General features: G+C 44.9%; 239 protein-coding genes, 5 pseudogenes, 3 riboswitches and 1 other annotated feature (2 of these 248 running past the window's edge). Of the genes and pseudogenes, 137 read left to right on the top strand and 107 right to left on the bottom strand.

The annotated features are described in order from the left end of the window. Both KXD37_RS13445 and KXD37_RS13440 read left to right on the top strand, forming a co-directional pair. Nucleotides 1-997 carry the 3' portion of a pyridoxal phosphate-dependent aminotransferase gene (locus tag KXD37_RS13445; RefSeq protein ID WP_263463616.1) on the top strand. 185 nt of this gene lie to the left of the window's left edge, so 997 of the gene's 1182 nt are visible here — the last part of the coding sequence; the start codon falls outside the window, past its left edge; its stop codon occupies nucleotides 995-997. Nucleotides 998-1668: 671 nt separating this feature from the next. Then, nucleotides 1669-3054 (top strand): hemolysin family protein, encoded by a 1386-nt coding sequence (locus tag KXD37_RS13440; protein WP_101863766.1) that lies wholly within the window; start codon nucleotides 1669-1671, stop codon nucleotides 3052-3054. A gap of 13 nt (nucleotides 3055-3067) precedes the next feature. Here KXD37_RS13440 and crcB read toward each other — a convergent pair whose 3' ends face one another. The 3 genes from crcB to KXD37_RS13425 are packed head-to-tail and all read right to left on the bottom strand — an operon-like array spanning nucleotide 3068 to nucleotide 4534. Continuing rightward, on the bottom strand, nucleotides 3068-3424 hold the full coding sequence (gene crcB / locus KXD37_RS13435; protein WP_024120744.1) for a fluoride efflux transporter CrcB: 357 nt from the start codon (nucleotides 3422-3424) through the stop codon (nucleotides 3068-3070). Then, nucleotides 3424-3816: a fluoride efflux transporter FluC gene (locus KXD37_RS13430; RefSeq protein ID WP_106021544.1), complete on the bottom strand. Its 393-nt coding sequence runs from the start codon at nucleotides 3814-3816 to the stop codon at nucleotides 3424-3426. Before KXD37_RS13430 ends, crcB begins: the two co-directional genes overlap by 1 nt. Beyond that, nucleotides 3809-4534 (bottom strand): glycerophosphodiester phosphodiesterase, encoded by a 726-nt coding sequence (locus tag KXD37_RS13425; RefSeq protein WP_151174873.1) that lies wholly within the window; start codon nucleotides 4532-4534, stop codon nucleotides 3809-3811. The genes KXD37_RS13430 and KXD37_RS13425 overlap by 8 nt, the downstream gene beginning before the upstream one ends. A 234-nt stretch (nucleotides 4535-4768) precedes the next feature. Between KXD37_RS13425 and KXD37_RS13420 the strand changes: the two genes are divergently transcribed. From KXD37_RS13420 to KXD37_RS13410, 3 genes are all read left to right on the top strand, one after another. Continuing rightward, complete coding sequence (locus tag KXD37_RS13420; protein ID WP_024120747.1) at nucleotides 4769-4876, top strand: YhdX family protein; 108 nt, start codon at nucleotides 4769-4771, stop codon at nucleotides 4874-4876. Between the two features lie 150 nt (nucleotides 4877-5026). After that, a complete protein-coding gene (locus KXD37_RS13415; protein ID WP_263463615.1) occupies nucleotides 5027-6142 on the top strand; it encodes a mechanosensitive ion channel family protein in 1116 nt (371 codons plus the stop codon). Between the two features lie 81 nt (nucleotides 6143-6223). Then, nucleotides 6224-6967 carry an NAD-dependent protein deacylase gene (locus KXD37_RS13410; protein ID WP_106021543.1) on the top strand — a complete coding sequence of 248 codons (744 nt, stop codon included), beginning with the start codon at nucleotides 6224-6226 and terminating at the stop codon, nucleotides 6965-6967. Between the two features lie 24 nt (nucleotides 6968-6991). Here the strand turns inward: KXD37_RS13410 and KXD37_RS13405 are convergent, their stop codons facing one another. Beyond that, nucleotides 6992-7840: a polysaccharide deacetylase family protein gene (locus tag KXD37_RS13405; RefSeq protein ID WP_106021542.1), complete on the bottom strand. Its 849-nt coding sequence runs from the start codon at nucleotides 7838-7840 to the stop codon at nucleotides 6992-6994. A gap of 282 nt (nucleotides 7841-8122) precedes the next feature. Here KXD37_RS13405 and dat point away from each other — a divergent pair, with 282 nt between their 5' ends. After that, the gene (gene dat, locus KXD37_RS13400; protein WP_105955295.1) at nucleotides 8123-8974 is read left to right on the top strand and encodes a D-amino-acid transaminase; all 852 of its coding nucleotides are present in this window, start codon (nucleotides 8123-8125) and stop codon (nucleotides 8972-8974) included. A gap of 37 nt (nucleotides 8975-9011) precedes the next feature. Here the strand turns inward: dat and nhaC are convergent, their stop codons facing one another. Together nhaC and KXD37_RS13390 are read right to left on the bottom strand one after the other, a co-directional pair. Then, nucleotides 9012-10373 carry a Na+/H+ antiporter NhaC gene (nhaC, locus tag KXD37_RS13395; RefSeq protein WP_127695576.1) on the bottom strand — a complete coding sequence of 454 codons (1362 nt, stop codon included), beginning with the start codon at nucleotides 10371-10373 and terminating at the stop codon, nucleotides 9012-9014. 125 nt (nucleotides 10374-10498) lie between these two features. Continuing rightward, entirely contained in the window at nucleotides 10499-10999 is a 501-nt protein-coding gene (locus KXD37_RS13390; protein ID WP_059293132.1) for a universal stress protein, read from the bottom strand. Between the two features lie 447 nt (nucleotides 11000-11446). Here KXD37_RS13390 and KXD37_RS13385 point away from each other — a divergent pair, with 447 nt between their 5' ends. Then, complete coding sequence (locus tag KXD37_RS13385) at nucleotides 11447-13204, top strand: ABC transporter ATP-binding protein (protein ID WP_024120755.1); 1758 nt, start codon at nucleotides 11447-11449, stop codon at nucleotides 13202-13204. After that, on the top strand, nucleotides 13201-15222 hold the full coding sequence (locus tag KXD37_RS13380) for an ABC transporter ATP-binding protein (RefSeq protein WP_103672379.1): 2022 nt from the start codon (nucleotides 13201-13203) through the stop codon (nucleotides 15220-15222). Before KXD37_RS13385 ends, KXD37_RS13380 begins: the two co-directional genes overlap by 4 nt. 45 nt (nucleotides 15223-15267) lie before the next feature. Here KXD37_RS13380 and KXD37_RS13375 read toward each other — a convergent pair whose 3' ends face one another. The 6 genes from KXD37_RS13375 to KXD37_RS13350 all read right to left on the bottom strand — a co-directional run bounded on the left by KXD37_RS13375 (nucleotide 15268) and on the right by KXD37_RS13350 (nucleotide 19385). Continuing rightward, the gene (locus KXD37_RS13375) at nucleotides 15268-15888 is read right to left on the bottom strand and encodes an NAD(P)-dependent oxidoreductase (RefSeq protein ID WP_106020635.1); all 621 of its coding nucleotides are present in this window, start codon (nucleotides 15886-15888) and stop codon (nucleotides 15268-15270) included. Nucleotides 15889-15926: 38 nt separating this feature from the next. After that, nucleotides 15927-16052, bottom strand: a complete 126-nt coding sequence (locus KXD37_RS13370) for a hypothetical protein (protein WP_081638264.1) — start codon at nucleotides 16050-16052, stop codon at nucleotides 15927-15929. Between the two features lie 106 nt (nucleotides 16053-16158). Next, nucleotides 16159-16362 (bottom strand): beta type acid-soluble spore protein SspB, encoded by a 204-nt coding sequence (sspB, locus tag KXD37_RS13365; RefSeq protein WP_010333571.1) that lies wholly within the window; start codon nucleotides 16360-16362, stop codon nucleotides 16159-16161. 212 nt (nucleotides 16363-16574) lie between these two features. Then, on the bottom strand, nucleotides 16575-16784 hold the full coding sequence (locus tag KXD37_RS13360; protein ID WP_024120758.1) for a YheE family protein: 210 nt from the start codon (nucleotides 16782-16784) through the stop codon (nucleotides 16575-16577). A gap of 158 nt (nucleotides 16785-16942) precedes the next feature. Further along, entirely contained in the window at nucleotides 16943-18304 is a 1362-nt protein-coding gene (locus tag KXD37_RS13355; RefSeq protein ID WP_024120760.1) for a YheC/YheD family protein, read from the bottom strand. Next, nucleotides 18294-19385 carry a YheC/YheD family protein gene (locus KXD37_RS13350; protein ID WP_106022389.1) on the bottom strand — a complete coding sequence of 364 codons (1092 nt, stop codon included), beginning with the start codon at nucleotides 19383-19385 and terminating at the stop codon, nucleotides 18294-18296. Before KXD37_RS13350 ends, KXD37_RS13355 begins: the two co-directional genes overlap by 11 nt. Nucleotides 19386-19647: 262 nt before the next feature. Between KXD37_RS13350 and KXD37_RS13345 the strand changes: the two genes are divergently transcribed. After that, a complete protein-coding gene (locus KXD37_RS13345; RefSeq protein ID WP_263463614.1) occupies nucleotides 19648-20781 on the top strand; it encodes a DUF445 domain-containing protein in 1134 nt (377 codons plus the stop codon). Nucleotides 20782-20873: 92 nt separating this feature from the next. After that, the gene (locus KXD37_RS13340) at nucleotides 20874-21227 is read left to right on the top strand and encodes a YlbF family regulator (protein ID WP_010333576.1); all 354 of its coding nucleotides are present in this window, start codon (nucleotides 20874-20876) and stop codon (nucleotides 21225-21227) included. 44 nt (nucleotides 21228-21271) lie between these two features. Here KXD37_RS13340 and KXD37_RS13335 read toward each other — a convergent pair whose 3' ends face one another. Further along, nucleotides 21272-22345: a DNA alkylation repair protein gene (locus tag KXD37_RS13335; RefSeq protein WP_106020633.1), complete on the bottom strand. Its 1074-nt coding sequence runs from the start codon at nucleotides 22343-22345 to the stop codon at nucleotides 21272-21274. Between the two features lie 491 nt (nucleotides 22346-22836). Between KXD37_RS13335 and KXD37_RS13330 the strand changes: the two genes are divergently transcribed. Together KXD37_RS13330 and KXD37_RS13325 are read left to right on the top strand one after the other, a co-directional pair. Next, nucleotides 22837-23703 (top strand): Cof-type HAD-IIB family hydrolase, encoded by an 867-nt coding sequence (locus KXD37_RS13330; protein WP_059336402.1) that lies wholly within the window; start codon nucleotides 22837-22839, stop codon nucleotides 23701-23703. 112 nt (nucleotides 23704-23815) lie between these two features. Continuing rightward, entirely contained in the window at nucleotides 23816-25321 is a 1506-nt protein-coding gene (locus tag KXD37_RS13325; protein ID WP_106020631.1) for a coproporphyrinogen III oxidase, read from the top strand. A gap of 18 nt (nucleotides 25322-25339) precedes the next feature. Here the strand turns inward: KXD37_RS13325 and khtU are convergent, their stop codons facing one another. From khtU to KXD37_RS13310, 3 genes are all read right to left on the bottom strand, one after another. Further along, on the bottom strand, nucleotides 25340-26560 hold the full coding sequence (gene khtU / locus KXD37_RS13320) for a K(+)/H(+) antiporter subunit KhtU (protein WP_010333580.1): 1221 nt from the start codon (nucleotides 26558-26560) through the stop codon (nucleotides 25340-25342). A gap of 7 nt (nucleotides 26561-26567) precedes the next feature. Then, a complete protein-coding gene (gene khtT, locus KXD37_RS13315) occupies nucleotides 26568-27065 on the bottom strand; it encodes a K(+)/H(+) antiporter subunit KhtT (RefSeq protein WP_010333581.1) in 498 nt (165 codons plus the stop codon). 62 nt (nucleotides 27066-27127) lie between these two features. Beyond that, a complete protein-coding gene (locus tag KXD37_RS13310) occupies nucleotides 27128-27466 on the bottom strand; it encodes a hypothetical protein (RefSeq protein ID WP_081638265.1) in 339 nt (112 codons plus the stop codon). A 164-nt stretch (nucleotides 27467-27630) separates the two neighbouring features. Here KXD37_RS13310 and KXD37_RS13305 point away from each other — a divergent pair, with 164 nt between their 5' ends. Beyond that, nucleotides 27631-28398, top strand: a complete 768-nt coding sequence (locus tag KXD37_RS13305) for an enoyl-CoA hydratase (RefSeq protein ID WP_263463613.1) — start codon at nucleotides 27631-27633, stop codon at nucleotides 28396-28398. Nucleotides 28399-28418: 20 nt separating this feature from the next. On the opposite strand, the gene KXD37_RS13300 is transcribed toward KXD37_RS13305, so the two are convergent. Then, nucleotides 28419-28604, bottom strand: a complete 186-nt coding sequence (locus KXD37_RS13300) for a YhzD family protein (RefSeq protein ID WP_106020629.1) — start codon at nucleotides 28602-28604, stop codon at nucleotides 28419-28421. A 127-nt stretch (nucleotides 28605-28731) separates the two neighbouring features. Here KXD37_RS13300 and KXD37_RS13295 point away from each other — a divergent pair, with 127 nt between their 5' ends. The 6 genes from KXD37_RS13295 to KXD37_RS13270 all read left to right on the top strand — a co-directional run bounded on the left by KXD37_RS13295 (nucleotide 28732) and on the right by KXD37_RS13270 (nucleotide 36480). Then, nucleotides 28732-29628 (top strand): ABC transporter ATP-binding protein, encoded by an 897-nt coding sequence (locus KXD37_RS13295; protein WP_106020628.1) that lies wholly within the window; start codon nucleotides 28732-28734, stop codon nucleotides 29626-29628. Then, on the top strand, nucleotides 29621-30880 hold the full coding sequence (locus tag KXD37_RS13290; RefSeq protein WP_024120770.1) for an ABC transporter permease: 1260 nt from the start codon (nucleotides 29621-29623) through the stop codon (nucleotides 30878-30880). Before KXD37_RS13295 ends, KXD37_RS13290 begins: the two co-directional genes overlap by 8 nt. A gap of 116 nt (nucleotides 30881-30996) precedes the next feature. Beyond that, the gene (locus tag KXD37_RS13285) at nucleotides 30997-32223 is read left to right on the top strand and encodes an exonuclease SbcCD subunit D (RefSeq protein WP_255003839.1); all 1227 of its coding nucleotides are present in this window, start codon (nucleotides 30997-30999) and stop codon (nucleotides 32221-32223) included. A gap of 4 nt (nucleotides 32224-32227) precedes the next feature. Next, nucleotides 32228-35125 (top strand): ATP-binding protein, encoded by a 2898-nt coding sequence (locus KXD37_RS13280; protein WP_263463612.1) that lies wholly within the window; start codon nucleotides 32228-32230, stop codon nucleotides 35123-35125. A 73-nt stretch (nucleotides 35126-35198) separates the two neighbouring features. Beyond that, a complete protein-coding gene (gene yhaM, locus KXD37_RS13275) occupies nucleotides 35199-36143 on the top strand; it encodes a 3'-5' exoribonuclease YhaM (RefSeq protein ID WP_024120773.1) in 945 nt (314 codons plus the stop codon). Nucleotides 36144-36267: 124 nt separating this feature from the next. Continuing rightward, nucleotides 36268-36480 carry a sporulation YhaL family protein gene (locus KXD37_RS13270; RefSeq protein WP_010333590.1) on the top strand — a complete coding sequence of 71 codons (213 nt, stop codon included), beginning with the start codon at nucleotides 36268-36270 and terminating at the stop codon, nucleotides 36478-36480. A gap of 43 nt (nucleotides 36481-36523) precedes the next feature. Here the strand turns inward: KXD37_RS13270 and KXD37_RS13265 are convergent, their stop codons facing one another. Beyond that, nucleotides 36524-37390: a peptidylprolyl isomerase gene (locus tag KXD37_RS13265; protein ID WP_106020626.1), complete on the bottom strand. Its 867-nt coding sequence runs from the start codon at nucleotides 37388-37390 to the stop codon at nucleotides 36524-36526. Between the two features lie 158 nt (nucleotides 37391-37548). On the opposite strand from KXD37_RS13265, the gene yhzE1 reads away from it, so the two are divergent. Both yhzE1 and yhzE2 read left to right on the top strand, forming a co-directional pair. After that, a complete protein-coding gene (gene yhzE1 / locus KXD37_RS13260; RefSeq protein WP_003327753.1) occupies nucleotides 37549-37635 on the top strand; it encodes a sporulation protein YhzE1 in 87 nt (28 codons plus the stop codon). A gap of 125 nt (nucleotides 37636-37760) precedes the next feature. Then, the gene (yhzE2, locus tag KXD37_RS13255; RefSeq protein ID WP_003155248.1) at nucleotides 37761-37847 is read left to right on the top strand and encodes a sporulation protein YhzE2; all 87 of its coding nucleotides are present in this window, start codon (nucleotides 37761-37763) and stop codon (nucleotides 37845-37847) included. A 70-nt stretch (nucleotides 37848-37917) separates the two neighbouring features. Here the strand turns inward: yhzE2 and KXD37_RS13250 are convergent, their stop codons facing one another. Both KXD37_RS13250 and KXD37_RS13245 read right to left on the bottom strand, forming a co-directional pair. Beyond that, the gene (locus KXD37_RS13250; protein ID WP_081638266.1) at nucleotides 37918-38136 is read right to left on the bottom strand and encodes a hypothetical protein; all 219 of its coding nucleotides are present in this window, start codon (nucleotides 38134-38136) and stop codon (nucleotides 37918-37920) included. Between the two features lie 71 nt (nucleotides 38137-38207). Continuing rightward, on the bottom strand, nucleotides 38208-38726 hold the full coding sequence (locus tag KXD37_RS13245) for a DUF3267 domain-containing protein (RefSeq protein ID WP_024120775.1): 519 nt from the start codon (nucleotides 38724-38726) through the stop codon (nucleotides 38208-38210). 207 nt (nucleotides 38727-38933) lie between these two features. Between KXD37_RS13245 and KXD37_RS13240 the strand changes: the two genes are divergently transcribed. Further along, nucleotides 38934-39275 carry a YhaI family protein gene (locus KXD37_RS13240; protein ID WP_024120776.1) on the top strand — a complete coding sequence of 114 codons (342 nt, stop codon included), beginning with the start codon at nucleotides 38934-38936 and terminating at the stop codon, nucleotides 39273-39275. On the opposite strand, the gene KXD37_RS13235 is transcribed toward KXD37_RS13240, so the two are convergent. After that, nucleotides 39272-39883 (bottom strand): HTH-type transcriptional regulator Hpr, encoded by a 612-nt coding sequence (locus tag KXD37_RS13235; protein ID WP_024120777.1) that lies wholly within the window; start codon nucleotides 39881-39883, stop codon nucleotides 39272-39274. The two genes, KXD37_RS13240 and KXD37_RS13235, sit on opposite strands and share 4 nt — an antisense overlap. A 177-nt stretch (nucleotides 39884-40060) precedes the next feature. Beyond that, nucleotides 40061-40417 carry a YtxH domain-containing protein gene (locus KXD37_RS13230; protein WP_024120778.1) on the bottom strand — a complete coding sequence of 119 codons (357 nt, stop codon included), beginning with the start codon at nucleotides 40415-40417 and terminating at the stop codon, nucleotides 40061-40063. A 127-nt stretch (nucleotides 40418-40544) separates the two neighbouring features. Here KXD37_RS13230 and KXD37_RS13225 point away from each other — a divergent pair, with 127 nt between their 5' ends. Further along, nucleotides 40545-40736, top strand: coding sequence for a hypothetical protein (locus KXD37_RS13225; RefSeq protein WP_024120779.1), 192 nt, complete (start codon nucleotides 40545-40547; stop codon nucleotides 40734-40736). Nucleotides 40737-40809: 73 nt separating this feature from the next. Here KXD37_RS13225 and trpP read toward each other — a convergent pair whose 3' ends face one another. The 3 genes from trpP to KXD37_RS13210 form a co-directional block, all read right to left on the bottom strand. Continuing rightward, entirely contained in the window at nucleotides 40810-41328 is a 519-nt protein-coding gene (gene trpP, locus KXD37_RS13220; RefSeq protein WP_188323656.1) for a tryptophan transporter TrpP, read from the bottom strand. A 123-nt stretch (nucleotides 41329-41451) separates the two neighbouring features. After that, nucleotides 41452-42531: a phosphoserine transaminase gene (gene serC, locus KXD37_RS13215; protein WP_188323803.1), complete on the bottom strand. Its 1080-nt coding sequence runs from the start codon at nucleotides 42529-42531 to the stop codon at nucleotides 41452-41454. Nucleotides 42532-42678: 147 nt separating this feature from the next. Further along, on the bottom strand, nucleotides 42679-43116 hold the full coding sequence (locus KXD37_RS13210) for an HIT family protein (RefSeq protein ID WP_003327743.1): 438 nt from the start codon (nucleotides 43114-43116) through the stop codon (nucleotides 42679-42681). 489 nt (nucleotides 43117-43605) lie between these two features. Here KXD37_RS13210 and ecsA point away from each other — a divergent pair, with 489 nt between their 5' ends. Genes ecsA through KXD37_RS13195 form a run of 3 tightly spaced genes read left to right on the top strand, consistent with a single transcriptional unit; the run spans nucleotide 43606 to nucleotide 46298 of the window. Next, on the top strand, nucleotides 43606-44349 hold the full coding sequence (gene ecsA / locus KXD37_RS13205; protein WP_188323657.1) for an ABC transporter ATP-binding protein EcsA: 744 nt from the start codon (nucleotides 43606-43608) through the stop codon (nucleotides 44347-44349). Then, on the top strand, nucleotides 44342-45568 hold the full coding sequence (locus KXD37_RS13200) for an ABC transporter permease (RefSeq protein ID WP_103672387.1): 1227 nt from the start codon (nucleotides 44342-44344) through the stop codon (nucleotides 45566-45568). The genes ecsA and KXD37_RS13200 overlap by 8 nt, the downstream gene beginning before the upstream one ends. Nucleotides 45569-45590: 22 nt before the next feature. After that, complete coding sequence (locus KXD37_RS13195) at nucleotides 45591-46298, top strand: EcsC family protein (protein ID WP_024120784.1); 708 nt, start codon at nucleotides 45591-45593, stop codon at nucleotides 46296-46298. Between the two features lie 16 nt (nucleotides 46299-46314). On the opposite strand, the gene KXD37_RS13190 is transcribed toward KXD37_RS13195, so the two are convergent. The 4 genes and pseudogenes from KXD37_RS13190 to hmoB form a co-directional block, all read right to left on the bottom strand. Next, a complete protein-coding gene (locus KXD37_RS13190; RefSeq protein WP_188323658.1) occupies nucleotides 46315-47505 on the bottom strand; it encodes a M20 family metallopeptidase in 1191 nt (396 codons plus the stop codon). 72 nt (nucleotides 47506-47577) lie between these two features. After that, nucleotides 47578-48966, bottom strand: a complete 1389-nt coding sequence (locus KXD37_RS13185; protein ID WP_151174882.1) for a hypothetical protein — start codon at nucleotides 48964-48966, stop codon at nucleotides 47578-47580. 84 nt (nucleotides 48967-49050) lie between these two features. Next, nucleotides 49051-49321 (bottom strand): annotated as a pseudogene (locus KXD37_RS13180) (hypothetical protein). 50 nt (nucleotides 49322-49371) lie between these two features. Continuing rightward, nucleotides 49372-49872: a heme-degrading oxygenase HmoB gene (gene hmoB / locus KXD37_RS13175; protein WP_024120788.1), complete on the bottom strand. Its 501-nt coding sequence runs from the start codon at nucleotides 49870-49872 to the stop codon at nucleotides 49372-49374. Nucleotides 49873-49993: 121 nt separating this feature from the next. On the opposite strand from hmoB, the gene KXD37_RS13170 reads away from it, so the two are divergent. From KXD37_RS13170 to KXD37_RS13145, 6 genes are all read left to right on the top strand, one after another. Continuing rightward, nucleotides 49994-52138 carry a transglycosylase domain-containing protein gene (locus KXD37_RS13170; protein WP_101860874.1) on the top strand — a complete coding sequence of 715 codons (2145 nt, stop codon included), beginning with the start codon at nucleotides 49994-49996 and terminating at the stop codon, nucleotides 52136-52138. Between the two features lie 120 nt (nucleotides 52139-52258). Next, nucleotides 52259-53320 carry a uroporphyrinogen decarboxylase gene (gene hemE, locus KXD37_RS13165; RefSeq protein ID WP_106022384.1) on the top strand — a complete coding sequence of 354 codons (1062 nt, stop codon included), beginning with the start codon at nucleotides 52259-52261 and terminating at the stop codon, nucleotides 53318-53320. 74 nt (nucleotides 53321-53394) lie between these two features. Then, nucleotides 53395-54327: a ferrochelatase gene (gene hemH / locus KXD37_RS13160; protein ID WP_106020617.1), complete on the top strand. Its 933-nt coding sequence runs from the start codon at nucleotides 53395-53397 to the stop codon at nucleotides 54325-54327. 14 nt (nucleotides 54328-54341) lie between these two features. After that, a complete protein-coding gene (gene hemY, locus KXD37_RS13155; RefSeq protein ID WP_101863793.1) occupies nucleotides 54342-55754 on the top strand; it encodes a protoporphyrinogen oxidase in 1413 nt (470 codons plus the stop codon). 151 nt (nucleotides 55755-55905) lie between these two features. Continuing rightward, entirely contained in the window at nucleotides 55906-56481 is a 576-nt protein-coding gene (locus tag KXD37_RS13150; RefSeq protein ID WP_010333611.1) for a TetR/AcrR family transcriptional regulator, read from the top strand. Between the two features lie 70 nt (nucleotides 56482-56551). Then, nucleotides 56552-58879, top strand: a complete 2328-nt coding sequence (locus tag KXD37_RS13145; RefSeq protein WP_263463611.1) for a YhgE/Pip domain-containing protein — start codon at nucleotides 56552-56554, stop codon at nucleotides 58877-58879. Between the two features lie 42 nt (nucleotides 58880-58921). On the opposite strand, the gene fabHB is transcribed toward KXD37_RS13145, so the two are convergent. After that, on the bottom strand, nucleotides 58922-59899 hold the full coding sequence (gene fabHB / locus KXD37_RS13140) for a beta-ketoacyl-ACP synthase III FabHB (protein ID WP_106020614.1): 978 nt from the start codon (nucleotides 59897-59899) through the stop codon (nucleotides 58922-58924). Nucleotides 59900-60020: 121 nt separating this feature from the next. Between fabHB and KXD37_RS13135 the strand changes: the two genes are divergently transcribed. The 4 genes from KXD37_RS13135 to KXD37_RS13120 all read left to right on the top strand — a co-directional run bounded on the left by KXD37_RS13135 (nucleotide 60021) and on the right by KXD37_RS13120 (nucleotide 62667). Continuing rightward, the gene (locus tag KXD37_RS13135) at nucleotides 60021-60797 is read left to right on the top strand and encodes a YhfC family intramembrane metalloprotease (RefSeq protein ID WP_106020613.1); all 777 of its coding nucleotides are present in this window, start codon (nucleotides 60021-60023) and stop codon (nucleotides 60795-60797) included. Between the two features lie 91 nt (nucleotides 60798-60888). After that, complete coding sequence (locus KXD37_RS13130; protein WP_081638270.1) at nucleotides 60889-61071, top strand: hypothetical protein; 183 nt, start codon at nucleotides 60889-60891, stop codon at nucleotides 61069-61071. A gap of 133 nt (nucleotides 61072-61204) precedes the next feature. Next, nucleotides 61205-62245, top strand: a complete 1041-nt coding sequence (locus tag KXD37_RS13125; RefSeq protein WP_263463610.1) for a M42 family metallopeptidase — start codon at nucleotides 61205-61207, stop codon at nucleotides 62243-62245. A gap of 14 nt (nucleotides 62246-62259) precedes the next feature. Continuing rightward, nucleotides 62260-62667 (top strand): ASCH domain-containing protein, encoded by a 408-nt coding sequence (locus KXD37_RS13120; protein ID WP_101860869.1) that lies wholly within the window; start codon nucleotides 62260-62262, stop codon nucleotides 62665-62667. Nucleotides 62668-62708: 41 nt separating this feature from the next. Here the strand turns inward: KXD37_RS13120 and gltT are convergent, their stop codons facing one another. Beyond that, on the bottom strand, nucleotides 62709-63998 hold the full coding sequence (gene gltT, locus KXD37_RS13115; RefSeq protein ID WP_024120798.1) for a glutamate/proton symporter GltT: 1290 nt from the start codon (nucleotides 63996-63998) through the stop codon (nucleotides 62709-62711). 270 nt (nucleotides 63999-64268) lie between these two features. Beyond that, nucleotides 64269-64403, bottom strand: coding sequence for a protein YhfH (gene yhfH, locus KXD37_RS13110; protein WP_024120799.1), 135 nt, complete (start codon nucleotides 64401-64403; stop codon nucleotides 64269-64271). Nucleotides 64404-64560: 157 nt separating this feature from the next. On the opposite strand from yhfH, the gene KXD37_RS13105 reads away from it, so the two are divergent. From KXD37_RS13105 to KXD37_RS13090, 4 genes are all read left to right on the top strand, one after another. After that, a complete protein-coding gene (locus KXD37_RS13105; protein WP_095713699.1) occupies nucleotides 64561-65295 on the top strand; it encodes an MBL fold metallo-hydrolase in 735 nt (244 codons plus the stop codon). Nucleotides 65296-65307: 12 nt separating this feature from the next. After that, the gene (lplJ, locus tag KXD37_RS13100; protein WP_101863799.1) at nucleotides 65308-66303 is read left to right on the top strand and encodes a lipoate--protein ligase LplJ; all 996 of its coding nucleotides are present in this window, start codon (nucleotides 65308-65310) and stop codon (nucleotides 66301-66303) included. A 63-nt stretch (nucleotides 66304-66366) separates the two neighbouring features. Further along, on the top strand, nucleotides 66367-67011 hold the full coding sequence (locus KXD37_RS13095) for an SDR family oxidoreductase (protein ID WP_101860868.1): 645 nt from the start codon (nucleotides 66367-66369) through the stop codon (nucleotides 67009-67011). Between the two features lie 117 nt (nucleotides 67012-67128). Further along, nucleotides 67129-68670: a fatty acid--CoA ligase family protein gene (locus tag KXD37_RS13090; RefSeq protein WP_127695544.1), complete on the top strand. Its 1542-nt coding sequence runs from the start codon at nucleotides 67129-67131 to the stop codon at nucleotides 68668-68670. A gap of 41 nt (nucleotides 68671-68711) precedes the next feature. Here KXD37_RS13090 and KXD37_RS13085 read toward each other — a convergent pair whose 3' ends face one another. Then, a complete protein-coding gene (locus KXD37_RS13085; RefSeq protein WP_024120804.1) occupies nucleotides 68712-69107 on the bottom strand; it encodes a hypothetical protein in 396 nt (131 codons plus the stop codon). A gap of 142 nt (nucleotides 69108-69249) precedes the next feature. Here KXD37_RS13085 and KXD37_RS13080 point away from each other — a divergent pair, with 142 nt between their 5' ends. After that, nucleotides 69250-70542 (top strand): M48 family metallopeptidase, encoded by a 1293-nt coding sequence (locus KXD37_RS13080; RefSeq protein WP_188323662.1) that lies wholly within the window; start codon nucleotides 69250-69252, stop codon nucleotides 70540-70542. Between the two features lie 40 nt (nucleotides 70543-70582). Here the strand turns inward: KXD37_RS13080 and aprE are convergent, their stop codons facing one another. Beyond that, on the bottom strand, nucleotides 70583-71728 hold the full coding sequence (aprE, locus tag KXD37_RS13075) for a subtilisin AprE (RefSeq protein WP_095713695.1): 1146 nt from the start codon (nucleotides 71726-71728) through the stop codon (nucleotides 70583-70585). Between the two features lie 437 nt (nucleotides 71729-72165). On the opposite strand from aprE, the gene KXD37_RS13070 reads away from it, so the two are divergent. The 3 genes from KXD37_RS13070 (at nucleotide 72166) to KXD37_RS13060 (ending at nucleotide 74876) form a co-directional block, all read left to right on the top strand. Continuing rightward, nucleotides 72166-72615 (top strand): GNAT family N-acetyltransferase, encoded by a 450-nt coding sequence (locus KXD37_RS13070; protein ID WP_106020605.1) that lies wholly within the window; start codon nucleotides 72166-72168, stop codon nucleotides 72613-72615. A gap of 71 nt (nucleotides 72616-72686) precedes the next feature. Beyond that, entirely contained in the window at nucleotides 72687-73679 is a 993-nt protein-coding gene (locus KXD37_RS13065) for an NADPH:quinone oxidoreductase family protein (protein WP_151174887.1), read from the top strand. 225 nt (nucleotides 73680-73904) lie between these two features. Then, on the top strand, nucleotides 73905-74876 hold the full coding sequence (locus KXD37_RS13060) for an ABC transporter substrate-binding protein (RefSeq protein WP_106020604.1): 972 nt from the start codon (nucleotides 73905-73907) through the stop codon (nucleotides 74874-74876). Nucleotides 74877-74904: 28 nt separating this feature from the next. Here KXD37_RS13060 and KXD37_RS13055 read toward each other — a convergent pair whose 3' ends face one another. The 7 genes and pseudogenes from KXD37_RS13055 to KXD37_RS13030 form a co-directional block, all read right to left on the bottom strand. Beyond that, nucleotides 74905-75486 carry a histidine phosphatase family protein gene (locus KXD37_RS13055; protein ID WP_095713691.1) on the bottom strand — a complete coding sequence of 194 codons (582 nt, stop codon included), beginning with the start codon at nucleotides 75484-75486 and terminating at the stop codon, nucleotides 74905-74907. 70 nt (nucleotides 75487-75556) lie between these two features. After that, nucleotides 75557-76651: an acetyl-CoA C-acyltransferase gene (locus KXD37_RS13050; protein WP_188323663.1), complete on the bottom strand. Its 1095-nt coding sequence runs from the start codon at nucleotides 76649-76651 to the stop codon at nucleotides 75557-75559. Next, on the bottom strand, nucleotides 76648-78087 hold the full coding sequence (locus KXD37_RS13045) for an acyl-CoA synthetase (protein WP_188323664.1): 1440 nt from the start codon (nucleotides 78085-78087) through the stop codon (nucleotides 76648-76650). Before KXD37_RS13045 ends, KXD37_RS13050 begins: the two co-directional genes overlap by 4 nt. Nucleotides 78088-78093: 6 nt before the next feature. Continuing rightward, nucleotides 78094-78651 carry a biotin transporter BioY gene (locus tag KXD37_RS13040; protein WP_106022380.1) on the bottom strand — a complete coding sequence of 186 codons (558 nt, stop codon included), beginning with the start codon at nucleotides 78649-78651 and terminating at the stop codon, nucleotides 78094-78096. A gap of 134 nt (nucleotides 78652-78785) precedes the next feature. Then, nucleotides 78786-79580 (bottom strand): methyl-accepting chemotaxis protein, encoded by a 795-nt coding sequence (locus tag KXD37_RS24135; RefSeq protein WP_395939726.1) that lies wholly within the window; start codon nucleotides 79578-79580, stop codon nucleotides 78786-78788. A gap of 9 nt (nucleotides 79581-79589) precedes the next feature. Then, nucleotides 79590-79967: pseudogene (locus KXD37_RS24130) on the bottom strand (protoglobin domain-containing protein); the annotation flags it as partial. A 257-nt stretch (nucleotides 79968-80224) separates the two neighbouring features. Beyond that, nucleotides 80225-81754: an FAD-dependent oxidoreductase gene (locus KXD37_RS13030; RefSeq protein ID WP_106022378.1), complete on the bottom strand. Its 1530-nt coding sequence runs from the start codon at nucleotides 81752-81754 to the stop codon at nucleotides 80225-80227. A 111-nt stretch (nucleotides 81755-81865) separates the two neighbouring features. Here KXD37_RS13030 and KXD37_RS13025 point away from each other — a divergent pair, with 111 nt between their 5' ends. After that, complete coding sequence (locus tag KXD37_RS13025; protein ID WP_059293097.1) at nucleotides 81866-82723, top strand: SDR family oxidoreductase; 858 nt, start codon at nucleotides 81866-81868, stop codon at nucleotides 82721-82723. A 28-nt stretch (nucleotides 82724-82751) separates the two neighbouring features. Here KXD37_RS13025 and KXD37_RS13020 read toward each other — a convergent pair whose 3' ends face one another. Then, a complete protein-coding gene (locus KXD37_RS13020) occupies nucleotides 82752-82985 on the bottom strand; it encodes an IDEAL domain-containing protein (RefSeq protein ID WP_106020598.1) in 234 nt (77 codons plus the stop codon). A 292-nt stretch (nucleotides 82986-83277) separates the two neighbouring features. On the opposite strand from KXD37_RS13020, the gene comK reads away from it, so the two are divergent. Next, nucleotides 83278-83856 (top strand): competence transcription factor ComK, encoded by a 579-nt coding sequence (comK, locus tag KXD37_RS13015; RefSeq protein ID WP_024120818.1) that lies wholly within the window; start codon nucleotides 83278-83280, stop codon nucleotides 83854-83856. Nucleotides 83857-84015: 159 nt separating this feature from the next. Here comK and KXD37_RS13010 read toward each other — a convergent pair whose 3' ends face one another. After that, nucleotides 84016-84435: a hypothetical protein gene (locus tag KXD37_RS13010; protein ID WP_095713685.1), complete on the bottom strand. Its 420-nt coding sequence runs from the start codon at nucleotides 84433-84435 to the stop codon at nucleotides 84016-84018. 188 nt (nucleotides 84436-84623) lie between these two features. Continuing rightward, nucleotides 84624-85523, bottom strand: coding sequence for an SDR family oxidoreductase (locus KXD37_RS13005; protein WP_106020596.1), 900 nt, complete (start codon nucleotides 85521-85523; stop codon nucleotides 84624-84626). A 212-nt stretch (nucleotides 85524-85735) separates the two neighbouring features. Between KXD37_RS13005 and KXD37_RS13000 the strand changes: the two genes are divergently transcribed. Further along, the gene (locus tag KXD37_RS13000) at nucleotides 85736-86005 is read left to right on the top strand and encodes an excalibur calcium-binding domain-containing protein (RefSeq protein ID WP_010333640.1); all 270 of its coding nucleotides are present in this window, start codon (nucleotides 85736-85738) and stop codon (nucleotides 86003-86005) included. 40 nt (nucleotides 86006-86045) lie between these two features. Here the strand turns inward: KXD37_RS13000 and KXD37_RS12995 are convergent, their stop codons facing one another. From KXD37_RS12995 to KXD37_RS12985, 3 genes are all read right to left on the bottom strand, one after another. Continuing rightward, nucleotides 86046-87515, bottom strand: coding sequence for a sodium:solute symporter (locus KXD37_RS12995; protein ID WP_263463609.1), 1470 nt, complete (start codon nucleotides 87513-87515; stop codon nucleotides 86046-86048). Beyond that, on the bottom strand, nucleotides 87512-87712 hold the full coding sequence (locus KXD37_RS12990) for a DUF3311 domain-containing protein (RefSeq protein ID WP_010333642.1): 201 nt from the start codon (nucleotides 87710-87712) through the stop codon (nucleotides 87512-87514). The genes KXD37_RS12995 and KXD37_RS12990 overlap by 4 nt, the downstream gene beginning before the upstream one ends. A 225-nt stretch (nucleotides 87713-87937) precedes the next feature. Beyond that, nucleotides 87938-88300, bottom strand: coding sequence for a hypothetical protein (locus tag KXD37_RS12985; RefSeq protein WP_095713683.1), 363 nt, complete (start codon nucleotides 88298-88300; stop codon nucleotides 87938-87940). Nucleotides 88301-88455: 155 nt separating this feature from the next. Between KXD37_RS12985 and KXD37_RS12980 the strand changes: the two genes are divergently transcribed. The 4 genes from KXD37_RS12980 to KXD37_RS12965 all read left to right on the top strand — a co-directional run bounded on the left by KXD37_RS12980 (nucleotide 88456) and on the right by KXD37_RS12965 (nucleotide 91880). After that, nucleotides 88456-89076, top strand: a complete 621-nt coding sequence (locus tag KXD37_RS12980; protein ID WP_106020595.1) for a TVP38/TMEM64 family protein — start codon at nucleotides 88456-88458, stop codon at nucleotides 89074-89076. A gap of 1 nt (nucleotide 89077) precedes the next feature. Then, nucleotides 89078-89578 carry a signal peptidase I gene (lepB, locus tag KXD37_RS12975; RefSeq protein ID WP_024120824.1) on the top strand — a complete coding sequence of 167 codons (501 nt, stop codon included), beginning with the start codon at nucleotides 89078-89080 and terminating at the stop codon, nucleotides 89576-89578. Between the two features lie 198 nt (nucleotides 89579-89776). Next, nucleotides 89777-91276 carry a monooxygenase gene (locus tag KXD37_RS12970; RefSeq protein ID WP_188323665.1) on the top strand — a complete coding sequence of 500 codons (1500 nt, stop codon included), beginning with the start codon at nucleotides 89777-89779 and terminating at the stop codon, nucleotides 91274-91276. 76 nt (nucleotides 91277-91352) lie between these two features. Further along, nucleotides 91353-91880, top strand: coding sequence for a MarR family transcriptional regulator (locus KXD37_RS12965; protein ID WP_151174900.1), 528 nt, complete (start codon nucleotides 91353-91355; stop codon nucleotides 91878-91880). Between the two features lie 26 nt (nucleotides 91881-91906). On the opposite strand, the gene KXD37_RS12960 is transcribed toward KXD37_RS12965, so the two are convergent. The 5 genes from KXD37_RS12960 to KXD37_RS12940 form a co-directional block, all read right to left on the bottom strand. After that, nucleotides 91907-92104, bottom strand: coding sequence for a hypothetical protein (locus KXD37_RS12960; RefSeq protein ID WP_032731040.1), 198 nt, complete (start codon nucleotides 92102-92104; stop codon nucleotides 91907-91909). Between the two features lie 355 nt (nucleotides 92105-92459). Further along, nucleotides 92460-93665, bottom strand: coding sequence for a glucose/mannose transporter GlcP (glcP, locus tag KXD37_RS12955; RefSeq protein ID WP_106020592.1), 1206 nt, complete (start codon nucleotides 93663-93665; stop codon nucleotides 92460-92462). 71 nt (nucleotides 93666-93736) lie between these two features. After that, the gene (gene ntdC, locus KXD37_RS12950; protein WP_024120829.1) at nucleotides 93737-94789 is read right to left on the bottom strand and encodes a glucose-6-phosphate 3-dehydrogenase NdtC; all 1053 of its coding nucleotides are present in this window, start codon (nucleotides 94787-94789) and stop codon (nucleotides 93737-93739) included. A gap of 17 nt (nucleotides 94790-94806) precedes the next feature. Beyond that, nucleotides 94807-95652: a kanosamine-6-phosphate phosphatase gene (ntdB, locus tag KXD37_RS12945; protein WP_127695524.1), complete on the bottom strand. Its 846-nt coding sequence runs from the start codon at nucleotides 95650-95652 to the stop codon at nucleotides 94807-94809. Next, complete coding sequence (locus KXD37_RS12940; RefSeq protein ID WP_263463608.1) at nucleotides 95624-96949, bottom strand: DegT/DnrJ/EryC1/StrS family aminotransferase; 1326 nt, start codon at nucleotides 96947-96949, stop codon at nucleotides 95624-95626. The genes ntdB and KXD37_RS12940 overlap by 29 nt, the downstream gene beginning before the upstream one ends. A 105-nt stretch (nucleotides 96950-97054) precedes the next feature. Here KXD37_RS12940 and ntdR point away from each other — a divergent pair, with 105 nt between their 5' ends. Further along, complete coding sequence (gene ntdR, locus KXD37_RS12935) at nucleotides 97055-98044, top strand: NTD biosynthesis operon transcriptional regulator NtdR (protein WP_024120832.1); 990 nt, start codon at nucleotides 97055-97057, stop codon at nucleotides 98042-98044. Between the two features lie 173 nt (nucleotides 98045-98217). Here the strand turns inward: ntdR and KXD37_RS12930 are convergent, their stop codons facing one another. Both KXD37_RS12930 and KXD37_RS12925 read right to left on the bottom strand, forming a co-directional pair. Then, on the bottom strand, nucleotides 98218-99372 hold the full coding sequence (locus KXD37_RS12930) for an AbrB family transcriptional regulator (RefSeq protein ID WP_101863817.1): 1155 nt from the start codon (nucleotides 99370-99372) through the stop codon (nucleotides 98218-98220). Nucleotides 99373-99479: 107 nt separating this feature from the next. Further along, nucleotides 99480-100682: an MDR family MFS transporter gene (locus KXD37_RS12925; protein ID WP_263463607.1), complete on the bottom strand. Its 1203-nt coding sequence runs from the start codon at nucleotides 100680-100682 to the stop codon at nucleotides 99480-99482. Between the two features lie 115 nt (nucleotides 100683-100797). Here KXD37_RS12925 and KXD37_RS12920 point away from each other — a divergent pair, with 115 nt between their 5' ends. Next, a complete protein-coding gene (locus tag KXD37_RS12920; RefSeq protein WP_263463606.1) occupies nucleotides 100798-102528 on the top strand; it encodes an SgrR family transcriptional regulator in 1731 nt (576 codons plus the stop codon). Between the two features lie 34 nt (nucleotides 102529-102562). Here the strand turns inward: KXD37_RS12920 and KXD37_RS12915 are convergent, their stop codons facing one another. Beyond that, a complete protein-coding gene (locus KXD37_RS12915) occupies nucleotides 102563-102877 on the bottom strand; it encodes a four-helix bundle copper-binding protein (protein WP_044156484.1) in 315 nt (104 codons plus the stop codon). Nucleotides 102878-103005: 128 nt separating this feature from the next. Continuing rightward, nucleotides 103006-103443 carry a ferritin family protein gene (locus KXD37_RS12910; RefSeq protein ID WP_044156482.1) on the bottom strand — a complete coding sequence of 146 codons (438 nt, stop codon included), beginning with the start codon at nucleotides 103441-103443 and terminating at the stop codon, nucleotides 103006-103008. A 183-nt stretch (nucleotides 103444-103626) separates the two neighbouring features. On the opposite strand from KXD37_RS12910, the gene addB reads away from it, so the two are divergent. The 5 genes from addB (at nucleotide 103627) to KXD37_RS12885 (ending at nucleotide 115773) form a co-directional block, all read left to right on the top strand. Beyond that, the gene (gene addB / locus KXD37_RS12905; RefSeq protein WP_263463605.1) at nucleotides 103627-107127 is read left to right on the top strand and encodes a helicase-exonuclease AddAB subunit AddB; all 3501 of its coding nucleotides are present in this window, start codon (nucleotides 103627-103629) and stop codon (nucleotides 107125-107127) included. Then, entirely contained in the window at nucleotides 107114-110818 is a 3705-nt protein-coding gene (gene addA, locus KXD37_RS12900; RefSeq protein WP_188323670.1) for a helicase-exonuclease AddAB subunit AddA, read from the top strand. Before addB ends, addA begins: the two co-directional genes overlap by 14 nt. A gap of 71 nt (nucleotides 110819-110889) precedes the next feature. Next, complete coding sequence (sbcD, locus tag KXD37_RS12895) at nucleotides 110890-112068, top strand: exonuclease subunit SbcD (protein WP_106020584.1); 1179 nt, start codon at nucleotides 110890-110892, stop codon at nucleotides 112066-112068. Further along, on the top strand, nucleotides 112065-115457 hold the full coding sequence (gene sbcC, locus KXD37_RS12890; protein WP_263463604.1) for an exonuclease subunit SbcC: 3393 nt from the start codon (nucleotides 112065-112067) through the stop codon (nucleotides 115455-115457). Before sbcD ends, sbcC begins: the two co-directional genes overlap by 4 nt. Nucleotides 115458-115470: 13 nt before the next feature. After that, nucleotides 115471-115773, top strand: coding sequence for a hypothetical protein (locus tag KXD37_RS12885; RefSeq protein ID WP_103672325.1), 303 nt, complete (start codon nucleotides 115471-115473; stop codon nucleotides 115771-115773). A gap of 33 nt (nucleotides 115774-115806) precedes the next feature. Here the strand turns inward: KXD37_RS12885 and KXD37_RS12880 are convergent, their stop codons facing one another. The 6 genes from KXD37_RS12880 to KXD37_RS12855 are packed head-to-tail and all read right to left on the bottom strand — an operon-like array spanning nucleotide 115807 to nucleotide 117741. After that, entirely contained in the window at nucleotides 115807-116025 is a 219-nt protein-coding gene (locus KXD37_RS12880; RefSeq protein WP_010333667.1) for a spore germination protein, read from the bottom strand. Between the two features lie 31 nt (nucleotides 116026-116056). Further along, nucleotides 116057-116458 (bottom strand): spore germination protein GerPE, encoded by a 402-nt coding sequence (locus KXD37_RS12875; protein ID WP_095713668.1) that lies wholly within the window; start codon nucleotides 116456-116458, stop codon nucleotides 116057-116059. After that, complete coding sequence (gerPD, locus tag KXD37_RS12870; protein WP_024120844.1) at nucleotides 116451-116633, bottom strand: spore germination protein GerPD; 183 nt, start codon at nucleotides 116631-116633, stop codon at nucleotides 116451-116453. The genes KXD37_RS12875 and gerPD overlap by 8 nt, the downstream gene beginning before the upstream one ends. After that, the gene (locus KXD37_RS12865) at nucleotides 116630-117247 is read right to left on the bottom strand and encodes a spore germination protein GerPC (protein WP_101860848.1); all 618 of its coding nucleotides are present in this window, start codon (nucleotides 117245-117247) and stop codon (nucleotides 116630-116632) included. The genes gerPD and KXD37_RS12865 overlap by 4 nt, the downstream gene beginning before the upstream one ends. A gap of 24 nt (nucleotides 117248-117271) precedes the next feature. Next, nucleotides 117272-117505: a spore germination protein GerPB gene (locus KXD37_RS12860; RefSeq protein WP_024120846.1), complete on the bottom strand. Its 234-nt coding sequence runs from the start codon at nucleotides 117503-117505 to the stop codon at nucleotides 117272-117274. A 14-nt stretch (nucleotides 117506-117519) separates the two neighbouring features. Beyond that, on the bottom strand, nucleotides 117520-117741 hold the full coding sequence (locus KXD37_RS12855; RefSeq protein WP_010333672.1) for a spore germination protein: 222 nt from the start codon (nucleotides 117739-117741) through the stop codon (nucleotides 117520-117522). A 206-nt stretch (nucleotides 117742-117947) separates the two neighbouring features. On the opposite strand from KXD37_RS12855, the gene KXD37_RS12850 reads away from it, so the two are divergent. Next, nucleotides 117948-118181, top strand: a complete 234-nt coding sequence (locus tag KXD37_RS12850) for a hypothetical protein (RefSeq protein ID WP_255003953.1) — start codon at nucleotides 117948-117950, stop codon at nucleotides 118179-118181. A 51-nt stretch (nucleotides 118182-118232) separates the two neighbouring features. On the opposite strand, the gene KXD37_RS12845 is transcribed toward KXD37_RS12850, so the two are convergent. Next, nucleotides 118233-118397, bottom strand: a complete 165-nt coding sequence (locus KXD37_RS12845; protein ID WP_024120848.1) for an aspartyl-phosphate phosphatase Spo0E family protein — start codon at nucleotides 118395-118397, stop codon at nucleotides 118233-118235. A 152-nt stretch (nucleotides 118398-118549) separates the two neighbouring features. Next, the gene (locus KXD37_RS12840; protein ID WP_255003956.1) at nucleotides 118550-119506 is read right to left on the bottom strand and encodes a CotH kinase family protein; all 957 of its coding nucleotides are present in this window, start codon (nucleotides 119504-119506) and stop codon (nucleotides 118550-118552) included. Between the two features lie 156 nt (nucleotides 119507-119662). Between KXD37_RS12840 and KXD37_RS12835 the strand changes: the two genes are divergently transcribed. The 3 genes from KXD37_RS12835 to KXD37_RS12825 all read left to right on the top strand — a co-directional run bounded on the left by KXD37_RS12835 (nucleotide 119663) and on the right by KXD37_RS12825 (nucleotide 123892). Next, complete coding sequence (locus KXD37_RS12835; protein WP_151174910.1) at nucleotides 119663-120568, top strand: fumarylacetoacetate hydrolase family protein; 906 nt, start codon at nucleotides 119663-119665, stop codon at nucleotides 120566-120568. Nucleotides 120569-120682: 114 nt separating this feature from the next. After that, nucleotides 120683-121039: a YisL family protein gene (locus KXD37_RS12830; protein ID WP_044156468.1), complete on the top strand. Its 357-nt coding sequence runs from the start codon at nucleotides 120683-120685 to the stop codon at nucleotides 121037-121039. 168 nt (nucleotides 121040-121207) lie between these two features. Then, nucleotides 121208-123892 (top strand): S8 family peptidase, encoded by a 2685-nt coding sequence (locus tag KXD37_RS12825; RefSeq protein WP_255003960.1) that lies wholly within the window; start codon nucleotides 121208-121210, stop codon nucleotides 123890-123892. Between the two features lie 29 nt (nucleotides 123893-123921). Here KXD37_RS12825 and KXD37_RS12820 read toward each other — a convergent pair whose 3' ends face one another. Next, nucleotides 123922-124479, bottom strand: coding sequence for a DUF2777 domain-containing protein (locus KXD37_RS12820; protein WP_024120853.1), 558 nt, complete (start codon nucleotides 124477-124479; stop codon nucleotides 123922-123924). A gap of 174 nt (nucleotides 124480-124653) precedes the next feature. Between KXD37_RS12820 and asnB the strand changes: the two genes are divergently transcribed. Next, complete coding sequence (gene asnB, locus KXD37_RS12815) at nucleotides 124654-126498, top strand: asparagine synthase (glutamine-hydrolyzing) (RefSeq protein ID WP_106020576.1); 1845 nt, start codon at nucleotides 124654-124656, stop codon at nucleotides 126496-126498. Between the two features lie 144 nt (nucleotides 126499-126642). Here asnB and KXD37_RS12810 read toward each other — a convergent pair whose 3' ends face one another. Then, nucleotides 126643-127122 (bottom strand): DinB family protein, encoded by a 480-nt coding sequence (locus tag KXD37_RS12810; protein WP_106020575.1) that lies wholly within the window; start codon nucleotides 127120-127122, stop codon nucleotides 126643-126645. A gap of 284 nt (nucleotides 127123-127406) precedes the next feature. Here KXD37_RS12810 and KXD37_RS12805 point away from each other — a divergent pair. Next, a pseudogene (locus KXD37_RS12805) lies at nucleotides 127407-128236 on the top strand (phytoene/squalene synthase family protein). A gap of 28 nt (nucleotides 128237-128264) precedes the next feature. Here the strand turns inward: KXD37_RS12805 and KXD37_RS12800 are convergent. Further along, the gene (locus KXD37_RS12800; RefSeq protein ID WP_095713661.1) at nucleotides 128265-129632 is read right to left on the bottom strand and encodes an MATE family efflux transporter; all 1368 of its coding nucleotides are present in this window, start codon (nucleotides 129630-129632) and stop codon (nucleotides 128265-128267) included. Between the two features lie 123 nt (nucleotides 129633-129755). On the opposite strand from KXD37_RS12800, the gene KXD37_RS12795 reads away from it, so the two are divergent. The 3 genes from KXD37_RS12795 to KXD37_RS12785 all read left to right on the top strand — a co-directional run bounded on the left by KXD37_RS12795 (nucleotide 129756) and on the right by KXD37_RS12785 (nucleotide 132892). Continuing rightward, nucleotides 129756-130619: an AraC family transcriptional regulator gene (locus KXD37_RS12795; protein ID WP_024120858.1), complete on the top strand. Its 864-nt coding sequence runs from the start codon at nucleotides 129756-129758 to the stop codon at nucleotides 130617-130619. 17 nt (nucleotides 130620-130636) lie between these two features. Next, nucleotides 130637-131659: a LacI family DNA-binding transcriptional regulator gene (locus KXD37_RS12790; protein ID WP_024120859.1), complete on the top strand. Its 1023-nt coding sequence runs from the start codon at nucleotides 130637-130639 to the stop codon at nucleotides 131657-131659. Between the two features lie 204 nt (nucleotides 131660-131863). Continuing rightward, nucleotides 131864-132892, top strand: a complete 1029-nt coding sequence (locus KXD37_RS12785) for a Gfo/Idh/MocA family oxidoreductase (RefSeq protein ID WP_106020572.1) — start codon at nucleotides 131864-131866, stop codon at nucleotides 132890-132892. Between the two features lie 51 nt (nucleotides 132893-132943). On the opposite strand, the gene KXD37_RS12780 is transcribed toward KXD37_RS12785, so the two are convergent. Both KXD37_RS12780 and KXD37_RS12775 read right to left on the bottom strand, forming a co-directional pair. Continuing rightward, the gene (locus KXD37_RS12780) at nucleotides 132944-133453 is read right to left on the bottom strand and encodes a DinB family protein (protein WP_106020571.1); all 510 of its coding nucleotides are present in this window, start codon (nucleotides 133451-133453) and stop codon (nucleotides 132944-132946) included. Nucleotides 133454-133509: 56 nt separating this feature from the next. Beyond that, the gene (locus KXD37_RS12775) at nucleotides 133510-134118 is read right to left on the bottom strand and encodes a LysE/ArgO family amino acid transporter (protein ID WP_106020570.1); all 609 of its coding nucleotides are present in this window, start codon (nucleotides 134116-134118) and stop codon (nucleotides 133510-133512) included. A gap of 117 nt (nucleotides 134119-134235) precedes the next feature. On the opposite strand from KXD37_RS12775, the gene KXD37_RS12770 reads away from it, so the two are divergent. After that, nucleotides 134236-135693 carry a PLP-dependent aminotransferase family protein gene (locus tag KXD37_RS12770; protein WP_127695494.1) on the top strand — a complete coding sequence of 486 codons (1458 nt, stop codon included), beginning with the start codon at nucleotides 134236-134238 and terminating at the stop codon, nucleotides 135691-135693. A 1-nt stretch (nucleotide 135694) separates the two neighbouring features. On the opposite strand, the gene KXD37_RS12765 is transcribed toward KXD37_RS12770, so the two are convergent. Then, nucleotides 135695-136333, bottom strand: coding sequence for a pentapeptide repeat-containing protein (locus KXD37_RS12765; RefSeq protein WP_106022365.1), 639 nt, complete (start codon nucleotides 136331-136333; stop codon nucleotides 135695-135697). Nucleotides 136334-136540: 207 nt separating this feature from the next. On the opposite strand from KXD37_RS12765, the gene KXD37_RS12760 reads away from it, so the two are divergent. Beyond that, entirely contained in the window at nucleotides 136541-137344 is an 804-nt protein-coding gene (locus KXD37_RS12760; protein ID WP_263463603.1) for an alpha/beta fold hydrolase, read from the top strand. A gap of 25 nt (nucleotides 137345-137369) precedes the next feature. Here KXD37_RS12760 and cysC read toward each other — a convergent pair whose 3' ends face one another. The 3 genes from cysC to KXD37_RS12745 all read right to left on the bottom strand — a co-directional run bounded on the left by cysC (nucleotide 137370) and on the right by KXD37_RS12745 (nucleotide 139980). Continuing rightward, complete coding sequence (gene cysC / locus KXD37_RS12755; protein WP_127695490.1) at nucleotides 137370-137969, bottom strand: adenylyl-sulfate kinase; 600 nt, start codon at nucleotides 137967-137969, stop codon at nucleotides 137370-137372. Continuing rightward, nucleotides 137966-139135, bottom strand: a complete 1170-nt coding sequence (sat, locus tag KXD37_RS12750; RefSeq protein WP_263463602.1) for a sulfate adenylyltransferase — start codon at nucleotides 139133-139135, stop codon at nucleotides 137966-137968. Before sat ends, cysC begins: the two co-directional genes overlap by 4 nt. 134 nt (nucleotides 139136-139269) lie before the next feature. Continuing rightward, a complete protein-coding gene (locus KXD37_RS12745; RefSeq protein ID WP_106020565.1) occupies nucleotides 139270-139980 on the bottom strand; it encodes a phosphoadenylyl-sulfate reductase in 711 nt (236 codons plus the stop codon). A 200-nt stretch (nucleotides 139981-140180) separates the two neighbouring features. Between KXD37_RS12745 and KXD37_RS12740 the strand changes: the two genes are divergently transcribed. Together KXD37_RS12740 and KXD37_RS12735 are read left to right on the top strand one after the other, a co-directional pair. Next, complete coding sequence (locus KXD37_RS12740; RefSeq protein WP_106020564.1) at nucleotides 140181-140864, top strand: 2-phosphosulfolactate phosphatase; 684 nt, start codon at nucleotides 140181-140183, stop codon at nucleotides 140862-140864. After that, entirely contained in the window at nucleotides 140861-141619 is a 759-nt protein-coding gene (locus KXD37_RS12735; RefSeq protein ID WP_095713651.1) for a phosphosulfolactate synthase, read from the top strand. The genes KXD37_RS12740 and KXD37_RS12735 overlap by 4 nt, the downstream gene beginning before the upstream one ends. A 45-nt stretch (nucleotides 141620-141664) precedes the next feature. On the opposite strand, the gene KXD37_RS12730 is transcribed toward KXD37_RS12735, so the two are convergent. From KXD37_RS12730 to KXD37_RS12700, 7 genes are all read right to left on the bottom strand, one after another. After that, nucleotides 141665-142294: a YitT family protein gene (locus KXD37_RS12730; protein WP_010333695.1), complete on the bottom strand. Its 630-nt coding sequence runs from the start codon at nucleotides 142292-142294 to the stop codon at nucleotides 141665-141667. 95 nt (nucleotides 142295-142389) lie between these two features. Then, nucleotides 142390-143505, bottom strand: a complete 1116-nt coding sequence (locus KXD37_RS12725) for a mandelate racemase/muconate lactonizing enzyme family protein (RefSeq protein WP_188323680.1) — start codon at nucleotides 143503-143505, stop codon at nucleotides 142390-142392. Nucleotides 143506-143513: 8 nt separating this feature from the next. Next, the gene (locus KXD37_RS12720) at nucleotides 143514-144782 is read right to left on the bottom strand and encodes an MFS transporter (RefSeq protein ID WP_044156438.1); all 1269 of its coding nucleotides are present in this window, start codon (nucleotides 144780-144782) and stop codon (nucleotides 143514-143516) included. Between the two features lie 88 nt (nucleotides 144783-144870). Further along, on the bottom strand, nucleotides 144871-145722 hold the full coding sequence (locus tag KXD37_RS12715; protein WP_106022361.1) for a GNAT family N-acetyltransferase: 852 nt from the start codon (nucleotides 145720-145722) through the stop codon (nucleotides 144871-144873). Between the two features lie 4 nt (nucleotides 145723-145726). Next, nucleotides 145727-146176, bottom strand: coding sequence for a GNAT family N-acetyltransferase (locus tag KXD37_RS12710; RefSeq protein WP_263463601.1), 450 nt, complete (start codon nucleotides 146174-146176; stop codon nucleotides 145727-145729). Between the two features lie 98 nt (nucleotides 146177-146274). After that, nucleotides 146275-148113 (bottom strand): bifunctional homocysteine S-methyltransferase/methylenetetrahydrofolate reductase, encoded by a 1839-nt coding sequence (locus KXD37_RS12705; protein WP_095713646.1) that lies wholly within the window; start codon nucleotides 148111-148113, stop codon nucleotides 146275-146277. A 90-nt stretch (nucleotides 148114-148203) separates the two neighbouring features. Next, a riboswitch (SAM riboswitch) is annotated at nucleotides 148204-148321 on the bottom strand. Nucleotides 148322-148428: 107 nt separating this feature from the next. Next, nucleotides 148429-148920 carry a YajQ family cyclic di-GMP-binding protein gene (locus KXD37_RS12700; RefSeq protein ID WP_044156433.1) on the bottom strand — a complete coding sequence of 164 codons (492 nt, stop codon included), beginning with the start codon at nucleotides 148918-148920 and terminating at the stop codon, nucleotides 148429-148431. 98 nt (nucleotides 148921-149018) lie between these two features. Between KXD37_RS12700 and KXD37_RS12695 the strand changes: the two are divergent. Beyond that, nucleotides 149019-149917, top strand: a pseudogene (locus KXD37_RS12695) (S1 RNA-binding domain-containing protein). A 53-nt stretch (nucleotides 149918-149970) separates the two neighbouring features. Here the strand turns inward: KXD37_RS12695 and KXD37_RS12690 are convergent. From KXD37_RS12690 to KXD37_RS12680, 3 genes are read right to left on the bottom strand one after another with little or no spacing between them, the layout of a single operon-like run. Further along, nucleotides 149971-150555, bottom strand: a complete 585-nt coding sequence (locus tag KXD37_RS12690) for a sporulation delaying protein family toxin (protein WP_024120881.1) — start codon at nucleotides 150553-150555, stop codon at nucleotides 149971-149973. Beyond that, entirely contained in the window at nucleotides 150552-151487 is a 936-nt protein-coding gene (locus KXD37_RS12685) for a sporulation-delaying protein SdpB family protein (protein ID WP_024120882.1), read from the bottom strand. The genes KXD37_RS12690 and KXD37_RS12685 overlap by 4 nt, the downstream gene beginning before the upstream one ends. Next, complete coding sequence (locus KXD37_RS12680; protein WP_024120883.1) at nucleotides 151472-152008, bottom strand: SdpA family antimicrobial peptide system protein; 537 nt, start codon at nucleotides 152006-152008, stop codon at nucleotides 151472-151474. The genes KXD37_RS12685 and KXD37_RS12680 overlap by 16 nt, the downstream gene beginning before the upstream one ends. Before the next feature lie 181 nt (nucleotides 152009-152189). Between KXD37_RS12680 and KXD37_RS12675 the strand changes: the two genes are divergently transcribed. The 4 genes from KXD37_RS12675 to KXD37_RS12660 all read left to right on the top strand — a co-directional run bounded on the left by KXD37_RS12675 (nucleotide 152190) and on the right by KXD37_RS12660 (nucleotide 155193). Beyond that, nucleotides 152190-152537 carry a PadR family transcriptional regulator gene (locus KXD37_RS12675; RefSeq protein ID WP_010333707.1) on the top strand — a complete coding sequence of 116 codons (348 nt, stop codon included), beginning with the start codon at nucleotides 152190-152192 and terminating at the stop codon, nucleotides 152535-152537. Further along, nucleotides 152534-153121: an HAAS signaling domain-containing protein gene (locus KXD37_RS12670; protein WP_106020557.1), complete on the top strand. Its 588-nt coding sequence runs from the start codon at nucleotides 152534-152536 to the stop codon at nucleotides 153119-153121. Before KXD37_RS12675 ends, KXD37_RS12670 begins: the two co-directional genes overlap by 4 nt. Before the next feature lie 19 nt (nucleotides 153122-153140). After that, nucleotides 153141-153434, top strand: a complete 294-nt coding sequence (locus KXD37_RS12665; protein ID WP_024120885.1) for a DUF3784 domain-containing protein — start codon at nucleotides 153141-153143, stop codon at nucleotides 153432-153434. 136 nt (nucleotides 153435-153570) lie between these two features. Further along, nucleotides 153571-155193, top strand: a complete 1623-nt coding sequence (locus KXD37_RS12660) for a M4 family metallopeptidase (RefSeq protein WP_255003994.1) — start codon at nucleotides 153571-153573, stop codon at nucleotides 155191-155193. 42 nt (nucleotides 155194-155235) lie between these two features. Here the strand turns inward: KXD37_RS12660 and KXD37_RS12655 are convergent, their stop codons facing one another. Further along, complete coding sequence (locus tag KXD37_RS12655) at nucleotides 155236-156090, bottom strand: DegV family protein (protein WP_095713640.1); 855 nt, start codon at nucleotides 156088-156090, stop codon at nucleotides 155236-155238. Nucleotides 156091-156228: 138 nt separating this feature from the next. Here KXD37_RS12655 and KXD37_RS12650 point away from each other — a divergent pair, with 138 nt between their 5' ends. Together KXD37_RS12650 and KXD37_RS12645 are read left to right on the top strand one after the other, a co-directional pair. Further along, nucleotides 156229-157071 carry a YitT family protein gene (locus tag KXD37_RS12650; RefSeq protein WP_024120888.1) on the top strand — a complete coding sequence of 281 codons (843 nt, stop codon included), beginning with the start codon at nucleotides 156229-156231 and terminating at the stop codon, nucleotides 157069-157071. A gap of 18 nt (nucleotides 157072-157089) precedes the next feature. Continuing rightward, nucleotides 157090-157545 (top strand): BsuPI-related putative proteinase inhibitor, encoded by a 456-nt coding sequence (locus tag KXD37_RS12645; RefSeq protein WP_309241987.1) that lies wholly within the window; start codon nucleotides 157090-157092, stop codon nucleotides 157543-157545. A 31-nt stretch (nucleotides 157546-157576) separates the two neighbouring features. Here the strand turns inward: KXD37_RS12645 and KXD37_RS12640 are convergent, their stop codons facing one another. The 3 genes from KXD37_RS12640 to KXD37_RS12630 form a co-directional block, all read right to left on the bottom strand. Then, on the bottom strand, nucleotides 157577-157774 hold the full coding sequence (locus KXD37_RS12640) for a DUF3813 domain-containing protein (protein ID WP_003224518.1): 198 nt from the start codon (nucleotides 157772-157774) through the stop codon (nucleotides 157577-157579). Then, on the bottom strand, nucleotides 157775-157927 hold the full coding sequence (locus tag KXD37_RS12635; protein WP_024120890.1) for a hypothetical protein: 153 nt from the start codon (nucleotides 157925-157927) through the stop codon (nucleotides 157775-157777). 104 nt (nucleotides 157928-158031) lie between these two features. Then, nucleotides 158032-158844, bottom strand: coding sequence for a Cof-type HAD-IIB family hydrolase (locus KXD37_RS12630; RefSeq protein WP_024120891.1), 813 nt, complete (start codon nucleotides 158842-158844; stop codon nucleotides 158032-158034). Nucleotides 158845-158963: 119 nt separating this feature from the next. On the opposite strand from KXD37_RS12630, the gene KXD37_RS12625 reads away from it, so the two are divergent. The 13 genes and pseudogenes from KXD37_RS12625 to KXD37_RS12565 all read left to right on the top strand — a co-directional run bounded on the left by KXD37_RS12625 (nucleotide 158964) and on the right by KXD37_RS12565 (nucleotide 172237). After that, nucleotides 158964-159731: a prolyl oligopeptidase family serine peptidase gene (locus KXD37_RS12625; protein WP_024120892.1), complete on the top strand. Its 768-nt coding sequence runs from the start codon at nucleotides 158964-158966 to the stop codon at nucleotides 159729-159731. Nucleotides 159732-159794: 63 nt separating this feature from the next. Continuing rightward, entirely contained in the window at nucleotides 159795-160103 is a 309-nt protein-coding gene (locus KXD37_RS12620) for a metal-sulfur cluster assembly factor (RefSeq protein ID WP_003224525.1), read from the top strand. A gap of 63 nt (nucleotides 160104-160166) precedes the next feature. Then, complete coding sequence (locus KXD37_RS12615; RefSeq protein ID WP_003224527.1) at nucleotides 160167-160337, top strand: YqaE/Pmp3 family membrane protein; 171 nt, start codon at nucleotides 160167-160169, stop codon at nucleotides 160335-160337. A gap of 61 nt (nucleotides 160338-160398) precedes the next feature. Continuing rightward, the gene (locus KXD37_RS12610) at nucleotides 160399-161829 is read left to right on the top strand and encodes an FAD-dependent oxidoreductase (RefSeq protein ID WP_106020555.1); all 1431 of its coding nucleotides are present in this window, start codon (nucleotides 160399-160401) and stop codon (nucleotides 161827-161829) included. Then, on the top strand, nucleotides 161829-162368 hold the full coding sequence (locus KXD37_RS12605; RefSeq protein ID WP_255004016.1) for an MFS transporter: 540 nt from the start codon (nucleotides 161829-161831) through the stop codon (nucleotides 162366-162368). Before KXD37_RS12610 ends, KXD37_RS12605 begins: the two co-directional genes overlap by 1 nt. Nucleotides 162369-162572: 204 nt before the next feature. After that, the gene (gene argC / locus KXD37_RS12600) at nucleotides 162573-163610 is read left to right on the top strand and encodes an N-acetyl-gamma-glutamyl-phosphate reductase (protein WP_106020554.1); all 1038 of its coding nucleotides are present in this window, start codon (nucleotides 162573-162575) and stop codon (nucleotides 163608-163610) included. Nucleotides 163611-163629: 19 nt separating this feature from the next. Continuing rightward, nucleotides 163630-164850 (top strand): bifunctional ornithine acetyltransferase/N-acetylglutamate synthase, encoded by a 1221-nt coding sequence (gene argJ, locus KXD37_RS12595; RefSeq protein WP_106020553.1) that lies wholly within the window; start codon nucleotides 163630-163632, stop codon nucleotides 164848-164850. Between the two features lie 14 nt (nucleotides 164851-164864). Continuing rightward, a complete protein-coding gene (argB, locus tag KXD37_RS12590; protein ID WP_024120896.1) occupies nucleotides 164865-165641 on the top strand; it encodes an acetylglutamate kinase in 777 nt (258 codons plus the stop codon). Then, nucleotides 165638-166795: an acetylornithine transaminase gene (locus KXD37_RS12585; protein WP_263463600.1), complete on the top strand. Its 1158-nt coding sequence runs from the start codon at nucleotides 165638-165640 to the stop codon at nucleotides 166793-166795. The genes argB and KXD37_RS12585 overlap by 4 nt, the downstream gene beginning before the upstream one ends. A 70-nt stretch (nucleotides 166796-166865) precedes the next feature. Next, on the top strand, nucleotides 166866-167927 hold the full coding sequence (locus tag KXD37_RS12580) for a carbamoyl phosphate synthase small subunit (protein WP_044156409.1): 1062 nt from the start codon (nucleotides 166866-166868) through the stop codon (nucleotides 167925-167927). Further along, nucleotides 167920-171012, top strand: a complete 3093-nt coding sequence (locus tag KXD37_RS12575) for a carbamoyl phosphate synthase large subunit (protein ID WP_106020551.1) — start codon at nucleotides 167920-167922, stop codon at nucleotides 171010-171012. Before KXD37_RS12580 ends, KXD37_RS12575 begins: the two co-directional genes overlap by 8 nt. Before the next feature lie 2 nt (nucleotides 171013-171014). Next, nucleotides 171015-171972 (top strand): annotated as a pseudogene (argF, locus tag KXD37_RS12570) (ornithine carbamoyltransferase). An 85-nt stretch (nucleotides 171973-172057) separates the two neighbouring features. Then, nucleotides 172058-172237, top strand: coding sequence for a YjzC family protein (locus KXD37_RS12565; RefSeq protein WP_003239319.1), 180 nt, complete (start codon nucleotides 172058-172060; stop codon nucleotides 172235-172237). A gap of 45 nt (nucleotides 172238-172282) precedes the next feature. Here the strand turns inward: KXD37_RS12565 and KXD37_RS12560 are convergent, their stop codons facing one another. Further along, entirely contained in the window at nucleotides 172283-172468 is a 186-nt protein-coding gene (locus KXD37_RS12560; RefSeq protein WP_010333727.1) for a YjzD family protein, read from the bottom strand. Nucleotides 172469-172726: 258 nt separating this feature from the next. On the opposite strand from KXD37_RS12560, the gene KXD37_RS12555 reads away from it, so the two are divergent. The 4 genes from KXD37_RS12555 to comZ all read left to right on the top strand — a co-directional run bounded on the left by KXD37_RS12555 (nucleotide 172727) and on the right by comZ (nucleotide 175360). Continuing rightward, nucleotides 172727-173464, top strand: a complete 738-nt coding sequence (locus tag KXD37_RS12555; RefSeq protein ID WP_024120901.1) for a hypothetical protein — start codon at nucleotides 172727-172729, stop codon at nucleotides 173462-173464. An 82-nt stretch (nucleotides 173465-173546) separates the two neighbouring features. Further along, nucleotides 173547-174110: a hypothetical protein gene (locus KXD37_RS12550; RefSeq protein ID WP_106022355.1), complete on the top strand. Its 564-nt coding sequence runs from the start codon at nucleotides 173547-173549 to the stop codon at nucleotides 174108-174110. 90 nt (nucleotides 174111-174200) lie between these two features. Further along, the gene (locus tag KXD37_RS12545) at nucleotides 174201-175154 is read left to right on the top strand and encodes a BMP family ABC transporter substrate-binding protein (protein ID WP_024120903.1); all 954 of its coding nucleotides are present in this window, start codon (nucleotides 174201-174203) and stop codon (nucleotides 175152-175154) included. Nucleotides 175155-175168: 14 nt separating this feature from the next. Next, on the top strand, nucleotides 175169-175360 hold the full coding sequence (gene comZ, locus KXD37_RS12540) for a ComG operon transcriptional repressor ComZ (protein WP_003224559.1): 192 nt from the start codon (nucleotides 175169-175171) through the stop codon (nucleotides 175358-175360). Between the two features lie 29 nt (nucleotides 175361-175389). Here comZ and KXD37_RS12535 read toward each other — a convergent pair whose 3' ends face one another. Continuing rightward, nucleotides 175390-175620, bottom strand: coding sequence for a hypothetical protein (locus tag KXD37_RS12535; RefSeq protein WP_081638273.1), 231 nt, complete (start codon nucleotides 175618-175620; stop codon nucleotides 175390-175392). 165 nt (nucleotides 175621-175785) lie between these two features. Here KXD37_RS12535 and fabH point away from each other — a divergent pair, with 165 nt between their 5' ends. The 9 genes from fabH (at nucleotide 175786) to KXD37_RS12490 (ending at nucleotide 185639) form a co-directional block, all read left to right on the top strand. Then, the gene (fabH, locus tag KXD37_RS12530) at nucleotides 175786-176724 is read left to right on the top strand and encodes a beta-ketoacyl-ACP synthase III (RefSeq protein ID WP_010333732.1); all 939 of its coding nucleotides are present in this window, start codon (nucleotides 175786-175788) and stop codon (nucleotides 176722-176724) included. A 22-nt stretch (nucleotides 176725-176746) separates the two neighbouring features. Beyond that, the gene (fabF, locus tag KXD37_RS12525; protein ID WP_101860813.1) at nucleotides 176747-177985 is read left to right on the top strand and encodes a beta-ketoacyl-ACP synthase II; all 1239 of its coding nucleotides are present in this window, start codon (nucleotides 176747-176749) and stop codon (nucleotides 177983-177985) included. A gap of 79 nt (nucleotides 177986-178064) precedes the next feature. After that, complete coding sequence (locus KXD37_RS12520; RefSeq protein ID WP_263463599.1) at nucleotides 178065-178850, top strand: DUF2268 domain-containing protein; 786 nt, start codon at nucleotides 178065-178067, stop codon at nucleotides 178848-178850. 190 nt (nucleotides 178851-179040) lie between these two features. Then, a complete protein-coding gene (gene appD, locus KXD37_RS12515) occupies nucleotides 179041-180027 on the top strand; it encodes an oligopeptide ABC transporter ATP-binding protein AppD (RefSeq protein WP_010333735.1) in 987 nt (328 codons plus the stop codon). Next, nucleotides 180024-181013, top strand: coding sequence for an oligopeptide ABC transporter ATP-binding protein AppF (appF, locus tag KXD37_RS12510; protein WP_106022350.1), 990 nt, complete (start codon nucleotides 180024-180026; stop codon nucleotides 181011-181013). The genes appD and appF overlap by 4 nt, the downstream gene beginning before the upstream one ends. Nucleotides 181014-181101: 88 nt before the next feature. Next, the gene (locus tag KXD37_RS12505; protein WP_263463598.1) at nucleotides 181102-182730 is read left to right on the top strand and encodes a peptide-binding protein; all 1629 of its coding nucleotides are present in this window, start codon (nucleotides 181102-181104) and stop codon (nucleotides 182728-182730) included. Nucleotides 182731-182804: 74 nt separating this feature from the next. Beyond that, a complete protein-coding gene (locus tag KXD37_RS12500; RefSeq protein ID WP_024120910.1) occupies nucleotides 182805-183755 on the top strand; it encodes an ABC transporter permease in 951 nt (316 codons plus the stop codon). Nucleotides 183756-183771: 16 nt separating this feature from the next. After that, nucleotides 183772-184683: an oligopeptide ABC transporter permease AppC gene (appC, locus tag KXD37_RS12495; protein ID WP_024120911.1), complete on the top strand. Its 912-nt coding sequence runs from the start codon at nucleotides 183772-183774 to the stop codon at nucleotides 184681-184683. 203 nt (nucleotides 184684-184886) lie between these two features. Further along, the gene (locus KXD37_RS12490) at nucleotides 184887-185639 is read left to right on the top strand and encodes a YjbA family protein (RefSeq protein WP_024120912.1); all 753 of its coding nucleotides are present in this window, start codon (nucleotides 184887-184889) and stop codon (nucleotides 185637-185639) included. 40 nt (nucleotides 185640-185679) lie between these two features. On the opposite strand, the gene trpS is transcribed toward KXD37_RS12490, so the two are convergent. Continuing rightward, a complete protein-coding gene (gene trpS, locus KXD37_RS12485) occupies nucleotides 185680-186672 on the bottom strand; it encodes a tryptophan--tRNA ligase (protein ID WP_010333741.1) in 993 nt (330 codons plus the stop codon). 58 nt (nucleotides 186673-186730) lie between these two features. Beyond that, nucleotides 186731-186942 (bottom strand) — a binding site (T-box leader). A gap of 471 nt (nucleotides 186943-187413) precedes the next feature. Here trpS and oppA point away from each other — a divergent pair. The 8 genes from oppA (at nucleotide 187414) to spx (ending at nucleotide 195662) form a co-directional block, all read left to right on the top strand. Continuing rightward, a complete protein-coding gene (oppA, locus tag KXD37_RS12480; protein WP_024120913.1) occupies nucleotides 187414-189051 on the top strand; it encodes an oligopeptide ABC transporter substrate-binding protein OppA in 1638 nt (545 codons plus the stop codon). Between the two features lie 107 nt (nucleotides 189052-189158). Further along, nucleotides 189159-190094 carry an oligopeptide ABC transporter permease OppB gene (gene oppB / locus KXD37_RS12475; RefSeq protein WP_024120914.1) on the top strand — a complete coding sequence of 312 codons (936 nt, stop codon included), beginning with the start codon at nucleotides 189159-189161 and terminating at the stop codon, nucleotides 190092-190094. A gap of 3 nt (nucleotides 190095-190097) precedes the next feature. Then, nucleotides 190098-191015: an oligopeptide ABC transporter permease OppC gene (gene oppC, locus KXD37_RS12470; protein WP_024120915.1), complete on the top strand. Its 918-nt coding sequence runs from the start codon at nucleotides 190098-190100 to the stop codon at nucleotides 191013-191015. 4 nt (nucleotides 191016-191019) lie between these two features. Next, nucleotides 191020-192096, top strand: a complete 1077-nt coding sequence (gene oppD, locus KXD37_RS12465; RefSeq protein ID WP_081638274.1) for an oligopeptide ABC transporter ATP-binding protein OppD — start codon at nucleotides 191020-191022, stop codon at nucleotides 192094-192096. Between the two features lies 1 nt (nucleotide 192097). After that, on the top strand, nucleotides 192098-193015 hold the full coding sequence (gene oppF / locus KXD37_RS12460) for an oligopeptide ABC transporter ATP-binding protein OppF (RefSeq protein ID WP_106020545.1): 918 nt from the start codon (nucleotides 192098-192100) through the stop codon (nucleotides 193013-193015). A gap of 109 nt (nucleotides 193016-193124) precedes the next feature. Beyond that, complete coding sequence (locus KXD37_RS12455) at nucleotides 193125-194342, top strand: MFS transporter (RefSeq protein WP_106020544.1); 1218 nt, start codon at nucleotides 193125-193127, stop codon at nucleotides 194340-194342. A gap of 166 nt (nucleotides 194343-194508) precedes the next feature. Continuing rightward, nucleotides 194509-195087, top strand: coding sequence for a GNAT family N-acetyltransferase (locus KXD37_RS12450; protein ID WP_010333747.1), 579 nt, complete (start codon nucleotides 194509-194511; stop codon nucleotides 195085-195087). A gap of 179 nt (nucleotides 195088-195266) precedes the next feature. Continuing rightward, nucleotides 195267-195662 carry a transcriptional regulator Spx gene (gene spx, locus KXD37_RS12445; protein ID WP_024120919.1) on the top strand — a complete coding sequence of 132 codons (396 nt, stop codon included), beginning with the start codon at nucleotides 195267-195269 and terminating at the stop codon, nucleotides 195660-195662. Nucleotides 195663-195704: 42 nt separating this feature from the next. Here spx and KXD37_RS12440 read toward each other — a convergent pair whose 3' ends face one another. Continuing rightward, nucleotides 195705-196361: a TerC family protein gene (locus KXD37_RS12440; protein ID WP_044156385.1), complete on the bottom strand. Its 657-nt coding sequence runs from the start codon at nucleotides 196359-196361 to the stop codon at nucleotides 195705-195707. 186 nt (nucleotides 196362-196547) lie between these two features. Here KXD37_RS12440 and KXD37_RS12435 point away from each other — a divergent pair, with 186 nt between their 5' ends. From KXD37_RS12435 to pepF, 4 genes are all read left to right on the top strand, one after another. Then, a complete protein-coding gene (locus KXD37_RS12435; RefSeq protein ID WP_120698858.1) occupies nucleotides 196548-196673 on the top strand; it encodes a hypothetical protein in 126 nt (41 codons plus the stop codon). Continuing rightward, complete coding sequence (gene mecA / locus KXD37_RS12430; RefSeq protein ID WP_024120921.1) at nucleotides 196640-197296, top strand: adaptor protein MecA; 657 nt, start codon at nucleotides 196640-196642, stop codon at nucleotides 197294-197296. The genes KXD37_RS12435 and mecA overlap by 34 nt, the downstream gene beginning before the upstream one ends. A gap of 157 nt (nucleotides 197297-197453) precedes the next feature. Next, a complete protein-coding gene (locus KXD37_RS12425) occupies nucleotides 197454-198605 on the top strand; it encodes a competence protein CoiA family protein (RefSeq protein ID WP_106020543.1) in 1152 nt (383 codons plus the stop codon). Nucleotides 198606-198834: 229 nt separating this feature from the next. Beyond that, the gene (gene pepF / locus KXD37_RS12420) at nucleotides 198835-200664 is read left to right on the top strand and encodes an oligoendopeptidase F (RefSeq protein ID WP_174754411.1); all 1830 of its coding nucleotides are present in this window, start codon (nucleotides 198835-198837) and stop codon (nucleotides 200662-200664) included. Between the two features lie 35 nt (nucleotides 200665-200699). Here pepF and KXD37_RS12415 read toward each other — a convergent pair whose 3' ends face one another. The 5 genes from KXD37_RS12415 to KXD37_RS12395 all read right to left on the bottom strand — a co-directional run bounded on the left by KXD37_RS12415 (nucleotide 200700) and on the right by KXD37_RS12395 (nucleotide 204050). Then, nucleotides 200700-200867 carry a hypothetical protein gene (locus tag KXD37_RS12415; RefSeq protein ID WP_024120925.1) on the bottom strand — a complete coding sequence of 56 codons (168 nt, stop codon included), beginning with the start codon at nucleotides 200865-200867 and terminating at the stop codon, nucleotides 200700-200702. A gap of 313 nt (nucleotides 200868-201180) precedes the next feature. Further along, nucleotides 201181-202080 carry a protease adaptor protein SpxH gene (gene spxH / locus KXD37_RS12410; RefSeq protein ID WP_024120926.1) on the bottom strand — a complete coding sequence of 300 codons (900 nt, stop codon included), beginning with the start codon at nucleotides 202078-202080 and terminating at the stop codon, nucleotides 201181-201183. Then, nucleotides 202077-202475 (bottom strand): thiol management oxidoreductase, encoded by a 399-nt coding sequence (locus KXD37_RS12405; RefSeq protein ID WP_010333756.1) that lies wholly within the window; start codon nucleotides 202473-202475, stop codon nucleotides 202077-202079. Before KXD37_RS12405 ends, spxH begins: the two co-directional genes overlap by 4 nt. 256 nt (nucleotides 202476-202731) lie before the next feature. Next, nucleotides 202732-203463 (bottom strand): lytic transglycosylase domain-containing protein, encoded by a 732-nt coding sequence (locus tag KXD37_RS12400; RefSeq protein WP_254518157.1) that lies wholly within the window; start codon nucleotides 203461-203463, stop codon nucleotides 202732-202734. A 14-nt stretch (nucleotides 203464-203477) separates the two neighbouring features. After that, entirely contained in the window at nucleotides 203478-204050 is a 573-nt protein-coding gene (locus KXD37_RS12395; RefSeq protein WP_024120928.1) for a CYTH domain-containing protein, read from the bottom strand. A 123-nt stretch (nucleotides 204051-204173) separates the two neighbouring features. On the opposite strand from KXD37_RS12395, the gene KXD37_RS12390 reads away from it, so the two are divergent. The 4 genes from KXD37_RS12390 to KXD37_RS12375 are packed head-to-tail and all read left to right on the top strand — an operon-like array spanning nucleotide 204174 to nucleotide 206940. Next, nucleotides 204174-204542 carry a hypothetical protein gene (locus KXD37_RS12390; protein ID WP_127695462.1) on the top strand — a complete coding sequence of 123 codons (369 nt, stop codon included), beginning with the start codon at nucleotides 204174-204176 and terminating at the stop codon, nucleotides 204540-204542. Nucleotides 204543-204570: 28 nt separating this feature from the next. After that, a complete protein-coding gene (yjbM, locus tag KXD37_RS12385) occupies nucleotides 204571-205206 on the top strand; it encodes a GTP diphosphokinase (RefSeq protein ID WP_024120930.1) in 636 nt (211 codons plus the stop codon). A 19-nt stretch (nucleotides 205207-205225) separates the two neighbouring features. Next, nucleotides 205226-206026, top strand: coding sequence for an NAD kinase (locus tag KXD37_RS12380; protein ID WP_010333761.1), 801 nt, complete (start codon nucleotides 205226-205228; stop codon nucleotides 206024-206026). 14 nt (nucleotides 206027-206040) lie between these two features. Next, nucleotides 206041-206940, top strand: a complete 900-nt coding sequence (locus KXD37_RS12375; RefSeq protein ID WP_167492244.1) for an RluA family pseudouridine synthase — start codon at nucleotides 206041-206043, stop codon at nucleotides 206938-206940. A gap of 17 nt (nucleotides 206941-206957) precedes the next feature. On the opposite strand, the gene prpE is transcribed toward KXD37_RS12375, so the two are convergent. Then, nucleotides 206958-207695 (bottom strand): bis(5'-nucleosyl)-tetraphosphatase PrpE, encoded by a 738-nt coding sequence (gene prpE, locus KXD37_RS12370; RefSeq protein WP_263463597.1) that lies wholly within the window; start codon nucleotides 207693-207695, stop codon nucleotides 206958-206960. 182 nt (nucleotides 207696-207877) lie between these two features. On the opposite strand from prpE, the gene KXD37_RS12365 reads away from it, so the two are divergent. The 10 genes from KXD37_RS12365 to cotO all read left to right on the top strand — a co-directional run bounded on the left by KXD37_RS12365 (nucleotide 207878) and on the right by cotO (nucleotide 216916). Continuing rightward, nucleotides 207878-209722 carry a monovalent cation:proton antiporter family protein gene (locus tag KXD37_RS12365; RefSeq protein WP_263463596.1) on the top strand — a complete coding sequence of 615 codons (1845 nt, stop codon included), beginning with the start codon at nucleotides 207878-207880 and terminating at the stop codon, nucleotides 209720-209722. A 62-nt stretch (nucleotides 209723-209784) separates the two neighbouring features. Continuing rightward, nucleotides 209785-209893: riboswitch (TPP riboswitch) on the top strand. Between the two features lie 80 nt (nucleotides 209894-209973). Further along, nucleotides 209974-210681, top strand: a complete 708-nt coding sequence (gene tenA / locus KXD37_RS12360; RefSeq protein WP_044156371.1) for a thiaminase II — start codon at nucleotides 209974-209976, stop codon at nucleotides 210679-210681. Beyond that, the gene (gene tenI, locus KXD37_RS12355) at nucleotides 210659-211276 is read left to right on the top strand and encodes a thiazole tautomerase TenI (RefSeq protein ID WP_216394514.1); all 618 of its coding nucleotides are present in this window, start codon (nucleotides 210659-210661) and stop codon (nucleotides 211274-211276) included. The genes tenA and tenI overlap by 23 nt, the downstream gene beginning before the upstream one ends. Continuing rightward, nucleotides 211260-212369: a glycine oxidase ThiO gene (gene thiO, locus KXD37_RS12350; RefSeq protein ID WP_263463595.1), complete on the top strand. Its 1110-nt coding sequence runs from the start codon at nucleotides 211260-211262 to the stop codon at nucleotides 212367-212369. Before tenI ends, thiO begins: the two co-directional genes overlap by 17 nt. Then, nucleotides 212369-212569 carry a sulfur carrier protein ThiS gene (thiS, locus tag KXD37_RS12345; protein ID WP_081638285.1) on the top strand — a complete coding sequence of 67 codons (201 nt, stop codon included), beginning with the start codon at nucleotides 212369-212371 and terminating at the stop codon, nucleotides 212567-212569. The genes thiO and thiS overlap by 1 nt, the downstream gene beginning before the upstream one ends. Next, nucleotides 212566-213336, top strand: coding sequence for a thiazole synthase (gene thiG, locus KXD37_RS12340; RefSeq protein WP_081638278.1), 771 nt, complete (start codon nucleotides 212566-212568; stop codon nucleotides 213334-213336). Before thiS ends, thiG begins: the two co-directional genes overlap by 4 nt. Continuing rightward, complete coding sequence (gene thiF / locus KXD37_RS12335) at nucleotides 213333-214343, top strand: thiazole biosynthesis adenylyltransferase ThiF (protein ID WP_101863863.1); 1011 nt, start codon at nucleotides 213333-213335, stop codon at nucleotides 214341-214343. The genes thiG and thiF overlap by 4 nt, the downstream gene beginning before the upstream one ends. Before the next feature lie 18 nt (nucleotides 214344-214361). Further along, entirely contained in the window at nucleotides 214362-215177 is an 816-nt protein-coding gene (gene thiD, locus KXD37_RS12330) for a bifunctional hydroxymethylpyrimidine kinase/phosphomethylpyrimidine kinase (protein WP_024120940.1), read from the top strand. 136 nt (nucleotides 215178-215313) lie between these two features. Further along, nucleotides 215314-216090, top strand: a complete 777-nt coding sequence (fabI, locus tag KXD37_RS12325; RefSeq protein ID WP_024120941.1) for an enoyl-ACP reductase FabI — start codon at nucleotides 215314-215316, stop codon at nucleotides 216088-216090. A gap of 100 nt (nucleotides 216091-216190) precedes the next feature. Further along, nucleotides 216191-216916 (top strand): spore coat protein CotO, encoded by a 726-nt coding sequence (cotO, locus tag KXD37_RS12320; RefSeq protein ID WP_081638279.1) that lies wholly within the window; start codon nucleotides 216191-216193, stop codon nucleotides 216914-216916. 86 nt (nucleotides 216917-217002) lie between these two features. On the opposite strand, the gene cotZ is transcribed toward cotO, so the two are convergent. The 5 genes from cotZ to cotV all read right to left on the bottom strand — a co-directional run bounded on the left by cotZ (nucleotide 217003) and on the right by cotV (nucleotide 219576). Continuing rightward, complete coding sequence (cotZ, locus tag KXD37_RS12315; RefSeq protein WP_095713608.1) at nucleotides 217003-217452, bottom strand: spore coat protein CotZ; 450 nt, start codon at nucleotides 217450-217452, stop codon at nucleotides 217003-217005. A gap of 127 nt (nucleotides 217453-217579) precedes the next feature. Continuing rightward, nucleotides 217580-218068, bottom strand: a complete 489-nt coding sequence (gene cotY, locus KXD37_RS12310) for a spore coat protein CotY (protein ID WP_003239243.1) — start codon at nucleotides 218066-218068, stop codon at nucleotides 217580-217582. 150 nt (nucleotides 218069-218218) lie between these two features. Beyond that, a complete protein-coding gene (gene cotX, locus KXD37_RS12305; protein WP_127695460.1) occupies nucleotides 218219-218731 on the bottom strand; it encodes a spore coat protein CotX in 513 nt (170 codons plus the stop codon). 91 nt (nucleotides 218732-218822) lie between these two features. Next, nucleotides 218823-219149 carry a spore coat protein CotW gene (cotW, locus tag KXD37_RS12300; RefSeq protein ID WP_254518158.1) on the bottom strand — a complete coding sequence of 109 codons (327 nt, stop codon included), beginning with the start codon at nucleotides 219147-219149 and terminating at the stop codon, nucleotides 218823-218825. A 40-nt stretch (nucleotides 219150-219189) separates the two neighbouring features. Further along, on the bottom strand, nucleotides 219190-219576 hold the full coding sequence (gene cotV, locus KXD37_RS12295; protein WP_105953710.1) for a spore coat protein CotV: 387 nt from the start codon (nucleotides 219574-219576) through the stop codon (nucleotides 219190-219192). Nucleotides 219577-219731: 155 nt separating this feature from the next. Between cotV and KXD37_RS12290 the strand changes: the two genes are divergently transcribed. The 4 genes from KXD37_RS12290 to spoVIF all read left to right on the top strand — a co-directional run bounded on the left by KXD37_RS12290 (nucleotide 219732) and on the right by spoVIF (nucleotide 221224). Continuing rightward, nucleotides 219732-220088, top strand: coding sequence for a DUF1360 domain-containing protein (locus KXD37_RS12290; protein ID WP_010333781.1), 357 nt, complete (start codon nucleotides 219732-219734; stop codon nucleotides 220086-220088). Nucleotides 220089-220374: 286 nt separating this feature from the next. Continuing rightward, nucleotides 220375-220581, top strand: a complete 207-nt coding sequence (locus KXD37_RS12285; protein ID WP_059352740.1) for a hypothetical protein — start codon at nucleotides 220375-220377, stop codon at nucleotides 220579-220581. An 81-nt stretch (nucleotides 220582-220662) separates the two neighbouring features. After that, nucleotides 220663-220806, top strand: coding sequence for a YjcZ family sporulation protein (locus KXD37_RS12280; RefSeq protein WP_106020534.1), 144 nt, complete (start codon nucleotides 220663-220665; stop codon nucleotides 220804-220806). A 163-nt stretch (nucleotides 220807-220969) separates the two neighbouring features. Further along, entirely contained in the window at nucleotides 220970-221224 is a 255-nt protein-coding gene (gene spoVIF, locus KXD37_RS12275) for a sporulation-specific transcription regulator SopVIF (RefSeq protein WP_014113403.1), read from the top strand. 65 nt (nucleotides 221225-221289) lie between these two features. Here the strand turns inward: spoVIF and KXD37_RS12270 are convergent, their stop codons facing one another. Continuing rightward, nucleotides 221290-223569, bottom strand: a complete 2280-nt coding sequence (locus KXD37_RS12270; protein ID WP_188323692.1) for an ATP-dependent helicase — start codon at nucleotides 223567-223569, stop codon at nucleotides 221290-221292. Between the two features lie 115 nt (nucleotides 223570-223684). On the opposite strand from KXD37_RS12270, the gene KXD37_RS12265 reads away from it, so the two are divergent. Then, nucleotides 223685-223939, top strand: coding sequence for a hypothetical protein (locus tag KXD37_RS12265; protein ID WP_095713603.1), 255 nt, complete (start codon nucleotides 223685-223687; stop codon nucleotides 223937-223939). Nucleotides 223940-224010: 71 nt separating this feature from the next. Here the strand turns inward: KXD37_RS12265 and KXD37_RS12260 are convergent, their stop codons facing one another. Genes KXD37_RS12260 through KXD37_RS12250 form a run of 3 tightly spaced genes read right to left on the bottom strand, consistent with a single transcriptional unit; the run spans nucleotide 224011 to nucleotide 225704 of the window. Further along, on the bottom strand, nucleotides 224011-224433 hold the full coding sequence (locus tag KXD37_RS12260; protein ID WP_010333787.1) for a GNAT family N-acetyltransferase: 423 nt from the start codon (nucleotides 224431-224433) through the stop codon (nucleotides 224011-224013). A gap of 4 nt (nucleotides 224434-224437) precedes the next feature. Further along, nucleotides 224438-224953, bottom strand: coding sequence for a YjcG family protein (locus KXD37_RS12255; protein WP_010333788.1), 516 nt, complete (start codon nucleotides 224951-224953; stop codon nucleotides 224438-224440). Between the two features lie 28 nt (nucleotides 224954-224981). Further along, entirely contained in the window at nucleotides 224982-225704 is a 723-nt protein-coding gene (locus KXD37_RS12250) for an esterase family protein (protein WP_095713602.1), read from the bottom strand. A 166-nt stretch (nucleotides 225705-225870) separates the two neighbouring features. Continuing rightward, a riboswitch (SAM riboswitch) is annotated at nucleotides 225871-225991 on the top strand. 67 nt (nucleotides 225992-226058) lie between these two features. Here KXD37_RS12250 and metI point away from each other — a divergent pair. Further along, a complete protein-coding gene (gene metI / locus KXD37_RS12245) occupies nucleotides 226059-227180 on the top strand; it encodes a cystathionine gamma-synthase/O-acetylhomoserine thiolyase (RefSeq protein WP_254518295.1) in 1122 nt (373 codons plus the stop codon). Next, the gene (gene metC, locus KXD37_RS12240; RefSeq protein WP_254518160.1) at nucleotides 227173-228345 is read left to right on the top strand and encodes a cystathionine beta-lyase; all 1173 of its coding nucleotides are present in this window, start codon (nucleotides 227173-227175) and stop codon (nucleotides 228343-228345) included. The genes metI and metC overlap by 8 nt, the downstream gene beginning before the upstream one ends. Before the next feature lie 32 nt (nucleotides 228346-228377). On the opposite strand, the gene KXD37_RS12235 is transcribed toward metC, so the two are convergent. Then, nucleotides 228378-228468, bottom strand: the end of a protein-coding gene (locus tag KXD37_RS12235; protein WP_254518161.1) for a GNAT family N-acetyltransferase. Its footprint extends 455 nt past the window's final position; the window shows 91 of its 546 coding nt (coding positions 456-546); the start codon falls outside the window, past its right edge; its stop codon occupies nucleotides 228378-228380.

Here is a 228468-nt window from a genome sequence, read left to right as displayed (position 1 = left end):
AGCTGAAAAAGGAAACCACGGATACATACAAAATCAGGGCCTTCCTGAAGCTAGAGAAAAAGTCGCGCAATTTCTGGCAGGCCGCTTTGCTGCCGAGTTTTCAGCTGAGCGCGTTGTCATGACAGTAGGTGCGGGCGGCGCATTGAATGTGGCGTTAAAAAGTATATTAAATCCGGGAGAAGAGGTCATCATTCTCGCTCCTTATTTTGCAGAATATAAATTGTATATTGAGAACTATGGCGGGAAGGCTGTCAGCTGCCCGCTGACAGCCCGGTTCGAGATTGACATTGAAGCGGTCAGGCAGGCGATCACCCCGCAGACGAAAGGGCTCATCCTGAATACACCGCATAACCCGACGGGAACCGTACTCAGCCAGAAAAATATAGATGATCTAGGCGCTCTGTTAAAAGAGATCGAAGAGACAAACGGCCAAACCATCTATGTGCTGTTTGATGAACCGTACAGTCAGCTGATTTATGATGAAGAACTGGCAAATCCGTTTCAATCGTATCACCGTGTCATTTTGGCGAGCTCATTCAGTAAAGACCTCGGCATAGCAGGGGAGCGGCTCGGTTATATCGGCTTAGACAGCAGCATGCCGGATGCCGACCTTTTGATAAACGCTTTTGTGTACTGCAATCGAACGCTTGGATTTGTAAATGCGCCTGTCATGATGCAGCGGGCTGTGGCGAGAATGGAAGATTTAAGAATAGACGCAAGCGCTTATAAAGAGCGCAGGGATCTCATGGTTGATATTTTAAAGGAAGCCGGTTTTGAATTTGAAATGCCAAAAGGCGGTTTCTTCGTTTTTCCGAAGTCGCCAATTGAAGATGAAGTCGCATTTTGTGTGCATGCAGCGCAAAAGTATAAATTGTTAATTGTACCGAGCAGCGGTTTTGGGATGAAAGGGCACTTCCGTTTATCCTTCAGTGTGCCGCTGGAGCAGATCAAAAAATCACGCGACATCTTTATTGCCTTATATAAAGATTTTTCATAGGCCATCTCAGACAAAAAGATAACAGCTATTTGAGGCTGTTATCTTTTTTATTTGTCGTATGCCCCAAGCTTTGTCCTGTTTTTCAATTCCTGATTTTATCTCTCCCTTAGATAAACCGCCAAATTCAATCATAACAGCAGAGCCCGCCAAATGAAGGAAAAACCATTTATAACGCATACTGGATAAGCCAATTACTGGCCCTTGCCTGCGCTGCGTGACAGACGCATCTTTTAAGCATTCAAATGATCTAACGGTCACCAATTGTTCCGTCTTAAACGAGCTTCATCCTATGCACGCCTTTGAATCAGTATACGAGCTTCAGCTTGAAAAACAGATCAATGTCTGATATTTCAGCGAACAGCGTCTTGCCAATAGCCTTTAGCATCTTTACAGGTGCAGAGTCAGAGATTGAAAGGCTATACACAGATATCGAGAACCTGCTGGCCGGATGAATCAATAGTTTGTCCCGTGATAAAAGTCTAAAAATTAAAAATCATTTTTGGAATGAGTTGTGTTACAATAAAATATACAATTTATAATCAAACTTTGACTTGGAGGTGGTATGATGGGGCCCTCTGCTTAGGCAACAATACACCGCGTACCTCAATGTTAAGGAAAAATGATTATATCAGGAGGTGACTCCTTATCCTTTAATGAGGGGATAAGGTTAAATGGACGATATTGACAGTCTGATTTTAATTGGTGTGCTCATTGCTTTAACTGCATTTTTCGTCGCAAGTGAGTTTGCGATTGTTAGAGTAAGGAGATCCAAAATTGATCAGCTTATAACAGAAGGAAACAAACGGGCGATACTCGCAAAGCGTGTCATTACAGATTTGGATGAATATTTATCTGCATCCCAGCTGGGCATTACAGTGACATCGATTGGACTCGGCGTGCTGGGGGAGCCGGCATTTGAACGGCTGCTGCACCCATTGTTTGAACCGCTCGGCCTGCCGGAATCGGTTTCTCATGCAGTCTCTTTTGCGGTCGCGTACGGCTTGATTACATTTCTGCATGTTGTTGTAGGTGAACTGGCCCCGAAAACGGTCGCGATTCAAAAGGCTGAACAGCTAACCTTGCTGATAGCGGGTCCGCTGCGACTATTCTATTTGCTCCTGTTTCCGTTTATTTGGATCCTGAATGGATCGGCGCGGCTTTTATGCGGCATGTTTGGTTTAAAGCCGGCGTCAGAACATGAGGGTTCTCATTCTGAAGAAGAACTCAGAATGCTGTTGTCTGAGAGTTTAAAAAACGGAGAGATTAATCCGTCTGAATATAAATATGTGAATAAGATTTTTGAATTTGATAACCGCATTGCCAAAGAAATTATGATACCGCGGAAGGAAATGGCCGCTGTATCAACAGATATGACAATGGCCGAGATGCTGGAGGTTATGCTGAAAGAAAAATACACCCGCTGGCCTGTCACGGATGGGGACAAAGACAGTGTAATCGGCTTGGTCAATACGAAGCATTTGTTTTCTGATTTGCTGTTTATGACAGAAGAGGAAAGAATGAAAATGACGATCCATCCGTATGTGCGGCCAGTGATCGAAGTCATTGAAACAATTCCGGTTCATGATCTGCTGATTAAAATGCAGCGTGAACGCATTCATATGGCGATTTTGTCGGATGAATACGGCGGAACCTCAGGACTTGTCACGACAGAGGACATTCTTGAAGAAATTGTGGGCGAGATCAGAGATGAATTTGATGAAGACGAACAGCCGCTGATCCAAAAGCTTGGCGACCGCCATTATATTATGGATGGAAAGGTTCGCATGGATCAGGTGAACAGCCTTCTTGGCGCATCGATTCAAGAAGACGTGGACACTATCGGCGGGCTGATATTGAAAGAAAACATTGATATTGAGGCTGGTGAATCCATTCGCATCGGATCATATACAATAAAGGTGCTGAAGATGGATGGCCGTCTGATTAAGCAAATAGATATAAAAGAAGAAATCAGCAAGACAACCGGGGTTACGGCCCACCATACGCTGCCGATGCCCGAGCCGGTCATGCTGAACAGTGCAACCTTGAGCGAGAAATAAGCTCAAGGTTTTTTTATGTCAGCAGCGTCCAGCCGCACCAAAACGCCAAGAGGGACCCGCAAAGCGTTAAGCCGATGTATAGGATGCTTTCCTTTACACGCTTCGCCAGCAAGAGCTGAACACTTTCAACGCTGAAAGTGGAAAAAGTGGTAAAGGCGCCAAAAAAGCCGGTGCCGATGATGAGTGCTGCAGATGAATTTGTCACGTGAAGCCCTGTAAAAAGACCAAGACCGAGGGCACCCAGTATATTAACGGTCAAAATACCGACTGGAAAACGAAGGCTTTCGGTTTTAGATGTTATGACATTGCCGAGCCAAAAACGCAGCACAGCACCGAGTCCTCCCGCTGCGAAAATACCAGCTAGTGTCATCATTGCTTCCGCCCCCTTCCTATTTGAGATCGGGCTATTTGCCGTCCTGCCAAAACGCCAAAGAGGGCAAGTACGATTCCGGATATGAATGAGGACACCATATACAAAACAGCTAATGACGAATGGGATTGCAACAGCATGACCGTTTCTTTAGAAAATGTTGACATGGTTGTAAAGCCTCCGCAAAAACCGGTGCCTAAAAAAGCCGATAGCAAAGGCCGTTTCGCCCTAATCATAAAAAAACCGGTCAGAACGCCTAGTAGAAGGCTGCCTGCCGCGTTCTCCAGCCAAGTTGCAGCCGGAAATATGTCATTGTTTATGCCGATGTTCAATCCGTATCGGAGACAAGCGCCAAGGGCGCCTCCGATAAAAACTGCACTATATCTATTCATGTTTTCCATCCTTTAATACGTAGTCCGGGTAGTCTGTGACAATACCGTCCACGCCTATGGCCTGCAATTTGGCTGCTGTTTTCTGATGCCTTACTGTCCATGCAAACACTTTTAATCCGTTTTTATGGGCGGAAGCGATCATGAGACGATTGAGACGTGTGTATTTGATGTTGACATAATTTGCGAAAGATTTGCAGGCTTTCAGCTGATTTCTGGACAGCATGCCAAAATTCGGCCTTGTAATAACGGCTGTCGGAATCGATGGATAAAGTTCGCGGAACCTTTGGATGGAGCGGAACCCAAAGGATTGAACAATATTGTTAATAGAAAAAGAAAATTGTCCTAACAGCTGTCCCACTTCTTCTTCAATCCCGATTTGCGAAGGATGGCCTTTTAGTTCAATTAAAAGTCCGATTTTTTTATGGTAGCGCTTGAGCACGTCCTCCAGAGTCGGGATTTTTTCTCCTTGAAAAGCGGGGCCGTACCAGCTTCCTGCATCGAGTGCCTGCAGCTCCTTCAGCGTAAAATCCTTAACAAAGCCTGAACCGTTTGTTGTCCGGTCCACTCTGTCATCGTGTATAACGACAATCTGCCTATCTTTTGTTAGCTGGACATCCAGCTCAATCATATCTGCATTCATTTCTGCCGCGAGATCAAATGCAGCAATTGTATTTTCGGGAGCGTAGCCGGATGCTCCGCGGTGGGCAATGGTGTACAAGCTTGTCAGCTCCTCATATGGGCATTTCTGTTATTGTATCAAATCCATATATGCACCGCGATACCAACTTGTGAATTTTTTTCTGTCATATTTGAATAGTCCAAGCTGAAAACAACGTATAACTGAAACAAGAACACTCACCGTATCCGAGCATATTTCGGCAGAAAAATAGTGCTTTCGACATGTTCACAAAATATTCTGTTACTTTATAATAGCAAAAAAGGAGGCGAGATCATGGGAAAAGGGAGAATCAGAGTGGAGGAAAGAATTAAAGCCGAAACGGATGTTGAAATGCAAAAAGCAACTCTCCTTGATCAGACACAAACGAAAAAAAGTAAGTGACTGTCCCTATTGAATCTGGCTGAATGGTTAAAATGAGAAATTGCCTCGGCGCTCCGCCGGGGTTTTGTGTTTTATAAAGACATTTAGAGAAGCATTCTGCCGAATGTTTTAGTATAATTAACATTCGATTGGGATAGAGGGGAGACTGCCATGCTAGATCATCTGCAGCAATTTTTCACGCTAGATAAAATCATACAAACCGGCATCAGTTTGGCAATTTTGCTGTTGTTTCTTATACTAAGAAAACTGTTTACAAGATATTTCTTTAATTTGCTTTTTAATATGACAAACAAACCGAAAACCGAAATTTTTAAACAGGTGGTTGTGGCATTCGATAAGCCTGCCAGATGGTTTTTTGTTGCCTTAGGGCTGTTTTTAGCGATCCGCTATTCACCGTTTTTAGATGCACAGATGCCGCTGATCAGCAAAATATACCGCTCGCTGATTGTGACGCTGTTGAGCTGGGGGCTTTGTAATTTGACCGCTACATCATCTTTTATTTTTCATAAAGTGAATCAGCGCTTCGAACTGGATATGGATGATATTCTGGCGCCGTTTTTGTCTAAGCTGCTCCGTTTTGTCATTATAGCGCTCAGTGTGAGCGTGATCGCGCAGGAATTTAATTATGACGTCAATGGGTTTGTGGCGGGCCTTGGGCTTGGCGGATTGGCTTTTGCGCTAGCAGCGAAAGACACGATCAGCAACTTCTTTGGCGGAATCATTATTATCACTGAAAAGCCGTTTACGATCGGTGATTGGGTGGAGACGGCGACAGTGACCGGATCAGTGGAGGATATTACCTTCAGAAGCACAAGATTCAGAACAGCGCAGGGTGCGCTTGTAACGGTGCCGAATTCCACGCTGTCGATGGAAGCCATCACGAACTGGACGAGAATGACCAAGCGTCAGATTACATTTTCCATTCATGTATCCTACGCAACGCCGATTGAGAATTTGGAACGCTGCATTCGTTCACTCAGAAAGATGCTGCTTGAACATGAAGGCGTCGATAATGATACAATCATGGTCAATTTCGATACGTTTGCTGACAGCTATTACAATTTATTTTTCAACTTCTATACAAAAACAACGGTTTGGGCAGAGAACCTTCATGTCAGAGAGGATATCAACTACAAAATTATTGAAATCCTCGGAGCTGAAGGGGTTGAATTTGCTTATCCCGGACAAATGGTGTATGTCAACCAGAAGCACCAGCACGATCCGTTTCAAGTAAATCTCAATAAAGGGGAAAAGGAACGGGCTTAAAAAAGAAAGACTTCGTCTGTAAAGAGGCGGAGTCTTTTTCATGGTAAAATAAGAGAAAAATGACTGTAAGGCGGTGTTGAATTGGAAGCATTCAGAAACATGCTGAATGAAGCGCAGCGAATTGTCGTGCTGACCGGAGCGGGAATGAGCACAGAATCAGGCATACCCGATTTTCGCTCAGCCGGCGGCATCTGGACTGAGGATGCCTCAAGGATGGAGGCGATGAGCCTTGATTATTTTTTAAGCTATCCGCGTCTGTTTTGGCCTAAGTTCAAAGAATTGTTTCAAATGAAAATGAGCGGGAGCTATGAACCGAATGAAGGGCATTTGCTTTTGGCAGAACTGGAGAAACAAGGGAAGCAGGTGGATATATTCACACAAAACATTGACGGCCTTCATAGAAAAGCCGGAAGCAGACATGTATACGAGTTGCATGGCTCTATCCAAACAGCGAGCTGTCTCTCATGCGGCGCCCGATATGATCTCCCTCATTTGCTGAAGCATGATGTGCCGGAGTGTACAGCGGTCGGAAATGACGGTGAGGTGTGCGGAACGGTATTAAAAACCGATGTCGTTCTGTTTGGTGATGCCGTTTTGCATTTTGACACGCTTTATGAAAAGCTGGATAAAGCCGACCTATTATTGGTGATCGGCACGTCTCTTGAGGTTGCTCCCGCCAGATTTGTGCCTGAGGATGCAAGCCGGATTCCAGGCATAAAAAAAGCCATTATTAACCTGGAGCCGACGTACTGCGACAGTTTGTTTGATTTCGTCATCCATCAAAAAATCGGAGAGTTTGCCCGGCGCTTGGGCATAAAAAAGTGAGGCCGCAGATAAGCGCCTCACTTTTTATTCATGAACCGGAACCATTGTATCCTTTAACACACCGAAGGAATAGCCCTTTTCTTTCAGTTTATGGATTAGCACCGGCAGTGCGTTTACTGTAGCAGGAAGATCGTGCATGAGAATCACATACGGCCGATTTGAGTGGCTGTGTTCCATATTGTCAAGCTGCTGCAGTACTTCTGCTACGTATTTTGAGTTGCGGTATTTCCAGTCCATGCTGTCAATCGTCCAATCCCAGTACACAAAACCGTCTTTTTCTAGATTGAGAATTTGTGAATCTGTAAGAGACGGCTTGCTGCCGTAGGGCGTTCTGACGAGATCAGTGCGATAGCCTGTAATGCTTTCCAGCGTGTCACGCGCCTGCTGCATTTCTTTTAGCGGTGATGTCGGCGTTTGATAAAACAATTTGTTATTATGCGTGACCCCGTGTAAACCGAGTGCATGCCCTTCATTTCCGGCCCTTTTAACCGCGTGTTTGAATTCGTTCATTCGCGGTGACAGCATAAAAAATGTCGCCTTTACATCGGCGCTTTTCAGTACGTCCAGCAAGCGGTTTGTAGAGGCTGACGGGCCATCATCGAAGGTTAAATAAACCGTTTTGTCTCCCATATTCTGCTCGGTCTGCAAATGTTTTATCAGCAGGCCTGGGGAGTCGTCTTTCAGCTTCAGGCTTTCCTTCTCATCACGAAGCTGGCTGTTTGTTGTGACAGTGATCTCCTTTGCTTTCGAGGAGCTGTTGGAATAACCTAAAATCACCATAAGCAAAAGCAGCACACATAAAACTGCTAAACTTGCAAATTTAAAAGCAAGCGAAACTGCAGAAGGAGAAGCGTCTCCTCTCGTTTGTCGCATATCAATCTCTCCAGTGGCATAAAATCTCTACATACCGCTGTATTGGCAGCTCTGAAGGTGCCATTGTTTACAACCTATGTATTACGAGTCAAGTATACAGGAATAAAACTGGAAAGAACATAGAAAAAATGTCGAAATGTCAGATTTTAAGGAAAAAATAATCTCCTTCCCAGCTATTGAGTTCTTGATCTTTCTGTTTTTCAGCTGGTTTGATATGGTAGAATGAGTGACAATGACAGCTTGATTAGGCATCAGGATAAATACGAAAAAGGGAGGGCTTATATGAAGATTTTAGTCAATGGCCAACTGGTGGAGCGAAACGAGGCATCCGTTGATGTGGAAGATCGCGGTTATCAGTTTGGAGACGGAATCTATGAGGTTATCAGGGTGTATAAAGGGGTATTATTCGGCTTGCGCGAGCATGCGGAGCGTTTATTCAGAAGCGCGGCTGAGATCGGAATTTCACTGCCGTTCAGTTTAGAAGATTTAGAGTGGGACCTGCAAAAGCTTGTGCAGGAAAATGCGGTCAGCGACGGAGCGGTTTACATTCAAACCACAAGAGGGGTTGCTCCGCGAAAACACCAATATGAAGCGGGCCTTGAGCCGCAGACGACGGCCTATACATTTTCTGTTAAAAAGCCGGAACAGGAGCAGACATACGGCGTTTCAGCCATCACGGATGAGGATCTTCGCTGGCTGAGATGCGATATTAAAAGTCTGAATTTACTGTATAATGTGATGGCAAAGCAGAAAGCCTACGAAGCGGGAGCATTTGAAGGCATTTTAATAAGAGACGGAATTGTTACAGAAGGTACATCTTCTAATGTTTATGCCGTTTTAAACGGTACGGTGCGGACGCATCCGGCTAACCGAATGATTCTCAATGGGATTACACGAATGAAGATTTTGGATCTCATCGTAAAGAACGGCATAGAGCTTGATGAAAAGCCCGTTACTGAAGAAGAGCTGAGACAGGCGGAGGAAATCTTTATTTCTTCAACGACGGCAGAGATTATTCCGGTTGTGACGCTTGATGGAAAATCAGTCGGAAGCGGAGTGCCCGGACCGGTGACAAAACAGCTGCAGGCGGCTTTTCAAGAAAGCATTCAGCAGGCAGCCCGCGTATCATTTTAATGTTAAAAAAGAGCCCGCTTTGCAAGCGGCGCTCTTTTTATTTTTTTACAAATCCAACTAAAATCGAGATGATCGGCGATATATAGAGGAAGAACGTAAATGGGATATAGTCAATGACGGGAACACCAAGCGCGGTTGCCATAAAAGCCCCGCTGACGCCCCAAGGGATTAATGGATTAATCAATGTTCCGCCGTCCTCTAATGATCTTGATAAAAACTTCCGCTGAATGTTTTGTTTGTCATATAAGGATTTATATGACTGTCCCGGTATTAATATAGATAAATACTGTTCGCCTGTTGCAAGATTGACACCGATACTGGAGCAGACAGTTGCTGCAATGAGACTGCCCTTTGAACGGATTCCTTTCATCACACCCTCCAATAGTGCGGAGATCAGGCCGATTTTCTCCATTAAACCGCCGAGTGCAAAAGCGATCATAATAAGAGAAACTGAGCCCATCATGGATTGCAGTCCGCCTCTGTTGATGATTTTAGCGGCAGCCTCATTGTCAGTTTCGAACATGGTGCCATTTTGCAGGGCTGACATAAAAGCCTGAATGCTGCTGTCGGGAACAAAGATGGCTGTCAAAATTCCCGAGGAAATAATACCGGCAGTCAGAACGGGAATAACGGACACGCGCTTAATCGCCAGCAAAACAACTAAGAGCGGAGAAAGAAGCGCCCACGGTGTGACGTTTGCTGCATCTTTTATTCCGGCAATAACATGTGCAATATCATCTGTTGAAGCAGCGTCTGCTGAGACTGATAAACCAAGAAAGTAAAAAAGGACAACGGTGATCAGCAAGGCGGGAATGGTTGTGCCCATCATGTGGCGAATGTGTTCAAAGATAGATATTTCGCCTATACCCGCAGCAAAATTTGTTGTATCCGACATCGGTGACATTTTATCACCAAAGCAGGCTCCGCAAATGACTGCCCCCGCCGTCCATTCGAGCGGAACGCCTGCCGCGCTCGCCACGCCGATCAGTGCCACGCCAATTGTGCTTACAGTTGTCAGGCTTGAGCCGACAAGCGTGCTGATGATCATGCAGGAAAACAAAGCAGTCAACAGAAGATGGCTCGGTTCAATAAAGGACAAAGCATAAACTGTAACGGACGGTATGGCGCCGCTGTACATCCAAGCGCCGATTAAGATACCGATCAGTGCCAGAACAATGATCGGCTGTACACCGTTTTTAATCCCGTTTACAATTCCTTTTTCAAGGCTGTTCCAGGAAAAACCGTACCATAAACCGGCTGCTGAAAGCAGGACAACACATAGGAACAGCGGGATATGCGGTTCTGTATGAAGAAAAAATAAGCAGGAGATAATGACTCCTAACATTAATATAAATAAACCGACGGCTAACGGAAACGTCAGCTTTTTTTGAGAATCCAAAACAACACCCCATCATTTTCTTTAATGCTTTTGTGCTTTTGGGCACGAAAGCATTATATCAGAAAAAAACGAAAATCCGTGTTTTTTCACAATTATGAATATAAAAAAGCGAGCACGTGGCGTGCTCACTTTACGATCAGAACCGGTATATCTGATTTCGCCGAAAGCTTTTCACTTACACTTCCAAACAAAAGTTTCTTCAGTCTGTTTTGGTCTCTGCTTCCGGTTACAATCAGATCGGCTGAAACCCGGTTGGCATGCTCGATAATTGATTCAGCCGGGTCACCTTCCAATATATCGATATCTCCCTCTGTCTGCTGATCATTCAGCATCATTCTGGCTTCGGCGATGACTTCTTCCGTACGGTCTTCATAAATCATTGGCTCCGGTGGCGCAACATCTGATATCAGCGGGTCAGGAACACTTGTCATGCCTCCGCCAATATAGCTTGCCCCTGCTGCGGGCCTCGGCGGATCGATGATGGTCTGGTTGTCTTTCATATCATGTGAATGGGCGACTGTAATGGCTGCATTTACCGTTTTCGCAAGATCAATGGCTGTCTGAAGCGCTTTCTTACTGTTTTCACTTCCGTCAAACGCAACAATAATACGGTCAGCATGAAACATCATTCTCACCCTTTCAAAAAACGTCGTACAATACAATACCCGACATCATATCTATTTAATCTTTTCTCTGTTCAAGTAATGATTGACAAAAAAAGGTTTTGTTTATATTATGAAAAAAGAGTGAAAAATCAGAATGAATGGAGGGTTTGCTATGCCAAGGAATGATATGTCTTACAGAACAGTTTCATATTGGCGCGGCAAACCCTTATTCTGTTTTTTTGAATTGGGTTAATCCGCGCGCCGAAAAGCGCTCTGTACATCATAATCGATAACAAAAGGCATGGAGCTGACGCTTCATGCCTTTTTTATATACAAAATCTTAAGAAAGACAGGTGTATCGGATGTGAAGACAAATACAGAGGCAAGGATTGGTTATGACAACCTGAACGAAAAGAGCTGCAAGGAAAAAATAGAAGGCGGCTGACGAGATAAAGGAGATGGGGATGGATGTTTTCAGTATTGAAAAAGCTGGGATGGTTTTTTAAAGCCTACTGGCTGCGCTATACCATTGCGATTGTGCTTTTATTATGTGTAAATGTACTTGAGATGTTTCCGCCTAAATTGTTGGGGAACGCCATCGATGATATGAAATCGGGGGAGTTTACCTCAGGCGGGCTGCTGTTTTATGTCAGCGTATTTTTAGGTTTGACGGCGGTGGTGTATATCATGTCTTATTTTTGGATGCACCAGCTGTTCGGCGGAGCGAATGTGATGGAAAAAATTCTCCGCTCTAAGCTGATGGGCCATTTGCTGAAAATGGCGCCGCCGTTTTATGAAAAATACAGAACAGGAGATTTAATGGCGCGGGGGACAAATGATCTCCAGGCTGTCAGTTTAACGACGGGTTTTGGCATTTTGACATTAGTCGATTCCACAATGTTTATGATGACGATCTTTTTGACGATGGGGTTTTTGATCAGCTGGAAGCTGACGCTTGCAGCCATAATACCGCTTCCCATTATGGCTGTTGCGATCAGCATATACGGAAGTAAAATTCATGAAAGGTTTACAGAGGCACAACATTCTTTCGGAGCGCTGAATGACAGGGTGCTCGAATCGGTCTCGGGTGTGAGAGTGATTCGCGCTTATGTGCAGGAAACGAATGATGAACGCCGTTTTAATGAAATGACGGCCGATGTGTACCGGAAGAATATGAAGGTAGCCTTTATCGATTCTCTGTTTGAGCCGACTGTTAAGCTGCTTGTCGGCGCCAGCTATCTGATTGGGCTGGGGTATGGAGCGTTTCTTGTTTTCCGTAATGAGCTGACGCTTGGCGAGCTTGTTTCCTTTAATGTCTATTTGGGCATGATGATTTGGCCGATGTTTGCGATCGGTGAATTAATTAATGTGATGCAGCGCGGCAACGCGTCCTTAGATCGGGTAAATGAAACCCTTTCTTATGAACCGGACGTGACAGATCCGAAGCGGCCGTCTGATTTAAAAGAGCCTGGAGATATCGTTTTCAGCCATGTCAGCTTTACATACCCAAGCTCAACAAATGTGAATATTCAAGATATTTCTTTTGCCGTGCGAAAAGGGCAGACTGTCGGGATTGCCGGTAAAACAGGGAGCGGTAAAACGACGATCATTAAGCAGCTTTTGCGCCAGTATCCAGCCGGTGAAGGGAGCATCACATGTTCGGGTGTGCCGATTGAGCAGATTCCTCTTGACCGGCTCCGCGGATGGATTGGATATGTGCCGCAGGATCATTTACTGTTTTCCCGGTCTGTAAAAGAAAACATCTTGTACGGAAAGCTTGACGCAAGTGATGCTGAGGTAAAGAAGGCTGTTTCAGAAGCTCATTTTGAAAAAGACTTGCAAATGCTTCCGGCCGGTCTGGAGACAATGGTGGGTGAAAAAGGCGTCGCACTCTCTGGAGGGCAAAAACAAAGAATTTCAATCGCGAGGGCGCTGATGGCGAATCCGGAGATTTTAATCCTGGATGATTCTCTTTCCGCTGTAGATGCAAAAACGGAGGCGGCTATTATCAGCAATATCAGGAAAAACCGCCAAGAGAAAACGACATTTATTCTGACGCATCGTTTATCAGCTGTGGAGCATGCCGATCTCATCCTTGTGATGGACGGCGGCGTGATTTCTGAGAGAGGCACACATCAAGAGCTGATGGCCAATAACGGATGGTATCGGGAACAATACGAAAGGCAGCAGCTGTTCACTGCAGAAGAAGGGGGAGCAGGGGCATGAACACGGGAAAAACATTATGGAGATACGCACTCCTATATAAAAAATTGCTGATCACTGCCGTCCTGTTACTTGCGATTGCAGTCGGGGCAGAGCTGACCGGACCGTTTATCGGCAAAAAAATGATTGACGACCACATCCTCGGCATTGAAAAAACATGGTATGAGGTCTCGGAAAAAGATAAAAATGCAGTTGAATTTGACGGCACCTCCTATGTCAGGGAGGACCGGATGCAGGGAGCGGCTGCTAAAGAGAAAGAAGCGCATATTTATCAAGTGGGAATGGCGTTTTATTTCGTTGATCAGGCTGTCAGCTTTGACGGGAACAGAACGGTTTCTGACGGAAAGCTGACGATCACTAATGGGAATGAAAGCCGGACGTATCCTGCTGAAAAGCTGACAAAGCAGGAGATTTTTCAGTTCTATAAGCCGGAAATGAAGGGTATGACGTTTCTTATTTTTCTGTATGCCGGTTTGCTTGTCTTCTCGGTATTTTTCCAATATGGGCAGCATTATTTATTGCAGATGAGTGCCAACCGCATTATTCAAAAGATGAGACAGGATGTGTTTTCCCGCATTCAGAGACTGCCGATCCGCTATTTTGATAATCTTCCCGCGGGCAAAGTAGTCGCAAGAATTACAAATGATACCGAGGCAATCAGAGATTTATATGTGACAGTGCTGTCGACGTTTGTGACAAGCGGCATATATATGATCGGGATATTTACGGCGTTGTTCCTGCTGGATGTAAAGCTCGCGTTTTTATGCTTGGCGATTGTGCCGATCATCTGGCTGTGGTCGATTATCTACCGGAAATACGCTTCCTATTACAATCATCAAATCCGTTCGATCAATAGTGACATTAATGCAAAAATGAATGAGTCTATTCAAGGCATGCCGATCATCCAAGCTTTTCGCCATCAAAAAGAAACAATGAGAGAGTTTGAGGAATTAAATGAATCTCATTATTACTATCAGAACAGGATGCTGAATTTAAACTCCTTAATGTCACACAATCTTGTGAATGTGATCCGCAACCTTGCGTTTGTCTGTCTGATCTGGCATTTTGGCGGCGCAAGTCTAAACGCGGCAGGAATTGTTTCCATCGGTGTGCTGTACGCGTTTGTGGATTACTTAAACCGCTTATTCCAGCCGATTACAGGTATCGTCAATCAGTTTTCTAAGCTGGAACTGGCGCGGGTGTCCGCCGGGCGTGTTTTTGAACTGCTTGAAGAAAAGGAAACGGAAGAAACGGGTGAACCGGCGAAGGAGCGCGCGCTGGGGCGGGTTGAATTTAGAGACGTATCATTTGCTTATCAAGAAGGACAAAATGTTTTGAAACACATTTCCTTTACAGCACAAAAAGGCGAAACTGTAGCGCTTGTCGGCCATACCGGATCAGGCAAGAGCTCGATTTTGAATATTCTCTTCCGCTTTTATGATGCGCAAAAAGGGGATGTGCTCATCGATGGGAGAAGCATTTACAGCATGTCAAGGCAGGAACTTAGATCCCATATGGGGATTGTGCTGCAGGACCCGTACTTATTTTCAGGAACAATCGGTTCTAACGTCAGTCTGGAGGATGAAAGAATTTCAGAAGAAGACATCATAGAAGCACTGCGGCAAGTTGGGGCTGAGTCGCTTCTTGAAAAGCTTCCGAAAGGCATCAGCGAACCTGTCATTGAAAAAGGCAGCACGCTATCCTCGGGAGAGCGGCAGCTCATTTCCTTTGCAAGAGCTCTGGCGTACGATCCCGCCATTTTGATTTTGGATGAAGCAACGGCGCATATTGATACGGAGACAGAGGCTTTGATCCAGAAGGCACTGGATGTAGTGAAACAAGGGCGCACGACATTTGTCATTGCACATCGGCTTTCAACCATCAGAAACGCGGATCAAATTTTAGTGCTTGAAAAAGGAGAAATTGTTGAGAAAGGGAATCATGAGGAACTAATGGCGTTAAAAGGGCAATATTATCAAATGTATGAGCTGCAAAAAGGACAGAGGCACTCCATTGCATAGTTTTCAAAAACCCAAGACATTCAATGTTTTGGGTTTTTGTACGCATTAATAAGCCAGTCCTACCCGGCAGCCGATATAGTCTCCTGTAAGAAGCTCGTGATACAGAAAAGCCGCAGTGTCGCCGACAGTGATCTTTTTGCCTTCCGCCGGCAAGACGTTGCGCTCTGCACGGTATTCACCTGCTGCTTCTCCGTCGGGGAGATATGTGGGGCAGATCATGGTCCAGTCTAAGGACGAATCTCTAAGCATTTCATATACCTTTGCATGCTCCTTGGCAGCGCGGGTCAGCTTTCGTTTTGATTCATTTGTTTCAAATCGGTATTTTCCTGGTTCAAATCGTGAATTAAGAATGCCCGCGGTGCCGATCGTTATGAGCCGTTTGATATGCTTTTCCTGCATAATGGCAAGAATATGTGTCATGGCAGCTGACAACGTATCGTCGCCATCTGTACCGAGACAGCTGATGACGATCTCAGCATCCTTCATAACTTCTTTCACATCTTCTCGGCAGCGGGCATTCCCGATAACGATCCGTTCTTTCGGCAGGCCAAGTTTATCATTCGATGATCTGATCAGAGCGTAAATATCCAGTTGTTCATTGGTGCCTGCCAATCTTAAAAAGGCTTGTCCGACACGGCCGGTTGCGCCAAATAAGGCAATTTTCATGAAAAAACCTCCTCGCCCCTCATTATAAAAGGATGTACTCAGTTTGAACAGCGCGGGAAAGAATACCTGTACAAAAAGACAGAACGATGGGAAACATATTCATTAATCATGGATATACTTACGAACTGCACCAGCTCCCAATTCACAATAGCGATGAATGGCACCTTGATTCCCTCCCTTTTCTCCTAGGATATGTGGTGTAGGAAAAAAGGGTGACAAATATAAAGAAGGCGCGGAAACCGCGCCTTCTGTCAGCCATTTATTGAATTGTTATTGTACGCGTCCGCCCATGTTCTGCTGAGCGAAAGATACTAAACGTTTTGTGATTTCTCCTCCGACAGAACCGTTAGCGCGGGAAGTCGTATCCGCTCCAAGGTTAACGCCGAATTCAGAAGCGATTTCAAGTTTCATTTGGTCGATAGCCTGAGCTGCGCCAGGTACTAGTAATTGATTTGAAGAGTTTTGGTTTGCCATGTGTAAAATCTCCTTTTTTATTTGATATGGTTGGGTTAACTGGAGTTGCACCAGTCTGTGGACCCGTCTCGGGTGTCACTGCCGTCTCGGCGTAACCCAATGCTTTGCCGGCTTGTTACTACGTATTATGTTAGATTTGACTGAAACTCATGCGGGGATTTTAGTGGTAAATCTTGAGAAGGCATAAAAAAAGCTTAGCCGCTCAGGCTAAGCTAATCGTAAATATGAAAAAGCATCAATTCATGTATCTCGTTTTTGAGTGCAGGCTCATCAGCACGGGCGGGAAACAAATCTCCCCATTCAATCTCGCCGCTTTTATGATAGATGCCCTCGTAATGCATGCCTTTATAGTAAAACGAAATTGTCCATCCGGGCAGTTTTTGTTTTTGAAACAAAGGTTTCCAGCTGAAATGAGAAATCATCAGGGGCCACGCTCCTTGAAATTGATATCAATTGACATGGATACGGACGAATTACATTCATTGTATCATTGTTGCAAAACATCATTGAAGGGGCTTTATGATGAACTTGTCCTTGCGTTGAATAAACTTCAAGCCCGCTTTTACATAAAGCGGGCAAATTAGGATGGCCACAGCGATTCATGGGAGGTAATGGCCATCTTCGAAAGATATGAAGCATATTCAAAGCTTCTTCGTTTTGTCAAAGAATCGACAGATTGCAGACTCGGATGAGAAAAAATACTGCGGCCCGGACGTGAATTCGCTTCAAACATCCATACCTTACCATTTTGGTCAATGCCAAAATCAAAACCGATCTCGCCGATGAACCCTTCGATATGGTCATGGAGCACTTGGCTGGCAGTCAATGCCGCCGCAGAAAGCTTTTTAATGACATGTATTCGTTCCGCCGGATCATCGTATACTTCGGCCAGCGTTTTCACTTTTCCGCCATTCGATAGGTGTGTTGTAATGCTGTTTTCTCCTGAAATTTTTACTGCGATGGCGGTCACAGTCCATTTCCCTTTACTGTTTTTATTCGTATGAACGCGGAAATCGGCTGGTTTTCCCTGAAATTCAATCAAATTTACCCCTTGCTGAACGAGAAAGACAGCGGGATCATGCTGTTTTTGAAATTCATCCAGAAATGCGGAAGCATCGGGATAGTCGATTGAAGAAAAAGATTTGGCATCATTTGTATGTTTCACAGTCAAACCGGATTTTGTTTTGGCGAGCTGATAAATCCCGGTGCCGAGTGCTCCGTCCGCCGGTTTTATATAAACCTTGCCGAATGAATCACTCAGCTCTTCAATCCGCTCAACAGTAGGATGAAGGATTGATTTCGGTAAGTAAGGAGCCGTTCTCGGGTCTTTTTCCAGCAATTGATGAACATCCCATTTGTTGAAAAATGTTTTATTGAACCATGGGATTTGATATTCATTGATCAGCCGGTTTTTTGTATTCTGCAAGACAATTGAGTTCTCGATTTTTCTATTCGGCAAACGGTCATACACGACGTTCGGCAGCGGGACAATGTGTTTCTCCCAGCCATTTTCCCTGTATAGAAGCGCTTCAATCGTCCCTTCCTGCCAATTGATTTGGTGCGCGCCGAACACGAAGCAATAGCTTCCTGTTTGTTCATGCAAAGTGAGCAGTTTAGAAAAAAAGAGAGAACGGTCCTTAAAAGGGCGCTCAAGTGATGCGGTAAACCCCGCGGTGAAGATGCCGATTAACGGACCAATGTGCACCGAATGATCATGAATGAGAATATCAGCCCGGCTGCGATGCGGTATCAGCAGTTCGTGAAACAGATTTTCAGAGAGGAGCACTGTCTGTTCGAGATTTCGTCTGAAAGTAACATGGCATCTGACAACCTTCGTTCCGAATGAGGCAGACAACAGGCCGTCTTGCTTCATTGCGGAGGGCAGAAACAGAGTATTTTCACTGTTTTTGTCTATGCCGATCAAAAACCGTTTACGATTCACGCGGAAGGACTCCTTTCTGGTTTTGCAGCGAAAATAGAAATTTGCACCGCTTAAGAGGACAAGTATATAGATGTTCTTTTTTCTCAGGAGAAACATGAAGTATTGATTTTCTGCCTGGTTTAGAATTGATATCAAGGATCCAGATCCTCCCGTCCTTCGCAAGGCATATATCCAGACCGAGTTCAAATAATGGCCCGTATCGCTCATCAAGATAATACGGAACCGATTGGGTAATCGAGAATACGTCATCCAGTAAGACTACCTGCTGTTTTTTCGGGATATTTTCAAACCATGTATCAAATGTAAGCGTATCCGATCCGCCTGATAAATTGGCCAGCAGCCCGTTTTTGTATCCGCGTCTCACTGCCTTTCCGACGGTATGCCATTCACCGTCCTCATTTTTTTGCATAAACAGCCGGATATCACAAGGGTATTGCTCCTTATCTTGGATATTTAAATAAGGCTGCATCAAATATTGGTGCTGAAGCACTTTTTTGCACCAAGTTTTAAATGAAGCTTGGTTGGAAAAGGATTTTGTCTGTTTATCCTTTCCGATATGGTAGGTGGCGGTTATGTTTTTCTTGCCAAGCTCCAGAAGTATCACGCCTCTGCCGCCAGCACCGAACGCTGGCTTTAAAATACAGGCTTTTTCTTTCAATAAATACGAATGGATTTGTTCAAATCGGCTCACTTTCATGGTTTCTGGAATGTAAGGATTGATCACAGAATGCTCCTGCAAATCTTGAAACACAGTCCATTTATCAGGAAGACCCCGCCCGATAAATTCGGTTTTCGGATATTTTTTGAGCCATTCAACGATCGGCTTTGCTTTTTGTGATTGTGAATCCTTCCCATAAAAGCAGCGGTCATAAATATAATCGGGAATCGCAAGTTCTGTTTCGTTCCAATTGCTGCTCGCTGGATGATAAACCAGCGCTTTGACACGCAGGGTGTCGGGCAAAATGTCAAACGGTGTAAAGCGGATCAAACGTATGCCGAATTCGGGCGCTCTTGTAGCCAATTCTGCGGAATAATCCTGCTCGTGCTGGCGGGTTAAGGACATAAAACCGAGTGTTATCATGGTGAGACTCCCCCTTTTATTAAAAAGCTGCCGGCCGGTGTCAGCAGCTTTACGCTTCAAAAAACATCAGGAACACAGCTGTCGGTAGTCTACTTTACAGATTACGATTCAGCATCTTGCCCTATTCCTGTTAAACAAGCTGATTTTATGGCCATATGTTTTGTCTCCTTGTTTGCTAAGTGATCACACCAACCTCTATAATACAAATAGGTCATTCTATTTATGAAAAAGTAAAAGCACAGATGGAGGCAGATGAGCAGGAATGGGTATTGCAGGAACCTTTATATTTATGATCGTGATCGGCGCAGTTATCGGCGCGGTGACCAATCATTTAGCAATTCAAATGCTATTTAGGCCGTATAAGGCATATTATTTGTTTGGAAAACGAGTCCCTTTTACTCCGGGATTGATTCCAAGAAGACGTGATGAGCTTGCGAAACAAATGGGGCTGATGGTGGTAAACCATTTATTAACGCCTGAGGGTATTAAAAAGCGGCTTGTTTCAGATTCAGCCAAAAAGCAGGCGCTTCAAGTCGGAGAACAGCTGATTCAAAACCTGTCGCTATCTGAAATGACAGTAAAAGAAGCGCTTGAAAAAGCCGGAGTAAAGCATCCGGGTGAAGCGGCAGACGCTTGGATCAGCCGCTGGACGGATGATAAATTGAATGAACTTTTCCGCCGATATGAGCATCAAACGTTAAAGGAAGCACTGCCATTGGAAGTGCAGGAAAAGCTAGAAGAGAAGATACCGATGATTTCAGGCTATATTTTGGCGCGAAGCATTCATTATTTTGAAAGTGAAGAAGGAAAAATCCGTCTCGGCAATATGATTGATGATTTCTTAAAAGAACGCGGTATGCTTGGAAGCATGGTGCAAATGTTTCTCGGCAATTCAAGCCTTGCTGATCGCGTGCTGCCGGAGCTTCTGAAGTTTTTGCGGAATGAGGAAACGAAGAAGCTGCTTTCTGATCTTCTGAAAAACGAATGGGGCAAGCTGAAGGAGTATACATTTAATGAAGCGGACGAAAAATGGAACGCAAAAGTACTAATCTTTAGCCTGAAACAAAGAGTGCTGCAAGCATTTTCAACTGCTCCGTTTTTTGAAAATACGATTGGCTCGCTTACAGCCCGCTATGAAAATGATCTGAACCATCGTATCCTGCCGGCGCTTTTAGACAAATTGCTTGAGGGGATTTCAACCAATCTTGAAAGTGTATTAAAACGAATGCGCCTTGAGGAAATTGTAAGGGAGCAGGTGGATCAGTTCCCGGTACAGCGTCTTGAAGAAATGGTGCTGTCGATTTCGAAAAAAGAATTTAAAATGATAACCTATTTGGGCGGCCTTCTCGGCGGAATCATAGGTGCAATTCAAGCGTTGTTTGTCATCCTTTTTTAAGAAGAAACGTGTTTCGATTAATGAAAGGAGCTCCATAGTCTGTTATAGTGGAGTGGTATGTCAATCGGCAATAATGAAAGGAGCTATTTACAATGGCTGTTAATTTTTATGATGTAGCGTATGATCTGGAAAATGCATTGCGCGGGAGCGAAGAGTTTACCCGTTTAAAAAACCTGTACGATGAAGTAAACGCAGACGAGTCTGCGAAACGAATGTTCGAAAACTTCCGTGATGTGCAGCTGAGACTTCAGCAAAAACAAATGGCTGGAGAAGAAATTACAGAAGACGAAGTGCAGCAGGCTCAAAAAACCGTTGCGCTTGTGCAGCAGCACGAAAAAATCTCTCAGCTGATGGAAGCGGAGCAGCGTATGAGTATGCTGATCGGCGAATTAAACAAAATCATCATGAAGCCTTTAGAAGAGCTTTACGGCAGTGTCGAAGGCTAATCATTCAAAATCCCTTCTGGAAAAGAAGGGATTTTTTTATTCGTTTAGCAAACTAGAAAATCCAGCGATTTCTTTACCTCTCCATTGATGATTACTGATAATGTATGAATTCCTTTGTAATGTTTTCTTGTAGATAAATCCTTAAAGGTTTGTGTTTTGGTATATGATTTTGTTTCGTTTTTTCGTATATTCGTTTCTGTTATTTTAAATACCTTTCGATGATGCTGGCCTCTGGCTTTTACGTAATCAATGGCGTACTCAATTCTTACTTTCTGATCCCTGTCTGAATGAATGTGAAAAGTAAACTTGAGGGTTTCGCCAATAGAAATACGGCTGGACTCGCACGTTAATTCTTGCAGTTGAATCGAGTCAGCATCGTGATAGCCAAAAAGCGATAAAGCCTGTTTATCGCCTTTTTTTAACAAGGTCCGGTAAGCGTGTTTGATGATCCAGTCTGTATGAGGATGTGTTCCATACCATTGTTCTGCGACTTTTCTCAGCAAGTGAGGATGCGTTTTTGATATATCATTAAGGTTGTTGGCCACACTTTTTCTCACATACAAAGACTCGTCCTGCATCAGCTGCTCGAGGATCGGCAGCACGGGGGAGGGGTCCGATTTCAAAGCGGGTATCGATTTTCCCCATGGGAGGCGGGGCCTGCTTCCTTCACTCGCAAGTCTTCTTACGTGCTCATTTTCATGCTTAGACCATATCAGGAATTGTGCAATCATTTTTTCCTGATTTAAAAGCAAAAAAGGTCTCACAGCAAATTCTGAAGTGGAATATGCCGTAAAGTATTCTAACGCCTTCATTGAATCATCCCAATGCTCTAAGCCGTAATGCTCCACATAATCAGGAAATATGATTCCGCTGAGTCCCTTAAAATGAGGAGCTGCATCCCATAATACTGCAAGCGCTTCGCCATAATGTTTCGGCAGTGTTTCGTATAAAGCAACGGTAATGCGGCGCATGCGTTCTTTTAATGCGAGCCCAGGCCATTCTCCCGTCATTAAGAGTTCCTCGAATTTGTCTTTGTTGAACGCTGGATAGGTTTCTTTTACAGTATCTGTCAATCGAGAGATCAGTTCTTGATTATAAATTTCTTTTAATACAGTCATTGGACCACCACTTTTTTCATTTAATGTTTATATTGTATACGAATGTACGTTCCTATTCAAGTGGTGAAATCCAATAATTAACATTACACGCTACCTTAGTTACACAGATATTGGTTACTTTTTTTAGTTAAAAAAACCCTTGTCATCTGCAGAGAAAACTGGGATAATAACATTGAAAGCGCCTACACTTACCTATTTCAAATGGATACGGTCGCATATCATGCCGTTATATAGAGGGGATAAGCAACAGAGAGTAAGTGTTCGGAGCGCATCATTGGTCAAATAAGGGGTTCCTGATACATGATTTTTCGTAAGTAAATCGAAATAACGATATTAGGGAGAATGGCTGCTTCGATCGTATCCTATTATGATTGCGTATATAAAGTCTGCTGAGTCAGGCTTTTTTTGCTGTACAGAAAAGGTTGTTCTAAACACAGAGACAGGGTCATATCCTATACACAAGTACAGTCATCAAGGAGGGGGACATCTCTGTGTCTAAACAATTGCTTGCCTTAAACATAGATGGAGCGCTGCTTCGGTCGAACGGGAAAATTCATCAGGCAACGAAAGACGCGATTGAATATGTTAAGAAAAAAGGGATTTACGTCACACTTGTCACCAACCGCCATTTTCGCTCAGCTCAGAAAATAGCAAAATCGCTGAAGCTTGATGCAAAGCTGATCACCCACAGCGGCGCCTATATCGCTGAGAAAATAGACGCGCCCTTTTTTGAAAAAAGAATTTCTGACGATCATACTTTTAATATCGTTCAAGTGCTTGAGAGCTATCAATGCAACATCAGGCTTCTTCACGAGAAATATTCGATTGGAAACAAGAAAAAGGTCAATTCAAATTTGCTTGGGAAAGCGCTGATCCACCCGTCAGATCCCATCTTTTACCCGGTTCAGTTTGTTGAATCGTTAAGCGATCTTCTGATGGATGAACCGGTGAGTGCGCCCGTCATCGAAGTATATACAGAACACGATATTCAGCAAGACATTACAGAAACGATTACAAAAGCCTTCCCGGCGGTTGACGTGATTCGCGTAAACGATGAGAAGATGAACATTGTTCCAAAGGGAGTTTCGAAGGAAGCGGGCCTTGCACTTGTTGCTTCGGAACTGGGGCTGGGGATGGAGGATGTAGTCGCTATCGGCCATCAGCAAGACGATCTTCCGATGATTGAGCTTGCCGGACTTGGGGTTGCAATGGGGAACGCTGCACCGGAAATAAAGAGAAAAGCAGATTGGGTCACAAGGTCAAATGACGAGCAAGGCGTCGCATATATGATGAAGGAATATTTCCGTATGCAGCAGCGAAAAGGGTTCCTCGATAAGTTCCACATGAAACGCGTATAAAAAAAGCCGCTCGCGCCCAAACAGGTGCGGCGGCTTTTTTGCCGGATTGATTTTAGCTGTTTATTTCTGTACACTAAAGAAAGTTTTGAATCTGATAAATTAGGTGATGAAGTTGCAAATTAAAATAGAAGGCATACACGATGACCGCCTTCATCGGCCACTGCAAAATATCGCAAATTTGTTTTATGAGGAATGCGGTCTTGTCTACGGCGGAGAGGAGCCGGCGGATCTTGTCATCTCTTTAGCGTGCACGCAAACGGATGAGCATGTGACGGTTTCAGGAGAAGTGAAAGGAACCGGAATTAAGGAACACCATACTAAATCTTTTTCTCCTGATATGAATGAAAAAGAAGCTTTCAAACAAGTAAAAAACACAATTTCTTATGTTTACTTAAATCTACTTCAAGCGCATACGGGGATGACGCAAAAGTGGGGAATTCTCACGGGAATCCGCCCGACGAAGCTGCTTCATAAAAAGCTGCAAAGCGGGATGCCGAAGGAACAGGCGCATGCAGAATTGAAAAAAGACTATTTAATTCATGATGAGAAAATCGAATTGATGCAGCAAATTGTCGACAGGCAGCTGGCGGCAGTTCCTGATTTGTATCAAGTAAAGGACGAAGTCAGTATTTATATCGGCATTCCTTTCTGCCCGACCAAATGTGCGTATTGCACATTCCCTGCATACGCTATCCAAGGACAAGCAGGCAGAGTCGGCTCATTTTTATGGGGGCTGCATTACGAAATGCAGAAAATCGGCGAATGGCTCAAGGAGCATGACGTCAAGGTCACAACCATATATTTTGGCGGCGGGACGCCTACAAGCATTACAGCGGAAGAGATGGATCTACTGTATGAAGAAATGGTCCGCTCCTTCCCGGATGTGAAAAACATTCGGGAAATTACTGTGGAAGCCGGCCGCCCCGACACGATTACTGAAGAAAAACTTGCCGTGTTGAACAAATATGATATTGACCGGATCAGCATTAACCCGCAATCCTATGAAAACGAAACGCTCAAAGCAATCGGCCGTCATCATACGGTGGAAGAGACCATTGAAAAATACCATCTGTCACGCCAGCACGGCATGAATAATATCAATATGGATTTAATTATCGGTTTGCCTGGCGAAGGCGTGAAGGAGTTCAGACACAGCCTCTCAGAAACCGAGAAACTGATGCCGGAATCGCTGACTGTTCATACCCTTTCCTTTAAGCGGGCGTCAGAAATGACAAGAAACAAACATAAATACAAAGTTGCCGGGAGAGAAGAGGTTTCTCAAATGATGGATGATGCGGTAGCTTGGACGAAAGAACATGGATACGTGCCTTATTATTTATACCGCCAGAAAAATATTCTTGGAAATCTGGAAAACGTCGGGTACTCGATTCCGGGCCAGGAAAGCATCTACAACATTATGATTATGGAAGAAGTGCAGACGATTATCGGCATCGGCTGCGGTGCGGCAAGTAAATTTATTGATCCGGATACAGGGAAAATCACACACTTTGCCAATCCGAAAGACCCGAAATCATACAATGACCGATTTGAGCACTACACGGACGAAAAGATCAAATATTTAGAGCAGATTTTTGAGAGAACGACAAAGCAGCACTGATCACAGTGCTGCTTTTTTTTATCCCCGCTGTTTTTTCACAGGCTGAACGTCCGGCTTCCATTTAAACACCTTGTTCAGCTGGCGGTAAATCCATTTTGACTCTTTTGTTAATAATGGCCCCAAAATCGCCAGAATGAGGACATATAATGCGGCGAACGGCTTTAATGTGGCTGACAGGCCGCCGGCTATGCCGAGGTTGGCAACGATAATCGAAAACTCACCCCGTGATACGATCGTAAGACCGATATTGGATGAGGCTTTATGAGAAAGCCCTGCGCGGCGTCCAGCCACCATTCCGGCGATAAAGTTTCCGAATATGGTCAGGATCACAGCTCCCAATGCCAGCCAAACCGCTTCACCAAGTGAAAAAGGGTCTATGCTGAGGCCGAAGCTGAAAAAGAACATCGCGCCGAAAAAGTCGCGAAACGGAACGACAAGGTGCTCAATCCGATCGGAATGCTCTGTTTCCGAAAATACCAAACCGAGCAGCAGCGCGCCGATGGCTTCTGCCACATGAATTGTCTCTGAAAATCCGGCGATGAAAAAGAGCGCTGCAAAAATGACGATAATAAACACTTCGTTCGAGCGAATGTCCAACAGCTTATTCAAAAGCGGCGGGAGCTTTCTGGCCGCGATAAAAAACAGCAGCATATAGCCAAATGCGATCAGAATGGACAAAAGCGCACTCCCGACTGATGTCGCGTCTCCAAGCACAAGGCCGGAAACAACAGACAGATACACGGCAAGGAAGATATCCTCAAACATAATAATGCCGAGAATCAGCTCTGTTTCCGGGTTGGCCGTTCTTTTTAAATCGACCAGCACTTTTGCGACGATCGCGCTTGAAGAAATGGTGATGACGCCTGCCAGCACGAGGACTTCCAGAAAAGAAAACCCGGTGATAAAGCCATAAAGCAGTCCGAGGCTGAAGTTAATCAAAATATAAATTGATCCGCCAATTGCGATGGATTTTCCAGACTTGATCAGCTTTCCGACAGAGAATTCAAGTCCGAGATAGAAAAGGAGGAAAAGCACGCCCATCCGCCCGAAAAACTCAATGATTTCACTGCTTTCTATAAACGTGAGGTCAATGATCCCGACTTTAGGGGCATGAGGGCCAAGCAGCATCCCTAAAATAATGAGAAACGGGATAATTGAAAACTTAATTTTATTTGCGATGACACTGGCAATTGCCACAAGCACAAGCGCGGTTCCGACTTCAAAAACAAGATGATCCATCCGCTGATCACACGCCCTCTCTAGAAAGAAAATCATGAGTCAGTTTTTTCAGATGCTTTCTTTCACCTGAGAGGACAAGGGTATCATCTTCTTCAATCACCGAGTCAGCGCCTGGATTTAAAAACTTTTGCTGGTTGTGTTTAATGATGGCGATGACAGTGACATCATAGTTTTGACGGACATCAAGTTCGCCGAGGGTGCGCCCGATTGACTTCGCGCCTTTTTCCACCTTAAACCATTCAATAATGAGGTCGCTAAACGCCATCTCGATGGATTCCAGCGCCTGCGGCTTATAGACCATGCCGCCTAAAATGGCTGCAATTTGCCTTGCTTCAGAATCATCCAATGAAATATTGGAAAGAAGCTCATCCGGATCCCGATCATCAAATCGATAGATTTCTCTTCTTCCGTCATCATGAATGATAATCGTCATTTTTTCGCGGTTTCTTGTTTCAATTTCAAATTTTTTGCCGATTCCCGGCAGATCGTTTTCTTTTATATTCAATGAAAATCCCTCCGAATGTAGTGTTGGCATAAAAGATAGGGTACAAACAAAACGATATACATTCATATTCGGAGGTAATTAGACTGGTATTTGACAGGGACGGCACAAACCCTTTCCAGCCTGTTGATGTGAGGATCATCAAGCGGCTTGACAGATAACGTTCTGATAGACTGCGCCAATGGATTGTACTCTTTCATAAACTCCGCCAGATGCAGACTGCCCGGTGACGGCGTTTTGGCTGATTGTGATTCTTTCGGATATGAGGACATTGGCACATAGCTGTCAGTGCTTGCATCAAACTGTGAGGGCAGGGCCACGTCAGAAGGGGGAAAGCACACCATAAATAAGCTTAATAGAAAGCTGATCAGCAATTTATCCATGTTACCTTCCCCCTTTCTCATTCTATATCCCTTCCATTTCACTATATAAAACTTTATGTTCCCATTCAAATGATATGCATTTTTCAGTATCTATTGACCTTGAAAAATAAAAAAGGTTTCTTTAAGGACGGTGGGGAATGTATATGAGAAAGAAAAAAGAAAGCGTATACATGGAGGTGTTTCATATGGATTATATTCAATATGAACTGAAGGGGCCTGTGGCAGAAATTGTGCTGAATCGTCCTGATGCTCATCACGCCTTGAATGAGCAAATGCTTTTCGAGCTGAAGGAGGCGTGTGAAAAGGTTTCTGAAAGCGAGGCGCTCATCGTCCTCCTGAGAGGTACCGGAAAAGGTTTTTCGGCAGGCGGCGATATACGGATGATGACCTCTGAGCATGACCCTGATCAATTTAGGCAGCTGATGGATACGATCGAAGCCATTACTTTAACGTTATACGAAATGAAAAAAGTGACAATTGCCGCTGTCCATGGTGCTGCCGCTGGGCTGGGCTTGAGTTTAGTACTTTGTGCTGACATTGTGCTTGCGGAGAAAAATGCCGTCCTTGCAATGAACTTTATCGGCATCGGCCTTGTTCCTGATGGCGGGGGACATTATTTGCTGAAAAAAAGGCTTGGGGAAGCGAAAGCGAAAAAGCTGATTTGGAGCGGGAAAAAGCTATCCGCTGAAGAAGCGGCTGGCATGGGTCTCTTGGATGGAACATTTAACGGAGATCCTGCGGAAGGTGCAAGACCTTATGTTGAAACGCTTTTAGCCTCGCCCTTATTGGCAATGATTGAGACGAAAGCCATTTTTCAAAGCCTCCATATTGATGAATTGAAGAAGGTGCTGGCTCTTGAACGAAGTGCCCAGGAGAGAATGAGGAGGACGAAAGATCACCAGGAAGGAATCCGTGCATTTTTAGAGAAACGGGAGCCGAAGTTTCAAGCATAACAGATCAGCCGGGAAGCTGATCATCTCTGAAACAAAATCAGCTTTCCGGCTGCATTCACTAAACGATGGGTATGACGATGAAGCTCTTTTTCCTTTAATAGGGCTTCACCCTGCTGTTTTGCCGCATCTTCGTTTTCTGCGTCAAATCGCTCGTTTATCAGTGTTTCTCCCGAAGGATCAAAAGCCGTAAGAAAATACTCCGCCATTATATTTCGCCTCCAACTTCATCATTTATCGTTCTTTCTTCATTTATATTCTAAATAGCAAACCAAAATCCTTTATTATGTTTTAACCAAATATAGTATATAATGGGGCAGGGAAGGAGGAGATTCGGTGCTGACGATTGATCACGTAACGAAGACATTTGGAGATTATAAAGCGGTTGACGGTTTGAATCTGGAAATTCCGGAACAGCAAATGTTTGGCCTCTTAGGCGCAAACGGAGCGGGAAAAACGACGACCTTTCGCATGATTCTCGGCTTATTAAGCATTACGGAGGGTACGATCAGCTGGAAAGACCGTCCCGTCAACTACAGTATGAGCAACAAAATCGGATATTTGCCGGAAGAGCGCGGACTTTATCCGAAAATGAAGGTAAAGGACCAGCTTGTCTATCTGGCAAGATTAAAAGGCATGGAGAAACGCGAAGCCGTAAAAGAGCTCGGAACATGGCTTGAACGCTTCAATATAACAGAATACGAGAATAAAAAAGTAGAAGAGCTTTCAAAAGGAAACCAGCAGAAAATCCAGTTTATTTCGTCGGTTTTGCATAAGCCTGAGCTGCTGATTCTCGATGAACCATTCAGCGGGCTGGACCCTGTCAATGTCGAGCTGTTGAAGGAGGCTGTTATCTCTTTGAAAAACAGCGGTGTCTCGATTTTATTTTCCAGCCATCGGATGGAGCATGTCGAGGAGCTGTGTGAGCACCTTTGTATTTTGCAAAAAGGGAAGCCTGTTGTGCAAGGCAGACTGAAGGAAATTAAACGTTCATTCGGCAAAAAGAATGTGACCATTCATTCCGATGACGATCTGCATTTTTTACAGGGGCATGAAGGAATTACGCAATGGAAAGAAACGGCGGGCGGCGTAAAGCTGCAAATTGCCAATGAAGACATCTCTCAAGAGATCTTCGCCATGCTCCAAGGAAAAGGATTTATTCGAAAGTTTGAGCTTGAAGAGCCGTCACTCCATGATATTTTTATAGAAAAGGTGGGGGCCGTCTATGAATAAATTTTTGATCATGCTTTCTCATACATACAAAAATAAGATTATGGCAAAGTCTTTTATTATTTCTACTGTCATTACGGTTCTGCTTGTATTGGCTGTCACCAATTTAGAATCGATCATTTCTATGTTTCAAGGAGAAGATACAAAAGAGAAAATTGCTGTTATTGATGAAACAAACGAATTATATCCGATTTTCTCAAAGCAGCTGAAAGCAGTCGATACAGATAGCGATCTTGATGTGAAGCAGTCTAAGCAATCAGAGGAAAAGGTTATAAAGCAAGTCAAAGAGGAAACGCTTGATGGGATGCTCATTATCAAAAGAGATGAAAAAGGGACGATCTCAGGGACGTACAAAGCGTTAACGATTTCGGATGAAAGCACGTACCAAACACTGCAGCAGGCGTTAACACAAACAAAAACCGCTGTTGGAACAGAGGAGCTCGGCGTTTCGCAGGAAACCATCAGCAGCCTCTATGCGCCTGTCACTGTCGGGCAGGAGGCGCTGAAAGAGGGTGCAAAGTCTGAGGAAGAGCTGGGGCAGGCGATGGGGCTTGTTTACATTATGCTGTTTGTCATATATTTCTCCGTTATTATGTATGCCAGTATGATTGCGATGGAGGTTGCGACTGAAAAATCTTCGCGTGTCATGGAAATCCTCATCTCAAGCATGCCGCCGATCCAGCAAATGTTTGCAAAGCTGTTAGGCATCGGGCTTGTCGGAATAACACAGCTTGCTGTCATTATTTCTGCCGGATATCTATCGCTGAAGCTGAACAAAACGAGCGAAACGGCTTCATCTGTCGGCGGTTTTCTTAATCTGACCGACGTTCCCGTTTCTACCGTGATATATGCTGTTATTTTCTTTTTGCTCGGTTACTTTTTATATGCGACACTGGCCGCGTTTCTTGGCAGCGTCGTCAGCAGAATAGAGGACGTGCAGCAAACGATCACACCGATGACGCTTTTGGTGGTTGCCGGTTTTATGATTGCCATGTTCGGACTAAACGCTCCGGACGCAGGATTTATTACGGTCACATCGTTTATCCCGTTCTTTACGCCGATGATTATGTTCTTGCGCGTCGGCATGCTTGATATTCCGTTTTGGCAGGCGGCTGCCGGCATCGGGATAACATTGCTCACCATTATCATACTTGCCGTCATTGGCGCCAGAATCTATAAAGGCGGCGTCTTGATTTACGGCAACTCAAGCGCGTTTAAAGCAATCAAACAAGCGCTGCGTTTGTCAAAAAGCTGATTGGAAAACAGCCTGGGGATGCTCAGGCTGTTTTTGATTGTATTCGTTTTGACAGAACGTGCATTCGTAAGAAATCGGTGCTAAAATAAGGGTACTTCATCCTGGAAAGGAGCAGAATGTTGACTGATCTAACCTTTATTCATGCGGCAGATCTTCATCTCGACAGCCCGTTTTACGGGATATCGCATCTGCCGGAACCCATTTTTGCCCGGATCAAAGAAAGCACGTTTTCAAGCGTGAGACATATCATAGACGCTGCAATCACAGAGAACGTTGATTTCGTTTTGCTGGCGGGGGATTTGTTTGATGAGGCCAATCGAAGTTTAAAGGCGCAGCTCTTTTTGAAAAAACAGTTCGATAGACTTAGAGAGTACGGGATTTCAGTCTATGTGATTTTTGGGAACCATGATCATCTCGGCGGAGAATGGACGCCGATTGAATGGCCGGAGAATGTTCACATGTTTACATCCCCAGTCCCTGAAGAAAAATCGTTTTATAAGGATGGCAGGCGCGCAGCAAGCATTTACGGTTTCAGCTATCAGACCAGAGCCGTGACGGAAAACCAAGCCGCCCGCTACCGGAGATCAACTGACGCGCCCTTTCATATCGGGATGCTCCACGGCACGTTATCAGGATCTGAAGGACACGATCCATATTGTCCGTTTACTCAGGATGATCTTGTGAAAAGCGGGATGGATTATTGGGCGCTTGGCCATATTCACAAAAGCCAGGTTCTTTCTGCCGGGAATCCGGCCGTGATATATCCGGGAAATCCTCAAGCGCGCCATATGAAGGAGACAGGAGATAAAGGCTTTTATCTTGTCCGTGTGGAGCGCGGAGATATTTCCTATGAATTTAAGAAAGCGCATGACGTCCTGTGGGAGAAAGCAGAAGTTGATGTGTCAGCGATAGAGAATATGACCGCGCTCTTTCAAATTGTCGAGGACACGTTTTCAAAGCTGCGGAAAAAAGGGACTCCTGCTTGTGTGAAGCTCGTATTACAGGGGATCGCGCCAGAATGGTTATCGGATGCGCCGAGAGGTTCACTGGACGAGCTCCTTGAAGCCTTTCAGGAGCAAGAGGTGGACGAGGAGAATTTTATATGGCCGCTCTCATTGGAAGATGAGACGGAAAATGAAGCAGAGCTTAAGAGCCTTGATCCTTTTTTTGGCGGTTTATTGGAAGACATTGAACAGACTGATCTTGCAGGCGTGCTGGAAGGACTTGAACGGCATCCTGTATATAGGAGACACGCAGACCGGTTTAGTCAAGAGGAGATAAAGGAAATAAAAGAGCAGGCACAGGTTTTATTGAAAAGACAGCTTAAGGTGCTTGAGTCATGAGGCGGTGAAAGCTATGCGAATCATATCAATACATATCTACCAATACGGAAAATTTTCAAATCGAACCTTTCACTTTTCCGCCTCGCCTGTCCAATTAATCTACGGATTAAATGAGGCAGGAAAAACGACGATGATGTCATTTATCGAAAGCATGCTGTTTGGTTTTCCGAAATCGAAAAAATATGAACCGAAATCAGGCGGTGTGTATGGCGGTGTTCTTGAGGCTGAACACCCTGAATACGGCGTGATGAAGATTGAACGGGCGAAAGGAACCGCTGAGAAGGTAAGGGTGTACACAGAAACCGGAGAGGTAAAGCAGGAAGATTTTCTGAAGCAGCTGTTCCAGGGTACGGACAGGGCGCTGTACAAAGCCATTTATTCGTTTGACGTATTCGGATTGCAGGAAATTCACGCCTTTAATCGGGACAAGATTGGAGAATTCCTGCTGTTTTCCAGCCTGTTTGGCGCTGAAGCTGTATCAAAGCTTGATTCAAGACTGATGAAGGAAAGCGAAAGGCTCTTTAAACCAAACGGCCGAAACCCTCATTTGAATCAGGAGCTGGAAACGCTGAAACAGCTGGCAGCAAAGCTGAAGCAGGCTGAAGCGGAGGAGGCGGGCTATCATCAGCTACTTGAGGAGAAAAGAACGCTCGAATCCCGTCTTGCTGCTGCTGAAACAGAGCTGAATGAGACTGCGGAACATATTCGAAACATCGACAGAGCCATTGAACTGAAGCCGGTGCTAATCGAAAAAACTGCGTTGGAACAGGCGATTGAACAATATCCGGAGCATGCGGGGCAATTCCCTGCTGACGGGTTACATCGTTTAGAAAAGTATGAATCCCATCTTCATCCGAAATCCGCACAGCTGGAGGCGCTTCGGGTAAAGCTTGCAGAGTTGGACAAACAGCTGCAAAAGCTTAACCCGAATGAGGATATATTGGCGAATGAAGCGCTTATCCTAGAGCTATCATCAGCGTATCATATGTACCAATCCTACGGGGAACAGCTTGCCGCCATCCAGGCTCAGCTGCGTCAGTCCTCTTCACAGGCAGCGGCTGGGCTGGAGCAGCTGAATAAAACAGATGAAAATGAACTGCTGAATATGAACACGTCTTATGACTATGAATGGCAGCTCCAGCAGGCGGTGCGGCATTACGTACAGGCAAGAGACAGAAAAAGACAGCTTGATGAAGCGTTTGAAGCGGCGCGGCGCGAGCTGGAAGACGCTGAAAGGGCAATTCGTGACGTATCTACCGCCATACTTGAAAACAGCCAAAGAAAAGAAAAAGAAGCCGCTCTTAAAGCATATGATGAAGCACAGGGACAGCATCAAGAGCAGATGAAACTGAGGGAACAGCTGAAGTTCTTCGAAAGGCAGCAGGCGAAACAAAAGAAGATCGTGATTGCAGCAGGCATTCTCTTCATGGTTCTCTTTCTGCTGCTGGGGCAATGGATTCCAGCCATATGCGTCGGCGCTGCATTCATGCTGTATGCCTTTACAACTGGCAGAAAGCCGCTATCTTCTGAAGAAGCAAGGGAGAGGGAAGAGCCAGAAATGGATATTTCTCCGCGAGAAGCCGAAGCGATTAGAGAAGCGTTATGGGAGGATGACCGCAATAAACAGCACCTCACATCGTTGCGGGCAGAGCTCCAGCAGAAAGAGGCAGCCTACGAAAGGATCATCCAGCAATTCGAACAGTGGGAGGCCGATATGGCTCCCTCCTTCAGCCAAGCTGAGCAATTCATGAATGAACTCGGATTTAAGGAAGACCCTTCCTTCTTACTGGATGCTTACAATGTAATGAAGGATGTAAAAAAAGTAGTGAAGAAAAAACATGAGCTGACGATCGAAGCCGGGAGATTACAAAAGCATCGGCGGACATTTGAGGAACGCGTCAGAATGCTGCATTCTGGCAAAAACGATTCTCAAACCCTCGTGGCTGATGTCCTTCACGCACTGCGGAAAAATGCGGAACGCGAAAAAGAGATCGAGAAGCAAAAAAGAGAAATTAAAACAGATATCCAATTTCACGAAGAGCAGGTGCTGGAGCTGGAGCAAGAAATACGGTATTTCCAAGCGCAGATCGAACAATTATTCACTGAGGCGGGTGCAAAAAACAGAAATGAGTTTTTCGCCATAGCCGACATCAGCAAGAAATTGAAGGATACTGAAATAAGGCTGTATAACGTTAATGCACAGCTTCAAGGTGTCAGCTCAGCAGAACTTCATCTGGCGGACTCCGGCACTCTTTCTGAATTGGAACAAAAACGACTGCAGGAACATGAAAAAAAAGAACGGCTCGATGAGGAGCTGAAACAGCTGCGCGCTCAAATCGCATTGCTTTTGGTCAAACAGGAACAGTTAGAGGCTTCGGGATTGGTCTCAGATCTCAAATTGCAAACTGAAATGCAAAAAGAGCGTGTGAAAGAAGCTGCAAAAAAATGGGCATCGATTCAAATGGTCAGACATGTGATCAGAAACAAAATGGAGCGGCATAAAAAAGTCGGCCTGCCGCGTCTTTTGGAGACGGCTGGAGAATTCTTCCGCCCGCTGACTGACGGCAGCTATCAATCGATTTATTTTTCCGAAACAGATGATTCCATCATGGTTATGAACAGCGCTGGAACGGTATTTCAGACGGAAGAGCTGTCTCAGGGCACGTGTGAACAGCTGTATACAGCAATTCGTTTCGCTCTGGCCGTTACTCGTCAGGATGGGGCAATGCTGCCATTCCAGCTCGACGACAGCTTTGTCCATTTCGATCAGAAACGTCTGAACCGCGTGCTGGAAATGCTTGCTGTTTTATCAGGAGGAGAACGGCAGATTTTCTATTTTACATGCCATGAACATGTAAAAAATGCGTTTCAAAGTGATCAAATCATCCATTTAGTATCATAAATGAGGTTATATAGCTGAAAATCGGTATGTGATATACTGATATTATGTAAGATACGGAGGGAGCTTTAATAGTATGGCTAAAGGGATTATGCTACATGAGGTTGGCGAACAGGTTGACCAATATCTATTGATCAAATCCTTAACAAAAGGGATTGCAAGCAATGGAAAACCGTTTTTAACTCTGATGCTTCAAGACCAGTCAGGTGATATTGAAGCCAAGCTGTGGGATGCCAAGCAAAGTGATGAAGTAACCTATGCGCCGCAGACGATCGTTAAGGTTGTGGGGGATGTCCACCATTACCGCGGGCGCACCCAGCTGAAGCTGAGAAATATCAGACCGGTAAGCGAGAATGAAAACGTCAATATTGATGATTTTTTGGAAACTGCGCCGATTCCGAAAAATGAAATGCTGGATACCATCACTCAATATATATTTGAAATGAAAAATCCAAATATCCAGCGGATAACAAGATATTTGGTCAAAAAGCACGAAGCAGAATTTATGGATTATCCGGCGGCTACGAAAAATCATCACGAGTTTGTCTCAGGTTTAGCGTATCACGTCGTCTCTATGCTGAATCTGGCAAAAGCAATTGCTGATTTATATCCGTCTCTTGACCGTGATCTTCTTTATGCAGGAGTTATCCTTCACGATCTCGGAAAAGTGAAAGAGCTGTCCGGGCCCGTTTCCACTTCCTATACAGTAGAAGGCAATCTGCTCGGCCATATTTCCATTATGGTCACAGAGCTGTCAAAAGCGGCTGAGGAGCTTCAAATCGATTCTGAAGAGGTGTTGATTCTTCAGCACTTGATCCTGAGCCATCACGGCAAAGCAGAATGGGGCAGCCCAAAACCGCCGATGGTAAAAGAAGCGGAAATTTTGCACTATATTGATAATCTGGATGCGAAAATGAATATGATGGACAGAGCGCTGGAGCGCGTGAAGCCGGGTGAGTACACTGAACGTGTATTTGCACTTGAAAACCGTTCCTTTTATAAACCGACTTTTCATCAATAATCAAAAAGGACTGATGCTGACATGTTCAGCTCAGTCCTTTTTTACATGCTTTTCCCGCTCATAACCTGTCTCATTCCTGCATAAGGTTAAAAATAAAGAATCTATGCAAAAGGGGGAGAAGCCCGTGTTGTTTTTTCCATGGTGGGTATATCTTTGTATTGTGGGTATCATTTTCAGTGCATATAAGCTGGTGTCAGCAGCCAAAGAGGAAGATAAGTTAGACCAGTCTTTTATTGAAAAAGAAGGTCAGATTTATATTGAAAGGATGGAAAAAGAAAAAGAACGCCGCACGTCCCAGCAGCGTGAGGAAGAAAACCAAAATCATTCCATCGCATAAAAAAAGCTGCGCAGCTCCGGTGAGCCTGCACAGCTTTTTTTTATTATTTAGAACTGTTTGAAGGACTGCTAGTAGAAGCAGAAGTGTTAAATGTATCCTTCAAATCTTTATCCTTCACATCGATGTCAGCTTTTTTCATTACTTTTTGAACGGCTGCTTGCACAGCTGTATTGTCATTAAGTTTTTGCTCAAGAACTTCAGATTTCAGCTCTTTTTTCATATCTTCATATTTTCCGCGTTCTTCAGTCTTTTTGATGATATGGTAGCCATATTGTGTTTTCACAGGATCACTGACTTCGCCAGTTTTTAATTTGAATGCAGCTTTGCTGAATTCAGCGACCATACCGTCTTTCGCAAACCAGCCAAGGTCCCCGCCTTGTGAAGCAGAGTTGTCTGTAGAGTATTCTTTCGCAAGGTCTTCAAATTTCTCGCCTTTTTTCAGCTTTTTCTCCACTTCTTCAGCTGTCTTTTTATCAGCGACAAGGATGTGGCTTGCGCGGATTTTATTTTTTAAGCCTTCCCAGTATTCTTTTATATCGTCATCTGTAACCTTGATGTTATCTTTAGCTGCTTTTTGTGTAAGTAATTCAAATTTAACTTGTTCTTTAAGGTAATCTTTTCCATATTGATCTTCTAACGCAGTATATTGATCCCCGAGCTGTGTTTTGTATTCTTTCAGCTTGTTGTCAATTTCTTTATCTGATACTTTGTATTTCTTGTCCAAAACTTTTTCTTGCACCAGCTGAGTCAGGACGCTCGCTCCAGCTTGTTTTTTCATGTTTGTGTAAAGTTCGCCTTTTGTTACATCGCCTGCGTCTGTTTTTGCGATGACTTCTTTGTCGCCGCTGCTGCAAGCACTGAGAGCGAGGATGCTTGTAGCAGTGATAGCTGCTATTGCGATTTTCTTCATTGTTTCAAACACTCCTAATCATTCCAAATTGAATTGCCTATGCGTATCATAACATATTGTGGCTTTCTGTAAAAAGATTTTAAATAAAGGGCATTCGTCTAGTCAAACTTTTCCTGATGACATACAAATATATTGATCAAGAAAAGGAGGTATGTAACATGAGCGGAGGATATTCAAACGGTTTCGCTTTGCTTGTTGTACTGTTCATTTTGCTTATCATTGTAGGTGCAGCTTACATCTACTAAGCAGCAAAAGGGATCGCTTGTTGAATAAGCGATCCTTTGCTTTCACAAGCGCCTAATCGTTTCATCAATTAACTGCATAAGATGTAATTGGAAAATAAAGCTTTTTACAGGAGGTGCTTTTTAAGATGGGTGAAGTATTTGCAGGCGGTTTCGCTTTATTGGTCGTCTTATTTATCTTGTTGATTATCATCGGCGCTTCTTGGCTTTACTAATCAATGCAAAAAAGCATAGCTGCCGGTTCTAGCGAGACCGGCAGCTATGCTTTCTTTACTTCCTTCATATTTAAACAGTAAAGGATATCTCCACAAATGAAGAGATCAGTAAAATTAATATACATACATTGATAAATCGAAATACCTTATCCTGGCGCTCTTCAGGAATCTCTCTGACAAGGCATAATGTATTGGTGAGCCTGTTTATAAAGTAAACAATAAACAAGGCAGTCACGATAAAATAGAATAAAATGATGGGAGATTCCCCCTCTCTCTGAACTGCTCCCATATTACATTACCAAATATTTATCAAAAAAGATAGAATGTAAACTGAAAAATCGGCACAGCGCCAAGCGTCCGCTACTTTTCGACCAAAATATCCAAGCCGTCTGCTTCCTGATCGATAAAGCATGCTTTCGGTGCTTGCATCAGCTTCAGAGCCAGCAAAAAATCAGGCAGACAGTAGCCTGCATGAATGCCTGAAATCATGCAGAAGTAATGGGCGTGATTCGGAAACGCCAGCGCGGCGTAAAATAATACAGGTGTTATCAGCATAAAAGGGCTTAACAGTGAAATCAGCATCGTCGTTTTCGGTATTCGTTTCCACGTTCGCATACGCCATATATAAATCTTTTTTTCTATTTTTCTTTTTTTGCAGATGATCGGCAGGACATGGATGACTTTATGTACAAATAAAATAACGACGAGCAAAACGCCGAACAGCGGTACATATTCATCGCTCAAGCTTGTTTTAGGCCGCAACAGCTCAAATGCTAAGAAGTTAGATATAAAAACCATAATCATGAAACACACAGCAATCAATATTATGCGAACGGCACCATAATCTTTCATCAGATTTATGGTTTTCCAGCAATTCATCAAAGTCATCCTTCCGTACATCTTGAATAGAATCTCAAAATAATTTACTCCTCCCAAGAAAAAAAATCAATGCTTTTTTAAGAAAAAATATCTTTCAATAGGTATTTTTTTGAAAGGAGCAAACAATCTATGAAATATGGGGTTAGAACTTTCTTCTCAGTGAATTATCAGCTAAAATAAGATTAAAGATAGAAAGAAGTGGTGTGGATGGATTCGATGGATCATCGCATTGAGCGATTGGAATATTACATACAATTATTAGTGAAAACAGTGGATATGGACAGGTACCCTTTCTATGCGCTGCTGATTGATAAAGGGCTGAGCAGAGAAGAAGGGGAAGAGGTTGTGCGCATATGCGGTGAATTGTCGGAGGAGCTGGCAGCACAAAAAGCGCAAGGATTTGTAACCTTTGATAAGCTCCTTGCGCTTTTTGCCGGACAGCTGAACGAAAAATTAGATGTTCATGAAACGATTTTTGCCCTGTATGAGCAGGGGCTTTATAAAGAACTGATGGAAGTTTTTATAGACATTATCAGACACTTTGATTAACTGTTTACAGGTTCAAGTTCTTCGGCTGATTCATCCGCAGCAGTGTCCGTTGCTTTTTTCTTCAGTTTTCCGTTTACGCTTTCAAAGTCGTTGTCGATATTTGTGAGTGATGTTTCAAAGATTTCCATAAAATCATCGCCGTATATATGGCGGATCATACACATCATTTCTGCCACTTCAGGGAACTTTCCGAATAAATGATACAGAGGCTGTGACCCTTTAAAAACCGCGTTGCGCGTCGGATCAAATTCTTCAAGCAAGCTCCAGAATACCTCAGTTCCTTCCTCAGTCAGCTGAACATAAGTGTTTCGTTTATCGTTCAGCCGTTTTGAAAACCTTAAATACCCGCGTTCCTCAAGCTTTTTTGAAAAGTTAAATGCCGTTGAAACGTGCATGACTCCGAACTTTGCAATTTCAGAAATGGAAGCTCCATTCAGCTGATAAGCAATCCATAAAATATGGTGCTCATTAATATTCAGGTCATACGGTTTGAGCCATTGCTGCCAATCCTTCTCAATCGATTTCCAAAGAGCTTTGCTAAGCTGAGCCATTTTCTGGGTGAAGACCAGAGCCTCTTTCACATCATAAGGCGGTTCCACTTGATTCATTACGTCACCTGCTTCTCTTTATCTTTTTCTCTATTATGCCAATAAAATAAAGATTAATAAAGATGAAAATGTAAGAATTTTTTAATAAATTCTTGAGCCGTTGCTAGGAAAGGCTTTTGCGAATAAAAAAAGTGCAGGTCATGTTATGACCCGCACTTTTTTCCTTTGAATAGGATATTAGTTTTGTAAGGTTTTCTCCAGCTGTTTGATTTTTTCTTCAATATCGGCGATTTCTTTTTGAAGATCCTGCTGATGAGGTTTGATCTCTTCCTGCCATTTTTTAATTGAGGTTTGCAGTTCACCGCTCACGTCTTTAATGACATCTGCACTTTCTTTTGCCGCTTTCACTAGCTGGTCCTTTAAAGTTAAGCCGTCTGATTTTAAGCGCTTGATCGTTTCTTCAAAAGAATCGCAATTGGTTTTGATTTTTTCACGCAGCTGTTTGCCTGAAGAAGGTGCTGATAGAAGAACTGCAGCACCACCGATGATGCCGCCCACGAATAGTCCTGTTAATAGAGAACGTCCGTCCGCCATTAAAATCACCCCGTTTTTTTCTTGAAATATGATACGTGCAGCTTTTTCAATTTTGTTCGAAGAATGAACTTCTATACATAGCTTGCTTTATTTTAGCATATTTTTTAAGTGAAAAGGAGGGAGAAGGTTGTCTGTCTTTATGATTGTGTTATCCTGCATCACCCTTGCCTTTGCAACAGGCGCCATTTACTATATCAGACTTCTCAGCCAGGCTGCTTCTTATCCGCCGAAGAAAGTCATCCGGCAGAAAGCGCTTGTTTGTTCAACCGGAACCGCCTTTACACTATGTCTTATCTTTTTCACAAAACTCCTCGCTTAAAACATGCTGACATGCTGCGGGCTCTTTTTTTAAAAAAACCTCTCCCGGAAGCGGAAGAGGTTTTGTGTCACATTTATTTTGCAGCTTCCATAAAACTTGAGCGTCTTAAAATGGTTTGCACAATCGGATACATTATGATCATGGCAATTGTATTCAATACAGCTGCCGGAAGAACGACTGCGGCAAATAATGCGGCGAAACCGCCAGGCAAACCGACGATAAATAAAGCTGACGTTAAAAATACAGTTCCTGATAAGATGGTGCCGATGACTGTCAGCACTGCGGCTGCAGCTGTTTTATGGCTCTTTCTGACCAGAAGGAACAGGAAGAAAAACAGAAACGCTGATACAGGTTTGTCAATGATATTCGGAATCTGTCCGGCCGGAAATGCGGTTGTAAGAGCTGAAATGATTCCGGTCACAATCCCGATAACGAGTACATTTTGCACCCGCGGGAACAGAAGGATGCCCATAAACATCATGATCAGCATCATATCTGGTTTCATCCCGCCTAAAAAGGGCGGAATAATGGAATGGAGCGCTGCGCCGATTGCGGCAAACAGAGCCATAATGACTAACTCTTTTGTTTTCATAACTATGCTCTCCTCTGCTAAGCTTTTTGCCCTCCAATAATATGCTCATCATTTATTGCGAAGGCTTAAAGAATTTGTTATGCAAACAGTATACCAAACGAATGGTTTGCACAGCCAGACTTTTTACTCATTTTCCTGCTGGAATTTCTTCATGAACGCAGCTAATTTTTCACAGTCTTCCAGTGACACCGCATTATAAATGGAAGCACGGCAGCCTCCTACTGAACGGTGTCCGCCAAGGCCTACCATTTTTGTTTCTTTTGCCTCCTGAACGAACTTTTTCGTTAAACCGTCATCACGGAGCGTAAAGGTAACGTTCATGCATGAACGGCTGTCCTTTCTGGCATGGCCTTTATAGAAGCCATTGCTTTCGTCAATGCAGCTGTAAAGAACCTGTGCTTTTTGTTCGTTGCGCTGTTCAGCGGCTTCAACTCCGCCGTTTTTCTTCAGCCACTCAAGGACGAGGCTCAGCATATAAATGGCAAATGTAGGCGGAGTGTTGTAAAGAGAATCCGCTTTGACATGTGTTGAATATTTAAGGATTTTCGGAACGTTGGCATTTTCATTTTGCAGCCATGATTTTTTCATTACGACAACGGTAACACCTGAAGGACCAAGGTTTTTTTGGGCACCGCCGTAAATGACGTCAAATTTGGATACATCGATTTTTCGGCTTAAAATATCGCTGGACATGTCAGCGACAAGCGGAATTGGAGAATTCGGGAATTCCTGCCACTGTGTGCCGAAAATCGTATTGTTAGATGTAATATGTAAATATGCGCCGTCTTTTATATCTGTAAGGTCAACCTTGGGAATGTAGCTGTAATTGTCTGATTCGCTTGTTGCCGTCACAGATGTGTTTCCGAACAGTTTCGCTTCAGCTAGCGCTTTTTCAGACCAAGCGCCTGTCATCACAAAATGAGCGGTTTTTTTAGGTGTTAAAAAGTTCATCGGAAGCATTGAGAATTGAAGGCTTGCCCCGCCTTGAAGAAACAGAATGTCATAGTCTTCCGGGATGTCCATCAGTTCAATCAGCAAGCTTTTCGCTTTTTGATGCACCGCTTCATATTCTTTGCTGCGGTGGGAAAGCTCCATAACGGACATGCCGGATTCATTAAAATCAATAAACTCTTTCTGTGCTGTTTGCAGAACTTCTAATGGCAGCGCTGCAGGACCTGCGTTAAAATTCGTTGTACGTTCCATCATGATCTCTCCCTGTTTTCCACGTTAATGTAATAAATAATACAATTATCCTATCACAAAAATTCAGTTTTTTTGATAAAAAATTAGAATTATCAAAAGAAAATGACGAATATTTGCGAATTGTTCACAAATAAAAAAACCTCATCTTTATGATGAGGCCAGGCGTTTGGCAATGGATGAAGAAATGTCTTGGAGATCTTCCGGTTTGTAATCATCTGCATGTGTTTTCCACACTGCTCCAAATCCGTCTCCTTTTCCGTAGCGCGGGATAATATGCATATGGTAATGGAAAACAGATTGTCCTGCTTTTTCGCCGTTGTTGTTTAACGTATTTAAGCCGATCGGTTCAAATTCATCCCTGATTGCGCGGGCAATTTTCGGAACGGCGTGAAAATATTGTTTCGCTAATTCGTCTGTAAATTCGTAAACATTTTCAATATGGGTTTTCGGGATAACGAGGGTGTGGCCTTTCGTCACTTGGCTGATATCGAGAAATGCCAGCACATGTTCATCTTCATAAACCTTTGCTGACGGGATTTCGCCGGCGATAATTTTACAAAAGATACAGTTCTCTGCACTATGCATGAGGGTTCCTCCTTATGAAATTGTTTTTTTATGTATAAACTCATCGTACCACAGAAATGAAGAAAATAGAAAACAGGATGAACGGCGGAGCGTTCACCCTGAATGCAGAGGAATCAGCTTTATGAAGAAAATGTGATATGCCTTTGGTAAGCACCTCATTTGTCAATAAAATGAAGACTTGTTTAATGCCTAACGATTCCTGCGATAAACACCTCATTTGATAGTCAGCTTCAGAAATGAAGATTCATCAATTCAGTGAATGCAAAAAGGTTTGAGCATAGGACATGTTATTTTCTATCCAACTGTGCCTAAGACGTCTTTGACAAACACCTCATTTTTCAGTTGATATGCTTTTTCCTCTACAACGATTATATTGTCCAGAAACCTGTCTCTTTATTACAGCAAATTCATCATTTGTTAAAAGGGAATTGTTTCAAATCAGGCTTTGTTTTTGGTACTATGAAGAAAAACAATATAAGGGGAGAAACTATGTCTCTGCTATCGGTAAAAGACTTAACCGGCGGTTATACGAGAAATCCGGTTTTGAAAAACGTGTCATTCGCCCTTGAGCCGAACCAAATTGTCGGTTTAATCGGTTTAAATGGTGCAGGTAAAAGTACAACAATCAGACATATCATCGGGCTGATGGACCCGCATAAAGGATCTATTGAGTTAAACGGGAAAACCTTTGCTGAGGATCGGGAAGGCTATCGGTCCCAATTCACTTATATTCCTGAGACACCCGTCTTATATGAAGAACTGACGCTGATGGAACACCTTGAATTGACGGCGATGGCATACGGCCTTTCAAAAGAAACGATGGAAAAAAGATTGCCGCCGCTGTTAAAGGAATTTCGAATGGAAAAAAGGCTGAAATGGTTCCCGGCGCATTTTTCTAAAGGAATGAAGCAGAAGGTCATGATCATGTGTGCGTTTTTGGCAGAGCCTGCGCTCTACATCATTGATGAGCCGTTTCTGGGACTTGATCCGCTGGCAATCAATGCTCTTCTTGAGCGGATGAATGAAGCGAAGAAAAGTGGGGCGAGCGTACTGATGTCAACGCACATCCTGGCAACGGCGGAGCGCTATTGCGATTCGTTTATCATTTTACATAACGGCGAAGTGCGGGCGCGCGGCACGCTGTCCGAGCTCAGAGAGCAGTTTGGAATGAAGGACGCGGCGCTGGATGATTTGTATCTAGAGCTCACAAAGGAAGACGCTGGCCATGAATAACATGCTGGATATTTGGCAGTCTCGGCTGCAGGAGCATATTAAAGAAACAAGAATGTACATGAAATATATGCTCAACGATCACCTCGTTATCGTTTTGATCTTTTTTATCGCAGGTGCGGCGAGCTGGTACAGCAAATGGGTACGGGACATTCCCGCTCACTTTCCGTCCTTTTGGGTGATGGCCGTTCTGTTTTCACTCGTTTTGACAGGATCTTATGTGCGGACGCTTTTAAAGGAGGCTGACCTTGTCTTCTTATTGCCGCTTGAGGCTAAGATGGAGCCGTATTTGAGACAGGCGTTTGTTTACAGCTATGTGTCCCAGCTGTTTCCGCTGATTGCACTGAGCCTTGTAGCGATGCCGCTTTATTTCGCTGTCACGCCGGGAGCATCGCTCGTGTCGTACGCGGCGGTATTTGTACAGCTTCTGCTGCTGAAAGCGTGGAATCAGGCCTTGGAATGGCGTATGACGTTTCAAAATGATCGAAGCATGAAACAGATGGATCTTGTCATTCGTTTTGCCGCTAATACACTCGTTCTGTATTTTGTTTTTCAGTCTGTTTATGTGTATGCGCTTGTGATCTATATCATTATGGCGGCTCTTTATCTTTATGTGTCTTCCGCTGCAAAAGGAAAAACATTTAAATGGGAAAGCCATATTGAATACGAATTGAGACGCAAGCAGCGTTTTTACCGGATTGCCAACCTATTTACGGATGTGCCGCATTTAAAGAAACAAGCGAAACGGAGAGCGTATCTCGACTTTTTGCTGCGGTTTGTGCCGTTTGAACAGCGTAAAACGTTCGCCTATATGTTTGCCCGCGCGTTTTTGCGTTCAAGTGATTATCTGGGCATTCAAGTCAGATTAACCGTTATTTTCGCGCTGATTATTATGTATGCGTCTGCAAGCCCGATGATCGCAGGGATTTTGACTGTGTTTACCGTCTTTATCACAGGCATTCAGCTTCTGCCGCTGTTTGGCCACTTTGACCATCTGGCGCTTCAAGAGCTATATCCTGTCAAAAAGGAAGCGAAGCTGAAAAGCTATTTCTCTCTATTAAAAACTGCGCTTAGCGTGCAGGCTCTGCTCATGGCAGCGGCCTCTGCATATGCTGCGGGCGCTGCAGGTTTTCTGTACGCGCTGATCGGCTCTGCCGTCTTGATCTTTGTCGTTCTGCCGTCTTACATGACCGCCAGATTAAAAAAACACGGAAAGCTGTGAGCTGAAAAAAGGGGTAGGTCAAATGAGCGAGAATCTGCTGATGCAGGAAGCTCTTCAATGGAAAATGCATTTTTTGCGAAAGGATTCCATGTTTGAACGCTTCTCAAAGCGTGTGCAAACAAAGGTGAATGAACGAATACCTGAAAAAATTCATGCAGCGGTAACTGAAAGCGTGAAAAAAATGGTGGAAGCAACGATGGCAGGATCTAATATCACCACTTATAAGAAGGATACAAGCACGCTTTCACTCAGTGAAAAAAACGAGCTTGCGAAAAAAACGATTGCTTCTTATCAGAAAGTGGCGGCTGCTGAAGGAGTCGGCACCGGGGCGGGCGGCATCTTTTTAGGTATTGCCGATTTCCCGCTGCTGCTTTCCATTAAGATGAAATGTTTATTCACTTTGTCCTCGATATACGGTTTTGATGTGAAGAATGCAGAAGAAAGGATGTTTTTACTTCTTGTATTTCAGCTTGCTTTTTCAAGTGATGACTGCCGCAAATCACTTTTTTCGGTCATTGAAAACTGGGAGACGGAGAAAAAGGATATTGACTGGAGAGTGTTTCAGCAGGAGTATCGCGATTATATTGATGTCGTCAAGCTTTTTCAGCTTTTACCAGGGGTAGGGGCCGCAGTCGGCGGAATTGCCAATTATAAACTGCTTGCTCAGCTTGGAGATACAGCAAGACACGTTTTTCATCTGAGAATATTAAAGGAAACAGCCGGAGAGTAAAACTCCGGCTGTTTTTTTAAGATAAATGGTAAGTGATTGCAGCGCCCACAAGCACTTTTGCAGCAGTCAGCATCGCTTTTTCATTGATATCAAATTTTGGATGGTGGTGGGAAAAGATACGTTCAGGCTGTTCAGGAGCGGCGCCGGTAAAGAAAAAGGTTCCTTTGACATGCTGTAAGTAATAAGAAAAATCTTCGCCGCCCATTTGCGGTTCACCTTGAAGAACCTGATGAACGCCGTCTGTGGCTTTTGCGACGTTTACCAGATGGTCGGTCTCCGCAGGGTGATTGACTACCGCCGGGTAGCCGCGTTCATAGTTGTAGTCATAGGAAGCGCCGTGCATGCTGCACACACCTTTTACAACAGCTTCGATTTCTTTTTCCAGAATGTCGCGGACATTTTCATTAAACGAACGAGCTGTGCCAATGAGAGTTGCATGGTCTGCAATCACATTAAACGGGTTATCAGCCATGAAAGAGCCTGTCGATATGACAGCGGAGTGAATCGGATTGACTTTGCGGCTGACAATATGCTGCAGCGAGGAAACGATTTGCGAGCCGATCAGGACGGCGTCTTTTGTATCATGGGGGTGAGCACCATGGCCGCCCTTTCCGTGAATGCTGATTGTAAATCTGTCAGCTGCGGCCATTACGGCACCGGAGCGGCAGAGAATGGTACCGATCGGCTCAGTCGCCCAAAGATGGGTGCCGAATATGACGTCTGCGTTTTCAAGACAGCCGTCCTCAATCATCGGTTTTGCGCCCCCTGGCGCGTACTCCTCAGCGTGCTGGTGGATCATAATAAATGTTCCTTTCAGATCATGCCTGTTCTGATAAAGCACCTTTCCGACGGCAAGCAGAGCCGCTGTATGGGCGTCATGGCCGCATGCATGCATGACACCGGGCACTTTGGAGGCGTAAGGAACATCTTTTTCATCCTGGATGGGAAGGGCGTCAAAATCGGCCCGCAATGCGACAGCAGGACCGGGCTCGCTGCCTTCAATATAAGCCAAAACTCCATTGCCGCCGACTTTGGTGCGGATCGGGACTCCTAACGATTCGTAATAGGAAGCAATAAAAGCGGCCGTTTTTTCTTCCTGATTGGACAGTTCAGGGTACATATGGAAATGGCGCCTGATTTCCACCATTTCATCGAAACAGCTGTCGAGCTGTTTGTTTATCTCTTTTTGCAGCGTCTTTATGGACAAAGCCGCTTCCCCCTTTTCTAAGCTTTTCCATGATTGTATAGAAAAAGTCTGAATATTTCAACTGGTCGGGTTTCAAAGCATGATCATCGCTGCAATGGTTGTCACCGAAAGTCCGATCACAACGGGGAGGAAGTTCTTTCTGGCAAGCTCAAATGGATCGACCTTGCAAATGGCTGCAGCGGGAATGAGCGCCCATGGAATAAGTGTACCGCCGCCCACCCAGATGGCTGATATTTGCCCGAGTGCGGTCAGGACGGCTGGATCAGCATGGAGAGCGGATGAAAAGAGCTTGGCGATGGAGCCGGCGAGGGAAATGCCTGAAAAACCTGAACCGTCGAGTCCGGTTACGGCTCCAGCGGCAGTCAAGGCTGCGGCGGCAAGCTCCTTAGACATAGGCATGGCGTGGGATAAGGCGATGCCGAGATCATTGACAATGCCGTGTGAATGTTTAGGGAGTTCAGTACCCAAGATGCTCTCATAGCCGGAATCACCAAGATAAAAGAAAGCGGCAATTGGAATGACGGGACCGAAAACCTTAAAGCCGAATTGAAACCCCTCGATAAAATATCCAGTGATTTTTTCAAGCCCTTTCTGTTTATACACAAGGAAATGAACGATCAGCAGGATGCAAATGGCCGATCCGCCAATTAACGCGGTTGCATCATTTCCTTGAAGGTTGAATATGACCATGCACGCGATATCAGCGGCAAATACAAGAGGAATCAAAAGAGCCAGCATTGACCGAAGACGTTTCGGCAAATACATTGAAGTGTCATGTTCTTCTGACATCGGGGAAAAAGAAGCGGGCCGCAATTGTTTTTTGCGTTCACGCTGAATCATAAAGAAAGCCGCAGTTGTTGTGGTCACGCCCATAATCAAAACGAGCGGAATGCTTGCTGAGATGACATCACCGACAGGGATGCCTGCTGCATCAGCTGTCAGTTTTGGCGCTGCCTGAATGACAAAGTCTCCTGAAAGGGCAAAGCCGTGCCCGAATAAATTCATTGCCATGGCGGCAGCGATAGGCGGCAGGCCGGCACGGGCGGCTGCCGGAAGCAGAACGGCGCCGATTAAAGCGACACCCGGCGAAGGCCAGAAGAATAGAGAAATGGCAAACATCAGTCCGCCAATCAGCCAGTATGCAATTACAGGACCTTTAACAAGACGGACAAAGGGAGAAATCATCGCTTCATTTATCCCTGTTTTCGTTAACACATCACTCATAGACACGATAAAACAGATGATGAAAATCGTAGGAAGCAGCTCAGATGCCGCATAGATGAAGCTGTGGAATAAACTGCTGACCGAAGCTGAAAGCGAATGGCTGGCCCATAACGAAATGATGAAAATCCCAAATAACGAAATAAAGGTTGTATCTTTTCGCAGCAGCATAAAAAGAATGATCGCTCCAATAAAAAACACATAAAGAACATGAACAGACATAATCCCGATTTCCATCATTGATCACTCCTTCCGCTTCCTACAGATTATTCATAGGCGGGCGGAAGGTGCCGGGACAGATAGCATCTGACCGCAGATATTACTTCAGATAAGACAGATATGCTTTAGCTGCTCGATCAACTCGTGCTTCAATACTTTTTTAGCCTGCTGCTGATGCTGCGGGTACAGCAAGCCAGTTTTTTCGGTAGGCGATTATGCTTTCCAAAGGCTCTGAATATGAACCGTCCTCACGCGTCATTTCAAAATCGTCAAATCCGAATTGGAAGCCGCAGCACGAGCAGATTTCATAGGAGTGATTCCCTTGGTCATCATATGCCGGTTCTGTCAGCCCTTTAAACCCGCAGACTTGGCTCATCTAGCTTCCCTCCCTTTCGCCATAAAAAAAGCTGCCGGACATTCCGGCAGCTATTCGACAGCAACATATGTGGTGACATACGAAGGCCGGGAGAAAATGGACGTTGTGTCAACTCCGGCAGACGTGCCGCGTTTTTTGTGGGCTTCTTTGTATGAGCCTGACTGCTGCCAGTCTTGGAAGGATCTTTCTGTTTCCCACAAGGTGAGAATGACGTACGTGTCGCTGTCAAGCGGACGCAGGACACGAATGGCTTCAAAACCTGGCTCGTTTTCGACTTTTCCCGCTCTGTTTTTAAATCTGTTTTCAAACAGCGGCCGTCCTTCCTGTGTGACGGCTATATTGTTCAATACTGCGAAACCGGGATGCTTCATGTCCCCGACTTGGTCAATGACTTCATAGGAATGGGGGGCCTGAAAAACCGTTTCTCCGTTTGTTTCGTGAATTAAAATCGCATTTTCCTGTCCCTGCATCAAAAGCATATTTTCCGAGGAATGTTTTTGCACGATGTTTTTCAAAAAATCGGCTGTCCCATATGTAATATAAACCTTCATATCAGCCACCTCCTGCTTGCTAGTATATCAAAACAATGGTATAAGTTTCTATTGGCGACTGCTTCAAACATAAATCCAAACAATTTTTCCCATACTACCTTTAGAAAGGCGAGGTGAGTTCATGTTTAAGATAAAGAAAAAGAAACTTTTCATTCCCATCATTATTTTAGTGTTAACTGCTTTTCTCGCTTTAATAGGATATATTTCAATCATTTTTCTCGGTCATTATGTCATAGATGAAAAGAAGCTGATCCTTCACGCATCTTCAAAAATTGTTGACCAAAACGGGGATGAGGTCGCAAGTCTGTATACAGAAAATCGTGAACCGGTCTCTATCAATGAAATTCCGAAAGAGGTCAGAGAAGCGTTTATCTCAGTGGAAGATAAGAGATTTTATGAACACCACGGTATCGATGTGAAATCTGTCGGAAGAGCGGTGTACCGCGATATATTAGCAGGAGGAAAAGTAGAAGGCGCGAGCACGATCACCCAGCAGCTTGCCAAAAATATTTTTCTGACACATGACAAAACGTTTTTAAGAAAAACGAAAGAAGTGATCATAGCGATCAACCTTGAACGGGATTACAGCAAGGACAAGCTGCTGGAAATGTATCTGAACCAGCTATACTTCGGACACGGGGTTTATGGAATTCAAGCTGCATCCCATTATTATTTTAATAAGGAAGTTAAAGATTTAACCGTGTCAGAAGGCGCGGTCTTGGCTGCTATTCCGAAGGCGCCTTCTACGTATTCTCCTGTTTTGCATCCTGATAAAAGCAAGGAGCGGCGTGATACGATTCTCGGCATGATGAATGACCAAGGCTATATCAGTGCGAAAGAGGCTGTCAGCGCGCAGGGGAGGACGCTCGGGCTGAACGTGAAAAAACAGTCGGAAACACCTTGGTTTGACAGCTATATTGACCTTGTGATCCAAGAAGCGGAGGACAAGTATTCCATTTCCGGAGAGCAGCTGCTTCAAGGCGGGTACACGATTAAGGTGCCGCTTGATTCAAAACTGCAAAAAACGGCATATCAAGTCATGAAGGAAGGCAGCTATTATCCCGGAACAGATCAAGATGCTGAAGGAAGCGCAGTCTTTATCAACAATAAAACAGGCGGTGTGGAAGCAGCGATCGGCGGAAGAGATTACACGGCTAAAGGATATAATCGTGTGACAGCTGTGCGCCAGCCGGGGTCAACGTTTAAGCCGCTGGCCGTATACGGACCTGCGATGCAGGAAAAGAAATTTAAGCCGTACTCTCTGTTAAAGGATGAATTACAATCCTACGGAGATTACACACCGAAAAACTATGACGGCCGTTATGAAGGGGAAGTCACGATGTCTGATGCCATCACTTACAGCAAAAACGCGCCTGCAGTGTGGACGCTGAATGAGATCGGTGTGGAAACGGGGAAATCTTATTTGAAGGCAAACGGCATTGATATACCGGATGAAGGGCTTGCTCTGGCTCTCGGCGGTTTGGAAAAAGGCGTATCACCCCTCCAGCTTGCCGGCGCTTTTCATACGTTTGCCGCGAATGGAACATACACCGAGCCGTACTTTATTTCAAACATAACAGATGAAGACGGGGAAACAATAGCCGATCATAAAGAAGAAGGAAAACGAGTATTCAGCAAACAGACGTCTTGGAACATGACGAGAATGCTTCAGCAGGTGGTTAAGAAGGGAACAGCAACGTCCGGCACCTATCACGGCGATCTTGCCGGGAAAACCGGTTCTACTTCATATACAGGCGTTTCCGGCGCAACAAAGGATGCCTGGTTTGCAGGCTATACGCCGAACATAACGGGAGCTGTCTGGATGGGCTATGACAAAACAGATCAAAACCATTACTTAAAAGGCGGAAGCGCATATCCGACCAGAATGTTTAAGGATATTTTGACACAGGCTGGCGAAACGGGTTCTGCGTTTGCGAAGCCTAAAAAAGTAAAAGAACTTGAAAGCCCAATTGAGCTTGAGCCTGTCAAAACGCTGACGGCTGACTATACATTTAGGGCAGCGGGGCTGTTTACGATTGAATTAAAATGGGATGCGCAAGAGGATGATCGGGCAGTGTACAGAATTTATGTAAATAAGGACGGCAAGGAAACGCTTCTTGATTCTGTTGAAGGAAAGGGAAGCTATGAGATCCCATATGCCAATTTGTTTTCGGGCGCTTCCTATAAAGTGGTGCCTTATAATACACAGACAAAAAAAGAAGGAGAAGGAACCGATTACGTTCAGCCGAAACTGTTTTCCTCTTAATGGAATTCGGCGATTTTTTGAACTTTGAGCCGCATTTCTATACCATTTGCCCAAAACGAGGTATAGTGTAATGGTCAAGGAACACGAACGTATGGTTGCAGTATGAAAGGTGGAAATCAGATGAGGAAACGAGAAACGTTTAACGAGACGTTTTTAAAAGCTGCGCGGGGAGAAAAAGCGGATCACACGCCTGTTTGGTACATGAGACAAGCCGGGCGCTCACAGCCGGAATACCGTAAGCTGAAGGAAAAATACGGATTGTTCGAAATTACACATCAGCCCGAATTGTGTGCGTACGTCACAAGACTTCCGGTCGAGCAATACGGAGTCGATGCTGCAATCCTTTATAAAGATATTATGACGCCGCTTCCGTCGATCGGTGTGGATGTTGAAATTAAAAATGGAATCGGGCCGGTGATTGATCAGCCGATTCGTTCACTGCAGGACATTGAAAAGCTCGGCAAGCTTGAGCCGGAACAGGACGTGCCGTATGTGCTCGAAACGATCAAACTGCTTGTCAATGAACAGCTTGACGTCCCGCTAATCGGTTTCTCTGGTGCGCCTTTTACGCTTGCCAGCTATATGATCGAAGGCGGGCCTTCGAAAAACTACAATAAAACAAAAGCCTTTATGTACAGCATGCCGGATGCCTGGAACCTGCTGATGACAAAGCTTGCCGACATGATTATCGTGTACGCGAAAGCGCAAATTAAGGCGGGCGCAAAAGCCATTCAAATCTTTGATTCATGGGTTGGCGCGCTGAATCAAGCGGATTACAGAACGTACATCAAACCGGTGATGAACCGAATTTTTTCTGAGCTGGCATCGGAAAATGTGCCGCTTATCATGTTTGGTGTAGGTGCCAGCCATTTAGCAACGGATTGGCATGACCTGCCTCTCGATGTTGTGGGGCTCGATTGGAGACTCGGCATTGATGAAGCCAGATCAAAAGGCATCACCAAAACGGTGCAAGGCAACCTGGACCCGTCCATTTTGCTTGCTCCTTGGGAAGTGATCGAGAAGAGAACGAAAGAGATTCTTGATCAAGGCTTAAAATCGGACAGCTTCATTTTTAACCTCGGGCACGGTGTATTTCCTGATGTCAGTCCGGAAGTGCTGAAAAAGCTGACTGCATTTGTACATGAATATTCTCAATCAAAGAAAATAGGCCAATACTCCTGAGCATATTTTTTGGTATCAGGATAAAAGCCTGTCAAAATTGTTTTGTGATAGATCATCTAAAGAGGGTGTAAACAGTGGGTAAAAAGAAAATGGGGCTTCTCATTATGGCGTACGGCACGCCTTACAAAGAAGAAGATATAGAGCGTTATTATACACATATCAGAAGAGGCAGAAAGCCTGAGCCTGAAATGCTTCAGGATCTGAAAGACAGATATGAAGCAATCGGGGGCATTTCGCCGCTTGCCAAAATCACAGAAGAACAGGCTTATAAGCTTGAACAGCACTTAAACGAGATTCAGGATGAGATTACGTTTAAAGCGTATATCGGGCTGAAGCATATCGAGCCGTTTATTGAAGACGCTGTGGCAGAGATGCATAAGGACGGCATTACAGAGGCGGTCAGCCTTGTATTGGCACCGCACTTCTCCACATTCAGCGTGCAGTCTTACAACAAACGTGCGAAAGAAGAGGCTGAAAAACTCGGCGGCTTAACAATTACGTCTGTCGAAAGCTGGTACGATGAACCGAAGTTTGTGAAATATTGGGTTGACCAAGTGAAGGACACGTACGCGTCAATGCCGAAGGAAGAAAGAGAAAACGCGATGCTCATCGTTTCTGCGCACAGCCTTCCGGAAAAAATTAAAGAGTACGGAGATCCGTACCCGGATCAGCTTCATGAATCCGCAAAGCTGATCGCTGAAGGCGCAGGCGTATCTGAATACGCTGTCGGCTGGCAAAGTGAAGGCAACACGCCTGATCCGTGGCTCGGACCTGACGTGCAAGATCTGACACGTGATTTATTTGAACAAAAAGGCTATCAAGCATTTGTATATGCGCCTGTCGGATTTGTCGCGGACCATCTAGAAGTGCTTTATGACAACGATTATGAATGCAAAGTGGTGACTGACGATATCGGCGCCAGCTATTACCGGCCGGAAATGCCAAACGCTAAGCCGGCATTTATTGATGCTTTAGCAACAGTCGTTTTGAAAAAATTAGGACGTTAAAGAAGGCGATGAACATGAGTGACGGCAAAAAACATGTAGTCATCATCGGCGGCGGCATTACCGGTTTGGCCGCCGCCTTCTACATGGAAAAAGAAATCAGAGACAAAGATTTGCCGCTTGAGCTGACGCTTATTGAGGCAAGTCCGAGAGTAGGCGGAAAAATCCAGACAGTCAAGAAGGACGGCTATATCATCGAAAGAGGGCCTGATTCATTCCTGGAACGGAAAAAAAGCGCTCCGCAGCTTGTCAAAGACTTAGGTCTTGACCATCTGCTTGTGAACAATGCGACCGGACAATCTTACGTGCTTGTCAACCGCACTTTGCATCCGATGCCGAAGGGGGCTGTAATGGGAATACCGACAAAAATCGCGCCGTTCGTGTCAACGGGGCTGTTTTCTCTGTCAGGGAAGGCGCGAGCTGCAATGGATTTCATCCTGCCCGCAAGTAAATCAAAAGAGGATCAGTCACTGGGAGAATTTTTCCGCAGACGTGTCGGGGATGAAGTTGTCGAGAATTTAATCGAGCCGCTTTTATCAGGCATCTATGCAGGTGATATCGACAAACTCAGCCTGATGTCAACATTCCCGCAATTCTATCAGACGGAACAAAAGCACAGAAGCCTGATCCTTGGGATGAAAAAAACAAGACCTCAAGGTTCCGGCCAGCAGCTGACAGCCAAAAAACAAGGGCAGTTTCAGACGCTGACAACAGGCCTGCAGACGCTTGTCGAAGAGATTGAAAATCAACTAAAGCTGACAAAGGTATACAAAGGCACAAAGGTTACCAAGATTAGCCGAGAGGGCACGGGCTACTCGCTTGATCTTGATAACGGCGTATCACTTGATGCCGAATCAGTGATTGTAACAGCACCGCATAAAGCTGCCGCGGGAATGCTTTCAGATTTGCCGGCTGTTGCAAATCTGAAAAACATGCATTCCACATCTGTGGCGAATGTCGCCTTGGGCTTCCCGGAAGGCGCCGTCCAAATGGAGCATGAGGGCACGGGCTTTGTCATCTCAAGAAACAGTGATTTCGCGATCACAGCTTGTACGTGGACGAACAAAAAATGGCCGCACGCAGCGCCGGAAGGCAAAACACTGCTTCGGGCATATGTCGGAAAAGCCGGAGACGAATCCATCGTCGACCTCTCAGATAACGACATTATCAACATTGTGCTGGAAGACCTAAAGAAAGTAATGAAAATCAACGGTGAGCCGGAAATGACATGTGTCACGCGCTGGCATGAAAGCATGCCTCAGTACCATGTCGGCCATAAACGCCGTATCAATGAGCTCCGTGAAGCGCTGGCTTCCTCATATCCTGGTGTGTACATGACTGGCGCATCCTTCGAGGGTGTTGGAATCCCGGACTGTATCGATCAAGGAAAAGCAGCTGTGTCAGACGCGCTGAAATATTTATTCGACTAAAAAACCTCCGTACCCGGTACGGAGGTTTTTTGTGTCTAGATGATGGCAATATTGTGTAAAAAATGTTTGAATTGTTCAGCATGGTATGATACATTTGCATATGTACTTATTGACTAAAATGTTCAAATGGTCAGTTTTGAGGTGATATACAATGTCAATAGATCGAAAAAAGCTCATTTTGGAGGCTGCCACAAAGTCTTTCACACAGTTTGGCTATAAAGCGACGACAATGGATTTGGTGGCGAAGCTTGCGAACGTGGGAAAAGGAACCATCTATACGTTTTTCAAAAATAAAGAAGAGCTGTTTGATGATATTTTCTCTACGTTATTAAAAGAAATGAAGCAAAAAGCTGACGAAGCGATGGAGCCTGATCTCCCGTTCCATGAAAATGTTCACAGAGCGCTGTTTGCCATTCTTGAATTCAGGAAAACACATCAGCTGACGATTAAAATTTTTCAAGAAAATGCTGAGATTGGTACAATGGCAGTTCAGGACGTGATTCAGAAAATGGAGCGTTCCATTCTTTCTTATATTAAAAATAAGATAGAAGAGGGTGTCGAAAACGGAGATATCAAGCCGTGTGATCCTGAGCTGACGGCTTTTGTCATGTTGAAGCTTTATATCGCGCTCATTTTTGATTGGGAAAAACAGCATCCCCCGCTTGATAAAGAAACGATTGCGGAACTGCTTGAGTTGTATGTTGTCAAAGGATTGTCAGCCAACTAGATAATCCTTTCTCTTTACAAGAAAATGACCATTTTTCATGATGAGTCAGTTTTAGAATGGAGGCATCAGGATGAACACAATACGAAGTCAATGGAAAGACATCGTAACGAGTAAAAAATTATTGATTCCCATCATCGCCATTTTGTTTGTCCCGCTTATTTACAGCGGTGTTTTCTTAAAGGCCTATTGGGACCCGTACGGCACAGTTGACCAGCTGCCTGTCGTTGTCGTCAACCAGGATAAAGGAACGACATATGAGGGAGAAAAGCTACAAATCGGTGATGATCTGGTAAAAGAATTAAAGGATAATAAAAGCTTTGACTGGCATTTTTCCACTGATCTCGACCAATCGTTAAAGGACTTATTAAATCAAAAATACTATTTAGTAGTCGAGATTCCAGAAGACTTTTCTAAAAACGCCAGCACTGTAATGGACAAAAATCCGAAAAAACTGGATTTGAAATACCATACGAATGCCGGTTCAAACTATGTAGGAGCAACGATTGGCGAAAAAGCGATTGATAAACTGAAAGCTTCTGTTTCTAAAGAAGTGACCGAGCAATATACGAAAGTGATTTTTGATAACTTTAAAGATATTGCCAAAGGTCTCAGCGACGCGAGCAGCGGAGCGAAAAAAATTGATGACGGCACTAAGGACGCAAAAAACGGAAGCGCCAAGCTGAAAGAAAATCTGGAGAAGCTGACAGAAAGCACTGCGACAATCAGCGACAAAACGGCGCAGCTTGCAGAAGGAGCAGCTAAAGTAACAAGCGGCATTCAATCGCTTGACAGCTCGCTCGGCAAATTCCAGGACAGCAGCAATACCATTTATGAAAATTCAGGAAAAATTGCCGCGGGGTCAAGTGAGCTGACAGGCAAGCTGAATGAACTTCTTGCCGGCCAGCAGACATTGCAGCAGGACTTTCCAAAGATTACAAACGGGCTGGATCAGCTTAATACAAAGGCCGCAGAGGCTTCTCAGAAAGTAGAAAAAGCAGAGAAGGTCATAAACGCAGTCGATTTGACACAGCTTGAAACAGCTGTCAGCAACCTTGAAAAATCTGAAACTGCCATGAATGAATTTAAAAAGCAGCTGACAGAGTTTGAAAACAGCTTGAAAAACCGTGATCAGGCATTTAAAAATGTGATCAATTCAAGCGAGTTCTTAACAGCGGAGCAAAAAAGCCAGCTGATCAATTCTGTTGAGAAGAAGCTTCCGCAAGTAGATGCGCCTGATTTTGATCAAATCATTAGCCGGCTCCCTTCAGTGGATCAGCTTCCTGACATTTCAACGATTAAAGCTTCTCTGGAAGATGTAAAAGAGCAGGCGGCACAGCTGAAAGCAATGCCGGAAGCTACATCTAAGCTTTATAACGGTGCAAAAGCGACGCAAGATGCAATTGACAAATTAACTGAAGGAACCGAGAAGATATACAACGGTTCACAGCAGATCACAGATAGCCAAAATAAACTGACAGCCGGTATTGGAGAATACAATAAACAGTTTGCAAAAGCAAAAGCGGGCTCAGAACAATTGGTGACAGGCGGCAGCCAAGTGTCGGGCGGCTTACTGAAACTGTTAGACGGTTCTAAACAAGTTCAAAATGGATCATCAAAACTCGCTGAGGGATCTGAATCGCTTGATACAGGTTTAGGCAAGCTATTGGACGGCACAGGACAGCTGTCTAATAAGCTGAATGATGCGGCTGATCAAACAGGGGATATCAGCGCTGATGATAAAACATACGGTATGTTTGCGGATCCGGTCAAAACTAATGACGACGCGATTCATTCCGTCCCTAACTACGGAACAGGGCTGACGCCTTATATCCTATCAATGGGCTTGTATGTCGGCGGCATTATGCTGACGGTCGTATTCCCGCTGAAAGAAGCATCAGGCCGTCCGAGAAACGGATTTGAGTGGTTCTTCAGTAAATTTAATGTCATGATGCTCGTTGGAATCATTCAATCGCTGATTGTGGCGACGGTCTTGCTTCTGGGAATTGGTCTCGAGGTTGAGAGCACGTGGAGGTTTTACGTGTTTACGATCATTACGAGTCTCGCTTTCCTTGCGATGATTCAATTTTTGGCCACGACGATGGGCAATCCGGGCCGGTTTATTGCAGTCATTATTTTAGTGCTGCAGCTCGGGGCCAGCGGAGGAACCTTCCCATTAGAATTGCTTCCGAATTTCTATCAGGTGATCCATGGCGCGCTGCCGATGACCTACAGCATAAACGGGTTCAGAGCGGTGATTTCAAACGGAGATTTCGGCTACATGTGGCAGATGGCCGGTGTCTTAATCGGCATTGCTCTAGTCATGATCGCGCTGAGCATTACCTACTTTACGATCTTAAGCCGGAAGGAAGACACTTCAGAAGAACAGCCGGCTTCCTAATGAAAAAGACCTTGTTTCTCAGGAAACAAGGTCTTTTTTGATTTAACATCCCCATTTAATCAGAAGTCCGGTATACGTTAATCCTCCGCCGAATCCGAAAAGCATCAGGGTTTGGTCTTTTTTCAGCTTCCCGGCTTTCACTGCCAGATCAAGGGCCAAAACAATAGAGACTGAGGATGTATTTCCGTAGTATTCGACACTGGTGAGTGTTTGTTCAATCGGAAACGGTGTTTTTTCACAAATCGATTCGATCATGCGCAAGTTGGCGCTGTGGGGAACAAACCAATCAAGATCATCACGGCTGAGCCCTGCTTTGTGTAAAAGATGTTCAAATTCACGGGGAATGGTTCTTGCGGCCCACTTATACACTTCGCGTCCGTTTTGGACCATTTTCCCGGAATCCGCAAGCGGCATGCCGTTGAGTTCGCTCCGCAGTCCGGCCCTATACAAAATATCTGCACCTTTTCCATATGTTCCTTGGACGGAGGCGAGGAATCCCGGTGCCTCTTCAGTTCGTTCAACCAATAGTGCGCCCGCAGCATCGCCGAACAGAACGCATGTCGTTCGATCTGTATAATCAGTCACTTTTGACAATGTTTCTCCGGCGATGACGAGAATTTTTTGATGAAGCCCGGATGTAATCAATCCGTTTGCCAAATGGAGACCGTATGTCAGTCCTGCGCATGTCGCATTGATATCTAACGCGCCGGTGTTCTCCCAGCCGAAATATTCCTGCACCCGGCAAGCCGTACTCGGAAAGGCATAATCTGCTGTTGTTGTGGCGACGAGAATCATATCCACATCTTCAAGTGTTCCTTCGTAACGGCTCTTGAGATCTTTGACTGCTTCAATGCATAGGTCTGAAGTGAACTGCTGCTCATCGGCAATCCGCCGTTCTCTCATTCCTGTGCGCTGAACAATCCATTCATCAGACGTATCTACGATTTTTTCCAGATCCGCATTGGTTAAACGCCGGGTCGGCGCATAGGTGCCGATTGCTGTAATGTTTGCTTTTGACATAATAACACAACTCCTTTTATTATCAGATTATAACACTAGATATTAGTATCTGGTACTAAAAAGAGGATTTTTGATAAAAAAAGAGAAACTGTCAGTAGAAAACCAGAAAAGGAGGAAAAAAATGGTCAGTCAAGGAGCGATAGCCTCTATGATTATTTCCGGGGTTATTGCGTTTTTGTTGCCGATCGGATTGATGATATGGTTTAGGCGAAAGTATCATGCTCCGATTAAGGTGTTTTTTATTGGCGCTCTTACGTTTTTTGTCTTTGCTCAGCTGTTGGAGGGCGGCGTTCATGTTTATGTTCTGCAAATGAATGAAACGACGAAAGAAGTGATGAAGCATCCAGTCTGGTATGCCATTTACGGATGCTTGATGGCCGGGATTTTTGAGGAGTGCGGAAGGTATATCATGATGCGTTTCTTTATGAAGCGCCGTCTTTCTTGGGCGGACGGTCTGGCCTTCGGAGCGGGCCACGGCGGTCTGGAGGCGATACTAATAACCGGCTTGTCCAGCATTACGCTTATCGTGTACGCTTTTGCGATCAATAGCGGCACTTTTGAACAGCTTTTGATTAATCAAGATGTGAAGCAGGCACTTATGCCGATTCAGGCGCAGCTGCTGAATACACCTTCGTATGAATGGCTGCTCGGCGGAATTGAAAGAATCAGCGCCATCTCTGTTCAAATCGGTCTGTCACTATTTGTGCTGTATGCGGTTAAAAGCCGCCGGCCGCTGTTTTTGCTGTATTCGATTCTCTTACACGGGCTGTTTAATGTACCGGCGGTTTTATACCAAAAAGGAGTGATAGAACATGCGGCGGCTGTTGAACTCATCGTTGCTGTGATAGCCGCGGCATCAGTGGTTTGGATTGTAAAGGCAAAAAGGCTGTTTCAATAAAAAATCCAAGCAGCAGTAACAGCCCGCTTGGAAAAATGAAATATTCGTTTAGGCATGGGGTATCAGAATATTTCTGACTCAGTCCTTAGCAATGACAGCAAGAGTGGCAGCGTTTTTTGCAAGAGCAATGTCTTTTCTTTTTCTTCTTTTTCTCGCAAGGGTCATGGCATTCTTTCTCTTTCTTGCAATGGTCGTGGAAATCCTTATCGAACCACTCGTCAAAGAACCAAAAATCATCAAACCAAAAATTACAATGATGTTTCCGTTCATGTGAATGACGACAGCACATAGATATCCCTCCTCTTCCCATGCTCTCTACAGCATATGCTAGATTGATAGGAAAAGATTGGACGGGTCTATCAGGAAAAGAGTATATTTTAAATAGAAAATAAAAGGAGGAATGTCCTATGACGTCCGTTCGTAAAACGATGGAGCTGATTAAAGAACTCGTTTCTATTCCAAGTCCGACAGGGAATACATATGAGGTGATCAAATACGTTGAAAACCTTTTAAAAGAATGGAAGGTCGAAACGGTTCTGAACCATAAGGGCGGTTTGATCGCCACGCTTCCGGGCCGCGATACATCCCGTCACCGAATGCTGACGGCGCACGTTGACACCTTGGGCGCGATGATGAAAGAAATTAAAGCAGACGGCCGGCTGAAAATCGATTTGATCGGCGGTTTCCGCTATAACTCGATCGAAGGGGAGTATTGCCAAATTGAAACGGCTTCAGGGAAAACGTATACGGGCACCATTTTAATGCATCAAACGTCTGTGCACGTGTACAAAGACGCGGGAAAAGCGGAGCGCAATCAAGAGAATATGGAAATCCGCCTGGATGAGCCTGTACACTGCCGTAAGGATACGGAAGAGCTTGGCATTGGCGTCGGAGATTTTGTTTCGTTTGATCCCCGTGTTGAGATCACATCCAGCGGATTCATTAAATCACGCCATTTAGATGACAAAGCAAGTGTGGCCTTGTTGCTTCGCTTAATCCATCAAATTCAAACAGAAGAAATTGAACTGCCGTATACGACTCATTTTCTGATTTCTAATAATGAAGAAATCGGATATGGCGGAAACTCTAATATTCCTGCTGAAACTGTTGAATACTTGGCGGTGGATATGGGGGCTATCGGCGACGGTCAGGCGACAGACGAATATTCGGTTTCGATTTGTGTGAAGGATTCGAGCGGTCCGTATCATTATCAGCTGAGAAAGCATTTGGTCGATTTAGCTGAAAAGCACCATATTGACTATAAGCTTGATATTTACCCGTATTACGGGTCGGACGCCTCAGCAGCGATCAAATCCGGGCATGATATTGTGCACGGCCTGATCGGGCCGGGAATTGACGCTTCGCACGCTTTTGAGCGAACGCATAAGTCTTCTCTCCGCCATACAGCGAAGCTCCTGTATTATTATGTGCAATCACCGATGGTATAAGAGGGAGAAAACAAATGAAAATCTATGAACTGAAAAGCACTTTCGGCTGGGAAGGCGATGAAGGTCTTGGAGAACAGCTGATCCAGCAAATCCTTGCTGGAGAAAAAACGGCCACCTGCGCGCCGAAATCATTATATTCAAAAGATGAACTGAGTGATGTATATCAAACAGCGGGACAGCTTGTAACCGTTTATGATAAACATGATCATCCGAGATGCAATATAAAAGTGACAGATGTGTTTGAAACGACATTTGGAGCGCCTGATATGAGGTTAGTCAAAGGAGAGGGCAACGGAGACCGAATTGATGAATTTCAAGAGGATCATCGAAGAGCTTGGGCGGATCTGATCAAAAATGGCGAAATGGAACTGAATGAGGACACTGTTTTGATTACAGAGCTGTTTGAGCTTGTCCAAGATTAAAAAAAGCCTGCGGGGCGTTGAGAACCCCGCAGGCTTTTTGATTAACCGGAAATGGTTGCGTTTTGATCTGCTTTAGATTGGCTCATGACAGCTTCCGCTTTTGCAGGATTAAACATGCCTTCCCATTTAGACATTACAACAGCAGCAAGTGCGTTACCAGTCAGGTTTACAACTGTACGTGCCATGTCCATAATGCGGTCTACACCGGCAATAAAGGCAAGTCCTTCTGCCGGAACACCGATCGTGCCCAGTGTTGCAAGCAAGACGACAAAAGAAGTTCCCGGAACGGCAGCCATTCCTTTAGATGTCACCATCAAAACTAATACAAGCGTAATTTGGTGCCAAATTGTTAAATCAATGCCGTATACTTGTGCAAGAAACAGCGCTGCAATAGATTGATAGAGAACGGAGCCGTCTAAGTTAAACGTATATCCAATCGGGATAACGAAAGACACAATACCTTTCGGACAGCCGATTTTCTCCATTTTTTCCATGATGCGCGGAAGAACGGTTTCAGAGCTGGACGTACTGAACGCCAATAAAATTTCGTCCTTCATGTAAGCCAGGAATTTGAAGATGCTGATACCGGCAATTTTTCCGACAATCCCAAAAATGACAATTAAGAAGAAAGCCAGTGCGACATATACCAATCCGACAAGCTTTCCGAGAGATAGAAGAGAACCGAGTCCGAATTTAGAGACAGTAACTCCGATTAGAGCAAAAACCCCGAATGGCGCTACTTTCATCACAAGGTTTACCACATGGAACATCGAATGGGAAACGCCTTCAAAAAAGGCTAATACTGGCTTGCCTCTTTCACCGATCGCGGAAATTCCCAATGCAAATAGTACGGTAAAGAAGATGATGGCAAGAAGATCCCCTTCGACCAAGGATTGGAAGAAGTTTGTCGGCACAATGTGCAGGAATGTCTCTGCCACTGATTTATTGCTTTGTTCTTTTTCTGTTTCAACATATTGACTGATGTCTGTTTTTTGAGCTTCGTGTATATTAACTCCTGTACCCGGGTGGAAGATGTTTGCAAGGGCTAGTCCGAGAATGATGGCAAAGGTCGTAATGATCTCAAAGTACAGAATTGTTCTGAAGCCTAATTTACCAACTTGCTTTCCATTTCCAGCTCCGGCTACACCGATGATTAAACTGGAGACAACAATAGGAATCACTATCATTTTGATTAAGCGTAAAAAGAGATCCCCGATTGGCTGCAGATAAGTAGGCAGTGCTGGGTTGCCGTACCAAATAACGCCAGCAATAACACCTAGAATAAGTCCAACGAATATTTGCGTGGCTAATCCAAACCTAATTCTTTTCATAGATTACCTCCCAAAAAACAAAGTATCAACATATATCATGAATAGACATATATTTAATCTCACTATTAGATCAAATTATAATAGATAAGAAATAGGTTCGTCTATAGTAAATTATATTTTGAAAATATAGAATATTCAAAAATATCAAGTGAATCACCAGAATTATCTAAAAACAGGTGAGCTTTGACCCAACCTGATTATTATTTCAATATAAAGAGAAGTTAGAAGAATAAGAAAATCTCACACTGTATGCGTGAGATTTTCGCCTCTTTACATATCGCTTACTTTTATACAGTCGTTGCAAATATTACCATAACACTCATGCTGCTCATCAATCTTTTTTCCGCATTCCGCGCACTTTTTCGAAGGCAGGTTTCTAAAAAATTCAGTAATTTTCCCTAGCATAACCAATCCCTCTTTCCCCTTTGTAATGTTTTCATTGTAATATAACAGAAAGTAAAATTCAACATCTGTTTTGATACAATGTTTAAAACATGCTTTTTTTTAGAAAAATGGGTATATTGAAGGAGGATCAATTTTCTTTGAAAAGAAGGAGGACATTATGAAAGTTACAGTTATCGGATGCTACGGCGGTTTTCCGGCCGCAAATGAAGCGACGTCGGGTTACTTGTTTCAATCGGGGGATTTTTCATTGTTAGTGGACTGCGGAAGTGCCGTGTTATCTAAGCTGTTTGGATATGTCCCGGCGGAAAAGCTGGACGCGGTGGTTCTGTCTCATTATCACCATGACCATATTGCGGACATCGGGCCGCTGCAATTTGCGAAGCAAGTCGGATCATTCCTCGGCAAAGGAGAGCACTCGCTTCCGATTTACGGACATGATGCTGATATAGAACAGTTTCAAAAGCTTACATATAAAACGCATACGAAAGGGATTGCCTATCAGCCTGATCAGCAGCTGACTGTCGGTCCGTTTACGATCACCTTTTTAAAAACGGTTCACCCGGTGACTTGTTATGCGATGCGGATTACTGACGGCAGCCATACTGTTGTGTATACTGCTGATTCCAGCTATCAGGATTCATTTATTCCGTTTTCGGAAAACGCTGATTTATTGATCTCAGAATGTAATTTTTATGCTGATCAAGACGGGACAAGCGCAGGCCATATGAACAGCTTGGAAGCAGGGCGAATTGCAGAAGAAGCGGGAGCGGGCGAGCTGCTGCTGACCCATCTGCCTCATTTCGGCGTGCATGACAACCTTCGCAAAGAAGCCAAGACCGTTTTTAACGGGAAAGTGAACATTGCGAAATCTGGTTTTGTGTGGGAAGGATAAAGGAGGAGCACGATGTTATTTATTGACAATCAAAATATCAATGATCCGCGGATCAATCTTGCTATCGAGGAGTATTGCCTTAAATATTTAGACCCTGAACAGCCGTATTTGCTTTTTTACGTGAATCAGCCGTCTATCATCATCGGAAAAAACCAAAATACAATAGAAGAAATCAATACAAAGTATGTAGAGGAAAACGGAATTATCGTCGTCCGCCGTTTATCTGGCGGCGGGGCTGTGTATCATGATTTAGGGAATTTAAATTTCAGCTTTATCACGAAGGATGACGGTGAAAGCTTTCATAACTTCAAAAAATTCACTGAGCCGGTGATTCAAGCGCTACATCAGCTCGGAGTTGAAGCGGAATTAAGCGGCCGGAATGATATTGTGGTAGATGGCCGCAAAATATCAGGTAACGCCCAATTTGCCACAAGAGGCCGCATCTTCAGCCATGGCACCCTCATGTTTGATTCAGCCATTGATCATGTTGTGTCCGCTTTAAAAGTCAAAAAGGATAAAATTGAATCAAAGGGCATCAAATCAATCAGAAGCCGTGTGGCAAACATCAGTGAGTTTCTTGATGATAAAATGACGACCGAAGATTTCCGCAGTCATTTGCTCAAACATATTTTCAATACAAATCACATTCAAGATGTGCCGGAGTATAAGCTGACTGAAAAAGATTGGGAAGTCATTCGCAAAATCTCGGAAGAACGCTATCAAAATTGGGACTGGAACTACGGCCGCTCACCTAAATTTAACCTGAACCATTCAAAGCGTTATCCGGTCGGGTCCATTGATTTGCGTTTGGAAGTAAAAAAAGGGAAAATTGAAGACTGCAAAATTTTCGGCGATTTCTTCGGTGTGGGCGATGTGTCGGAAATCGAAAACCTGCTGATTGGAAAGCAATATGAGCGCAGTGTGATCGCTGATGCGCTGGCTGATGTGAATCTGAAGCATTATTTTGGGAACATTACGAAAGAAGATTTTCTTGATCTGATTTATTAATGTAAAACACATTGTTTGAAAGGAAATTTGTGTTTTGAAATAATGGAGGCAGGAGGGATTCACATGAAAGTGTTTTTAATCGGAGCGAACGGACAAATCGGACAAAGACTTGTTTCTTTATTCAAAGAGAATGCTGATCATTCCGTCAGAGCGATGGTCAGAAAAGAAGAACAGAAAGCATCTTTGGAAGCGGCCGGCGCGGAAGCTGTGCTAGCAAATCTAGAAGGAAGCCCGGAAGAAATCGCAGCTGCGGCAAAAGGCTGTGACGCGATTATTTTTACGGCGGGTTCCGGCGGGAGCACAGGCTATGATAAAACGCTGCTGGTGGATCTTGACGGAGCGGCAAAAGCAATAGAGGCTGCGGAAATCGCGGGAATCAAACGTTTTATTATGGTCAGCGCCCTGCAGGCCCACCGCCGTGAAAATTGGAATGAGGCACTTAAACCTTATTACGTGGCCAAGCATTATGCTGATAAAATTCTGGAATCCAGCGGCTTAGCCTATACGATTATACGTCCGGGAGGCCTTCGCAATGAACCGGGAACAGGAACGGTTTCCGCAGCCCCAGATCTAGAGCGGGGTGATATATCACGTGATGACGTTGCGGCAGCAGTCATTGCCTCTTTAGATGAAACCAACACGGAAAATCGGGCTTTTGATCTCACTGAAGGAGATACACCGATTGCCGAAGCTTTGAAGAATCTATAACACTACTGACACTCGGGGCTTTTTGCTCTTGAGTGTTTTTTTGTGTTTCTCTATAATGAAAAGGAAAGCTTATCTTCAATAATGAATGACTACTCATTCACTTTAAGGGGTGGGAGAATGAATCTGGTTTCAAAATTAGAAGAGACAGCATCTGAGAAGCCGGACAGCATCGCATGCAGGTTTAGGGATCAAGTGATTACTTACAAGGATCTGAATGACAATATTCAGCGTTTTGCGGACGGCCTTCAGGAAGCGGGTATGGAAAAAGGGGATCACCTTGCTTTGCTGCTTGGCAATTCGCCTGATTTTGTCATCGCATTTTTCGGCGCATTAAAGGCCGGTATTGTGGTGGTGCCGATCAATCCGACGTACACGCCGACAGAAATCGGCTATATGCTGACAAACGGCGATGTCAAAGCAATCGTAGGAGTAGATCAGCTTTTGCCGATTTATGAAAGCATGCACGAATCTTTGCCAAAGGTCGAACTCGTCATTTTATGCCGGACAGGAGAAACTGAGCTGGAAGCTTCAGATCCTGAGGTCAGAATGAAAATGACAACGTTTACAAAAATGTTGCGTCCGACACCCGGTGCTGCACGCCATCCAGAGGTTGTGCCTGATGATACTGCGGTAATTTTATATACGTCAGGAACAACGGGAAGACCGAAAGGCGCGATGCTGACCCACCAGAATTTGTTCAGCAATGCAAACGATGTCGCCGGGTATTTGGGAATGGATGAGAAAGACAATGTGGTTTGCGCTCTTCCGATGTTTCATGTTTTTTGCTTAACTGTCTGCATGAACGCTCCGCTGATGAGCGGCGCATGCGTGCTGATTGAACCGCAGTTCAGCCCCGCATCTGTTTTTAAGCTTGTAAAGCAGCGGCAGGCAACGATTTTTGCCGGCGTGCCTACGATGTATAACTATTTATTCCAGCATGAAGAAGGCAAGGCAGATGATTTTTCTTCTATTCGCCTATGCATCTCGGGTGGTGCGGCCATGCCGGTCGCGCTGCTTACGGCATTTGAAGAGAAATTCGGCGTCACCATTTTGGAGGGCTACGGGCTTTCGGAAGCATCGCCTGTCACATGCTTTAACCCGTTTGACAGAGGGAGAAAACCAGGCTCCATCGGGACAAGTATTTTGCATGTCGAAAACAAGGTCGTCGATCCGCTCGGCCGAGAGGTCCCTGATCACCAGGTGGGCGAATTGATCGTAAAAGGGCCCAATGTGATGAAGGGCTATTATAATATGCCGATGGAAACGGAGCACGCTTTAAAGGACGGATGGCTTTATACGGGAGACCTGGCAAGGCGGGATGAGGACGGTTATTTTTACATTGTTGACCGGAAAAAAGACATGATTATTGTAGGCGGCTACAATGTGTATCCGCGTGAAGTGGAAGAGGTCCTGTACAGCCACCCGGACGTAAAGGAGGCTGTTGTCATCGGCGTGCCTGATGCTGAAAGCGGCGAAGCGGTAAAGGGATATGTCGTACCGAAACGGTCTGGTGTCACAGAAGAAGAAATGATGGCGCATTGTGAAAAGCATCTGGCAAAATACAAACGGCCTGCCGAGATCATCTTTCTTGATGAGATTCCGAAAAATGCGACAGGCAAAATGCTCAGACGGGCGCTCAAAGATATGCTGCCTCATTAATGTGAAAAAAGCGAAGCCAGTGGGCTTCGCTTTTTTCATTGTTAATCCTTTGCTTCTTTTTTAATGATAGTTTGCAGCGCTTTGGTATCGTTTCGCGTTAATTTGTAATACGTGCCGTCTTTCAAAAAAATGGCCTGCTGGCTGTCGTCAATCCATAATCTGAATGAGTCAAATCTGTCTTTATGAAATTTAATCGTGCCTTCGTAATCAGGAGCTGATGTTTTTTCGGTTTTCAGCTGCTTTCCCTGATTCATAATGTCCAGCATATCTTTGACGTGCTGTCTTTTTTCGATTTCAATCTTTTCCCGCCCGTCTGAAGACAGGGTGATCAATTCCGCATCAACCGATTGATATACATCGCCTGACCGGCTGTAAAGGTAGAAAAATGCAATAAACACAAGACCGATAACAACGATGGCTGCTACTATTTTTTTCATCTGCATCACTCCAAACATTTGCTAGTTTCTCCAGCAAAGGGCGATTCCATGCGAAAAAGTCCGAACTCACAGCTTGGTTCTAAGAAATTGAATTTATGATTACAATAGAAGTAATGGGTCTAGATGTGAGGAGTGAGGCGTTATGCGCAAGTGGATTGCGGGTGCAGGGCTTGCATATGTGCTGTATGGGCTTTTTTTCTATTGGTATTTCTTTATGTCCGGCGATTCCGCTGTCCCGGAGGCCGTGAAAGGAACACAGGCTGACCCGGCTTCTTTCATGAAGCCGTCTCAATTGGCTGTCGCCGAACAGTATTCTGATGTGAAGAACTTTTTATTTTTTATCAGTATTCCTCTTGATTGGTTTCTGTTTTTTGTATTGCTGACCAGCGGTGTTTCAAAGAAAATCAAGCAATGGATGGAAGCGGCTGTGCGTTTTCGTTTTTTGCAGATCATCGGTTTTGTGTTTGTGCTTTCGCTGATCACGGCTCTGGTGACGCTGCCTTTGGATTGGATAGGCTATCAGGTATCGCTTGATTACAATATTTCGACGCAGACAGCCTCCAGCTGGGCTAAAGATCAAGTCATTGATTTTTGGATCAGTTTTCCGATCTTTACGCTTTGCGTGCTGGTGTTTTATTGGCTGATCAAAAAGCATGAAAAAAAATGGTGGTTTTACGCCTGGCTGTTAACAGTGCCGTTTTCGCTGTTTCTGTTTTTTATTCAGCCGGTGATTATTGATCCTTTATACAACGATTTTTATCCGCTGAAAAACAAAGAGCTGGAAAGCAAAATTTTAGCACTGGCTGAAGAAGCCGATATTCCGGCTGATCATGTGTATGAAGTGAATATGTCAGAGAAAACAAACGCGCTTAATGCCTATGTGACAGGAATTGGGGCTAATAAGCGGATTGTTCTATGGGATACGACGCTGAATAAACTCGACGATTCAGAAATTCTCTTTATTATGGGGCACGAAATGGGCCATTATGTCATGAAGCACGTGTATATCGGATTGGCTGGCTATTTAATCGTGTCGCTAGCGGGATTTTATATGGTTGATAAGCTTTACAAGCGGGGGGTACGGCTTGCACGCAATCTGTTTCATGTAGAGAGCCGGCGTGATCTTGCGGCATTGCCGCTGTTATTGCTTATCGTATCTGTTTTGAGCTTTGCTGTTACGCCTTTTTCTAATGCTGTTTCCCGCTATCAGGAGAATAAGGCTGACCAATATGGGATTGAGCTGACAGGGGACAGCGAAGCCGCAGTCAGAACGTTTCAGGATTTGGCTGTTACGGGGCTGAGCCAGGTTGATCCGCCTTTTCTCGTGAAACTTTTCAGAGGGAGCCATCCTTCGATCATGGAACGGATTCAACATGCGGAAACCGAAGAAAATACCTCAGAACACCCGGCCTCAGAACAGGGGGACGACCAATAAAAAAAGAAGCAGGTATGGAGTGACCTGCTTCTCTTTTATCTTATTGTGCAGCTGCTTGAACGTTGATTAACCCTTTTCCATAGTAGAAAGAGCTGCCAAGGTTTGTCGCAGTGCTTTCTAAACGATCACGGACTTGCGCATTTGACCAAGTCGGATGTTTAGAAAGGATTAAAGCCGCTGCTCCGGCAACGTGAGGTGTCGCCATTGAGGTTCCGTTGTAAGAGCCGTATGTGCCGCCAGGAAGTGTGCTTTGGATCGACACGCCTGGAGCCATAACGTCAAGCTCAGAACCTGCGCTTGAGAAAGAAGCTCTTTGGTTGCTGCTGTTTACTGCGCCTACTGCAATAGTAGAAGGATATTTTGCAGGGTAGCCGACTGTGCTTGTGCTTCCTGAACTTCCTTCGTTTCCGGCTGCGGCAACAACGACGATACCGCTTGCAACCGCTTTATCGACTACTGTTTTCAACGCTGTAGACCCAGTAGGTCCGCCAAGACTCATGTTGATGACATCCATGTTGTTAGAAATCGCCCATTCAATACCGTTAATAATCCAGCTGTATTGGCCGCTTCCTGTAGAATCAAGCACTTTTACTGCATATAATGATGCGCTAGGCGCTACGCCCAGAACACCAATTGTGTTATTAAGAGCGGCAACAGTACCGGCTACATGCGTGCCGTGAGAACTGCCGTCTTGGTATGGGTTTGTTTCAGAAGGCACGAAGCTTGCTCCGCCTCGAACGTTTAAGTCAGGATGAGAAGAGTCAATTCCGCTGTCGATGACAGCTACTTTTACATTAGAGCCTGTGTAGCCTTGAGAGTGAAGAGCCGGCGCTTTAATTTGAGAAATGCCGTAAGGAACAGATTGCGCATATTCATGTGCAACATGATCTTCTTCCACGTAAGCAACACTCGGATCTTTTTTCAGTTCTTTTACAGCTTTTTCATCCAATGTTGCTGTGGCTGCATTTACATACTTAAATTGCTTTTGAACTTTCCCGCCTTTTTCAGAAATAACATCTTTTTTCTTGGCGGTGCTCATAGCTCCCATTGTCTGTTTAAACCCGACAATGTACTTCTTTTCTTCACTGTTTTTTCCGGCAGCCTGTGCAGACATGTTGCTGAATGCCATCGTGAAGATTAGCGTGAACGCAAACAACAAGCTGATCCACAATTTTTTGCTTCTCACTCTTTACCCTCTCCTTTACAATTTCAGAGCAGCCTATTAATAGACTATTCTGTGAATTTATTGTAATAGATTGGATACTATTTTAGTAGACCCATTTTTTTGAGATTGTTTTATTTCTATTTAGGTATATCATCTCTCGTTATTTCTATAGAGACTCGAAATAACTGCATTCATACAGAAAAGAACGAAAATAGACATGAGTAAATAATCATTATGTTGAAATTTCATGTTTTTTCAGGTTAAATCCTCCCGCGACCAGAAAAAACCCTGTCGAATAAATCAGTTCCATTGACCTGCATGTTTTTCTATGAGATCAATGGATATTATCGTGATATTTTTTCCATGCATGCTGAAAAAAGTATTCTGATCAATATGGTTTACAGAAAATTCTAATATAAAATGTACTTCTTAACAGCATATAGAGAGAAGGAAACGAGATGAACATTCGTCAAGCTTTACCAGCAGATGCGGCAGCTATAGCACCGCTGTTTAATCAGTATCGGGAATTTTATAAGCAGGCGTCGGATCTGGAAGGAGCGGAGGCTTTTTTGAAAGCACGCCTGGAAAAGGAAGAGTCTGTTATTTTTATCGCAGAAGAAAATGGGGAATTCATTGGTTTTACACAGCTTTATCCAGCCTTTTCTTCCGTGGCTATGAAAAGAATCTACATATTAAATGATTTATTCGCCGCTTCTTCTGTACGAAAAAAGGGAGTTGGCCGGCGGCTGCTTTCCGCTGCAAAGGATTATGCCGCGGAAAACGGAGCGAAATGTTTAAAGCTGCAGACGGAACATCACAACCGGACGGCAAGAAGTTTATATGAGCAAAACGGCTATGAAGAGGAAACCGCATTTGTGCATTACAGCCTTAATGTGCCGGAGAAATGAAAATAGAGGCCTCATGATTTGGTTTTTTGGCCGATGTTCGGTTACGATAAAAATGAAAAGGAGTGTGCCGAATGTCAACGTTATTTCAAGCATTGCTGGCAGAAAAAAATGCAGATGATGTTTCAGTCAATATCAAAACCATATCAACAGAGGATTTGCCGAAAGACGGCGTGCTGATTAAAACAGCATATTCAGGCATCAACTACAAAGACGGCTTGGCCGGAAAAGCGGGCGGCAATATTGTCAGAGAATATCCGCTTATTTTAGGCATTGATGCTGCAGGTACGGTTGTCTCTTCAAATGATCCGCGTTTTGCCGAAGGGGATGAAGTCATTGCGACAAGCTATGAGCTTGGTGTCTCACGTCATGGCGGATTAAGCGAATATGTTTCAGTGCCTGGCGACTGGCTGGTGCCTTTGCCAAAGAACCTTTCGCTGCAGGAAGCGATGGCGTACGGAACGGCGGGGTTTACAGCGGCGTTATCTGTGCATCGTCTTGAACAGAACGGACTCTCTCCTGAAAAAGGGAGCGTGCTTGTCACCGGAGCAACCGGCGGTGTCGGCGGAATTGCAATAACGATGCTCAGCAAACGCGGCTACAACGTGGTCGCAAGCACAGGAAACCGGGAGGCGGCTGACTATTTGAAGCAGCTCGGTGCTAATGAAGTAATCAGCAGGGAAGATGTCTATGACGGTAAACGTAAGGCGCTGTCCAAGCAGCAATGGCAAGGAGCTGTCGATCCTGTAGGCGGTAAGCAGCTTGCCTCGCTTTTAAGCAAAATCCAATACGGCGGATCTGTCGCGGTGAGCGGTCTAACGGGCGGGGGAGAGGTTCCTGCAACGGTGTATCCGTTTATTCTTCGCGGAGTCAGCCTGCTGGGGATAGACTCAGTCTATTGTCCAATGGATATTAGAGCGGCGGTTTGGGAGCGCATGGCCTCCGATCTTAAGCCGGAACAGCTTCTGACAATCATAGACAAGGAAGTCTCATTAACAGAAGCACCTGATGCGCTAAAAGATATCTTGCAAAATCACATTCAAGGAAGAGTCCTTGTAAAACTGTAAAATTGAAGTTTCAGCTTGCAGAAAAAACGATGCTTTTTCTGCAAGCTTTTTTGTTTGATTCTAGAATATGCAAGTGCATCTCATAGCAACAGAGAAACGTTCCTTCGATGTGAAACTTTCTATACTGATTTTCAATAATAATAGTGATAATGATTATCATTCCGTGTTATACTATCTTTTGGACATCTTAATTGAGAAACTACATACAGGAGAGACTGGAATGTTATGAAAAAAACACTGATTATTCTTACAGTTTTACTTCTTTCTGTTTTGACTGTGGCTTGTTCTTCTTCAGCCGGCCATCAAAACAGTGAAGAAAATAAAGCAGCGGTAACACATGATTTAGGGAAAACGAACGTGCCTGAGCATCCGAAGCGGGTCGTTGTGCTTGAGCTTGGCTTTATCGACACTTTGCTTGATCTCGGCATTACGCCTGTTGGAGTGGCGGATGACAATAAAGCAAAGCAGCTGATCAACAAGGATGTACTGAAAAAAATTGACGGCTACACCTCTGTCGGCACACGGTCACAGCCAAGCATGGAAAAAATCGCTTCGCTAAAACCGGATTTGATTATTGCAGACACGACCCGTCATAAGAAGATATATGATCAGCTGAAAAACATCGCGCCGACGATCGCGCTTAATAATTTAAATGCTGATTATCAGGATACAATTGACGCTTCTCTTACCATTGCCAAAGCAGTCGGCAAAGAGAAGGAAATGGAGAAAAAGCTGACAGCGCATGAAGAAAAAGTAAATGAAACAAAGAGAAAGATCAGTGCGAACAGTCAATCTGTGCTTTTGATTGGAAATACAAATGATACGATTATGGCCAGAGATGAAAATTTCTTCACATCGAGACTTTTAACACAAGTCGGCTATCAATATGCGATCAGCACGTCCGATAACAAAAAAACCGGTAATGGCGGCGACTCTGTGAACATGAAAATGACACTTGAGCAGCTGCTGAAAACAGACCCGGATGTAATCATACTGATGACAGGAAAAACAGACGACATTGACGCGGACGGCAAACGCCCGATCGAAAAAAATGTTCTGTGGAAGAAGCTGAAGGCAGTGAAAAACGGGCATGTGTACCATGTTGACCGTCAGGTATGGTCTCTGCGCCGCAGTGTGGACGGAGCGAATGCGATTTTAGATGAGCTTCAAAATGATATGGCAGCAGAAAATAAATAAAAACAGACAGGCAAACGCCTGTCTTTTCTTATTGAATAAAACCGGATAAGTGGCTATTGATGTTATAATCTTTAATTTTCCATTTTTCTTCTGCAAATTCAATGTTACTGAGGCAGGCATTGACAAGGCGCGTATTTTGAAGCTCGGCATCACCGCCGGAAATCTCTGTCAGCAGTGCGTGAATCGCTGCGCCGTGCGCGACAATCAGTACCTTTTGATTTGGATATGCGTGGTTTACTTTCACCAATCCGCCCATCAGCCTGTCCGTGAGCTCTTTTAGCGTTTCCATGTTTGGGTAGTTCTTGTCCGGATAGCGCTTTGTCCGTTCTTCAAGCGGCATGCCCTCCGCGTCCCCGTAATCACGCTCCTTAAAGTCATCCATCTCGACGATAGGAAGATTGAGGTATTCATTAATAATGTCCGCGGTTCTTCTGGCTCTTTTCAGCGGGCTGGTGACAATGATATCCCAAGAGAAATCTTTTAAGTATTCTCCGGTTTCTTTTGCTTGGCGTTCGCCTGTCGCGTTCAGCGGGATATCTGTTTTCCCTTGGCATTTTTGCTGCAGGTTCCAATCGGTTTCTCCGTGTCTTACTAAGCAAACGGCTGTCATAAAATCCCCTTCCTGACTTTGATCTTATCGCTATTATACTAAATCAGAGGCATGCATCCTATGAAAAAGCCTATGCCAAAACCTCAAATAATAAAGCCAAGCCGATTCCGCCGCCGATTCCGATGGCGGCGACAGCATATTGACAGCCTGTCCGTCTCTGCGCTTCATAAAACAATCTGGTGACCAGTGCCGCCCCGGAAGCGCCGTAAGGATGGCCGAGAGCTAACGCGCCGCCCCGCACATTGATCTTCGTATAGGGAATGCAAAGTTCTTGTGAGCAGACACATATTTTAACGGCAAAGGCTTCGTTGATTTCGTATAAACCGATATCGTCACTTGTCAACGCGTTTGCAGCTAAAAGCTTTTTGATCGCTTCAATCGGCGCAGCGGACGGATAGTTGGGATGAATGCCGCTAACGGCGCTTCCGATAAAGCGCAGCACAGGTTTATAGCCGAGGGATGCAGCTTTTTTCTCTTCCATGACAAGGAGTGCAGCCGCTCCATCTGAAATGCCGCTGCTATTGGCGGCTGTAACCGTTCCGGAGCTGGTGTCAAACACCGGCTTTGCACGAGAAATGATCGATTCCATCGGCCGTCTTTTCAGAAAAGCTTCGTCTGTTTCCAACTCCCCGAGAGGAACAATCTCTTCACGGTACAATCCTTCGGTATGAGCACTCCAGCTGCGTTGATAGCTGAGAAGTGTGTATTCGTCCTGCATGTTTCTTGGGATGGCATAGCGTGCTGCTGTATATTCGGCCGCCATGCCCATATCGGGATCACCAACAGTGTCCGGCGAAAAGCGGGCTCTTTCTGAAAAAGGCGACCGGCTGCTGCTTTCTGCGCCGCCTGCGATATAAATGTTTCCGGCACCCGCTTTGATAAGATTGCATGCGGAACGCACTGCTTCAAGCCCGGAGCCGCATTGTCTGTCAATCGTCATGCCGGGAACAGATAAAGGAAGTTCAGCTTGAAGTGCTGACAGCCGGGCGAGGTTGCCGCCTCTGCCAGTGGCGTTTCCCAAAATCACCTCGTCAATTTGATCCTCTAACTTTCGGCCGAGACAGCTGATGAGAGGAGCGGCCAAATCCTCCGGCAGAAACTGTTTCAGCAGTCCGTTTTCTTTTCCGAAAATCGTTCGTTTTGCATCTGCAATAACCGCGTTCAATTCACCATACCCCGCAGCCATTTTTTTACGCTGGAACGGGCAATTTTGCCGCTGCTTGTTTCCGGCATACTGTCTGTAAATACCCATTTTTTCGGGATTTTGTAGGATGCCAGTTTCTGCTTGCACCAGGCTTTCAGCTTTTTGACGTCTGTATTCCCGCAAATGACGGCCGCGGCGATTTCTCCCCAATACTCGTCCGGAATGCCCGCCACAGCTGCTTTTTCAACCTCTGGGCAGGAGAGAAGCACACGCTCAACTTCTTCAGGGAATATATTTAATCCGCCATATACGATCATTCCGTTTTCCCGTCCTGCAATGTACAGAAATCCCTCTTCATCAACATATCCCATGTCATCTACTGTCATCCATTCCGATTGATCTGGTGTGCGGCTGTTTACATAGCCTGAGAACTTCATCGGGCTTTTGACGAATATTTTCCCGATTTCCCTAGGCTGACAGAGGTCCCCGGCGGCGCTGCGAATCTCAATGCGGACATTATGAAAAGGGCGGCCCGCTGAATGAGGTTTTCGTTTGCTGTCTTCCGGTGAGAGATACGCCACAAAACTAAGCTCAGATGTGCCGTAAAAATCGTACAGCTTCAAATGAGGCCATTTGGCTGCGAGCTTCTCCTTGGATGCTGCCGGCCAGTCCGCTCCCGATGAAATGATTGTAACGGAGCTGTCAGGAAAAGCGTGAATGTTGGCGAGGGCATCTGTCATTGTCGGTACGGTATAGAGTACGCTGATGGATTTCTGTGTTAGCCACTCCTTCGTTTGAGCGGGAATGAATTTTTTAAGCAAACAAACGGTACCCCCGAGATACAGAGTGCTGACAGCACCGTATAAAAAGTGAGAGGACAGTAATGTTCCCGGAATCAGAACTTTGTCATTTGAAGAGACCAAAAAATCAGTTTTTGTACAATGAAAGCTTTCAATCCAAGAGCGATGAGAGCGCGTAAATGCTTTCGGCTTGCCTGTTGAGCCTGATGTAAAGCCCATATAAAAGGGAAGCTCCGGATCAACGGCTGGGGCCGGGGCAGCGGATGCCTCTGCGATATGCGCCATACAGTCTTCCAGCCAAACTACGGGTGTCAGACAATCTGTCAGTTTGTTTTTAAAAAGAGATGAAGCCACCACAAAATCAGCACCGCTTAATGCCAGCCGCTCACCGCATTCAGCCGCACTCCAGCGTGTATCAATAGGAACCGCCGTACATCCGGCCGCGGCAGCTCCGGCAAACAGCTGTAAAAATGCAAGGCTGTTTGGGAGCAGGATGGCTACACGTTTTGGAACGTTTGGCTGCGCCCGCAGCCAATTGGCAGTTTGGGTGACGAGCCGGTTCCAATCCCGATATGTAATATGTTCAGATTCAGTCTGGATCGCAATCCGGCCTGGATTTTTATTGGCAAAAGATAGATATGTATGTGTAATGGTCACAGAATGTCAGCCTCCTTTTGTATACATCGTATCAGAAAGAGACAAGGCTTGGGTGATCTTAATGGCAAGCAGCGCAGATGCTGCCGCTTTTAATAAATCGCCGGGCACAAATGAAAGACTTATAAAACCGGCCTGTAACAGATCAATATGCATGATAAAAGCTTGTACAGGAATGCCAAGCAGGTAAATAAAGGCGATGCCGAATACAATATGAATGAAAAAGAGACGGAACACTGTCACCTTACGCAGTCTGTGAACAGCTAGGCTGATCAGCCACGAGGCGAACGGATAAGCAATCAGAAAACCCGCACTCGGTCCGAAAAAAACGCCAAACCCGCCGCGGCCGCCGGGCAATAGCGGCGCTCCAAAGGCGACGAGCAGCAAAAAGACAAGCTGGCTTAAAAAAGCGGCTTTGGGTCTGAGAATGCTGCCGGCCAGCATGACACCGAGCGTCTGCAGTGTAATGGGAACAGGTGTAAAGGATAAGAAAAGAGGGGGGATAAAACCAAGCACTGCCATCAGTGCAGTAAAGATTGCAATGTGCATCATGTCTAGTAATTTCATATGAAATCCTCCAGCTAACGAATAAAATATGGTTATACAATAAATGCAGACAGCTTTTATGTCAACTTAATTTTAATTAGGGTTTACAAATGGGCGCAAAAAAACCGGCCCTGCGGTCGGCCGGTTTTTGATGATTATTCTTCTGTAAGAATGACAAGCGAATCAACAGAAGCAGCCACATGAGAAACGGCGCGGCTGACCTCCTGGAGCCCTCCGAGAAAGGCCTGCAGATCGACGTCAATTTTTCCTGATTGTTCTTTGCTGACTTTCATGCTGTGAACAATTTCATCGAATAAACGGTTAATTTGTGTCATTTTTTCTTTGCTTTCGCTGACAAGCCCGTTCACGTCTTTGATATGCTTCGACACGATGTTGATTTGTGTATTGGTGTTGTTCACAAGCTCGGACACTGTAGAAACGGTTTTTTTAGTATCTTCAGACAGCTTTCGCACCTCATTTGCCACAACGGCAAAGCCTTTGCCGTGTTCGCCTGCACGGGCTGATTCAATAGATGCGTTTAGCGACAGAAGATTCGTTTGTTCGGCGATGCCTGTGACGATGCCGAAGATTTTTTCAATTTGCTGTGCGATTTCATCCAGCTTGACCATTTCTTTTTCGATTTGGACGAGGCTTGTATCGATCTGGTTCATCTGTTTTTGCTGGATTTCAAGCTCTTTTTTCCCGCCGATCGACTTTTCTTCAACGGTGCTGGATGTCACTGTGCCGGCTTTGGATGCTTCGGAAATGCCTTCAGATTTGTCAACAAGCTCTTGAACGGATCGGCTCGTTTCTGAAAACAAATTTGCGATCGACCCGGAGGTTTCTTGGATTCTCTGATGCAGAAGGTTTTTCCTTTCTTCTTGTTCATCGCGGGTTTGGTTGTACTCATCCTGAAACGCTTCAAGGACAAGCTGCTGTTCTAAGTTCAAGATTTTAGTTGTTGCTTTGATTGCTTTCAGCAGTTCCTGGTGATCTGTAATTGATTTTTCATAAATGTCAATCATTGATAGAAGCAATTCCTGAAACGCCCCCATGTACCATTTTGGCAGAAGGCCGATTCGTAAATGGATAGAAGCAATTTTATTTCGTTTTTCAATAAATTCATCATCAATGACACCGGCAAACATTTCTTGAATATGCCGTTTTAACGTTTGTTTTAAGCGGTCAACTGAGCTGTGGTCGTTAATGATATCCATTAATGAGCTTTCATGATCGAGATTTTTATAGAAAGCGTCAACAATGTAAACAATGTTTTCTTGGATTAAGGGCTGTAGCTCCTGCAGCACGTGCAGCTCTGGATCTCCCAGTCTGACCATTTTGAGCTGTTTTTTCACATCTGAGAACTTGTTTGTGAGCTGAATGCGGTTTTTTTGCTGGTCGTTTGAATCTGAAAAATAAGCCGTTTCTTTTTTTCTATCTTTTTTAAATAACAATACAGTGATCCCCCTTGGGAAAATATAATTTTATCTTTTGGCTTTTTAAGCCTTTTTCTTTTTTATCGGTCAAGGGAAGCACGAATGAAGACGGCAGATAGAAAATATTTATAAAAAAACCGTTCAGTTATATGAACGGTTTAATTAAGGTCAATTTGTTTTAGTGGTTTGATGGCCGGTCCTTCGACTACCTCGCCAGTTGGTTTAAAGCGTGATCCGTGGCACGGACAATCCCATGTGTGCTCTCCATCGTTCCATTCCACTTCACAGCCTAAATGGGTGCAGGTTGTATCAACAAGATGCAGGCAGCCCGTTTCATCTCTGAATGCCCCCGCGCGTCTGCCGTTAATGGTGACGGCTTTTCCTTCACCTGGCGCGATCTCTTCAAAATCGACGTTCGGTTTTTCAAGCTTCCCTTTAATGAAATGCTTAGCCACATCTGCATTGTAAGAAATCACCTTTTGCAAGCCGGGATTCAGATGGAAACGAGACGGTGTAAAAATGCTCTCATATGGATTGTCTTTTTTCTCCACAAGGTCTGACAAAAGCTGAGCTGCGACAGCTGCTGATGTCATGCCCCATTTTTTGAAGCCGGTCGCAACGAGAATATTGTCTTCGTTTTCAGACATAGGCCCGATGAATGGGATTTTATCGATTGTCACGAGATCCTGTGTGGACCAGTAATAGGGAATGCTTTCGATTCCAATTGTGCTTTCTGCCAATTGTCTCAGCGTTTCGTAATGGGTCGACATGTCTTTGCCTTGGCCTGTTTTATGGCTTACTCCGCTGAAGAGAATCAGCTTTTCTCCGTTCACAATGGTGTAGCGAAGCGCAACTGACGGCTGGTCTATACTTACATACATGCCCTCAGGATAGTCGATCTTCGGCTTGACGGCGAGGACATAGGATCTATCAGAATACATTCTTGCTGCATATAATCCGCCCCCGTCATAAAAAGGGAAATGGGAGCAGCATACGATAAATCGGCTTTTAATGGCGTGCCGGCTTTTTGTAACAACTTCAGGCATTTCTCCTTTTTTAATATCAAGCGCAACAGTCTCTTCATAAATCCGTCCGCCCTTTTGCACGATCTGATCAAGGAGCCCGGTTAAAAAGTGAAGCGGGTGAAATTGGGCCTGATTCTTCATCACGAGCGCCAGCTTAGAGCCGACGGGAAGCGGAAGATCTTTTATGAGATCCCTTTCAATCCCGAGTTTTGTGTATGCCTCATGCTCAGTGCGGATTTTTTGTACAGCATCTTCACTTGTTGTGTAAAGGTAAGCGTCTTGTTCGGCCCATTCGCAATCGATCTGAAGTTCATCAACAATTCCTTTTATATAATCAATTGCATTCTGGTTCGCTTCATAATAAAGCCTTGCGTGGTTCAGTCCGAAATTGCGGATAAATTCATCATAAATCATGTCGTGCTGCGCTGTAATTTTTGCCGTTGTGTGGGCCGTTGTGCCATTGAGAACCTGATTCGCTTCAATCAGAATGACACGGAAGCCTCTTTTGGACAGCTCATAGGCCGTCGTGATTCCTGTAATGCCTCCTCCAATAATGGTGACATCACATTCCGTATCTTCTTGCAGCGCCGGAAAAGAAGGCAAGTCCGCCGATGTTTTCCAATATGTTTCGGGAGCTTCTTTTGAAAAAGGTTGATTAGCCAAACCATTGTACCTCCAATATCATTTATTCTTAATTTTTCCATTTTCTATCTTTTCATACATAGGAAGCAGGCTTTGTTCATACCATAATAGGGTTGAAAAGGAGTGATTGCATTGGCGAATGAGAAAAAGAAAACATTGCCGCCGCAGCATCAGGACCAGCAGCCGGGATTCGAATATCTGATGGATCCCCGTCCGGTATTTGATAAGCCGAAGAAGGCAAAAAAACTAGCGGGCAAAACGGCCATTATTACAGGAGGAGACAGCGGGATCGGACGCGCTGTATCGGTGTTATTCGCAAAAGAAGGGGCGAATGTGGTCATTGTGTATTTTAATGAACATCAGGACGCCGAAGAAACAAAGGAGTATGTAGAGAAAGAAGGGGTGAAGTGCCTGCTGATTGCAGGAGATGTCGGAGATGAAGCCTTTTGTAATGAAGTTGTAAGACAGGCCAGCCAGGCTTTTCCAACCATAGATATTTTGGTTAATAATGCCGCTGAGCAGCATGTGCAGCCGAGCATTGAAAAAATCACTAGCCACCAGCTGATCAGAACCTTCCAGACGAACATTTTCTCTATGTTTTATTTAACGAAGGCTGTGCTGCCTCATTTGAAAAAAGGAAGCAGTATTATCAATACAGCATCGATCACCGCGTACAAAGGCAATAAAACACTGATCGATTATTCAGCGACGAAAGGAGCCATTGTCACTTTTACAAGATCCCTTTCCCAATCGCTTGTCCAGCAAGGCATTCGTGTCAATGCGGTTGCGCCGGGGCCAATCTGGACACCGCTCATTCCGGCCAGCTTTGCTGCAAAAGATGTGGAAGTGTTTGGTTCGGATGTGCCGATGGAACGGCCGGGCCAGCCGGTGGAAGTGGCGCCGAGCTATTTATATCTTGCCAGCGATGATTCCACTTACGTCACCGGCCAGACAATTCATGTCAACGGGGGAACGATTGTAAATGGGTAATTAAAAAAGCCAATCCTTAAGGATTGGCTTATTCGCTCTGTTTGAGCGCTGCATATTCTTTAGAGAGCGTAAGAAACGCATCTTTATCTTTTTTGTCCAAGGCTTTGTTGATTTGGTCAGTCAGCATGGTCAACCGACGCTTAAACAAGGATTCATCGAGCACCATTTGAATGTAAATATCCATCATTGTTACATCAAATTCTTTTGTTTTTTGCGTGTTGCGGGACTTCATGAGCTCAGTGTACGACTTTTTCTCTTTCATAAAGAATCCCCCCAATGCCTTTTTTATAGTATATGGATAACGGTCGAAAAAATCAATAAATTTTTATAATCTTTAGACAACTAATACTAGGCAATCTATCGACATATCCTGCGAAATGCTGTGATCTGAGATCATGCAGTAAAATAAAATCGGGTTATTACTAGTAAAATAGAACTAAAAAATATAAATAAAAGATGATTTTAGTTCATTTGTTAAAAAATCCTGTCGTTTTATAAACACAGATGATAGATTATTAGTATAAATTTTGCAGAAAAAGGATGGAGGCCATAACATGAGTCAGAAAACTGACGCACCATTAGAATCATATGAAGTAAACAGCGCAACAATTGCCGTTTTGCCAGAAGAAATCGACGGCAAAATCTGTTCGAAAATCATTGAAAAAGACTGTATGTTTTACGTCAGCATGAAGCCGCTGCAAATTGTCGACCGAAGCTGCCGATTTTTCGGATCAAGCTACGCGGGAAGAAAAGCGGGAACTTATGAAGTGACAAAAATTTCTCACAAACCGCCAATCATGGTGGACCCTTCGAACCAAATCTTTTTATTCCCTACACTTTCTTCGACTAGACCCCAATGCGGCTGGATTTCCCATGTGCATGTAAAAGAATTCAAACCGACTGAATTCGACGATACGGAAGTGACGTTTTCAAACGGAAAAACGATGGAACTGCCGGTCTCCTGCAATTCGTTCGAGAATCAGGTATACCGGACAGCCTGGCTCAGAACCAAATTTCAGGACAGAATCGAACACCGTGTCCCGAAACGGCAGGAATTTATGCTGTATCCGAAGGAAGAGCGGACGAAGATGATTTATGATTTTATTTTGCGTGAGCTTGGGGAGCGGTATTAGAAGGATAAAAGTGAATTTGAGAGTGCTTTGCAATGTTGATGCAACATAAACTTTTTAAGGGAAATTTAGCTAAGGCATTCCAGAAATAAAAAAGTGTTGGTGAAATAAAAGAGCTCAATACGTTAAAATGTATTGAGCTCTTTATTAAATGATCAATTGTTAAAGGGAAATTGAGTCACTTCCGCAGGTGTACCAAGTTCCATTTGCTGCTTGCGCCCATCCATAAATTCTTGTTCCAGTACCCAATTTTCTTTTTACTTCATCAAGGGATAAAGTGATAGACGTTGTATCTCCGGCTCTTTTAGTTGCTAAGATATTGCTTTTCGTGCTGTCAGGTTGGCCGCCATCAGTTGTCCAAGCTACCATATTATAGTATTTGGATGTGAACGGGTTTGATAGTCCATTGATTGATAAGGTAACCTGATTGTTGCTAGCCGTTACGGTTGTATAAGCAGCACTCATCGGTTTAATTGAGGATGCTTTTTGTGCTGGTGTGTGGTTTTCAGCTGCAAAAACATTTGTGCCTCCTGTCACTAGTAGTCCGACAGCTAATGCTCCTGAAAGGATTTTTTTATTCATTGTTATTCCTCCTTTTTTTAATACATAGTTAAATTACTTCAATTAATTGGAAAATCCTTTTTGTTAGCAAGAAGTTAACAAAATTTACAAATTTCAAACGTGATTAATATGTAACCTCAAATTGTAGAGTCTGGATATCGATATTAAAAAGGAGCACTCCAGTAAAATAAGGAGAGCCCCTTCTAACGCTAGGCCGTCGGAATTCCGCCGGTGATGCCGTATATTTGAGATGTCACATAGCTTGAATTCTCTGAAGCTAAGAATACATAAACATCTGCCAGTTCCACCGGCTGTCCCGCGCGGTTTAATGGTGACGGCGGCGTCCCTTTGCCGAATTTCGGAATGTTTTCAGTTGGCTGTCCGCCGGAAATTTGCAGCGGAGTCCAGATTGGTCCTGGCGCAACAGAGTTCACTCTGATGCCTTTGGGCGCCAGCTGTTTTCCGAGCGCAACGGTAAAGCCGATAATGGCGTTTTTCGTCGCCGCGTAATCTAACAGCATTGGGCTTGGGTTGTAGCCTTCAACTGAAGTTGTGGTAATAATAGACGCACCCTCCGGCAAATACGGAAGCGCCGCTTTAACAACCCAATATAGCGAGAAGACGTTCACTTCAAACGTTTTATAGATTTGTTCAGTAGGAAGGTCTTCGATGTTTTGCACTGCTTGCTGTTTACCGGCAACGAGCGCTAACACATCCAGCCCGCCGAGTTCGTTATGCGCTTGTTTGACTAAATCGTGACAAAACGATTCGTCACTCAGATCACCTGGAATCAGGACTGCCTTGCGTCCTTCTGCTTCAATCAGTTCTTTTACTTCTTCTGCATCAGGCTGTTCCGCGGGCAAGTAGTTAATTGCCACATCGGCGCCTTCCCGCGCATAAGCGATGGCGGCAGCGCGGCCAATACCGGAATCACCGCCGGTGACAAGAGCTTTTCGGCCATTTAGTTTGCCAGCTCCTTTATAGCTTTTTTCTCCGCAGTCCGGAATCGGCTTCATTTTTTGCTGCAAGCCGGGCGGTTCTTGGTATTGTTCAGGAAATTCATCGTGAAAAAATGCTGTTAAAGGATTGTTTCGTTTTGTATCAGACATCATCAACGCTCCTTTTTGTGTGGTGTACATTCGTATGTGTACCCTTGAGCAAAGTGAGAAAAACATGTTTTGGCAGTTTGCATCTCTGCAAGACAAAGAAAGTAAAAAAAACTGCCGCTCCTTCCATATTTATCTTGTGAAATATGACGAATTGAATTATGATAAAATCGCTATAAAACAACTAAATATTGGGTATGGGGGAGTATATTGTCATGAAAAAAGCCGCGGCGCTTTTGCTGTCACTCGGTCTCGTTTTCGGTTTTTCATACGGAGCTGACCATGTGGCGGAAGCCAAAACGAAGGTAAAGACGTATAAGAACTGCAAGGAATTAAACAAAGTGTACAAAGGCGGGGTAGCCCGTACGTCCAAGGTGAAAAATAAAGGCGGAAAAACGAAGTACAAGCCTTACGTGTCTAAGGCGCTTTATGATGCCAATAAAAAGAGCGACCGTGATAAAGATTTTATCGCCTGCGAACGCTAAACAAAAAAGCAATCTGTTGTCCAGATTGCTTTTTTCTTGTTTAAGCGGCTTGATCAGCAGCTGTGCTTTTCGTTTTTCTTGTCACGAGACTTACCGCTATCATGACCGTAACATTCAGCAGCAAAGCGACAATGCCGACGTTTAAGTCTTTCGCCGCTTGCGGCAGCGCCGGAAATAAAGTGCCGATTGTTGTTTCCGTAACCGTAATATAAGAAACCGCTCCGACTCCCGTTATAATGCCGGCAAAGGCTCCTTGTTTGGTCACGATCTTATGCTTGAATAGGCTGAACAGCAGGGCCGGAAATAGCTGTGTGACGAGGCTGTATCCCATAAGGAGAAGCGTAACGATTGTGTTCCCGCCTTTGAATGTAAAGTACACAGCAATCAGCGCAATCACAGGCACTAAACATTTAGCTAATAATGTCACCTGCTGTTCCGTCGTGCGGGGAGCAAACACTTGATAAACATTTTTTGCAAACAAAGTGGAGGCCGACATTAAAATCATGGAACCCGGCACAAGCGCTGTCAGCAGTCCGGCTGCACCGATGATTCCGACAAACCAAGGATCAAAGGTTTGAAGAGACAGTCTCAAAAGTGATAGATCCGCGTCTGCGCCTTTCAGACCGGGAACTTGCAGGATAGCCGCAAAGCCGACGAAAAGGACGAATAGAAGGACCAGCTGGTATAAAGGCATAATAATGGCGTTTTTTCGAAAGACTTTTGGGTTTTCTGCTGAATAGGAAGCGGAAAACGTATGGGGCCACATGTAAAAGCCCAGCGCCGTCAGCAGCACGGTTGAACTGAACCATGCAGCACTTTGCCCTGTTTCGGGCAGGGTAATAAAACCGGGATTTGCGTTTTCAATCTGCTGAAACATGTCTTGAAATCCGCCGTAGTAATGAATCGGCAGATATATGCCTAAGAATAAAACGACGGCCAAAATCATGATGTCTTTGACAACGGATATCCAGGCGGACCCGTGGATGCCGGATACCATAACGTAAACTGTGATTGAAATGACGCCGATCCAAATGGCAGCAGTAGGAGAAATTTTTCCGTAAGACGTTTCCGATACAATCAATCCAAGCCCTTTCAGCTGCAGCACAAGATAAGGAATAAGCGCGGCAATGCCGACAAGTGAGACGAGCACACCAAGCAGCGGACTGTTGTACTTTTTGATGAAAAAATCGGACTGCGACATCAGCTTATGCTGTTTCGCATAGGACCATACCGCCGGCAGGAGCCAATAAGAAAGAATATAGGCCAGACAGCCGTAGGCGATGATGTAAAAGGCAGGCCCGCCTTTTCCGTAAGCCCAGCCGCTTCCGCCGAGAAACGTAAACGTCGTATAAATCTCTCCTGCCATCAATAGGAAAACAAAGACAGTACCGAAGCCGCGGCCTCCAACCGTCCACTGCTCAAGGTCCATGTCTTTTCCTTTTTGGGCGCGTACGCCGAGAAACATGCTGAATAGCAGGACACCGAAAATGATGATGAGAGCTGCGTTCATTCTGCTTCCTCCCTTTTATTTTCTTTGTCGAGGACATACACGATCGCCATCAGGACAGAGGTCAGCAAAGCCCACATGACGACATAGGCGAGAATGAATGGCATGCCAAACAGATAGGGTGTCACTTTGTTTGCAAAAGGGATGCCAAGCAAAAGTCCGATGAAGGGCAAAGCGGCAAGAATGTGAATCAGTTTCATAAAATCCTCCTTTGATCAAAAGTTGGGCGGTGCGTGTCATGCGCGGGCTGCAAATCATGTCGCTAATCTGGCGGCACATGTCATTTTTTGGGGAGTGAAAGGCTGTGGTACGAATTATAAATAAATTTATTTTGTTTGTATAGTGTGAATTGTCTGAAATTTATTCTTGAGGAGCTAGAAGGGGGGACGGGCGCAAGGAGGGGAATACAGAATGATTCGAAAGACTCATGGCGAGTCCGGCGCAAATAAATAGTATGTTAACAAACTGCTTACTTGCTCCCGGATTCGCGGGTTAAAATAGCGGTGTTTTTCTTCGTAGCCATCGATGACAAATAAATAAAGCGTAAAGGCTTCATCACGCTCAGCCTCGTGGATGGCGATTTTTCTTTTCCTCAGCTCTTTTCTGACCTCAATCAGATCCTTTTGTGCTATTTTTAATGATTCGTTGATAAGTTGTATATAAGGGTGTTTCAATTTTAATGAGCTTTTCTCAATTCCGCCGAGATCGCGGTTTAAAATGGTAATGACCATAGGCAAAAAGAGAGCCCGCTCTATCAATTCATATCCTTCCGGCTGCAAATGCGGCATGGTAACTCCTTCTTTCTTAAGGGAACGTTTGTTCTTGTTATATTCTATATCGGCTGGTGAAATGTTTCAAGACAGAAAAAATCACCAAAACTTTTTAGTTTTTCGCCGAGAATGTGTAGAATAAGAATAGACAAACCCGGTGAGGAGTATAAACGTTGGAGCAATTTTTATACTATTTGACAGAGGATCGTTTAACTGAATTATTTCAAAGCTATAGGGCTTTCGGTCCGCTTATTGCTGTGCTGCTGCCTTTAATTGAAGCATTTCTTCCGTTTTTGCCGCTTATCGTTTTTGTGGTGGCGAATACAAATTCGTTTGGATTGTGGGAAGGCTTCATCCTGTCATGGGCCGGATCAACAGCGGGGTCCATTCTCGTGTTTTTCATTGTCCGTCATTATGGACAAAGAAGAGCTCTTGGATTCATCCGCAGGCATCCGTCTGTCAGAAAGCTTATGTTATGGGTGGAAAGACACGGTTTTGGCCCGATGTTTCTGCTGCTTTGTTTTCCATTTACACCGTCTGCCGCGGTGAATGTGGTCGCCGGTTTGTCAAGGATCGGGACGCGGCCGTTTGTTTTGGCGGCAGCCTCGGGAAAGCTCGTCATGATTTTTATGATCAGCTTCATCGGATATGATCTTCACGCGCTGATCACACAGCCGATTCGCACGGTTATTGCCGTTCTGGTGATTGCTGTCTTATGGTATGTCGGCAAAAGGGTGGAACGGCATCTGCATGTGAGAGCCAGCCAGCGTGAGCATGATGGAGGGAGACAGTAACATGAAAAAACGGTTTTGGTTTCTTGCCGGTGTCGTGTCCGTAGTTCTCGCCATTCAAGTCAAAAATGCCGTCTTTATTGATTACAAAGTAGAAGGCATCAGCATGAACCCGACTTTTCAGGAAGGGAACGAACTGTTGGTCAATAAATTTTCACATCGATTCAAAACCATCCATCGTTTTGATATTGTTTTGTTTAAAGGCCCTGATCAAAAAGTGCTGATAAAGCGAGTCATTGGATTGCCCGGTGAATCGATCAAATATAATGACGATCAGCTGTATGTGAACGGAAAACAGGTGGCTGAACCATTTTTGAAACCATTGAAATCTGTATCTGCCGGAAGCCATGTAACGGGAGATTTTTCACTGAAAGAAACGACAGGGAAAAAGACGTTATCGAAGGGGCAATATTTTGTAATCGGAGATAATCGCATATATAGCTTTGACAGCCGGCATTTCGGTCCGATCAGGGAAAAAGACATTGTCGGAGTCATTTCGGATTAGGAACTGTACACTGAGAAAAAGGCGCCATTTGAAAGGCGTCTTTTTTGTGCTGGTTGGAAAAATATGTTGCGAGATCATTTGTCACCCGATATAATTATTTTTGTTACGTGTGTAACAAAATGAAATATTCATTAACACTTATTTCTTTTTTTCTTAGGCTTTTTGTTTAGTTGCAGATAAAACAAAAGGAGTGATCTCATGATGGATTACAAAACAGTTATTATCGGAGGCGGACCGGTTGGATTGATGCTGGCTTCTGAGCTGGCATTAGCAGGGGTAAAAACATGCGTGCTTGAGCGGCTTGAACAGCCAGTGCCGTATTCGAAGGCGTTGACGCTGCACCCCCGCACGCTTGAGCTTTTTGAAATGAGAGGGCTGCTTGAGCGTTTTGCGTCTCGTGGGAAAAAGATATCTTCCGGCCATTTTTCAATGCTCGATACGCGTCTTGATTTTTCCAGTCTGGATACGAGCTGTCCTTATACGCTATTGCTTCCGCAGACCGAGACTGAACAGCTGCTTGAGGAACGTGCGCGAAGCCTGGGGGCAGAGGTGTTACGGGGGGCAGAGGTGCTAACGGTAACGCAAAACGAAGAGGCAGTGCAAACCATTTTCAAGGATCGGGAAGGCATTGTGCGGACGTTGAGCAGCCTGTTTGCCGTTGGCGCTGACGGAGCAGGGAGCGTCGTTCGGAAACAGGCGGGAATTGCGTTTCCTGGAACAGACAGCACCGTCACCGCAGCTCTTGGTGATGTGAAGCTTCTTTCTCCGCCGCCATCAGGAGTTTTGTCGCTTTGTACGACAGAGGGAGGAGTCATGATTGTTCCGCTTTCTCCTGACCGGTATCGCGTTGTGTTGATCAGCCCTTACCGCACGCAGACGCCGAAAGATGCTCCTGTCACAGAAGAGGAGCTGAAAACAGATCTCATCCGGATATGCGGAACTGATTTTGGCTTAAACGAGCCTACGTGGATGTCCCGATTCGGGAATGCCTCCCGTCAAGCGAAGGAGTATCGGAGCGGCAGACTCTTTCTTGCGGGCGATGCAGCACATATTCATTTTCCTGCTGGCGGCCAAGGGCTGAATGTCGGTCTTCAGGATGCCATGAACCTTGGATGGAAGCTTGCGGCGGCTGTCGGCGGCTCTGCACCTTCATGGCTTTTGGACAGCTATCACGCAGAGCGGCATCCGGTGGCGGAAGATCTTCTTCGGAACACAGAGGCGCAGACGCGGCTGATGGATTTCACGAAGGCCGGTCTCCATTTGCGAAGCATGGTGTCCGATATGCTTGCTTTTCCCGATGTGAATCGCTTTATAGCGGGCCAAATTTCTGCAATCGATGTCGGGTATGAAGCTGACCAAAACATGCCGCCGCATCGGTTGAACGGCAAAAGACTTCCGGATGTGGAACTGCGGCTTCCTGATGGCAGTATGGAACGCCTCTATAACTGCCTGCATAACGGGGCATACGTTTTGCTGTCACTGAAACAAGGAGCTGATAATGACCACATCCCATTTAAAGGCTTGCACACAGTGTGTGCTTCTCTTGCAGAACCGCGTGAAGAGTGGAGAGACGTGCATACTGTATTGGTTCGGCCTGATGGCCATGCCGCCTGGGCAGTCGATGCCGCCGGGCCAGATACGGCAGAAGTGATTCAATCAGGTATCAGACGCTGGCTCCCGATTGCCAGCCGTGTGTAACACAAATCGATTGTTTCATCTGTAACAAAACGTTATGATATAAGAAACAATTGAATGAAAAAGGTTGGAAAATCCGATGAATACAGACCATACGAAACGCAACATTTTTGAATTATATGCGGAACTGATTCATCAGCAGGAGAAATGGGAGGGGCTCATAAAAGTCTTTTTGGCTGATGAAATGAAGAAGCTGGATCAGGAGCACGGACAAAAATCTCAATTAACGATGACAGAAATTCATGTTCTTTCCTGTGTGGGGGAGCATGAGCCGATCAATGTCACTTCGATTGCCGACAAAATGAATACGACGAAAGCGACGGTGTCACGCATCAGCACAAAATTGCTTGGCGCCGGCTTTCTTCACAGAACACAGCTCAGCGATAATAAGAAGGAGGTCTACTTCCGTTTGACGCCGGCAGGGAAGAAGCTGCACAGCTTGCATCTATACTATCATCAAAAGGTTGAGCAGCGTTTTCTTTCCTTTTTTGACCGATATACAGAGGAAGAGATTCTGTTTGCGGAAAGGCTGTTCCGGGATCTGGCGACGAAATGGTATCCGTCCTCAGAAGAAATGGAAGAGGGGTTTCACAACGTTTTCAAATAAAAAACACGCACTGAGGTGCGTGTTTTTTACGTTTCTTCTTTCTTTTTCAAGATTGTAAGGTAAATCAGATTTCCTCCGGCTAAAATGATAAGCGGCAGTCCAGGGGAGCTGGATGTCACCAAATTATAAATCAGCCAGATTCCTAAACATATTCCATAATATAAGTGCATTGCTTTCTCGGGGTTGTCGCGCAGCAAACTCCCTTTAAAAATCTTTTTCATCATAACGCCCCTATTAATTTTATGATTTCTCCTTTAGTTTACATGCATCTTCGGTTAATCTCAAAATTCGATCTTTGGCTTTTGATGCTTCCTCAGAATATGCTGAGGAAATTTAGGAATTATTTTTGATGGGGAGCAACAGTCTAGTATACCTTGATTTATGGATGTATCATAAAACAATTCTGTAAATACCTTTGCTTGTTACCTGAACGTATCTCGGACAGGTACAGAATCATAATCACTTCTATCATCTACTATCTCCCTTGCTAAAACACTGTTTTCTCCTGATAAAAAAGAGGACATTAAGTCCTCTTCTTACTTACGATATGTCTATTAGTATCTTTAATTCACACGTTTTTTACTGTGTTTTTGAAGCTTTGCTTTCAAGTGAAATAGGGTCTTCTGTTTTAGTTCTCCTAATCTTTACAGAAATACCTACTAGAATTACCGCCATCGTTGTAAATATTCCCATGGTTAATAAGATCGTATCATGATTTAAACTCCATCCAATTAAGAAAGAGATTATCGCTCCGCCGAAACTTGCCGAAGCAATAAATAAACTTGTAACTTCGTCAACGTACTTTTGAATAATGATTGATGCTAGTGTTAAAGCAATGGGAAATATGCCCGCTATACTTAGACCAATCAAAAATGTGCCACCCAATTGAAGTATTGGGTTATTTATATAAGAGAAGGCGATCAACAAAACAATTAAACAACTGCAACTAAATAGGAGGTACTTAGAAAAATCAAGCCTTCTGCTTACGAAACCAATCAGTATTCTTCCTATGATGATCCCTACCCAGAAAAAGGAGACACTGATAAGACTGATTTGTTCATTGTCTTGGTTTATCATAATTGAAGGTAAAAAGTTGGCGAAATTTGTTTCGATACCAGCATATAGAAAAGCAAAAAATACAAAAAAGCCTAATTGCTTTGATTTTTTTCTGTCTCCTATAAAGTATTGAAATGCTCCTACATTTGGCAAGGCCACTTGCTGGTTAGCATTCTTAGCGTACTTTCGGTTCTTGGATAAGAAAATTAACCACCCTGCTAATAGGACGAACAAAAAGGTGAATATGCAGTAATACGGTAAAAACCAGTTATTGATATTGATGAAGGAATTAATTAATAATGGGAAAGTTAAAGCGCCTAATCCAAAGAGGACTTCCAGCTTACTCATTTTTTCTGCATTACTTTCGAAATTAGCAATAACAAAGGAACCAACTGTCGTTTCTAATGTACCTGCTCCATATCCTAAGAGAAAAGCCATTACAACAATATAATACCAATCCTTAGTGAGAAAAAAGATACTTAACGCTGCAAGCATTATGATCAAAGCTAAAGTAAGTGTCCTAAAGTGACTGTATTTCTTAATCATTAACGGTGCGATTAATACCCCGCTTAGGAATCCGGTAAACTGAAAGAAAATGATGACCGAAATATCATCTGTTGTCTTGTTAAAAGACTCTAAAAGAAATGGTGTCAAACTTCCTGTTGATATATGGATAATACCCACTGTGAAAAAGAAAGCATATCCAAATAAATATGTCCCTCTTAACATTCATTACACCCCTATATGAAAAAGCAGGAAAATAAATTCCTGCTTTTTCAGTAACTTATCTCTTCGAAATACTAGTTGACTGCTAAAACAGACATTGTTTGAGAGTTGCTATCTTTCTCAAAGAACATTTCTAATACTTCCTGAGATCTAAAACCATCGTTAAAAGAAGGGATCTCAACCCAATCTTTCTGAGTTGATGAAATCCAATTGATTAACTCGCTTCTAAAAGAATCAGCCCACCCATAAAATTCGTTTGGCGGATCGTTTAAGAGACTTTGCGGCACTGGGCAGTCTACCACGTTCAAGCCATCTATGAGCTTGTAAACGTGAGGATTGCCTGTGTGGTATTTAAACTCTTTTTTGTGTCCAACTACCTCAATGCTAAAACCGCAGTCTTCAGGTACAGAACATTTTGATGTGATGATATTTACAAATACCTTGTTCTTCAGTTGACCATAAATTTCTGCATAGTCATCTACAAGTACCTGTTTATCCTCTTTTGTTTTTACATTTGTGTTCATCTTTGCCCTTACTGATTCTGTGATGAAATCACTCTCGAACAAATACCATACCATGTCGATAAGGTGAATACCCAGATCCCCCAATGACCCGCTGGTCTTCTTACTATTAGCGTCATCTCTCCAAGTAAACTTCTTACGTCTAAGTGCACTATTTTTCTTGAAGTGTACTTTTATGGACAGTATGTTACCTAGTTCATTATTGATAATTAAGCTTTTTAAGATATTTACGTAAGACAAATATCTATAATTAAATCCCATACTAGCTCTTACGTCTAACCTTTCAGCAGTATCTTTCATAATGCTTGCTTCTTCAAGAGAAATAGCCATAGGCTTTTCACACAATACATGCTTATGTTTTGCTAATGCTTGCAAAGCATGTTCTTTATGGCAAAAGTTTGGAGATGCTACAATTAAACCTTCTGAGACATCAATTAGTTCATCTACATTTTCATATGTCTTCCCACCGAAAGTTTTAACAAAGCTTTCCGCATTTTGTTGATTTATGTCATACACCCCTACTAACTCTGCATTTTTAATTGTAGATAAAGCAGTTGCGTGCGCTCTTGCAATACCGCCTGCACCTATGATACCAATCTTCTTCATACTCTATTTCCTCCTCATTATCCAATTAATTTTTTCAAGGTATTGGTAATTCCTTTTGAGTACTCACTATCGGTTATCAATTGATGCAGATTTTTGGCTTCTTGTGTTGCATTTTTAAGTAGATATCCATTTCCTACTGCCTGTAACATCCGAACATCATTTCCGCTATCTCCAAATGCGATAGCTTTTTCAGTATTTAGGTTGTATTTCTCTAACATAAACTTTACAATTTCATTCTTTCCTGTTCCCATGGGTATAAAATCTACATCATAGCTGTCTTCTGGATCACCTGCTAAGGGATTGCAACGATTTATATTAACTGAAACTCCGTATTCCTCGCAGATCTTTTCAATTGCTAATAGGTTTTTCTTGTCGTTTATTTCATCTTGTTCCTGATAATAAAAATTATGCTTATACCGTGACGTTCCTAATTGAGTTTGCGGATTCAAAAGAATGTTATGATTTTCATGTAACTGTTTTACAAGTATCTCAATCTTTTCTTTACTAAACTCTTCATTTATACGACTGTTCCACTCATTATCTTGCTGTCCGAAATTATGCTCTGAAAAGTACGTAATTTCAGTTCCAAGATCACTAGCTATAAAATGCGGGAAATATCTAAATTTTCCTCGTCCCATTTTATCGAGAATAGATTCTATACTACTCCCGGTAACCCATCCGATGAGCAGTTCCCCATCTTTACTTTTTTGTTCTAGATAATCTTCGAGTTCATATATGTCACGTTGTTTTTGTTCATCGATTGTATGCGGAAAATACGTTTCATCAAAATCACAAAAAACAATATACTTAGGATGGTCAACCTTGGATAACGTTTTATACTCTGACTTCTTGCTTAATAACATGAAACAGACCCTCCACTACTCTGTCTTGTTCTTCTAAAGTAAATGACGGATATAATGGCAAATGCAGTACCTGACTATGAGCTTTTTCCGTATGAACCAATTGGAGTTTTGTATACTTGTCCTGTACTAAAGGAGTTTTTTGCATATGAGACAGGATTGGATAATATACATCTGTTTGAACACCAAAACCTTCATTTAATTTCGTCATGATATTTGTCCTATCTTCTGTTCTTACCTTAATAGGAAACAGATGCCACACATGATCTTCACTTAATTCCGGTAATTCAATAAGACCTTTATTCTGTAATTCTGCTAATTGAGTAATGTATCTATCCGCCAAAAACAGTCTTTTGAAGTTGTTTAATGAAAGATACTTCATTCTCTCTAAACCAATAGCTGCTTGTAAATTGTCCATTTTTGAGTTAAGTCCAAAATCGATGACTTTCTTATTTTTCACATTTACTTCAAAACCATGATAACTAAATTGAATGCATTTTTTAGCGAGTTCTTCATTATCAGTTGCTATTGCTCCAGCCTTACCACATACACCAAAATTCTTATATGGATTAAAACTTAATGTAGTGATGTCTGCATCCTTTCCTAAGTCTGTCAGTCCAATTCCTTGGCAAGCATCCTCAATTACTTTCAATTGATAACGATTTGCGATTTGACGGATATGCTTCATGTCTGAATGTTTTCCGTATAAATGCACAGGCAGAATAAATTTTGTATAAGGAGTTATTGCTTCCTCGATTTTGTTAGGATCGATGCAGAATGTTTGCGGGTTAATATCTACATAGACAGGAACGCCTCCCAAAGCTAACACAGCATTTTCAGTAGCTGAAAAGCTATTAGCTGGCATGATCACTTCATCCCCGCGGTTTAACCCTAAAGCCAATAATCCTATCATAATAGCATCCGTTCCACTGCTAGTTGCAATTACATACCTTTTATGTAAATATGTAGATAAAACATCTTCGAATTGCTCTAAATAGGAACCACTCGTAAATTTTCCAGTTGGCAAAACTTTAGTTAAAGTATTTAAGATATCATCCACTTCATCATTGGTTATTAATCTGTCTACAGGCATAAAAGGGACTTTACTGATTTCACGATTTTTTTGGTAGTTGAAAAGGTCGTTTTCAATATCTGTATTTTCTTTTAATACTTGTTTCCACCGCTCGTTTGCAATACTGTCTTCAATAACAAGTTCTTTTCCTTGCATGTCACCTTTTAAGTGTTTTAGCAATAACATGTTTTCTTTACTTTTACCTGAAACTCTAACCTGTTTTTGCATGAACAGTACCTCCAATGATTTTTATAATCTGGAAAATTTGATACAAATTTATCCTAATTTCTGAAACCGATAACATGTCAATAACTTTTTTGAGGAAGGGAAAATATGCCTACAATTGATGAAATAGCAAAATTGTGCAATGTGTCTAAAACCACAGTATCAAGAGTATTGAATAATCATCCTTATGTATCAAAAGAAAAAAGAGATATGATCTTAGAGGCTATTAACGATCTTGACTACACTCCCAATTATTTAGCTCGGAATTTTAGGAGAAATAAGACACAAACGATAGCTTTATCGGTTCCGAGTATCGACCATCCATTTTTTGCTCAATTAATAAAAGGGGTCTCTCATGAAGCGCTGTTTAAGAATTACAAGGTCATTGTATTTCAAACCTTTTATGACAAACAGACAGAGCTGGAATTATTAGAGTTATTGAAACATAAAGAAGTTGATGGCATTATTCTTGGAACTTTAGAAAATGAATGGGATAAGATATCCCCTTTCTTAAAGTATGGTCCTATCTTATTGTGTAATGAATATCATCACTCAGCGGACATCACGATCATTGGGTATGATGAATTTGAAGCCGCATACATGGGGGTAGCACATTTAATTGAAAGAGGACATAAAAAAATTGGATTTTGTTTTGATACTCCATATAGCGAAGCTCAATGTCAGAGGAGAGAGGGTTACTTGAAAGCTTTACAAGATTACAATTTACATCATAGAAACGAATGGATATTCGGCGAATTGTTTAATATCGAGGATGGCTTTCGTGTTTTTCATAAGATAAAGGATCTAAAGGACAGACCCTCAGCAATATTTACAGGAAATGATCAAGTCGCCGCAGGGATTATTAAACAGGCGATAAAAAATGGCTTTAAAGTTCCAGAAGACTTAGCTGTAATTGGTTTTGACAACCATTCGATTTGCCAAGTCGTTACTCCGACCATAACAACAATTGATATTCCCATAATAGAATTAGGTCAACAGGCTGTGTTGAAAATAATCGAGTATATTTCGGGGAACACTTCTTTAAACAGAAAAATTATTAAACTGCCAACAAATCTTATTATAAGAGAATCAACTTAACTAGAGATTTTCACTTCTTTATCATTTTATCACTTTGTATAGAAAAAAGAGGTTATCATATATAACCTCTTTTTCAATCAGGAAATTTCACTTTCCTGCCTCATTTTGAAGTCTCCATACTCTGCAGAATAGAGTCGCTCCTGCCCTTTTTTTCCTAAGTATTCCTTTTTTAACTAGGCATTGCTGCCGCTTATCGAACTCTCTTTGCCTTTTTTTTCCCCGTGAAGATGGTGAAGCAGACGATAAAACGGCGGCAAGAGGGCGATGACAAGGATGACGCGTATGACCTGAACCGCAACGACAAAGGTGGAATCGGCATGCAATGTAACAGACGTCGTCGCCATTTCTGCAATGCCGCCGGGTGCAAATGCCAAAACAGAGGTGATCAGCGAAATCCCTGTCAGTTTGGAAACGATCACCGCGCTTAAAAGCATAGCGGCAATTAAGCCGACTGATGAAATGAAACCGACGATCATGATACGTGTAACGCCGGCAAACATGCTTTTGTACATCTTAGAACCGATTGTAGCCCCCAGAAATATCTGCGAAAGATGGTTGGCCTGTGACGGCCACCATGCAAGCATGTCATGGCCTGTTATTGAAGCGCCGCCTATGTGCACGGCCGCTACACCGAGCATACTGCCGAGCAGCCACGGAGCGGGAAATTTTAAATATTTTGCCGCTTTACAAGCTCCCCAGGCAATGAAAATGAGAACGCCGGTCCACAGTACGGGAGCGAGCCCGATTTCTGTCGTAGCAGCGGATACCGTTTGTGTTGCGGCACTTGCAGGGCCATCTTGTTTAGCGTAAATCAGGATAACCAAAAACGGAATAGACAGGACCACGAGCAGCACCCGCATCATTTGAACGAGACTGACAATAGCGGTATTGGCACCGACCTCCTGAGCAATACTCGGCATGGCGGACAGTCCGCCGGGAGCCGTGCCGACAAAGCTGGTCATCATATCCGTTTTGCTGAAACGCCACAGCACATAGCCTGACAGCATGGCAAGAAGTATCGATAAAATCAGCATGATGCCGACCGAAAACCAATGATCTTTGAGGACAGACAGAACGGATAGGTTCAGCTTTTGGCCCAATTCAATGCCGAGGATCATCTGCCCGAGAGCGAGCCACCGGCGGTTAATTCCTTTTTGGTCTGGCGCCATCATCAGCCAAGCCGGCCGTATCATAGCAAGACAGCAGGCGACAATCAGCGTTCCGATCATCCATCCGATCGATATTCCGGTTAACGAAAGAATAAACCCCCCGGCTGCACTGATTGCGATAAACCATAGATCTGTGAGGAGATTTTTGTCTTTCTTCAATATAAAACCCTTCTTCCTATTAACTTACAGCTCCAATTGTTCATGTAGTGAATGTATGATTACTATAGTATATTTTTGTTGATAAAGAAATTATGAATTTTTTTCTGTCAGCCATTGATTTTTCTTATGACCTTATATTCAATCCTCTCCATGATATGAGACTGCAAGAAACCGGCGGCGAGAAGACAAGCGGAAAGACTGTAAAACATGATTTCCCCGCCAAACGAAGTCAGGATCAGTCCGCCGGCCAGCGGTCCGATTGACCGTGAAATATCCCAATGCAAGCCGTATATCGCATAAAAACGGCCGAGCATATGCGGCGGCGCCAGCCGGGAAATAAAGGTTTGGATATGAGTGAGTCCGATGCTTTCTCCAACCGTCATCACGGCAGCAGTCAGCATAAGCAACGTTAAAGATGTTGAGAATGCAAAGCCGGCGGCCGCAAGTGAGTAGCTGATATAGGTGATGAGAAGAATCGCTTTCATCGGAAACTTTTCTGTCCATTTTACTAAAGGGACTTGAAGAACAAAGCTTAATAAAGCTTTTGCCGCCGAGTAGATTGCCAGCATGGACAGGTAATCAGGAAACATACTTTTGCTGAACAGCCTGTATGTCGTTTCTGTTTGCGCGTATAACATGCTGATTGGGAGAGAAAGCAGCAAAAGGATCAAAACAGGCCGATATCTTGTGAAACGCGCGGATAATGCTGCGGGATGATCGGCTTTTAGCGGCTTTGTTTCTGGTAATTTAAAGGCGGCGATAAGAAAATAAATGAACAGCGCCGCGGCATCTAGTGCAAATATCCAAACGGGATCATGAGCGTACAGCAGCAGCCCAAGCAGCGGACCTGCCGCCAAGCCTGCTGAGTAGATGGCATTGATGACGGCAAAAACTTCCGAACGTCTGCTTTCCGGCGTGCTTTCGGCGATCTGTGCGCGTGATGCAGGAATGTACAGGGATCTGCCGATGCCGTTGAGGATATAAAGGAAAGCGAAAAAATACGCATCATGAGCAAAAACAAAACCCGCCATTGCCGCTGTTTGCAGAAGCAGGGCAGTCAGGATCGCTGTTCGCCGTCCGAGCTGATCTGTCACACGTCCCGCTATGAGTGTCAGGCAAATATCAGCGAAGGGCTGAAGACTGATGATAAGCATGGGAAGCATTACGCTTTCGTTTAATTGCTCATGCAGATACAGCACCATAAACGGCCCCATCATGGCCCCTGTCAGGCTTGTCAGCATTTCGCCGAAAAATCGGAGCCAAACGGGTGCTGTGTAGCGGGATTTAATTGATTGGAAGAGGATAAACATGTGATTTCCGCCTTTCGCTGTTTGATATAGTAGTAGTGTATAGAAGGGGCGGCGGGCCAAAAAGAGAAGAAAATAAGAGAAAAAGATTCCCCTTTTTTGTCAGGAGGTGCAGGGATTGAAGCTGATTGACCACTATGTGGCGCTCGCAAAAGCTGAGAGCGGCGAACCGGGACAGATGAAGGAAATGCCGCTCAGTGAGATTGCGGCTTGTTTATATTGTACAGAGAGAAATGCGAAGCTGATTTTACATAAGATGGAGAGCAAAAAATGGATCATTCGCGAAAGCGGATCGGGGCGCGGCCATAAATCAAAAATCGCTTTTCTCCGTCAGCCGGAAGATTTGCTGCTTCAAACTGCCAAGGAATATACAACAGCCGGTAAACTTGAAAAAGCAAAAGGACTGCTTGACCATTATCAGCCGGCATTTCCGGGGATTCAAAATATGTATGACATGTGGTTTTCTGAGGTATTCGGTTTTGTAACACAAACCGGACAGGATGGTGAACAGGATGTGCTGCGCTTGTTTATAGCCCCAGCAGCGGTAAGCAGTTTTGATCCGTGCAGGATTTTTCTGCGGTCAGAGGGCCATTTTGTCAAGCAGATTTATGATACACTGCTCCGATTTGATCGGGAAAAGAGAGAGCCGCAGCCGCATTTGATCCACGGATGGAATAAGGCAGGGAAAAAAAGGTGGCGATTTTTTCTTCGGAAAGGCGTTTCTTTTCATAATGGAAAGCCATTGACGTCAAGGGATGTTGTATTTACGTTTCAGCGTTTTATGGATCATGATGAAAATCCATATAAATGGCTGCTGAAAGGTGTTGAACGGATTTCAGAGAAAGGGCCTTTTTGTGTGGACATTGAGCTCGATCAGCCGAATGAGCTTTTGCCATATATTCTTTGTGATGAACGGCTGTCTATCCTGCCGGCAGAAATGAACGGCGGAGTGAATGGGACGGGACCTTTTTGCCTTGTTCAGCATGACGAACACATGTTCATTCTTCAAGCCAACGATTGGTACTTTAAGGGCCGGGCATTCTTAGATCGTATTGAGTTTGTGTTTTCTGAGCAAGCAGATGATATGTACGGTTTTACCCTTCGAGAAAAACAGAAACCTCCTGAGCGGCAAACTGTTTTTGAAGAACGGCATGTTCAATATTTGTCACTAAACCTCAGAAAGAAAGGGCCGCTTCAGCATCCAAGCTTGAGAAAAGCCCTTCGGCTGCTGATTTCATCTGAACAGCTCGTTCGTGAGGCGGGAGGACACAGAAGCATTCCGGTATCATCTTTTTTCCCCCCGGCGCCTTTTGACTGGGGATATGCTTCACCTGCGGAATTAATAAAAAAAAGCGGATATGCGGGGGAAACGCTGTCACTGTTTACCTTTTCTGAAACAGATCATCGCGAGGACGCAGCATGGATTCAAGAGGTTTGTGAACGGAACGGCATTAGGCTTGACCTGGAATTTTGTGCTGCTGCCGATTTGCGCCGCCCGGAAATCGTACAAATGGCTGACATCATTCATGACAGCGCAACGTTTTATGAAGAAAGCGAGTTTGGTTTTTTGCATTTGCTGCTTTCGGAGAACAGCTTTTTGCATCAGCATCTTTCAGATGAACAGAAACAGACATTTTCAGAAATGATAGAACGGTTTTTCTCATTGCGCGACCTGCCTTCCAGAATGAATATAGTAAAACAAATTGACCGTCAGCTTATAGGCGATGTCAGCGCGATTCCGCTGTATCAAAATGTGCTTGAGGTTGCATCGAGTGAAACTGTTGAGGGTCTGATGCTGGATGAAGAGGGGTGGATTGATTTTTACTCTGTATGGCTGTCAAAAGAGTGAAGAGGGCTCTCATTTGCCCCCTCTTATCTTCCTGTTACGCAGCCATTTTGCGGCAGTGATCGGCGCAGGCAAAGCAAGACGTCGCACACGCTTGGCAATGATCATGATCATGCTTTTCGCATTCAGTGCCGCAGGCTTCACAAATATCGGCGCAAAGTGCGCAAATTTCTTTCATAAAGGGGCTGTCCGTTTGCATGGCTTTCACTGCCAGCGCGCAAATATCCGCACATTCCCTGTCAAGCCGGATGCAGCCGCTCAGATCGTGGTGCGCACTTTCTTCCAAACATTTTGTAAAACAATGGTTGCAAGCTTCCATACATGTGATACAAGCTTCAATGGTTTGCTGCATGCTTGATTCCCCCTCATATGTTCGTGTATGATTTTATGTTTCCCGGCTGAGGTTAAGAAAAACAGTGGAGTGTGTTTTAGGGGGAGATGGGTGTAAATATAATCTGGTCGTGTCGATCAAAACGGGTGCTAGCGATCCATCAAATAGTATAAAAACCAGACAGCATGGTTTTGTTCATCTCGTGCGGCGCGCGTAAAGATACCCTTTGCCTTTACATTTGAGGTTTCCTCAGCTGCGCGTAAGTAAAAGTCAACGGTTTTCTGTTCATCTTTAAAAGCGGCATCAAGTCCTCTTGTAAAAGTGTCCGGGCATTTTTCTGTTTGTTTCGGCATGATAGGTTTGCCTGTAATGGCTCCGTATAATGAGGAGAAATCACGGAGATGGCGGATCTCATCGCGCCTGATTTCTTCAATTTGTTTTCTGACATCGGCAGGGTGGGCAAGTTCAGCAAGCCTGCGGTAGCATTGAACCGCACTGAATTCTCCGTTGATGGCTTTCTGGAGATTTTGAATCAAAACAGGGTCTTCCCGATATTGCGCTGGATAAGGAAAATAGCTGTAATACAAGGGGTTCAACTCCATTCTTAAGGAATTGGGCTTCTGTAAAAGTATATGTGAGGCCAGAAAACATGTGCGGAGAAATTCAGCTTCTCATAAGTGAAAAGGCCGTTTTTACCAATAGATCAGATTGGTCATTTTCGTCAATGTTCGATAAAATATAAACAGATAAAAAGAGAGGGGTCTTCTAATTTGGGAGCAGAGTTTTTAGTAGGCAGGTCCGGGAGTGGAAAAACGAAGCTGATCATCGACAGCATTCAAGATGAACTGCGCCGGGCTCCATTCGGGAAACCGATCATTTTTCTAGTCCCGGATCAAATGACGTTTTTAATGGAATACGAGCTTGCTAAAACGCCTGATACGGGCGGCATGATTCGTGCTCAAGTCTTCAGCTTTTCACGACTGGCCTGGCGCGTCCTCCAGCATACGGGAGGAATGAGCAGGCCGTTTCTTACGAGCACGGGCGTACAGATGCTCCTGCGGAAGCTCATTGAAGAGCACAAACAGGAGTTTAAAGTCTATCAAAAAGCAAGTGATAAAAGCGGTTTTACCGCACAGGTAGAACGGATGCTGACTGAGTTTAAGAGATACTGTCTGGAACCGGAAGATATTCGACGGATGGCGGATAGCGGAACAGCTTCCGAGTATCGGGGGGAACGTGTTTTATCTGAAAAGCTTCATGATTTATCGATCCTGTACCAGCAGATGGAAAAAAGCCTTGAGGATCAGTATCTTCATTCTGAGGATTATTTGACACTATTGGCAGAGCATATCCCGCAGGCGGAAGATTTGAAAGGGGCACATGTCTATGTAGACGGCTTTTATCAGTTTACACCGCAGGAATTCAGGGTGTTAGAGCAGCTTATGCTTCAGGCAGAGCATATCACGTTTTCACTCACAGCGGACAAGCCGTCACATGAGGGGGAGCCGCAGGAACTTGATTTGTTCAGAATGACGGGAAAAACGTATTATCGCCTCCACCAGACGGCAAAGGAACTGAATCTGGACATCACCTATAAAGAGCTTGATGAATCAAAGCGGCACAAGCGCGCACCGGAATTAGCCCATTTAGAAGCACAGTATGAAGCGCGTCCGGTTATTCCGTTTGCTGAGAAACAAGAGGCTTTTACCGTGATGCAGGCCGCAAACAGACGAGCAGAGCTGGAAGGTATTGCCCGGGAAATCCACAGCCTTGTCAGAGAGAAGGACTACCGTTACAAGGATATGGCGATTCTAGCGCGTCAGCCGGAAGACTATAAGGATATGGTCAAGGAAGTATTTGCAGATTACGAGATTCCTTATTTTATTGACGGGAAAACATCTATGCTGAACCACCCGTTAGTAGAATTTATCCGGTCAAGCCTTGACGTATTAAAGGGAAATTGGCGTTATGAAGCGGTGTTCCGCTGCGTGAAAACCGAACTGTTATTCCCGCTTAACCAGCCGATGGCCAAGGTAAGAGAGCAGGTTGATCAGCTGGAGAATTACTGTATCGCTTACGGGATCAAAGGCGATCGCTGGACAAAGGGTGATCGTTTCCATTACAGACGTTTTGTGTCGTTAGATGATGAATTTGCGCAGACCGATCAAGAAATCGAAATAGAAAACATGCTGAATGACACGCGCGATTGGATTGTTCCGCCGCTGTTCCAGCTGCAGAAACGAATGAAAAAAGCAAAAACGGTTCAAGAGAAGGCGGAGGCGCTTTACCGTTATTTAGAAGAGACAGATGTGCCGCTGAAGCTGGATCAGGAAAGACAGCGGGCTGAGGAAGACGGCAGAATCATTGAAGCACAGCAGCACCAGCAGGCGTGGGATGCAGTCATTCAGCTGCTTGAGGAGTTTGTGGAAATGATGGGCGAAGATGAAATTTCTCTCGATTTGTTTCAGCAAATGATGGAGACCGGTGCAGAGTCGCTGACATTCTCTCTCATCCCTCCGGCGCTTGATCAGGTGTTTGTCGGCAATATGGATTTGTCCAGAATATACGGCACCTCATGCACCTTTGTGATCGGGGCAAACGACGGCGTCCTGCCGGCTCGCCCTGACGAAAACGGGGTGCTGTCGGATGATGATCGTGAGTGGCTGAAGACGATAGGTATTGAGCTTTCCTCCGGCGGGCGGGAGCGTCTGCTTGATGAGCATTTCCTCATCTATATGGCGCTTTCAAGCCCGTCTGATCGCCTTTATGTGACGTATCCGATTGCTGATGCGGAAGGGAAAACGCTTTTGCCGTCGATTGTAATCAAGCGGCTGGAAGAACTGTTTCCGCAGCATCGTGAGCGTCTATTGACAAATGAACCGGAGCAGGTCAGCGATGAGGAACAGCTTATGTACCTTGTCAATAAAAGCGTGGCGCAATCATACACCGCTAGCCAGCTCAGATTATGGACGAGGGAATATGAGATCAGCGACGTCTGGTGGAGCGCGTATAATGCGCTGATGAATGAACCTGACAGGCTGGAATCGAAAAAGCTTTTCTCTAGCCTGTTTTTCCGAAATGAAGTCAAGCAGCTTGAACGCTCTGTATCGAGACAGCTCTATGGTGAACGCATTCAAGGGAGCGTGTCGAGGATGGAAACCTTTAACGCTTGCCCGTTCTCCCATTTTGCGTCCCACGGGTTGCATCTGAAGGAACGTCAATTTTTCAAGCTTGAAGCACCGGATATCGGGCAGCTGTTTCACTCCAGCTTAAAACTGATTTCAGACCGGCTTCGTGAGCAAAAAATAGATTGGCGCGACCTAACGAAGGAGCAGTGCGAGCTGTTTTCTTATGATGCGGTCGAGCGGCTGGCGCCGAAACTGCAAAAAGAAATTCTGCTCAGTTCAAACAGACATTATTACGTGAAGGAAAAACTGCAAAAAATTGTGACACGCGTATCCGGCATTTTAAGCGAGCATGCAAAAGCGAGCGGATTCGTGCCGATCGGCCTTGAATTGGGCTTTGGCGGAAAGGGCCCGCTCCCGCCGCTTACCTTTAAGCTGAAAAACGGCTGTACGATGGAGCTCGTCGGGCGGATTGACCGCGTGGATAAAGCGGAAAGCTCTAAAGGCCTGCTCCTCCGAATTGTCGACTATAAATCCAGCGATAAAGGCCTTGACTTGGCGGAAGTGTATTACGGACTTGCGCTGCAAATGCTGACGTATCTGGATTTATCGATTACACATTCGTTAGACTGGCTAGGAATGAAAGCCACGCCGGCCGGAGTGCTGTATTTCCATATTCATGACCCGATGATCCAATCGAATCTTCCGCTCGGACTTGATGAAATTGAACAGGAAATTTTTAAGAAATTTAAGATGAAGGGCCTCCTCCTTGGTGATCAGGAAGCGATTCGCCTCATGGATACAACCCTTCAAGAAGGAAGATCAAATATCATCAATGCGGGCCTGAAGAAAGACGGCTCACTCAGATCGGATTCAGCGGCAGTCGGTGAAAAAGAATTTGAACTGTTGACGAAGCATGTGCGCCGCACCTTCCAAGAAGCAGGCGAGCAAATCACTGACGGGCGCGTATCCATTGAGCCGTATAAAATGAAGAACAAGACGCCTTGCACATACTGTGCGTTCAAATCAGTATGCCAATTTGATGAATCATTAGAAGAAAACGAGTATCGTCTGTTAAAGGCCGAAAAGGACAAGACGGTACTTGATTGGATAAAGAAGGAGGCTGATGGCAATGAACATTCCTAAACCGGCAGACAGCACATGGACAGATGACCAGTGGAATGCCATCGTCTCAACCGGCCAGGATATCCTTGTGGCAGCGGCGGCAGGCTCCGGTAAAACCGCTGTTCTTGTCGAAAGAATGATCCGGAAAATCACGGCGGAAGAAAATCCGATTGATGTAGACCGGCTTCTCGTTGTCACCTTTACAAACGCCTCAGCGGCAGAGATGAAACACCGGATCGCGGATGCACTGGAAAAAGAGCTGGTGAAACGCCCAGGATCACTGCATATCCGACGCCAGCTGTCGCTGTTAAACCGGGCCAGCATTTCAACGCTTCATTCGTTTTGCCTGCAGGTGCTGAAAAAATATTACTACCTGATTGATCTTGATCCGGGCTTTCGGATTGCTGATCAGACAGAAGGCGAGCTTCTCGGGGACGAGGTGCTTGATGAGCTGTTTGAGGATGAATATGCAAAGGGTGATAAGGCGTTCTTTGAGCTTGTCGACCGCTACACGACTGACCGGCATGACTTAGATCTGCAATATCTCGTGAAACAGGTGTACGAGTATTCCCGTTCCCATCCTGATCCGGAGACATGGCTGAAAAGCTTTGTTCATTTGTATGATGTAACAGAAAAGAGCGCGATCGAGGAACTGCCGTTTTATCCGTATGTCAAAGAAGATATTGCGATGGTGCTGAACGGAGCAAAGGAAAAGCTGCAGCGTGCCCTTGAGCTGACAAAAGCGCCGGGCGGACCTGCGCCGCGCGCTGAAAATTTTCTCGATGATCTCGCGCAGATTGATGACCTGATTCAGCATCAGGATGACTTCAATGAACTTTATCAACGCGTGCCCGCTGTCTCCTTTAAGCGTGCAAAAGCGGTGAAAGGGGACGAGTTCGATCCCGTCTTGCTTGATGAAGCGACAGACTTAAGAAATGGCGCCAAAAAACTGCTTGAAAAACTTAAAACCGATTACTTCACCAGAAGCCCGGAGCAGCATGTAAAAAGTTTGGCTGACATGGAGCCTGTCATTGAAACACTCGTCCAGCTTGTTATCAGCTACGGGAAACGGTTTGAAGCCGCGAAGCAGGAGAAATCGCTTATCGATTTTTCTGATTTGGAGCATTATTGCCTGTCCATCTTGACCGCTGTGAACGAAAAAGGCGAACGTGAGCCGAGTGAGGCGGCAAGATTTTATCAAGAGCAGTTTCATGAGGTGCTTGTCGATGAATATCAGGATACCAACCTGGTGCAAGAATCCATTCTTCAGCTCGTCACAAGCGGGCCGGAAGAGACAGGCAACCTGTTTATGGTAGGAGATGTCAAACAGTCGATTTATCGATTCAGGCTTGCGGAGCCGCTTCTTTTTCTTTCAAAGTACAAACGGTTTACAGAGAGCGGAGAAGGTACTGGCCGGAAAATCGACTTGAACAAAAACTTTCGAAGCAGGGCTGATATTTTAGACAGCACAAACTTTTTGTTCAAACAGCTGATGGGCGGCAAAATCGGCGAGGTCGATTATGATGAACAGGCTGAGCTGAAACTCGGAGCGGCGTATCCGGAAAACAACGAAACGGAAACAGAGCTGCTGCTGATTGACAAGTCAGAGGAGGCGGACGCAGGCGAGGAAGCGGAAGAGCTGGAAACGGTGCAGTTCGAAGCTAAAGCGATCGCTAAAGAAATACGCAAGCTGATCTCATCGCCATTTAAAGTATATGACGGGAAAACGAAGACACATCGCAATATTCAATACCGCGATATCGTGATTTTGCTGCGATCGATGCCGTGGGCGCCGCAAATCATGGAGGAACTGCGAGCTCAGGGCATACCGGTTTACGCCAATTTAACATCAGGCTACTTTGATGCGGTAGAAGTGTCTGTGGTGCTTTCTGTCCTGAAGGTGATTGATAACCCGTATCAGGATATTCCGCTTGCTTCCGTTCTGCGTTCACCGATTGTCGGTGCTGACGAGAACGAGCTGTCTTTGATCCGGCTTGAAAACAAAAAGGCGCCGTACTATGAAGCAATGAAAGACTATTTGGCAGCCGGCGACCGAAACGATGAGCTCTATCAAAAGCTGCAAACGTTTTACGGACATTTGCAAAAGTGGCGCGCTTTTTCGAAAAACCATTCGGTGTCCGAGCTGATCTGGGAAGTGTACCGCGACACAAAATATATGGATTATGTCGGCGGGATGCCGGGCGGAAAACAGCGCCAGGCTAACTTGCGCGTCCTTTATGACCGGGCGCGCCAATATGAATCGACGGCATTTCGCGGCCTGTTTCGATTCTTGAGGTTTATCGAACGCATGCAGGAACGCGGCGATGATCTGGGAACGGCGAGAGCGTTGACCGAACAGGAGGATGTTGTCCGTTTGATGACGATTCACAGCAGCAAAGGGCTCGAATTTCCAGTCGTCTTCACAGCGGGACTCGGCCGGAATTTCAACATGATGGATCTCAACAAATCCTACCTGCTGGACAAGGAGCTTGGGTTTGGCACGAAATTTATCCATCCTGAATGGCGCATCAGCTATCCGACGCTTCCGCTCATCGCGATGAAGAAAAAAATGCGCAGGGAACTGCTGTCTGAGGAATTGCGTGTCCTCTATGTTGCTTTAACGAGGGCAAAGGAAAAGCTGTTTCTTGTAGGCTCATGCAAGGATCATCAGAAACAGCTGGCAAAATGGCAGGCATCCGCGTCCCAAGCTGACTGGCTTCTGCCAGAATTTGACCGCTATCAGGCGAAAACGTATTTGGATTTCATCGGACCAGCTCTTGTCAGACACAGAGACTTGGAGTCTTTAGCTGAGGGCGGTACGGCAGCGGTTTCTGATATATCAGGCCATCCGGCCCGCTTTGCTATTCAAATGATCCATTCATATGATCTGCTTGATGATGAGCTGGAAGAGAGACTGGAAGAAAAAAGTGAACGTCTTGAAGCGATCCGCCGTGGTGAACCGGTTCCCGGCCCGTTTGCATTTGAGGAAAAAGCTCGCGAGCGGCTGGCTTGGAAGTATTCGCATCACGAGGTGACACAAATTCGCACGAAGCAGTCCGTTTCTGAGATTAAGAGAAGAAGAGAGTACGAAGACGAATACAGCGGACGGGCGCCCGTTAAACCGGCTGATGGAAGCATTCTGTACAGACGCCCGGCTTTCATGATGAAAAAAGGCCTGACAGCAGCAGAAAAAGGAACAGCTATGCATACGGTCATGCAGCATATTCCGCTGACACATGTGCCGACGATAGAAGAAGCGGAGCGGACAGTGCAGCATCTTTATGAAAAAGAGCTGCTCACCGAAGAACAGCAATCCGCTATCAATATCGAGGAAATCGTTCAATTTTTCCATACGGAAATTGGCGAAAAACTGATCGGCGCTAAATGGAAGAACCGCGAAGTTCCATTCAGTTTGGCGCTTCCGGCAAAAGAGATTTATCCTGATGCGAAAGAGGCGGATGAGCCGCTATTGGTGCAGGGGATCATCGATTGTCTCTACGAAACAGAGGATGGCTTATATTTGCTGGACTATAAAACAGACCGAATTGAGGGTAAATTCCAGCACGGCTTTGAAGGAGCAGCCCCGATCCTGAAAAAGAGATATGAAACGCAAATTCAGCTGTACACAAGGGCCGTTGAACAAATTGCTCAAACGAAGGTAAAAGGGTGTGCGCTTTATTTCTTTGACGGAGGGCACATTCTGACTTTATAACGAGATCCATAAGCTCCGGGAATTCAGACGGAGCGGATCTCGTTTTCTATACAAAAGAGAGGTGAACGCATTTGCGGATTTTACATACGGCTGACTGGCATCTAGGAAAAACCCTTGAAGGAAGAAGCAGGCTGAGTGAACAGGCGGATGTATTGGACGAACTGAATACAATCGTAAAGGAAGAGCAGATCGATGCTATTGTGATGGCGGGAGACGCGTTTGATACCGTGAACCCGCCGGCTTTAGCCGAGCAGTTATTTTATGAAAGCCTGTCCGCTCTCAGTGACAGAGGAAAGCGCCCGATCGTTGTCATTGCCGGAAACCATGATAATCCTGACAGATTGTCCGCTGCTTCACCGCTGACACATGAGAACGGCATTTATTTAATCGGCTATCCGACAACTGAACCGCTTCATATAGAAGTGCCTTCAGCAGGTGAGCTTTTGGCTGTCGGAGCGCTGGCATACCCGTCTGAGGCACGGTTAAATGAGGTTCTTTCCGATACATTTGATGAGAAGCTTCTCCGTGATCACTATGATGTGAAAATCAGTCAGGCATTTGAACAGATTACAAGCCGCTTCCGAAAAGACGCCGTAAAGATTGCCGCCAGCCATATTTATGTTGCGGGCGGCAACCAAACGGACTCGGAGCGGCCGATTGAAGTCGGCGGCGCTTATACGGTGGCCGCTGAAAGCCTGCCGGCGGATGCCGCTTACGTGGCGCTTGGCCATTTGCATCGGCCGCAAACGATTAAACGGGCGCGAACGCTTGCGCGGTATTCTGGATCTCCGCTGGCCTACAGCTTTTCTGAGGCAGGCTACGCCAAATCGGTGACCATTGTAGACGCAAAGCCTGGCGAAGAGGCCTCATGGCATGAGGTTTTATTATCAAGCGGCAAGTCTCTCGTGAAATGGAAAGCGCAAAATGGTTTAAGCGAGGTATACAGCTGGCTCGATGAAGGCAGGGATCAGAATGCCTGGATTGATCTTGAAATCCGTGTGACGGACCAGCTGTCACTTGAAGACATTCACAGACTGCGAAAAGCACATCCGGGCTTTATCCATATCAGGCCGGTCTTTGAAGAACAAAATAGTGAGCGCGAACGGATCGAGGTTAAGCATGTGTCCATCGAAGACCGTTTTAAGAAATTTTATGAAAAACAGACAGGCGGCGCAGTGCCGGATGATGAAATGGTGAAGCTGTTTTTAGAGCTTGCATCAGGCGCAGAAGATGAGGAGGAAGCAAGATGAAGCCGATCGCCTTAACGATAAAAGGGCTCCACAGCTTTAGGGAGGAGCAGACGATAGATTTTGACAGCCTTTCCGGTGCGGGTGTCTTCGGTATTTTCGGGCCGACAGGAAGCGGTAAATCCTCGATCCTTGATGCGATGACCCTTGCTTTATACGGAAAGGTAGAGCGGGCGGCGAACAATACGCACGGGATCTTAAACCATGCGGAAGATTCGCTGACTGTTTCCTTTACCTTTGCGCTTCAGACCAATCATCAAACCTCTTACAAAGTCGAGCGTGTGTTTAAGAGAACGGATGAAATGAAGGTGAAAACAGCACTTTGCCGTTTCATCGAGATCAAGGATGAGCAAACTGTGCTTGCTGATAAGGCCAATGAAGTGAACAAAAGAGTCGAGGAGCTCTTGGGGCTGACCATCGACGACTTTACGAGAGCGGTTGTGCTGCCGCAAGGGAAGTTTGCTGAATTTCTTTCCTTAAAAGGGGCGGAACGCAGGCATATGCTTCAGCGTTTATTCAATTTGGAACAGTATGGAGACCGCCTTGTGAAAAAGCTGAGACGGCAGGCGCAGGAAGCCAATGCGAGAAAAAACGAAATGCTTGCAGAGCAATCGGGTCTCGGCGAGGCGAGTTCAGAAGCGGTTGAACAAGCTGAACAAGCGGTTGAACAAGCGGAAGCCAAACTGGAATCAGTGAGAAAAAATCGTGATCAAATAAAAGAACGGTTTGCGGAGCATCAAGAGATCTGGAATGTCCAAAAGGAAAAAATCGTTTATGAAGCAGAGAAAAAGCGGCTTGAAGAGGAAGAACCGCATGTCGGCAGCATGCAAAAACGCCTGGCGGAAGCGGAAACAGCAGCCGCTTTAAAGCCGTATGCGGACCGGTACTTGGAAGCGGTACAGCATGAGGAGAAGGCCGCGAGGGAAGAAGTGCTTGCCCAAAAGGATTTAACAGAACGCACCGCTTTCTTTCAGCAAAAGAATGGAGAATATGAAGCGTGGCGCCGCCATAAAAGCGAGAAAGAGCCAGAGCTTTTAGCTGAGCAGGAACAGCTCTTCCGCTTGCAGGAGATCGAAATCAAATTGAGAGAGGCCCAGCAGGAGGCAGAGCGCAAACAGGCTGAACTTCAGCAGAAGGCCGAAAATCTTCAATCTGTCATGAAGGAATTAGAAACCGTAACAGACCGTCTTACAAGGGGACAAAACAGACAGACGGAATTAAAACAGCAGCTCAAAACCTTGCAGGTAACCACTGATGAGCGGAAAAGCTGCCAGCAGGCCGCTGAAATGGTTTTGCGGATCAGACAGACTGAGGAGCAGCTGGCAAAAGAGAAAAAACGCATTGACGCATTGAACCTTGTATTACAGAAGATGAATGAGGAAAAGAACACACTCGTTCAAAAGGCTGAAGCGGAAGAAAATAAAATCATACAGGCATATGAGGCTGTTCAAGCTGTGTATCATATGGTCTGCGAGACGGAACGATCACTCATGCGAACTGCTGATCAGGCAAAACAGCGACAAAACACACTTCACACTCAGCGTGAGAAAGCAAGAATGGCGGCACTAACTAAAGAGTTATCGGAAAAACTGATTGCCGGAAAACCTTGCCCGGTCTGCGGTTCAACCGATCATGACCCGTCTGCCTCAGCACATGGGACATATGAGCCGGATCACAATGTTGAAGCAGAAATCAAACAGACAGAAGATTTGCTGTCAGAAACGGCGGCGCTCAGTCAGGAGATTCTTTCTGCCAAAATCACACTTGAAGAGCAGTCCGCCCGCTTTCTCGAGCAGTGTCCGTTTTTGAAATCGATTCAAGCGCCGACTCTTGAGGCAGCTGCTTCCTGCGAGAATCAGCCGGTGCAGGAAGCTTTTCATGCCGCAAAAATTGAATGGAAGCAAATCAAACAGGACATCCTGTCAGTCAAAACACGAATGACCCAAATGATTGGCGCATATCAGGAATCATTAAAAAAAGTCGAGCAGCTTAATGAAAGAATGAGTTTTGAAAAAAGAGAGGCTGACCGTATTGGCAGCATGATCGCAGAGCTTCAGTCCTCGATGGACAGCCAGCAGAAGATGTTTCATGAAGCATTTGAAGGCCAATCCCTGGATGAAGCGGAAAAATGGCAGCAAGCCATTGAAGAAAAGGATCGGGCCGCGGAAGAGTGCGAGAAACGAATTGAACGCAGTATCGCTTTTCTTTCTGAGCATGAGTCACAAAAGGAGCGGCTGCGGGAATCGAGCCATCAGCTTGAAAGGGAAAAACTGGAGCTTCACTATGCCGCAGAACGTACGAAGGGCGTCGTAGCTGATTATAAGCAGGAACTCGGAGACTATGTAAAAGAGGATTCCATCCAAACGAAGCTCCGCTCAGTTCAGCAGGATCTGAAATGTTTAAAGGAAAAAGAACAATCTCTATATGAAGAGCTGCAAAGCGCCCAAATGATGCTCAATCAGGCAAAAAGCCGCGCTTCAGCAAGCGAGCATACGCTTAAGGAAGCGGAAGAAAGGTTGAAAAAAGCGGAAGCGGATTGGCTTGAACATGCGAAAAGCACCAGCTTTGTCCGGGCTGACGAGGTGGAGCGCAGTCTCATCCCAGCCGATGAGCTTGAAAAGATCAAAGGCAGCATTGACCAGTTTCTGGATAAATGTAAGCAAAATGCCGCAAACTTAAAACGTGTGTCTGATAAGCTCGCCGGCAGATCCTTATCCGAAAGTGAATGGAACGAAACCGTCACGTCCTTAAAAGAAGCCGAGGAGGCATTTGGGACTGCTATGGAAGAAAAAGGAGCGGCGGCCAAAGCACTGGCTGTGATCCGCGACCATCACAAACGTTTCAATGAAATTGAAGCTGAGCTGAAAAAATGGCAGACCCATATCGACAGGCTGGACAAGCTTCAAGCAGTGTTTAAAGGCAATACGTTCGTTGAATTTTTAGCTGAGGAACAGCTTGAAAGTGTTGCACGGGATGCGTCAGCACGGCTCGGCGTGCTGACAAGACAGCGTTATGCCATTGAAGTGGATTCAGAAGGCGGATTTGTGATGCGGGATGATGCCAATGGAGGTGTTAAGCGCCCGGTATCAAGCTTGTCAGGAGGGGAGACCTTCCTTACCTCGCTTTCTCTTGCTCTCGCACTTTCTGCGCAGATTCAGCTTCGCGGTGAATACCCGCTTCAGTTCTTTTTCTTGGATGAAGGGTTTGGAACGCTTGACCAAGATCTGCTTGATACGGTTGTCACTGCCTTGGAAAAACTGCAGTCAGACAATCTGTCTGTCGGCGTGATCAGCCATGTGCAGGAACTGCGGGCGCGGCTTCCGAAAAAGCTGATCGTACATCCGGCTGAACCTAGCGGACGCGGCACAAGGGTAACACTTGAGATGATGTAAGGGGGACGCGGATGTGGCAAAACAGACTGTCGGGATATGTGAGCTATGCGGCCGGAGCGATGTCCAGCTGACAGAGCACCACCTCACACCGAAGGAAGAAGGCGGAACGTTCCTGCCGACTGCGATGCTTTGCATCCCTTGCCATAAACAGGTCCACGCCTTGTATACAAATCAGGAGCTGGCAGTTCGACTGTCCGGAATAGAAGCGCTCAGAAACGATCCGCAGCTTGCCCGGTTTGTTAAATGGATCAGAAAACAGCCGCCTGAAAAGCTGATTAAAATAAAGAAGTCCAATGAACGGAAAAAGAAAAAATAAAAAGCAGCCCTCTCTTTGCAGAGCGGCTGCTTTTTATCCGTTTCCAACCATATCCTGATCGCTGACATCGGGGTCTATATAATTTGTCGCGTTGACTGCATTGTTTAAAAGAAGGAAATCTCCCGTGTTTCCTGCTCCCGAACCGAGCGCAGATTTTGAAGAGCTTTTCGGAGAAAGGTAAAAGGAATCACCAAAGTTCACGACTCCGCCCGATATGGAATTGATAGCTATAGGCCCGACAATTGCTGGCATAGACGACACCCTTTATAGAAGTCTCTGTTTATTATATGCCCGTGCCGGACGATTGTGAGTTTGGAGGGAGAATCTGACGGATATGTTTAATCCGCGCGTCGCCGCGTACGACCGAAGCTGAGCCTGCATGAAAAACGGAAGAGGATGAGACCCCTTGAATTTTGATATTGCGGACATGAATGACAGGCACCTCATGGCAAAAAGCGGTTTGCACGCCCGTTTCCGGAAGAAGCTTCACAGCGTGCTGATCAAAAATAGGGTACTCCTTTCTGTTAAATGAGCCCTCATTTTCATAAAACGTTGAAAGCGAGCGCTGAACAGCGAGCACTTTTATTTTCATATCAATTTCGTTTGTATCGCCTGCTTGAAATACGCTTGATATACCGAGCGAGTTAAATTTAATCTGTCTGATGCGTGATATACGCTTAAGCATGATTCGACGGCAGCGGAGCAAACGGACCGATAATAAGAGATTCAGGCGGCGTATCGAAAATAGACGATAAATAGATGGATTCTGCGTCTCCAATTTGGAAAACAGAGGAACTGGATACACCGTTCATTCGGATATCCCCGACTTCCAGGCTGCGGTTGACGACGGTAAAGATCATGCTTGCTCATCTCCTTTCATCTCGGAGGGGATATGTTCGAGAAAATGTTCCACAGCACGGATCACGTCACGCTTCACATGCTCAGCGATATGTTCCGCATATTGTTTGGGCGGCGTGTTTTCTTCTTTTTTGATATGGGACATATAATAGTGAATCCGGCTGTCTATTTGTTTTCTGATGTCCTCAATTACATGATGCCGATTTGTGTCGTCAAGCCTGCTGTCATATTGGTTTTCTAGCTGCTCCAAAACAGCCGGGATTTCCTCGGTTAAGTACATGTCGACGTTCTGCCGGATTTGCTGCATGAGCTGGGCGCTCTCTTCCTGCTGCATCATTCCGATTTCCGGTGTAGTCTGGCTCACTTCAAAGTTTTGAACGCTGTTCGGGTCTGTCGGATTTAAACCGATATTCAGCGTGCCGTCGAGCCGTTCGATTTTCAGCTGATCAAATTTATATTCCACACGCTCAATGGTTGTGGCCGGCCGCTGTTTCATCGTATTCATTTCAGTTTGCATCTCTTTCAGCTGGCGTTCGAGCTGCTGAATATGCAGCGCCTGCTGCTGAACGAAGGAATTCAAATTTTGCAAGTAAGAGGAAATGGATTGATCATACATGTTCTTTCACCTCTCATCTTATTATTAACGGCCAGGGGGCTGGAGCGGCACCAATGATCCTGTATCGGGCCCTTCCGATTCAACCTGTTCCCCTGAAGCGGAAACCTCAGGTGCGGGTTCCACATAGCTGCCCGTATTATACAAGTTTGAAAGAGACTTAATAGATCCGGCGCTCCCGATTTGCAGTATGGAGGAGTTGCTGATTGATTCCAGCCGGAGATAGTTAATTTGGATGGTTTGATTGATATAAAAATTCATGAAGCACCGCTCCTTTACGCATTGCCTGCGATCGGCTGATCAACCACATCATTGTCGTACACATTCGTTGCGTTTTTATAATTCATCACCTTCAGACTGTCACCGGTATTAAAGCTGCCTGCCCCGGCAAACGTTCTGACCTCGGCTTGAGGAGAAATGGTAATGCAGTCTCCGATATGAACGACTCCGCTCGTACCGACCGCATTAATTTTAAACGCTCCGACAATTGCCGGCATACGAGCACATCCTTTGTTGGAAAATTGAAAAAAGGCAGGTGAAGTAAGGACAAGATTTGTTTGTGCTGGGCTATTCACGATAGCTTATGACAAACGCACATTTGTGTGAGAGAAAATTAAATGGGGACATGCCGGAGAGATTTAAAAAAAATCCGTTTATTTTTTCCAGATGAAGGTTTAAACATTTCAGAAGCTGGGTATTGTCTATGGCCAAGCGGAAATGCGGCGATGCTGCCGCTGTCCGCCTGCGTGATTGTATATTGTTTTGCGTTGGTGTATGTGCAAAAGAGGTACAGGAAATGTCTTTCGGAGTAATTCGTGCTGCTGGAGTGTTATCTGCCGTGATGTTTCATGCTGATCCAGAAAGGGTCTGCTGTATTGTTCAACATGTTGTTTTCGGGCGGCAAATTCTCGACCTGAAGCATGTCTCAGGATGTTGATGAGCAATAGCGGCGGGTGAGGCGGGAAGCCTTTAAATACATATCATATGATCACACACGGGCGTTTTGCCCCCAAGAGGTGATTTCTTCTTTAATTCGAATATTGAGCAGACTGTCCAGCTCTTGGCTGCATTGAATCGTTTCTTTCGAATTCATACCGTATTTTTGTGCTGTTTCAATTAGCATAACTCTCATTTCTTCAATTTTTGTATTCATGAAACAATCTCCAATTCTAGATTTTATTTTGATGCATACTGGATATAGATAGTATAACCTATTTTGGCTGAAAAGGTTGCCTTTCGTCAATTTGACTAAAAAAGCGACAATTTTTGCTGCGGTCTTTTTGACTTGCTCTGGTGGAGAAAGGACTATAGTCTCGCCAGGTGTACTTGTAAAAAGTCCTGCCGCTCTTCGATTTCGCGCAGGATATTTGCTTGCTCCTTCTCTAATTGTAAGGGGCTTTTTTTCATATGCGGATCATCGCTTGCTCTTTGACAAATGTCAAAATGCCAGTCCCTGATAAACGGAGACAGACGGTCAATCGTAAACTCCCGGCTCAGCACGTTTTTCATTAGCGCGTGATATTGTGCCCGGAAAGCTGGGATGGAGAGAAGTCTTGACGCAAGTGTACGGCCGTTTGTCAATAGAGGGTCTTCTTCTGTAAATCCGTATGCGGCAAGCGCTTTTGTTTCCATTGGAGCGATGTGAAAGCGGCCGGCCTCGTTCAAACAAAAGCTGTAATAAAAGGCTTGGCGGGTGCAGGCGCTGCCGATCAGCCACAGGAAAAACAGCTTTACATCAAGATACATTTTAATTCGTTCGGCAAATTCGTCATCCTCCGCTTTACAGATCAGCGTGAGAAATTCACGTAAGTATGCGGTGCGCTGTCTGTTTTCAATGGAAGCTTCGTGTTTGAAAACAGACAGCGGAACCCTCGGATCGGTATCCTTCACTTCATAAATGGCTCCTTTCGGAAGCCGGCGATTCTCATCGAGCCCATCAATTTTTAAATAAATGCCTTCCCTTTGGCCATTGATGATCAGAAAGATGTAAGAAGCATCCTGGGAAGCGACGCCGATTTGATGAAAAAAACAATAAGCAAGCCTGCGCCGCATCAGTGAAGGATCATCTTGTTCCGCATTCAGATAAAACTTTTTTTCACCGAGCGGAGACTGATCACAGTTTATTTCATAGGACGCCTTTTGCAGGCTGTCACGCTGTGTGAGAAGAATGGGAGAAACGATTCTGTCTGTCATCATCAGTCCTTTGGCAGTCCCCGTTCTGTTAAGCTGCTGCCGACGAAAAAATAAATGTATGCTTTCCATATTCTTTCCTCCTCCTCAGAAGCCATTTGTATGATATGTACAGCGAGCCAGTCCCGAAACGGGAATGAAAACACGCATTTGATAAAAAGGAATTTCAGCATTCGACAGAGAATAACTGAAGTAGAACTCTGATTTAAAAGATGATGGAGGAATAACATGAAATTTGCGACAGGGGAACTTTACAACCGAATGTTTGTCGGCCTGATCATTGAAGATGATAAAATTATGGACTTGCAAAGGGCTGAAAAAAAACTGTTTGAACTTGAGACGATTCCGAGTTCGCTGATTGAGTGTATCGCAGAAGGGGATAAATTTGTTGCGCATGCAAGGCAGCTGGCCGAGTGGGCGAAGAAACCAAATGATGAGCTTGGATCATTTATTTACTCATTATCTGACGTGAAGCTCCATGCGCCTATTCCTAAGCCGTCAAAAAATATCATGTGCATCGGCAAAAACTATAGGGATCACGCAATTGAAATGGGCAGCGAGGCTGACATTCCGGAGCATCCGATGGTATTTACAAAATCGCCTGTAACAGTCACTGGCCACGGTGATGCGGTAAACAGCCATGAGGAGGTCACCTCTCAGCTCGATTACGAAGGAGAGCTTGCTGTCGTCATCGGAAAAAGCGGCACCCGCATTTCAAAAGAAGAAGCTTATGACCATATTTTCGGATATACGATTGTGAATGATATCACGGCGCGGGATCTGCAAAAAAGACATAAGCAGTTTTTTATCGGAAAAAGTCTGGATACGACATGTCCGATGGGACCTGTGCTTGTACATAAATCGTTAATTCCCGATCCGGAGCGCCTTAAGGTTGAAACGAGGATCAACGGTGAGCTGCGCCAATCCGGCTCGGCAAGCGATATGATTTTCTCTGTCGCGGAATTAATCGAAACTCTTTCAATGGGGATGACGCTTGAAGCGGGGGACATCATTGCGACCGGCACGCCGTCTGGTGTAGGAAAAGGCTTTACACCGCCGAAATTTCTGCGGCGAGGCGATCAAATCGACATCACGATTGAACCCATCGGAACGCTGTCAAATCAAATCGGCTGATCATAAGGAGGGCGGCACAGGAACCGCCCGCTTTTTCTGTGAATCATCTTTGTAGCAAGGGACAAGTTCGTGGTACTATAAGTGGGGTAATGTTATCTGATAGGGGGAACATGTATGACACACATGCATATTACATCATGGGTGGTAGCGCTGATCCTGCTTTTCGTCAGCTACTCGCTGTATTCATCAGGAAGTGCGAAGGGCGCCAAAATCACTCATATGATTCTGCGGTTATTCTATATCATTATTATTTTGACAGGTGCTGAGCTGTTTGTCCGTTTCGCCAACTGGAACGGGGAATACGCTGGAAAAATGCTGCTTGGCATTATCACCATCGGCCTGATGGAAATGCTATTGATCCGCAAGAAAAAAGAAAAATCAACTGGCGGACTGTGGATCGGCTTTATCATTGTCCTTGTGCTGACAGTGCTGCTCGGTCTTCATCTGCCGATTGGATTCCGATTATTTTAATAGAAAAAGCTTGAACCCGGTTCTAAAGAGAATCGGGTTTTTTTATATGGTTCCTCCCTGATATTCCAAATCATTTAAAATAACCTTAAAATTCCCTGTAAGCGGTATCTCGGCCTATGAAATTATGATACTCTTCAAAAAGATTCATTATTTTACAGGAGGGATAACATGAAACGAAGAAAATTCAGCTCTTTTTTGGCGGCAGTGCTCATTTTCGCACTGATCTTCAGCCTTTTTTCTCCAGGCACCAAAGCAGCTGCTGCCGGAACCATTGATGTAGCTGGTGTGCTGGAAAAAGGAAAAGAACAAACGGGAACCATGAAGGAACCGGAGCAGGCGAAATGGTATCAAGTGAATCCGGGAAAGGCAGATATTCAGAAAGACTCTCATATGGCACTGACTGTTAAGAGTGATGCTGTTCTGAATGTATCTGTCTACCCAAGCAAGGAAAAAGCGCTTAAAGATGAGACGTTTGACATGTACCGTTCCTACACAGCAGAGGATGGAAAGAGTGAAATTGTTTTTCCTTATGCATGGAGCGGCCCTTACTATGTAAAGGTTGAGAACCTTGGGGAAGAGGAAACGGAAGACGGAGGAAGCGCAGAAGCAGCTGCCGAAGCCAAATATACGATTGGATATACAGGCACCAAAAAGCAGCCCTCAGATCTGGAAGAGGCAGAAGCCTGCCCGGTGGAAATGAGTGTCGATCAGAAAAAATCGGGAAAAGGCATTCTGGCAAAACTGAGAGCGATTCGTGATGAGCAGCTCAGCCAAACAGCAGAGGGCAAAGAACTGACAAGCCTTTACTACAAAGCGGCTCCATTTATTGCTGCAAAACTCGCACTCAATAAAACAGAGAGAAATGAAGTCTATCAAGATCTTGTGACGTTAAAACCGATGTTTGACGATGTGTCAGAAAATGGCGCAGCGTCTGCATATAAGGTAACCGAAAAGGATCAAAAAGCAATCAATCGGTTATATGAAACAGCTTTACAATCCGTTCCGTCTTTCCTGAAAAGGGATATAAAGAAACAGGCGGAGCGATTAAACATCACAAAGCTTGAGGGCAAGACGGCAGGAGCGGTTTTATCTGAAAACAGCCTGGCGGCAAAAAGCGAAGTTCAGACAACAAAGGTGATTTTTAAGGTAAAAGACAATAAAAGCCTCTCATCAGTACATAACGAAATGAAGGGCTTTTCTGCCAGCGCGCAATCGAAACAAGACATTTCCAATGTGAAAAAGGCAAAGAAACTGTTTGACAACCTCTACTCTTTTGAACTACCGAAGGATCAAAAGCAAAGCGGGACATACACGGCAAGCGCAAAACGTGTGAAAAGCGCTGCCGCGACATTATCCAAAATGTCTAACGTAGAATTTGCTGAACCGGTTCAGGAATACAAAAGCATGTCTAACGACGTTCAGTACTCTTACCAGTGGCCGCTTAGAAACAATGGTGAAAACGGCGGCATCAAAAATGCAGATGTCAAATATGAGCCTGCCAGCACATTGCTGTCCAAGCGCAAGCTGAACGATACATTGATTGCGGTTGTGGACACAGGTGTAGACAGTACGCTTGCTGATTTAAAAGGGAAAGTAAGAACCGATCTGGGACACAATTTTGTGGGACGGAATAACAATGCAATGGATGATCAAGGGCATGGAACGCATGTCGCCGGCATTATCGCCGCCCAAAGTGATAACGGCTATTCCATGACTGGCCTGAACGCCAAAGCGAAAATTATACCGGTTAAGGTGCTTGATTCAACAGGCTCCGGAGATACTGAACAAATTGCCCTCGGCATCAAATACGCAGCTGACAAAGGAGCAAAGGTCATTAACTTAAGCTTAGGCGGAGGCTACAGCCGCGTGCTTGAATTTGCTTTGAAATACGCGGCTGACAAAAACGTCCTGATTGCGGCAGCCAGCGGAAATGACGGAGCCAATTCCTTATCTTACCCAGCTTCCTCTAAATATGTCATGTCAGTCGGAGCGACGAACCGCATGGATATGACAGCAGACTTTTCTAACTACGGGAAAGGTCTCGACATCAGTGCGCCGGGTTCTGATATCCCGAGCTTGGTGCCGAACGGAAATGTGACGTACATGAGCGGAACGTCCATGGCGACGCCTTATGCGGCAGCTGCGGCAGGGCTGCTGTTTGCGCAAAATCCGAAACTTAAAAGAACAGAAGTAGAGGAACTCCTGAAAAAGACAGCGGACGATATTTCCTTTGAAAGCGCCGACGGTGAAGAAGAGGAAATGTATGACGATAATGGCGATCCAATCGAAATTCCCCGCATTCCAGGAGTTGACTGGCATTCCGGATACGGCCGGCTGAATGTGATGCAGGCTGTCAGCGCTGTTGATTTACAGGTGAAGGTCAATAAGCTGGAAAGCACGCAAACAGCCGTCAGAGGAAAAGCGAAAGAAGGCACGCTGATCGAGGTGATGAGCGGCAAGAAAAAACTCGGCAGTGCCAAAGCGGGAAAAGACGGTACATTTAAAGTCAGCATCCCGACTCAGAAACAAGATAAAGTCCTGCATGTGAAAGCCTCAAAAGGCGATGCAAAAACATCCATACAAGTGGTTGTCGTGAAAGGAAAACCATCCGGCACACCGAAAGTAAAGGCTGTCAAAACGAAAGACACAGCAGTAAGAGGCACGGCCAACAGCAAAGCGGTGATCAAAGTGAAAAACAAATCGAAAAAAGTGATCGCTTCTGGTAAAGCTGACGCAAAAGGTGCCTTTACGGTAAAAATCAAAAAACAAAAAGCCGGTACGGTGCTGTACGTCACGGCAGCTGATACGGATAAAAAAGAAAGCAAGGCTATAAAGGTTGTTGTAGAAAAATAAAGAAAAAGCGGTGCTGAAGCACCGCTTTTTTATTTGCGTCCCCGCTGGACCGCTGAATACATAATGGAACGTTTTCCATCGGAAGCCGTCCATTCGAACCGGTCGCCAGCCGCTCCTCTGCTGTAATGGTGCTGCAGCGCGCATTGGGCGGTATCATTTGAAAAGTGATAAAAGGAAACACCCTGTTCCTCTGAGATATTCGAAAAGACCTCTTTATTATAAGAAAACACGCAATCGAATACCGATAAACCAAAGCTGTGCAAATGCTGCAAAAAAGCGAGAAAGGTTTCATCATCCAGTGAATCCAGAAGCGTCATAAGCGGACGTTTTACCGATTTTTCATAGCGTATGCATTCTCCGCCGGAAAGGGAGATGTCTTCTCCGCAACATGTCAGAACCATTTTGTCCTGGAAATCGGCCTGCTCCCACTTCCCTTCGCGCTGAATCCAGATCGGTCTGTTTTGAAGACTTTCCGCCAGCAGCACTTCACCTTCCTGGTTTTCGATTAAGCATATGCCTTCTTCGACCAGAATGGTGCCGTATTCCCATTTCTGTTCATCTTTATATAGAAATTGTTTTCGTTTCATAAATGAAGTGCTCTCCTTTTTTCTTCGTTCCTCTCTTTTCTTTCCAATACAAGCCTGTCCCATACAACTCTTTTGTGGACAAATCAACTATCTGTCTATAGATGCATAAACTTACTAAGGTGCTGAAAGAAACGAATTTGATACCGAAAGAAACGGGATTGGAGCTGATATCACATGTGTGGAATTACGGGTTGGGTCGACTTTAAAAAGCAGCTCGTCCAAGAAAAACAAACGATGAACAGAATGACAGACACTCTTTCCAAACGGGGGCCTGATGATTCTAACGTTTGGGGAGAGCACCATGTTTTATTCGGACATAAAAGGCTTGCGGTTGTTGATATTGAAGGCGGACGCCAGCCGATGGCATGCACCTATAAAGGGGATACGTACACAATTATTTACAATGGTGAGCTGTATAACACGGAAGATCTGCGCAAAGAGCTGCGGGCGCGGGGCCATCAGTTCGAGCGGACATCTGATACCGAGGTGTTGCTGCACAGCTACATTGAATGGCAGGAGAATTGTGTGGATCGCTTGAACGGCATTTTCGCCTTTGCCGTGTGGGATGAAAAGCGTGATCTGCTGTTTGCGGCGAGAGACCGTCTTGGCGTGAAGCCGTTTTTTTATACGGAGCAAGGCTCTTCTTTTCTCTTCGGATCAGAACTCAAAGCCATCCTCGCACACCCCGAGGTGAAGGCGCGGGTGGACAGAACGGGTCTCTCGGAAATTTTCGGGCTCGGACCGTCCAGAACCCCGGGGACAGGCGTGTTTAAAGGCATTAATGAAGTCCGTCCAGCCCATGCGCTGACGTTTTCTAAAGACGGACTGAACATATGGCGTTATTGGAATGTCAAAAGCGAGAAACATACGGACAGCTTTGAAGACAGTGTGGCCAATGTGAGATCGTTGTTTCAGGATGCGGTGACGCGGCAGCTAGTGTCGGATGTTCCGGTTTGTACGTTCCTATCCGGCGGACTTGATTCGAGTGCGATTACCGCCATTGCCGCAGGCCATTTTGAAAAGGAAGGAAAAGCCCCGCTTCATACTTATTCGATTGATTACGAAGAAAACGACAAATTTTTTCAAGCGAGCGCCTTTCAGCCGAATGACGACGGGCCGTGGATTGAAAAAATGACAGAGGCTTTCGGCACGACGCACCATAAATGCGTCATCAGCCAAAAAGATCTCGTCGATCATTTGGAGGAAGCCGTTCTGGTCAAAGACCTGCCGGGAATGGCTGATGTCGACTCATCCCTATTGTGGTTTTGCCGTGAAATCAAAAAGGACTTTGTCGTCAGCCTGTCAGGAGAATGCGCGGATGAGATTTTCGGCGGATATCCGTGGTTCCATACAGCAGACGTTGAGTCCGGTTTTCCGTGGATGAGATCAACTGAAGAGCGGGTGAAGCTGCTCTCCGATACGTGGCAGAAAAAATTGAATTTGAAGGAATACGTACATGCGAAATACGAAGAAACCTTGGCCGAAACGCCGTTATTAGACGGTGAAACAGGTGAGGATAAAGCAAGAAGACAGCTGTTCTATTTAAATATGCTTTGGTTTATGACCAATCTTTTGGACCGGAAGGACCGCATGAGCATGGGGGCGAGCCTTGAGGTGCGGGTGCCGTTTGCAGATCATCGGCTCGTTGAATATGTCTGGAATATCCCATGGGAAATGAAAATGCATGACAACCGGGAAAAAGGCATTTTGCGAAAAGCGCTTGAAGGCATTTTGCCTGATGAAATCTTATATCGTAAAAAAAGTCCGTATCCGAAAACGCACCATCCTGAATATACAAAAGGCGTCAGCGAGTGGCTGAAAGCGATCAGGAGCCAAAAGGACTCCGTGCTCCATACCTTGCTGGACAGAAACCAATTGGATCAGCTTTTAGACACGGAAGGCTCCTCCTTTCAGGTCCCATGGTACGGACAGCTGATGAAAGGACCGCAGCTGATCGCCCATCTTGCCCAAATTCATACATGGTTTGAGGCGTATCGGATTGATATTGACGAGAGGTAGGTTCTATGCAAATGTTTTTAAAAGCCGGAGATGTATAGATTAAAATAAGAAAGGATAGATGGGCAGAGAAATATATGCTCTATCTATCCTTTTTTTTACAACAGCAATATCGAAGTGTTGTTGCGCCAAAGTCCCCACGTTCCTTCAATATGAATGAATAGGTTTTAATGTTCTGCCGATAAAACTAGCTGATACTGGGCTTAACTTTAATTCCCTAGCCCATACAGAAAGTTGACCAATATGGTGGATTTCGTGAGCGATTATATGGTGTAATATTTCATCTCGCGTATATAGAACATCTTTCTCCCAAGGAACGCTTACAAGTTCATCTTTTATTTGCTCTGAATGTGTTTCTAAAACATCAATAATTTCAGTTCGGAATGTATTTGAGAGGGATTTCACTTTATCGAGTGTTTGATAATCAGCGAACTGAACAACGATATCTTCTTTTCCTTGGATAGCACGAACCCAACTATATTCCACGTCAATAATATGAAAAAGGGTATATAAAATATTCTCTACCCCGCCAAGATGGTTTTTAAGTAACTCTTCAGTGCTTAGTTGATGACACCAAGTAAACCATTGATCTCTAACCTGCCAGTTATATTCAAAAAATTTTATCACTGAACTCACTCCATACTATAATGTATTAAATAACAATTAGCCCTTTTTTCCGTGATTCCTCTTTTATTGAAGCAGTGATTGAGAAGTGTTTAATCTCTATCTGTTGTATGGCATTAAAATAAAAAAGCATATCTCGTTGATGGTCCTGTTCAGACTAGGTATTCGAGGTTTATATGATTGAAGCAGCATGTTGCGCATTTTTCATTCTTGTTACTTTTACAAAGTAAGAATCGGCTTTTTCTTCATATACAATTAGGAGAAAACATAATAGACTTGAAGAAGCAGTGATACATAGGAGTGAAAAGAAATGAAAGAGATAAAAGAAGCTTATCAGCAATGCGGACAGATTGTCAGCGAATACGCGCCAGCCTGTTTCCGGGCATTCTCATTTCTCCCGCTGAAGCAAAGACAAGCTGCTTGGGCGGTTTTGGCGTTTTGCCATACGGCAGCCAGTGCAGATGAGAAGGCGATACCTGTATTTGAAGCTGAAGCTGAACATGTTTTTCAAAGGGCAAGTAACGGGAAACACGATTTGTGGAAAGCGTTCGACTATGCGTATCAGACATTTACATTAGACAGCGAGCCTTTTCGGGAGTTCCTTGCCGCAAAGAAAGATGAATCGAAGACGCATGAAACCCTTGATGAACTGCTCATGGACGCATATCAGACGGGCGGAAACGCGGGATTGATGCTGCTGCCGATGCTGACGCGCCGAAATCAAGATCAGCTCAAACAAGCAGCGGTCTCTCTCGGCTTGGCCATACAGCTGATTCGAATTTTAAACAATCTCGGAACGGACCAGCATCAAAAAAACCGCATTCCCCGCCAGGTGATGCAGCAATTCGGCTATACGGAAGACGATCTCCAAAAAGGCACCGTCAATAAAGCGTTCACGATGACGTGGGAGTACATCGCTTTTGAAGCGGAGGCCTACCTTGAAGAGTGCCTGGATGCCCTGCCGCTTTTCCCTCAGTATTCTCAAAAAGCGGTAAAAGCTGCAGCTCAGCTGTACCGAGCCATTCTGGAAAAAATCCGAGCAGAGCAGTACAACGTATTTGGACACAAGCATGCCTTAACAGACAGCGAAGCAAAATTGATTCTGTCCGAGCTGTAAAAAAACACCCGGCTTGTTCTGCCGGGTGTTACGCCATACCTTTTTGAATCCAGATCCGTGAGCGCCATCTTCTGTACATTAAGATTCCCCGGACCCATTCGTCCGCGATAAAAGAAATCCATACGCCGGCAAGCCCGAAACCGAGATGAATGCCGAATAGATAAGCAAGCGGAAGGCCGATGCCCCACATGGAAATCATCGCCATGTAGACCGGGAATTTCGCATCCCCCGCGGCGCGCAGAGAGTTAATAATAATCACATTAAACGAGCGGCCCGGTTCAAGGATGATGGTCATCGCAATCAAAAGGCTTGCGGTAGCAATAATATCAGGGCTTTGTGTGAAGATGCCGATAAGGTCTTTTGAAAAGATTGTCATCAAAACAGATGTGGCCGCAGCAATTCCAAGCGCCCAATACAAGCTTTTCATGCAGCGCTCATATGCGGCGTCAAACTGTTTGCCGCCGATATAGCGGCCGATTAAAATTTGCGTGCCTTGGCTGATCGCAGTCCCGAATAGCAGAATAAACATCGTAATATTTTGCGTATACACTTTGGTTGTTAAAGCCTGCGCCCCCATGATGGCAATAAAATAAGTGACAATCATTTGCGAAAGGTTATAAGAAAGCTGTTCGCCTGCTGAAGGAATGCCGATTTTCAGCAGCTTGCGCAAATGGTCTTTATGCATATGAAATACTTTTTTCAACGACATCTTCAGCTGAATGCGTTTGTTTACAATGACAATCATCGCGATTAATCCGATAACACGCGCGATAGATGTGGACATGGCAACTCCGGCAACGCCGAGAACAGGAAAGCCGAACAGACCGAAAATGACAACAAAGTTTCCGGCAATGTTTAAAATGTTCATGCCGATTGTGACAAACATTGTATCTTTTGTGTGGCCGTAGCTTTTTAAGATCGCGCTGAATGTCATGATTAAAGCCTGAATAAAGGACAGACCTCCGACAACTTGTAAAAAGACTTTAGCGTCAGGCATCAGCTCATTTGATAATCCCATCATATGAAGCAGAGGAACTGCCGCAAAAAAGATGAGAGCGCTGATCGCAAGGCTGATGAAGAAGTTGGCTGCGATTGACACATAAGCGACTTCCATAGCTTCTTTCTTTTTCCGGGATCCTAAAAATTGTGAGATGACAACAGTTGTTCCTGTTGCGATAAAACTGAACATCACGATAATTAAATTCAAAATCTGGTTGCTGACGCCGACTGCCGCCACACTGTTATCTGAGTATTGGCTGAGCATCAGTGTATCAGCATTACCCATAAACATATATAATGAGACCTCAATAAAGATCGGCCAAGTAAGCGAAAATAATGAGAACGATTTGTCAGCGGGTTTTTTCAAAGCAGTTGATTTGAAGACAGCTTGTTTCATAGTGTCTAACCCCTTTCGTAAATAAAATCAACGTTTTAAAGTGTACCTCCATTTCCTTATAATAAAAAGGGAGAGAAACGATACTTCTTGCAAAAATCCGACTTAAAAAGGAGGGTGATCAAATTGCCTCGCATCCTGTTTACAGTCCCCCCTTTTCCGGTATTTATCGCAGCCGGAGAAGGGGTTTTTAAAAAAGGAGAAACCCATGTCAAACGCATTTTTTCTGTATTTGATCTGATATACGTCAAGCAGGGGACGTTATATATCACTGAAAATGAAAAATCGTTCTCTGTTGAAGGGGGCGAATATATCTTGCTTTCTCCCGGTCTTGAACACTATGGGACAAAGGGCAGTGATGAAGCGACCTCCTATTATTGGCTTCACTTTGATGAACATCAATATGAATTTACCGCAAAAGGGGGCAGCAATTGGGCAGAGCTTCAGCAGGAAAAGGGGAGCTTCGAGGAGCCGGCCCGCTACGGGCTCGCATTGCCGAGAAAAGGCAAGGTGCAGCGCCCGCAATTTATGGCGCAGCAGTTTGAAAGGCTCATTGATTACTCCGCAGAAAACTCCGATTTGCCGCTCAGAAAACAAATCTTGTTTGAAGAGCTGATGCTGCACCTTCAAAAGGAGGCGTTTCAAATTCCGTCTGCAAAAGAGCGGGTGGCATGGGAGGCGGCCCGATACTTACAGGAGCATTATAAGGAGAAAACGACAATCAAGGATCTGTCGCTCGCCCTGCACTATAATCAGGATTATGTGACCCGCTGCATGCAGCAAGTGCTTGGTGTCACGCCGGGGCAATACACAAATCGGGTGAGAATGACTGAAGCAAAGCGTCTTTTATCCTCGACAAATGATAAAATGGGCGTCATCGCGGAAACGATTGGAATGGAGGACCCGACATATTTTTCAAAGCTCTTTAAGCAAATTGAAGGCATTTCACCAATTGAATACCGGAAAATTGTCAGCCGGAAAGTTCAATAAGCAGACGAGGGATGAAGATGAAAACGACAATTTACGATGTGGCGAGGAAGGCGGGTGTCTCGATCACGACCGTATCGCGCGTCATTAACCATACGGGCCGGATCAGTGACAAAACAAGGCAAAGGGTCATGAATGTGATGAAGGAAATGGAGTACACGCCCAATGTCCACGCCGCTGCTTTATCGGGAAAGCGGACCAATATTATCGGCCTTGTGACGCCTGATATTTCAAACCCGTTTTACGGCGAGCTCGCGAAAAGCATAGAGGAAAGAGCGGATGAGCTTGGTTTTCAGATGATCATTTGCAGTACCGATTACGATCCGAAAAAAGAAACGAAATATTTTTCTGTCCTAAAGCAAAAAAACGTAGACGGCATCATTTTTGCGACAGGAATTGAGAATCATGACAGCATGTCAGCTTTAGAGGAAATCATTAGCGAACATATCCCGCTCGCCATGATTTCTCAGGATAAGCCCCTTCTTCCGATGGATATTGTTGTGATGGATGATGTTCTCGGCGGGTATGAGGCTGCCAAGCATCTTTTGTCACTGGGCCACACGAGGATTGCCTGCATTGTGGGTGACGGGTCAACGACAGGTGAAACAGACAGAATCAAAGGATTCCGGCAGGCGATGGGGGAAGCGAATGTGCCGGTCGATGAGTCGCTGATTGTTCCGACACGCTTCTCTTTGGAGAGCGGAAAGGAAGAGGCGGGAAAATTGCTGGACAGGGATAGGCCAACGGCTATTTTTGCTTTTAACGATGTATTGGCCTGTGCCGCCATTCAGGCGGCGAGAATAAGAGGCATCAAGGTTCCGGATGACCTGTCCATCATCGGGTTTGATAACACCATCCTTGCTGAAATGGTCGATCCGCCCCTGACAACGGTAGCCCAGCCGATTAAAGAAATGGGGCAGCGCGTCATTGAACTGCTGGCGGAAGAAATCGAAGGAAAACGAAAGGCAAAACAAAAAATAGTGTTATCACCCGAGCTAGTGATCAGACATTCTACAGCACCGTTCAAGAAAAGAATCCGATAATGCAGCGGGTTCTTTTCTTTTTGACAGCGAAGGCGAAAAAGATATTGCATGTGAAGAAAGGACATTGTAAAATGAAATCACCTTTTGAGAAAGCGCTTGCGCAAAAATATATCGGCCAAATAGTGGATGAACCGCTATTTTTTTAATCATTCTGGTAAAGCGCTTTCATTAGGCGAAAAAAAAGGAGAATAAGGAGATGAGGACATGGGGAATCGAGTAAGATGCGCGGTATTAGGGTTAGGGAGACTGGGATACTATCACGCAAGAAACCTTATGACCAGCGTTCCGGGAGCTGAGCTTGTCAGTGTCGGTGATCCGATGACAGAAAGAGCCGAGCAGGTCGCTAAAGAATTCGGGCTTGAAAAATGGTCGGATGATCCGCATGAGATTTTAGCAGATCCCGAGATTGATGCAGTGGTCATCGTAACGCCGACAAGCACACATGGGGAAATGATCATCAAAGCGGCGGAAAACGGCAAGCAGATTTTCGTTGAAAAACCGCTGACATTAAACCTTGAGGAATCAAAATCAGTTTCTGAAACAGTAAAAGAGACAGGTGTCATCTGCCAAGTCGGTTTTATGAGGCGTTTTGATCCTGCATATGCGGATGCGAAACGGCGGATAGACGCGGGAGAGATTGGCAAACCCATCTATTATAAAGGCTTTACACGCGATCAAGGGGCGCCTCCCGCTGAGTTTATCAAACATAGCGGAGGGATCTTTATCGACTGTTCCATCCATGATTACGATATTGCCCGATATTTGCTCGGAGCGGAGATCACTTCTGTTTCCGGACACGGCCGGATTTTAAACAACCCGTTTATGGAACAATACGGCGATGTTGATCAGGCGCTGACGTATTTAGAATTTGATTCCGGCGCAGCTGGAGACGTCGAGGCAAGCAGAACCTCTCCATACGGCCATGACATCCGTGCAGAAATTATCGGGACAGAAGGCAGTATTTTCATAGGGACATTGAGAAACCAAAATGTGACCATCCTGACCGCTAAAGGGAGCAGCTATGAGATCATCCCAGACTTTCAAACTCGTTTTCATGAAGCCTACTGCTTAGAACTGCAGCATTTTGCAGAGTGCGTCCGGAATGGAAAAACACCGATTGTGACAGATGTCGATGCGACGATCAATTTAGAAGTCGGCATCGCCGCGACCGATTCGTATCGAAGCGGCAGGCCTGTACAGCTTGATCTGGAGCGTGCTTATACAGGTATGTAAAAGTTAATAGGTTCCATTTGAGGCTTTTCCGCCAAAAAAAGCAAGGACAGTTTAGCCCTTGCTTTCTCTTTTCTCATATAAATAGTACATATAATCAGTAGGTACGCCTGAATGGCCCAGCTGTCTTAGCATGGCTGTCACGTTCCCTCTGTGATAAGTGCCGTGATTGACGACATGCAGGATGGTGTCTGCATAGGTTGATTCCAGTGTACCGAGTTTCGGATGCTGCATGGAGAAGGTCTGTTCTAAGTCCGTTTGGCGGCTGAAGAAATGATGATACTGTAATTCCAACTCGGAAGCGTGCAGTTTAATCGCTTCCATATTGCCATGCGCGGACTCGAATTTGCCTGTGCCGTCTATAATCTCTTGGTAGTCCACTCCCGAAAGAACGTTCAGCCATATGTAGTCAGCCCTGCACATATGAAGCAGTACGTCACTGACTGAAGGGAATACGCTCTTTACTTCTTGATAAGCAGTTTCCTCCGGCAGGTGTTCGATATGGTTCAAGATTCGCTTGTTCGCCCAGGAATGGTAGTCATAAAACTGTTTAGCATCAGTCACAAACATCGCCCCCTTTTCTAAATAGAATTCGATGTTTAGGCTGTGGTTTCCTCCAGTTAACGAAAGATCGAGAACAAGAAATAGACGGCGGCAGCCCACATTACCACCGCAGAACATTTGTTTACGATCAACATAAGCCTGCCGCTCGTATCTATCGTCTGAAACAGCCGGCCCGCTATTGCAAGACTGATAAACCAAATCCAAGACACAGCGATGCAGGCGGCCATAAAGAGCCATTTCTCCAGTCCAGAATATTGTAAAGAGCTTGTACCGATGACGCCGACAGTGTCTAAAATGGCGTGCGGGTTTAACAGAGACACGGCTGCGGCAAATGCGGCTTGTTTCTTTGCTGTGAATATATTGTTTTCTTTGTCATCCGTTTTCGGACGGCTGTTCCATGTCACCCAGCCCATGTAAATGAGAAACAAAAATCCCACGGCCATCATTCCCGTCTCAAAAACAGGCACCTGCTGCACAATGACAGATACACCCGCAACCGCTAACACAATGAGCAGGGTATCGCAGACAGAAGCACTGATGACGGCTGGAAGCGCCAGCCAAATATGCCTTTGCCACGCTCCCTGCTGAAAAATAAACACATTCTGCGCCCCCAGCGGCAAAATTAAGCTGAAGGCCAGCACGATTCCGTGAATCATTGCATTCATGCTGAAAAACTCCTTTCACATCTGTTTTTCTCATAATAATAGAGAAGATTTTACATGTCTCCGGCCATTTGGTTGGTTTTGAAACCAGCCAAATGTATAATGTGAAAAAAAGGGGGCTTGACGTTGTCACATTGGCAGCCAAGCCGTGAATCGGACATTCCGCTTCATCGGCAAATCGAACAATATATAAAAGAAAAAATTCTCCATGGCGAGTGGGCTGTAGGGACGAAAATTCCGTCGCAAAGAACGCTGGCGGATATGTTTCAGGTCAACCGAAGCACAGTGACATCGGCGATTGATGAACTCACGTCTCAAGGTCTGTTAGAGGGGAGAAGAGGCGGCGGCACAAAGGTAGTAAACAGCACATGGAGCGTGCTTGCGTCAGCTCCGCCGCTTGATTGGAGCACCTATGTCCGCTCAGGGATTCATCATCCCAATTCTTCTATCATTCAGGATATCAATAAAAACGAGGCGCGAGCGGATATCATTCGGCTGGGGACGGGAGAGCTTTCACCAGAGCTGCTGCCGGCTGAAACGATGCGCAGGATGTTTCAGCAAATCAATCCGCATGTTCTGTCTTTAGGATACGAACAGCCGAAAGGAAATATAGACCTGCGGGAGGCGGTGGCTGAGCATTTAAAAACAAAGCATATCAATGTGTCACCTTCAGCCATTTTAATTGTATCCGGCGCACTGCAGGCGCTCCAGCTCATTTCGATCGGGCTTTTAAAGCGGGACTCAGTCATTTTGACAGAAAAACCTTCCTATCTTCACTCTTTGCATGTTTTTCAATCCGCAGGGATGCGGCTTCGCGGTGTGCCGATGGATGAAGAAGGAATGCAGGCGGGGCTGATTTCAGCTTACCGGAAGCAATACGGGGGCCAGCTGCTTTACACAATTCCGTCGTTTCATAATCCGACTGGCATTGTCATGTCAGAGAAGAGAAGGGAAGAGGTTGTCAGTCTGTCAAAAAAAGAGCAGCTGCCGGTCATTGAAGATGCTGCGTACGGTGATTTGTGGTTTGAAGAACAGCCGCCGCTGCCGTTAAAGTCGATGGATCAGGAAGGCAATGTCCTGTATCTCGGCACGTTTTCGAAAACAGTAAGCCCCGGTCTTCGAATCGGCTGGCTGGCCGGCCCGGAACCAGTTATTGAAAGGCTGGCTGACATTAAAATGCAGACGGATTACGGATCGAGCGGCCTCTCTCAATGGGCCGCGGCGCAATGGCTGTCACAAGGATATTATGAAGAACACCTCGCTTGGGTAAGAAAGGAGCTGAAGAAAAGGAGAGACGCGGCACTTCAGCTTCTTCAGCAGTATGCAGGAGATATTGCAGAGTGGGAAATCCCAGCCGGCGGCTTTTATATATGGGTCACATTCCATAAACAACTGCCTGTCAGGCAGCTGTTTCTTGAATTATTGAAACAGCAGGTGCTGGTGAACCCCGGTTCCGTTTATGACGGCGATGACCGGCGCAGCATCCGGCTGTCGTATTCCTATGCGTCTCTTCAGGATCTGAAAATCGGCATCAAGGCGGCTGCAGATACAGCCCGCCGCCTGATGACGCAGGCTTAAGCTAGACGATGACAGCTCCCAGCGCTCTCGCAAAGGCCATTGCGTGCTCAGGAGCAATTTTGCAGCCCTTTAATTTGTCTAGTGAGACATGGATCTGTTCAAACCGGCAGGAGCTGATGTCCACGTTTTGAAGTGACGTACCGGTAAAGTTGGCGCCCTCCAGTTCGCACGCATCAAAGTGTGTCTGCTGGAGCGCCATGCTGCTGCATTCACTTTGCAGAAGGACACAATGATGAAACAGAACGTGTTTCATATTTGAATAATAAAATGAACTGAATTGCCCGTGACATTCCTCGAACGACACATTCCGCAGCGTTGAGTCCGCCAGGTTCATCCCGACCATTTTCGATTGCTTAAATAAAGTTCTGTGCAGAACAGCCCCGCTAAAATCGGCGTTCGATACATCACATTTTTCGAAAATCACATCTGTCAGCTCAATAAAACGAAAGGAAACATCGATAAACACGACATTCCGAAATACAGTTTTTTCAATACAAAGCCTGTCTATGTCTTCCCCGGAAATTGAACAATCTTCAAATAAATGCATGCTGATCACATCATCTGATGCAGCCGTTTCATGAAAATCGGCAGCTTGCAGGTTTTCTGGTACGTACGGTTTTTGAATCGCTGTTTTATTCATCATTTGACATCCTTTACATTCCTGCATGACCTACAGCCATCAGGATCAATTTCATAGATCGTTTCCGCGGATTGATACATATAGTAAAACGTGAAGGGCCTATTCTGGGTGCTGAAGCCCGCTTGTTTTGTAAGCATAAATGCAAAGCTTCCTGCACGTCAAGGCGTTTACAAGACCGGAAAGAAAAGGGAACAGGAGGAATGTGGAGTGGGGCATTACGTAAAAACCGAGGAGCATGTGACACTGTTTGTGGAGGATATTGGGCAGGGAAGACCGATTATTTTTTTGCATGGCTGGCCGCTGAATCATAAGATGTTTGAATATCAAATGAATGAGCTGCCGAAAAGAGGATTCCGTTTTATTGGCATCGATTTTCGGGGCTACGGTGATTCCGACCGCCCGTGGGAAGGCTACGATTACAATACGATGGCAGATGACGTGAAAGCCGTTATTTATACGCTTCAGCTTGAGAATGCGATTCTCGCCGGCTTTTCGATGGGAGGTGCGATTGCGATCCGTTACATGGCAAGGCATGAGAGCGCCGATATCGATAAACTGGTTTTATTGTCAGCGGCCGCGCCTGCATTTACAAAGCGCCCGGGCTATCCGTACGGCATGAGGAAACAGGACATTGATGACATGGTTGAACAATTCAAAAGCGATCGGCCGAAGACGCTTGCTGACCTGGGAAGACAGTTTTTCGAGAAACAAGTTTCTCCGGAGTTCCAGCAATGGTTCCAGAATCTTTTGCTGGACGCTTCCTCTTACGGAACGATTCACTCAGGCATTGCGTTAAGAGACGAGGATCTCAGAAAGGATCTGGCGGAAATCAAGGTGCCGACACTCATCCTGCACGGCAGAAAGGACAAAATCGCTCCGTTTGATTTTGCAAAAGTATTAAAACGCGGCATAAAGCAATCGGAATTGGTTCCGTTTGAAAACAATGGGCACGGGCTCTTTTATGAGGAAAAAGAAAAAATAAACAGCCTGATTGCGCAGTTTGCTAAATAAAAAAACCCGATCAATGTCGGGTTTTTTAAATGATGCCTTTGTGCTGCAATTTTTTGATGATCAAATCAGCTCCATCCGCAATGGACGTTTGGTCAGATTCAATGATCAAATCGGGAGAAAGAGGCGCTTCATAGGGAGAATCAATCCCCGTGAAATGTTTAATGTCTCCGTTGCGCGCTTTTTTATAAAGGCCTTTCGGATCCCGCTGTTCACAAATCTGGAGCGGGCACTTCACATAAATTTCGAGAAATTCTCCATCGGGAAACAGCGCTCTGACCATATCCCGATCCTCTCTGAACGGAGAAATAAAGGCTGTTAAGGTCATTTGGCCGCTATCGACAAACAGCTTCGCGACTTCCCCGATCCGGCGGATGTTTTCGATTCTGTCCTCAGTCCGAAAGCCGAGATCTCGATTCAATCCGTGGCGGATATTATCGCCGTCAAGAACATAACTCCGAATTCCCATGTGATAGAGCTTTTCATCTACGGCATTGGCGAGCACTGATTTTCCTGAGCCGGACAGACCGGTAAACCAAAGGGCGCAGCTTTTATGTCCGTTTAAGCTCTGTCTGTCAGATTTTTGGATCACCGCTGGATGCCAAACGATATTCGGGTTGTGTGTCATTCTGATCCCCCGCTGTTTCTCTGAATGGCAACAGGCTGCTGATGGAGCCCTTTTATCAGCACGCTTGCAACTTCGGGCCGGCTGAATTCTTTCGGCGGCTTTTTGCCTTGGCGGAGAAGCTCTCTCACTTTGGTGCCTGATAAATGGATGTGATCTCTCGCGCTGTGCGGACACGTTTTGGAGGTGCCCATATTTCCGCATTTCCGGCAGTAAAAGCTATGCTCAAAAAACAGCGGCTTGATGCCCAGCTCTTCTTCAGTGAATGATTTGAAAATGGTCTGTGCGTCGTACGTTCCGTAATAGCTGCCGACACCTGCATGATCGCGTCCGACGATAAAATGGGTGCAGCCGTAATTTTTGCGGACGAGCGCATGGAAAATCGCTTCACGCGGCCCGGCATACCGCATGGCGGCAGGGAACACCGATAACATCACCCGATCCTTTGGATAATACTGGTCAAGCAGTACTTGGTAGCTTTCCATTCTGATATCACTCGGAATATCATCTGATTTCGTTTCTCCTACTAGCGGATGAAGCAGCAGACCGTCGACGGTTTCCAACGCTGTTTTTTGAATATATTCATGGGCTCTGTGAACGGGATTCCGCGTCTGAAAGCCGACAATCGTTTTCCAGCCGAGCTTTTCAAAGGCCGTTCTCGTTTGTGCCGGCGGTGCATAAAACTGTTCGAAGGACTTATCGGGAAGGCGGCTGACAAGGATAGGCCCTCCAATACAAAAGTCCGGACGCTCCAGCAGTTTTTTTACTCCGGGGTGGGCGGGATCGTTTGTTTTATAAACAGACAGCGCCTCCTGTGTTTTATCTGGCTGATAGATATCGGTCACTGTCATCATGCCGTACGTCACGCCGTGTTTCACAAGCTTCACGTGATTTCCGACAGACAGCTGTTTGGCTGTTTCTTCGCTGACAGGCAGCGTAATAGGCAGGCTCCACGGCAAACCGTTCGCCAGCCTCATCTCTTTCACAACGGAATGATAATCTTTTTCTCCCAAAAAACCGGTTAACGGGCTGTAGCCGCCGATCGCGATAAGCTCGAGGTCGCTCAGTGCCAGCTGATCAAGCTCAGCTTCGCAAGTGCAGCCATCAAAAGTGCATGCGGGATCGAAGCGGTTGATTAACACCTCTCCATGGGGCTCGATTGCATTCACGTGCTTAACCTCCATCTTTGCGTTTTACATTGTTTTTTAATAGTCTGCCATTTCTTCGCTGGACGGGCTTTCTCATCAATAGAAAATGTAGATTGAAACCTGCCGGCGCTTCCATTCTCACGACATACGGTCTTTCATTCCTGGTGCAGACCGCATTCAGTTTTCTCGCGTCCGGCCCATCTTCCCGCTCTCTCATCATTTGGGTTTGAAGAAGGCAATGTGCACATTTCACAGCCTATGCTCGGGTAATTTTGATCGTGCAGTTTGTTGTAAGGCAAATTGTGGAGCCGGATGTACGTCCAAACATCATCCCATGTCCAGTGAATGAGCGGACAGATTTTAATAAGTTTAAATTTCTGATCCTGATTGATGAATTGAATATGCTTTCTCGTCGGCGATTGCTCCCGGCGCAGACCTGAAATCCAAGCTGTCATGCCAGATAAGTGTTTTTGCAGAGGTGCGATTTTCCGTAATTGACAGCAGAGATTCGGGTTGTGTTTCCATAATTCATCGCCGTATTGCGCCGCTTGTTCTTTTAAGTTCAGCTCGGGTTCAAGCAGCTGGATCGTAAATGCCGGGTATTTTTGTTTGACGGCTTCGATCAGCTCATATGTTTCCTGAAAATGGAGCCCTGTATCTAAAAAGATGATGTGCGCATGTTTGTTGATCTTTGAAATTAAATCGAGAAGCACCATCCCTTCAGCGCCAAAGCTGCATGCATACACGATCTTATCCCCGTATGTCCTGTAAGCCCATTTCAATACATCGAGCTCATCGATCAATTGGTCCGTCATCTCTTTTGCCAGCGTTTCGTTCCATGTGTCAAAGGTGATGTTTTCGTTCAATATTTTCCCCCCGTTTTGCATCTGTCTGTTTTTTATCTATTGATCGAGTTATAGGCAGACTATTCACTTTTGAGATAAAGGTTCAGGGTTTTTAGGTGTGCGGCCGCCTAAAATGAGGAGACGGAGGCGCGGCGGAACCAATAAGAGACCAGCTGAATATGCTTTTTAGCAAAATGGTTTTATGCCCAAGGAGAGGTATTATGCCGATTACCATTTATCAGGGGCATCATCATTCACTTGCCCCGGCAGATATCAATATCGTTATTGACGTCATTCGAGCCTTTACCGTGGCCCATTTTGCTTTTATCGGCGGGGCGAAAGAAATTCTCTTGGTCCGGACAACTGAAGAAGCTTTCAAGTTGAAAGAAACCTATCCGGATTATGTATTAACAGGAGAGGAAAAGGGGGTCGGAATCAAAGGATTTGATTTGGATAATTCTCCAAAACGTATGGCAGAGCAGGATATGGCGGATAAGCGGCTGATCCAGAAAACGACAAACGGCGTCACAGCGGCGTTAGGAGCGCTGAAGGCCAAGCATCTTTTTGTGACCGGATTTTCTAATGCCAGAACAACAGCGGAATATGTGAAAAAGCTCGCTGCAAAAGATTGTGTGCTGAACATTGTGGCTTCCCATCCGTCAGGTGATGATGATATGGCGTGTGCGGAATATATCAAAAGCATCATAGAAGGGACGAATGGTGCGGCGGCCGAAGTGATTGAAAGAATCAAAAACTCATCCGTTGCGGAGAAGTTTTTTGACAGGAGCCAGCCGTTATTTGAACCGGAAGACATTGCGTACTGTACAAAAGAAATAATGGGCGATTTCGTGATGAAAGTAAAACAAGAAAGAGAAGTTCCAACGATTGAGAGGGTCATGATATGAATGATTTTTCACTAGAATTGCCAATGAGAACAAGTAAACCGAGGGAAAACGGACAGACCATTTTAATCGACAACGGCTACCCCTTACAGTTTTTCAAAGATGTGATAGGCGCGGCATCCGACTATATAGATTTTGTGAAGTTCGGCTGGGGCACTTCATTACTTACGAAAGACCTTGAAGAAAAAATCAGCTCCCTGAAAGAGCATGACGTGAAGTTTTTCTTCGGCGGCACGCTGTTTGAGAAATATGTAAGCCAGAATAAAGTCAACGAATTTCATCGGTACTGCACCTACTTCGGGTGCGAATATATTGAGATTTCAAACGGCACTCTCCCGATGACGAATAAAGAAAAAGCGGCTTATATTGCTGATTTTTCTGATGAATTTCTTGTTCTCAGCGAGGTGGGCAGCAAGGATGAGGAAGTATCAAGCTGCCAGTGCTCTGAGGAATGGCTTGAGTATATTCTCGAAGATATGGAGGCAGGCGCAGAGAAAGTGATTACGGAAGCAAGGGAAAGCGGGACAGGGGGGATCTGTTCCAGCAGCGGAGATGTCCGGTTTCAAATCGTTGATGATATCATTTTGTCGGATATTGATATCAGCCGAATGATATTTGAAGCACCGAACAAAACGCTCCAGCAAGGTTTTATTCAAAGGATCGGGCCGAATGTCAATCTGGCGAATATCTCATTTCATGATGCGATTGCTCTGGAGACTTTGCGCTTGGGGTTAAGATCCGATACCTTTTATTTGTAAAACAGCGGCTGCAGGGCTCTCTGTATCGGGAGAGCCTCTTGCCTATTATTTTTTATGACGGTACATAGGCGTAAGTATGGGAAGAGAGGTCAGGCGGATGTTATAGATGAAGTCGATGACTCTTGTTGATATCACTTGGCAAATCAGAGCTTGAATCACAATGCCCCAGGCAATAATTGATGCGGTAATCATAAAAATGATGCAATTCATAATGAGCAAGATGGTTCCCGGGTTTCCGCCCCGGTAAATTGAGATCATAAGAGCAAGGGCTCCAAACCCTCCGTTAGAAATTTTATATTTGTATAAAAGTCCGATGCCGAGTCCTAATAAAACAGCGCCGCTTGCCAAATCAAGCCACAGGTTTGAGGTGATGTCCGGAAAAATGACATCGAAGATCAATACCGATACAGAGGTGACGGTAATCGAGGCGAGAGTGCCGGTGAATGTTCTCATCTCCAGCCATTTTAAAGCAGTGAAAAGCATTGACACATTCACAGCCCATACCGAGAAGCCGTGGGGAATGTGAAACAAATGGTGCAATAAGACCGCAATACCTGCCGCCCCGCCTGTCGGAATATCATGCGGAAATAAAAATAAGGACATGCCGAGTCCCTGTAATACACCGCCTGTGACAATCATAAACGTGAGTTTTGCTTTCATCAGCAGTTCAGCCATTAAGTCATTTGCTCCTTTATGAAAAGACTTGTCCGCTGTTACCATTTTATGAGGCTGTCCATGATTTATGTCTATAAATAAAGGGATGGGACAGCTTAAAACGCTGAACCATCCCACATATACCGATTGATGATCTCCATATTGATTTCTCTGCCGATCCCTGTTCCTTTCGGGAGGTGCACGATTCCTTTTGAAGGCTGAAGGCTGATCAGTTCTGTAAAAGGATTCTCCATTACGTCCCACTCAATCGGTTCAATTTGGTCGTTCTCCATTTTTGACCACGGAGGCAGACAGGCCTGCGTAAATAAAGCATAAAGCCGGGAAAGAGCGCCGTCATAGGCATGGGCAGACGCTCTCACACCGAAATAACGCGCGAGCTGGAGGCAGTCGCGAAACTCATCGATTCCATTGACATGCATGACATCAGGCTGAATAATATCCAGGCAGCGCTGTGAGAGGAGAGGCGCAAATTGTGCCGCGCCTTTCATATTTTCTCCGCCGGCGACAGGAATGGATAAACGGCTCCGCAGAAAAGTGTAATCCTGCGGCTGGTCAAAAGGCAGAGGCTCTTCCAGCCAGCTGATATTGGTCCATTTCGAAAAAAGACGCTCCCACTTTAAAGCTGCTGCTGTATCGTAGCTTTGGTTTGCGTCCAGAATAATAGAAATAGAGCTGCCGGCCGTGTTTTGCAGGGCAGTGATATGCCGCACATCTTCCTCAAAGGTTGTCCCGCCGATTTTGACTTTGATTTGATTGAAGCCCTGTTTCAATTGAACTTCAACATTCGTAAGCGAGCTGCTGATCCATTGCGGATGGTCTGAATATGATTGGAAAGAGGCATATACAGGGAGTTCTTCTCTGTACCGCCCGCCCCACATGTCGCATACGGAACAACCTGCTGCTTTTGCCGCAATCTCCGTCAGTGCCATACTTACAGCCGATGCCGCCCGCTGATGCCATTTTTTGATTGTGCGCACTAAAGGCAGGCGGCTGCCTGCCTGTTTACCTAAGAGATAGGGAATGATTCGTTTTGTGAAACCGACATGCAGGGCCGGGAGCCAATCCGCGCACTCTCCCCAGCCGTCAATGCCGCTTTCTGTGATAATTCTGATCAGATAGCATGTCCGGTATTGTTTAAATCCGTTTGCATCTCCGTAAGGTTTCTCTAATCGGTGCAAGAGCGGAAAGGTCTCGATCCGTTCGATTTTCAAACCGGACGCTACCTTTCCTCAGCCGGCTGAAGCCGATTGCCATTCATTGCAGGCTCTTCTTTTTCATTCGTCTCGTCTTTATTTTGTTTGACATGAATCAGCGTGAGCACAAGAATGCCGACAACCAGCGTCAAGCCCGCAATGCTTAAGAACATGCCGGGTCTTGACCACTGCATCAAGCGCCCGAAAATAGGAGGCCCGATCGCCACCCCCAGAAAACGCACTGATCCGTACAGCGATGTCACAAAACCCCGTCGTTCTTTGCCGACAGCGCCTGTGATAAAGCTGTTAATACAAGGAAGGACAAGGCCTGAACCGATACTGCTCAGCACGAGAACGCTGATAAACAGGACGAGATTTTCAATGAATGACAGTGCCGCGTAAGACACAGTCATAAACGCTAAACCGATGACGATCAGCTTTTTCATTAACGATTGCTTTTGTCCGATTTTGCTGCCCGTCGTATAAGATGTCACACACATGACCAAAAGGGGAATCGCCAAAATCAGCCCTTTTTTGACGCCGTCTGTATCGTATGTTTTTTCCAGTACGTCTGATAGGTAAAACAAAATGCCGAATAAGGTAAACAAACAGGTAGCCCCGGCTAAATAAGCGGTAAACAGCCATCTGCCTTCATGCTTAAATACACTTAACAGCCCTTTTGCATATTTTCCGATAGGAGGCGGTTCTTTTTCTTTTTCCTTTTCTTTAATAAAAATCCAAGTCAGCACGATTGAAATGATACAAAACACAGGAAAGGCAAAAAATGCGCCATACCAAACGATCAGGGCGATAAGTGAGCCAATAATCGGCGATAGAACTTTCCCCATTCCGTTTGACGCTTCAACAAGGCCGAGCACTCTGCTTTCCTGCGCGCCTTTAAATAGGTCCGCTGACAGCGCCATCGCAATCGGTCCCGTTCCGGCTGCTCCGATACCCTGAAGAGCCCGGCCAGCCATGACCCACGGATAAGCATTGTCAAAAAAACCTGCCGCAAACCCGGCCAGCAATCCGCCTGCTCCATACAAAAATAAGCAGGGAATAATGATGATTTTCCGTGAAAACCGGTCTGCGAGATAGCCGACAATCGGAATCGCAAACGCCGCAATCAGGGAAAACACCGTGATCACGAGACTGACTTGAAATTGGGATAAATGAAGTTCAGATTTCATTTTTGGCAGTATAGGAATAAGCATAGAGTTTCCAAGGGTTAATATTAAAGGGATTGAACCGATAGCTACAATCGTCATTCCGTTATTTTGTTTTGATGTTTCCATCTCAAAGCACACTCCTTTTCTTCTGCTTAGAGTGTCCCTGAAGGCATTAAAAAAACCGAACAGAATCTTCCTGTTCGGGTAAAAAAGGTTAACCGAGCGCCTGTGAGATGACAGCGAATAATTGTCTGTTTCGTGCAGGCAGCATCTTTTTTTGGTACATCATAAGCGGGGGCTCATCGTCTAAGTGAAATCCCATTGCTTCCAGGCTGTCATGCAGAAATGCGTTGGCACCAGGCACGTCGATTCGCATCGGTCCTTGTTTTCCTGCGGCCAGCCTGTTGACCAATACAGCAGCGAGACCCGGTGACGGTGCGATAAGCGGGCCTAATTTCAGATTGGCCGGTGTCTGGACAGATAAGCCATAGCCAATGAATTCGCCTTCAATATTTCTGGCAATTACACATTCCGCTGATTGAGAGATCAAATGATGCAGGAGTGCTGCTCTGTCTCCGCCAAAGGCGGCTTGATCAGCCGCGATTAATTCCGGAAAATCCTTTTCTGTAAAAGATGTCAGTTCAATGTCATGCTGCTTTGTAAGCGGCTTGAAGCTTTGACAGCTGTATTTGCGGATTGAATCCGCTGTTTGAAATCCGGCTTTTTCATAAAGCGGCAAACCTTCCTTCGTGGCGCAAAGCATGATGGCGGTGTTTTCATCGACTTGGCTGATACACGCGTTCACCATACGCCGCCCCAGACCTCGCCGTTTGTACTCGTTGTCGACGATAACAAGTCCGATAGAAGCAAGTCGGCCATACAAAAACAAACCGATGCAGGAGATGATGTCTCCTTGGCTGTTTTGATACCCGAAGAAGCGTCCATGTTTTACAAGCAACTGCAGCTCTCGTTCGCCGTAATCCGGCCACCCGGCTTGCCGGCACAGACGCAATAGGCCGGGCACATGTTTTTCAGTAAGCTGAATCAGCTCAATTGCTGAATGCATGTCATCACCTGCTTGTTCCTATTTTTTTGTACATCACAATATGGGTGCCAATGCCGGAAATCTCAAACGGCTCGCCAAGTTCTTTCCAGCCAAGCTTTTCGTAATAGCCTTTCACATGGTATCTTGCGTTGCACCAGACCGCCTGCACGCCCATATCGGCCAGCTTCTGCTCCGCGTATGTGATCAGTGTGCTTCCGGCTTTTTGATCACGGTATTCTTCGAGCGTTGCCATGCCTCTAAGCCGATATGCGGGTGAATCAGTCAATAGCGGCTGATTTTCGGGAGAAAAGGAAGCGATGCTGATCAGCGTTCCTTCAAAAAAAGCGCCGAGATGGAAAGAGCCTTCTGCTTGATCCTGTTCATATTTGCATTGTTCAATTGATTGATGGGGACGCAAAATGCGGTTCCTGATTTCATATGTATCCTCTGCGGGTATGGTTTTCACTTCAAGCATGATGTTCCTCCTCCTATGTGATTTATTTTCTATATCGTAACACGAATCGGGTTTGAAAAAGACTGCCCAATTGGTTCGGACAGTCTTAGAAAGCGATGTTAATGCAAATAAATATTCTGACGCTGTTCATCTTTTTGCTTAATGTAAGAAGTAAGTTCCGACGTCAAGTCAGATCTGAGAAAAGGCGTGATTAAATAGATGCCGTTAAACAGCTCGCAGGCAGTATCCAGCAGGGAGCGTGCAATCGCAAGGCCTTCCGCCTTTTGTTTCTCTTTATCTTCGCCGGCGCGCGCCATTTTTTCGCGGATGGAATCGGACAGCTTGATGCCCGGAATTTCGTTATGGATAAACTCAGCGTTCCGGCTGCTTGTCAGCGGCATAACGCCGATATAAATCGGAGTCTTCAAATGCTTTGTTTCATTATGAATATCGACAAGCTGCTGCTCCGAATAGACGGGCTGTGAGATAAAATAATCAGCGCCGCAGTCTATTTTTTTCTCCAGCCGTTTTACGGCTTTATCGAGATGGCGGACGTTTGGATTAAAAGCAGCGGCCACTGAGAAATTGGTTTTCTTTCCGAGCGGTTTTCCGGACAGAGACAGCCCTTCATTGAACTGTTTAATCAGCCTGATTAAATCAAAGGATGTTAAATCATAGACAGACGTTGCACCCGGGAAATCACCGATTTTAGAAGGATCGCCGGTAATCGCCAGCACATCATGCAGCCCTAATGTGTCGAGTCCCATTAAATGTGACTGGAGGCCGATAATGTTTCGGTCCCGGCATGTAATATGGACAAGAGACCGCATATCGAGCTGCTGCTTGACAAGGGCGCCGCAGGCAACATTGCTGATCCGCGGGGTTGCCAGTGAGTTATCGGCGAGCGTCAGGGCATCGATTCCCGCTTCTTTTAATTCAGCAGCGGCGGACAGAAATTTGTCAAAGCTCAATTTCTTCGGCGGGTCCAGCTCAACAATAATTGAGCGCTTTTCCGCAGCGATTTCATTTAATCCCGGCTCTGTCCGTTCGTGCTGAACAGTCACCAATTCCTTTGCCCGAACCTTTACATGCTTTTCCGTAACAGGGGCGAGTCCGCCCACAGCTTCTGCCATAGCCCGGATATGGTTTGGCGTGGTGCCGCAGCAGCCGCCGATAATCCGCGCGCCTTGCTTGCGGAACTCAGCCGCGCTGTTTTGAAAATACTTGTCGTCAGTTTCATATACAAGCCGGCCTTCTTCGAGTGAGGGGAGGCTGCTGTTCGGGTAGACAGATAAAAACACGTCATCAAAAATCGGCACTTCACTGAGCGCTTCAATCATGTGGTAAGGGCCGAGCCGGCAGTTAATGCCGACGATATCGGCACCGAGATCCGCAACCGAGCGCAGCGCATCAGAAAGCGGCGTTCCATCCTGAAGTACGCCTTGCTCATGCATGGATACATTCAGCATAATCGGAAGATCGGTTTCTTTTCGGGCGATTTTCAGCACTGCACGGGCTTCTTCCAAATCATAATACGTTTCTAACAGCAAACCGTCCGGCTCTTCATGCAGCAGTAAATACAGCTGTTCGCGAAAGCTTCGTTTGATTTCGTCAAGGCTGTACGCATTTTTGTTAAACGTGCGGATGCCGCCCATCGTCCCGAGCACATACGCATCGCCGGCGGAAGCCCGCGCGATTTTTACAGCCTCCTGATTCATTTTTTTGATGTCATCTTCAAGGCCGTGTCTCGATAATTTAATATAGTTCGCTCCGTACGTGTTGGTCTGAATGATGTTTGCTCCCGCTTCGACATAGGCTTTATGTATACGCTGAATTTCCTCAGGTTTTGAAAGATTAAGCTCCTCAAAGCACCTGTCTATTCCGAAGGAGTAAAGCAGCGTGCCCATTGCGCCGTCACCGATTAACACCTGTTTCTTCAAATCTTCTAAAAGTCCCATTGTCTGCCTCCTTTATTCACATTCAGCAAGGAAAAAAGAGAAATAAAAAAAGTCCTCTTAAGAAGAAGACTTTGTCAGTGATATTGTCTCTTCTTATCTTCCAAGCTGTTCGAGCTTGCTGGATTTAGCACCTTGGTCATGGCAATGCGCCATTACACCGGTTGCTGAAGCTTCGTCGGGCCAGTCCCTCTGCTTCTCTTGATAAGAACGGATATGAAATTTTACATGTTCAGGAGATGCCAAAAGATGCCTGGCATTTTCCCTTTCTCCAAATTTACCGAAAATAAAGACAATAATCAATAGGAATCAGAAAATTTATCTGAAATTTATAAATTGAACGTCAATTGGCAGATCGGCACCTCGAACTGCTGCGATAACCTGCTGAAGATCATCCTTGTTTTTTCCGGTGACACGCACTTGATCATCCTGCACTTGAGATTTTACTTTCAGTCCGGAGTTTTTGATGATGGTATTGATTTTTTTGGCGTTGTCTTTGTCAATCCCTTGAACAAGCTTTGCGCGCTGGCGTACGGTGCCGCCGGACGCGTTCTCAATTTTGGCGTAATCAATGTTTTTTGTCGGCACGCTGCGCTTAATCAATTTGCTGACAAGCACATCCTTGAGCTGGCTTAATTTGAATTCGTCATCGGAAACAAGAACAAGCTCTTCTTTATCTAATGAAATGTCGCTTTTGCTCCCTTTGAAGTCATAGCGTGTGCTGATTTCCTTCAGTGCGATTTGAATCGCGTTTTGCACTTCAGGGAGTTCCACCTTGGATACAATATCAAATGAACTTTCTTTTGCCATATGAAAACCTCCATAACATTTAACTTATGTGTTGATTATAGTAGAATAAAGAGAAACTTCCAACAGAACAAAGAATCAATTTGTGATGATTGGAAAAAATGTTAACAAGATCCGCAGTGAAATAAGCGGGAAGAGGAAGGACGATAGCATGAGACCAGGGCAGCAATTAACCTTGAGTATAGATCACGAAACGGACTTCGGTTACTTTTTAACCGATGGAGAAGATACGATTCTCTTACATAACAGTGAAGTGACAGAGGATATAGAAGACAGAGATGAGGTAGAGGTCTTTATATACGTTGACCAGCAGGAACGGCTTGCAGCAACGATGAAAATTCCGGTCATCAGCGCTGATGAGTACGGATGGGTAGAAGTGGTGGACACGGTAGATGATATGGGCGTATTCGTCGATGTCGGCCTTTCGAAAGACGCGCTTGTCGCAACAGAGCATCTGCCGCCGTATGAAGATGTCTGGCCGCAAAAAGGGGATAAGCTCTACTGTATGCTGAAGGTGACAAATCGGGGGCGCATGTTTGCCAAACCCGCACCGGAGGATATCATCAGCGAGCTGTTTACGGACGCTTCAGACGATCTGATGAATAAAGAGCTGACCGGAACGGTGTACAGGCTGATCGCTTCAGGATCGTTCATCATTACGGATGACGGAATTCGCGGTTTTATTCATTCATCAGAAAGAAAAGAAGAGCCTAGACTCGGCTCAAGAGTGACAGGACGTGTGATTCAAGTGAAGGAAGACGGCTCAGTGAATATGTCGCTTCTTCCGAGAAAGCAGGATGCGCTGTCTGTTGATGCCGAGTATATTCTAACGTATTTAAGAACGAGAAACGGCGCCATGCCGTACAGCGACAAAAGCCAGCCCGATGATATCAAAGAACGTTTTAACATGAGCAAGGCTGCCTTTAAACGGGCGCTTGGCCACTTAATGAAAAACGGAAAAGTGTATCAGGAAGACGGCTGGACATACGAGAAAAAATAATGCATGAAAAAGACTCGCCTGCAGCAGAACTGCGGAGCGAGCCTTTTTTAATTCTAATTTAATTCATCAACCAGCGTTCTGATTGCCATTTCGCGATCCACATTGTCTGAAATCGCGATCGGCGTAATATCAATGGCAAGAATGACAAGAATCAGCGCACCGGCTGCGGCAACATAAGAAACATAATAGAAATAGTTAGCGGTATCGACCGTGTTGACGAGCTCGGCTTGAACTCTGGACGTATCATCCTTGGAAGCGGCGATGTCCTTTGCAGCTTCTACTTTTTCTTCAACGATTTGACCTGCTTTTTTCAGCAGTTCATCCACCTTCATTGCATCTTTGCTGTAAACAGCTTTCTTCAGATTGTCAAAAAAGTCAGCATCCTCTTTTTTGATATCAGCAACAACCTGATTGGCAAAAGCCTTTGCCTGTTTTGTGTTGAGCTTGTCAGTCATGGCTTTATTAAATACCTCTGGAAGCTTTTTGCCCACTTCACCCTGAGCAAACACAAACCCTTTAAAAATCTCTTCACCTGAATACTCAAGCTGCTTCGCCTGTGCTACACTTTCCTGCTGCTTCACCAAAAACACTGTCGTCACCAATACAACCGACAAAAATACAAGAAACGCCTTCTTCAAACTGAAACCTCTCCCTTCTTTTCTTTTTTATTCCACTTCAGTCTGCGTATATATGTAAATTGAAACGTGGAATCAATTGGAGTGAGATACAATATCAAAATGCCGGCCATGATGAGTGAAAAGCTGATTAAACCCAGCATAACCGCGAATATCTCGTGCATAAAAACAGCGATGATTAAAATCAATCTCCAATGCTTCTTCGGCGCGAACAGTGCCGCAAAGATGACAATCTGAACGAGAAGCGTCCCCCATGTCGGAATCACCACAAACGGACTTGATACAAACGGCTTCGTTAAAGCCTGAAAAAAGCCGTTGAAGCCGATGGTTTTTTCCTGGGCGAAATAATAGACGGCCGTTCCGTCCACCCATTCCTGCTGAGACAGCTTAGCGACAGTAGAGTGGAAGTAAAGTACCGCTACTTGAAGTCTGATGACAAAATAAGAAATAAAAGCTGTGATTTTACCAATTGTTCTTTGGCCCTCTGGGTCATCAGGCCTTCCGCTCCAATGCCATTTTCTCGGGTCAGTCAGCGTGATAGGAATCAGCAAAAATGTGATAACCGCGGCTGCCTGCTCGCCTCCGTCGATGACAATTAACGACGACTGCAGGCTGTAACTGACATACCAATGGAGAATCCCGGTGATTCTGGGGCGCCACCCGATCACAACAAGCACCAGAATGGCAATACAGACCCACCTGAACAGATTTAACATCATATAGTTATTTTCGCCGAGGCAAAAGAGACTGAGATTCATTTTACAAGCAGGGTAACTGCTGATTCCGCTGGCTGGCTTCATAATGAGGCTCGGATGATTGACAAGCAGCGTCAGCAGGCTGGATAAAGCAATAATGCTTCGTGCGAGTCCGTATACATTTGTCCACGGGTTTTTTTTGTCCCATCCGGTGATGGTCTGTTTTATGTTTTCGAGCATGAGATCACAACCTTGACTATGCTTTTTACCTGATAAGATGAAGCGGTGTATTTAGAATAGCTCCATGGAACGATGTCCTCTTTCGTCAAATAATAGCTGCCGCAAAGCAGCGGGCGGGGCGCCGGTGTTTGCAGCTGAACGGTTTTGGCTTTGCTTTTGCAGGCACTCAGGTCCGTTTCTTTACATTCTGTCCACTGTTCCTTGCCGACTTGGCTGTAGATCACGCCCATTTCTACGCCCTGCGATCGCCCATAACGATACAGGCCGAATAGATTATCAGCCCTCATATTAGGCCACCTGACCTTGGCGCTGGCATCTCCATCTTCATATAAGCCGATGGCGGTATCACGGGGGTTTTTGCTGAAAAAGCCCCAGCCTTGAGGAATGACGCTGGACATGAGAAATTTGGAGTCCTTTGTCAGCGGAATCGGGGTTGTCCCTAAGCTGCCAATGATTGAAAACAGAAATAAAGACCCCCAGAGGACTGAAAAAATGATAAAAAATGATATCGATTTCTGCATTCGACTGCTCCTTTTCAAACTGAAGAAATTCACTTTTCTTACTTTTCATAATATAAAAACATTTTTGTAATAAAAAGGTTAAAAAGTATGAGAAATTCCATTTTTGTTAATGGGAAAAATAGGACATTTTTCATAGCTATATGTCATTGATATATAGTGATTTTTTCGATATATTTAAACCATGAAAACGAATCAAATTAACGACCGCTGGATTGTTCAATTTCGCAAAGGGATTTTCGAGCTGGCTATTTTATCCCTGCTGCGCTCAAAACCGATGTATGGTTATGAGCTGACATCGTCCTTAAAAACAACCCCGGCACTGGCTATTTCAGAGGGTGCGATTTATCCCATTTTGAAACGGATGACGGAGAAGGACTGGGTCGAATTTTTTTGGCAAGATTCTTTGGACGGCCCGAAAAGGAAGTACTACAAAATGACGCAAAAAGGAGAAGAGATGTTAAAAGAACGGCTGGAGAAGTACCTGGAAACCCATCAAGCTTTATTGTCTTTATCGGGGGATTTGCTATGAATGCACAGCACATCATTGACCGCTATACGGAGGAACTAAACGCTGAGCTGGCGAATATGCCTGAAGTAGAGAGAGAAAACACGCTAGCCGAACTGAAGGGCCATTTAACCGCTTTTGTACAAGACAGATTGAATGCCGGCCATGGTGTAGAGGATCTGCGGGAAGCTGTTGAAAATGAGTTTTCTCATCCGAAAGAGCTTGCCGAAGCGATGATGGGCGAAGGGGAGGAACAGAAACGGAGGGGTTCTGTGTTAGGAAAAAGCGGACTTTCAGTTTTTCTCATTGCTGTAATCATACTCCTGCCGCTGCTGCCGCCCTCATACAGATATGTGCCATTGGCTCTTTATTTGGCGGTGCTCGCAGGCTATGTGTGGAAGCGGAAGAAGTTAATGATGTTTGCGGGTGTAAGAAAAAACAAAATGCGCTCTCAACATGAGATTGTCACGATTTCTAGGGTCGGTGCGGGCTATCTGCTGTTTTTGGCTGTTCTGCTTCTTGTGCAGCCGCTTATCAATGCATTCGTCGTCCTTCTGCTGATTGTGGTTAGCTGTGCCGCTTTTTTTCTTTATTTAAATGTCAAGTAATGTTGTAGGAGGCTGTAATATGGAGATCAGCATCAATTATCTATTAATTGTCATTTCGCTTTTATTCTTTGTGGTAGCCTATTTTGTCGGGATCAAAAAACAGACGTGGATGCTGGCGGGGTTTAATGAGGCACGTATCCGGGATAAGGATCGGCTGGCCAGAATAGCAGGCTACTTTTTCTTGAATTCCGGTTTGTTCATTCTGCTGAACAGCTTTATCTCATTTCAAGGCCAGGAGCAGCTGATTCCGCCGCTTATTTTGGCATATGGCGCAGGGGTTATTATTTACGTGAATAAAAAACTGGTAGAATAGGAGCTGAAGGACGGAGCGAAAGCTCTGTCCTTCTTTCTTTTTCCTGAAAATAGGAACGAAGCACCACATACAAGTTTCGGTTTTTTTGTTAGGATGAACGAAAAAATAGATTCCAAAACAGGAAGGATGTGGTGTTTTGCGTACACTGTTCAAAACATCTCTGTTTATGGCCGGCTTATGCACGGCGGCTCAATGTGTTTTTGCATCAAATGCCTCAGCAGATCAAAGCATCAAATACGACCATACGTATCAAACCCCTTCATACATCATCGAAAAATCACAGCCATCATGGCAGCCAGCTCAGAACCTAACGCAGAAAGAAGCGCTATTTTCATATCTGGACAAGCAACAAACCCATTTTAAGCTCAAAGGAAACGCGAACAGACATTTTCGCATTTCAAAAACAATAAAGGATTCAAAGACAAAACAAACATTTTTTAAATTAGAGGAAGTGTATAAAGGGATTCCTGTTTACGGCTTTGGACAGGCGGTCGCGATGAAGGAAAACAAACAAGTGAAAAGTTTCTTCGGGAAGGTGCACCCGCAAATAAATGACATATCTGTCACACCGTCTGTATCTAAGAAAAAAGCCATACATACAGCGCGCCGTGCGCTTGAGGCCTCCATTGGAAAAATCGAGTATGTTGACGGAGAACCGAAAGCCGAATTATATATTTATCCGCACGAAGGCGCATATGATCTTGCCTACCTTGTAAGACTTTCGACGTCTGAACCTGAGCCTGGTTATTGGCATTATTTCATTCATGCCAAAAGCGGAAAGGTCATCGATTCTTTTAATGCCATTCATGAAGCAGCCGGTACAGGGATCGGCGTATCAGGCGAAGAAAAAAGCTTTGAAGTAACTGAACAGAATGGGCGTTATTATTTGGCTGACGAAACAAGGGGAAAAGGGATAAATACTTTTGACGCAAAGAACCTGAACGAAACCTTGTTTACCCTTTTGTCTCAATTGATCGGGTATACAGGCAGTGAAGTGGTCAGCGGCACGTCCGTATTTCATGACCCGGCGGCTGTAGATGCCCATGCAAACGCACAAACCGTTTACGACTATTACAGCCGCACGTTCGGCCGCCATTCTTTTGATCAAAACGGAGCGAGAATCACGTCTACCGTACATGTGGGAACACAGTGGAACAATGCGGCGTGGAACGGTGTGCAGATGGTGTACGGGGATGGTGACGGCGCTAAGTTTAAGCCGCTGTCCGGATCGCTCGACATTGTGGCGCATGAAATGACACACGCGGTCACCCAGTATTCCGCCGGCCTTTTATATCAGGGAGAACCCGGCGCGTTAAACGAATCCATTTCTGATATTATGGCGGCGATGACAGACCGGGATGACTGGGAAATCGGCGAGGATGTATATACGCCGGATGTACGCGGGGATGCTTTACGTTCATTAGAGGACCCTTCCAAGCAGGGGAATCCGGATCATTATTCAAACCGTTATACGGGCACAGAGGATTACGGCGGGGTGCATATTAATTCGTCGATCCACAATAAAGCGGCATATCTTCTCGCAGAAGGCGGCGTGCACCATGATGTGCGGGTTGAGGGGATCGGGCGTGAAGCTTGTGAGCAAATTTATTACCGGGCTTTGACATATTATGTAACGCCTTCTTCAGACTTCAGCATGATGAAGCAAGCGGCAATCGAAGCTGCCAATGATTTATACGGTGAAGACTCGAAGCAATCAGCTTCTGTCGAAAAGGCATATGACGCAGTCGGAATTCAATAAAAATGAAAAAACAGCCAGGGCTTTTTTAGCCTGGCTGTTTTATTATGATCTACCCAGAAAAAATATGGCCAGTGTGCCCGGCCCGGAATGGGATCCGACAGCAGAGCCGATGGAGTGCATGATGATGTCTTTCGGCTTGAACGCGTCTTCGATCAAGTGTTTCATTTCATTGGCTGTTCCTTCGTTAGCGGCATAGCTGATCCCGACGGTTTGATCGCTCCAATTGTCTCCTCGCTCTTTCATTAATTCAATAATCCGTTTGAACAGCTTTTTCTGTCCGCGGATTTTTTCAAGAGGCACAAGCTTGCCGTCCTCCATATGAAGAAGCGGTTTAATATTAAGCAGACCGCCGACAAAAGCGGACGTTTTTGAAATTCGGCCGCCCCGGGCGAGGTACGTTAAATCATCGACTGTAAAAATGTGCTCAAGCTGTGCGCAAAAGCTCTTTACAGACGTTTCAATTTCTTGTATTGTATTTCCGTTGATACAGAGTTCGCGTGCATGCCGGACGGCCAGACCGCAGCCTAATGAAGCGCATTTGGAATCAATCACCCGCAAATCAAAATCGGGGAATTCTTCCTTCACTTCATTGGCGATCATGACGGCTGTCTGATAGGTGCCGGAGAGTCCTGAGGAAAAAGCGATGTAAAGTGCGGGCTCTCCTGTTTTGGCATATTGCAAAAATACATTTTTAATTGTTTGCGGTGAGGCTTGGGACGTCTTTGGCGCTTCCCCATTTTGCATCGCTTCAAATATTTGTTCCGAATGAATCGTGACTGCATCTTCATATTCTTTGTCGCCGAGAGAAACCCTAAGCGGGATAAAGCCAATGCCGTTTTCCTCAAAATAAGAACGAGGCAGATCAGCGGCGCTGTCAGCGATGAGATGAACTGTCATTTTGCTTCCCTTCTTTCCGTTTATCGCTCGTCATCATGTGATTTAAGCCAACTATATCATATTAATTTGTCAAAATCGTGTTCAAATATTTGTTTTAAGGGAAAACATAATAAAGAAGAATGAGCGGAGGAACATGCCATGGTACTAGATCAAACAAAAAAATTACTCATCGTCATCATCGGGGCCTTACTTAATGCGGCCGGGCTGAACTTATTTCTGATTCCGGCAGATGTATATGCCAGCGGATTCACGGGTGTCGCCCAGCTTTTATCAAGCGTCGTTGACCAATATGCCCCTTTCTACATATCGACGGGAACGCTCTTGTTCCTCTTAAATATTCCGGTCGGTATTTTAGGATGGCTGAAGGTCGGCAGATCGTTTACGGTGTACAGCATTTTGAGTGTCGCACTGACCACATTGTTTATGGGAATCCTGCCGGAAATGAGACTGTCTCATGACATCCTGCTGAACGCGGTATTCGGCGGCGTGATTTCCGCGGTCGGAATCGGTTTAACATTAAAGTACGGCGCTTCGACAGGCGGCCTTGATATCGTCGCTATGGTGCTGGCCAAGTGGAAGGATAAACCCGTCGGCACGTATTTCTTTATTCTGAACGGGATTATCATTCTGACGGCAGGATTATTGCAAGGTTGGGAGAAAGCTTTATATACCCTTGTTACTTTGTATGTGACAACGAGGGTGATCGACGCGATTCATACCCGGCACATGAAGCTGACAGCAATGATTGTGACGAAAAAAGCGGACGAAATCAAAGAAGCCATTTATGGAAAAATGGTGCGGGGCATAACGACTGTCCCAGCCAAAGGAGCTTTTACAAACGAGCAGAAAGAAATGATGATTATCGTCATCACGAGGTATGAATTGTACGATTTAGAAAAAATCGTAAAAGAAGTGGACCCGAAAGCATTTACAAACATTGTCCAAACGACCGGGATTTTTGGTTTCTTTAGAAAAGACTGACGAAAGCAGGTGGAAGTCGTGAAACGGCTGCTTGTGATGCTCTTGCCTGTGGTGCTTTTAATGGGCTGCGGGAAAAATGAGCGGATAGAACCCGATAAGGAGGTATCAGGCGGAATGGAGAATCAAGAGGTTGTTTTATCTGTTGACGCAATTCAGGAGCCTGAACAAATCAAGTTTAACATGTCACTGAAGAACCAAAGCGAACGCAGTGTGGAGTTTCAATTCAGCACGGGACAAAAATTTGAACTTGTCGTGTACGATTCAGAACACAAAGAAAGATACCGTTATTCGAAAGACAAAATGTTTACACAGGCTTTTCAAAACCTGACGCTTGAACCGGGAGAAACCTATGATTTCACTGATGAATGGAAGGAAGTACCGGAGCCGGGAACATACGAGGTGAAGGTGACGTTTAAGGGCAGAGCGGAGAATCTTAAGCAGGTCCAGGCTGTTCAGCAGTTTGAGGTCAAATAATAGGCTATGGCGAATCGCCATAGCCCTTTTTTTATTGCAATTTATCCAGTTGATCTTGAAATTGATGAAGCTGTTGACGTTCCGCATCTGTCGAATTGGCATACGCAGAAGACACAGCATTTTTGGCCCTCAGAATCGCTTGCTCCTGATCGCCTTCCTCAAAGCCGTTTGTCACCATGACAGCCTGTTGAACAAATGATTTCGCCTGCTGAAACAGTTCGTTTCTCATTTAATATTCATACTGCCTTTCAGCCGAGTCTCGTGCCGCGGCATGCTGGTGAGCTTCTTCTAAAGTAGACCGATATGGAAATCTTGCGGCGTGTTGCCCGATGGAGTCTTTACCCTGCTGAATAAACCTTTTGGATTTGCTTCGTTTACCCATTGTGAGACTGCCCCCTTCCATACTTTGACGAGATGAGTCGTCTCCCATAGTATGCTGGGGCGGGTAAAGGTTTATAAGTGGGAAAAATTAAAACACTCCGCTCTTTATATTGAGAAATATTCTTTCAAAAATTGGGCGACCCCATCTTCTTCATTGGAACCCGTCGTTTTGTCAGCGATCTGCTTGACTGCGTCAATTCCATTTCCCATGGCGACGCCGCATCCTGCAAATTCGAGCATTTCTAGGTCGTTATCTTCATCGCCAAAAGCGATGATCCGTTCTCGCGGCACGCCGTAGTAATCGCTGATTTTCTGCAAGCCAATCGCTTTGTTCATGCCGCTTTTAATAATCTCAATCACATGCCACGGGGCTGCCCATCTTCTGTGATCGATCACCTCGGCGTGCACATCTGTTAAATAAGCGCGTATGGAAGAAACATCTTCCTCTTTCGCATGGATGAGCACTGAGGTGACATCCTCACCGAGATTTTCGCGCAAATCGCCGACGGTGACATTTGTTGTGTTCATGTTAAAGGCATCAATCAGATGCTCATCATGATAATGGAAGTACACATCATCGATGACTTCAGCAAGTATATTATGTACGTTGTAGGTCTCACTGATATCCACAAGCTGTTTGACAACTTGAAGCGGCAGTGAGGTATGATACCGTCCCCAGCTGTCATCTTGCGGATGGTGGACAAACGCTCCATTGAAATTGACGATCGGCGTTGTCAGATTCATCTGCTCATAGTACATGGAACTTGAACGGTACGGCCGGCCGGTGGAGATGCAGACGTAATGTCCATCATTTTTTAGGCGCTGTATCGTTTGAAGGGTGTTTTCTGATATTGTTTTATCGTCCTTTAATAATGTTCCATCTAAATCTAATGCGATTACATAGGGTTTTGTCTCCATGAAAAGCTCCTTTAACCTAAGATTTTACGCGAGTTGCCTTAATGACAGTGTAGCTTTTTACCATCTTTATTGTCTACATGTTACACTTATGATTATGGTTATCCTAAGGAGGGGACATTGTGATTCAAATTGAAAATCAGACCGTTTCCGGCATTCCGTTTTTACATATTGTAAAAGAAGAGAACCGGCACCGTGCTGTTCCTCTTGTTTTCTTTATACATGGCTTTGCAAGCGCAAAGGAACACAACCTTCATATTGCTTATCTGCTTGCGGAGAAGGGCTTTAGAGCCGTTCTGCCGGAGGCTCTGCACCATGGTGAACGGGGAGAGCAAATGGCTGTTGAAAAGCTGGCCGGCCATTTCTGGGACATCGTGCTAAACGAGATTGAAGAGCTTGAAGTACTCAAGAACCATTTTGAGAAGGAAGGCCTGATAGAAGGCGGCCGTATCGGGCTTGCGGGTACATCAATGGGCGGCATTACAACGCTTGGCGCCTTAACGGTTTATGACTGGGTACAAGCCGGCGTCAGCCTGATGGGAAGCCCGAATTATGTCGAGCTGTTTCAGCAGCAGATCGACCACATCAAATCTCAGGGCATCGATATCGATGTGCCGGAGGAAAGGGTGCGGGAGCTCATGGAGCGCCTTAAAGTGCTGGATCTCAGCCTTCAGCCGGAGAAACTTCGCCAGCGCCCGCTTTTATTTTGGCATGGTGTTAAAGATCAAGTCGTGCCTTACGCGCCGACCCGGAAATTTTATGACACGATTAAATCTTATTACAGCGAGCAGCCGGAACATCTCCAGTTCATTGCGGATGAAAGAGCCGATCACAAAGTGCCGCGGGCCGCTGTGTTAAAAACCGTTGAATGGTTTGAAACGCATTTATAAAGCACAAAGGTGTAAACACAGGCCGGATTTACGTTATACTGTAGAAAAAAGGAGTGAGGGAACGTGGAAGAAGCATTAAAAGAAAACATTATGGGCGCCCTGGAACAGGTTGTCGACCCTGAGCTTGGCGTTGATATCGTAAACCTCGGGTTAGTATACGATGTTGATATGGATGAAGACGGCTTAACGCACGTCACAATGACACTGACGTCAATGGGATGCCCTTTAGCACCGATAATTGTGGATGAAGTGAAAAAAGCGCTTGCGGACATTCCGGAAGTGAAAGAGACGGAAGTTCACATTGTGTGGAATCCGCCGTGGACTCGGGACAAAATGTCAAGATATGCAAAAATCGCGCTTGGCATACAATAAAACAAAAGAGGACAGCCTTACTGTGAGGCTGTCCTTTTTACAGCTGAAAAGGAGTGAAGCAAAATGATGTACCTGCTTGCCGTTCTATGTCCGCCGCTTGCTGTTTTGTTTACGGGAAAGCCGTTTCAGGCCCTGCTCAATCTCATATTGACATGCATCTTTTGGCTGCCGGGCGCCATTCACGCTTGTTTTATCGTGGCTGACCGCCGCGCTGAAAAACGGGCAAGACGATAATCTGGAAAAAAGAGGACGCAAACATGGTATAATGGCCATAAAAAACAGCAGGGAGAGCGCCATGAAAAAGAAATTGCTTGCATTCGCGCTGTGCACCGGTGCGTATGCGGCCCTGTTTGCGTACTCTGTTCACTCAGAGCAAAAAAGCGGCTCCAGCGAGATGACCGATGTCAGCCGCTTGATGCCGGTGAAAATTAAGCAGACGGTGAAAGGGCAGGAAGAAAATAACCTCATTGACACAGTCAAAGAGGCCAATCGAAAAAACATAAAAATCTCAATAGCCGGAACCCAGCATTCGATGGGCGGCCATACATATTACGAGGACGGCATCGTTCTGGACATGACAGGCTACAACAAAATCCTCGCTTTCGATAAAGAGAAAAAAACCATCAGGGTCCAAAGCGGGGCGACGTGGAATGACATACAGAAATACGTAAATCCATACGGGCTTGCGGTAAAAGTCATGCAGTCACAAAATATTTTTACAATCGGAGGATCTCTCAGCGCCAATGCCCACGGGCGTGATATCCGCTATGGATCGCTGATTGATACAGTCAAATCATTCCGTCTTTTAAAAGCCGACGGCACAATTGTCACTGTCACTCCAAAAGATGACTTATTTTCAGCAGTCATCGGCGGGTACGGTCTTTTTGGCGTGATTCTCGATGCTGAGCTTGAATTAACGGATGACGAGCTGTACGTCATGCAGACGGAAAAAATGAACTACAGTACATACGCTGACTATTTTACAAAGCATGTCAAAGGCAATCCCGGTGTCCGTATGCACCTCGCTCGCATCTCAACAGCAGAAAAGGGATTTCTGAAAGACATGTATGTCACAAATTACGTATTATCAGACGAGCAGGATCAGCTGACATCTTACAGCGATCTCAAAGAGGATGAGCATACACAGGTGACGAAATTCGCGCTCGGCCTGTCAAGAAGGTACGGGTGGGGCAGAAACTGGCTGTGGAATACCCAGCAATCCTATTTTCTAAGCCAAAATGGAACAAAGATCTCACGCAATAACGTCATGCGGTCAGAATCAAAATTTCTCGAATACGAAAATAATGAAAATACAGACGTGCTGCAGGAATACTTTGTGCCGGTGAAGGAGTACGCTTCCTATATTGATGACCTGAGACAAACGCTGTCACACGAAGACCTGAATCTGCTTAATATCACGATCCGGTATGTGCAAAAAAACGAAAAAGCTGACCTGTCTTATGCGAAGGATGATATGTTTTCGCTCGTGCTTTTAATCAACGAGGGCTTTTCAAAAGAAGACCAGGCTGACGCTGCCAAGATCATCAGGCGCATGACAGACGTTGCGCTCAAACACGGAGGAAGCTATTATCTGCCGTATATGACATATCAGACAAAAGCGCAAATGAGACAGGCGTATCCGAAAAGCGAAGCGTTTTTTCAGAAAAAAAAGACGTATGATCCGGATGAGCGGTTTATGAATTACTTTTATCAGAGGTATAAATAATGGGGAAAAACAAATTAAAATGGCTGACACTTTCACAAAGTAGCGTGTTTTTCGCAAGCAGTTTAATCTTTCCGTTTTATATTCTGTTTGTGAAGAATATCGGCTCAAGCTACACGCAGTTCGGGTTTTCCTACGGATTATTCGGACTGAGCGGAGCGCTCATTTACCCGCTCCTCGGCCGGCTTTCTGAAAGGATCGACAGCCGCTATTATCTGCTTGCGAACTCATGGGGCATGGCGGTTCTGCTTTTGTATGTCCCGCATGTTAACAGCGTTCTTCAAGTGTACATCGTGCAAGTGCTGTTAGGTCTCTTTGGGGCGATGCAAAAACACGGAGAAAAAGTATTAATCGCCGACTTTACAGACACCGGGGAACGCGGAAAAAAGATTGGGAATTATCATTTTTGGACCGCTGTTTTTTCAGCATCTGCCATTATGCTCGGCGGTTTTCTCGCCGACTTTTTTACGGTGCAAATGATTTTTTATACAAGCTCTATTCTATATTTTCTGAGCGGATTGATGATGATGAAAACAGGCTGACACGGTCAGCCTGTTTTTTTATACAGCTGCAAATGGCGCCGTACCAACAACTTGAAGCGGTATCTGCCTGCTTTTTAAGAGCCGGTTTTTTTATTGAACAGAAAATTTATAAATGAATAAAAATATTAAATATACGATTGAATTAATTTTTATTCATGTTATAATGTTAAATAATTTCACAAAGACCAAGAAGGTGAATTCGTTTTGAAAATAGGAATTGTAGGCGCTACGGGTTATGGAGGCGCCGAACTTGTCAGGATTCTTACACATCATCCTCATACAGAAGAATGTATACTTTATTCATCCAGCGGGGAAGGAAATGTCTATAGTAATGCTTACCCTCATCTTACCGGCTTGGCTGAGCAGAGGCTGAAGCCCATTGATATGAATACAATCAAACAGGAAATCGATGTCATGTTTCTTGCTGCGCCCCCGGGAGTATCAAGTGAACTGACTCCGCAGCTTGCAGAGGCGGGAATTTCGGTTATTGATCTGTCAGGTGATCTGAGGATCCAAGAGCCTGCTGTATATGAAAAGTGGTATAAACGGACAGCGGCACCAAAAGAAACAATTCAAGAGGCAGTTTACGGTCTTTCGGAGCTGAATCAAAGGAACATTCAGCAGGCGAAGCTCATCGCCAATCCGGGGTGTTTCCCGACGGCTGTACTGCTAGGCCTCGCGCCTCTGGCTCAAAAAAAGCTGCTTGATGAATCGTTCGTTATCGTTGATGCGAAAACAGGTGTTTCCGGTGCGGGGAGGAAAGCATCCATGGGAACCCATTTTTCTGAGCTTAACGACAATTTTAAAATTTATAAAGTAAATGAACATCAGCACACCCCTGAGATTGAACAGACTTTAAAAGAATGGCAGCCAGAGTTGAAGGCTATTACATTTTCTGCTCACTTGGTTCCGATGACAAGGGGAATCATGGCGACAATGTATACGCAATTAACATCTGACCTATCTGCAGAAGATCTGCACGATTTATATTCGGAATTTTACCAAGATTCATATTTTGTGAGAGTGAGGCCAAAGGGTCATTACCCGCAAACGAAGGAAGTGTTCGGCAGCAATTTCTGCGATGTATCCGTTACCCTCGACGAAAGAACGAACAGGGTCACGATCGTATCGGTAATTGATAATCTGATGAAGGGTGCCGCTGGGCAGGCAGTACAAAATTTCAATATCATGAATGGCTGGAACGAAGAGACAGGTCTTACCATGACACCAATTTATCCATAGAACAGGAGAGAATCGAACCATGATTCAGTTGAGTGAAGATCAAATAGTGAAAGTAAAAGGCGATGTATCCTCGCCAAAAGGATTTCAGGCAAAGGGCGTGCATTGCGGGCTGCGCTACTCGAAAAAAGACCTTGGCGTCATCATCAGCGAGACACCGGCAGTGAGCGCGGCAGTTTATACGCAAAGCCACTTTCAGGCGGCTCCGATTAAAGTCACACAGGACAGCTTAAAGCATGGATCAGCTCTGAAAGCAGTCATTGTCAACAGCGCCATTGCCAATGCTTGTACAGGGGAACAGGGCTTAGAGGATGCATACAAAATGCGGGAGAGCCTCGCTTTACAGCTGGGCATTGAGCCGGAGCTTGTCGCCGTTTCTTCAACTGGTGTCATCGGCGAACATTTAAATATGGAAAACATTCAGACCGGCATCGAGCTTTTGAAAGAAACGCCTGCGGGATCTGGAGATTTCGAGGAAGCGATTTTAACGACAGATACCGTCATCAAGCAAACGTGCTATGAACTGACAATCGGCGGTCAAAAAGTCACCATCGGCGGAGCGGCTAAAGGCTCCGGAATGATTCACCCAAACATGGCAACGATGCTGGGGTTTGTGACAACAGACGCGGCAATCGAAGAAAAAACGCTGCAAAAAGCGCTCCGCGACATCACTGACGTCTCTTTTAATCAAATTACAGTTGACGGAGAAACCTCCACCAATGACATGGTATTGGTCATGGCAAATGGCTGCGCGGAAAATGAGTGCCTTACGGAAGATCATAAAGACTGGCCGCTCTTTAAAAAAGCGCTTCTTATGGCTTGCGAAGATTTGGCTAAGGAGATTGCCAGAGACGGAGAAGGCGCGACAAAACTAATCGAAGCCCAAGTAAAAGGGGCGAAAAACAATCTTGATGCAAACGTAATTGCCAAGAAAATTGTCGGGTCGAACCTCGTAAAAACCGCTGTATACGGAACAGACGCGAACTGGGGGCGCATTATCGGGGCTATCGGGCACAGCGCGGCTCAGGTGAAGGCTGAAGAAGTAGAGGTTTATCTCGGGGGCCAATGCCTGTTTAAAAACAACGAGCCTCAGCCATTCTCTGAATCTCTCGCGAAAGAATATCTTGAAGGAGACGAGATTGCCATTGTCATCAAGATGCATGAAGGAGACGGGAACGGAAGAGCATGGGGCTGTGATCTGACCTATGATTATATCAAAATTAATGCGAGCTATCGCACGTAATAAAGGGGAGCACAATGAAGAAAACAATCGTTTTTAAATGCGGGGGAAGTGTCATCCGTGAGCTGTCGGAAGAATTTTTTCAAAACCTGAAAGAATTGATGGAGTCAGGATGGAAATTGGCAATCGTGCACGGCGGCGGACCGGAAATCACACATATGCTGAAACGGTTAAACATCAAAACAGAATTTGCAGGCGGACAGCGGAAAACAACCAAACCGGTATTGGAAGTCGCTGAAATGGTACTGTCCGGCTCAGTGAATAAATTTTTCGTTGCCGAGCTTGCAAAACACGGGCTCCGGGCTGCGGGAGTGTCCGGCAAGGATGGAGGCCTTCTCGAAGCAGACTATCTTGATCCGGACACATACGGGGAAGTCGGAGAAATTAAAAAGGTTAATGCCTCTATGGTAAACGCGCTGATGGATGAAGGCATTATCCCGGTAATCGCGCCCCTGTCCTTGACGAGCGATTACAAAACACTGAATGTTAATGCTGATCTTGCTGCTTCGGCAGTCGCCGGGGCGCTGAAAGCCGATAAGCTGATGTTCGTCACAGACGTGGAAGGAATTATGAAGGAAAAACAGCGTCTCGACATCCTGACCCCTGAGGAAATTCAGACTCTCATTAAACAGGAAGTGATCACAGGCGGGATGATACCAAAGGTCAATTCAGCCTTGTCAGCATTATCGGACCAGGTATCAGAAGTGATGATCGTAAATGGAAAAGGATCGTTTTTCTCAAATCAAACATTTCAAGGAACAAAAATCGTCAAAGCAAAGGAGGCTGTTTCATGAGCAGCTTGTTTCAAACCTACGGACGGTGGAACATTGAGATAAAGAAAGCGAAGGGAACTTGCGTTGAGGATCAAAACGGCAAAACATACCTCGATTTCATTCAAGGGATTGCGGTTTCCAACCTAGGTCACTGCCATCAAGCGGTCACAGAAGCGGTCAAAAAACAGCTCGACAGCGTATGGCACGTATCCAATCTGTTTGAAAACAGTCTTCAGGAGCAAGCGGCACAGCAGTTAGCAGCAAACAGTGCCGGAGATCTCGTTTTTTTCTGCAACAGCGGAGCGGAAGCGAATGAAGGCGCGATTAAGCTGGCGCGAAAAGCAACTGGAAAAACGAAAATCATCACATTTCTTCAATCATTCCACGGCCGCACTTATGCAGGGATGGCAGCTACCGGACAGGATAAAATCAAAACAGGCTTCGGCCCGATGCTGGAAGGCTTTCACTACCTCCCGTACAATGATCCTGACGCTTTTGATGCTCTTGGGGAGGAAGACGGCATAGCCGCGGTAATGCTTGAGACCGTACAGGGAGAAGGCGGAGTCAATCCGGCCAGTGCAGAATTTTTAACAGCCGTACAGTCGTTTTGCAAGGAAAAGCAGGCGCTTCTGATCGTAGATGAAATTCAGACCGGTATTGGACGGACAGGAAAAGGCTTCGCATACGAACACTTCGGCCTCTCACCTGATATCATCACAGCTGCAAAAGGATTAGGGAACGGTTTTCCAGTCGGTGCGGTAATCGGCAAGAAAGAGCTGGGAGCAGCGTTTACTCCTGGATCTCACGGAACGACTTTCGGAGGGAATATGCTGGCGATGGCCGCCGTCAATGCAACATTGCAGGTTGTATTCCAGCCTGAATTTCTGCAAGAGGCTGCTGATAAGGGTGCGTTTTTGAAAGAACAGCTGGAGGCTGAACTGAAGAGTCCTTTTGTGAGGCAAATCCGCGGCAAAGGATTAATGCTTGGAATTGAGTGTGATGGGCCGGTTGCAGACATCATTGCTGAATTGCAGACATTAGGCTTGCTCGTACTGCCGGCCGGACCGAACGTGATTCGTCTGCTGCCGCCGCTCACCGTGACAAAGGATGAAATAACAGAAGCCGTCAGTAAGCTGAAACAAGCGATTGCTCAGCATACCGCTGTTAATTTGTAATTTTTTTTCGATATGAAAGCATAAAAATTCATTTTTATAATTAATTATTCATCAAGAGGTGGGCTTTTAGATGGAAGGTTATTTAGTATTAGAAGATGGAACAGTGTTCAGCGGAGAACTGGACGGACATGAAAACTGCACGGGCGAAGCTGTGTTTTTCACAGGAATGACGGGCTATCAGGAAGTGCTGACAGACCCGTCATACAAAGGACAGATTATCGTATTTACGTACCCGCTGATCGGCAACTACGGCATTAATGAAAACGACTTTGAAAGCAAAAAACCGCAAGTGAAAGCAGCGGTTGTTTACGAGGCGTGCGATCATTTTTCTCATCATGAAGCGGTATACAGTCTTAAGGAATATCTGAAAAAATGGAACATCCCGCTCTTGTCCCATGTCGATACGAGGGCTGTCGTCAAAAAAATCCGCGCGAACGGAACGATGGGGGCGTCTGTCACTGCCTCTAAAGAAGCGGCTGAGATTGCCCTGCAGCCTGAGAACGTCGCAGAACAGGCGTCCGCACAGGACATCAGCACAATCGGCGAAGGGAATAAACATATCGCTCTCATTGACTTTGGCTATAAAAAATCAATTGCATCATCACTCGTGAAACGAGGCTGCAAGGTCACAGTTATACCGTATCAGCAAATGGAATCGGTTTACGGCATAAAGCCCGACGGTGTCGTGTTATCCAACGGACCCGGAGATCCGAAAGCCATTACACCGTATATGGAACAAATCAAAAACATTGTCAGCCGCTTTCCGACACTCGGCATATGTCTCGGCCACCAGCTGATTGCGCTCGCTTTCGGCGGAAATACGTTTAAGCTGCCGTTCGGACACAGGGGCGCAAACCATCCGGTCATCGACCGTGAAACGAAGCGGGTGTTCATGACCAGCCAAAATCACAGCTATGTGGTTGATGAAAAATCGATTAATCAAGAAGAGCTGACGATCAGATTCCACCATGTCAATGACACGTCAGTTGAAGGGCTTTCCCATAAAAAGCTGCCTGTCATGAGTGTGCAATTCCACCCGGAAGCCCATCCCGGGCCGGCGGAAAGCGAATGGATTTTTGATGATTATTTAAAGAATGTGATACCAGCAAGGAGAGAAATCGCCCATGCCTAAAGACACCAGTATTTCAAGCATATTAGTAATCGGCTCAGGCCCGATCATCATCGGCCAGGCGGCAGAATTTGATTATTCAGGCACTCAAGGTTGCATCGCGCTCAAGGAAGAAGGCTATCGGGTTATTCTCGTCAACAACAACCCAGCAACAATTATGACCGATGAAGCTTTCGCGGATGACATTTATTTTGAACCGCTGACGGTAGAAAGCCTGACAGACATTATTAAGAAAGAAAAGCCCGACGGACTTCTGGCCAATTTAGGCGGGCAGACTGCACTGAATCTTGCGGTTGAACTTGAAGAAGCGGGTATTTTAAAGGCGCACGGCGTCAAACTTCTGGGTACATCCGTTGATACAATACAAAAAGGAGAGGACCGGGAAAAATTTCGTTCTTTAATGAACGAGCTGAATCAGCCAGTTCCAGAAAGCGAAATTGTCGATAACGAAACAGATGCCCTTCGTTTTGCGGAATCCATCGGCTTTCCTGTCATTATCCGGCCTGCTTACACGTTAGGCGGAAAAGGCGGGGGCATCGCGCCCACGAAAGAAGCATTTGCCGCCATGATCAGGCAAGCGCTCCTGGCTAGCCCGATCAATCAATGCCTGGTAGAAAAGAGCATTGCCGGCTTTAAAGAAATTGAATATGAAGTGATGCGCGACAGCAACAACACATGCATTACCGTCTGTAATATGGAAAACATCGATCCGGTCGGTGTGCATACAGGCGATTCGATCGTAGTGGCGCCTTCACAAACATTAACTGATGAAGACTATCAAATGCTCCGGACGGCAAGTCTGACGATCATTTCGGCACTTGATGTCGTAGGCGGCTGCAACATTCAGTTTGCGCTTGATCCGTTCAGCAAGCAATACTACGTCATTGAAGTGAATCCGCGTGTGAGCCGTTCATCTGCTCTCGCGTCAAAAGCAACAGGTTATCCCATTGCGAAAATGGCTGCGAAATTGGCGGTCGGATACACGCTTGACGAATTAAAAAACCCGCTTACAGGCTCCACTTATGCGAGCTTCGAACCGGCATTGGACTATGTCATCGTCAAGTTTCCGCGCTGGCCGTTTGATAAATTCAAAAACGCGGACCGCAAGCTCGGCACAAAAATGAAAGCCACCGGAGAAGTGATGGCGATTGAACGTAATGTAGAAGCGGCGCTCCAAAAGGCGGCAGCCTCCCTTGAGCTGAAAAACGTCGGCACGCATCTGCCGGAGCTCGGCGGCTTATCAATTGAAGCGCTCTGGGAGCTGGCAATCACACCTGACGATCGAAGATTTTTCGTTGTGATGGAGCTGTTAAGCCGAAGCATATCAATAGAAGAAATCCATGCAAAAACAAAAATCGACCCGTTTTTCCTTCACACCTTTAACAATATCATCAAGCTGGAAAATCAGATCATGGAAGCGGGGAGCGACCTTTCTTTTGATTTATTGAAAAAGGCAAAGGAAAAAGGGTTTTCAGACGCAACGATTGCCTCGCTTATCGGCAAGACAGAGGCAGAGGTGCGCGCTCTTCGCAAAGAGAAGGGGATTACGCCTTCCTTCAAAATTGTTGATACTTGCGCAGCTGAGTTTGATGCGAAAACCAACTATTTTTACTCCACGTATTTCGGAGAAACCGATGGAGACATCAGCCGCAAAGAGAAAAAGCGCGCGCTGATTATCGGCTCAGGACCGATTCGCATCGGGCAGGGCGTTGAATTCGATTACAGTGCTGTTCATGGGGTGTTAACGCTGCAAAAGCTTGGATTCGAAACGATTATGATTAATAACAACCCGGAAACCGTGAGCACAGATTATGAAATTGCGGACCGCCTGTATTTTGAACCGCTGACAACGGAGCACATATTAAACGTGGCGGAGCAGGAAAACATTGACTTTGCGATCGTGCAGTTCGGCGGCCAAACCGCGATCAATGCTGCTGAAGCGCTCGAAAAAGCCGGAATCACGCTTCTCGGCACATCGTTTGAAACGCTTGACGTGTTAGAGGATCGCGATCAATTTTATCAGCTTCTTGATGAACTCGGATTGCAGCACGCTAAAGGAGAAATTGCTTATACAAAAGAAGAGGCTGCAGAGAAAGCAGACGGCATCGGCTATCCGGTATTAATCCGTCCTTCTTATGTCATTGGCGGAATGGGCATGATCATCGTTGAATCGGAAGCTGCGCTTTCTCAGCTGCTGGACGGAGAAGACAGCATGCCGTACCCCATTTTAATTGATCAGTACGTGTCAGGAAAAGAAGTCGAAATTGATCTGATTTCCGATGGTGAAGAAGTCTTTATCCCGACATATACCGAACATATTGAGCGGGCGGGCGTCCACTCAGGAGACAGCTTCGCCATTCTCCCGGGGCCTTCCGTCACAAACAAGCTGCAGCAGGGAATAAAAGATGCTGCTCAAAAAATTGCCCAAAAGCTTTCATTTAAAGGTATTATGAACATCCAATTTGTGATCGATAACGAAACCATTCTCGTCCTTGAAGTGAACCCGAGAGCGAGCCGTACAGTTCCGGTCGTCAGCAAAGTCATGGGCGTCCCGATGATTCCGCTCGCCACAAGGCTGCTGGCGGGGGCATCTCTAAAAGATGTAAACCCGGCAGTTCAAAATCACCACGGCGTTGCTGTAAAGTTCCCGGTCTTTTCCTCACATGCGATTCAAGATATAGATGTCAAGCTTGGACCGGAGATGAAATCGACAGGAGAAGGCATGTGTGTTGCATACGACGCCGACAGCGCCTTGAAAAAAATCTACACGCGTGTTTGGAATCAAAAAGGAAGCATTTATTTGCAAAACGGACCGGAAGATTTGAAGACATTAGCGGAAAACGCCGGCTTTACGGTTCATGAAGGCACATTCGCCTCATGGATGGAACAGGATGAAAAAGCGCTCCATATCCATTTGAATGGCTCTGAAGAAGCACGCAAAGAGCGTTTGGAAGCCATGACACACGGCATTACCGTCTTTACTGAAGAGGAAACCGTACGGGCGTTTTTGCAAAGCGGATCAGGCAGTCCGCACCCTGTTTCCCTCAGAGATCTTTATAAAAAGGAAGTGGCATCATGCACACAGTGAATATGGGAGAAATGCAAACCAATCTATTCGGAAAAGACCTATTAACGCTAAAAGATCTCAGTGAACAGGATATCAGCGCGTTGCTTGCTGAAGCCAGTGAACTGAAACAAAACAAGATTCAGCCTATTTTTCAAGGCAAAACCCTTGCGATGATTTTTGAAAAATCATCCACACGGACACGTGTTTCATTTGAGGCCGGCATGGCGCAGCTTGGCGGAAATGCCCTCTTTTTAAGCCAGAAAGATCTGCAGCTGGGCCGCGGTGAAACTGTGGCTGACACGGCAAAAGTGCTCTCGGGCTATGTAGATGCAATCATGATCCGGACCTTCGAGCATGAAAAGGTGGAGGAGCTTGCTGAACACGCTGATATTCCGGTCATCAACGGGCTTACTGATAAATATCATCCTTGCCAGGCGCTGGCGGACCTATTGACGATCAAGGAAATCAAAGGCGATCTCAAAGGTGTGAAAGTCGCATATATCGGTGACGGAAATAATGTGGCGCACTCCCTGATGATCGGCTGCGCAAAAATGGGCTGTGATATCTCGATTGCTTCGCCTAAGGGATACGAAGTGTTAGACGAAGCGGCGGAAGCAGCCAAAGCATTTGCCCTTCAATCCGGTGCTTCCATTACACTTACAGCTGATCCGATTGAAGCCGTAAAAAATGCGGACGTCATTTATTCAGATGTATTCACAAGCATGGGACAGGAAGCGGAAGAACAAGAGCGTCTCGCAGTCTTCGCGCCTTACCAGGTGAATGCATCGCTTGTCAGCCATGCTAAACCTGACTATACATTTTTGCACTGTCTTCCTGCACACCGTGAAGAAGAAGTGACGGCAGAGATTATTGACGGTCCGAATTCCGCTGTATTCCAGCAGGCCGAAAACCGTCTCCATGTGCAAAAAGCGCTGTTAAAGGCGATCCTTTACAAAGGGGAATAACCGAAAAAACTGCTGAGCCGGGTCTCAGCAGTTTTTTTATGGAAACATATTCACACCCGCTTAGGCGCATACTACACGAAAAAGGAAAAGGAGGAAAAACAGTGGGACAGCAGCATCAATTCCGGCCCGGGCAGAAAGCGCCCAACAACGGCATCTACGTAGAAATCGGCGAGACGGGGAGTATGGTCAAAAACCCGCAAAAGGTCCATCTGTCAGCAGGAGATATGTTTCCTGAAACATCTAATCACAACCGCCTGTGGACGTATAAAAGAAAACCGTGATCACGAAAAAACCCAAAACAATACATGTTTTGGGTTTTTGGCTTATTAATGCTGGCTGGCATTGTTGTTCATAGGCATGATTGCTGCTAGCGCCATGATCAGCACATATAAAACGACAGCAATTACGGATGATGTTGTGAAGTTATACGCTACACTGTTCATGCTGGCAATCAAATAGCATGCCATATGCGATAAAAGGAACGTCCAAATAAAAGCAATAATAAATCGCACGTTTCCACCTCGTCCTTCTCATTCTATTCTAGAAGTTATCATACCATACATAAAGCGAAGGGGGAATCTAATTTTAGAAGAAAGTGAGGTGACAAAAGAGTCTGATTCGTCACATTTTTAATGGTAAAATATAAAAAATAAATATCGTCAATTGGTATAATAGCCAAAAGATAGAAAGGCTAGGACTTTACCTTATTCGTTTCTTTTCTTTTTACATAAGATAGCGTGAGATGACGTGTGAAAGGAGGCGGGCAAGCGATGGGAATAACGGAAAGGTATTTTCAATTGGGAACGGAGCATAACGTGATTCATCTGCCCTATCGTCCGAACGGCTTTGGCATCTTTGTCCTCGGGGACAGAACCCACTTTGTCGGTAATGATTCAAGTTTTTGGCTTCAGCATTATGGCAGAAATCAGCTTTTAAATATGCTGAGGGACGAAGGCTATACCATTTTTAACAGCAATCTGTTCGGAAGGCACTGGGGCGCGGAAAAAGCGGTCACCTATGCCAAACAGCTGATACATTTCGTGTTGAAGCAGGAAATACTCAATCCGAAGATTCATATTTTAGCAGAAGGGATGGGCGCTCTCGTGGCCGATGAACTGCTTCGTTTTTCCCCGGATCATATCCGATCAGCCGCGATGTTGAATCCTTGTCTCGATCTTCAGGCACATTATGAATCAGAAAAAGAAAATAAATTTTTCTATAAACAATTTTTGAAAGAGGTATCGGAAAGCTACGAAATCTCCGAAAAAGAAGCGGCTTCACTCCGTTATAAAACAATCGAAAGCTATCCGAGCAGCGTACCGGTTCATATATGGCAGCGGATGACCGGAGCGCCGTATCCGTACAGCCTGCATGCGGAAGTATTTAAGGAAAAGCAGCAGCAAAACCAAGGCTGTCCGGTTGACATAACATTTCATTTATTTGAGCACCCAAGCAGGATCTATGCATCAATCTGCAAATTCTTTCACAGGCATGAAAAAGAGTTATAAAGAATACAATAACAATAGCCTTCTCTTTTGCGGAGGCTGTTTTGCTTTGGATAAATGAAAAACCGGAAGGGCGGCAGATGAAATGGAATCAACGCTGATTGTAGGGGCGGATGAATTTTTCGGCCTTTCTTTATGCGAGCGAATGATGGATGAAGGCATATACGTCGATGTCGTTTTGGCTGAAACAGATGATGAAAACAGACAAATGTACTTAGAAGAAAGACTCATGTGGCTTGGAAGAAACGAACACTTTCGGCAGCTTGAGCACATTGAGGGTCAAAAGTATGATACAATTTGTATCCAATATGACTGCGGCTTTTTGCCTTTGGACCAATATAAATCCGCTTATGTATTGGTATACGAACAAGACCGAAAAGAGTGGGAGAAACGTGAAAAGACAGGTTCAGAAAAAGCGGTGATCCTTCCTAAAATGTATGGGCCGTGGAAAGAAGAACAGGAGGAAGAGGGCTTTTATACAGAAGATGTAGCTGACGAGCTGTTGAGATTCCTGTTTGAGCCCGGCCGTGATACCGGCAAAGATTGCATTTTTGATTTGCAAGTCACGAAAAAAACTTCAAAAGATGAAGCGAAAACAAAAATTCTCGAGTGGAAAAGACAATTTTCATCAATTTTCGACAAATATTAAGAAAAACCTTCCATGTTTCGAGTTTTCTAGATACAATAAACGTATCATTTTAATACATGTGATAGCTTGTCAAAAGGAGTTGAACATGACTTGATCACAAGGCTTGTCATGATCTTTTCTGTCCTCCTTTTATTAAGCGGATGTGGACAAACTCCGTTTAAAGGAAAAATTGAGAAGGTCGGCATGCTCTTTCCTGATACGATTAATGACCTCGTATGGGGCACAAAAGGGTATAAAGGATTACTGAATATACAATCTAAATACAATGTGGACGTCTACTATAAAGAAGGCGTAAAAACAGATGAAGATATTATAAATGCGATTGAAGATTTTCATAAGCGCGGCGTCAATCTCCTCTTTGGCCATGGAAGTGAGTATGAAGAAGTATTTAACTTGGTCAGTGAAGACTATCCGGATATGCAGTTTGTGATTTCAAATGCAAAAGCAAAAGCGGACAATGTCACAAGCGTCCATCTCAGCGGGGAAGCAATCGGCTTTTTCGGCGGAATGACCGCTGCCCATATGTCAAAAACCAATCAGGTCGGCGTCATCGCTTCTTTTTCATGGCAGCCAGAAGTGGACGGCTTTATAAAAGGGGCTAAGTATGAAAATCCTAATATAGAAGTGAATACAAAATATACGGATCACTGGGATGATGATTCGACTGCGGTGAACCTTTATCAAAAAATGAAGAACGAAGGCGCGGATGTTGTGTATCCTGCCGGAGACGGGTATAATGTTCCTGTCATTCAGCAAATCAAAAAAGACGGCCTATATGCGATCGGCTATGTCACAGATCAATCCGATCTTGGCGAAAACACCGTGTTAACCAGCACGGTGCAAAATGTGGACAAGGCCTATGAAATTATAGCTGAGCAATTCGACAAAGGGACTTTAAAAGGCGGCGATCACTATTACGATCTGAAAAGCCGAGTTGTCGAAATGGGAACCTTCAGTCCGCTTGTGGACAAAGCTTTTCAGAAAAAAATCGCCAAACTGGTCAAAACATATAACAAAACAGGTGAACTGCCAAAAAACGAGTAACGGGGTGACTTTACATGCAGCACGAAAAATCACTTGAGTTTCTGCAAATAGCAATGAAATATCTGCCTGAAGCGAAAGAGCAGCTTGAAAAATCAGGAATAGAGCTGTCGATGGAGGCCATTCAGCCGTTTATGAATTTATTTACAACGGTAATGGCGGAAGCCTATGAGCTGGGTAAATCCGACGCGAAATCTGAAACCGAATAAGAAGAAGCCACTTTCTCGAAAGTGGCTTTTCACATGATTTTCTTTTTAATAGCGGATACCATAGGCGCGAGTTCCTTCAGAGCGGGCTTGATTTGATCGAGAGAGTTCATAATCGAACCGATTTGGTTCATAATATACATGTAATCAATCGTCTCTTCTTCGTTTGTCGGGGAAACCTCCTCCTCCTGCACTTCTTCTTTTTCTGTTTTTTGTTTGGCGTTATCGCCGAACATCATTTTTGAAAACACATCCACCTGCATACGCCTCCTTTTCGATATACCATACTCTATGAGTAAGATGAACCGATAGTTTAGACGAATATATTGCCATGTGAAAAAAAATAAGATAGAATTAGTACCTGATACTAATAATTGATCATAACCTGATTGATCTTCTAAATTAACTATATAAAGGAGTCTTCCCTTATGAAAGCTGGAATACTTGGAGTTGGACGTTATATCCCTGAGAAGGTTTTAACAAATCATGATTTAGAAAAAATGGTTGAAACTTCTGACGAGTGGATTCGTACAAGAACAGGAATAGAAGAAAGAAGAATTGCCGCTGATGACGTATATTCATCACATATGGCTGTTGCAGCAGCGAAAAAAGCGCTGGAACAAGCTGAAGTGTCCGCTGAGGATCTCGATATGATTCTCGTTGCGACTGTCACACCTGATCAGTCATTTCCTACAGTTTCTTGTATGATTCAAGAACAGCTCGGCGCAAAGAAAGCATGTGCCATGGATATCAGCGCGGCTTGTGCAGGCTTTATGTACGGGGTTGTAACGGGTAAACAATTTATTGAATCCGGAACTTATAAGCATGTCCTTGTTGTCGGTGTAGAAAAGCTCTCAAGCATTACAGACTGGGAAGACCGCAACACAGCCGTTCTGTTTGGTGACGGAGCGGGCGCTGCGGTAGTCGGGCCAGTCAGTGATGACAGAGGAATTCTTTCATTTGAACTAGGAGCAGACGGCACAGGCGGTCAGCACTTGTATCTGAATGAAAAAGGACATACAATCATGAATGGACGTGAAGTTTTCAAATTTGCGGTCCGCCAAATGGGTGAATCATGCGTAAATGTCATTGAAAAAGCCGGACTCTCAAAAGAGGACGTCGACTTTTTGATTCCGCATCAGGCGAACATCCGCATCATGGAAGCTGCACGTGAGCGTTTAGAGCTTCCTGTCGAAAAGATGTCTAAAACTGTTCATAAATATGGAAACACTTCTGCCGCATCCATTCCTATTTCTCTAGTAGAAGAATTGGAAGCCGGTAAAATCAAAGATGGCGATGTGATCGTCATGGTAGGATTCGGCGGAGGATTAACTTGGGGCGCCATTGCAATCCGCTGGGGCCGATAAAAAAAGGTGAGGTGCACACAAGATGAGTAAAAAAAGAGTAGTTGTTACAGGACTCGGAGCATTGTCTCCGCTTGGCAACGACGTCGATACAAGTTGGAATAACGCAATCAACGGTGTGTCCGGGATCGGTCCGATCACTCGTGTTGATTCTGAAGAATATCCGGCTAAAGTAGCCGCTGAATTAAAAGACTTTAATGTTGAAGATTACATGGACAAAAAAGAAGCAAGAAAAATGGACCGTTTCACTCAATATGCGGTTGTTGCTGCGAAAATGGCAGTTGAAGACGCAGGTCTTGAAATTACTGATGAAATCGCGCCGAGAGTCGGTGTTTGGGTTGGTTCCGGAATCGGAGGGCTTGAAACGCTTGAGTCTCAGTTTGAAATCTTCTTAACAAAAGGCCCAAGACGGGTAAGCCCGTTTTTTGTGCCGATGATGATTCCTGATATGGCGACAGGCCAAATTTCTATCGCTTTAGGAGCAAAGGGAGTTAACTCTTGTACGGTAACTGCATGTGCAACAGGAACAAACTCTATCGGTGACGCATTTAAAGTGATTCAGCGCGGCGATGCAGACGCTATGATCACAGGCGGAACAGAAGCGCCGCTGACTAGAATGTCATTCGCGGGCTTCAGTGCCAACAAAGCGCTTTCTACAAATCCGGATCCGAAAACTGCGAGCCGTCCGTTTGATAAAAACCGTGATGGATTCGTTATGGGTGAAGGTGCGGGTATTATCGTTCTTGAAGAACTTGAGCATGCACTTGCACGCGGCGCCAAAATTTACGGAGAAATCGTCGGTTACGGTTCGACGGGAGACGCTTATCATATCACAGCGCCTGCCCAAGACGGCGAAGGCGGAGCGAGAGCGATGAAAGAAGCCATTAAAGATGCGGGTATTGCGCCTGAAGAGATTGACTATATCAATGCTCACGGCACAAGCACATATTACAATGACAAATATGAAACAATGGCGATTAAGACAGTTTTTGGCGAGCATGCCTATAAACTTGCGGTAAGCTCTACAAAATCTATGACGGGCCACCTTCTAGGCGCGGCGGGCGGTATTGAAGCCATTTTCTCTATCCTTGCCATTAAAGAAGGCATGATCCCGCCAACAATCAATATTGAAACGCCTGACGAAGAATGCGATTTAGATTATGTGCCTGATGAAGCACGCAGACAGGATCTCAGCTATGTTCTCAGCAACTCACTGGGATTCGGCGGACATAATGCAACGCTAATCTTCAAAAAATATCAGTAATCATGACGCCAAACCGGCTGCCCTAAAAGGGTAGCCGGTTTTTTTCGTGCGCATAGGATAAAAAAGAGGAGGCGATAGCATGAGCGTGGAACAAACATACAAATGGTTTGAAAAAGCCGCTTCAATAGATGATCTGGCGCATTACATTGTCCCGTACTTTTCAAGAAGGAAGAAAGAAGACTGGAAAGGCATCTTGGGACATTTGCAGCATCACGGAATGTTTAAAAACATAAAAGAGGGAATAAGCACGTCTTCCATTCTGAAAGAAAAAGGGCTTTTCCGGCATATACAAAAAGAGGAGCAGTACCTCAAAAAGAAGTGGCAAGGACCTGACGTGCCAATCGTAGCACTGCCGGTTGATGAACGAAACAGAAGAATCCGTTTAGAATTCGGATCAAAATCAGGGCTCGCCTTTCCAGATAAAATGTTTCTCTTTCTCTCGTCAGATATCGAATTATCCTCGGTGTCAGCCCTTATGACACATGAATATCATCATGTTTGCCGGTTAGATCATATGACTAAAGAGGAAAAAGACGTCACATTACTTGATACAATCATCATGGAGGGGCTGGCAGAATATGCTGTTTATGAGAGGTTAGGCCAAAGCCAAACGGCTGAATGGACCAACTGGTATACCCCTCTGCAGCTTGAGGTTTTTTACGAAAAAAAGATTGCGCCCCATCTGAACATTAAACGGGAACATCGATTGTTCGATCAGCTTTTATACGGCAAAGGATACCAGCCGAAAATGCTTGGATATGCAGTCGGATTCAATATTGTAAAAAAATATTTATCAGAGAACAAAGCCAATACAGCAGACGGGCTGTCCATCTCTCCTGAAACCTTTTTGAAAGCAACGCTTTAATAGAATAAAATAATGGAATTTCGTTAATAATATTACATTTATCCTAAAAAATTCTTGATTTTGCAAAATGATTGTAATAATATACAACTATAAAATTTTTCGATAATTCAATATTATTTATTATTTCTGAATAAAGGGATTACTTTCTCTTGAAAACGTTTGGCGACAAGAGGGGGAAAGGGGAGCTAGCATGAGCACACTTTTAGAAGTGAATAATTTAAAGACTTATTTTTTTAGAAAAAAGGAGCCGATCCCTGCGGTGGACGGAGTCGATTTCTACATCAAAAAAGGCGAAACCGTCGCGCTTGTAGGCGAATCCGGCTCCGGCAAAAGTATTACTTCATTGTCTATTATGGGTCTTGTCCAGAGTTCAGGCGGAAAAATCATGGACGGTACGATTAAACTCGAAGACAAGGACCTCACCTCATTCACTGAAAATGACTATTGCAAAATCCGCGGAAACGAAGTATCCATGATCTTTCAAGAACCAATGACCTCCCTCAATCCGGTGTTAACGATCGGAGAACAAATTACCGAAGTGCTGATTTACCATAAAAACATGAAGAAAAAAGAAGCATATCAAAGAGCCGTCGAACTCTTGAAGATGGTTGGGTTTTCAAGAGCGGAGCAAATTATGAAGGAATATCCGCACCGTCTATCTGGCGGAATGAGACAGAGGGTAATGATCGCCATCGCGCTCAGCTGTAATCCAAAACTGCTGATTGCCGATGAACCGACAACGGCGTTAGACGTGACGATACAAGCCCAAGTGCTGGAGCTAATGAAGGATCTCTGCCAGAAGTTTGATACGTCAATTTTGCTGATTACACATGACTTAGGTGTCGTATCGGAAGCAGCCGACAGAGTGATTGTCATGTACTGCGGACAAGTCGTAGAAAATGCCTCAGTCGATGAGTTATTTTTAGAGCCCCTTCATCCTTATACAGAAGGACTGCTTATGTCGATTCCCGTCATAGATGGAGAGATTGATAAATTAAATGCGATTAAAGGCAGCGTGCCGACACCAGATAATCTGCCGCCGGGGTGCCGTTTTGCTCCAAGGTGCCCAAAAGCCATGGATAAATGCTGGACCCATCAGCCTTCGCTTTTGACACATAAAAGCGGAAGGTCAGTGAGATGCTTTTTATATGAGGAAGAAGGTGCCGAACAATCATGACAGCAGCTAATCAGGAAACAATTTTAGAACTTCGGGACGTGAAAAAATATTTCCCGATCCGCTCAGGCTTTTTTCAAAGAAAAGTTGGTGATGTAAAAGCGGTGGACGGTGTTTCGTTTTCCTTAAAAAAAGGAGAAACACTCGGAATTGTTGGAGAATCGGGTTGCGGAAAATCGACTGCCGGCCGGACGATGATCAGGCTGTATAAACCGACTGAAGGCCAAATTTTCTTTAAGGGACAGGATATTTCCAATCTGTCAGAGGAGAATTTACGAAAAAACGTCCGTAAAAATATCCAGATGGTCTTTCAAGATCCATTCGCTTCGCTGAATCCAAGAAAAACGCTGCGTTCTATTATTAAGGAGCCTTTTAACACGCACCATATGTACACGATGCGAGAACGAAATGAGAAAGTCGAAGAGCTGCTTGCGAGAGTAGGTCTTCATCCGTCGTTTGCCTCCCGCTATCCTCATGAATTTTCCGGCGGACAGCGTCAGCGGATCGGCATTGCGAGAGCCCTCACGCTGAATCCGGAGCTTATCATTGCAGACGAACCGGTTTCTGCACTTGATGTATCGATTCAGGCCCAAGTCATCAACTTAATGGAAGAATTGCAGGAAGAATTTAATCTGACGTATCTATTTATTTCTCACGATTTAAGTGTCGTCCGCCATATCAGCGACAGAGTCGGGGTAATGTACCTTGGCAAAATGATGGAACTGACCGATAAGCACGAGTTATATGACAATCCGCTCCACCCATACACCCAAGCGCTTTTATCATCTGTCCCGGTTACAAGAAAAAAAGGATCTGTCAAACGCGAACGCATCGTCCTGAAAGGAGAACTGCCCAGCCCGGCCAATCCGCCAAAAGGCTGTGTTTTCCATACGAGATGTCCCGTTGCAAAACCGAAATGCAAGGAACAAATACCGGAATTCAAAGAAGCTGCTCCCAGCCATTTTGTGGCTTGTCACCTTTATAGCTAACTGTCACCCGCACAGCTTTGAGAGGGGGTATGCATACTACATAAACAGCAGCTAAGAAGAACGAACATTTCAAGAGGGGGAATATCTAATGAAAAGACGTAAAACCGCACTGATGATGCTAAGTGTATTAATGGTGATGGCCATCTTTTTATCGGCCTGCTCGGGATCGAAATCAAGCAGCAGCGAGAAAAAATCAACCGGCAAACCGCAGCAGGGCGGGGACTTGGTTGTTGGTTCAATCGGTGCCCCGACACTTTTCAACTCATTATATTCAACAGATGAATCGAGTACGGATATAGAACAAATGATTTACAGCTTTTTAACAAAAACAGATGAAAAATTAAATGTCAAAATGTCATTGGCTGAGAGTGTCAAAGAGCTGGATGGCGGTTTGAAATATGATGTAAAAATCAAAAAAGGCGTTAAGTTCCATGACGGAGAAGAACTTACTGCCGACGATGTAGTATTTACGTTTAACATCCCGCTGAACAAGGATTACAAAGGTGAGCGCGGATCTAACTTTGAAATGCTGAAATCAGTAGAGAAAAAGGGAGATTACGAGGTTTTATTTACCCTGAAATACAAAGACCCTAACTTCTATAACAATACATTAGACAGCTACGGCATTCTTCCGGAGCATATTTTAAAAGATGTACCGGTTGCGCAGCTTGAAGATAATGAATTTAACAGGAAAAATCCGATCGGCTCAGGGCCTTTCAAATTTAAAGAATGGAAAGATGGACAATACGTGAAGCTCGTTGCCAATGATGATTACTATGACGGGCGCCCGTATTTAGACAGTGTCACGTATAAAATCATTCCTGATGCCAATGCTGCGGTTGCCCAGCTTCAAGCGGGGGATATTGATTTCTTTAACGTTCCGTCAACTGATTATAAGACAGCTGAATCGTTTAATAATGTCAAGGTTGTAACAGACTTGGCGCTTAGCTACTCATATATCGGCTGGAATGAGAAAAACGAGCTCTTTAAAGACAAAAAAGTGCGCCAGGCGCTTACCACAGCGTTAGATCGTGAAACGATGGTGGAAACTGTATTGGATGGCGACGGAGAGGTCGCTTATATCCCGGAAAGTCCGGCTTCCTGGAACTATCCGAAAGGCGTAGAAGTGCCTAAATTTAAATACAATGTGAAGAAAGCGAAGAAGATGCTGAAAGAAGCCGGCTGGGAAGATACTGACGGTGACGGCATCTTAGATAAAGACGGCAAAAAATTCGAGTTTACGCTGAAAACGAACCAAGGAAATAAGGTGCGTGAAGATATTGCAGTTGTTGTTCAAGAGCAGCTGAAGAAAGTCGGTATTAAAGTAACGCCGCAAATCGTGGAATGGAGTGCGCTTGTTGAGCAAACCAGCGCCCCTAATTGGGACTATGACGCAATGGTATTAGGCTGGAGCCTGTCCACATTCCCGGATCATTACGATATTTTCCATTCAAGCCAGTCTGAAAAAGGCTTAAATAACATGTGGTATAAAAATCCAGAGGTCGATAAACTTCTGAAAGCTGCAAAATCGATCAGTGACCGTGAGCAATACTCTAAAGCGTATGAGAAGATTTACCAAAAGCTTGCTGGAGATCAGCCGTATACCTTCCTTTATTATCCAAACAACCATATGGCGATGCCAGCTAACTTAGAGGGGTATGTGTATCATCCAAAACGTGAACTATATCAGATTGAAAAATGGTGGCTTGCCCAATAATTTTCCCTTGAAGGGGAGGGAGCGAATTTCCTTCCCCATCTATATTGAAAAAGAACCACAAAGGGGACAAGAATATGGTTACATATATCATTCGAAGAACATTAGCTTCGATTCCTATCTTATTAGGAATTACAATTTTGTCTTTTGTCATTATGAAAGCGGCTCCCGGAGATCCGATGACGCTTATGATGGACCCTACCATCAGCCAGGCAGACAGAGCACAGTTTATTGAAAAATACGGCCTGAATGACCCGGAATACGTTCAATATTTAAAGTGGCTCGGCAATATGGTTCAAGGGGATTTCGGAACGTCCATTATCAGAAAAGGAACGCCTGTTTCAGAGCTGATTATAGCAAGGCTGCCTAACACACTCCTCCTTATGCTGGTGTCGACGATTTTGGCGCTAATCATTTCAATCCCATTTGGTGTGATTTCTGCAAAAAAACCTTATTCAAAACTGGATTATGGCATTACATTTACTTCATTTATCGGTTTAGCCATTCCGAACTTTTGGTTCGGTCTGATTTTAATTATGGTATTTGCTGTGAACCTCGGCTGGTTCCCAACTGGGGGAGTCGCTACTCTTAACACGGATTTTAGCTTATTAGACCGGATTCATCATTTGTTATTACCCGCATTTGTGTTAGCTACGGCAGATATGGCTGGCTTAACGAGATATACAAGGTCAAATATGCTTGATGTGTTAAACCAAGACTATATCCGAACAGCCAGATCAAAAGGCTTTAAAGAAAATCGCGTGCTATTTAAGCATGGCTTGCGGAATGCGCTATTGCCTGTTATTACGATCTTCGGTTTAATGATTCCCTCTTTTATCGGCGGAGCGGTTGTCGTAGAGCAGATTTTCACTTGGCCGGGGCTGGGAAAACTGTTTGTCGATTCGGCATTCCAGCGTGATTATCCGGTTATTATGGCAATGACCGTGATTTCGGCAGTGCTTGTCGTGGTCGGAAACCTCATTGCAGACATCCTTTACGCGATTGTTGATCCGCGGATCGAATATTAAGAGGAGGGAAACAGAGATGTCAGAGCTGCAAACAACTCCCTCGCCGGAGATCAGACTAAAAGAAAACATTTCGAAAAAACCAGAGACGATGACCAAGATCTTCTGGGAAAAATTTTCGAAAAACAAGCTGGCCATTCTAGGTGCCGTCATTCTGTTTATCATTGTTATGTCGGCTGTTTTCGCTCCTTTGATTGCACCTTACCCCCAAGAACAGCAAAGCTTGCTTGATAAGTATAAAGCGCCGGGCCTTGAACATTTGATGGGAACGGATAAATTCGGCCGCGATATTTTCAGCCGGATTTTGTATGGAGCGCGCGTCTCTTTATTGGTCGGTTTTGCTTCTGTAGTCGGTTCTATTTTAATCGGAACTGTATTAGGGGCGTTAGCAGGTTATTTCAGAGGAATTGTCGACGCTGTCATTATGCGTTTAGTCGACATTGTATTATCCATTCCGGATATTTTCTTGCTGATCACGCTGGTTACCATTTTTAAGCCTGGCGTGGACAAACTAATTTTAATTTTCTGTCTCACCGGCTGGACAACAACGGCACGATTGGTAAGAGGAGAGTTTCTATCGCTTCGTTCAAGGGAATACGTTCTGGCTGCTAAAACAATCGGAACGAAGACTCACAAAATTATCTTTTCACATATTCTCCCCAATGCATTAGGACCGATTATTGTGTCAGCAACATTAAAGGTAGGTTCAGTTATTCTCGCTGAGTCCGCGCTGAGCTACTTAGGCTTCGGGATTCAGCCGCCAATCGCAAGCTGGGGAAATATGCTTCAAGACGCACAAAATTTCACAGTGATGATTCAAGCATGGTGGTACCCATTATTTCCCGGGCTATTTATTTTAATTACCGTGCTGTGCTTCAACTTTGTCGGAGACGGTTTGCGGGATGCTCTTGATCCTAAAAATATTAAATAAAAATGAAAATCATGTTCGTTAGAAAATGTAACGAATCCCTAGAGTAAGCAGATTTCCTTTGTCAGAAAATATACGAGGAAGTCTGCTTTTTGTGTTTCTAACAGAAACCCAGTTATTCCAGATTTCCTCAATCTCTATGGAATAATTTCTCTGCACCTTGCCTATACTGTGGACAACAGTTTTTATAAAGTGAGGGGTTAGAGATGTTATTTCTTCATGATGTGTGGGTCAATTGGTTTGAAGGGGAAGAAAATGGCTACAATGTATGCCACTTTCATGAATGGCGCAAGGAAGATACGGTTGAGCTTTTGGATCAGGTGCCTCTCTTAAGGGTGCCGTCAGTATTGTTTCATTACATAGAAAACGATTTGTCAGAGCTTCCAAAAGATTTGCTTGAAGAGGTTCATCAAAAATCGTACATTCGCAAAAATCATGAACGCACAAAGCTGGAGTATTGTTTTGTTGTGACGGACGGAATCGGCATTTTGGCTGTTGATACAATCGGCTACACGATCCCTGTCAGAAAAAGCCGCCTTATTCCGCGCCAGGAGCAGCTCGTGTATGAAATGGTGAAAGATGTAGAGCCGGAAACGTATGAATTTGAGCCGAAGAAGCTGGAGTCTTCAAAAGAATATCATATCTTATCATTGGCACCAGAGCACGTCAGAGGATTAACGAGAAAAGAGCGGCAAATTAAGCAGCTTATGTTTATGGCGCTGGATCAATTAAAAGGGCTGAAAAACCGTGCGGAGATTGGTTACTGGTACACAGAGTGGAACCCGCATATGTATGAACAAATCAAACGGATGAGCTTTGAAGAGATTTGGGACATGCTGTATAACGAAACCATTGAAGGCTGGTCGGACAAGCATTTGGCTTTTTGCGAAAACCTGATCAAAGGACAGCCTTTTTTTGAGAAGCTTTGGGAAATAGAAAATGAATCAAAGGTAAATTAAAAAAAACCGCTCTTTGCAAATCGCAAGAGCGGTCTTTTTGTTATCGTCTTTTTCGGCCGAGACCCATGGCATTTTCCATTTTTTTGAGCATTTTGTTTGCTGTTCGGTTCGCCCGCTCAGCGCCTTCATCAAGAATCCGGTCTAATTCTTCGGACTCAATCAGTTCATGATAACGGTCTTGAATTGGCTTCAATGCACCGACTACCACTTCTGCCAAATCACCTTTGAACTCGCCATAGCCTTTTCCTTCGTATTTCGCTTCAAGTTCTTCAATCGTCGTATTGCCGAGAATTGAATAAATCGTAAGAAGGTTGGAAACGCCCGGTTTGTTTTCTTTATCAAATTTTACAATACCTTCAGAATCTGTCACAGCGCTTTTGATTTTCTTTTCAAGCTGCTTTGGTTCGTCCAGCAATGTAATAAAAGATTTCTGGTTCGGATCAGATTTACTCATTTTCTTCAGCGGGTCAGTCAGAGACATGATCCGGGCGCCTACTTTTGGAATCTTCACTTCCGGAATTGTAAAGATGTCGTTATATTTTTTGTTAAAGCGCTCTGCAAGGTTTCGTGTCAGCTCAAGATGCTGCTTTTGATCCTCGCCGACAGGCACAAGATCTGTTCCGTACAGTAGAATGTCAGCAGCCATCAGCGGCGGGTACGTTAACAGGCCCGAGACAACTGCTTCTTTGCCATTTGACTTGTCCTTAAATTGAGTCATTCGTTCAAGCTCGCCGATATAAGCGACGCACTGCATCATCCAACCGGCCTGTGCATGTGCGGGAACCTCTGATTGAATAAACAGTGTTGCCTTTTCAGGGTCGAGACCGACAGCTAGATAAAGCGCAGCCAGACTGCGGATGTTTTTTCTCAGCTGAAGCCGATCCTGAGGCACTGTGATCGCATGCTGGTCTACGATGCAAAAATAGCTGTTATAATCATGCTGCAGTTCGACAAACTGCTTCATTGCACCGATGTAGTTGCCGAGTGTAACGGAACCGCTTGGCTGGATGCCTGAAAAAATCGTCTGTTTCATTGGAAAATCAACCTCATTTCTTAGAACATAATAAAAAAGGCTCATTCTTCCCCTGTAAAAAAGGGACGAATGAACCGTGGTACCACCCTGATTATTCCATTAAAATGGAATCACTCTGACGTTTGTAACGGAGACTGCTCCGGCTGAGCCTACTTTTTGGTTCGGTCAGCTGCTCCAAAGTCCATTCCACATTGCCCGATATCTGCTCCCAGCACCGCAGACTCTCTTCAAACGGGTGAAATGTGTACTACTCTTTTTCATAGCAAGCTTTTCTTTTGATTGCTTCATTATAAATCAATTATAACCAATTGTCATCCTGAAAAAACGTTCTTTTTGCATGAAAATTGTAATGATATAAATAAAAGAACAGTTATAAATCGCCCAAATGATAACCGCTCTCAGCAGTTAAACAGCCAGATATTATATGTATAAAGCAATATGGATTGGAAACTTCTAAAATAGTTTTTAATCAATTTATGCTTTAAACGGCAGAAGGATATCGCGTTATTGGCAGAAAAACTAACGAAGTTTAAAAATTTTAAATTGATAAAATAATATTGCAATAAAGAATTTGTTTCATTATAATGAACTTGTTCACTCTATTGTTACAGCTTTTTTACAAAAATAATCAGAAAAGACGGAACAGAATAAAAGTTATGTAAACTTAGGTTCATTTGTCTGATATTTCTGAGGATTTAGCCGTAAGGAGCTGAAAAAATGATTATTAGGGGGTTTGTGGATATGAAAAAACGTTGGTCGATTGTCACGTTAATGCTCATTTTCACTCTCGTGCTGAGCGCATGCGGCTTTGGCGGCAGCGGTTCAAACGGTGATGGGAAAAAAGACAGCAAAGGGAAGACGACTCTTAACATTAATATTAAAACTGAGCCGTTCTCCTTACATCCCGGATTGGCAAATGACTCGGTATCAGGCGGGGTTATCCGTCAGACTTTTGAAGGATTGACACGTATTAATGCAGATGGTGAACCTGAAGAAGGCGCAGCTTCTAAAATTGAAACAAGCAAAGATGGAAAAACCTATACGTTTACGATTCGTGATGATGCAAAATGGTCAAACGGTGACCCTGTCACAGCGCAAGATTTTGAATATGCATGGAAATGGGCGCTTGATCCTAATAACGAATCACAATACGCTTACCAGCTCTACTACATAAAAGGTGCTGAGGCGGCAAATACCGGTAAAGGCAGCCTTGATGATGTGGCAGTGAAAGCTGAAAACGATAAGACATTAAAGGTTGAACTAAACAACCCGACTCCATACTTCACTGAATTAACAGCATTTTATACTTATATGCCGATTAACAAAAAAATTGCAGAGAAAAACAAAAAGTGGAACACAAATGCCGGAGACGATTATGTGTCAAACGGGCCATTTAAGATGACGGCATGGAAACACAGCGGATCTATCGATCTTGAAAAGAATGATCAATACTGGGATAAAGACAAAGTCAAACTGAAGAAAATCAATATGGTTATGATCAACAACAACAATACTGAACTGAAAAAATTCCAAGCTGGCGAACTTGATTGGGCTGGTTTGCCGCTCGGACAGCTTCCGACTGAATCGCTCCCTAGCTTGAAAAAAGACGGTTCTTTACATGTTGAGCCGATGGCAGGTGTGTATTGGTACAAATTCAATACTGAAGCGAAGCCGTTAGACAACGTCAATATCCGTAAAGCATTATCTTATGCGATTGACCGCCAATCGATTGTTAAAAACATTACACAGGGTGAACAAATCCCGGCAATGGCTGCGGTGCCGCCGACAATGAAGGGATTTGAAGATAACAAAGAAGGCTACTACAAAGACAACGATGTCAAAACGGCAAAAGAATACCTTGAAAAAGGCCTGAAAGAAATGGGCTTAAGCAAGGCATCTGACCTGCCGAAAATCAAATTATCTTATAACACTGATGATGCACATGCAAAAATCGCTCAAGCAGTGCAAGAAATGTGGAAGAAAAATTTAGGCGTGGATGTAGAGCTTGATAACTCAGAATGGAATGTATATATTGATAAGCTTCACAGCCAAGATTATCAAATCGGCCGTATGGGCTGGCTTGGCGACTTCAATGATCCTATTAACTTCCTTGAGCTGTTCCGTGACAAAGACGGAGGAAATAACGATACCGGCTGGGAAAATCCAGAATTCAAAAAACTTCTGAACCAGTCACAAACTGAAACTGATCCAACTAAACGTGCTGAGCTGCTGAAAAAAGCAGAAGGTATTTTCATTGATGAAATGCCAGTAGCGCCAGTTTATTTTTATACGATTCCTTGGGTGCAAGACGAAAATCTGAAAGGAACCATCATTACTGGAACCGGAGAAATTTATTTCAGAAACTCGTACTTTCAATAAGTCTTATTTGTGAAAACAAAAACCTCAAGGTATATGGGGACCTATTTCCCATATACCTTTCTTACTGATGGATTGTAAAAATGTAAAAACCATGGAGGTGTTCCCCCTTGCTAAAATATATCGGAAGACGTTTAGTCTATATGATTATCACATTATTTGTGATTGTAACCGTGACATTCTTCTTAATGCAAGCAGCACCGGGCGGGCCATTTTCAGGTGAGAAAAAGCTTCCGCCTGAAATTGAAGCAAACTTAAATGCGCATTATGGCCTGGACAAGCCGCTGTTTGTACAATATGCGAGCTATTTGAAATCAGTTGCAATGTGGGATTTCGGACCGTCATTTAAATATAAAGGTCAGAGTGTTAACGACCTGATCAGTTCAGGTTTCCCCGTTTCATTCACTCTTGGAGCAGAAGCTATTCTCCTCGCTTTAGCGTTTGGTGTACTGTTTGGGGTGATTGCAGCCCTTTATCATAATAAATGGCAGGATTATACCGTCGCGATTTTAACGATCTTTGGTATTTCAGTTCCGAGCTTTATCATGGCGGCTGTGCTGCAATATGTGTTCTCCATGAAGCTTGAGCTGTTTCCGGTCGCGGGGTGGGAGTCCTGGTCATACACCTTTTTGCCTTCCATCGCACTTGCTTCCATGCCGATGGCGTTTATTGCCAGACTTTCCCGTTCAAGCATGATTGAAGTGTTAAACAGTGATTATATTCGTACAGCGAAAGCGAAAGGGCTGTCGCGTCCTGCAGTTACAGTGCGGCACGCCATCCGAAACGCGCTGTTGCCAGTCGTTACATATATGGGCCCTATGGCCGCTCAAGTTTTAACTGGAAGCTTTATCATTGAAACCATTTTTGGTATCCCGGGGCTTGGTTCACACTTCGTAAACAGTATTACAAACCGTGATTATACGGTCATTATGGGTGTAACGGTGTTCTTCAGTGTCATCCTGCTTTTATGTGTATTAATCGTAGACGTGTTATACGGCATTATTGATCCAAGAATCAAGCTTTCCAAAGCAAAGAAAGGAGCCTAGGCCATGCAGAACATTCCAAAAAACATGTTTGAACCAGCCGCAGCGAATGCCGGCGATGCTGAGAAAATAAGTAAAAAGAGCCTTTCCCTCTGGAAAGATGCGATGCTACGCTTCCGCAGCAATAAGCTTGCGATGGTCGGGCTTGTTATTATTGTTCTCATTATTCTCATGGCGATTTTTGCGCCTGTTTTCTCAAAATATGATTATTCGACTACTAATCTCTTAAATGCGGATAAGCCGCCTTCAAAAGATCACTGGTTCGGGACTGATGATCTAGGAAGGGACATTTTCGTCCGTACATGGGTAGGTGCGCGAATTTCAATCTTTATCGGTGTCGCGGCCGCTGTTCTTGACTTGCTGATCGGTGTGATTTGGGGCAGTATTTCAGGGTTCCGCGGAGGCAGAACAGATGAGATTATGATGCGTATCGCAGATATCCTTTGGGCTGTTCCTTCATTATTAATGGTTATCCTGCTGATGGTCGTTCTTCCGAAAGGGCTGTTAACGATTATTATTGCCATGACGATTACGGGCTGGATTAACATGGCCAGAATCGTTCGCGGACAAGTGCTGCAGCTGAAGAACCAGGAATACGTGCTTGCGTCGCAGACACTCGGGGCGAAAACATCCCGTCTGCTGTTTAAACATATCGTGCCGAACGCAATGGGTTCTATTTTAGTCACGATGACACTAACTGTTCCAACCGCGATTTTTACAGAAGCCTTTTTAAGCTATTTAGGACTTGGTGTTCCGGCTCCTCTTGCAAGCTGGGGAACGATGGCTTCTGACGGATTGCCTGCATTGACCTATTATCCGTGGCGTTTGTTTTTCCCTGCCGGTTTTATCTGCATTACCATGTTTGGTTTTAACGTTGTCGGCGACGGATTAAGAGACGCATTGGATCCTAAGTTACGTAAATAAGGGAGTGATACGGGTGACACGCCTATTAGAAGTAAAAGATTTAGCTATTTCATTTAAAACATACGGCGGAGAGGTTCAGGCGATCCGCGGAGTGAATTTCCATCTGAATAAAGGAGAAACATTGGCAATCGTCGGGGAGTCAGGCTCTGGAAAAAGTGTGACATCTCAAGCGATCATGAAGCTGATACCGATGCCCCCGGGTTATTTTAAACGCGGTGAGATTTTATTTGACGGCAAGGATTTAGTGCCGCTGTCCGAAAAAGAAATGCAAAATGTACGGGGGAAAGAGATCGGAATGATATTCCAAGATCCGATGACCTCTTTAAATCCGACAATGAAAGTCGGCAAACAAATTACGGAAGTGCTTTTTAAACACGAAAACATTTCAAAGGAAGCTGCGAAAAAACGTGCTGTTGAGCTGCTTGATTTAGTAGGTATCCCAATGCCGGAAAAACGGGTCAACCAATTTCCGCACGAGTTTTCAGGCGGGATGAGACAGCGTGTTGTCATTGCGATGGCACTTGCGGCGAATCCGAAGCTGTTAATTGCCGATGAACCGACAACTGCTCTCGACGTGACCATCCAAGCGCAGATTCTTGAATTGATGAAAGAATTGCAAAAGAAAATTGACACGTCCATCATCTTTATCACTCACGATCTCGGTGTTGTGGCTAACGTAGCCGACAGAGTTGCCGTGATGTATGCGGGACAGATTGTAGAAACCGGTACGGTAGACGAGATTTTTTATGATCCGAGACATCCGTATACTTGGGGGCTGCTGGCATCCATGCCGACACTTGACAGCTCAGGAGACGAACAGCTGACGGCAATCCCGGGCACGCCGCCTGATTTGACAAATCCTCCAAAAGGAGATGCCTTTGCGCTCCGGAGCTCATATGCGATGAAAATTGATTTTGAACAGGAGCCGCCAATGTTTAAGGTTTCCGATACTCATTATGTGAAATCGTGGCTGCTTCATCCTGATGCGCCAAAGGTAGAGCCGCCTGAAACGGTAAAAGCGAAAATGCGGACGCTGGCGAATACGTATCAAAAACCTGTCTTAGTGAGAGAAGGTGAATAAATTGACGGAGAAACTATTAGAAATCAAACATTTAAAACAGCACTTTGTTACGCCGAGAGGAACGGTTAAAGCCGTAGATGACCTGTCGTTTGATATCTATAGGGGCGAAACATTAGGTTTGGTTGGTGAATCTGGCTGCGGTAAATCGACAACAGGCCGAAGTATCATTCGGCTGTACGAAGCAACTGATGGGGAAGTGCTGTTTAACGGTGAAAATGTTCACGGTAAAAAATCCCGCAAAAAGCTGCTCGAATTCAACCGCAAAATGCAAATGATTTTCCAGGACCCATATGCATCGCTGAATCCGAGAATGACAGTCGCAGATATTATTGCTGAAGGCCTCGACATTCATAAGCTGACGAAAACGAAGAAAGAGCGTATGCAGCGGGTTCATGAGCTCCTGCAAACAGTCGGTTTAAACAAGGAGCATGCCAACCGTTATCCGCATGAATTTTCCGGCGGACAGCGGCAAAGAATCGGGATCGCGAGAGCTCTTGCCGTTGATCCTGAATTTATTATCGCGGATGAACCGATTTCTGCATTGGATGTGTCTATTCAGGCACAAGTCGTGAACTTAATGAAAGAACTCCAAAAGGAAAAAGGACTCACCTACTTGTTTATCGCCCATGATTTATCAATGGTCAAATACATCAGCGACCGTATCGGAGTGATGTATTTCGGAAAGCTGGTTGAACTTGCGCCGGCAGATGAACTTTACGAAAACCCGCTACACCCGTATACAAAATCATTGCTTTCTGCCATTCCGCTTCCTGACCCGGATTATGAGAGAAATCGTGTCCGCCAGAAATACGATCCGTCCGTGCATCGGCTAAAGGATGGAGAAAAGATGGAATTCCGTGAAGTAAAACCAGATCATTTTGTGATGTGCACGGAAGAAGAATTTAAAGCCTACTCATAATAAGTTGAAAATCCTTCAAAACAAATGTTTTGAAGGATTTTTTTATACAGGCTGATAGAAAGTAAGAGTCATATCTTTTACAATTAGAGGAAAAACGGAGGCGGACACTATTCAAATTATTCATCAGAAAAATGTCTTTGCGCTGCTTCTGTCGCAATCTCTGCAATCTTTAGCTGGAGTACTAGTGACAATCATTTTAATGGTAAGGGTCTATCAAATGACCGATTCTGTCTTTTTTTCGGGTCTTATTTTATCATTCATGTCGTTTGCAAGTGTTGCGGCAAGCTTTTGCATTTCAGATGCACTCCATAAGCTTGGTTTTAAAAAGGTGCTTGCCGGTGCAAGTCTGCTGAGAGCGGTCTTTGCGATGCTAATCGCATACAGTGTCAGCCAAAACGGAATTTCCTCCTTGATCATGACGCTGCTGTTTGTTTTTTGTTTTTCATTTTCGGGCGCCTTTTTTCAGCCTGCAAGGTTCGCGCTGCTGCCTGTCATTGTTTCAAAAGAGCATTACGTGAAAGCGAACGGCGTGATTTCACTCGCTAATCAATTGTTTTTAACAGCTGGCTGGGGACTTGGAGGTTTTCTTACATATGCTGTATCTTTTGAGTTCGTTGTCGGCAGTGCCATATGCCTGTTTGTCTTTTCCGGAGCTTTCATCAGCCTGCTTCATGTGAACGATGAAGGAATGAAAAGAACAGCTGAAACAGCATCTGCCAGAAGTGTATGGAAGGATTTGATGACAACCCCGATTGTAAGAGACATCACTGCAATGGACATGATAGAAGCTCTAGCCGGCTCAGTTTGGTCATCTGCCATTCTTTTGGCTTTTACAGTGGCTGTTCTGCATGAAACAGAAGTGTGGTGGGGAATCTTTAACGCTTCTTATTTTATAGGTGCTATGATCGGCAGTGTCATCGCCATCCATTTTTCTGCATTTTTTGAGCGAAACATGGGGTACGCGATTATATTCAGCTCACTTGTAATGTCAGTGCTGACATTTTTCTTTGCGGTTTCTCCCTTCCCATTTTTATGCGCCCTGGCTTGCGCGGCGATGGGGCCTTTTTATCAGGTCAGAGATATTTGTCAGGAAACCGTATTGCAGGAGGTCATTCCGGCACATAAGCGCATCGGGATCATGGCTGCCAAAAACGCGCTGTTGACTCCTTGGTCTGGTGTTACTTATTCCATCATGGGACTGCTGGCTGATGCTGCTGGTGCAAAAACAGCTTTTATTTCGGCGGCTGTATTATACGGCATGACTTTTTTGATTGTGTTGGCGCAGCCCGGCCTGAGTCATTACAAACGTGAAAAACACGCGAATTGAGCATGATCAAACATCTCCGGTGGAACGACGAATCGTCTTACTTGCCGAAAAAAAATGAAACCATGCGGAACGTTCGTACGTCTTTATAGATGTAAGGCTGTTTAAACAAGAAGAAATGGGGTATATCTAAAAGTATGAAGACAACGAACTCATAAGGAGCAAATCAATGAACTGGTACGAAAAGCTTAGCGAGTACTTTCCAATTGAAGAATTGAAATCAAAAGCGCATATGGAAGCTCTCTTGAAAGAGCGAAGCGATATTTATCATAAAGACGAAGGCAAGCATCATATTTTAATGTTTGCGGAATTTGAATCTTTTATCTTCGTTGATTATCTGTATGTGTCAAAAGATGCAAGAGGGCAGGGGCTTGGGGGCAAACTGATTGCCAAGCTGAAAAAGAAAAATAAGCCGATATTGCTTGAGGTGGAGCCTGTGGATGAAGATGATGCTGATACAGAAAAACGCCTGAGATTTTATCAAAGAGAGCATTTTAAGCATGCTCAGTCAATTGGGTACCGGCGCCGGTCATTGGCTACGAATGAAGTCAACAAGATGGAGATTCTGTACTGGTCACCGAAAACAGAATCAGAAGAAGAAATTCTTGAAGCCATGAAACAGACATATGAAAACATTCATACTTATAAAGATGAGAAATGGTACGGGGAATCATACGAAAAAACGGATGAAGTCCTGACACTCATTGATGAAGAAAAGCAAAAAAATATTTTCGATGAGTTAAGCTAATTGAGAATGCAAACACATGAATAAAATAAAAATTTGCTGGATTGACACATTTTTTTCTTAGGACACTGTTCACACTTACTTTTTTATAGTATAATACCTATAAAGATTCCTTTTTTAGAGTAATTTCAATTTAAGAATAAAATAGATGTTCATCCTACTAATTAGAGGAGTGAAGATGAATGGTTACATTATACACATCACCAAGCTGTACTTCATGCAGAAAGGCGAGAGCGTGGCTCGAGGAGCATGAGATTCCTTATGTAGAAAGAAACATTTTCTCTGAACCTTTATCAATTGATGAAATAAAACAAATCTTAAGAATGACTGAGGACGGAACAGATGAGATCATCTCAACCCGTTCAAAAGTATTCCAAAAATTGAATGTGAACGTTGAATCAATGCCGCTGCAAGACTTGTACCGCTTGATCAACGAGCACCCAGGTTTGCTTCGCCGTCCGATCATCATCGATGAAAAACGTTTGCAGGTCGGATACAACGAAGACGAAATCAGACGTTTCCTGCCAAGAAAAGTCCGCTCTTTCCAATTAAGAGAAGCACAGCGTTTGGCAAACTAATAGATCGCACGTTAAAAAGAAGGCTGAGACATCAGCCTTCTTTTATTTTTCAACCTGCTGATAATAAATGCTGGCAAGGATGACAAAGACGACGGTTAAAATGGGGAGAAGCGCTTCAACGGCGCCGTGCTGAGCCATAAAAAAAGACAGCTTTTTATCCCGGACAATCATTTCTCCGCCTGTATAAGCCAATAATCCGCTTCCCGCATAAATCAATAAAGGTATTTTCTCAAGCGCGATGTGGATAAGTTTGCTGCCCCAAATAATTACCGGCACCGATACACACAGACCAATCATAACGAGAGAAAGCTCACCGTGCGACGCTCCTGCGACAGCAATAACATTGTCCAGCGACATAAACAGGTCTGCGAGTACAATTGTTCGTATGGCTTTCCACAGAGAGGTGCTGCTTTTGACATGCTGGGCGTCTTTTTTTTCAATTAATAGCTGGTATCCCAAATATAGAAGGAAAATTCCGCCGGCGCATTGCAGGAAAGGAATATTCAAAAGATAAACCGCTGCGCTTGTTAATCCGATTCTCATCGCAACGGCGATAAATGTTCCGAGAATAATGGCTTGCTGTCTTTGCTTGTCCGGTAAATTTCGGCTGGCCATGGCGATCACGACTGCATTATCGCCGCCGAGAATCAGATCAATTCCGACGATAAGCAGCAGCGATATCAGATAGTCATGCTCCATGAATCGGCACCTCGCTTTCGTTCCATCGCTTGTACCACTAATATATGAAGCGGGACGCAATTTATGATAGCGGTGCGGAAGACAAGCCATTTTTTGGCCGAAGATGCATTTTTATTTCTTTTGTGACTGATTTATCATAAAATAGAAATACAAAGGAATTCACACTTGCCTTGGTTCAAGGTTAAGATGTGGACGGAATGGGTAAAGTGTAGTAAAGTACTATTAATCGGGAGCTTAGATGTCCCTTCAACATCTTATATAGAAGGGAAGGTTGGCAAATGGAAATTGAAAGAATTAACGAGCATACAGTAAAATTTTATATGTCTTATGGAGATATTGAAGATCGCGGTTTTGACAGAGAAGAAATTTGGTATAACCGTGAGCGCAGTGAAGAACTATTCTGGGAAGTTATGGATGAAGTTCATGAGGAAGAGGAATTCGCTGTTGAAGGTCCTCTTTGGATTCAAGTTCAGGCACTGGACAAAGGATTAGAAATTATCGTCACCAAAGCCCAGCTTTCCAAAGACGGACAAAAGCTCGAACTGCCGATTCCTGAGGATAAAAAGCAAGAACCAGCATCTGAGGATCTTGACGCCTTGCTGGATGATTTTCAAAAAGAAGAGCAAGAAGTCAATCAGGAAGAAAAGGAGCAAAAGCTTCAATTTGTCTTGCGGTTTGATGACTTCGAAGATGTAATTTCTCTATCTAAATTAAACGTTAACGGAAGTAAAACGACTTTATATTCGTTTGAGAACCGATATTATTTATATGTGGATTTTTACAATTTGACTGATGAAGAGGTTGAAAATCAGCTAAGTATCCTGTTGGAGTACGCGTCTGAATCCTCAATCAGCATACACCGTCTTGAAGAATACGGCAAGCTGGTTGTGTCAGAGCACGCTCTTGAAACGATAAAAAAACACTTTGCATCATAGCAGACCGATTTCTTGACGGAAATCGGTTTTTTTCTATTTCAAAACAACATATTGAAGCTGGAAAATCAAAAACATACATAGAGGCAAAACATCAGCGAACAGGAGTTCATCGGTTATTTCCAGAAAGAGTTATGAATCTGGAAAGGAGAGATGACAATTGTTTAGTGCTGTGACAGAAGACGGCCAAGTGTTTCACCTTATAGGCAGGCAGAGGAGAGAACAATTAAAGCAGACCAGATTTTTCTGCCCGGTGTGTGCAGAGGAGCTCGATGTGAAGCTAGGGTCTCAGAAAGCGCCGCATTTTGCCCATAAACAGAACAAGTCTTGCACGATAGACATAGAACCTGAGAGCGCCTATCACTTAGAAGGAAAACGGCAGCTTTATGTATGGCTGAAAACGCAAAAGGCTTCCCCGCTCTTAGAGCCGTACGTGAAAGAGATTAAACAAAGGCCCGACATCTTGGCAAAAGTAAAGGGGGATACGCTTGCAGTTGAATACCAATGCGCGACTCTCGCTCCAGATGTCTTTCAAAAAAGAACAGCCGGTTTCAAACAAGCAGGACTGATACCGCAGTGGATTCTTGGAGGCAGCCGCTTAAAACGGACATCATCATCCTTTTACCAGCTGTCCGCTTTCCATTGGCAGTTTATCAATGCCAGTCCGAACAGTGATCTGTTATGTTACTGCCCCGAAACACATTCTTTCCTGAGGCTCAGCCGCATGATCCCGTTTTACACAACCCATTTTTACTGCTCCGTCCAAACGATTCCAATCCGCCAGGCAGCGGCTGAAGATTTATTTTGCACGGAACCAGATTCTTCGTTTAAGCACTCAGATTGGACAGGAGCCATTCTCCGTTTTCGCCGCAAAACTCATCGCTTTCTCTCTAAAGATATGAATCGGATCAGGCTTCTGTTTTATGAAAAACGGCAAACACCTCTCTCTTTTCTTCCGACAGAGGTGTTTGTTCCTGTAAAGAAAGGAGCTGTTTTTAAGAGCCCCGTTTTTGTATGGCAGGGCTATCTTTATCTGTTTATTACGGATCTTGGATATAAACATGCGCCCATTCGTTTTTCAGCCGTTTTGCAGCACTGCAAAATACACATTCATAAAAAGAACATTTTGCTAAGAGGCGTATACAGGGATCAGGATTTCATTGAGGCGGTTAAACAGTACATTGAGTTTTTGTGCAAGAAGGGATTTTTGAGGGAGACTCAGAAAGAAGTATATGTGCTGAATCAGCCCGCAAAGCGCAGCCAATCATTACAGGATCTCATTGAAAAAGACAGAAGCTGTTTTATCGAATGAGTTTTCCTGATTTGGCTCACCCTAAGACAAAGGTGGTGGGCTGGTTGTGAGAAGCACAAAAGGAAAGGTTTTTCGTGTTTTTACTGCTTTTTTGGCATTCGTTCTCTTCATAACTGCATATGATTTGACAAATGGCAGTGAAAAACCGGAAGATATTCACAACACAAGTTTATTGAGAAACAACCGTTTTTTCAATTGGCTTGAATCAAAGAAAACGAGGGGGATCACCATGGCTGAGGAAAAAAAAGCTAATCAACTGCCTGACCGAAGCGAGGTAAAGGTAGAGGACACATGGAGACTAGAGGATATTTTTCCTAGTGATGAGGCCTGGAATAAAGAATTTCAAGCTGTCAAAGAATTAATACCGGATTTATCTAAGTATAAAGGCAAGCTGGCTGATTCAGCTGATCATTTATACGAAGCCCTTACTTACCAAGATAAGGTGATGGAGCGTTTGGGCAAACTTTACACATACGCGCATATGCGCTCAGACCAAGATACCGGGAACTCCTTTTACCAGGGGCTTAATGATAAGGCTGGGAATCTGTATACACAGGCCGCAAGCGCAACAGCCTATCTTGTTCCGGAGATTTTATCCATAGAGGAAGACAAACTGCAGCAGTTTATTCTTGAAAAAGAAGAGCTGAAGCTTTACTCACACGCGATTGAAGAAATCACAAAGGAACGCCCGCACGTGCTGAGCGAGAAGGAAGAAGCGCTGCTGGCTGAAGCTTCTGAGGTGCTGTCTTCGTCGTCAAATACGTTCAGCGTGTTAAATAATGCCGATATTACATTCCCATCTATTAAAGATGAAGAGGGAAATGAAAAACAGATCACTCACGGCAATTTTATTAATTTCTTAGAAAGCGAAAACCGCGAAGTCCGCAAAAATGCGTTTGACGCTGTATATAAAACATACGGCCAATATAAAAACACAATGGCGACTACCTTGAGCGGGACTGTGAAAAAAGACAACTTCTACGCAAGAATGAAAAAGTACAAATCAGCACGCGAAGCTGCGCTTTCTAACAACAGTATCCCTGAAGAGGTATACGACAATCTTGTCAAAACGATTAACAAGCATCTTCCGCTGCTGCATCGTTATATTGGACTGAGAAAGAAAGTGCTTGAGCTGGATGAAGTGCATATCTATGATCTGTATACACCGCTTGTGAAGGATGCGGGGATGAAGGTTACGTACGAACAAGCTAAAGATTATATGCTAAAGGGGCTTGCACCTTTAGGAGAAGAATACCGCTCTATCTTAAAAGAGGGGCTTGAAAACCGCTGGGTTGATGTTTATGAAAATAAAGGGAAACGTAACGGCGCTTACTCTTCTGGAACATACGGCACAAATCCGTATATTTTAATGAACTGGCATGATAACGTCAATAATCTCTTTACGCTGGTCCATGAGTTCGGCCACTCTGTTCACAGCTACTATACGAGAAAACACCAGCCATATCCTTACGGCAATTACAGCATCTTTGTCGCGGAAGTTGCCTCCACGACAAATGAAGCGCTGCTTGGTGAATATTTGCTGAACAATTTAGAGGACGAAAAACAGCGTTTATATATTCTCAACCATATGCTTGAGGGCTTTAGAGGAACCGTCTTCAGACAAACGATGTTTGCAGAATTTGAACATCTTATCCATATAAAAGCGCAAGAAGGAGAGCCGCTGACACCTGAGCTCCTGACCAATGTATATTATGATCTGAATAAAAAGTATTTCGGAAACGACATGGTGATTGATAAAGAAATCGGACTTGAATGGTCAAGGATTCCGCATTTCTATTACAACTACTATGTATATCAGTATGCGACAGGGTACAGTGCGGCCCAGGCGTTAAGCAGCCAAATTTTGAAGGAAGGCAAGCCTGCGGTTGACCGTTATATTGACTTCCTGAAAGCGGGCAGCTCACAATATCCGATCGACATCCTGAAAAAAGCGGGCGTTGATATGACGTCTCCAGAACCGATTGAAGCTGCGTGCAAAATGTTTGAGGAAAAACTTGATGAGATGGAAGAACTGCTGTTAAAAGTAAAGCAGTCTTAAAAAAATTGCCTGTGCATAAATGATGCACAGGCTTTTTAAAATCCTTTAAAGGTTTTCCGATGGTTCAGGCGGTACAAGGTAAACAGAATAGAGAGAAACAGCAGAGGGGATGTAATGTAAAGAGGCAGCATATGCATCATAGCTAATAAATTTAAACAGAAAAAAACAACAATGCACACAATTGAGATCACATTAAACATCATGGCGATCCTCCTCGTCCTTGTTCCTTACAAGCATATGAATGAAATCTGTCAGTTATGTTTTGTGACAAAAATATGAACATTAAGCTTAATGGTTGTCAACAGTCGACAACTTTTGATATGATAAGGATGTGAAATTGATCACAAACAAACATTACCCCTTTGTTTGACCGTGAAAAATTTCTCCCATCCCCTTTGTTGTCGTTAAGACATATGAAACCGCGCTTATCCCGGCGCGGTTTCTTTAGTGCTTTGAACGGAACATATGTTTGATTTTTGCGCAAAAAAACAGCCTCAAGCATATACACGCCTGCGGCTATTTTTCACATGATTGGTATTCATCAGAACTGCTGGTGAGGGACTGCCAAAACATTCCATGCTTGGCCTCTACTTTGGCAACCTTTTTAGCAAACGCCAATTTTTTCATTTCCTTTTCTACCTCTTCAAGACTCAAATCATATACAAGAGCGATTTCCTTAGAGGCAACGAAACGGAAATATTCAATAAAACATTCCAGAGGCGGTGTTTCTGACGGCTTCGGCTCGTCGCCAAGCATCTCAAATAAGATTTCTTCATATACATGATATGAATAGCTGCCGGGGACTTTAAGTCCTTCGTCTTCATGCTGCGTATTAAAAAACGTCAGCGTCGGTGTGGCTGTAACATCCATCTCAGCCGCGATTTTCATGTCACATTGAAGCGCCTTTACCGCGCTTTGGGAGTGAAGGTCTTTTTGAAATTCCTCGAGATCCAGGCTTGTTTTTGACGCTATTTCCAAAAGCACGTTTTCATCCGTAATATTCTTCTTCGAAACGAACAGACTCTCTTGCATATTCCGAAGAAATTGCATACCGGCTCTTCTTCCTTGAAGTTCGGCTGCCTTAAATGCGAGAGCGGCCATATATGGAGAAGAGAGCGGCTGATCTTGCTCAAACCATACACTGCCGTCACACGGCATACCGGAACGGCTAGCGATCTTTTCCCAAGCTTCTGCCAGAAGATGCTTTTTGCGTTTCTTATTTAACGCTGTAAGGCTTGCGGATGCGATGATGCGTAAGGTGAAAAAACGTCCGTATCTGATTTTCATTTTTTTTATGACAGGCTCTAGGGACCAGCATTCGGGACATAAAGGGTCAACAAACATGTAGATTTCCAGCGGTTTTTTTGGATGGCCGTGGCAATGGGCGAAGTATTGCTCATGCTGATAGTTTGTCAATATGATCGATCCTCCGCTTCTGTTTGATTCACCATATGCCTTGCTGTCAACTCCAGCCGGCCAAACAAAAATTCACGAATATCGCCCTCTAGTCCTACATGGTCCATTGCGTCTTTCATACAGCTGAGCCACGCATCGGCCCTCTCGTTTGTAATTGGAAAGGGAAGATGTCTTGCCCTGAGCATGGGATGGCCGTGTTCCTCAGTATAAAGGGGAGGCCCGCCTAAATACTGTGTCAAAAATTGCTTCTGTTTCCTGGCCGTTTCTGTTAAATCGCTCGGAAATATGGGCTTAAGCAAAGGATGAGACGCGACACGCTCATAAAAAGTATCAACAAGTTGCGATAGAAGTTCTTCTCCAATCGCTTCATAAGGTGCGTTAAACGATTGTCCCATGTTGACTACTCCTTTAAATATGGCTAATAGGAATCATAATTCCTATTGCAAAAAGTTATTTTCTGTATTTATTTCAATTCATCTATGATTTATTTTAGCAACAAGGCATCATTTCTACAAACAAACTGCCTTTTATGTGCTTGAAGACAGGGTTCGGCTTTAGAGCCGGGTTTGTATTTCATATCATATCACATACAAATCATGAATGTGTAAGATTTCACTCCGCAAAAAAACCGGAGGGCAAGAGCCGCTCCGGTTACGCGTAATAGGTTGCTGTTATTTTTTTTACATAGTTTTGAGTTTCTCTGAAAGGCGGAATGCCTCCGTATCGATCAACGTTTCCCGGTCCGGCGTTATAAGCTGCTAACGCCATGGATACATTGCCATCATATTTATCCAGCATTTGTTTTAAATACTTCGTTCCGCCCTCAACGTTTTGCTGCGGATTAAGCGGATTGGAAACGCCAAGTGAGGTTGCTGTTGACGGCATCAGCTGCATTAAGCCCATTGCGCCTGCACCGCTGACGGCTTTTGCATTGAAGCCTGATTCCTGTTTGATGACAGCGCGGATTAATTTTTCATCGACTCCGTATTTGTCAGAGGCTTTTTTTATAGCGCTGTCGATTGAGAAATCACCCGAGCTGACGGTTTTATCCTCTTGTTTGTTTGAGGAGACATCAACAGCAGCTGTTTCAGTGCTTTCACTCGCTTTTGTCATTTGGGCGACATTGCCGTTTGAATAGGAGGTAAGCCCGTAAGCTGAAAGCAGTGACGGCGATGTCCCGTAAACGCTGTTCAGCTGGCTGAGCGGGCTTGAAGATGCTGCTGACGCTGTTGTTTGCTGGGACAGTCCATTTGTATATTGGCTGAGCAAGGAGCTGAAGCTTGAAAGCGGGCTTTCGGCACTCTGACTGCCTGTGCTGCTTGCATTTGATATAGACTGTAATGCCTGAAGCTGAAGGAGAGCCGCCCAATTCGTTACGTTCACTATGTCATTCCACCTTATATAGACTTTCGTTTTTCTTCATAAAAACGCTGAATTTTATTTTTGGTTTCGCGCAGAGGAATACTGAATTGCTGAAGCAGCTTTTCAAAGGCCAGCTTGCCTTCATGCCAGTCAGCCGCCTCAAATTCGATTTCATAATCCTCTTTATTTAAATATCGGCTGTGATCTAAAACTATTAAACCTTTTTCTGTTTCTTTTTCTGCACGGTTTGTTGCTAAAGATCCAAAATAATGAATGGCGTCTGTATCGATGTGAAGCTTCTTCAGCTGGTCCTCGACAGGGCCTTTCGGAATCGTGAAACGTGTAAAGTCGGATACGCCGGAAAGTTTCTGGTGGGTTTCCAGAAGTCCAACTTCAGCCGGTTCTTTTAACGTCAGCACATACTCGCCATTTTTCTTGCGTATTCGAAGCGCCGCATGTTTTTGTTTCAGTGCGAAGCTGTTTGTATCAAAATAGTGATTCTCTTGATTTGTAAATTCTTTTTCTGTCAAGTGCAGTGCTGCAGCTATGTTTTCAAATTCATGTTTTGTCAGCAGATTTTTAAATTCAATTTCAATTTCTTGGCTCATGATTGTCTTCCTTTCAGCTCTGTAAATCTCATTTTTACTATTATCTCTTTAGATGTTAGGTTTATCAATATCGAGCTTGATATGATAAAATGAATCTGTACTTTGTTTATAAAGGAGAGCATTATGCAAAACAGAATCGAAATCTTAAATGCAACACTATCGGATGATGAGCTTCGCCTTACCTGTGAGACAGAAGGAATCGAAGCAGATCGCAAGCCGTCAGGTCAAATGCTTGTTGATTCTGACAACATTGCTTTTGTATACATACTTGAATTAGCTGATTCTTTTGAATATGTCATGATAAAGGAACATATATGGCCTGAACTGAAGCAGGCCCATGATCAAAGAAAACCGATTGTTTTAGAGGCAGGGAAGGAAAGCATTGAGCTGTCAGGCCTCTATGAGGAGCTGGAGTATCTTTTAGAAAATATTAAAGATAATGCGAACTACGGAGAAGAAATGGAAGAAAAAGTGAAACGCGTATTTCTATAGAAACTGGTGCTGAATTGGGGGATGTATGATGGATGACAAGCAATGGGAGCGTTTTTTAGTGCCGTACCGCCAGGCTGTTGAAGAATTAAAAGTGAAGCTTAAGGGGATCCGCACGCTTTATGAATATGAGGATGACCATTCACCGATTGAGTTTGTGACAGGACGCGTCAAGCCTGTGGCGAGTATACTCGAAAAAGCCAGACGGAAAAGCATACCGTTACATGAAATTGAAACCATGCAGGATATCGCAGGCCTTAGGATCATGTGCCAATTTGTCGATGACATCCAATTTGTAAAGGAAATGCTGTTTGCCCGAAAAGATTTCACCGTTGTGGATCAGAGAGATTATATTGCAGAACATAAAGAGAGCGGGTATCGGTCATATCACCTTGTCGTGATGTATCCTTTGCAGACGATATCCGGAGAGAAACATGTTCTTGTTGAAATACAGATCCGTACGCTGGCGATGAATTTTTGGGCGACCATTGAGCATTCATTAAATTATAAATACAGCGGAAACATTCCTGAAAAAGTAAAACTGAGGCTTCAGCGCGCTTCTGAAGCGGCTTCGCGGCTTGATGAAGAGATGTCGGAGATCAAGGGTGAAATACAGGAAGCTCAAGCTGCCTTTTCTAGAAAGAAAAAAGGAAGCGAGCATCAATAGGTAAAGGGGAAGAAAAAGCATGAAATTTGCCGTATCGTCAAAAGGAGATAATGTTTCTGATACGCTGAAAAGCAAAATACAGGCGTATTTATTGGATTTTGACATGGAACTGGATGAAAATGAACCGGAAATCGTCATTTCAGTCGGGGGCGACGGGACGCTCTTATACGCTTTTCACAGATACAGCGACAGGTTAGATAAAACGGCTTTTGTCGGCGTTCACACGGGTCATCTTGGGTTTTATGCGGACTGGGTTCCTCATGAAATTGAAAAACTCGTGCTCGCAATTGCGAAAACACCGTATCATACTGTGGAATATCCGCTCCTTGAAGTGATAGTGACCTATCATGAAAATGAGCGAGAGGAAAGATATTTGGCGTTAAATGAATGTACGATTAAAAGCATAGAAGGAAGCCTTGTGGCGGATGTGGAAATCAAAGGGCAGCTCTTTGAAACGTTCCGAGGCGACGGCCTTTGCCTGTCAACGCCTTCTGGGAGCACAGCCTATAATAAAGCGCTGGGCGGAGCGATTATCCATCCATCCATCAGAGCGATTCAGCTGGCGGAAATGGCATCTATCAATAACCGCGTATTCCGGACGGTCGGATCACCGCTCCTTCTCCCTTCCCATCATGATTGCATGATTAAACCGAGAAACGAAGTTGACTTTCAAGTAACAATTGACCATTTAACCCTGCTTCATAAGGATGTAAAGTCCATCCGCTGCCAGGTTGCATCCGAAAATGTAAGATTTGCAAGATTCCGTCCGTTTCCGTTTTGGAAAAGAGTCCAGGATTCATTTATCGGAAAAGGTGAGTAGAAAGAGGACGTATCGTGGAGCAATTTATTATTGAAAAGAACATTACCTCCGCTGAAGACGGAATGACCTTAAAGGAATATGCGGGCGAGCTGGGGATTTCTAAACGTCTGCTGACCGACATCAAGTTTAGCGGAGGAGATCTTCTCATTAACGGTAAGCATGTGACTGTTAAATACGTATTGAGAGAGGGAGACCTTCTTGTTGTAAAGTTTCCTGAGGAACAGGTGAGCGAGACGCTTTTGGCCGAGCCAGTTCTGCTCGATATTCTGTATGAGGATGAACACGTGCTTGTGATAAACAAACAGCCGTATGTGTCATCTATTCCGTCGCGAGAGCACCCGGCGGGAAGCATAGCAAATGGCATCATCCATCACTACCAAAAAAACGGAGTGCGGGCCACGGTGCATCTTGTCACCCGGCTAGACCGGGATACGTCAGGTGTCATGCTGATTGCCAAGCATCGCTTTGCCCACTCCATTTTATCGTCGGCGCAAAAAAACGGCCTTGTGAAACGCAGATATGTTGCGGTTGTGCATGGACATATGACAGAGACAGAGGGAAAGATAGACGCCCCGATTGGCAGACATCCTGACAGTATCATTGAACGGATGGTGACACCGGGCGGTCAGAAGGCTGTTACTCACTTTCGTGTCACACGTATAACAGATGACTTAACCTCGGTGGCATTGCAGCTTGAGACAGGGCGGACCCACCAGATTCGCGTCCATATGAGCTATCTCGGACACCCGCTGTGCGGCGATACGTTGTACGGCGGAACGAGACAAAAGATTGACAGGCAGGCGCTGCACAGTGAGCAGCTGTCGTTTATCCACCCGCTGACGCAGGAGAATATGACGTTTCATGCGGCTCTGCCGCACGATATGCAAGAATTAGTTAAAGGAGAGAATCATTAAAACGATTCTCTCCTTTTTTATATGGGGCGAAATCTAGATTCGTCATAGGGCATAGAGCTTGGAACGGAGACTGTCTCCAGTTCGGGAAAACGCAAGGCCGTCAGTTCATTCCCAAACACACAGCCCGTATCAATGTTAATGGTGCGATTTATGATGCGGGGCTCTTTAACAGGTGTGTGTCCGTATACAACCCATGCTTTCCCATTATAGGCGGCGGCCCAATCCCTCCTGACGGGTCTGCCGTCCGGATACGTTTCACCCGTCACATCGCCGTAAAGCACAAAGTCTTTTACTCTCCTTGTGTTTTTGCCGATATCGTCAGCCTTTATGCCAGCATGGGCGACAACCAATTCTCCATTATGTAAGATGTCGTAAAGCGGCGCAGTTTCATAAAGCTTCATAAATTGTTCGCTGACTTTTCTTCTTTCTTCTTCAGAAAGTGCTTTAAGCTCTGCCGCAGTTGTTTCAAGACCGTGCATCACTTTAACGGGATTTCCTTTTAAGTAGCGGTACAGCTTGTTGCAATGATTTCCCGGGACATAACGCACTGCTCCTTGTTCATAAGCGCCGGCTACAAAGCGGATGACTTCAATTGATTTAGGGCCTCGGTCTGTCAAATCCCCGGCAAAAACAAGCATCCTGCCTTCATCATGTACAGGCAATCCATTTTTTATTATGTATCCAAGTTTTTCTATCAGGGCTGTCATTTCATCGTAGCAGCCATGAATATCGCTGATAATATCGTAGTAAGCCATGCAGCATCCTCCTTACTCATGATTTTATTTATTATGAAGCAAATTGCTGTGAGTCATCACCAGCTTTTATGTGCAAATTATAGAAGAATCATTTTCTAAAAAAAATGAGACCTTATTACTTTATTTTTCATCATCACCCTTGTTAAAATCGCGTTATGTTTTTTTAAAAGGAGGTTCAGATTATGGCGCATACATCTGTCGCATCATTAGTTGTCGTACTTATCGTTGCATTTTTAACTCCCATCCTTTTGCATCGGTTTAAACTCAGCATTCCTGTTGTAGTTGCTGAAATTATTATGGGATTGATTATAGGAAAAAGCGGTCTTAATTTAGTTGTGGAGGGTGATACTTGGCTTCAGACGCTCTCTATGCTGGGATTTATCTTTTTAATGTTTTTAAGCGGGCTTGAAATTGATTTTTCATCCTTTGAGAGAGGAAAGAAAAAACAGTTTCTGCAAAACGGCAAGGAAGCACCCAATACATTTGCCACAGCATCCATTATTTTTATCGGTATTTTTATTTTATCATTGCTGCTGTCCTATGGATTCGTCTTGGCCGGATTTATCCAAAATGCTTTTTTAATGACGCTTATTATTTCTACGATTTCGTTAGGTGTTGTTGTTCCAACCTTAAAGGAAGAACGGATCATGGATTCAAACATCGGGCAGATCATCCTGCTTGTTGCTGTGATTGCTGATTTGGTCACTATGATTCTTCTTGCTGTATTTTCTTCTCTATACGGAGAGGACAGCGGAAACATGTGGCTCTTGATGATCCTGTTCGCAGCCGGAGTAGTGCTTTACTTCTTCGGCCGGGTCTTCAAACACCGTTCTTTTGTTCAATCCATGTCAAAAGGGACGATCCAGATCGGGACTCGTGCTATTTTCACCTTAATTATCGTACTGGTGGCTCTGTCTGAATCACTGGGGGCAGAAAATATTCTCGGCGCTTTCTTAGCGGGCGTGCTTGTTTCCCTGCTCTCGCCGAACAAGGAACTGGTTCAGCAGCTTGATTCCTTCGGCTACGGGTTCTTAATACCGATTTTCTTTGTGATGGTCGGTGTAAAATTGGATATTTGGACACTTTTTCAGGACCCGAAAATTTTAGTGATGATTCCGCTGTTGCTTATGGCGCTGTTAGTAAGCAAAATTCTTCCTGTCCTGTACTTGAAGAAATGGTATGATAACCGCACAATATTGGCGTCTGGTTTCCTGCTGACATCAACGCTTTCTCTTGTGATTGCCGCTGCGACAATCGGCCAGCAGCTTCATGTCATCAGTGCGAATATGTCTGGAGCGCTTACGCTGGTGGCGGTTATTGCAAGTATTTTTACGCCGGTCGGTTTTAAAAAGCTGTACAAAAAACAGGAGCAGCCGGAGGAGAAAAAGAAGATCACATTTATCGGCGCTAATCAAATGACACTGCCTGTGACACTTGAATTGCCTGAGAGCGAGTATAAAGTGCGTGTCGTGCACGTTTATCAAGAAAACGCTGAGGAAAAGCTGTCAGACTCAGTATTTTCCGTCGAAACGATTTCTGATTATGAGCATCAAACCCTTGAATCACTCGGTATATTTGATACAGAAATTCTTGTAGTGGCGACAGGGGATGAAGACATGAATACGGACATCGCATTATACGCCAAAGAAAAAGGAACAGAAAGAGTCATTGCCAGCACCGGATCACCGGAGAACGAAGCGAAATTGAAAGAGCAGGGCATCAGCATTTTTTCCATCTTGCTGTCGACCAAAACGCTGCTTCGCGCGCTGATAGAAGCGCCTGGCGTCATGAAACTGCTCACAAACCAGGAATCTTCGCTGTATCAAATTAATATGGAAAACAGCAAATACGATGGCGTGATTCTCCGTGAATTCCCTATAACAGGCGACGTGATTTTTGTCAGGATTTTCCGGGGTGTGGACAGCATCGTCCCTCACGGCGATACAAGACTGAAAATCGGAGACCGCTTAATTGTCACCGGATCACGCGGGTACGTAACGGATCTTAAGAAAACATTGGAAGGATAATATCTTGACCAAATAAGGATTCGTGTTAATATAGAGGGGCAGAACAATTCAATATGTATTCGTAAAACCACTAGGGGTGTCCTTTATAAGGGCTGAGATAAAAGTGTGACTTTTAGACCCTCATAACTTGAACAGGTTCAGACCTGCGTAGGGAAGTGGAGCGGTATTTGTGTTATATAACTATGCCAATTCCAAACCACTTTTCCTTGCGGGAAAGTGGTTTTTTTATTATCAGACAGGGGGAATGACGTGTGAAGTTTTCAGAAGAATGCCGCAGTGCAGCCGCAGAATGGTGGGAAGGCAGCTTTGTCCATCCATTTGTTCAGGGGATCGGTGACGGAACTCTCCCGATTGACCGCTTTAAATATTACGTGCTTCAGGATTCTTACTATTTAACTCATTTTGCAAAGGTGCAATCGTTCGGTGCCGCTTATGCAAAGGATCTTTATACAACAGGACGCATGGCCAGCCATGCTCAAGGTACATATGAAGCGGAGATGGCGCTTCATCGCGAGTTTACGGAGCTTTTGGAAATCAGTGAGGAAGAACGGAAGTCATTTAAGCCATCTCCTACCGCTTACTCTTATACATCCCATATGTACCGTTCGGTTTTGAGCGGGAATTTTGCAGAAATCTTGGCAGCTCTTCTCCCGTGTTATTGGCTTTATTATGAGGTTGGTGAGAAATTGCTGACATGTGATCCGGGGCATCCGATTTACCAGAAGTGGATTAGCACATACGGCGGTGACTGGTTCAGACAGCAGGTGGAAGAACAAATTAACCGCCTGGATGAGCTGGCGGAAAACAGCACAGAGGAAGTGCGTGCCAAGATGAAAGAGAATTTTGTTATTTCCAGCTATTATGAATATCAGTTCTGGGGAATGGCTTATCGAAAAGAAGGCTGGTCAGACAGCGGCGTAAAAGAGGTGGAAGGGCTTGGAGCTGCACGCCATAACTGATGACCGCAAGCCGGTTGAAGATCTAGCGAGATCAATTATAGCCATTCAGGATGAGGTTGATTTCATCCATATTCGTGAACGGTCTAAATCGGCGGCTGACATTTTGAAACTGCTGGAGCTTATTTCTGAAGGCGGTGTTGATAAGCAAAAGCTGGTGATGAATGGCCGGGTTGATATTGCGCTTTTTTCAAATATTCATCGCGTTCAGCTGCCGAGCAGCAGCTTTTCGCCGAAACAAGTAAGAGCGAGATTTCCTCACCTGCACATTGGGCGATCGGTGCATTCACTTGAGGAAGCGCTTCAGGCAGAAAAGGAAGACGCTGATTATGTTTTGTTCGGCCATGTGTTTGAAACGGATTGCAAACAAGGCCTTGATGGCAGAGGCGTGTCTTTGCTTTCAGAAATCAAACAGAGGATCTCGATTCCGGTTATTGCAATTGGCGGAATGACACCTGCCAGATTAAGAGAAGTGAAACAAGCAGGTTCAGACGGTATCGCTGTCATGTCCGGAATTTTTTCTTCCGATGATCCTTTGGAAGCTGCCAGACGATATTCCCGCAAGCTAAAGGAGATTCAGTATGAAAAGGCATTATGATGCAGTTGTCATTGGAGGCGGAATTATTGGTTCCGCGATCGCTTATCAGTTGGCAAAAGAAAAGAAAAACACCGCATTGCTTGAAAGCGGAACAATCGGCGGCAGAACAACAAGCGCCGCGGCAGGGATGCTTGGCGCCCATGCCGAGTGCGAGGAGCGGGATGCGTTTTTTGATTTCGCCATGCACAGTCAGCGTTTGTATCAGGGTCTTGGAGAGGAGCTATTTGCATTATCCGGCATTGATATCAGAAGGCATGATGGCGGTATGTTTAAGCTTGCATTCTCCGAAGAAGACGTGTCCCGCTTGAGACGGATGGACGATTTGGATTCTGTCAGCTGGCATACAAAAGAAGAAGTGCTGGAAAAAGAGCCGTATACGGCCGGTGAGATTTACGGGGCGAGCTTTATTCAGGACGATGTTCATGTTGAGCCTTATTTTGTATGCAAGGCATACGCTAAATCGGCTAAAGCGCTTGGTACGGACATTTTTGAGCATACTCCCGTTCTCGATGTGACGCGTGGCGGTGAATCCATTTTGATCAAAACGGGTTCCGGTGACGTGCATGCGGACCATGTCGTGGTTGCCAGCGGGGTCTGGAGCGGGATGTTTTTTAAACAGCTCGGGTTGAACCAGTCATTTTTTCCTGTAAAAGGAGAGTGCCTGTCTGTTTGGAATGATGATATTCCGCTGACAAAAACACTTTATCATGATCATTGCTATATCGTACCGAGAAAATGCGGCAGACTGGTTGTCGGCGCGACGATGAAGCCTGGTGATTGGAGCGATAAGCCGGATCTTGGCGGACTTCAGTCGGTTATGGAAAAAGCGAAAACGATGCTGCCGGCGATTCAGAATATGAAGGTTGATCGTTTTTGGGCGGGACTGCGTCCGGGGACAAAGGACGGAAAACCATACATTGGCAGACACCCTGAGGACAGCCGCATTTTATTTGCGGCGGGCCATTTCAGAAACGGGATTCTGCTTGCTCCTGCAACGGGTGCTTTAATCGGTGATCTCATTATGAATAAAGAGGTCAAGGCAGACTGGCTGCATGCCTTTCGAATTGATCGCAAGGAGGCGGTTCAGATATGATGCTTCAGCTGAACGGTAAACAAGTTGAGTGGGATAGAGACACAGGTACGATTCAGGATCTGCTTGCGTCTTATCAGCTTGAAAATAAAATCGTGATCGTTGAAAGAAATAAAGAAATTATCGGCAAAGAACAATATCACGAGGTAGAGCTTTCTGATCGTGATGTCATCGAAATTGTCCATTTTGTAGGAGGCGGATGAGAATGTTAACAATTGGCGGGAAACAATTTCAATCAAGGTTGCTGCTGGGCACGGGAAAATATCCATCGTTTGACATTCAAAAGGAAGCGGTGGCTGTTTCAGAGTCTGATATTTTAACATTTGCTGTGCGGAGAATGAATATCTTTGAAGCGTCTCAGCCTAATTTTCTGGAGCAGCTTGATTTATCCAAATATACGCTTCTGCCAAATACAGCAGGCGCCAGCACGGCGGAAGAAGCAGTTCGAATTGCACGGCTCGCGAAAGCATCCGGGCTCTGTGACATGATTAAAGTCGAAGTCATTGGATGCAGCCGTTCCTTGCTGCCCGATCCTGTGGAAACGTTAAAAGCGTCTGAACAGCTTCTTGAAGAAGGGTTCATTGTGCTGCCGTACACTTCGGATGATGTGGTACTGGCGAGAAAGCTTGAAGAGCTTGGTGTTCATGCCATTATGCCGGGGGCTTCTCCGATTGGATCGGGACAGGGGATTTTAAATCCTCTGAATCTGTCATTTATCATTGAACAGGCGAAAGTGCCTGTCATCGTGGATGCCGGAATCGGATCGCCAAAAGATGCGGCATATGCAATGGAGCTTGGAGCGGACGGCGTACTGCTGAATACAGCCGTATCAGGTGCGAACGATCCGGTGAAAATGGCACACGCCATGAAGCTCGCGGTAGAAGCAGGCCGTCTATCTTATGAAGCAGGCCGCATTCCAGCCAAGTCATATGGGACGGCAAGCAGTCCGGGAGAAGGTCTTCCTGTATGACGGACAGGTATTCCAGACAGGAGCTGTTTGCTCCAATCGGCCCCGAAGGCCAGAAGAAACTGAGAGAGGCGCGCGTTGTGATCATCGGCGCCGGCGCACTGGGAACAGCCAGCGCAGAGATGCTGGTGAGAGCGGGAGTCGGATCGGTGAAAATCGCCGATAGAGATTACGTCGAATGGAGCAATCTGCAGCGCCAGCAGCTTTACACAGAAAATGATGTCAAAAAGGAACTGCCGAAAGCAGCAGCTGCTGAGCAGCGTCTTCGTTCCATTAACAGTGATGTGGATGTGACCGGACTTGTCATGGATGTCACAGCAGAAAACGTATCGGAGCTGATTCGCGGCGCATCAATCATTGTAGATGCCGCCGATAATTTTGAAACCCGGCTCATTGTGAACGATGCTGCGGTGAAAGAAGGCATTCCGTTTCTTTACGGCGCTTGTGTAGGGAGCTACGGTCTCACGTTTACTGTATTGCCGGGAGTAACACCCTGCCTTCATTGTTTACTCGATACTCTTCCGATTGGCGGTGCGACATGCGACACAGCCGGCATTATCAGCCCGGCTGTTCTGCAGGTTGCTGTCCTTCAGGTGACAGACGCCCTGAAACTGCTGACGGGAGAGGAATGCGAGCCCGTGCTGCGCTCCTTTGACCTGTGGAACAATGAGCGGTCAGAGGTAAGAGCAGCGGGACTTAAAGATGACTCGTGTCCAAGCTGCGGCACAAAGGATTTTCCGTTTTTATCATACGAAAACCAAACGAAAGCAGCAGTATTGTGCGGCAGAAACACGGTGCAAATCAGATCCTCTTTCACAAAAGAAGCAGATCTTGACGTGTTGGCGGGGCAGCTGAGGCAGGCGGGGCTGGAAGTAGCAGCGAATCCGTATTTAATTTCCTGCCGCTCGGATGACATGAAAATGGTGCTGTTTAGGGACGGCAGAGCATTGATCCACGGAACAAATGATATTGCCAGGGCAAAATCCATCTATCATAAATGGATTGGGTAATAAAAGGAGTGTAGTTTGATGAGTATATATAAAGCCTTGACGATCGCCGGCTCTGACTCAGGCGGCGGCGCGGGGATACAGGCAGATATTAAAACCTTTCAGGAGCTTGGTGTATTCGGAATGTCTGCCATTACGGCGGTAACTGCTCAAAATACACTTGGCGTCCACGGTGTGTATCCACTGACTGCAGAGGCATTGAGAGAGCAAATTGACGCTGTGGCGGAGGATTTGAGACCGGACGCCGTAAAAACAGGAATGCTTTGGAATGCGGAAATGATTGAAGAAGTGGCAAGAAAAATTGATCAATACGAATTAAGCCGGGTGATCGTTGATCCGGTTATGATCGCGAAGGGCGGGGCGTCCTTGCTTCGCGATGAATCAATCGCTACGCTGAAGGAGCTGCTGATTCCAAGAAGCTATGCGATCACGCCGAATGTGCCGGAAGCAGAAGCGCTGACGGGTATGGCGATCCGTTCGCTTGATGACCGGAAGAAAGCTGCGGAACAGCTGGTGAAGATGGGTGCGCAGCATGTGATTATCAAAGGTGGGCACCAGCCTGAGGACAATCACATTACTGACCTTCTTTTTGATGGAAACATGTTTATGCAAATCAGCCATCCTTATATCGATACGAAGCATACGCATGGCACAGGCTGCACCTTTGCTGCGGCTTTAACAGCCCAAACCGCTAAAGGAGACAGCATCCATCAGGCATTCGAGGTTGCTGCCAACTTTGTCCGCGAAGCTGTGGAAAATACGCTCGGCATCGGATCGGGCCACGGACCGACAAATCATTTCGCTTTTAAACGAAACAGTATAAAAATAAACCGATGAGACCACCTGCTTATGGGGGTCTCTTTCATGTTTGACTTTGGTATGCGCTTTTCATCTGGACAAGGTTATGATATGATAGGTATTAAGATCAGGTACTAATACTATGTCTTTAACAAATATAGGAGGCTTTATACATATGAATTTTTCACTTGAAGGCCGCAACATTGTTGTTATGGGAGTAGCCAACAAACGCAGTATCGCTTGGGGAATTGCGCGCTCTTTACATGAAGCGGGCGCACGATTGATTTTCACATATGCAGGTGAACGCCTGGAGAAATCTGTTCATGAACTCGCTGGAACTTTGGAGCGAAACGATTCCATTATCCTTCCTTGCGACGTGACAAACGACGCGGAAATCGAAACTTGTTTCGCAAGCATTAAGGAGCAGGTCGGTGTGATCCACGGTATCGCGCATTGTATCGCGTTTGCCAACAAAGAAGAGCTTGTCGGCGAATACTTAAACACAAATCGTGAGGGCTTCCTTCTAGCTCACAACATCAGCTCATACTCACTGACCGCTGTCGCAAAAGCGGCGCGTCCGATGATGACTGAAGGCGGAAGCATCGTAACGCTGACTTACCTTGGCGGAGAGCTCGTTATGCCGAACTACAACGTGATGGGTGTAGCGAAAGCTTCTCTTGACGCAAGTGTGAAGTACTTAGCTGCTGACTTAGGAAAAGAAAATATCCGCGTTAACAGCATTTCTGCCGGTCCAATCAGAACATTGTCTGCTAAAGGCATCAGTGACTTTAACTCCATCTTAAAAGACATCGAAGAGCGTGCGCCGCTACGCCGCACGACTACACCTGAAGAGGTGGGAGATACAGCAGCATTTTTATTTAGCGATATGTCCCGAGGCATCACAGGTGAAAATCTTCATGTTGATTCAGGTTTCCATATCACTGCCCGCTAAGCAGATTCACCATCAAGCAGTCCCAAATAGGGATTGCTTTTTTATTTCTTCTGATTTTCAGCATTCTGTCATATAGATAGAATATGACAGAATCGGAGGGATGAAGATGTCTAATAAGAAAAGAAACGCGGATAAAAAACCGCTCATGTATATTGTTCAGCCGGATTATATGGAAACACGCTCGTCCATGCAGGAGATCGTCATTAAAAGAAAAGCCAAACCGGCTCCGACAAAAGCGGAGGAACAGCCGGTTTATCATGAAAAAGAGCGGGAAGACATTCAGGTAAAAGGTGCAATTGAAACAGAGGAAAAAGAGCGGGAAGACATTCAGGCAAAAGATGCTCAGCAAACAGAGAAAAAACAGGCAGAGGAACAAGTGAGTCAGCAAAAACAAGAGGCGAGAGAGCCGGAGAACCAGAAAAAGCAGCAGGAACCGTTAGAAGAGCCGCAGGCAATTGAAGACACCGCCAAACAGCAACCTCAGGAAGCGGAAAAAAAGGAAGAGCCTGCACCTGAAGCCCGTAAGCCTGAAAAGGAACCGGAGGCCGTGCATAATGCAGCTAAAGCTGAAGAAAAGACACCGCCGGCCAGAAAAGTGAAAAAACCGATGAGCAAGATGTCCATCCATGAAAAAATCGACTTTTTAACAAAACTGCCGCATAACATGCCGAGAGCGCTTTGTCTGATTGAAGCCAATGGGAAAACGTACAGAGGCGTGATTGTCGGAAGAAGAAATGATTCCGTTCTGCTTCGGACGACCGGAAACGGCGCTCCGACTGAGCTGGCGATCGATGATATCACATCTCTGCACCCGTTAGGTTTTTAATGAAAGCAAAAAGCTGCCCGGCAGATCGTTCCGGCAGCTTTTTTACATAGAGAAAAGCCTGCAAATCTGCAAGCTTTTCCGCCTTATCATGAATGATGATGTGTTCGATTGATTAAACGGGGATTTAAGCAATTGATCGCGCAGAAGCAGTCTAAATCCACTTCAATGCAGTAGTGCGTTTTTTCAAGTCGGAACACTTCACAAATCGTGTCTTTATCGGTGAAGTCCAAAATGTGTTTGTGTTCGTCAAAAGCGATTAATAAGGATAGCGTTGCGCAGCTGCCATGAACTTTTTCCACTCTAAAAAATACTGTATTAAAGCAAGGTCCGTTATCCAGCTCGCCGACATTACCGAAGGCGACTAAAGGCTTTGATTTTGATGTAAATATTGCAAAAGGCACTGTATCGCCTAATGAATGGCTTACAGACAAAAGCTTGGAATGGCAGCCGGTCGGGCAATCCTCCTCAACCGCGTTTTGCAGATCTTCAATTTGTTCTACCGCTTCACGCACGCAGCTTGATGTTTTCTGGCTCATATTATCCCTCCTGCCTTGTAATTTTGAGACTGGCGAAATGATGGAGAGTCAGCTGCCTCACTTTCGAAGCAGCTGAATAATTTGCACCTGTAATAGAGCTTGGAAGGGGATTCCTCTTTACAAGTGTTTATCCATTGTGATGATGCTTTTTATCTTTATGAGGCGAAGTTCTGTCAACTAACTCTGGTGACAGGCATTGAATCGCACAGAAGCATCCGAGGTCCACTTCGATGCAAAAATCTGTTTTTTCTAGCCCGAAGAAATCCGGGTCGCAAGGGTGGCAAACACTTAAGGTATCGCCTTTGACATCGACCGGGCGTAAAATAGAAAGTGTTGCACAGCAATCGCATAATTTTTCAACGCGGAAGAAAATGGATTCAAAGCATTGCATATCATCCACAAATCCCCCCACGTTTCCGAATGTGGAGAACAATCCGCCTTTTTTATCAAAAACGAGAAACGGAATTGTGTCTTTTCCAGCAATCGTAGGGTTTAAAAGGTTGGTATAGCAGCCAGTCGGACACTGTTCTTCAACTGCCTCCTGCTCTGCTAAAATCTTTTCCACTGCATCGCATACACAGTTCTCATGCCGGCCATGGGTTTTTCCGCAGCTCATTGATTTCAGCTCCTTCTTTATAGGGTATTTGACTTTAGTCCTTAACAACATATGTACTCGTGCCTCACTTGGTGTGGGTGAACGTCTATATATTCATCATATGCTGGGAAAATAAGAAAAAGCAGAGCGTTTTAGCTCTGCTTTTAGGTCCTAGAGGACGAGTGTGATAACTAGGATGGCAATGAGAGTGTTTGTTGCTGTAGAGACAAGTGTTGCAATATCGACATCTACTGTTGAGACGTTTACGCCCCGGGAGCATTCGATGAGAAGTTTTTGGCGGTTTACTTGCTTGTTAGCTGTCAGCTGCAGTAAATCTTGTGCGACTAATTCAGCGATTACACCATCTGCAATGGATGTGAGAGTTGCTGTTACGACAGCGGCATTAATTGCAGTTACAACTGATGTAACGGCTTGAACGTCTGTTGATGTAACGTTGATGTCACAAGAGTCTCTGATAATAATTGTCTCATCGGAGACTTGTTTGTTAAGATTTGCCTGAGCCAGATCTTGATTGATAAAAGCATTGTCGTCGCCGAATCCATTGCCATTACAGCAAACATCGCAATGACATTTTCTTTCTTCTTTTTTATCTTTTTCTTTTTCGTCTAACGGATGGTCACAGTCAGGATCAAGTGCAACCCAAGAGTATGGTCTGCTTTCCATATCTATTCCTCCTTTTCTTTTACTGTTATTAAATGAGCGAGCCTCTTACTTTGACTGAGGCATATATCCTGATGAAGAACCCTATTTTTTATTATTGGTTTGAATTGTTATTGTTTTGCCGTCTTTGTCTGAGCTGTTCAATTAATTGCTCTCTGCGGCTTAGCGGTTTTTCGTTCTTTTTCTCTTGCGCGGCTGCTTCTTCTTTTTTCTTCTTTTGATTTTCAACTAATGCAGCTGATTTAGCCTGCAAGTCTTTTACCAGATTCAAGAGCATTTCTTTTTCTTCATCTGATACTTTTTTCATTTTGTCTTTCGTGACGCCGTGTTTAAGAAAGATATTTTGAACAAGCATTTTCGTCATTGGGTCAGCTTCCGGCAGCTTTGCAAGCTCTTCTTTGAATTTATCGTTATCTGACATTTGTTTTCACCTCGACTTTTAAGTTTATGAAAAGAAAGGGTTAAAGGACGTCAAGTTCATTGAGAATGCTGTTTAGCACCTGAAGCAAAATTTGTACAAAGGTTATTATTTCGTCGGCAGATAAAGTAATTTTGATGTTTCGGCTGTTGATAATTTTAATGATGGTTCTTTTTTTGATTTGGGAGTTATCGAGGATGAGTATTTCGCTTGCGACTGCGTCAGCTAAGTTCTCGTCGGCGATGACGAGCTGTGTTGCCAGGATAATCATTGTTGTGACCAAGGCTTGTATAGAAAGGGCAGCTGTTATATGTGACGTATCTATTGTGATATTTTCGCAATCAATGACTTCGATCTGCTGCTCGAATTCGCTAGATAATTGCTCAAATATTTCAGGATGCAGGGATTCAACTTTTTCTTCAAATGACATAACCTTCACTCCTTTCTTATCCATACTGTATATAATGCAGAAGAGGTGCAGAGCGGAATAAGAAAAATAACCAATTTTCAACAGGACAAGATACAAATTCATGAAAGCTAGGGTTTCTGCATATATGTGAAGGGGATGATGAAAGGAGTGAACCAGTGGTTATCAATTGGCTGTCTCTTTTCCTTCTTTCGCTTGCGGTCTTCCGGCTCGCGCGTCTTTTCGTGTTTGATACGATTATGGCGCCGCTTCGCAGCCTTTTTCATGAAGAGAAGGAGGAAAAGGATGCGGACGGGAACATTGAAACGTATATTGTCATAAAGGGAACGGGTGTGAGGGCGTTTATCGGTGAATTGCTGAGCTGCTATTGGTGCACAGGCGTGTGGTGCGCCGGCTTTTTGATTTTATGCCAGGCCTTTATTCCAGAGGCGGCCCAGTGGCTGGTTTTGCTGCTGGCGATCGCAGGGCTGGCCGGTATTATTGAAACCCTTGTATCAAAATGGCTGCAGGAATGAGGCATTCCCATCAGCAACTTTCCGTCAGTAATCGCATAAAATAGCATATATGACATAAGGAAAGGAAGGGATCAAAGTGAATCAATTTAACAAACCTTCCCAAAAAACTCCATATACAGATTCATCGTATCAAACAAAAAAGATCAAAAAGAAAGGCTGCGGGTGCGGCAATAAAAAGAAAAAACCTCAATAGCCTGACACTGACAAGAGACCGGAGATGTCCGGTTTTTTGTTTTTTTAACAATGTTGATTCGCTCAGCATATGTCATGAGAGGGAGGGGATCTCATGAACGAGTTTGAAAAATTCATAGAGGGCAGGTATGGACCGCACGATCAAAAGCAAAACAAACATGACAAGACGATCAAACATATTGAAAAGGAACTGGCTTTATTTGACGAAGCCGGCCTGTCGTTTGAACAAGAAATTGAAGAATTGGCTGAAAAGACGGAAGACTTACTGAAAAAACGGCAGGCTCAGCATGATCCATCATAAATCCGCAAACGCCCTATGCGTATATCCAAGCCGATCATGATGTCTCACATAGTGTATAGAGAGTAAAGGAGGTGCTTAGTTATGGGATTTGGTTACGGAGGCTGCTGCTACGGCGGCGGTTATGCTGGAGGATATTCAGGCGGCGGTTACGGTTCAACATTCGTTCTTGTGGTCGTACTGTTCATTCTTCTCATCATCGTAGGTGCATCTTTTTTTAACTACTAAGAAATGAATGAAGGAGGAAGTGCGGATGATTTCCGTGCTTCTTCCTACTTTATGTACCCTTTGCTGCTTTTTAAATCAGTAACTTATTTTTGATTGCGAATCATCACATTATGCGTAAAGCGTTCATACAATACTGTATTACTCCGCCAAAAGGAGGCGTATCATGGATAATCAATTTTTTAAGAACATTGAAAAGAAAACAGGCGTGAACATGCAGGATGTCATGAATCTTGCAGGATCACTCCAAAACGCCAATTTTAAAGATGAAAACACAGTCCGCAGCGTCATTAAACGCGTGGCGCAGCTGGCAAACAGACGCGTGCCGAAAGAACTGGAAGATAAGATTGTCCAGTCCATTACAAGCGGAAAAGAAAAGCTTGATTTTGGAACGATTTCTAAAATGCTGGATAATAAATAAGCGGATGGCCTGGGCAGCGGGCCTTTTTTACAGTGAAAAACCCGGCAGTATCACTGCCGGGCTGTTTATTTGGGCAAAGGCTGTCTCGTTTGCTGCAAAAGAGGATACAAAAACCTTGAACGGTGGGCGGTTTTGCCGCGCCTGTTTGCGGGACAAGACAAATATAAATGCTGTTTGGCCCGTGTCATTGCAACGTACAGAAGGCGTCTTTCTTCTTCAAGCGGAGCTTCGTCTCCCTTTCTCGCTGTTTCTAGTGAGAAATCATGCGGGATGGAGCCGTCTACCGTGCCTAATACATAGACGGTTTGGAATTCGAGGCCCTTTGACCGGTGAATGGTCATCAGCTGCACGCCGTTTTCATCCGTTTTGTTTTTTTCAGCAGCCCGCATGTGATCAACATGGGCGAGAAAGTCAGGGATGGTTTTGAATTTTTTGGCGACAACCTTGACGTCACGCAGGTCATCAGAGCCTTTTTCCAGCTTATTTCCTTCGTTGCCCCGTTTTTTTAAGTATTCGGAGAAGCCCATTTTTCCTTCGGCAAAGGTAATGGCTTCCACCGGCTTCATGGTGCGGATGCTTGCAAAAAAGGGCACGATTTTTTTGATTTTATCCAGCTGGAACGGCTTCAGATCCGGCAGTTTGGCCAGCGCCTTGATCATGGAGCAATCCTCGGTAATCGATAGCGCCTTCAGCGTGTTTAAAGCAGACTGCTTTAGAAATAAGGCAGGCAGCAAGTGTTTAATCGCTTCAGCATCATCCTCGTTTTGGCTTGCGTACAAGTATGCGAGTATCTGGCGGACGATCCTTCTGCTGTAAAAGGACTGGACGCCGCGATCTGCGGTATACGGAATTGATGATTGATGAAGCCTTTCATAAATGGCGCGGCCGGCGCTGTTTGTCCGGTAGAGAACCGCAAAATCTTCAGGTTTTGCGCCGTTTTGAATTTTTTCTTTCATATCGGAAACCACCATTGTCGCTTCTTCTTCTTCGTCATAAGGATAAAACAGCACAGGGACCTGCGCGTCGTCACGTGCGGCTTCCAGCATCTTGGCATACCTGTTTTTGTTCTTTTTCACGACAATATCAGCACAGGAAACGATCGGATGTGTTGAACGGTAGTTCGCTGTTAAATAGATTGTTTTGGCACCGGGATAATCCTTTTGAAAATCCAGAATAAAAGAAGGGCTGCTGCCGCGAAACGCATAGATTGACTGATCATCGTCACCGACACAGCACAGGTTTTGTTCCGGACTCGCCAGCATTTGCATGATTTTATATTGAACCGGATTAATGTCCTGAAACTCATCGATTAAAATATACGTAAACCTAGATTGATATTGCTCCAGAAGGTCAGGCCGTTCTATAAACAGTTCATAGCAGGCTGACGCCATATCATCAAAATCAAATTGGCGGTGTTCTTTTTTCTGGCGCTCATAATATTCGTATAGGCGGTAGACTTGTTTTTCCCACTCATCCTTTAAAGGAATATGTTCATTCGGCAAATAAGTGTTTTTCCAGAAGCCGATTTGCTGCAAAGCCTGATCGACAGGGAACTCTTTCTCATCTACGCCTTCTTCATAGAGTGCTTTTTTCATATATTGTTCCTTTTGCCACTCCATTTTAAGCAAATGTTCGCCATTCCATTTGGCAGAATCATAGTGATATAGGATTTTATAAAACAAGCTGTGGAATGTTCCGGTGACAAGTCTTCTGACTTTTGACGGCTGTAATCCGTACTGCTTCGCCATGCGATCTTTCATTTCCGCGACGGCTTTTGTTGTAAAGGTGACAAGCAGCATATGTTCCGGCGGTATGTCTAAGTGTTCGATCATGTGGGCAGCGCGCGCGGTCAGCACACGTGTTTTTCCGCTTCCTGCACCGGCAAGCACCAATAAAGGGCCTTCCGTTTCCGTGACAGCTTTCAGCTGATCTGTGTTTAAGCCGACAGTCGGAAAAAGGCTCATATCAGGTGTTTCCGGTCTTTTTATAAAAGGTGTACCAGGTTTAATATGTCTTGGAGTCTGCCATTCCGTGACACCGGGTGCCGGATCAGCTGATATCGCTTTTCCTTTAGGCAAACGAAAGACGCCGGATTCCTGAAAGTCTTCTTTTCTCTCTTCTTTCGCCGGTTTCGGTTCGCAGGCTTCCTCACACGCCGGGAAATCACCAGGCTGCCGGTGAATAAATGCAGGCGGTTCAGCGATGTTGAGCCTTAACAAAACAGGCTTTCCGCAATGAGAACAAAATAAATTCCCTTTTATTCCTTCTTCATAGAGGAATTGATAATGTTCTCTCGAATATGTATGTAAATGTATTGTTCGATCATTCAGTCGGGCGCATTTCAAAAAGGGGTCCTCCCAATAAAAAGGTGTTCATTACAGACAAAGACTATCATATCAAAAGAAACGTGTTTCAAAAAGTAAGTTTAAGGGAAAAGAACAGCAGAAGGGTGGGGATCGTATGATATATGCAGGTCAAATTCAGAACCAGCAATACGCTCAATATGCCAATCGCACAATAGGCCATAAACAGGATTATGCCGGAACAGAGAAGATCAGCTATGTCCCATTTCAGCGGGTATACAAGGAACTTGAAAAGCAGCAGGAGAATCTAACGGCTGCTGAAAGGAAAGTAAACGAGGCAAAACGTAAGCGCTCTCTTTATAAAAGATTTCGAGAAAAAGGGATAGGCACATCTATTAATCGATATGTATAAAAAACCGTTCACATGAGAGAGCGGTTTTTTATATGCGAAAAAATCCGGATCTCAGAAGACCCGGATGGTGTTTAATCCTTAATCATTTGCAAATGGGGAATGCCGGCATCGAGAAATTCCTCTTCAGACAGCACCCGATATCCATGTTTTTTGTAAAATGGCACTGCTTGTGTCTGCGCATTTAACATAAAACCTGAAGCACCGCCGTCTGCTGCCGCTTTTTCCAGCGCTTTCATAATGATGCCGCCGACACCGGCTGAGCGGTGGCTTTTTAAGACACAAATTCGCTCTAATTTGCCGTATCCGTTTTTTAGCCGCCATCTTCCGGCGCCGACCGGCTGATCTCCGTCATATACCACAATATGCTCTGATTCGTTTTCTAGCTCATCAATTTCTTCTTCAGCTGGTACGTTTTGTTCTTTGACAAAGACTTCTTTTCTTACATAAAATGCATCTTTCATTTGTTCTTCATTTTTTGCGATAACTGCTTCCAATCGTTTATTCTCCTCCGCCTAACAGGAACGTTTCATATACCGTCCACGAACCGTTTTCCAATTGATACAGCAGATGAAAACGGTCAACAATTTCTTCATGAGATACTTCCTGCATTTTTAACTGCCCTAATACATCCGAATGCTCATCGTCGGAAAGGTTTTGGCCGACCGTCACATGCGGAACAAAATTGTATTCCTGATTACCGGCTAATACACCGGTGTAAAGTTTTTCATTCAGTGTTTTTAATTCTTCCGTCGGTTCTGCTTTAATGTAAATGACATTATTGACAGGCGCAAAAGAACTGTATTTGGTCATTTTGAGAACAATTGGATGAGATTCTTTAGCGATTTCTCTCAATTGTGATACCAATTCACCGGCTTCCTCTTCTGTAAATTCAAATGAAGATCTCAGCGTCAAATGAGGCGGGATCAGGGAATAGCTCGGATCATAGCGCTTTCTGTAAGAGTTCGCGAGATCTTGCAGTTTTTTTGATGGAAATAAAACAATTCCGTATTTCATAGTATGTCCCTCCTGAAAATAAAGTATGTTAGAGCATTTTTTTCAGAGCCGGCGTAATGAGCGGCTGCCAGTATGTCCACTTGTGGTCTCCGTCAAATGGCTCAAAATAATAATCGGAAAGCTTTTCCTCCAAAAGCTTTTTCAGCTCCTGATTCGGTTCTGTGAAGTCCAAAATATTGCCGTCTGTCGTATGGACGTCTGTTTCTTTTGTTCCGATTTGGTGATAAAGAGAGAGGTGTTTAATGTCGTCTGACTGTTTCACGGCTTTTAATACATGTTGATCTACATAGGGAGACTGCATGATGATGTTACCAAACATATTCGGATAATCAAGCGCTGTCATAAGAGAAACGGTCGCTCCGAGAGAATCACCGATCAGTGTCCGCCCGTAGCCGACTTGGTACGTCGGAAATTCATGGTCCGCAAAAGGAACTAGCTCGTGGGCAATAAATCGTTTATATGCCGAAAACTTAGAACCTTCCGGATGATAGGTTTTTCTGCGTTCTTTTACATCCTTGTAAGGAACACCGATAATAATGCATCGGTCTATTTCTCTTTTGGACAGCAATTCCTCCACTTGTCTGCCGATTCTCCCCAGCCTGAAATAATCGTGGCCGTCCTGCGCGATAATAAGATGATATTTATAAAGAGGGGAGTAGTTTGACGGCAGATAAACGAGTACTGTCATTTCCTCGTTAAGCTCTTTTGAAAAGAGCTTCTTTTCTTGAACTGTGCCGTTTTTCGGTGCCATAATACATTCCTCCAGGACATCACTAGACTTTCTTGCGTTTGAAATTATTGTACCATGAATTATTAGAAATTTCTCTCTTTAAACAGTTCGGTGCCCGAAGAAAAAAGTATTGAAATAAACTGCAAATTGCGCTAATATAAAACAATCAGAAAATTGAAATCGATATTTCTTATCGTGAGAGGTGGAGGGACTGGCCCTTAGAAACCTCAGCAACCGGCTTGTTTTGCATACGTGCAAAGCGCCAAGGTGCTAAATCCAGCAAGCGTACTATGCTTGGAAGATAAGAAGAAGCGTTAAACCCCTTCTTCTTATGAAGAAGGGGTTTTTATTTTGAAAAGGGAAGGTGTCAGCTATATGTCACAGCACGTTGAAACGAAATTAGCCCAAATCGGAAACCGAAGCGACGAAGTAACGGGAACAGTGAGTCCCCCTATTTATTTATCAACAGCATACCGCCACAGAGGGATCGGCGAATCGACCGGATTTGATTATGTTCGGACAAAAAACCCGACACGCCAGCTTGTTGAGGACGCGATTGCCAGTTTAGAAAACGGAGCGAGAGGGCTTGCCTTCAGTTCGGGAATGGCAGCGATTCAAACGATTATGGCGCTGTTTAAAAGCGGGGATGAACTGATCGTTTCATCGGATTTGTATGGGGGCACGTACCGTCTGTTTGAAAATGAATGGAAAAAATACGGCTTGACCTTTTATTATGATGATTTCAGCGATGAGGACTGTTTACGCTCCAAGATTACACCAAAAACAAAAGCGGTGTTTGTGGAAACACCGACAAATCCGCTGATGCAGGAGGCGGACATTGAAAAGATCGCCCGGATCTCAAAAGAGCACGGTCTTCTGGTGATTGTTGATAACACATTTTATACACCGGTTTTGCAGCGTCCGCTTGAGCTCGGAGCCGACATTGTCATTCACAGCGCAACCAAATATTTAGGCGGCCATAATGATTTGCTCGCAGGCCTTGTTGTTGTAAAGGATGAACAGCTTGGAGAAGAAATGTTTCAGCATCAAAACGCCATCGGCGCTGTCCTGCCTCCGTTTGACTCATGGCTTTTGATGAGAGGAATGAAGACGCTCAGTCTCAGAATGCGCCAGCATCAGGAGAACGCGCAAGAGCTTGCGGCCTTTTTAGAAGAGCAAGAAGAAATCAAGGATGTGCTTTACCCGGGAAAAGGAGGCATGCTGTCCTTCCGTCTGCAAAAAGAAGAATGGGTCAACCCGTTTTTAAAAGCACTGAAGACCATTTGTTTTGCTGAAAGCCTCGGCGGGGTGGAGAGTTTTATTACATACCCTGCCACACAGACGCACATGGATATTCCTGAAGAAATCCGTATCGCAAACGGTGTCTGCAATCGTCTGCTGCGTTTTTCAGTCGGAATTGAACATGCGGAAGATTTAAAAGAGGACCTAAAACAGGCGTTATGTCAGGTCAAAGAGGGAGCTGTTTCATTTGAGTAATCACAATTGGACGCTGGAAACCCAGCTCGTGCACAATCCATTTAAAACAGACGGTGCAACCGGGGCGGTCAGTGTACCGATCCAGCACGCATCGACCTTCCATCAATCTTCATTTGAAGAATTTGGCGCATATGATTACAGCCGCTCAGGCACGCCGACAAGAACAGCTCTCGAAGAAACAATTGCCGCACTGGAAGGCGGAACGAGAGGGTTTGCTTTCAGTTCAGGCATGGCTGCGATCTCAACAGCATTTTTACTTCTCTCACAGGGCGATCACGTTCTTGTGACAGAAGATGTATACGGCGGAACCTTCCGCATGGTGACAGAGGTTTTGACCCGTTTTGGCATTGAGCACACGTTTGTTGATATGACGGATATCAACGAAGTGGCGCGGAATATCCAGCCAAACACAAAGGTCATTTATATGGAGACACCGTCAAATCCGACACTTGGAATTACTGATATTAAAGCGGTTGTCCAGCTTGCAAAAGAAAACAGCTGTCTGACCTTTCTGGATAATACATTCATGACACCGGCACTGCAGCGTCCGCTTGATCTCGGCGTGGATATTGTGCTTCACAGCGCAACAAAATTCCTGAGCGGACACAGCGATGTGCTGTCAGGACTGGCTGCTGTCAAGGATGAAGAGCTTGGGAAGCAGCTGTATAAGCTGCAAAACTCGTTCGGCGCCGTCCTTGGCGTGCAAGATTGCTGGCTCGTGCTGCGCGGCTTAAAAACATTGCAGGTCCGTTTAGAAAAAGCGAGCCAAACAGCGCAGCGGCTTGCGGAATTTTTCCAGAAGCATCCGGCGGTGAAACGCGTGTATTATCCGGGGCTGTCTGATCATCCGGGGGCCCAAACCCATAAAAGTCAGTCGGTGGGAGCGGGTGCTGTGCTTTCTTTTGAGCTTGAAAGCAAAAAGGCCGTTAAGAAATTAGTAGAGAATGTATCACTTCCGGTCTTTGCTGTGAGCCTTGGCGCCGTGGAATCGATTTTGTCCTATCCGGCAACGATGTCTCACGCGGCAATGCCTAAGGAAGAGCGTGAAAAACGCGGCATCACAGACGGCCTGCTCCGTCTAAGTGTGGGAGTCGAACATGCAGATGATTTAGAACGTGATTTCGAACAAGCGCTGAAAGAAATTGCGCCCGTAGCTGCGCGTTAAAAAAGAAGCCGGGCGATATCCCGGCTTCTTTTTTATTTTTCATCATCAGGATTCAGAATCGCCAGTACTTGATGATCCTCCCATTTTCCATTGATTTTCACGTTTTTTCGGGCAATACCCTCT

The sequence above is a fragment of the Bacillus sp. XT-2 genome, from assembly GCF_025696525.1.
In the GTDB taxonomy this organism is placed as follows: Bacteria; Bacillota; Bacilli; order Bacillales; family Bacillaceae; genus Bacillus; species Bacillus halotolerans.
The sequence above is the reverse complement of the archived record's forward strand: the minus strand, read 5'-3'. Positions and strand labels throughout refer to the sequence as shown.

What these genes read in the sequence shown, in the direction of transcription:
- KXD37_RS13170 (WP_101860874.1), top strand. Translation starts at nt 49,994, where the DNA reads ATGTTTAAGATAAAGAAAAAGAAACTTTTCATTCCCATCATTATTTTA.
- ntdB (WP_127695524.1), bottom strand. Translation starts at nt 95,652, where the DNA reads ATGTTATTAAGCAAGAAGTCAGAGTATAAAACGTTATCCAAGGTTGAC.
- KXD37_RS12990 (WP_010333642.1), bottom strand. Translation starts at nt 87,712, where the DNA reads ATGAAACTGATTCACATTCTTGCCGCTTTGCCCTTCATCGGACTTTTG.
- crcB (WP_024120744.1), bottom strand. Translation starts at nt 3,424, where the DNA reads ATGACACTAGCTGGTATTTTCGCAGCGGGAGGACTCGGTGCTGTGCTG.
- KXD37_RS13135 (WP_106020613.1), top strand. Translation starts at nt 60,021, where the DNA reads ATGGTCAGTCAAGGAGCGATAGCCTCTATGATTATTTCCGGGGTTATT.
- appF (WP_106022350.1), top strand. Translation starts at nt 180,024, where the DNA reads ATGACAGCAGCTAATCAGGAAACAATTTTAGAACTTCGGGACGTGAAA.
- cotY (WP_003239243.1), bottom strand. Translation starts at nt 218,068, where the DNA reads ATGAGCTGCGGAAAAACCCATGGCCGGCATGAGAACTGTGTATGCGAT.
- appD (WP_010333735.1), top strand. Translation starts at nt 179,041, where the DNA reads ATGAGCACACTTTTAGAAGTGAATAATTTAAAGACTTATTTTTTTAGA.
- KXD37_RS12390 (WP_127695462.1), top strand. Translation starts at nt 204,174, where the DNA reads ATGCAAAACAGAATCGAAATCTTAAATGCAACACTATCGGATGATGAG.
- oppC (WP_024120915.1), top strand. Translation starts at nt 190,098, where the DNA reads ATGCAGAACATTCCAAAAAACATGTTTGAACCAGCCGCAGCGAATGCC.
- KXD37_RS12680 (WP_024120883.1), bottom strand. Translation starts at nt 152,008, where the DNA reads ATGCAGAAATCGATATCATTTTTTATCATTTTTTCAGTCCTCTGGGGG.
- fabF (WP_101860813.1), top strand. Translation starts at nt 176,747, where the DNA reads ATGAGTAAAAAAAGAGTAGTTGTTACAGGACTCGGAGCATTGTCTCCG.
- cotZ (WP_095713608.1), bottom strand. Translation starts at nt 217,452, where the DNA reads ATGAGCCAGAAAACATCAAGCTGCGTGCGTGAAGCGGTAGAACAAATT.
- KXD37_RS12435 (WP_120698858.1), top strand. Translation starts at nt 196,548, where the DNA reads ATGTGGACGGAATGGGTAAAGTGTAGTAAAGTACTATTAATCGGGAGC.
- KXD37_RS12840 (WP_255003956.1), bottom strand. Translation starts at nt 119,506, where the DNA reads ATGGAAAGCATACATTTATTTTTTCGTCGGCAGCAGCTTAACAGAACG.
- addA (WP_188323670.1), top strand. Translation starts at nt 107,114, where the DNA reads ATGAACATTCCTAAACCGGCAGACAGCACATGGACAGATGACCAGTGG.
- KXD37_RS12995 (WP_263463609.1), bottom strand. Translation starts at nt 87,515, where the DNA reads ATGAACGCAGCTCTCATCATCATTTTCGGTGTCCTGCTATTCAGCATG.
- KXD37_RS13440 (WP_101863766.1), top strand. Translation starts at nt 1,669, where the DNA reads ATGGACGATATTGACAGTCTGATTTTAATTGGTGTGCTCATTGCTTTA.
- KXD37_RS12365 (WP_263463596.1), top strand. Translation starts at nt 207,878, where the DNA reads ATGGCGCATACATCTGTCGCATCATTAGTTGTCGTACTTATCGTTGCA.
- KXD37_RS12670 (WP_106020557.1), top strand. Translation starts at nt 152,534, where the DNA reads ATGAATGCACAGCACATCATTGACCGCTATACGGAGGAACTAAACGCT.
- KXD37_RS13415 (WP_263463615.1), top strand. Translation starts at nt 5,027, where the DNA reads ATGCTAGATCATCTGCAGCAATTTTTCACGCTAGATAAAATCATACAA.
- KXD37_RS12615 (WP_003224527.1), top strand. Translation starts at nt 160,167, where the DNA reads ATGATGTACCTGCTTGCCGTTCTATGTCCGCCGCTTGCTGTTTTGTTT.
- oppA (WP_024120913.1), top strand. Translation starts at nt 187,414, where the DNA reads ATGAAAAAACGTTGGTCGATTGTCACGTTAATGCTCATTTTCACTCTC.
- KXD37_RS12880 (WP_010333667.1), bottom strand. Translation starts at nt 116,025, where the DNA reads ATGCCAGCAATTGTCGGGCCTATAGCTATCAATTCCATATCGGGCGGA.
- KXD37_RS13405 (WP_106021542.1), bottom strand. Translation starts at nt 7,840, where the DNA reads ATGCGACAAACGAGAGGAGACGCTTCTCCTTCTGCAGTTTCGCTTGCT.
- glcP (WP_106020592.1), bottom strand. Translation starts at nt 93,665, where the DNA reads ATGTTAAGAGGGACATATTTATTTGGATATGCTTTCTTTTTCACAGTG.
- KXD37_RS13125 (WP_263463610.1), top strand. Translation starts at nt 61,205, where the DNA reads ATGACGTCCGTTCGTAAAACGATGGAGCTGATTAAAGAACTCGTTTCT.
- yjbM (WP_024120930.1), top strand. Translation starts at nt 204,571, where the DNA reads ATGGATGACAAGCAATGGGAGCGTTTTTTAGTGCCGTACCGCCAGGCT.
- cotO (WP_081638279.1), top strand. Translation starts at nt 216,191, where the DNA reads ATGAAGATGTCTAATAAGAAAAGAAACGCGGATAAAAAACCGCTCATG.
- KXD37_RS12675 (WP_010333707.1), top strand. Translation starts at nt 152,190, where the DNA reads ATGAAAACGAATCAAATTAACGACCGCTGGATTGTTCAATTTCGCAAA.
- argJ (WP_106020553.1), top strand. Translation starts at nt 163,630, where the DNA reads ATGATTCAGTTGAGTGAAGATCAAATAGTGAAAGTAAAAGGCGATGTA.
- KXD37_RS12505 (WP_263463598.1), top strand. Translation starts at nt 181,102, where the DNA reads ATGAAAAGACGTAAAACCGCACTGATGATGCTAAGTGTATTAATGGTG.
- yhaM (WP_024120773.1), top strand. Translation starts at nt 35,199, where the DNA reads ATGGCTAAAGGGATTATGCTACATGAGGTTGGCGAACAGGTTGACCAA.
- KXD37_RS12825 (WP_255003960.1), top strand. Translation starts at nt 121,208, where the DNA reads ATGAAACGAAGAAAATTCAGCTCTTTTTTGGCGGCAGTGCTCATTTTC.
- argB (WP_024120896.1), top strand. Translation starts at nt 164,865, where the DNA reads ATGAAGAAAACAATCGTTTTTAAATGCGGGGGAAGTGTCATCCGTGAG.
- KXD37_RS13150 (WP_010333611.1), top strand. Translation starts at nt 55,906, where the DNA reads ATGTCAATAGATCGAAAAAAGCTCATTTTGGAGGCTGCCACAAAGTCT.
- KXD37_RS12640 (WP_003224518.1), bottom strand. Translation starts at nt 157,774, where the DNA reads ATGAGAAACGAACTGTTTCAGCAGGCGAAATCATTTGTTCAACAGGCT.
- KXD37_RS12740 (WP_106020564.1), top strand. Translation starts at nt 140,181, where the DNA reads ATGCCGATTACCATTTATCAGGGGCATCATCATTCACTTGCCCCGGCA.
- KXD37_RS12450 (WP_010333747.1), top strand. Translation starts at nt 194,509, where the DNA reads ATGAACTGGTACGAAAAGCTTAGCGAGTACTTTCCAATTGAAGAATTG.
- KXD37_RS12520 (WP_263463599.1), top strand. Translation starts at nt 178,065, where the DNA reads ATGAGCGTGGAACAAACATACAAATGGTTTGAAAAAGCCGCTTCAATA.
- KXD37_RS12710 (WP_263463601.1), bottom strand. Translation starts at nt 146,176, where the DNA reads ATGCTTGAAGTGAAAACCATACCCGCAGAGGATACATATGAAATCAGG.
- KXD37_RS13070 (WP_106020605.1), top strand. Translation starts at nt 72,166, where the DNA reads ATGAACATTCGTCAAGCTTTACCAGCAGATGCGGCAGCTATAGCACCG.
- KXD37_RS12440 (WP_044156385.1), bottom strand. Translation starts at nt 196,361, where the DNA reads ATGGAGCATGACTATCTGATATCGCTGCTGCTTATCGTCGGAATTGAT.
- KXD37_RS13360 (WP_024120758.1), bottom strand. Translation starts at nt 16,784, where the DNA reads ATGATTTCTCATTTCAGCTGGAAACCTTTGTTTCAAAAACAAAAACTG.
- KXD37_RS13385 (WP_024120755.1), top strand. Translation starts at nt 11,447, where the DNA reads ATGTTTTCAGTATTGAAAAAGCTGGGATGGTTTTTTAAAGCCTACTGG.
- cotV (WP_105953710.1), bottom strand. Translation starts at nt 219,576, where the DNA reads ATGTCATTTGAAGAAAAAGTTGAATCCCTGCATCCTGAAATATTTGAG.
- thiG (WP_081638278.1), top strand. Translation starts at nt 212,566, where the DNA reads ATGAGAATGTTAACAATTGGCGGGAAACAATTTCAATCAAGGTTGCTG.
- KXD37_RS13105 (WP_095713699.1), top strand. Translation starts at nt 64,561, where the DNA reads ATGAAAGTTACAGTTATCGGATGCTACGGCGGTTTTCCGGCCGCAAAT.
- KXD37_RS12575 (WP_106020551.1), top strand. Translation starts at nt 167,920, where the DNA reads ATGCCTAAAGACACCAGTATTTCAAGCATATTAGTAATCGGCTCAGGC.
- KXD37_RS13300 (WP_106020629.1), bottom strand. Translation starts at nt 28,604, where the DNA reads ATGGCGGAGTATTTTCTTACGGCTTTTGATCCTTCGGGAGAAACACTG.
- KXD37_RS13130 (WP_081638270.1), top strand. Translation starts at nt 60,889, where the DNA reads ATGACAGCAAGAGTGGCAGCGTTTTTTGCAAGAGCAATGTCTTTTCTT.
- KXD37_RS13005 (WP_106020596.1), bottom strand. Translation starts at nt 85,523, where the DNA reads ATGTCTGATACAAAACGAAACAATCCTTTAACAGCATTTTTTCACGAT.
- KXD37_RS12500 (WP_024120910.1), top strand. Translation starts at nt 182,805, where the DNA reads ATGGTTACATATATCATTCGAAGAACATTAGCTTCGATTCCTATCTTA.
- KXD37_RS12610 (WP_106020555.1), top strand. Translation starts at nt 160,399, where the DNA reads ATGAAAAAGAAATTGCTTGCATTCGCGCTGTGCACCGGTGCGTATGCG.
- KXD37_RS13335 (WP_106020633.1), bottom strand. Translation starts at nt 22,345, where the DNA reads ATGACTGTATTAAAAGAAATTTATAATCAAGAACTGATCTCTCGATTG.
- cotX (WP_127695460.1), bottom strand. Translation starts at nt 218,731, where the DNA reads ATGGAAAGCAGACCATACTCTTGGGTTGCACTTGATCCTGACTGTGAC.
- KXD37_RS12630 (WP_024120891.1), bottom strand. Translation starts at nt 158,844, where the DNA reads ATGGAGACAAAACCCTATGTAATCGCATTAGATTTAGATGGAACATTA.
- KXD37_RS13235 (WP_024120777.1), bottom strand. Translation starts at nt 39,883, where the DNA reads ATGAATCAAGTGGAACCGCCTTATGATGTGAAAGAGGCTCTGGTCTTC.
- ecsA (WP_188323657.1), top strand. Translation starts at nt 43,606, where the DNA reads ATGTCTCTGCTATCGGTAAAAGACTTAACCGGCGGTTATACGAGAAAT.
- KXD37_RS12940 (WP_263463608.1), bottom strand. Translation starts at nt 96,949, where the DNA reads ATGCAAAAACAGGTTAGAGTTTCAGGTAAAAGTAAAGAAAACATGTTA.
- KXD37_RS12555 (WP_024120901.1), top strand. Translation starts at nt 172,727, where the DNA reads ATGGGAATAACGGAAAGGTATTTTCAATTGGGAACGGAGCATAACGTG.
- KXD37_RS13145 (WP_263463611.1), top strand. Translation starts at nt 56,552, where the DNA reads ATGAACACAATACGAAGTCAATGGAAAGACATCGTAACGAGTAAAAAA.
- dat (WP_105955295.1), top strand. Translation starts at nt 8,123, where the DNA reads ATGAAGATTTTAGTCAATGGCCAACTGGTGGAGCGAAACGAGGCATCC.
- KXD37_RS12915 (WP_044156484.1), bottom strand. Translation starts at nt 102,877, where the DNA reads ATGCAGCAAACCATTGAAGCTTGTATCACATGTATGGAAGCTTGCAAC.
- KXD37_RS12250 (WP_095713602.1), bottom strand. Translation starts at nt 225,704, where the DNA reads ATGGCACCGAAAAACGGCACAGTTCAAGAAAAGAAGCTCTTTTCAAAA.
- KXD37_RS13430 (WP_106021544.1), bottom strand. Translation starts at nt 3,816, where the DNA reads ATGAATAGATATAGTGCAGTTTTTATCGGAGGCGCCCTTGGCGCTTGT.
- asnB (WP_106020576.1), top strand. Translation starts at nt 124,654, where the DNA reads ATGTGTGGAATTACGGGTTGGGTCGACTTTAAAAAGCAGCTCGTCCAA.
- yhzE1 (WP_003327753.1), top strand. Translation starts at nt 37,549, where the DNA reads ATGAGCGGAGGATATTCAAACGGTTTCGCTTTGCTTGTTGTACTGTTC.
- yhzE2 (WP_003155248.1), top strand. Translation starts at nt 37,761, where the DNA reads ATGGGTGAAGTATTTGCAGGCGGTTTCGCTTTATTGGTCGTCTTATTT.
- KXD37_RS12650 (WP_024120888.1), top strand. Translation starts at nt 156,229, where the DNA reads ATGGTACTAGATCAAACAAAAAAATTACTCATCGTCATCATCGGGGCC.
- KXD37_RS13285 (WP_255003839.1), top strand. Translation starts at nt 30,997, where the DNA reads ATGTTGACTGATCTAACCTTTATTCATGCGGCAGATCTTCATCTCGAC.
- KXD37_RS12605 (WP_255004016.1), top strand. Translation starts at nt 161,829, where the DNA reads ATGGGGAAAAACAAATTAAAATGGCTGACACTTTCACAAAGTAGCGTG.
- KXD37_RS13345 (WP_263463614.1), top strand. Translation starts at nt 19,648, where the DNA reads ATGGGTATTGCAGGAACCTTTATATTTATGATCGTGATCGGCGCAGTT.
- KXD37_RS12490 (WP_024120912.1), top strand. Translation starts at nt 184,887, where the DNA reads ATGTTATTTCTTCATGATGTGTGGGTCAATTGGTTTGAAGGGGAAGAA.
- fabHB (WP_106020614.1), bottom strand. Translation starts at nt 59,899, where the DNA reads ATGTCAAAAGCAAACATTACAGCAATCGGCACCTATGCGCCGACCCGG.
- KXD37_RS13340 (WP_010333576.1), top strand. Translation starts at nt 20,874, where the DNA reads ATGGCTGTTAATTTTTATGATGTAGCGTATGATCTGGAAAATGCATTG.
- spoVIF (WP_014113403.1), top strand. Translation starts at nt 220,970, where the DNA reads ATGGATAATCAATTTTTTAAGAACATTGAAAAGAAAACAGGCGTGAAC.
- KXD37_RS12395 (WP_024120928.1), bottom strand. Translation starts at nt 204,050, where the DNA reads ATGAGCCAAGAAATTGAAATTGAATTTAAAAATCTGCTGACAAAACAT.
- KXD37_RS13085 (WP_024120804.1), bottom strand. Translation starts at nt 69,107, where the DNA reads ATGAAAAAAATAGTAGCAGCCATCGTTGTTATCGGTCTTGTGTTTATT.
- KXD37_RS12820 (WP_024120853.1), bottom strand. Translation starts at nt 124,479, where the DNA reads ATGAAACGAAAACAATTTCTATATAAAGATGAACAGAAATGGGAATAC.
- cysC (WP_127695490.1), bottom strand. Translation starts at nt 137,969, where the DNA reads ATGACACACAACCCGAATATCGTTTGGCATCCAGCGGTGATCCAAAAA.
- KXD37_RS12790 (WP_024120859.1), top strand. Translation starts at nt 130,637, where the DNA reads ATGAAAACGACAATTTACGATGTGGCGAGGAAGGCGGGTGTCTCGATC.
- KXD37_RS12765 (WP_106022365.1), bottom strand. Translation starts at nt 136,333, where the DNA reads ATGAATAAAACAGCGATTCAAAAACCGTACGTACCAGAAAACCTGCAA.
- KXD37_RS12635 (WP_024120890.1), bottom strand. Translation starts at nt 157,927, where the DNA reads ATGGGTAAACGAAGCAAATCCAAAAGGTTTATTCAGCAGGGTAAAGAC.
- metI (WP_254518295.1), top strand. Translation starts at nt 226,059, where the DNA reads ATGTCACAGCACGTTGAAACGAAATTAGCCCAAATCGGAAACCGAAGC.
- KXD37_RS13210 (WP_003327743.1), bottom strand. Translation starts at nt 43,116, where the DNA reads ATGCATAGTGCAGAGAACTGTATCTTTTGTAAAATTATCGCCGGCGAA.
- KXD37_RS13200 (WP_103672387.1), top strand. Translation starts at nt 44,342, where the DNA reads ATGAATAACATGCTGGATATTTGGCAGTCTCGGCTGCAGGAGCATATT.
- KXD37_RS12835 (WP_151174910.1), top strand. Translation starts at nt 119,663, where the DNA reads ATGAAATTTGCGACAGGGGAACTTTACAACCGAATGTTTGTCGGCCTG.
- KXD37_RS12685 (WP_024120882.1), bottom strand. Translation starts at nt 151,487, where the DNA reads ATGCTCGAAAACATAAAACAGACCATCACCGGATGGGACAAAAAAAAC.
- KXD37_RS12865 (WP_101860848.1), bottom strand. Translation starts at nt 117,247, where the DNA reads ATGTATGATCAATCCATTTCCTCTTACTTGCAAAATTTGAATTCCTTC.
- ntdC (WP_024120829.1), bottom strand. Translation starts at nt 94,789, where the DNA reads ATGAAGAAGATTGGTATCATAGGTGCAGGCGGTATTGCAAGAGCGCAC.
- KXD37_RS12550 (WP_106022355.1), top strand. Translation starts at nt 173,547, where the DNA reads ATGGAATCAACGCTGATTGTAGGGGCGGATGAATTTTTCGGCCTTTCT.
- KXD37_RS13305 (WP_263463613.1), top strand. Translation starts at nt 27,631, where the DNA reads ATGGATTATATTCAATATGAACTGAAGGGGCCTGTGGCAGAAATTGTG.
- sspB (WP_010333571.1), bottom strand. Translation starts at nt 16,362, where the DNA reads ATGGCAAACCAAAACTCTTCAAATCAATTACTAGTACCTGGCGCAGCT.
- KXD37_RS12665 (WP_024120885.1), top strand. Translation starts at nt 153,141, where the DNA reads ATGGAGATCAGCATCAATTATCTATTAATTGTCATTTCGCTTTTATTC.
- KXD37_RS13290 (WP_024120770.1), top strand. Translation starts at nt 29,621, where the DNA reads ATGAATAAATTTTTGATCATGCTTTCTCATACATACAAAAATAAGATT.
- KXD37_RS12415 (WP_024120925.1), bottom strand. Translation starts at nt 200,867, where the DNA reads ATGATGTTTAATGTGATCTCAATTGTGTGCATTGTTGTTTTTTTCTGT.
- KXD37_RS13080 (WP_188323662.1), top strand. Translation starts at nt 69,250, where the DNA reads ATGCGCAAGTGGATTGCGGGTGCAGGGCTTGCATATGTGCTGTATGGG.
- lplJ (WP_101863799.1), top strand. Translation starts at nt 65,308, where the DNA reads ATGTTATTTATTGACAATCAAAATATCAATGATCCGCGGATCAATCTT.
- KXD37_RS12730 (WP_010333695.1), bottom strand. Translation starts at nt 142,294, where the DNA reads ATGGCTGAACTGCTGATGAAAGCAAAACTCACGTTTATGATTGTCACA.
- KXD37_RS12535 (WP_081638273.1), bottom strand. Translation starts at nt 175,620, where the DNA reads ATGCAGGTGGATGTGTTTTCAAAAATGATGTTCGGCGATAACGCCAAA.
- khtU (WP_010333580.1), bottom strand. Translation starts at nt 26,560, where the DNA reads ATGGATCATCTTGTTTTTGAAGTCGGAACCGCGCTTGTGCTTGTGGCA.
- lepB (WP_024120824.1), top strand. Translation starts at nt 89,078, where the DNA reads ATGAAAAAACGGTTTTGGTTTCTTGCCGGTGTCGTGTCCGTAGTTCTC.
- trpP (WP_188323656.1), bottom strand. Translation starts at nt 41,328, where the DNA reads ATGAAAACAAAAGAGTTAGTCATTATGGCTCTGTTTGCCGCAATCGGC.
- KXD37_RS13245 (WP_024120775.1), bottom strand. Translation starts at nt 38,726, where the DNA reads ATGAATTGCTGGAAAACCATAAATCTGATGAAAGATTATGGTGCCGTT.
- KXD37_RS12255 (WP_010333788.1), bottom strand. Translation starts at nt 224,953, where the DNA reads ATGAAATACGGAATTGTTTTATTTCCATCAAAAAAACTGCAAGATCTC.
- KXD37_RS12380 (WP_010333761.1), top strand. Translation starts at nt 205,226, where the DNA reads ATGAAATTTGCCGTATCGTCAAAAGGAGATAATGTTTCTGATACGCTG.
- KXD37_RS13350 (WP_106022389.1), bottom strand. Translation starts at nt 19,385, where the DNA reads ATGATAACACTCGGTTTTATGTCCTTAACCCGCCAGCACGAGCAGGAT.
- KXD37_RS13060 (WP_106020604.1), top strand. Translation starts at nt 73,905, where the DNA reads ATGAAAAAAACACTGATTATTCTTACAGTTTTACTTCTTTCTGTTTTG.
- KXD37_RS12875 (WP_095713668.1), bottom strand. Translation starts at nt 116,458, where the DNA reads ATGCTTAAGCGTATATCACGCATCAGACAGATTAAATTTAACTCGCTC.
- thiD (WP_024120940.1), top strand. Translation starts at nt 214,362, where the DNA reads ATGAGTATATATAAAGCCTTGACGATCGCCGGCTCTGACTCAGGCGGC.
- fabH (WP_010333732.1), top strand. Translation starts at nt 175,786, where the DNA reads ATGAAAGCTGGAATACTTGGAGTTGGACGTTATATCCCTGAGAAGGTT.
- thiF (WP_101863863.1), top strand. Translation starts at nt 213,333, where the DNA reads ATGACGGACAGGTATTCCAGACAGGAGCTGTTTGCTCCAATCGGCCCC.
- KXD37_RS13375 (WP_106020635.1), bottom strand. Translation starts at nt 15,888, where the DNA reads ATGAAAATTGCCTTATTTGGCGCAACCGGCCGTGTCGGACAAGCCTTT.
- KXD37_RS12785 (WP_106020572.1), top strand. Translation starts at nt 131,864, where the DNA reads ATGGGGAATCGAGTAAGATGCGCGGTATTAGGGTTAGGGAGACTGGGA.
- KXD37_RS12965 (WP_151174900.1), top strand. Translation starts at nt 91,353, where the DNA reads ATGAATACAGACCATACGAAACGCAACATTTTTGAATTATATGCGGAA.
- KXD37_RS13010 (WP_095713685.1), bottom strand. Translation starts at nt 84,435, where the DNA reads ATGAATAAAAAAATCCTTTCAGGAGCATTAGCTGTCGGACTACTAGTG.
- KXD37_RS13040 (WP_106022380.1), bottom strand. Translation starts at nt 78,651, where the DNA reads ATGAAATTACTAGACATGATGCACATTGCAATCTTTACTGCACTGATG.
- KXD37_RS13240 (WP_024120776.1), top strand. Translation starts at nt 38,934, where the DNA reads ATGGATTCGATGGATCATCGCATTGAGCGATTGGAATATTACATACAA.
- KXD37_RS12960 (WP_032731040.1), bottom strand. Translation starts at nt 92,104, where the DNA reads ATGATGAAAAAGATTTTTAAAGGGAGTTTGCTGCGCGACAACCCCGAG.
- KXD37_RS12715 (WP_106022361.1), bottom strand. Translation starts at nt 145,722, where the DNA reads ATGCATTCAGCAATTGAGCTGATTCAGCTTACTGAAAAACATGTGCCC.
- pepF (WP_174754411.1), top strand. Translation starts at nt 198,835, where the DNA reads ATGGCTGAGGAAAAAAAAGCTAATCAACTGCCTGACCGAAGCGAGGTA.
- hmoB (WP_024120788.1), bottom strand. Translation starts at nt 49,872, where the DNA reads ATGAAGGTTTATATTACATATGGGACAGCCGATTTTTTGAAAAACATC.
- KXD37_RS12705 (WP_095713646.1), bottom strand. Translation starts at nt 148,113, where the DNA reads ATGGGACTTTTAGAAGATTTGAAGAAACAGGTGTTAATCGGTGACGGC.
- cotW (WP_254518158.1), bottom strand. Translation starts at nt 219,149, where the DNA reads ATGTCAGATAACGATAAATTCAAAGAAGAGCTTGCAAAGCTGCCGGAA.
- KXD37_RS13380 (WP_103672379.1), top strand. Translation starts at nt 13,201, where the DNA reads ATGAACACGGGAAAAACATTATGGAGATACGCACTCCTATATAAAAAA.
- KXD37_RS12700 (WP_044156433.1), bottom strand. Translation starts at nt 148,920, where the DNA reads ATGGCAAAAGAAAGTTCATTTGATATTGTATCCAAGGTGGAACTCCCT.
- KXD37_RS12800 (WP_095713661.1), bottom strand. Translation starts at nt 129,632, where the DNA reads ATGAAACAAGCTGTCTTCAAATCAACTGCTTTGAAAAAACCCGCTGAC.
- KXD37_RS12860 (WP_024120846.1), bottom strand. Translation starts at nt 117,505, where the DNA reads ATGAATTTTTATATCAATCAAACCATCCAAATTAACTATCTCCGGCTG.
- KXD37_RS12265 (WP_095713603.1), top strand. Translation starts at nt 223,685, where the DNA reads ATGATATATGCAGGTCAAATTCAGAACCAGCAATACGCTCAATATGCC.
- KXD37_RS13310 (WP_081638265.1), bottom strand. Translation starts at nt 27,466, where the DNA reads ATGAGAAAGGGGGAAGGTAACATGGATAAATTGCTGATCAGCTTTCTA.
- KXD37_RS13120 (WP_101860869.1), top strand. Translation starts at nt 62,260, where the DNA reads ATGAAAATCTATGAACTGAAAAGCACTTTCGGCTGGGAAGGCGATGAA.
- fabI (WP_024120941.1), top strand. Translation starts at nt 215,314, where the DNA reads ATGAATTTTTCACTTGAAGGCCGCAACATTGTTGTTATGGGAGTAGCC.
- KXD37_RS12775 (WP_106020570.1), bottom strand. Translation starts at nt 134,118, where the DNA reads ATGAATGCAATGATTCACGGAATCGTGCTGGCCTTCAGCTTAATTTTG.
- comZ (WP_003224559.1), top strand. Translation starts at nt 175,169, where the DNA reads ATGCAGCACGAAAAATCACTTGAGTTTCTGCAAATAGCAATGAAATAT.
- KXD37_RS12735 (WP_095713651.1), top strand. Translation starts at nt 140,861, where the DNA reads ATGAATGATTTTTCACTAGAATTGCCAATGAGAACAAGTAAACCGAGG.
- yhfH (WP_024120799.1), bottom strand. Translation starts at nt 64,403, where the DNA reads ATGCTAGGGAAAATTACTGAATTTTTTAGAAACCTGCCTTCGAAAAAG.
- appC (WP_024120911.1), top strand. Translation starts at nt 183,772, where the DNA reads ATGTCAGAGCTGCAAACAACTCCCTCGCCGGAGATCAGACTAAAAGAA.
- KXD37_RS13420 (WP_024120747.1), top strand. Translation starts at nt 4,769, where the DNA reads ATGGGAAAAGGGAGAATCAGAGTGGAGGAAAGAATTAAAGCCGAAACG.
- KXD37_RS12405 (WP_010333756.1), bottom strand. Translation starts at nt 202,475, where the DNA reads ATGGGACAATCGTTTAACGCACCTTATGAAGCGATTGGAGAAGAACTT.
- KXD37_RS12845 (WP_024120848.1), bottom strand. Translation starts at nt 118,397, where the DNA reads ATGAATACAAAAATTGAAGAAATGAGAGTTATGCTAATTGAAACAGCA.
- KXD37_RS13195 (WP_024120784.1), top strand. Translation starts at nt 45,591, where the DNA reads ATGAGCGAGAATCTGCTGATGCAGGAAGCTCTTCAATGGAAAATGCAT.
- KXD37_RS12655 (WP_095713640.1), bottom strand. Translation starts at nt 156,090, where the DNA reads ATGACAGTTCATCTCATCGCTGACAGCGCCGCTGATCTGCCTCGTTCT.
- KXD37_RS13250 (WP_081638266.1), bottom strand. Translation starts at nt 38,136, where the DNA reads ATGGGAGCAGTTCAGAGAGAGGGGGAATCTCCCATCATTTTATTCTAT.
- KXD37_RS12580 (WP_044156409.1), top strand. Translation starts at nt 166,866, where the DNA reads ATGGAAGGTTATTTAGTATTAGAAGATGGAACAGTGTTCAGCGGAGAA.
- KXD37_RS13185 (WP_151174882.1), bottom strand. Translation starts at nt 48,966, where the DNA reads ATGATGGAAATCGGGATTATGTCTGTTCATGTTCTTTATGTGTTTTTT.
- KXD37_RS12585 (WP_263463600.1), top strand. Translation starts at nt 165,638, where the DNA reads ATGAGCAGCTTGTTTCAAACCTACGGACGGTGGAACATTGAGATAAAG.
- KXD37_RS12280 (WP_106020534.1), top strand. Translation starts at nt 220,663, where the DNA reads ATGGGATTTGGTTACGGAGGCTGCTGCTACGGCGGCGGTTATGCTGGA.
- trpS (WP_010333741.1), bottom strand. Translation starts at nt 186,672, where the DNA reads ATGAAACAGACGATTTTTTCAGGCATCCAGCCAAGCGGTTCCGTTACA.
- KXD37_RS12720 (WP_044156438.1), bottom strand. Translation starts at nt 144,782, where the DNA reads ATGGAAACATCAAAACAAAATAACGGAATGACGATTGTAGCTATCGGT.
- KXD37_RS13055 (WP_095713691.1), bottom strand. Translation starts at nt 75,486, where the DNA reads ATGACAGCCGTTTGCTTAGTAAGACACGGAGAAACCGATTGGAACCTG.
- KXD37_RS13095 (WP_101860868.1), top strand. Translation starts at nt 66,367, where the DNA reads ATGAAAGTGTTTTTAATCGGAGCGAACGGACAAATCGGACAAAGACTT.
- KXD37_RS13090 (WP_127695544.1), top strand. Translation starts at nt 67,129, where the DNA reads ATGAATCTGGTTTCAAAATTAGAAGAGACAGCATCTGAGAAGCCGGAC.
- KXD37_RS13000 (WP_010333640.1), top strand. Translation starts at nt 85,736, where the DNA reads ATGAAAAAAGCCGCGGCGCTTTTGCTGTCACTCGGTCTCGTTTTCGGT.
- thiS (WP_081638285.1), top strand. Translation starts at nt 212,369, where the DNA reads ATGCTTCAGCTGAACGGTAAACAAGTTGAGTGGGATAGAGACACAGGT.
- hemE (WP_106022384.1), top strand. Translation starts at nt 52,259, where the DNA reads ATGAGGAAACGAGAAACGTTTAACGAGACGTTTTTAAAAGCTGCGCGG.
- KXD37_RS12985 (WP_095713683.1), bottom strand. Translation starts at nt 88,300, where the DNA reads ATGCCGCATTTGCAGCCGGAAGGATATGAATTGATAGAGCGGGCTCTC.
- KXD37_RS13390 (WP_059293132.1), bottom strand. Translation starts at nt 10,999, where the DNA reads ATGTTTCATGCTGACCGTATTATTGTTGCGTTTGACGGAAGTGAAAAC.
- prpE (WP_263463597.1), bottom strand. Translation starts at nt 207,695, where the DNA reads ATGGCTTACTACGATATTATCAGCGATATTCATGGCTGCTACGATGAA.
- serC (WP_188323803.1), bottom strand. Translation starts at nt 42,531, where the DNA reads ATGGAACGTACAACGAATTTTAACGCAGGTCCTGCAGCGCTGCCATTA.
- gltT (WP_024120798.1), bottom strand. Translation starts at nt 63,998, where the DNA reads ATGAAAAGAATTAGGTTTGGATTAGCCACGCAAATATTCGTTGGACTT.
- sbcC (WP_263463604.1), top strand. Translation starts at nt 112,065, where the DNA reads ATGAAGCCGATCGCCTTAACGATAAAAGGGCTCCACAGCTTTAGGGAG.
- KXD37_RS13230 (WP_024120778.1), bottom strand. Translation starts at nt 40,417, where the DNA reads ATGGCGGACGGACGTTCTCTATTAACAGGACTATTCGTGGGCGGCATC.
- KXD37_RS12830 (WP_044156468.1), top strand. Translation starts at nt 120,683, where the DNA reads ATGACACACATGCATATTACATCATGGGTGGTAGCGCTGATCCTGCTT.
- KXD37_RS13265 (WP_106020626.1), bottom strand. Translation starts at nt 37,390, where the DNA reads ATGAAGAAAATCGCAATAGCAGCTATCACTGCTACAAGCATCCTCGCT.
- thiO (WP_263463595.1), top strand. Translation starts at nt 211,260, where the DNA reads ATGAAAAGGCATTATGATGCAGTTGTCATTGGAGGCGGAATTATTGGT.
- KXD37_RS12925 (WP_263463607.1), bottom strand. Translation starts at nt 100,682, where the DNA reads ATGTTTATCCTCTTCCAATCAATTAAATCCCGCTACACAGCACCCGTT.
- comK (WP_024120818.1), top strand. Translation starts at nt 83,278, where the DNA reads ATGAGTCAGAAAACTGACGCACCATTAGAATCATATGAAGTAAACAGC.
- KXD37_RS12285 (WP_059352740.1), top strand. Translation starts at nt 220,375, where the DNA reads ATGAACGAGTTTGAAAAATTCATAGAGGGCAGGTATGGACCGCACGAT.
- KXD37_RS12850 (WP_255003953.1), top strand. Translation starts at nt 117,948, where the DNA reads ATGGCCAAGCGGAAATGCGGCGATGCTGCCGCTGTCCGCCTGCGTGAT.
- KXD37_RS13065 (WP_151174887.1), top strand. Translation starts at nt 72,687, where the DNA reads ATGTCAACGTTATTTCAAGCATTGCTGGCAGAAAAAAATGCAGATGAT.
- mecA (WP_024120921.1), top strand. Translation starts at nt 196,640, where the DNA reads ATGGAAATTGAAAGAATTAACGAGCATACAGTAAAATTTTATATGTCT.
- spx (WP_024120919.1), top strand. Translation starts at nt 195,267, where the DNA reads ATGGTTACATTATACACATCACCAAGCTGTACTTCATGCAGAAAGGCG.
- ntdR (WP_024120832.1), top strand. Translation starts at nt 97,055, where the DNA reads ATGCCTACAATTGATGAAATAGCAAAATTGTGCAATGTGTCTAAAACC.
- hemY (WP_101863793.1), top strand. Translation starts at nt 54,342, where the DNA reads ATGAGTGACGGCAAAAAACATGTAGTCATCATCGGCGGCGGCATTACC.
- gerPD (WP_024120844.1), bottom strand. Translation starts at nt 116,633, where the DNA reads ATGATCTTTACCGTCGTCAACCGCAGCCTGGAAGTCGGGGATATCCGA.
- KXD37_RS13020 (WP_106020598.1), bottom strand. Translation starts at nt 82,985, where the DNA reads ATGAAAGAGAAAAAGTCGTACACTGAGCTCATGAAGTCCCGCAACACG.
- KXD37_RS12855 (WP_010333672.1), bottom strand. Translation starts at nt 117,741, where the DNA reads ATGCCGGCAATTGTCGGAGCGTTTAAAATTAATGCGGTCGGTACGAGC.
- KXD37_RS12970 (WP_188323665.1), top strand. Translation starts at nt 89,777, where the DNA reads ATGATGGATTACAAAACAGTTATTATCGGAGGCGGACCGGTTGGATTG.